Origin of the sequence: Sphingomonas sp. PR090111-T3T-6A (assembly GCF_000383095.1) — a bacterium.
GTDB lineage: Bacteria > Pseudomonadota > Alphaproteobacteria > Sphingomonadales > Sphingomonadaceae > Solisphingomonas.
In genome coordinates this window covers 275,494-503,806 of the sequence record NZ_AORL01000010.1, presented here as the reverse complement: position 1 = coordinate 503,806, position 228,313 = coordinate 275,494, and the positions used below count along the sequence as shown (strand labels likewise).

The window sequence follows — 228,313 nt, the reverse complement described above, 5'->3', positions numbered from 1 at the left end:
CCCATGCCGCCTGCGCCCGCCGGCGCGCCCGGGATCGCGTTCAGACTGGTCATAGTACCTCCGTATGGTCCTGCCGGCATAGCGTTGATTGCCAGCGCTACTACACGCCCGGGCGCTTCCGCCGGTTACAGCGACATACCCCGCGGGCCCGTCCCGCCCGCCTCCCGCCCGAGCCTTCAGAAGGTCCATTGGACGCCCCCGTAGAACCGCCTTCCCGTATATTGGGCCGAATAGAAGCGGGCATCGGTGTCGCTGCCCAGATGCGCCGTCTGGGTTTCCTTGGTCAGGTTGATGACGGAGCCGGTGATCGAGATTCGAGGCGTCAGTTGATACTGGGCGTTCAGGTCGACTTGCTGATAGGGATCATTGTACCAGTTCAGGCACGACACGGGGCCTTCGACCTGGTTGCCCCGGCGATTAGCCGCCGCCAACCGCGACCTGGAGCCGGTCCTTCGTCCATTCGAGATGGGCGTCGAAGGTGTTCGAAATATCCTTTTCTTTCGAGATGGAACCTGGATCTGCGGCGTTCCCACGGTGCAGATCGGCGGGTTGGCAAGACAGCCTGTCCCTCCCGCCGGCAGGGCGAACGTGGCCGATTGCATATGGGTCATGGGGAGCGTGGGCCGACGATTGCCTTTTGCGGATCCCGGAGGATCGCATTGGTCAGGCTCCTCGATCCAGCACCAGCCGGGTGCGGGGCTAGCTCATGCGCGGTTGCTCCATTCCGAGAGGCGCTTGTGGAAGATCACTTCGTCGAGCGAATAGGCGCCGGCGCCGACGAGCATGAGCGAAACGGCCTCGGCGACGATCGGCAGTAGGGCGATCGGGTCGTCGCGGGTCGAGGCGGCTATCAAGGCCAGGCTGACGGTCGCCGCGCCACGCGTCAGGAAGCCGGAGCCGATCAGGCATCCCAGGATCGCCGAGGTGACCGAAAGCGGCGTCGACACGGTATCGGACGAGACAGAGAGAACGGCCAAGGTGATCGCCAGGGACACCCTGAGGATCAATGACGCGGTGTCGCCTGCATAGGATCGGAATTTGCGGAGAGGACGCGCCATCGATCCACAGTGCCCCGGATTGCACTGCGACCGTGACACTCCGGCGATGGGCAATCCGCTCACCCAGATGGGTGATGAAACGCACCGGCCGCAATCCCACGCGATCGACAGAGTGACGCCAGCTCACCTGTAACCGATCGGGCCATCTCTCCGAGAGACCTGCGTTGGATTGGTGGGGATTCATGGCAGCGATACGGATTCTGGTTGTCGACGATCATGCCATGCTGAGGGAGGGCGTCATCGCCCTTCTCGCATCGGAGACCGATATCGAGATCGTCGGCGAAGCGAAGGACGGGATCGAGGCCGTCGAGCGCTATGATCGTCTGCAACCCGACATCATGCTGCTCGACATGCAGATGCCCCGGCAGGACGGCGAAGCGACGATCCGGATCGTTCGCGAGCGTCACCCGAAAGCCAGGATCGTGGTCCTCACGACCTATGATGGAGATGTCCAGGCATCGCGCGCGCTGAAGGCGGGCGCTTCCGGATATCTGCTCAAGAGCAGCCTCCGCCACGAGTTGATCGATACGATCCGCGAAGTTTACGCCGGAAGACGGCGCGTTCTTGCCGAAATCGCGCAAGAGATCGCGCTCCACGCCGGCGAAGAGCCGCTCAGCGATCGCGAGCTCGAAGTGCTGCGATGCGTCGCCGCAGGCTCGGCGAACAAGGAGATCGCCCGAACCCTATCGATCGCCGAAGACACGGTGAAAACCCACCTCAGGAGCATCTTCTTCAAGCTCGGCGTGAAGGATCGCACGGAAGCGGTCGTTCAGGCGGCACGCCGCCGGATCATTGAATTGTGAAGCGCATGAAGGCGGGTCGCTGATCTTGAGGCATAGCCACGCAACGAGGAACGCTCTCGAGAGGATGCTCCCGGGATGGCCGATCCCGCTCGGCCGGTTATGCATCGCGCTCGCGCGGCTCATCCCGGTCGCAATGCTCGTCATCGCCGGGCTCGCGGCGCGGCCGGCTGGCGCGCGCGATACCCAGCGATCGATCACCCAATATGCGCACCGGGTCTGGACCGTCGGCTTGAACGGACTGGGCACCGCGCCGCTCTCGATCGCGCAATCGCCGGACGGATACCTGCTGTTCGGCGCCCAGGACGGCATCTACCGGTTCAACGGCGAGCGCTTTCAGCGCTGGCAGCCGTGGGCGGGCGGCTCGCGCTCCTACCATTCCGTTTCCAATATGCTGTTCGCCCGCGACGGCACTCTCTACCTTTCCGTCGGTGATGGCCTGGCTCGATACAGGAACGGCAGGTTCTTCTTCTTCAAGGAGAGGCTGACGTCGCCATCCTCGGTCTTCGAAGACGCGCACGGCACGATCTGGATCGGCGACCTCGGATGGCACGGGGCGCACAACGAAATCTGCCATGTCGCGGGGGATCGGGTCGTCTGCCGGGGCGTCGCCGATGGCGCGATGTGCCGCACCGGCATTGCCGCGGCGCCGGATCTTCACGGCGGAATCCTGTCGTTCAACGAGAGAGGAGTCTGCCGCCTTTCCGAAAATGGCCGGGAGAGCCGGCTCGACTATCCCGATCACAAGCCGATGCGGTCCGCGCGGGTCGTGTGGGACGCTGCAGGCCATGTCTATGCGATGCTTCGGGATGCGAGCGATCAATATCACCTCGAGACCGATGGGCTCGGGTGGCGGACGATTCCGACGTCGAAGAAGATCATGGACGGCCAGAGCTTCTTCCGGGATCGCGCGGGCGCCTTGTGGATCGGCACCTTCCGCTCCGGTCTGTGGCGGATCATCAACGGCAAGGCCGAACACTACACGCAGGCGGATGGACTTTCGGGTAACAACGTGACCTCGATCCTCGAGGATCGGGAAGGATCGATCTGGATCACGACCACCGAAGGGGTCGATCAATTTCGCGCGCAACCGGTTGTGCGGTTCGGCTCCCGGGAAGGCTTGTCGGCGGACCGGCCCGGAAATCTCCTGGTCACGCGGACCGGCGACCTCTGGGTGAGCAACGTCAACGGAGTGGATGCGTTTCGGGACGGCCGCCTCCTCACGCCCGCCCCCTATGCGTCGTCGCGCCTCGACGTGCTCTCCATCGTGCAGGACAGCGATGGCCGGACCTGGTCGCTCGTCGGCGGGATCGGCGTCTTCTACGAGAACGAAAGGCACACGGTCCGCAATGACCTGCACGTTCCCCTGAGCGAGCCGCAGGATCTCGCGGCGACCCCCGACGGAAACGTGTGGACGGGCAACATATATAATGGCGGCGCGACGCCGCGGGGCGCGCTGGTGCAGATGCGGGCTGGCCGGGTGGTGGCGGTCTTTCCCACTCCCGAGGCCGTCGACCGCTCGGTGATCTACAAGCTCGCGCCGGACGGCAGAGACGGGCTCTGGGTCGCCGTCGTCAATCACGGCGCGCTGCTTTTCCGAAACGGGCGCTACTATCGCCTGCCGATGCCGGCGAACACGAACGTCGTCGGTATTGCGCCGATCAGGCCCGGCTCCGCGTGGATGGTCACCATGGACGGGCTGTACCATGTCGTGGCGAACGGCGCCGCGCGGCGGATCGGGGTTGCGAACGGCTTGCCCTGCGAGACCTTCCCGGCCGTGACCACGACCGCGAAAGGCGATCTTTGGCTGAAATCCGATTGCGGCCTGCTCCATATCGCCAAGCGCGAGCTCGACTCCTTCCTGACGAGCGAGGGCAGCAAGCTTCACGCGGACCAGATCGACGCCGGCGACGGTGCGCCGGTCGACGAATATTCCAACCACCCCTACGAAACCCCGGACGGAAGGGTCTGGTTCACCAATTTCAGCGACGTGTTCATGGTCGATCCCAAGGCGGCGGTCGCTCCCAAGCAGCCGGTGCCGGTGGTCATCGAGGATATCCTGGCCGACGGCAAAAGCTTCCTGTCCGCAAAGGGCAGCCGGTCGCCGACGCGACCGCGCCGGATCGAGATCGACTTTTCCGGACTGGACTTCATTCGGCCGGACCGTGTCGGCTTTCGCTATGAACTGTCCCGTGGAATGCGCCAATGGCGCGGAGTGACCACGGAGAGGACGGTCTCCTTCACCGATCTCGGGCCGGGGCAATACAGCTTCTCGGTCGTGGCCTGTGAGAACGACGCCCGATGCAGTCTCAAGCCGGCCACGCTCGCCTTCGAGATTCCGCCGACATTCGTTCAGACTTGGATGTTCAAGGTCGCGATGGCGTTCCTGGCGGCCTTCGTCGCCTGGGTCGCCTATCGGATCTGGCACCATCAGGTGACAATGGACATCCAGCGGCGCACCGAGGTCCGGTTGGGCGAGCGCGAGCGTATCGCGCGTGATCTCCACGACACGCTTCTCCAGGGGTTCCAGGGGCTTCTCCTGCGGATTCAGGGTGTCGCGAACAATCTCCCGTGCGAGGACCAGCTTCGCGCCCGTCTGGAAAGCGCGCTGAACAGAGGGGAGCAGATCATCGTCGAGGGGCGCAACCGGGTCCGCGATCTCCGTGTGGATGAGCATGGCCTGCCCGATATGCTGCGCAAGTTCATCGACGATGCGTCGCTCGACTGCGACATCGATATCTACCTGGAAATCGAAGGGGCCCCGCGCGATCTGCGCCGTGGAATCTCGACGGAGATCGGACAGATAGCGCGCGAGGCTCTGTCGAACGCATGCCGCCATGCCGAGGCATCCCGAATAGCGGTGATCGTCGAGTTCGGTCTTCGCGCGTTGCAGGTCCGGATCGTCGACAACGGCAAGGGGATTCGCGTGCAGCCGGAACAGCACGCCGTTCCGCATTTCGGATTGAGTGGCATGAGGGAGCGCGCCGAGCGGCTGAATGCCTCCTTCAGGATCGACAGCGCGCCCGGAAAGGGCACCGAGGTATCGCTCTCCCTCTCATCGAGCGTGGCCTATGAGCCCAAATCGAGCGCGGTGGCGGACCTGCTCGGTCGAATGTGCGATCTGTTCGGCGGCGCAAGGAGAAGCCTGTTCGGGCGGTCCTCGGATATGGACGCCTCAAGATAGGCTGGGCTCGGAGACCTCGATGAGAGGCATTAGGCGAGCCCCGCGCCGGAGGTAGGAGCGATCGCTCACCCGTCTGAGTGATCGCAATTCCCACCAGTCGAACGTCACGCCGCCGGTCAGACGATGCCAGTTTCTGGCCATGGCTCGCTACCTCCGCCGGAACCCAGCTTTCTCCATCGACGCCACCGCGTTTACGCTGCTGGCGTCGATGGAGGGAACCCTGGCGATCACGCTGCCGCGCGTGGACATCATGTCCGCGATGCCGGCGATCGCGTCTGTCGCGGCAGCGATCCTGATCGCACTCGAACTGTACGACCGTTGCGCCTTCGCTCTGGGCTCCATCCGCTACCGGGTGGACCTCATGCGCCGCAGCATGGGTGCGAGTTTCCCAACCGCGAGCGGCGCGACGGCGCTCGCTTTTGTCGGTGCCGAGTCCTGGTCCTTCGATCGGCTGATCCGGGATCGGCGCACCAACGATCGGAGCGAACGTCCATGACCCAGATCCTCTCACCCAAGTACATCGCGCCTGATATGTTCGAGGACCTTCTCCTGCGCGAGCAGCTTCACCGCTTTTCGAACAGCTTCCAGATCGTCGCCGCGCTTGCCCGCCAATGCAATCGCCAGTCGGGCACGCACGATACGGCATCGATGCTCGAGGCGCTCGAGGATCGGCTGCATTCGCTGACGACGCTGCATCGGCTCCTCGCGACGAATTTCGAGATGCCCAATTTCGCCGGGCGCATGCACGAGATCACCCGCGAGCTTGTGCGCTCATTCGGCCGGACGGACGGCGTCATCCTGCACGTCGATCGTTTCTGGCTCCCCGAACAGCATCGGTTTCGCCTTGGCCTGATCGTCAGCGAACTGGTGACCAATGCGCTCAAGCACAGCCTGTGCAGCTGCGCCGAAGGCCTGATCGAGATTTCCGTCCGCACGAGCGGCTGTTCGATCATTTTGACGGTCGTCGACAGCAATCGCAAGGCGCTGAACGGCCGGCGCCTCCTCCCCTCGCCGATCGTCGCCGGCCTGGCCGAAAGCATCGGCGGCGTTGCGGAAGTCGTCGACCAGAACGGCTATGCCGCCAGGGTGACGTTGCCCCGAGAGGAGCGTCCGTTCCAGATCATTGAAGGGTCTTGGACGCGGCCCGCGATGATGCCTGCGATGACGTCGGCTGCGCTTCATTGATGGCGATGACGCACATTCTGACGTTCCCGTTGTCCTTCTCCTGCGGCCGGATCGGCCGAGAGGAGAAGGGCACTCCGATCGGCGTCGGAGCGATCAGCGACATGGCCATCGAAAGATGGTCGACCAGATGATCCGGGGGCCGAAGTCATCCCGATCCGCGGCTCCAATTGGGTCTCAGCGAAGGCAAGGCTCCGCTCGACGTCAGAGGGCATCGGCCGAGCCGCACAACTCGCCGGGATTTCAAACAATTGATATTATTATTCTTCCCAAAACCCGGAGTCGTCCGCCGACGTTCAGCATCGTTCGCGGAGACCCGGACGGGGATCAAGCCCTCCGGGAAAATCCAATGATTTTAATGGGAAATGGTGGAGCCGAGGGGGATCGAACCCCTGACCTTCGCAATGCCATTGCGACGCTCTCCCAGCTGAGCTACGGCCCCACATTTTTCGTCCCGACCGGCTGGTCCAGTGCGTCGGGAGCGCTCCTCTAGGCGAGGGAATTTTGCTTGGCAACACCTTTTTCCGGGGGCCTGCGTTTTTTGCAGGAACCCCCGAAAAAGGGCCGGGGACCGAGCTTACTGCTCGTCCTCCTCCTCGCGCGTCGCCACGCCGAGATCGTCGTCGCCACCCAGATCGGTGTCGTCGTCGGCCGGCTCTTCGTCGTCGACGCTGATGTCCAGATCCTCGGCGAGATCCGAATCCTCCTCGCCCTTCACTTCCTTGACGGGCTTGGGCGCGTCGAACGGTAGCGGCTGCTTGGACTTGAGCACCGGCTCGGGCTCCCACTGGATCCCGCAGTTGATGCAGGTCACCGGGTCTTCCTTGCCCAGATCATAGAAGCGGGTGCCGCACTTCGGGCAGGTCCGCTTGGTGCCCCATTCAGGCTTCACCATGTTTCGTCCACATCCAATCGCTTGAAGGAAGCCGCCGGGCCAGTTCCGCCGACAGCCGCTAGGCCCGCGCCTTGCCATAGGGGGACGCCGCTGTCAAAAGCCGCGCCGATGAGCCACGCCCCCGCCCTCCCGCTGCGCCTGAGCGCAACCCGCCCGCTCGCCGGCCGCGTCGCCGTTCCGGGCGACAAGTCGATCTCGCATCGCTCGCTGATGCTGTCCGCGCTGGCGGTGGGGACGAGCCGCGTCGAAGGCCTGCTCGAAGGCGAGGACGTGCTGGCGACGGCCGCCGCGATGCGGGCGATGGGCGCGACGATCGAGCGCGGCGACGATGGCGTGTGGACGATCCATGGCGTCGGCGTGGGCGGACTGCTCCAGCCCGAGGCCGCGCTCGACATGGGCAATTCGGGCACCTCGACGCGCCTGCTGATGGGCCTCGTCTCGAGCCATGCGATCACCACCAGCTTTGTGGGCGACGCCTCGCTCTCCAAGCGCCCGATGGGCCGCGTGACCGGGCCGCTCTCCGAGATGGGCGCGGAGTTCACCACCTCGCCGGGCGGCCGCCTGCCGCTGATGGTACGGGGCGCCTGCCCCGCCGTGCCGATCGAATATCGCCTGCCGGTGGCGTCCGCGCAGGTGAAGTCCGCGATCCTGCTCGCCGGCCTCAACACGCCGGGCATCACCCGCGTGGTCGAGCCCGTCCCCACCCGCGACCATAGCGAGCGGATGCTGGCCGGCTTCGGCGCCGACCTCACGGTCGAGACGCAGGAGGACGGCGCGCGCGTCATCAGCCTGCGCGGCGAGGCGGAACTGAAGCCCCAGAATATCGTCGTGCCGGGCGATCCCTCCTCGGCCGGTTTCCCGGTGGTGGCGGGCCTGATCGTGCCGGGCTCGGACATCGTGGTGGAGAATGTCGGCCTCAACCCGACCCGCGACGGGCTCTACCGGATGCTGCGCATGATGGGCGCCGACATCGCTTATGAGAACGAGCGCATCGTCGGCGGCGAGCCGGTGGCCGATCTCCACGTCCGCGCCTCGACGTTGAACGGCATCACCACGCCGCTCGATGTCGTGCCGAGCATGGTGGACGAATTCCCCGTGCTGTTCGTCGCCTGCGCGCTGGCGAAGGGGCGCTCGGTGCTGCGCGGGCTCGACGAGCTTCGCGTCAAGGAATCGGATCGCGTCACCGTGATGGCCGAAGGGCTGCGCGCGATCGGCGCGACCGTCGAGGAGGTCGAGGACGGCCTCATCATCGACGGCACCGGCGGCGCGCTTCTGGCCGGCGGCGCGACGGTCGCCACCCATCTCGACCACCGCATCGCCATGAGCTTCGCGGTCGCCTCGCTGGCATGCGCGCAGCCCGTCACGGTTGACGATCGCGCCCCGATCGCGACAAGCTTCCCGCAGTTCATCCGGCTGATGGAGACGCTCGGCGCCGCCGAGCTGGATGCGGAGGCGCTCGCATGATCATCGCCGTCGACGGCCCCGCCGCATCGGGCAAGGGCACCATCGCCAAGGCGCTCGCCCGCCATTACGGCCTGCCGCATCTCGACACCGGCCTGCTCTATCGCGCGGTCGGCATCGCGGTGCTGCGTTCGGGCGGCGACCCGGCCGACGAGGGCGACGCCTTCCGCGCCTGCGACTTCGACAGCGCCCTTCTCTCCGATCCGGGGTTGAAGAGCGAGGCCGCCGGCCGCGCCGCCTCGATCGTGTCGGCGCACCCCTCGGTGCGCGCGGCGCTCCTGGAGTTGCAGCGCGACTTCGCCCGCCAGCCCGGCGGCGCGGTGCTCGACGGGCGCGACATCGGCACGGTGATCGCGCCGGAAGCCCCCGCCAAGCTGTTCGTCACCGCCACCTCCGAAATCCGCGCCGAGCGCCGCTTCAACGAACTGAAGGGCATGGGGCTGAACGTGGTCTACGACCATGTCCTCGCCGACATCCGCGCCCGCGACGCCCGCGATTCCGGCCGCGGCATCGCGCCGCTCAAGCAGGCGGACGACGCCGTGCTGCTCGACACCAGTGCGCTCGACGTGGCCGCCGCCGTCGCCCGCGCGATCGAGATCGTCGAGCAGAGCAAGGTCGGCTCGGAGGCCTGAGGCGGGAGCCACCGCGACGGTGGCGCACCAACGCCACCCTGCGCATCGCCGCCCCCATTATCGTCACCCCGGACTTGATCCGGGGTCCGTTCCCGCAGCGCGAGAAGGTCAAACGGAGCGCCAATGGATTCCCGCCTTCGCGGGAATGACTGGAATTGGTGGGAAGCTGCCGTTCCACCTCCCGTCACCCCGGGCTTGACCCGGGGTCCAGCTTCTTCTCATCCTCGCTTGATGGATCGCGAAGCGCAGGGCGGCTGGGTTTACATCATGGCCGATCGCTATCGCGGCATCCTGTATGTCGGCGTGACCTCGCATCTCGCTGCGCGTGTTCGTCAGCATAAGTCGGGCGAAGGATCCGATTTCTGCGCGCGCTATGGGCTGAACCGCCTCGTCTGGGCCGAGCGTGGTGAGGACATCGTCCATTGCATCGCGCATGAGAAGCGGCTGAAGCGCTGGCGGCGCGATTGGAAGTTTGCCTTAATCGAACGGATTAATCCTGACTGGCGGGATATTTCGGACCTGCTCGGCTGAGAAGGAAGCTGGACCCCGGCTCAAGGCCGGGGTGACGAGATGAGGTGCCCACTTCGGGGCAAAATCAGCCATCCCCCTTGACATAATCAACCAAATAGGTTACAAGCTCGTCCGTTCCATCGCGCCCCTGATCACGATGCGACGGAGCAAGGTCCGGGTTCAACCCCCGGGCGGCCGGCGCGAAGTCATCCGGTTCAGCCGAAGCTTCGCGATCATCGTCAACGGCCAGCCTTCGCTCGCTTTCCCGTCGCACACTCGGGATCGCCTCGTGAAGGTCCGCCACAACCGGCGTCCCCGAAAGACGCCAATGGCAGGCCCCGATGCCTGCCGCACCGGGTGCGCGCGACAGGACGCGCCGGCCGCTACCCTTCCCTTCCCCATCGGCGGGACGGCCGCGCCCGCAAATCCAACAAGCTCCGGCATGGCCAGCCGCCTTGCCCCTCCCCGCCCATTCCGCTATATCCGACCGATCCGACGGGCCAGGCCCGCGGTGGCAGGCGCGTCAGCGGGGGCTCATCGCTCCCCCTCACGCGCCCTTTTCGCATGGAAAGGCCTGCCTCCGCGTTCCCGGTTCTGCGGACGCCGCGAAGGGTGTTCGGCCCCCGCGGCAGTTCGGCCAAAGACCTCTGGATTCAACCAGATGGCCGGAAACGATTGATAGGAAGCAACCTTTTTATGGCGACTTCTGCCACCCCCACCCGCGACGATTTCGCGGCTCTGCTCGACCAGACCCTCGGTCACGCTGACGGCTTCGAAGGCCGCGTCGTCAAGGGCACCGTCACCGCCATCGAGAACGACCTCGTCGTCATCGACGTGGGCCTCAAGTCCGAAGGCCGCGTGCCGCTGCGCGAGTTCGCGCCCGCGCCGGGCCAGAAGGCCGAGCTGAACGTCGGCGACGAAGTCGAGGTTTACGTCGACCGCGTCGAGAACATGCACGGCGAAGCGATGCTCAGCCGCGACCGCGCCCGCCGCGAAGCCGCGTGGGACAAGCTCGAGGGCGAGTTCGCCAAGACCGCGCGCGTCGAGGGCGTGATCTTCGGCCGCGTCAAGGGCGGCTTCACCGTCGACCTCAACGGCGCCGTGGCGTTCCTGCCCGGCTCGCAGGTGGACATCCGTCCGGTCCGCGACGTCACCCCGCTGATGGACATCCCGCAGCCGTTCCAGATCCTCAAGATGGACCGTCGCCGTGGCAACATCGTCGTGTCGCGCCGCGCCGTCCTCGAAGAGACCCGCGCCGAGCAGCGCACCGGCCTGATCCAGTCGCTGGCCGAAGGTCAGGTGATCGACGGCGTCGTGAAGAACATCACCGATTACGGTGCGTTCGTCGACCTCGGCGGCATCGACGGCCTGCTCCATGTCACCGACATGAGCTACAAGCGCGTCAACCACCCGTCGGAAGTCATCAACATCGGTGACACCGTCAAGGTGCAGATCATCCGCATCAACCGCGAGACGCAGCGCATCAGCCTCGGCATGAAGCAGCTCGAGAGCGATCCGTGGGAAGGCGCCGCCGCCAAGTATCCGGTCGGTGGCAAGTTCTCGGGCCGCGTGACGAACATCACCGAATATGGTGCGTTCGTTGAGCTCGAAGCCGGCATCGAAGGCCTGGTCCACGTCTCGGAGATGAGCTGGACCAAGAAGAACGTGCACCCGGGCAAGATCGTGTCGACCTCGCAGGAAGTCGACGTGGTCATCCTCGAGGTGGACGAGGACAAGCGCCGCATCTCGCTCGGCCTCAAGCAGGCCCAGCAGAACCCGTGGGAAGCGTTCGCCGACAAGCACCCGATCGGCTCGACCGTCGAGGGCGAAGTCAAGAACGCGACCGAGTTCGGCCTGTTCATCGGCCTGGACGGCGACGTGGACGGCATGGTCCACATGTCGGACATCGCCTGGGGCGTGACCGGCGAGGAAGCCCTCGCGATGCACCACAAGGGCGAGACCGTGCAGGCGGTCGTGCTCGACGTGGACGCCGAGAAGGAGCGTATCTCGCTCGGCATCAAGCAGCTTGAGCGTGGCGGCGTTGCCGGCGCGACGGGTGCTTCGACCGGCGGCGCCAACACCTCGGGCGTCAACAAGGGCCAGACCGTCACCGTCACCGTTCTCTCGGTGGGCGATGCGGGCCTCGACGTGCAGATCGGCGACGATGGCGCGACCGGCTTCATCCGTCGTGGCGATCTCGGCCGCGACCGCGACGAGCAGCGCGCTGAGCGCTTCCAGGTCGGCCAGAAGTTCGACGCGATGGTGACCGGCTTCGACCGTTCGAAGAAGCCGACCTTCTCGATCAAGGCGCTTCAGCTCGCCGAAGAGAAGCAGGCCGTTGCGCAGTACGGTTCGTCCGACTCGGGCGCGTCGCTCGGCGACATCCTCGGCGAGGCCTTCAAGGCCCGTCAGGAGAACCAGTAAGGCTTGCCGGCGCCGCCCTTTCGGGGTGGTGCCGCAACGCCGGCGATGGTTTCGCCAACGAAAAGAAATCCCCTCCCGCCCCCGGCCGGAGGGGATTTTTTTGTGCCCGGCGCATCGCTTCGGCGGCCTCCGCCGGAATCGCGGCGTGCGCATTGTGATTACACGGAAAAAAGCCGGGCATCTCACATGCTGCACGGGCGTGACATTGATCCAGTTTTATGGAATTGGACGTCAGGCGGCTCCCGAGGCCGTCGACAGGGTAACAAGAGATGATCCGTTCCGAACTCGTTCAACGGGTGGCCGAGGCCAACCCGGACCTGCCTGTGAAGGATGTGGAGCGGCTCGTCGGGGTGATCTTCGAGGCGATCAGCGCGCATCTCGTGGCCGGTGGCCGCGTGGAGCTGCGCGGCTTCGGCGCCTTCTCCACCCGCGCCCGCGAAGCGCGCACCGGCCGCAACCCGCGCACGGGCGAGCCCGTGGACGTCTCGGCCAAGCGCGTGCCCTATTTCAAGCCGGGCAAGGAAATGCGGGAACGCCTCAACGTCTGAGGCCTTTTCCGGCGAGGGCTTGACCTGGCCCTCGCCCGACGCCTTTGTGGCGCCCGTGCGGGCGTGGCGAAACCGGTAGACGCAGGCGACTTAAAATCGCCCTCCCATGGAGTGCGGGTTCGAGTCCCGCCGCCCGCACCACAGGCTTGGCTGCGCCCGCGACGCCGTGCGCCAATCCCGAGGCGATTCTCGCACAAAAAAAGCCCCGCCAGCGGGAAGGCCGGCGGGGCAACTCAGGATACCGCCAAGCGAGGGGGGCAGCTCGGCGGGTCGAGAGGGGCAATAGCGCCAGCCAGTTGCAATGTAAAATCGATATTGCACGTCAGGGTCATCGAATTTCATCATCAGAGCCCGTGGCCCTTCCGGCTCCCGCGGGTGCCCGAAATGCCGCTCCGGAGCCCCTCCCCGGCCCTGCTTCCGACCAAATCGGATGCATTTTCCCATTCCATGCAAAATCATGCATTTGGGCCTGCATCATGGGAGGATTGCGAGCGTTCCCCGGCGCGGCACGACGCAAAAGAACCCAATTTGAACCTGTCCCGTTGCATCCCGGAAAAAGCTGGCAGAACATCCTCGTATCGATCGACTTGGTCGAGCGATATCGCCGCGGACGATCCGCAGGCGCATCCCGGACGGGAACAGTTCTGTATCGCGTATCGTCGTGTACGTTGCTTTGCGTATCCGTGTGAATACATGGCCGGCGCTCGGCCGATGCCTTGTTTATGGACGGCGGAACGGTCAGCCCCGGCTTGAGAGATAATCCGCAACCCGGCGGCGCGTCTCTTCATCGACATGCAGGCCGATCTTGGTACGGCGCCACAACACATCTTCCGCCGTGCGCGCCCATTCCCGCTCCACGAGATAATCGACCTCGCGCGTCGAGAGCCCGCCTCCCAGATCGGTGATCGCGGTGGCGTCGCCCAGCACGCGCTCGATCCGCGTGCCATAGGCGTGGGCCATGCGCTCGGCGGTCAGCGCATCGAGGAATGGCCAGCGCCGCCGCACGCCTGCGAGGAAAGCGTCGAAGTCTCCGTTCGGCAGGTCGCCGCCCGGCAGCGGCTCGTCCGCCGTCCACGCCGGCCCCATATGCGGCAGGAAGGGCTTGAGCTTGTCGAGCGCATGTTCGGCGAGGCGGCGATAGGTGGTGATCTTGCCCCCGAAGGCGGAGAGCACCTGCGGCCCCTCCTCCACCCCCAGCGTCAGCACATAGTCGCGCGTGACGGCCGAGGCATCCTCCGCGCCGTCGTCGAACAGCGGGCGGACGCCGGAATAGCTGCCCACCATGTCGCCCGGCCCGATCGGCTTTGCGAAATAGCGGTTCACGGCGCGGCAGAGATAGTCGATCTCGTCCGGATCGATCGTGGGCGCGGAAGGATCGCCCTCATAGGGCTTGTCGGTGGTGCCGATCAGCGTGAAGTCGCGCTCATAGGGGATGGCGAAGACGATCCGCTTGTCGTCGTTCTGGAAGATATAGGCGTGCTCGCCCTCGTAGAGCCTGCGGACGAGGATATGGCTGCCCTTCACCAGCCGGGGCGGACGCTCGGCATGGGCGCCGGCCAGCTCGTGCAGCACCTGCCCCACCCACGGCCCCGCCGTATTGACGATCGCGCGGGCGGCGACGGTCGTATTGTCGTCGAGCGTGGCGATCCAGCGGTCGCCCTCGCGGCGCGCGCCGGCGAAGCCCGTGCGGGTGCGGATGGTCGCCCCGCGCTCGGCGGCGGCCACCACGTTCAGCGCCACGAGGCGGGCATCGTCCACCCATGCGTCCGAATAGACGAAGCCCTTCTCCACGCCCGCCAGCCCCGCGCCCCAATGCGTGCCTTCGAGGCTCACGCCCTCGGACTTGGGCAGGCGCGTGCGGCCGCCGATATGGTCGTAGAGGAAGAGGCCGGTGCGGATCATCCACGCCGGGCGCATGTCCTCCGCCAGCGGCATGACGAAGCGCATCGGCTTGATGAGATGCGGCGCCAGCCCCAGCAGCACCTCGCGCTCCGCCAGCGCCTCGCGGACGAGGCGGAACTCGTAATATTCGAGATAGCGCAGGCCGCCATGGATCAGCTTGGTGCTGGACGAAGAGGTGTGCGCCGCGAGATCGTCCCGCTCGACGAGGAGGACGCTGAGCCCCCGCCCCACGGCGTCGCGCGCGATGCCGGCGCCGTTCACGCCACCACCGATAATGAGCAGGTCGACTTCGCTGGGGCTCATGCGCGGCACTCCTTCGTCGGTCAGTCCTTCGCGATATGGGATCGGCTGCGCGCCAGCGCATCGGCCCAGCCGGCTTTCAGGCCCTCGCGTTCGCCCGCGCCCATCCGCGGCTTGAACAGACGGTCGCGCTGCCACGCGGCGGCGACATCCTCAGGCCCCTTCCACACACCGACCGCAAGGCCGGCGAGGAAGGCCGCGCCCGCCGCCGTCGTCTCGATGTTGGCGGGGCGTTCGACATCGGCGTCCAGCATGTCGGCGAGGAACTGGCAGAACCAGTCGTTCGCCGCCATGCCGCCGTCCACGCGGATGGTGCGCGCGCTGGCGGCGCCGTCGCTCACCATCGCGTCGACCAGATCGGAGGTCTGGTAGGCCACCGACTCCAGCGCGGCGCGGGCGAGATGCGCGCCGGTCGCGTCGAGGGTGAGGCCGGTGATCGTGCCACGCGCGTCCGGGTCCCAGTGCGGCGCACCGAGGCCGACGAAGGCGGGCACCATGTAGACCCCGTTATTGCCGTCGAGCCTGGTGGCGAGGTCGTTGGTGTCCGACGCGCGGTTGATGAGGCCGAGCCCGTCGCGCAGCCACTTCACCGCCGCCCCCGCGACGAAGATCGAGCCCTCCAGCGCATAGGTCGTCCGCCCGCCCAGCCGATAGGCGATGGTGGTCAGCATCCCGTTCTTCGAGGTGACGGCCTCCTCGCCCGTGTTGAGCAGCAGGAAGCAGCCGGTGCCGTAGGTGGACTTGGCATCCCCCGGCCGGAAGCAGGCTTGGCCGACGACCGCCGCCTGCTGGTCCCCCGCCATGCCGCCGATGGGCACGGAGCGTCCGAGCAGGCCCTTCTCGGTCTCGCCGAAGATGGTGCTGTTGTCCTTCACCTCGGGCAGCAGCGCGACGGGGATGTTCAGCATCCGCAGCAGTTCGTCGTCCCACTGGTTACGGTGGATGTCGTAGAGCAAGGTCCGCGAGGCGTTGCTGGCGTCCGTCGCATGGACCTTGCCGCCGGTCAGCCGCCACAGCAGGAAGCTGTCGATGGTGCCAAACGCCAGCTCGCCCTTCTCGGCGCGGGCACGGGCGCCCTCCACATGGTCGAGCATCCAGGCGAGCTTGGTGCCCGAGAAATAGGGATCGAGCAGCAGCCCGGTCTTGGCCCGCACCATCGGCTCGCAGCCGTCCGCCTTCAACTGCGCGCAGAGCTTCGCCGTGCGCCGGTCCTGCCAGACGATCGCCTTGTGGACGGCCTCGCCGGTCTTGCGATCCCACAGCACCACGGTCTCGCGCTGGTTGGTGATGCCGATCGCCGCGGCCTCGCCGCCGCAGTCCGCCGCGTCCTTCAGCGTGTCGGCTGTGTCGCGCCAGATATCCTCGGGATCATGCTCCACCCAGCCGGGAGCGGGATAATATTGCCGGAACTCGCGGCGCGCCGTCCTGCGCGGCAGGCCGTCCGCGCCGAACGCCATGCTGCGCGTGGAGGTCGTCCCCTGATCGATGCTGAGGATGATCGTATCGGTCATGCAGCGGGCTCCACGGGGGTCTTCAGGGTGCGGGGCAGGAAGGGCCGGATGAGCAGATGATGCGCGCCGCCGCCCACCACGCCGCCGATCAGCGGCGCCACGATCGGCACCCACCAATAGCCGTCCTTGCCGGGGAAGGCGGAAGAGTCCCAGCCGGCGAGCCACGCAAACAGGCGCGGCCCGAAATCGCGCGCCGGATTGAGCGCCCAGGCCTCCAGATAACCCGCCGACGCGCCGATCACAGCGACGATCAGCCCGATCACGATCGCGCCGAAATTCGCCTGCGGGGCCATGGTGTTATACTCGTCCGTCACCGCGAAGATGCCGAACATCAGGAAGCCGGTGAGGATGATCTCGTCCCAGAAGGCCTTGATCGGCGTCACGGCGACGCCCGGCGCCGTGAAGAACACGCCCGCCGCGCCGCCACCGGCCCGCGTGAGCCCCTGCGTCGCGTTGAAATGGTCGATCACCGATCCGTAGAGCGCATAGACGATCACCGCGCCGAGGAACGCGCCGACGATCTGCGCCAGCCAGTAAGGCACCACCTTGCGCCACGGGAAGCCGCGATAGACGGCGAGCGCCAGCGTGACGGCCGGGTTGGCGTGCGTCCCCGACACCGCGCCCGTCACGTAGATCGCGATCGAGACGGCCATGCCCCAGGTGATGCAGACGCCCCAATAGGCCATCTTGTAGGGGCTCGGATCGTACAGGATGTACATGCCGGCCACCGAGCAGCCGAAGCTGATGATGATGAGGATCGCAACGGCTTCGGAGATCAGTTCGCCCAGAAATGCACGCCATTCCGACATCGGGCCTGCTCTCCCCTCCTGCGGGTCATCGGCTCGCCCGGAAGCGGCCCTTTGCCCATCCATGAGGCCGAAGCCGGGCCGGCTTCAAGCGCAAAGCTGTGACAATCGTTTCGGAAGACGCGCCGGGGCGCTCAAACCTCGCTGAGTTGCGCGACCAGATCGGGATGCAGCTTGCCCGCGAACTCGCAGCCCGCCGCTTCGCCGTCATGCCAGACGACCCGCGCCATGAAGGGACCGTGGCCGCCGATTTTGAGCCAGATCACGCTGTCCGCCGCCAGCGGCCGGTCGATCAGGATTCGGCAGCCCGAAGGCGAGAGATTGGTGACGGTGGCCGGGAGATTCTTCTCGCCCGCCGCATCGACCTCGCCGCTTCGACGAGCCGAGCGTCGCGGATCGCGGCGATGATCGGTGGCCCCACCCAACTGGATTTCCGCTTCCATAGACCCGTCTTCCCCCGGAACGTGACGCAGCGGATTTAGAGGATGTCGGTAAAGCATTGGTCAATCCCCGGCCTTTCCCCCGGCGCGCGACCGTGGCACGCCCTTCCCGTGTCCCGCGTCCTGCCTCTCCTCCTCGCCTCGCTGCTGCTGTCGCCCGGCTGCGCACGGACCAGCGGCGAGCGGCCGCCCGCCGACACGCTCGTCCGCCTTGCCGACGACGAGCCCAAGGGCCTCGACCCGCAGGCCGTGTCGGACCTCGCCTCGATCCGCGTCGCGGAGGATCAGTATGAGGGGCTGACCCGCTACAATGCCGATGGCCAGCCCGAGCCTGGCCTCGCCAGCGGCTGGAGCGTCTCGGCGGATGGGCTGACATGGCGCTTCCACCTGCGCGACGGCCTGCGCTTCTCGGACGGGGCACCGATCAGCGCCGCCCTCTTCCCGAAGCTGCTGGCCCGGCTCCGCGCGCCGGCCACCGCCTCGCCGGTGAAGCCCCTGTTCGAGGCGATCGCCGCCATCGACGCGCCCGCCCCGAACGAGGTGGCCGTCCGCCTGCGCCATCCCTATCCGGCGCTGCCCGAGTTGCTCGCCCAGCCGGGGATGGCGGCGCTGCCGCTCCATCGCGCGCATTGGGCGAGCGAGCGGCCGCTCGTCACCTCCGGCCCCTATCGCCTGCTCGACTGGACGCTGGGCGACCATATCCTGCTGGGCGCCAACCCGCGCTGGCATGACGGCGCCCCGCCGGTCGCCCGCGTCGAATGGCGCCCCACCACCGATCCGCTGACCGCGATGCGGACCCTGCTCTCGGGCGCAGCCGACACCACCAGCGATTTCCCCGCGAGCCGCCTCGGCTGGCTGCGCGCCCATGCGCCGAAGCTGCTGCATGTCGCGCCCTATCGCGGGGCCTATTATCTCGTCTTCAACATCCGCAAGCCGCCCTTCGACGACAAGCGCATCCGCGTCGCCCTCAATCTCGCAACCGACCGACGCTGGATCGCCGGCCCGCTGCTCGGCGTGGGGACGCCGCCCGCATGGGGCGTGGTGCCGCCCGGCATCGGCGGCCTCGCCGCCTACAGGCCCGTCTGGGCGGACTGGACGCCTGCGCGGCGGATGGTGGCGGCGCGGCTTCTGCTGAGCGAGGCCGGCTATGGCCCGAAGCATCCGCTCGTCTTCGACATCCGCTTCAACAGCGACATCGATCACCGCCGCATCGCCATCGCGCTCGCCGCGATGTGGAAGCCGCTCGGCATCGAGGCCCGGCTGTTCAACAGCGAGGCGTCGCTCCATTTCGCCAGCCTGCGCCGGGGCGATTTCCAGCTCGCCCGCTCGGGCTGGATCGGCGACCTCTCCGCGCCCGAGAATTTCCTCGACGTCTGGCGCTCGGACGCGGGCGCGATCAACTATGCGGGCTATGCCAGCCGCTCGTTCGACGCCGCGCTCGACGCCGCCAACACCCTCGCCGAGCCGAGAGCCCGCGCGCAGGCCATGCGCCGCGCCGAAGCCATCGCCGCCAGCGACGCGCCAATGCTGCCCATCTACTTCTATGTCAGCCGCAACCTCGTCTCGCCCCGCGTGATCGGATGGCACGACAATCTTGCAGCCATCCACCCGAGCCGTACGCTGCGAATCGCGCCATGATCGCCCGACGCACCCTCCTCGCCGCCCCGTTGCTGGCGCTTATCCTGCTCGGCGGATGCCATCGTCATCGCTATGCCGGCCCCATCGAGGTCAGCGTCGTCGGGCCTGCGCTCGGTTCAGCGCGTCCCGGATTCGATCGCGGCCCGGTCGAGGCGCCCGCTGCCACGCTGATCGAGGCGACCGGCCAGGGCCTCGTCCGCTTCGACGCGAGCGGCCAGATCGTGCCGGGCGTGGCGGCCCGCTGGATCGTCACGGACAATGGCCGCAGCCTCATCTTCCGCCTGCCCGATCTGCCCGCCCCCGGCACGCACCCGATCGACGCCGCCGATGTCGCCCGCCGCATCCGCGCCGCCATCGCGCCCGGCAGCCGCAATCCGCTGAAGCCCATGCTCGGCGCGATCGACGAGGTGGATGCGGTGACGCCGCAGGTGATCGACGTCGAGCTGAAGGCGCCGCGCCCCAATCTGCTCCAGATCTTCGCGCAACCGGGGCTGGCGATGGGCGGCCAGCATCGCGGCCCCTTCGCGCTCGCCAGCCTGCGCGACGGCGTGGCCGTGCTCGCCCCCCTGCCCGATCCCGATGCCGCCCCGGAGGCCGGGCATCTGCGCCGCGCGCCCGTCGTCCATCTGCGCGGCGAGCGGGCGGCAACGGCGGTGGCGCGCTTCGCGGCGGGGCAGTCGGACCTGATGCTGGGCGGGACGTTCGACGACCTGCCGCTGGCGCATGTGACGTCGCTGCCGCGCGACACGCTGCACTTCGATCCGGTGAAGGGGCTGTTCGGGCTGGCCTTCAGCGACAATGGCAGCGACCTGATCGTCGACAGCGACAATCGGCGGGCGCTGGCGATGGTGGTGGACCGCGATCGCATCGCGCGCCTGATGGGTGCGCCGGGATGGAACCCGTCCCCCGCCATCGTCGCGCCCGGAACGCCCGAGATCGCCGGGCCGGTCATGCCCCCCTGGGCGTCCCGTCCCCTCGCGGATCGGCGCGCCGATGCGGCCCGGATCATCACCAACTGGCAGGCCGGCGGCGGCAAGCTGGCCCCGCTCCGGGTCGCGCTGCCGGCCGGCCCCGGCGGGCGGATGCTGTTCGCCTCGATCGCGGCGGACTGGCGGGCGATCGGCGTGCAGGCGATCCGCGTCGGGCCGGAGGAACCCGCGGACCTGCGCCTCGTCGACGAGGTCGCGCCCGCCGACATCGCCAGCTTCTATCTGCGTTCCTTCGCGTGCGAGCGGCAGGTGCCGTGCACGCCGGTGTCGGAGAAGGTGCTGCTGGCCGCCCGCTCCGCCCCGACGCTCGACGAGCGCTCCGTGCTGCTGACGCAGGCCGATGCGCTCATCACGCAGACCGTGCCGTTCATCGCCTTCGGCCCGCCGATCCGCTGGTCGCTGGTGGCGCAGCGGCTCGATCTCTACCACGATTCACCGCGCGCCTTTCATCCGCTGAATGAACTTCGCTCCCCTCCCAAGCGCTGACCCCTTCGAGAGGAGAACAGCCCGATGCCGATCGGCGACCATTTCGACCGCATGACCGACCGCGTGCCCGGCCTCGGCCGCGATCCGGCCTCCGTCCGCCGCCGGATCGAACATGCCGAGCGCCTGCTGGAGGGGCTGTTCGTGGTGCCGGTGCTGAACCGGCCGATGGGGCTGGACGTGATCCTCGACGTGGTGCCCGGCATCGGCCCGATCACCGCGGCCACGCTCGGCGGGTGGATCGTGTGGGAGGCGCGCAACCTCGGCATGTCGAAATGGCAGATGGCGCGGATGGCGGGCAATGTCGGCATCGACCTGCTGCTCGGCGCCATTCCGTGGATCGGAGCGATCCCGGATTTCTTCTTCCGGTCCAACACGATGAACCTGAAGATGATCAAGCGCCACCTCGATCGCCACCACCCGGAGCTGGCGACGATCGAGGGCGACGCGAAGCGGATCAGGCGGGCGCCTGGACCTTGACCGGATCGGCCGGCGCCGCCCCGCCCTGACCCGCCGGGCAGCTCCGCGGGCGCTTGTCGAGGCCGAGGCAGAGCCACACCTCCTCCAGCCAGCCGCGCCTGTTGACGTTGAGGCGCATCATATCGGGCTTCATGCCCGGATTGGCCGCCGCGAAGGCCGCCTGGAAATCGCCCGCCGTCAGCCCGCGCCGATGCGCCAGCGTCTGCATGTCGGGCAAGCGGATCGCGCGATAGATGCGCCCCTCCTCGCCGAAATAGCGGACGGGATCGTCTGTCATGCAGCTCCCATGCTTCGCCCACTCATGCTGGAGGAGCTGCGGCGACGGCGTGGCGGCGATGCCGGCGCGGATCTGCGCATCGGTGAGGATCTCCACCGGGCGGCAATATTCCGGCCAGCGATTGGGGCCGTCCCCGTCCGGCCAGAGGCCGTGGAGCGTGAAGCCGCGCCGCACCTTCGGGTCCGCGCACTCGTTCGCCGGCCCGCGCTGGCCGCGCTTCGCATAGCAATGCTCGGGCTGCCAGATCAGCGACAGCGTATAGCCGGTGGTCGGCACGTTGCGGACGGGCTGGTCCGCCGTGGGCAACTCGGCATGGGGGCGCGGGAGTTCGGCCGCCGACAGGGGAGCGGCGGCGAGCACCGCGCCAAGCAACAGGAAACGCATCGATCAGTCCTTCCGATGGAGCCTCAGCGCCGGAACCAGAGCCGGGCATCCGGCCGGAACATCAACCACACGCAGACGCCCTGAATGATGACATGGCACAAGGAGAGCAATCGCGGCCCGAGCGGCAGCACAACCACCGAGTGGCCGATCCCCCGCAGCAATCCCGCGACGCCCAGCACGAAAAGGATCACGAAAATCCACTTCGCCACCTCGCTGCCCTTGTGCGCGATGAAGAAGAGCAGGCAGAGGTTGATCGCCAGCCCGATGACGATGCCGAAGCCCGCCACCCACGGCAGCATGGCCACGGCCTGAGGCGGCGCGCCGGCCGGCAGCAGGTCCGCGCCGTGCCCGAAGGTCCAGACGGATGCCGCGAGGCTGAGCACGATGCCGAGAATATAGAGACGCTCGAACTGCACGATCGACTGCGGACGCATACGCCCTCCCCTGTTGGGGAGCGAGCTTAGCGGCCCGTTTCGGCCATGCAACGGGGATCGCCCCCAGCCTCAGGCGATGGCGAGGTCCAGCCCGATGTCCGCCGCCGGAGCGGACTGGGTGAGCCGGCCGACCGAGATATAGGTCACGCCCGTCTGCGCAATCTCGCGGATCGTCTCCAGATGGACGCCGCCGGACGCCTCGGTCGGCACGCGCCCGCCGACCAGCGTCACGGCGCCGCGCAGGATCGAGGGCCGCATATTGTCGAGCAGCAGATGGGTGGCGCCAGCCGCCAGCGCGTCCTCGATCTGGTCGACGCGGTCGACCTCGACGATGATGCTGGCGATGCCCGCCTCCCGCGCGCGCCTCGCGGCCTCGCCGACGCCGCCCGCCACCGCGACATGATTGTCCTTGATCATCGCCGCATCCCACAGGCCCATGCGGTGATTGGTCGCGCCGCCCATGCGGGTGGCGTATTTCTCCAGACGGCGCAGGCCGGGAATGGTCTTGCGCGTATCGAGCAACGTCGCGCCGGTGCCCGCGATCGCATCGACATAGGCGCGCGTCAGCGTGGCGATGCCGGTCAGGTGCTGGACCGTGTTGAGCGCGGAGCGCTCGGCGGTGAGCATCGCGCGCGCCTTGCCCTCCATGCGCATCAGCGTCGTGCCCTTCGCCACCCGCGCGCCGTCCTCGACCAGCATCTCGATGGACACGTCGGGATCGAGATGGCGGAAGAAGGCCGCCGCGATCGGCAGGCCCGCCACCGTCACGTCGTCCCGGCTCACCAGCGCACCGTGGAAGCGCGCCCCAACCGGGATGACGGCGGCGGACGTGATGTCGCCCGCCTCACCGAGATCCTCGGCCAGCGTCGAGCGGAGGAAGGCGTCGAGATCGAAGCCGTCGAGCGAGAAGGCCATCAGCCGCGCGGCCCCATGTCGCCCTTGCCGACGGTCGCGCCCGCCATCTCCAGCATCCGGTCGAGCGGACGCTTGGCGGCGATGCGGGTCTCCTCGTCGATCTCGATGCGCGGCTCCATGTCGCGGAGCGCGAGGTAGAGCTTCTCCATCGTGTTGAGCGCCATGTAGGGGCACATGTTGCAGTTGCAGTTCCCGTCCGCGCCCGGCGCGCCGATGAACAGCTTGTGCGGGGCCGCCTTCTGCATCTGGTGGATGATGTGCGGCTCGGTCGCGACGATGATCGTCTCCGCCGGGGACTTCAGCGCGAACTCCAGGATCGCGCGGGTCGAGCCCACTTCGTCGGCATGATCGAGGATAAAGGCCGGGCATTCCGGGTGCGCGGCGATCGGCGCGTCCGGATATTGCGCCTTGAGCTTCAGAAGCTCCGTCTCCGAGAAGGCCTCGTGGACGATGCAGGCGCCCGGCCACAGCAGCATGTCGCGGCCGGTCTTGCGGTTGAAGTAAGCGCCGAGGTTCTTGTCCGGCGCGAAGATGATCTTCTGGTCCATCGGCAGTTGGGCGAGGATCTTCTCGGCCGAGGACGAGGTGACGATGATGTCCGAGTGCGCCTTCACCGCCGCCGAGCAGTTGATGTAGGTGATGGCGATGTGATCCGGATGCGCCGCGCGGAACTTCGCGAACTCCTCCGGCGGGCAGCTATCCTCCAGCGAGCAGCCGGCCGCCATGTCGGGCAGGATCACGGTCTTCTGGGGCGAGAGGATCTTCGCCACCTCCGCCATGAAGCGCACGCCGCAGAAGGCGATCACGTCCGCATCGGTCGCCGCCGCCTTGGCCGAGAGATCGAGGCTGTCGCCCACGAAGTCGGCGATGTCCTGGATGTCGGGCGTCTGGTAATAATGGCCGAGGATGACGGCGTTGCGCTCCTTGCGCAGCCGGTTGATCTCAGCCTTCAGATCGAGGCCCTTGAGGCTCTGGACGGGGGCATTCATGGCAACGGCACTCCTTATGCGGTGCCCAGATAGGCGCGTGCGTGCGGCTTGTCAGCGGGAAAGGCCCAGCACCTCGGCAACGGATCGCGAATGATCCATGGGCACGAAGGATGACGGCTTCGGGAAATCCGGTTCGTCGGCGAAGCGGACGCGGACGTGGGGATCGAGCCCCGCGGCCTTGAGCGGCAGCGCGAAGCTCTGCTCCACCGCGCGGCGGGCGGCATCGCGGGCGATGTTCATGGGCACCGGCTCGCGCGCCTGACGCAGCAGCTCGGCTTGCGCGGCCTTGCGGTTGGCGCCGTCCAGAGCTTCTCCGCTATCGGTGAAGTGGAGCAGCAGGCCGCCGCCGTCATAGGCGCGCATCCGCGCCGGATCGACGTCCGGCCCCTCCAGCATCAGCGGGGGCAGCACGACGTCGAGAGTGTGGGCATCCTTGTGCCAGACGAGATCGCCCGTCTTCAGCCGCCCGAAATCGACCTCGTAGCGCACTCGCCCTGGCATGATGAGCGTGCGTTGCGCCGAAAGCCCGAAGCGCTGCTGGGTCGACGTCACCACCGCCACATAATTGGCGACGAGCGCGGTCAGCCGGTTCTCGGCCTTCAAGCCTTCGAGGCTGGCGGACGCGATCGTCTCGGGATCGGGCGACCAGACGCGATGCGCGAGCCGCGCCCCGAACAGCGCCAGCCCGCCCGCGATCAGCGCGAACGCAAGAAGGACGCCCAGCAGACCCTTGAGCAACGGACGCATCAGGCGGCGAGCATCCAGATATCGTCGGCCACCGACACCTGCCCCCGCGCGTCGAGATCGATCAGATGGGCGAGCACGCTCAGTCCCGCCGCCTTGGTCAGGCGCGGATCGAGGCCGACATACATGGTCGCCACCATCTCATCGACCGACTGCGCCTTCTCGCCCAGCAGGCGCAATATCTGCCCCTCGCGCTGCTTGCGGTGGCCCAGCATCGAGCGGACCAGCCGTTGCGGGCGCGTCACCGGGTCGCCATGGGCGGGGAAATAAATCTCGTCCTCGCGGCCCATCAGCTTGTCGAGGCTGGCGACATAGGCGCCCATCTGGCCGTCGGGCGGGATCACCACGCTGGTCGACCAGCCCATGACATGATCGCCGCTGAACAGCGCCCGCGCTTGCGGTAGCGCGAAGCAGAGATGGTTGGAGGTATGCCCCGGCGTCGCGATCGCCTCCAGCGTCCAGCCGGGGCCGGACACGACATCCCCCTCCACCATCACGCGATCGGGCGCATAGCTATGGTCGAAGCCTGCTTCGAGGCCGGAGCCGTCGCGTGCCATGATCGGCGCGCAGCCCATGACGGGCGCGCCGGTCGCCTCCGCGAGCGGGCGCGCGGCGGGGCTGTGGTCGCGATGGGTGTGGGTGCAGAGGATGGCGACGATGCGCTCACCGGCGGTCGCCGCGAGGATCGCGTCCACATGCTCGGGCAGGTCGGGACCGGGATCGATCACGGCGACTTCGCCATGGCCGACGATATGCGTCTGCGTGCCGGTATAGGTGAAGGGCGAGGGATTATGCGCCAGCACCCGCCGGACCAGCGGATGGACAGCCTCGACCACGAGCGGCGACGGATGAGCGGACTCTGTCACGACATCACCCCTCCGGCGGCCTCAACTGTCGAAATCTTTGACACCCGGATGCGGAGAAGGAAGGAGCTTAACCATCCTGTCCCGCCGTGGAGCTGGCTTTGCGGGGTCTGGCACGGCGCCTGCATCGCTTCGTCCGTTCCACGTTTCCCGCGAACACTGGCGGGCCGGCGCGCTCCCACGCCACGGCCCGCCACCCCGCGGGACGCCGCCTCAGGCGGCCTTCTTCGAGACGCCGGCCTTTTCGAGCAGGTCCGCCAGCTCGCCGCTCTCGTACATCTCCATCATGATGTCCGAGCCGCCGATGAACTCGCCCTTCACATAGAGCTGCGGAATGGTCGGCCAATCCGAGAACTGCTTGATGCCCTGGCGGATGCCCTGATCCTGGAGCACGTCGACCGAGCCATATTCCACGCCGAGATGATCGAGGATCGCCACCGCCCGGCTGGAGAAACCGCACTGCGGGAAGAGCGGCGAGCCCTTCATGAACAGCAGCACGTCATGGGCCTTCACCACGTCCGCGATCCGCGCCTGCACGTCGTCCGTCATCGTCTTTACTCCTGAGAAGGCGCCGAGGTGATGAGCTGGAGCGCGTGCAGCACGCCCCCCATGCGGCCACCGAGCGCCTCATATACGCGTTGATGCTGGCGGACACGGGGAACGCCACGGAAGCTCTCGCTCACGACGCGAGCGGCATAATGATCGCCATCGCCGGCCAGATCGGTGATCTCCACCTCGGCATCGGGAATGCCGGTGCGGATGAGCGCCACGATCTCGTCTGCTGCCATCGGCATGTCAGATCGAGTCCAGCAACTGGCGGCGGGCTTCCACCATCTTCTCGTCCATCGCGGTGCGGATCGCCGCATCGTCGATGTCGATATTGGCGGACACGAGATCGCCGTAGAGCTTGCGCACAACGTCCTCGTCGCCGGCTTCCTCGAACTCGGCCTGCACGATCGCCTTGGCATAGGCGTCCGATTCCTCGGGCGTCAGGCCCATCAGGTTCGCGGCCCATTCGCCCAGCAGGCGGTTGCGTCGCGCGGTGACGCGAAACGCCATTTCCTGCTCGCGAGCGAACTTGCTCTCAAAGGCGCGCTCGCGCTCGTCGAAGGTGGTCATCTGTGGTGTTCCGTCCCCAACCATTGTGGCGGACGAGATAGGGAACCGACCGGTCACACGCAACTGCCCGGCCGAAGATCGGGGCGACTGTCGGAAAATCTGACAGCCGCCCGAGAGCCCTCAGGCGAGCGCCACCTCATAGGAAGCGGTGGTCTTCGCCGCGATATCCTCGGCCGTGACGCCGGGGGCCAGCTCGACCAGCCGGAAGGGGCTGGAATGGTCCGCGCGGCTGAAGACGCAGAGATCGGTGATGATCATGTCGACGACATTCTTGCCGGTGAGCGGCAGGGTGCAGGCCGGGATGAACTTCGGATCGCCGGACTTGGAGGTATGCTCCATCACGACGATGATCTTCTTCACGCCGGCGACGAGGTCCATCGCGCCGCCCATGCCCTTCACCATCTTGCCGGGGATCATCCAGTTGGCGATGTCGCCTTCCTGCGACACCTCCATCGCGCCCAGCACGGTGAGATCGATATGCCCACCCCGGATCATCGCGAAGCTGTCGGCCGATCCGAAATAGCTCGACGAGGGCAATTCCGAGATGGTCTGCTTGCCGGCGTTGATGAGGTCGGCGTCCTCCTCCCCTTCGTAGGGGAACGGCCCGATGCCGAGCATCCCGTTCTCGGACTGGAGCGTCACCTCGACGCCCGCCGGGATGTGGTTCGCCACCAGCGTCGGGATGCCGATGCCGAGATTGACGTAGAAACCGTCCTTCAGCTCGCGGGCGGCGCGGGCGGCCATCTCGTCGCGGGTCCAGGGCATCAGCGGGGCTCCTTGGCTGTGGTCGCCGGATCGCTCCAGCGTTTGTCGGCGGGGAAGATATCGTCGGCACCGCCCTGAAGCGCGGAGCCGTAGACAGGGTTGGGCAGCACGAACCAGCCGCGCCCCCAGAGCGAGGACGGGCCGGGCAGCGCCGTCAGCGCGCGACGCGCCGGAACGCTCAGCGCATCGTTGAAGAGATCGGAGAAGTCGCCGAGTTGGTCGCCGCCCATCGCGATCACGCAATATTTGTCGGCAATCCACCAGCGGCGGACATCCTTCAGTCCACCGGTATTGTCATCGCCTTGGAGATAAAGCGTTTGCTTATGAACGGCCGGTCCCAGCCCCGCATCGTTGATCGCCTGCTCGGTGGGCGCTGCGTTGAAGGCGTTGCGGTTGGTGTTGAAGATCACCGTCACGCCCATGCGGCGGATCGCGTCGAGCGCCTCCTTCGCGCCGGGCGTCGGGGTGACGTCATGGACACCGGTCTTCTCCCAGCGCGCCCAGCGATCGTCGAAGTCGCGGTTCGGCTTGCCGGTCAGCTCGTCATATTCGAAGCCCTGATTGAGCAGCACCGTCTCGTCGACGTCGAACACGGCGGCCGGCGGCTTGCCCGCGCAGGGGACGAACTTCGGGTTCTCCAGCGTCGCGCCCTCGTCGAGGACGACCGAGCGCCGGTCCTTCCCCTGCATCGCCTCGCCGACATAGAAAGTCAGCGCCTGCCACGCCTGACGGCTGACGGCGGCGGATTCGCCCGAACCGTAGAGATACTGCATCCCCGCCAGCCCCGGCTTGGCGAGCGGGGGTTCCGGCGGATAGGCCGTCTTGACCGCGCCGCCCGCGCAACCGCCGAGCAGCAGCGCCGAACCCAGCAGAAGCGCAGTCTTCACGCGGCCTCGCGCGGACGCGTGGTGCGGAACTCGATCATCTTCTCGTAGGGCGCGCCGAGGATCAGGCGCTTCACATAGATGCCGGGCAGGTGGATGGCGTCGGGATCGAAGGTGCCGACGGGGACGATCTCCTCCACCTCGGCGACGCAGATCCTGCCCGAGGTCGCGGCCGGCGCGTTGAAGTTGCGCGCGGTCTTGCGGAAGATCAGGTTGCCCGCCTCGTCCGCCTTCCAGCCCTTGATGATCGAGAGGTCGGCGCGGATGCCGCGTTCGAGGATATAGTCCTCGCCGTCGAACTGCTTCACTTCCTTGCCCTCGGCCACCAGCGTGCCGACGCCCGTCTTGGTGTAGAAGCCGGGGATGCCAGCACCGCCCGCGCGCAGCCGTTCGGCCAGCGTGCCCTGCGGCGTGAACTCCACCTCCAGCTCGCCGGCGAGAAACTGGCGCTCGAACTCCTTGTTCTCGCCCACATAGGAGGAGATCATCTTGCGGACCTGCTTGGTGCGCAGCAGCTTGCCGATGCCCTGCCCGTCGATGCCGGCATTGTTCGAGACGAAGGTGAGGTTCCTGGTGCCCGCGTCGCGGATCGCATCGAGCAGGCGCTCGGGCAGGCCGCAGAGGCCGAATCCGCCGGACGCGATGGTCATGCCGTCGAACAGCAGGCCCTCCAGCGCCGAAGCCGCATCCGCGTAGATCTTGCTCGCCATGCCGTCCTTCTCCTGAACTGTCGCCGGCCCGACTATCAGCCTCGGAGACCAAGCGGAAGCTGGCATCGCGCGTGCGTTGGGCTTAAGCGGTCGTGCATGACCAGCAATCGCACCGGTGGCCGCATTCTCGTCGACCAACTCGTCGCGCAGGGGTGCGATCGCATCTTCTGCGTTCCCGGAGAATCCTATCTGGCGGTGCTCGACGCGCTGCACGATTCGCCGGGGATCGACCTTGTGGTGTGCCGTCAGGAAGGCGGCGCGGCGTACATGGCCGAGGCGGACGGCAAGCTCACCGGCAAGCCCGGCGTCTGCTTCGTGACGCGCGGACCGGGGGCGACCAACGCCACGGTCGGCGTCCACACCGCCATGCAGGATTCGACCCCGATGATCCTCTTCATCGGCGACGTCGCCCGCGAGGCGAAGGATCGCGAGGGCTTTCAGGAGGTCGATTTCCCCGCGATGTTCGCACCGCTCGCCAAGTGGGCGGCGAAGATCGACGATGCGCGCCGCATCCCCGAATATGTCGCGCGTGCCTATGCGGTGGCGATGTCGGGCCGCCCCGGCCCGGTGGTGCTGGCGCTGCCGGAGGACATGCTGATCGACGAGGTCGAGGCGATCGACCGGCCCAGCGTGGCGCGTCCGGTCCAGCCGCCTTGTTGCGAGGCGCTGGGCACGCTGGTCCAGCTCCTCAAGGATGCCGCCGCCCCGCTCGCCATCGTCGGCGGCGCGGACTGGGACGATCGCGCGGCGCATTATTTCGCGCAGTTCGCGGAAGGGATCGGCCTGCCCGTCGCCACCGCCTTCCGCCGGCAGGATGCGATCCTGTCCGGCTCGCCCGTCTATGCCGGCAATCTCGGCTATGGCCCCAACCCCAGGCTGATCGAGCGGGTGAAGGCGGCGGACCTGCTGCTCGTCGTCGGCCCGCGCCTCGGCGAGGCGACCACCGACGGCTACACGCTCATCACGCCCGATCACCCGGACCAGATCCTCGTCCATGTCCACCCGGACCCGAACGAGCTTCAGTCGGTCTACCGCACCGACCTGCCGATCTGCGCCGACATGCCCGAGTTCGCCGAGACGATGGCGGATTGGGAACATGACATCCTGTCCTTCAAGGACGGCGCCGAGGCCCATGCCGAGTGGCTGGAGTGGAATACGCCCAAGCCCCGCGAGGATGTAGCGCTCGATCTCGGCCCCTGCGTGGGCGTGATGCGCGAGGCGATGCCGGCGGACACGATCATCTGCAACGGCGCCGGCAATTATTCGGGCTGGTGGCACCGCTACTGGCGCTACGGCAAGCGCGGCACCCAGCTCGCGCCCACCAACGGCTCCATGGGCTATGGCATCCCGGCGGGCGTCGCCGCGGCGCTCCGCAGGCCGGAGCAGCGCGTGGTGGCGCTGGCGGGCGACGGCTGCTTCCTGATGAACGGGCAGGAGCTGGCCACCGCCGTGGCGCAGGGCGCGCGCCTGCTGGTGATCGTGGTCGACAACGGCAATTACGGCACCATCCGGATGCATCAGGAGCGCGAATATCCCGGCCGCGTCTCCGGCACGCGCCTCGCCAACCCGGATTTCGCGGCCCTCGCCCGCGCCTATGGCGGCTGGGCGGAGACGGTGGACCGGACGGAGGACTTCGCCCCCGCCCTCGCCCGCGCGCTCGAACAGCCGGGCCTTGCGCTGCTCCATCTGCGTACCGACATCGAGCAGATCACCCCGGCCGCGACGCTGAGCGGGATGAACAGGCGATAACAGACGCATTCCACCGTCATTCAGGACGAATCGCCTAAATCCTCTCTTGCGGTCGCGGATCGCGGAACAGGACGGAGATTTTCGATGCGGAGTGTCATCAAGGGCATCGTCGCGGCGAGCTTGCTCGCCGGCGCCACGGTCGCCGCGGCCGCGCCCGCCGAGGCGCGCTATCATGGCGGTTATGGATATCATGGTGGTTGGCATCGTGGCGGTGTGAGCACCGGCACGGCGGTCGCCGCCGGTCTGCTGGGTCTGGGTGTCGGCGCGGCGATCGCGTCATCGGATCGCGGCCCGGCCTATTATGGCGGCTATTATGCCCCGCCGCCCCCGCCGCCGCCCGCGGTCTATGGCTACGGCTATTACGCCCCGCCGCCGCCTCCCCCGCCGCCCGCCTACGGCTATTACGGCTGGTAAGCGCGGAACAGGGTCCACAAGAAAAGGGCGCCGTCACCATCGTGGCGGCGCCCTTTCCTGTATCGGCGAAGCGCGATTCAGAGCTTGTCGATCGCGTCCTTCACCTTGCCCTTGGCGTTGCCGACCGCCTGCTGGATATGGCCGCGCGCCTCCTGACCGGCGCCCTCGGCCTCCAGCTTCGGGTCGTCGCCTTCGCGACCGACCGCCTGCTTGGCCTTGCCGGTCAGCTCGTTGGCGACGCCTTTGATCTTGTCGGTGAACTCACCCATGCGATCTCTCCTCGAAACGCGGCCATTATCAACCGCTTCGAGGGAAAGAACGGGCGGACGGAGGCCGAGGTTCCTCAGATCAGCCCGGCGAGCGGGCTCGACGGATCGGCATAGCGGCGGATGCCCATGCGCCCGGCGCGATAGGAGAGGCGGCCGCCCTCCACCGCCGCCTTCATCGCGGCGGCCATCAGGATCGGGTCTTTCGCCTCGGCGATGGCGGTGTTCATCAGCACGCCGTCGCAGCCCAGCTCCATCGCGATCGCGGCGTCCGACGCCGTGCCGACGCCGGCATCGACGATCACCGGCACCTTCGCACCCTCGACGATCAGGCGGATGGTCACGCGGTTCTGGATGCCGAGGCCCGAGCCGATCGGCGCGCCCAAAGGCATGATCGCGACCGCGCCCGCATCCTCCAGCCTCTTCGCGGCGATGGGATCGTCGACGCAATAGACCATCGGCTTGAAGCCCTCCTTGGCCAGCACCTCGGTCGCCCGCAGCGTCTCCACCATGTCGGGATAGAGGGTACGCGCCTCGCCCAGCACTTCGAGCTTCACCAGATCCCAGCCGCCCGCCTCGCGCGCCAGACGCAGCGTGCGGATCGCCTCCTCGGCGTTGAAGCAGCCCGCCGTGTTCGGCAGATAGGTGATGCGCTTGGGATCGATATAGTCGGTCAGCATCGGCGCCTTGGGATCGCTGACGTTCACGCGGCGCACCGCGACGGTGACGATCTCCGCGCCAGACGCTTCCAGCGCGGCGGCGTTCTGCTCGAAATCCTTATATTTGCCGGTGCCCACGATCAGGCGCGAGCGGAAGGTCCGGCCCGCCACCGTCCAGCTATCGTCCATCACCGGCGTGGCATGATCGCCACCACCGACGAAGTGGACGATCTCCAGCTCGTCGCCATCCTCGACCTTCACCGAGGCGAGCGTCGAGCGCGGCACCACTTCCAGATTGCGCTCCACGGCGACCTTGGCGGGCTCCAGCCCCAGCTCGGACGCGAGTTCGGCGAGCGTCAGCCCGTCGCGGATGCGGCGATGCTCGCCATTGACGCGGATGGAGATGGTGCCGTCAGAGTGCATGAGTGTTGTTTTCCACGCAGAGCGGTTAGGGAATGTCCCGCGCATATAGGGACCGCGCCCACCGCGCCGCAACCGAAAGGGAGACAGATGGCCGATACCGTGTTCGTGCTGAACGGCCCCAATCTCAACATGCTGGGCCTGCGCGAGCCGGAGATCTACGGCTCCGACACGCTGGACGACATCTCCAACATGCTCGACGACCGCGCCCGTGAGCTGGGTCTGGAGGTGGATATCCGCCAGTCCAACCATGAAGGCCATCTGATCGACTGGATTCAGGAGGCCAACGCGGTCGGCGCGAAGGCGGTGCTGTTGAACGCGGGCGGCTTCACCCATACCTCCGTCGCCATCCATGATGCGATCAAGGCGGTGAAGGTGCCTGTCATCGAGGTGCATCTCTCCAACCCGCACACCCGCGAGGACTTCCGCCACACGAGCTTTATCGGACGAGCCGCAAAGGGGACGGTGGCAGGTTTTGGCGCATTGTCGTATCTCCTCGCGCTGGACGCGGCCGCCAAGCTCTGACAGGGAGCGGCCGTAGGAACAGAACAAAACACATCTCAAAATATTCGCAGAACAAGAAAGGGTCGATTTCATGGCCGATACTCCCGAGGGCGCGAACGGCGCCGCGATGCAGGTCGACGCCGGGCTGGTCCGCCAGCTCGCCGAGCTGCTCGACGCCACCCGCCTGACCGAGATCGAGGTGCAGGACGGCGATCGCCGCATCCGCGTCGCGCGCACCGTGTCGATGGCCGCCGCCCCGGCGGTCGCGATGGCGCCTGCCGCTGCGGTCGCCGCCGCGCCGGCGCCCGCTGCCGTTCCGGTGGCGGCCGCTCCCGCCGCCGCGCCGGCCGGTGACCATCCGGGCACCGTCAAGTCGCCGATGGTGGGCACCGCCTATCTCGCCGCCGAGCCGGGCGCCGCGCCGTTCATCGCCGCCGGCAAGCAGGTTTCCGCGGGCGAGACGCTCCTCATCGTCGAGGCGATGAAGGTGATGAACCCGATCGTCGCGCCCAAGGGCGGCAAGGTCGTGCAGGTGCTGGTCGAGAACGGCCAGCCGGTCGAGTTCGACCAGCCGCTCGTCATCGTCGAGTAAGCCCCCGTGGCCATCCAGAAAGTCCTGATCGCGAACCGCGGCGAGATCGCGCTCCGCATCCACCGCGCCTGCCATGAGATGGGCATCGAGACGGTGGCCGTGCACTCGACCGCCGATGCGGACGCGATGCATGTCCGCCTCGCGGATCATGCCGTCTGCATCGGGCCGCCCCCGGCGGGCGAGAGCTATCTCAACATCCCGAACATCATCGCGGCGGCCGAGATCTCGGGCGCGGACGCGATCCATCCGGGCTATGGCTTCCTCTCGGAGAACGCGCAGTTCGCCGAGATCGTGGAAGCGCACGACCTGATCTTCATCGGGCCGAAGCCCGAGCATATCCGCATCATGGGCGACAAGATCGAGGCGAAGACCACCGCCGCGAAGCTCGGCCTGCCGCTGGTGCCGGGTTCGCCCGGCCCGCTGACCTCGGTCGAGGAAGCCAAGCGGATCGCGGCCGAGATCGGCTATCCCGTGCTCATCAAGGCCGCTTCCGGCGGCGGCGGGCGCGGCATGAAGGTCGTTCCGGAAGAGAGCCAGCTCGAAACGCTGATGCAGCAGGCGGGCTCCGAGGCGAAGGCGGCGTTCGGCGACGCCACCGTCTACATGGAGAAATATCTCTCCGATCCGCGCCACATCGAGTTCCAGATCTTCGGTGACGGCAACGGCAACGCGATCCATCTGGGCGAGCGCGACTGCTCGCTCCAGCGCCGCCACCAGAAGGTGCTGGAAGAAGCCCCCTCGCCCGTCATCTCGGCGGCCCAGCGGGCGGACATGGGCGGCATCGTCGCCAAGGCGATGGCCGACATGGGCTATCGCGGCGCGGGCACGATCGAGTTCCTCTACGAGGACGAGCGCTTCTACTTCATCGAGATGAACACCCGCCTTCAGGTGGAGCATCCGGTGACCGAGGCGATCACCGGCCTCGATCTCGTCCGCGAGCAGATCCGCATCGCGGAAGGGCACCCGCTGACCCTGCGTCAGGAGGATGTCGAGTTCCGTGGCCATGCGATCGAATGCCGCATCAACGCCGAGCATCCGCGCACCTTCGCCCCCTCGCCGGGTCTGGTGAAGGGCTATCACGCGCCGGGCGGCATGAACGTCCGCGTCGATAGCGGGCTCTACGCGGGCTACCGTGTGCCGCCTTACTATGACTCGATGATCGCCAAGCTGATCGTCTGGGGCCACACCCGCGAAGGCGCGCTCAAGCGTCTGCGCCGGGCGCTGGAGGAGTTCGTGATCGATGGTGTGACCACCACGATCCCGCTCCACAAGGCGCTGCTCGACGATCCCGAGTTCCAGCAGGGTGAATACACCATCAAGTGGCTGGAGCAGTGGCTCGCGAGCCAGGACGCCTGATGCGCCGGGCGGTCGCCCTGATGGCAGTATTCTGCCTCGGGGCGGCCGCCCCCGCTTCCTCGCCGGTCTCGCAGCTTTCCGGCCGCTACAGCGAGCATTTCCTGAACGGTATGGTCGACGGCAGCACCTACTGGGCGGACAATATCGTCGAGGTCGTCCCCGTCGACGCGACCCACGCTTTCGTGCAGCTCTCGCTCGAATTCTACAACGGCCACCAGTGCGGGCTCTCGGGCATCGCCACGGCCGAGGGCAAGGCGCTCGTCTATCATGAGCCGGCTGACGGGGTCGCCGAAGGCAAATGCCACCTCTCCCTGACGCACGCTGGCACCAAGCTCGGCATCGACGATGATGGCGGGAGCTGCTCCGTCTATTGCGGCGCGCGCGGCACGCTGAGCGGCATCGGCCTGCCCTGGAAGAGCAAGCGCCCCATCACCTATCTGCCGCAGCTTAAGGCCTCGCACGAATATACCGATGCGCTGGCCGCGTGGCGCAAGACGAAAGACGGACAATGAAGGCCACCATCTGGCACAATCCCCGCTGCTCCACCTCGCGCAAGACGCTGGCTATCCTTGAGGAGACGCCGGGCATCGAGGTCGAGGTGATCGAATATCTCAAGACCCCGCCGAGCCGCGAAAAGCTGCTGGATCTCTATGCCCGCGCCGGCCTCACCGTCCGCGAGGGCCTGCGCGCCAAGGAAGAGGCCGCGCGCGACATCCGCGACGCCGACGACGCGACGATCCTCGACGCGATGCTCAGCGATCCGATCCTGATCGAGCGCCCGCTGGTGGAAACCGAAAAGGGCGTCCGCCTCTGCCGCCCGCAAGAACGGGTCCGCGACATTCTGTAACGAATCGGATTCGTTTTCCGCAATCCCGCTTGCAGCCGCCGGGGCGGACGGGGATAAAGAAGGGGCCATGACGATTCAGGCTCCGAATGTCCGCCTTCGTCACCGCCTTCGGCGGCGGCGGGCCTGATGCTCGGGCGCGGGCGCAGGGCGGCGGCCGAGCCGATCGATCCCGATCTGCTGCTGCGCGCCTATTCGGTCGGGGTCTTCCCCATGGCCGACAGCCGCGATGCCGCCGACATCTTCTGGGTCGAGCCCAAGAAGCGCGGCATCCTGCCGCTCGACGGCTTCCACCTCTCCCACTCGCTGCGCAAGACGCTGCGCTCGGACCGGTTCGCGGTGACGGCGGACCTCGCCTTCGAGCGCGTCGTCGCCGCCTGCGCGCGGGCGACGGCAGATCGACCGGAAACCTGGATCAACGGCCAGATCGAGGAGGCCTATGGCCTGCTCCACCGCCACGGCCACGCCCATTCGATCGAGGTCTGGCGGCAGGGCGACGTCGGCGGCGATCTCGTCGGCGGGCTCTATGGCGTGACGCTCGGCCGCGCCTATTTCGGCGAGAGCATGTTCAGCCGGGCGACCGACGCCTCCAAGGTGGCGCTGGCGCATCTGGTCGCGCGGCTCCGGGTGGGCGGCTATCGCCTGCTCGACTGCCAGTTCATCACCGATCACCTCGCCACGCTGGGCGCGATCGAGATCGGCCGGGCGGATTATCGCGCGCTGTTGGATTCCGCGCTCGGGGCCGGCGTCGCCGCCGCGGCGGGCTCGGCCGCGCCGCCCGAATCGTCCGGCGACTTCTTCGCGATCGAGCGCGGCGCGCCGCTGCCGATCGACGAGGCCAGCACCGTGTCCGCGCCGATCTCCGGATGCTTCATCGCGCAGCTCTTGGGCCACACATCGTAGATCGGGTGCTCGACGACGTTGAGCGACGGCGATTCCTTGTAGAGCCAGCCCGAGAAGATCCGCCGCCAGCGATTGTCGCGTCCCTGCGTATCCACCTGGAGGAAGGCGCCGGTCAGCGGCTCGGCCTCCCACGGCGCGGTCGTCTCGCAGGCGCGCAGGCGGATCACCACGTCACCGACGCGCAGCGCCTCGCCGGGCTTCATCGTCAGGTCGCGCTCGACGCCGTTGCGCTTGTTGAGCAGGCCGATCACCGCCACGCGCTCCGCCATCGGCGTCTCCTCGCGGCTCAGCGCCTGATTGTCTCCGGCGGGCGCCGCCTTGCGCGCCTTGGCGGCGGGGGCCTCGTCGGCCGCCGGCGTATCGGCGCTGGTATCGCTGTCGCTGGCGTTGCCGAGCGGAAGCGCGGGCTTCTGCGATTCGGTTTCCTGGAGCGCCTCCACGCCCTGCCAGGCCGCAACCCCGCCCAGCAGCAGGACCGCGACCGCAGTGGCGAAGCGACGGGTCACGGCTGGGCCGTGGGCGCAGCCGTGTTCGGCGCGGGCGTGCTGCCCTTGGCGCCGCTGTCGCTGCCCGAGCGGTTGATGAACTGGCCCACCATGCTCATCAAATCCACCGCGCCCTGCGTGTCGAGGATCGTGTCGCCATTCTTGAGCGGCGTCGAATCGCCGCCGGGGATCATCGAGATGTAATAGGCGCCGAGGAACCCTTCGGACGTGATCGCCGCGCTGCTGTCGGCCGGCAGCTTCACATTGGGGTCGAGCGCCAGCGTGGCTTCCGCCTGATAGGTCTTGGGATCGAGATGCAGCGAGGAGACCTGGCCGATCTTGAGGCCGGCGACGCGCACGTCGGTGCCGACATTGACGCCGCTCGCGCTCGGGAACAGCGCCGTCACCTGCATGGCGTGGGACACCCGCCCGCCGCCGGTGCGTTGCCAGGACGTGTAGGCGAACCACACCGCGACGAGGACCACGAACAGACCGATCAGCGCCTCGGCGCCGTGCTCCTTCAGCAGGTTACGCATGGCTCAGTTCGGGCTCCACGCCTCATAGTCGCCAGTCGCGGCGGCGCGCTTGCCGCCCGCTTCCAGCGCACCGGCGGGGCGATAGGCCTCGCGCGTGCCGGTGAGGTTGGCCTGCGGGGCGCCCTGCCACGCACGCGCCGGCGGCAGCGCCTTGTCCGGCGTGTCGGCCAGCGTGCCGTGCAGCCAGCCATGCCATTCCGGCGGCACGCGGCTCGCATCGTTGGAACCGGAATAGATCACCCAGCGGCGCGGGTTGCCGTGCACGTCCGTGCCGCCCTGGTAATAGATATTACCGAGCGCGTCGGAACCCATCCGGTTGCCCTTGCGGCGGGTGAACAGATTGGTGCTGACGCCTGCGCCGTCCCACCAGGTGAAGATGCTCTTCAGAAGGCCCATGATCGTGCGCTTAGCGCGGCCTCCCGGCGGCGGCAAGCGGCGGCTGCACGATTCGAGCGCCAAACCCGTCCCGATGCCGTTTCGGAGCCCTCCAGCCGGCCATATTCCACCGGCGCACGCCGATACGCCGCCGAATCGAAGAGGCCGGCGAGAATGGAAGCATCAAGGAACGAGGGCTGGCGACAGCGAAGGCCGCGCCCGGCTCAATCTTCGGGCGGCAGCAGCAGCACCGCGAGCGGCCCCTTGGCCCCGGCGGCGATGCGGGCGCGGAACGGCTGTTCCGGCACCAGATCGGCCAGACCCGCACGGCGGACCGTCTCCATATGGACGAAGATGTCGGTCTGATCGCCGTCCCGCATCAGGAAGCCATAGCCCTTGAGGCGGTTGAACCACTTCACGCGCACCGGCTCGGGCAGCCCCGCCGTCTCGATCAGCGGCATCGGATCGACATGCGTGGCCGCGCGCCGCGCCGCCGTCTCAAGATCCGGCCCGGTCGCGGTGGAAAGGTCAAAGCTCACCAGCGAACGCGCCTGAAGCCCCCGCTCGCGGTGAACGGCCAGGCACACCGCGCGGGCGCCCTCGGGCAGGCTGCGGCGGCCGAACGGACGGAGCACGGAAAAATGCACGAGGACGTCGCCCTCGCCATGATCGCCCACCAGGAAACCAAAACCTCGTGTGGCGTCGAACCATTTGATCGCGCCGCTAACCTCGACTTCGGAGGGATCTTCGTCTGAATCTGTATGAAACGCGGTCATCTCTGCGCTCGTGCAATGCGAAGTGGCAGGGTCGACAGATGACAACGCATGTAACGAACCTCCGCCAGCAACGGTGCCGTCACTCCCCTCATCAAACGCGCGGATGCCCTCTTGCATGACCAACAATCCCCCTACGCGTCACCTTAGCACGATTATTAGCGGAATCGATTGTAAATCTAGGGGCATCGCCTTCCGGATGGGTCAGTCGTCCCACGTTGGTACGTCGCCTGGCGCGCTTTCCAATATTCGCTTCACGCAATCCAGCGAGTGCCCCGCGCGCATCATCGCGGCGAAGGCGCGCCGCCGCCCCGCCTCGTCCGGCACGGACGCCGCGAAGGGGCCGATCCGACGGCGCTCAGCGAAGCGAAGCGCCGCTTCCCACGCCCCTTCCTCCGCCTGCTGCCGCGCGGATGCGGCGTCCTCGCCCGCAATGCCCAGCGCATCGAGCGCGCCGCTCAGCCTGCGCGCGCCATAGCCCTTGCGAGCGAGCGAGCGCGCCCGCGCCTCGGCCAGCGCCCGGTCGTCGACATAGCCGAGCCGCGCGAAGCGTTCGACCAATGTCGTGACCGCCTCTGTGCCATTTTCGCCTTCTCCGCCCGCCCAGCCCCGCTCATCGAGCTTGCGGCACAGATAATCACGCAGCCGCGCGCGGCTTGTCGCAAAGCGGCTGACATAGGCCAGCGCAAGGCGTTCAAGGCCGTCTAAATCGAGGGGCGGACGGTTGCGGGGCGTACTTCGAAATGTCACTCGCCACGATTGTGCCACAGTCGGGCCGGAATTTGAACGCTGATCGCCTTGTAACGATACGGGATTGGATCATGGGCCCGTTGCGTCTAACAGGCTCGGTTGGAGTATTTGAGGAGATGCCGTCGGTGCGTCGACAGGTTGAGAGCACTGCCAGCACTGCGTATCGCGAGACGATGGCGAACTCGGGACAGGCGACGGACGCCGTCCTGGTCCCGACTGCGACCGAGGACGCATTGCCGCGACGCATGGGGGACTTCGCCACGCTGGGCGAAGCGCTGGACTATGCCGCTTCGGGTTCGCGCGGGCTGAACTTCCACGACGCGCGCGGCACGCTGGCCGAGCCTTATCCCTATGCGCGGCTGCGCGAGGAAGCGCTGGCGAACGCGCACCGCCTCGTCGCCGCGGGCGTGCGCCCCGGCGAGCGGATCGCGCTGGTGGCGCAGACGGGCGCGCATTTCGCCGCGCTGTTCTTCGGCGCGATCTATGCGGGCGCCTGGCCGGTGCCGCTGCCGCTGCCGACCAGCTTCGGCGGCCGCGAATCCTATATCGACCAGCTCTCGGTCCAGCTCAAAAGCTCGGACCCGAAGATGTTGTTCTACCCGGCCGAGCTTGCCTCGATGGCGCACGCCGCCGCCGAGGCCGGCGGGGTCGAGGGCCTCACCTACGAGGATTTCATCGCGCGTCGCGCGCCGGCCGGCCCGCTCCCGCAGGCCGCCGCGGACGACATCGCCTATCTGCAATATTCGAGCGGCTCGACCCGCTTCCCGCACGGCGTCGCGATCACGCACCGCCAGCTTCTCGACAATCTGGCCGCCCATGGCCACGGCATGGACCTTCGGGGCAGCGACCGCTGCATCTCGTGGCTGCCCTGGTATCATGACATGGGGCTGGTCGGCTGCTTCCTGTCGCCGATCGCCAACCAGGTGTCGGTCGACTATCTGAAGACCGAGGATTTCGCCCGGCGCCCGCTGGCGTGGCTAGACCTCATCAGCCGCAACGAGGGCACGTCGCTCTCCTATTCGCCGACCTTCGGCTATGACATCTGCGCGCGCCGCATCGGCTCGCAGTCGGACGTGGCCGGCCGCTTCGACCTGTCGCGCTGGCGGCTGGCGGGCAATGGCGCGGACATGATCCGCCCGGACGTGATGCAGTCCTTCGTGGACGCCTTCGCGCCCGCCGGTTTCGACGCGCGCGCCTTCACGCCGAGCTACGGCCTGGCCGAGGCGACGCTCGCGGTGTCGATCATGCCGCCGGGCGAGGGCATCGTCGTCGAGCTGGTCGAGGAGACGCAGCTTTCGGGCGGCGACGTCTCGGCCCACCGGCCGCAGCGCTATCGCGCGATCGTCAACTGCGGCAAGCCGGTGCGCGGCATGAAGATCGAGATCCGCGAGGAAGACGGCACGCTGCTGCCCGAAAAGGCGATCGGCAAGGTCTGGTGCGCGGGCGGCTCGGTGATGGTCGGCTATTTCCGCGATCCTGAGGCGACCGAGGCCTGCATGAAGGACGGTTGGCTGGACACCGGCGACATGGGCTATCTGTCGGACGGCTACATCTACATCGTCGGCCGCGCCAAGGACATGATCATCGTCAACGGCCGCAACCACTGGCCGCAGGACATCGAGTGGGCGGTGGAGCAGCTTCCGGGCTTCAAGGCCGGCGACATCGCCGCCTTCGCGATCACCACGCCCGGCGGCGAGGAAACCCCCGCCGTGCTCGTCCAGTGCCGCACCTCGGATCAGGCCGAGCGCGCGCGCCTGCGCGACGAAATCCGCGAGAAGGTCCGCGCGATCACCGGCATGAACTGCGTCGTCGAGCTGGTGCCGCCGCGCACGCTGCCGCGCACCAGCTCGGGCAAGCTCAGCCGCGCCAAGGCGCGCACCCTGTATCTGTCGGGCGAAATCCAGCCCTACGACATCGCTGCCTGATCGATGCAGGCCGGCGGCTCCTTGCGGGGTTGCCGGCCGCACGGCCCGGTTTTCCCGGAAAATCGCGGGCCCGCTTACCGTGCAGTAAGATATGCCGCCTAATCCTCTGGTGGTGACAAGCCTGCGCCCCTCTCCGTCAGAGCGGATCAATCCGTCCTGGTCCTATACGCTGGGCCTCTCGGCCGGGCATGGCGACGCCTATGCCGCGCTGGCCGATTCCCGCGCGGCGGCGATGGTGGTGCGGCGGCCTTTATGGCTGCTGGTGCAGCTCGGCGCGGCGGCGGCGGTCGCCTCGTTCCGCGCGGAGACGCTGGGCTGGGCGATCCTCGCGCCCTGGCTCGCCACCATTGCCTGCATCGTGACGCTCATCGCGCTGGGCGCGCGCCAGAGCCGCCCGGCCACGACGCCGTGGCGCGACCCCGACGTGCTGGGCGGCATATTGCTCGGCATCTGCTGGGCAGCCGCGATGGCGCTGTTCACCGGCCCCTCCGGCAGCCTCGCCTCGATCACCCTGCTCGCGACCGCCGGTGCGCTGATGGCCAGCGCGATCACGCTGATGGCCCCGTCGCCGGCGGGCGGCCTCGGCTTCATCCCCGTCGTGGGCGCGGCGGCGACGAGCGCGATGGCCGCGATCGGCTGGACGGGGCTGGCGATCGTCTCCGGCCTGTTCGCCGTCGCCATGACCGCGAGCTTCATCGCCACGGCGCGGATGTTGATCGACCGCATCACCGCCGAGCAGGCGCTGGGCGGCAAGGAGGACGTCATCAGCCTCCTCCTCCGCGAATTCGAGGATTCGGGCGCGGACTGGCTGTGGCGCACCGACGCCAACAAATGCCTCGTCGACGTCTCCCCCCGCCTCGCCCGCCTGTTCGGCCGTCCGCGCAGCGCGCTGGAGGGGCAGGCCTTCCTCGCGCTCCTCGCCGGCGACGGATGGGACAGCGGCGACATCGCCCCCGGCATCCGCACGCTCGCCGACAAGCTGCGCCTGCGCGAGAGCTTCCGCGACCTGATCGTGCCCATCTCGGTGGGCGGCGATCCGCGCTGGTGGTCTCTCTCGGCCGCCCCTCGCCGGGACGAGCGGGGAACCCTGGTGGGCTTCTGGGGCGTCGGCACCGACGTGACCGAGCGGCACCGCTCGGCCGAGCGGATCGACCGCATGGCCCGCTACGACGCGCTCACCGGTCTCGCCAACCGCGGCCATGTGATCGAGGCGCTGGGCCGGGCGCTGCGCGACGGGCACCATGAGGGCCGCCGCTCGACGCTGATGCTGATCGATCTCGATCGCTTCAAGCAGATCAACGACACGCTGGGCCATCCGGTGGGCGACAAGCTGCTGGTGGAGGTCGCCAGGCGCCTCACCGCGCTGCTCCGCCCCGAGGAGCGCTGCGGCCGCCTCGGCGGCGACGAGTTCGCGGTGGTGATCGGCGACGCCTCCGATCGCGATCGTGTCGACCGCCTCGCCAAGGCCATCGTCGAGGCGCTGAGCGCGCCGTTCGAGATCGACGACCATACCCTCCACATCGGCGGCAGCGTCGGCTCGGCGACGGCGCCGCGCGACGGGCGCGCGGTCGAGATGCTGCTGCGCAATGCCGACCTTGCCCTCTACCGCGCCAAGGACGACGGGCGCGGCGTCCACCGCCGCTACGAGCCGCAGCTCCATGCCGAGGCCGAGAAGCGCCGCCGCATCGAGGTCGCGCTCCGCGACGCGCTGGAGCGGGGCGAGCTGCGCCTCGTCTACCAGCCGATCGTCGAGGCCGCGCAGGGCAGCCTTGCCGGCTTCGAGGCCTTTCTGCGCTGGAACCATCCGGAGCTGGGCAATGTCTCGCCCGACATCTTCATCCCGATCGCCGAGGAAGCGCGCCTGATCGGGCGGATCGGGGACTGGGTGATGCACTCCGCCTGCCGCGACGCCGCCGCCTGGCCCGAGCATGTCCGCGTCAGCGTCAACATGGCGCCGGCCCAGCTTCGCGATCCGCAACTGCCCGCCACCATCGTCTCCGCCCTCTCGCACAGCGGGCTCACGCCCAACCGGCTGGAGCTGGAAATCGCCGAGGAGGTGTTCGTCCGCGACGGCGGCATCACCGACGTGGTGGACCGGCTGCTGGCGATCGGGGTCCGGATCGCGCTCGACGATTTCGGCACGGGCCGCTCCTCGCTCGGCTATCTGCGCAAGGGCCGCTTCTCGACCGTGAAGATCGACCGCAGCTTCGTGCGCGGGGCGACCGGCAATGCGGCCGAGAGCATCGCCATCGTCCGCTCGATCGTCGCCATGGCGGATTCGCTCGGCATGGCGACCATCGCCGAGGGGGCTGAAACGCGCGGCGAATATGAGCGGATGCGCGCGCTCGGATGCCGGCTGGTGCAGGGCTGGCTGGTCGGCCAGCCGGTCGACCCGCGCGCCGCGGCTGAGCTGGCGCGCGTGGCGCCGGAAGAACGTATCGCGCGCATGCATTGATGCCTTGCGCACCCCGTCGCCCCCCGCTATGGACGCCTTCCGCTCCCGACCCGGAGGAGTGTAGCTCAGTTGGTAGAGCATCGGTCTCCAAAACCGAGGGCCGGGGGTTCGAGTCCCTCCACTCCTGCCATCCTCTGGATGGTGGATCAGGGTCGGAAGCAGGTTGAGAGCGAGGCCAGGGCGCCGCTGCCCTTGACGGGGTGGCGCGGCGCCTGCGGCCTCTTGAGTCGTTGATGGGCACTGGCCTTCTTCAGGGCCGCCCGTCGTAGGGAAGGTTGGAACCGCGTGGCGAGGACGACGGAGAATGGCGGCGGGATCGGCGGACTTGTCCGTTCCGTGCCCGAATTCATCCAGCAGGTGCGTACCGAGACCGCGAAGGTCGCCTGGCCCACCCGCAAGGAAACGATGATGACCGCCGTGATGGTGCTCATCATGACGAGCCTGCTCGGCCTGTTCTTCCTGGGGGTGGATCAGCTGTTCAACACGCTCGCGCAGCTTCTGCTCAAGCTCGTCGCGTAAGGAATTAACGGCATGTCGCGCTGGTACATCATCCACGCCTATTCGGGCTTCGAGAACAAGGTGAAGGAAGCGATCCTCGCCGATGCCGCCCGTCTGGGCCTTGAGCAGCTCGTCGAGGCCGTCGAGGTTCCGACCGAGAAGGTCACCGAGGTTCGCCGCGGCAAGAAGGTCACGTCGGATCGCAAGTTCTTCCCCGGCTATGTGCTGGCGAAGCTCAACATGAACGACGACGTCTATCACCTCGTGCGCAACACGCCGAAGGTGACGGGCTTCCTCGGTTCGTCGGGCAAGCCGCAGCCGATCAGCGACGCCGAGGCGAGCCGCATCCTCTCCACCAAGGAAGAGGCCGCGACGCAGGCGCCGAAGCAGAAGCTCAAGGTCGATTTCGACATCGGCGATCAGGTGAAGGTGCTGGACGGCCCGTTCGCCTCGTTCAACGGCGTCGTCGAAGAGCTGGATTTCGACCGCGCCCGCGTGAAGGTGTCGGTGTCGATCTTCGGCCGCGCCACGCCCGTCGAACTGGAGTTCGAGCAGGTCGAGCGCGTCAAGTAAGGTTTCAAGATTTCCGGCCGACAAGCCGGGAAAGTCCGCGGGAGGCTCTTTAAGGGCCGTCAACACCGCTAAGCCATTAGGAGGACACAATGGCGAAGAAGATTACTGGTTACATCAAGCTGCAGGTGCCCGCCGGCGCTGCCAATCCGTCGCCGCCGATCGGCCCGGCGCTCGGTCAGCGCGGCGTGAACATCATGGAGTTCTGCAAGGCGTTCAACGCCGCGACGACCGATCTCGAGAAGGGCATGCCCATCCCGACGATCATCACCGTCTATGCGGACCGCAGCTTCTCGTTCATCACCAAGACGCCGCCGGCGACCTTCCTCATCAAGAAGGCGATCGGCCTGAAGTCCGGTTCGAAGAAGCCGGGCACCGAGGTCGCGGGCAAGATCAAGCGCTCGCAGCTCGCCGAGATCGCCCAGGTCAAGATGAAGGACCTGAACGCCGCGGACATCGAAGCCGCGACCAAGACGATCGAAGGCTCGGCCCGCGCGATGGGCCTCGAAGTGGTGGAGGGCTGAGACCATGGCCAAGCTGACCAAGAAGGCGAAGGTTCTCGCGACCGCCGTTGACCGCGAGAAGCTGCACGGCGTCGACGAAGCGATTGCGCTCGCCAAGGCGAACGCCACCTCGAAGTTCGACGAGACGATCGAAGTCGCCGTCAACCTCGGCGTCGATCCGCGCCACGCCGACCAGATGGTCCGCGGCGTCGTGACGCTGCCGAAGGGCACCGGCAAGACCGTGCGCGTCGGCGTGTTCGCCCGTGGCCCGAAGGCCGAGGAAGCCAAGGCGGCCGGTGCGGACGTCGTCGGCGCCGAGGACCTGCTGGAGCTCGTCCAGGGCGGCACCATCGAGTTCGAGCGCTGCATCGCGACGCCGGACATGATGGGCCTCGTCGGCCGTCTCGGTAAGGTGCTGGGTCCGAAGGGCCTGATGCCGAACCCGAAGCTCGGCACCGTGACGATGAACGTCGCCGAAGCCGTGAAGGCGGCCAAGGGCGGCCAGATCGAATATCGCGTCGAGAAGGCCGGCATCATCCACTCGGGCATCGGCAAGGCGTCGTTCCCGGCGGAAGACCTGCGCGCCAACTTCGACGCGCTCCTCGACGCGCTGGTGAAGGCCAAGCCGTCGGGCGCCAAGGGCAAGTACGTCAAGAAGATCGCCGTCTCGTCCACCATGGGCGCCGGCATCAAGGTCGACACCGCCGAGGTGGCCGCCTGATCTTCCCTCCCCACTTCGGCGGGGAGATGAGACAAGCAAGCGCGCTCCGCGAGACATCTCGCGGGGCGCGTTTTCGTTTTGGGGCGAGGCTTGCCCCACCCCAACCCCCGCCCCCTCTTCCCGTCACCCCGGACTTGATCCGGGGTCCAGCTGCCTTCATCCGCCGCAAGGAAGAAGCGGGATCCCGGATCAAGTCCGGGATGACGAAGGTGAAACAGGGGTGACGCGCCCGCCAATCCCCGCTATAGGCCCCATCCGAATCGGCTCGGTTCTTCGGAATCGGGCCGTTGTGCCGTCCGAGACTACAGCTGGGGTCTGCCCCTTAATGCGGCTGTATAGGCGGGGAAGAGTTTTATCGGGTCAGCCAGCGATGGCTCCCCGGGTCTGCCAAGTGCGACGTCTTTCGAGGCCCCGTGCCTCTCCGGACCGAGCGCGACACAGATGACAATCCCCCCGGACGGGCTGTGAAGCAGCGTATCGGCTTCATGGCTCAACTGCCGGTTTGCACGTTCGCAAGCCGGCATACGATGTGGAGATTGGCATGGATCGCACTCAGAAGTCCGAGCTGGTCGCCGAGCTGAACCGCACTTTCTCCGAGAGCGGCGTGGTGGTTGTCACCCGCAACCTCGGTCTCACGGTCGCGCAGTCCACTGCGCTGCGCGTGAAGATGCGCGAAGCTGGCGCCAGCTACAAGGTTGCCAAGAACCGCCTCGCCCGCATCGCCGCCGAAGGCACGGCCTACACGACCCTCAGCGATCTGCTGAAGGGTCCGACCGCGCTCTCGACGTCGACCGATCCGGTGGCGGCCGCCAAGGCCGTCGTCGAGTTCGCGAAGACCACCGACAAGCTTGAGATTGTCGGCGGCGCGATGGGGAACACCGTCCTCGACGTGAACGGCGTGAAGGCTCTGGCCGAACTGCCGTCGCTCGACGAGCTGCGTGCCAAGCTCGTGGGCCTTATCCAGGCTCCCGCGCAGAAGCTCGCCTCGGTCACGCAGGCCCCCGCCGCGCAGCTCGCGCGCGTGTTCGGTGCCTATGCGGCGAAGGACGCTGCCTGATCCGTCAGGCACGAGGTTTTTCTACCGACCTTTTCTTGAAGACATTTTGGGGCCGTAACGCCCCGCACATGGAGACTTACAATGGCTGACCTGCAGAAGATCGTTGACGACCTGTCCGCGCTGACCGTTCTCGAGGCCGCTGAGCTCTCGAAGCTGCTCGAAGAGAAGTGGGGCGTTTCGGCCGCCGCTGCCGTGGCGGTTGCCGCTCCGGCCGCTGGTGGCGCCGGTGCCGCCGCCGTCGAAGAGAAGACCGAGTTCGACGTGATCCTCACCGGCGACGGTGGCAAGAAGATCAACGTCATCAAGGAGATCCGCGCGATCACCGGTCTCGGCCTGACCGAGGCGAAGGCTCTGGTCGAGGGCGCGCCGAAGGCCGTCAAGGAAGGCGCGTCGAAGGACGAGGCCGAGAAGATCAAGAAGCAGCTCGAGGAAGCCGGCGCGACCGTCGAGCTCAAGTAATCCGACGCGCTTCGGCGCGGAAGATTCACCCGGCTCCGGCCGGGTTCGAAGCGAAAAGAAGGGCGGCCCGGCAACGGGTCGCCCTTTTTGCGTCCGGGTTGAAACATGCGCCGCCCGGCACGGAAGCGGGTGTTTTCATGCCGCCTTCCGGTTTTCGTTGCAGCACCGCACGCCGGCCCAACATTACCGCAACATGACGAAACATTGAGGCAAGGCGGCGCGTTCATCACCGCCTCATGGGTCCGTCATCAACCGAACCGCGCCTGGGCGCGCGGCGCGCCATTTCATGCCGCCTCTTCGGCGTGCGCCTGGTGAGCGACATTCACGAGCGCGCCTGCGACCTCGGCCTCTCCCTTCCCACAGGACGCGGACGGCGCGATCGGATCGACCGGATCGAGGCGGCCGGGCTGCTCTTCATCCACATTCCCAAGGCGGCCGGCATGTCGATCAGCCAGGCGCTCTACGGCACGCAGGTGAAGCATCTCTCGATCCGCCTCGGCCGGCGGATGGGGGGCGGCCGCCTCGCCCGCCTGCCGAGCTTCGCCGTGCTGCGCGATCCGGCGGCGCGCTTCCTCTCGGCCTATCGCTACGGCCTTGCCGGCGGCAGCGCGATCAACCAGGTGGCGGAGCATTTCCGTCCGCTCTACCGCAGCTTCCGCTCGGTCGACGAGGCGCTCGATCATGTCGAGCGAGCGCGGAGCCCCTATGCGGTCGATCACATCTACCGCCCGCAAAGCTGGTACATCACCGACACGAGGGGCCGGATCGCGGTCGATCAGTTGCTGACGCTCGACGATCTGCCCGATCTGCCCCGGCTCGTGCCGGGCTTCCCGAACCGCGTGCTGCCCTGTCTCAACCGCAGCCGGCCGATGGACCTGCCGCTCTCGGCCCGGCAATATGCGCGGCTGCGCGGTCTCTACGCGGCCGATTTCGCCCTGTGGGAGCGGGTGAGCCCCGGCTCGGTGGAATGGCCGGCCACCCTTCCCCCCATACGGACCGACGCGACGCTCGTTCCCGGCTAAGGGACGCTTGCGCTCATCCGGCGCGGCTGCTCTGGAAGGCGCGCCATGATCGACCAGCCGTCCGCCGCCTTCCGCCTCTCCACTCGCTGGCCGATCGTCGTCGCGGCGCTGCTCGGGCTGGCGCAGGCCGCGCTCTTCTATCCGGGCATCGCGAGCTACGACATCGTCTTCGCCTATGGCGAGGCGATGGCCCATGCCGTCGGCGACTGGCATCCGCCCGTGCTGATCCGGCTGTGGCAGGGGCTGGCGAGCCTCGGCCTGCCGGGACTGGGCTCGCTCTATCTGATCCAGACGCTGCTGCTGTGGCTCGGCCTTGGCCTGCTGGCGGCGGCGCAGGCGCGCGAGGGGCGGCGCTGGTCGGCAGCGTTGCTGCTCCTCGTCGGCGTCCTGCCGCCGGTATCTGGCTGGATGGCGGAGGTGCTGAAGGACACGCAGCTCACCGCCGCACTGATCGCGGCGACGGGTCTGGTCGGCTGTTACCGGCTGCGCGGCCGGCCGATGCCGTGGCCGGCGGTGGCCGGCGTGGCACTACTGCTCCTCTATGCGACGCTGCTCCGGCAGAATGCACTGTTCAGCACCCTGCCGCTGGCGGCCGGGCTCGCGATCGGGGAGCGCCAGCATCGTCGGGCGATCCGCCCGGCGATGCTGGCCGGCGGACTGGCGCTGCTCGTCGCGCTGCTGGCGCCCGCGATCAACCACCGCCTGTTCGAGGCCCGCCCCGCCCATGCCGAGCGCTCGGCCCAGCTCTTCGACATGGCCGGCATCGCCCATTTCGCGGACCTCCCGACCATCCCCGGCGTGCCCCCCGCGCTGTGGGCGGAGGCCGAACGGCGCGGCTGCTACACGCCCTATGCGTGGGACAGCTACGACATGCCCGCGAATTGCCCGCCGATCTGGGCCGCGGTGCGCGACCGCCCGCTGACCGCCGGCTGGCTCGCGCTCATCGCCCGCCACCCGATCGCCTATGCCGAGCACCGGCTCGCCCATTTCAACACCACGCTGCGCTTCCTGACCGCCCGGCAGGAGCCCCGCGCCGCGTCGCAGAAGCGCTCGACGCCCAACCCGTGGGGCCTCGGCCTCAGCGAAAGCCGGGCGGCGGCGATCAGCTTCAAGATTCAGTCGATCGTCGCGGCGACCCCGCTCGGCTGGCCGGTCGCGTGGGCCGCGCTCGGCCTGTCGCTGCTGTGGGTGGCGGCGGCGATGCCCTGCTCCCCCCGCCGCGACCTCGCGCTGACGCTCGCGATGTCCGCGCTCGTGCAGATGGCGAGCTTCCTTGTCGTCAGCGTCGCGGCCGATTTCCGCTATCATCACTGGCCGATCGCCGCGATCGCGATGGCGACCGCCTTGCTGGCCGGGGAGCCGCTCCCCATCTCCCGCGTGCGGCGGGCGGGCATCGCCCTCCTCGCCCTCTGCCTCGTCACCGGGGCCGCGCGCCTGACGCTCGTCCCGCACTGGCCGGCGGGTTTCTGAGATACCCCCTTCCCTTCCCGCCCCAAACTTCTATATAGGCCCTATCCGACATCAGAGGCTTGGCGCTCGTCCGTTTGACGCGCGTCCGGCCGCCCGCCCCGCCTCCGGGACACGATCCGCCTTGCGCAACGGATCGCGACGAATGGGAGACGAGGGCCGGGTCAGAAGAGTGCAGCAGTGCGGTCCCGACAGCCCGGGTCCGCACTTTTTTGCGTGGCCTCCGCCCGGAGGCTCGCAAACGGCTGTGGGAATGCTGGGAGGCATTCCACGACGACATTGATTGCGAGGACGGACCAAAATGGCGAGCCAGCCTATCCCACCCCACATGATCACCGGTGCGAAGAAGCGCATCCGCAAGGTGTTCGGCAACATCCACGAAGTGGTGCAGATGCCGAACCTGATCGAGGTCCAGCGCGAAAGCTACGAGCAGTTCCTGCGCTCCGACCCGTCGATCGGTTATGTGTCGGGCCTGGAGAAGACGCTGCGCAGCGTCTTCCCGATCCGCGACTTCGCCGGCACCGCCGAGCTGGACTTCGTCAACTACGAGCTGGAAGAGCCGAAGTACGACGTGGAAGAGTGCCGCCAGCGCGGCATCACCTACGCCGCTCCGATGCGCGTCACGCTGCGCCTGATCGTGTTCGAGGTGGACCCGGATACCGAGACCCGTTCGGTCCTCGATATCAAGGAGCAGGACGTCTACATGGGCGACATGCCGCTCATGACGCAGAACGGCACCTTCTTCGTCAACGGCACCGAGCGCGTCATCGTCTCGCAGATGCACCGTTCGCCGGGCGTGCTGTTCGACCATGATCGCGGCAAGACCCATGCGTCCGGCAAGTATCTCTTCGCCGCCCGCGTGATCCCGTATCGCGGCTCGTGGCTGGACTTCGAGTTCGACGCCAAGGACATCGTCAACGTCCGCATCGACCGCAAGCGCAAGCTGCCGGTGACGACGCTGCTCTATGCCCTCGGCCTGTCGGGCGAGCAGATCCTCAACCATTTCTACAAGACGCAGACCTATGTCCGCGGCGAAGGCGGCTGGAAGGTTCCCTTCCTCGTCGAGAACTGGCGCGGCCAGAAGCCGATGTTCGACGTGATCAACGCCGAGACCGGCGAGGTCGTGTTCCCGGCCGGCACCAAGATCTCCCCGCGCGCCGCGAACAAGGCGGGCAAGGACGGCCTTGCCACCCTGCTGATCCCGACCGAGGAAATCTTCGGCCGTTACTCGGCCTATGACCTCATCAACGAGTCCACCGGCGAGATCTACATCGAAGCCGGCGACGAGGTGACCGAGGAGAACCTCGCCAAGCTCGACGCCACCGGCCTCGAGGCGCTGGTCCTGCTCGACATCGACCACATCTCGACCGGCGCGTGGATCCGCAACACGCTGAAGGCCGACAAGGTCGAGGAGCGCGACCATGCGCTCTCCGAGATCTATCGCGTCATGCGCCCCGGCGAGCCGCCGACGAAGGAGACCGCCGAGGCCCTCTTCGCCGGCCTGTTCTTCGATCCGGAGCGCTACGACCTCTCGGCCGTGGGCCGCGTGAAGCTCAACATGCGCCTCGACCTCGACGCCGAGGACACCGTCACGACGCTCCGCACCGAGGACATCCTCGCGGTGGTCAAGACCCTCGTCGACCTGAAGGACGGCAAGGGCGAGATCGACGACATCGACAATCTCGGCAACCGTCGCGTGCGTTCGGTGGGCGAGTTGCTCGAGAACCAGTACCGCGTCGGCCTGCTCCGCATGGAGCGCGCCGTGAAGGAGCGCATGTCCTCGGTCGACGTGTCGACGGTCATGCCGAACGACCTGATCAACGCGAAGCCGGCGGTCGCCGCCGTGCGCGAGTTCTTCGGCTCGTCGCAGCTCTCGCAGTTCATGGACCAGACCAACCCGCTCTCCGAAGTGACGCACAAGCGTCGCGTTTCGGCGCTCGGGCCGGGCGGTCTCACCCGTGAGCGCGCGGGCTTCGAAGTCCGCGACGTTCACCCGACGCACTATGGCCGTATCTGCCCGATCGAAACGCCGGAAGGCCCGAACATCGGCCTGATCAACTCGCTCGCGTCGTTCAGCCGCGTGAACAAGTATGGCTTCATCGAGACGCCGTACCGCAAGGTGATCGACAACAAGGTGACCAACGAGGTCGTCTATCTGTCGGCGATGGAAGAGGCCAAGCACACGATCGCGCAGGCCAACGCCGAAGTGAACGCGGACGGCACCTTCGTCGAGGACCTGATCTCGGCCCGTGAAGCCGGCGAATTCCTGATGGCGCCTCGCGATCAGATCACGCTGATGGACGTGTCGCCGAAGCAGCTCGTTTCGGTCGCGGCGTCGCTCATTCCGTTCCTGGAAAACGACGACGCCAACCGCGCGCTCATGGGCTCGAACATGCAGCGTCAGGCGGTGCCGCTCGTCCGCGCCGAGGCCCCCTTCGTGGGCACCGGCATGGAAGAGACGGTGGCGCGTGACTCGGGCGCCGCGATCGCCGCGAAGCGCACCGGCATCGTCGACCAGGTCGACGCCGGCCGCATCGTGATCCGCGCCACCGACGAGGTGGAGCCGGGCAAGTCGGGCGTGGACATCTACACGCTGATGAAGTTCCAGCGCTCCAACCAGTCGACCTGCATCAACCAGCGTCCGCTGGTGAAGGTGGGCGAGACCGTCCGCAAGGGCGAGATCATCGCCGACGGCCCGTCGACCGAGATGGGTGAGCTGGCGCTCGGCCGGAACACGCTCGTCGCGTTCATGCCGTGGAACGGCTACAACTACGAGGACTCGATCCTCATCTCCGAGCGCATCGTGAAGGACGACGTGTTCACGTCGATCCACATCGAAGAGTTCGAGGTGATGGCCCGCGACACCAAGCTCGGGCCGGAGGACATCACCCGCGACATCCCGAACGTGGGTGAAGAGGCGCTGCGCAACCTCGACGAGGCCGGCATCGTTTACGTGGGTGCCGAGATCGAGCCGGGCGACATCCTCGCCGGCAAGATCACGCCGAAGGGCGAGAGCCCGATGACGCCGGAAGAGAAGCTGCTCCGCGCCATCTTCGGCGAAAAGGCCTCGGACGTCCGCGACACCTCGCTGCGTCTGCCGCCGGGCGTCTCGGGCACCGTCGTCGACGTGCGCGTGTTCAACCGTCACGGCGTCGACAAGGACGAGCGCGCGCTGGCGATCGAACGCGAGGAGATCGACCGTCTCGCGAAGGACCGTGAGGACGAGCGCGCCATTCTGAACCGCGCTACGTTCACGCGCCTCCAGCCGATGCTGGCGGGGCAGATCGCGGCGTCGGGTCCGAAGGGCATCAAGAAGGGCACCGAGATCACCAACGAGATGCTTCTCGAGGTCGAGAAGCGCGAGTGGTGGAAGTTCGCGGTGGCCGACGATGGGGTCCAGGCCGATCTCGAAGCCGTCAAGGCGCAGTATGACGATGCCGTCGGCATCCTCCAGAAGCGCTACGAGGATCGCGTCGAGAAGCTGCAGCGCGGTGACGAGCTGCCGCCGGGCGTGCTCAAGATGGTCAAGGTCTTCGTCGCCGTGAAGCGCAAGCTCCAGCCGGGCGACAAGATGGCCGGCCGTCACGGCAACAAGGGCGTCATCTCGCGCATCCTGCCGATCGAGGACATGCCGTTCCTCGAGGACGGCACGCATGTCGACATCGTGCTGAACCCGCTGGGCGTGCCTTCGCGCATGAACGTCGGTCAGATCTTCGAGACGCACCTGGGCTGGGCTTCGCGCGGTCTGGGCAAGCAGATCACCGAGGCTCTGGAGCAGTGGCGCGAGGCGAACCCCGATGCCACGGCGGCGACCCCGCCGTCGGCGGTCGTGGAGCGTCTGAAGGACGTCTATGGCGCGCAGTATCATGCCGACATCGACAGCCGCTCGGCCGACGAGATCGTCGAGATGGCGGGCCTGCTGAAGAACGGCGTGCCGATGGCTACCCCGGTGTTCGACGGTGCGCGCGAGAGCGACGTGTCGGCGATGCTCACCAAGGCGGGCTACGACACCTCGGGTCAGTCGACGCTGTATGACGGCCGCACCGGCGATGCGTTCGACCGCAAGGTCACCGTCGGCTACATCTACATGCTGAAGCTCCACCACCTCGTGGACGACAAGATCCACGCGCGTTCGATCGGGCCCTACTCGCTCGTCACCCAGCAGCCGCTGGGCGGTAAGGCGCAGTTCGGCGGTCAGCGCTTCGGTGAAATGGAAGTGTGGGCGCTCCAGGCTTATGGCGCCGCCTACACGCTCCAGGAGATGCTGACGGTGAAGTCCGACGACGTGGTCGGCCGCACCAAGGTCTATGAGGCGATCGTCAAGGGCGACGACACCTTCGAGGCCGGCATCCCCGAGAGCTTCAACGTGCTCGTCAAGGAAATGCGCTCGCTGGGCCTCAACGTCGAACTCCTCAACAACGAGGATGGCGACGGTCTGGCCGAGGCCGCGGAGTAACGGGACCGGCGACCACCGGTTTACAAAACCGGTGGTCGCCTCCCTCCCCCGCCGCCCGAGAGATTACCCCTAGAGGGACTGAAAAATGAACGAGATGACCAATTTCGCCAATCCGCTCGCGAAGCCGGAGACGTTCGATCAGATCAAGATCGGCATCGCCAGCCCCGAGCGCATCCGCAGCTGGTCCTTCGGCGAGATCAAGAAGCCGGAAACCATCAACTACCGCACGTTCAAGCCCGAGCGTGACGGCCTGTTCTGCGCCCGTATCTTCGGCCCGATCAAGGACTATGAGTGCTTGTGCGGCAAGTACAAGCGCATGAAGTACAAGGGCATCGTCTGCGAGAAGTGCGGTGTCGAAGTCACCGTCTCGAAGGTCCGCCGTGAGCGCATGGGCCATATCGAGCTGGCGGCGCCCGTCGCGCACATCTGGTTCCTGAAGTCGCTGCCGTCGCGCATCGGCCTGCTGCTCGACATGCAGTTGAAGCAGCTCGAGCGTATCCTGTACTTCGAGGCCTATGTGGTCATCGAGCCGGGCCTGACCCCGCTCGAGAAGTATCAGCTCCTCACCGAGGACGAGCTGCTGACCGCGCAGGACGAGTATGGCGAGGACGCCTTCTCGGCTGGCATCGGCGCCGAGGCCGTGAAGCAGATGCTCATGGACCTCGACCTCGAAGGCGAGCGTGACGAGCTGCTCAAGGAGCTGGCGGTCACCAAGTCCGAGCTGAAGCCCAAGAAGATCATCAAGCGCCTCAAGGTCGTCGAGAGCTTCATCGAGTCCGGCAACCGTCCGGAGTGGATGATCCTCGACGTCGTTCCGGTCATCCCGCCGGAACTGCGCCCGCTCGTGCCGCTCGACGGCGGTCGTTTCGCGACGTCGGATCTCAACGATCTGTATCGCCGCGTCATCAACCGTAACAACCGTCTGAAGCGCCTGATGGAGCTTCGCGCGCCGGACATCATCGTCCGCAACGAAAAGCGCATGCTCCAGGAGGCCGTCGACGCGCTGTTCGACAACGGCCGCCGTGGCCGCACCATCACGGGCGCCAACAAGCGCCCGCTGAAGTCGCTGTCCGACATGCTCAAGGGCAAGCAGGGCCGCTTCCGTCAGAACCTGCTCGGCAAGCGCGTCGACTATTCGGGCCGTTCGGTGATCGTGACCGGTCCGGAGCTGAAGCTCCACCAGTGCGGCCTGCCGAAGAAGATGGCGCTCGAGCTGTTCAAGCCGTTCATCTACGCCCGTCTGGACGCCAAGGGTCTCTCCATGACCCTGAAGCAGGCCAAGAAGTGGGTCGAGAAGGAGCGCAAGGAAGTCTGGGACATCCTCGACGAAGTCATTCGCGAGCACCCCGTCCTCCTGAACCGCGCGCCGACGCTCCACCGCCTCGGCATTCAGGCGTTCGAGCCCGTGCTGATCGAGGGCAAGGCGATCCAGCTTCACCCGCTGGTCTGCTCGGCCTTCAACGCCGACTTCGACGGCGACCAGATGGCCGTGCACGTGCCCCTCTCGCTGGAAGCCCAGCTTGAGGCGCGCGTGCTCATGATGTCGACCAACAACATCCTGTCGCCGGCGAACGGCAAGCCGATCATCGTGCCGTCGCAGGACATGGTGCTGGGCCTTTATTACCTCTCGCTCCAGAAGGAGAACGAGCCGGGTGAAGGCATGGCGCTCGCCAACATGACCGAGGTCCACCAGGCCCTGTTCAACAAGGCGGTGACGCTGCACACCAAGATCGTCTCGCGCATCCCGCAGACCGACGAGAATGGCGAGCAGTATCTCAAGCGCTACGAGACGACGCCGGGCCGCATGCTCATCGGCGAGTGCCTGCCGAAGAGCCACAAGGTGCCCTTCGAGACCGTGAACCGCGTTCTCACCAAAAAGGACATCGGCGACGTCATCGACGAGGTCTATCGTCACACCGGCCAGAAGGAGACGGTGCTGTTCGCCGACGCGATCATGGCGCTCGGCTTCCGTCACGCCTTCCAGGCGGGCATCTCGTTCGGCAAGGACGACATGGTCATCCCCGAGGCGAAGGATCCGCTGGTCGAAGAGACGCGTCTGCTCGTGAAGGATTACGAGCAGCAGTATCAGGACGGCCTCATCACCCAACAGGAAAAGTACAACAAGGTGATCGACGCGTGGTCGCGTTGCGGTGACCGCGTTGCTGCCGAGATGATGAAGGAGATCCAGGCGGTCAAGAAGACCGACGAGGGTCGCGAGAAGCCGATGAACGCCATCTACATGATGGCCCACTCGGGTGCTCGTGGTTCGGCCGCCCAGATCAAGCAGCTCGCCGGCATGCGCGGCCTCATGGCCAAGCCGTCGGGCGAGATCATCGAGACGCCGATCATCTCGAACTTCAAGGAAGGCCTCACCGTCCTTGAGTACTTCAACTCGACCCACGGCGCCCGTAAGGGCCTCGCGGATACGGCGCTCAAGACGGCGAACTCGGGTTACCTGACCCGCCGTCTGGTCGACGTGTCGCAGGACTGCACGATCGTCGAGATCGATTGCGGCACCGAGCGTTCGCTGGAGATGAAGGCGATCGTGCAGGGCGGCGCCACCATCGCGTCGCTCGGCGAGCGCATCCTGGGCCGCACCACGGCCGAGGACATCATCGATCCGAAGACCGGCCAGGTCGTCATCCCGCAGGGCACCCTGCTGGACGAAGCGATGATCGCGCAGGTCGAGGCGCTGGCGCCTCCGTCGCTCCAGATCCGCTCGCCGCTCGTCTGCGAGTCGATCGGCGGCGTCTGCGCCACCTGCTACGGCCGCGACCTCGCCCGCGGTACGCCGGTGAACATCGGCGAAGCGGTCGGCGTCATCGCGGCGCAGTCGATCGGTGAGCCGGGCACGCAGCTCACGATGCGGACCTTCCACATCGGTGGTGCGGCGCAGCTCAACGAAACCTCGAACCTCGAGGCGGTGGCTGACGGCACGATCGAGTATCGCGACATGCCCACGATCGTCGACCCGCGTGGTCGCCGCGTGGCGATGTCGCGCTCGGGCGAGATCGCGCTGATCAGCACGGACGGTCGCGAACTGGCGACGCATCGCATCCCGTACGGCGCGCATCTGATGCACACCGACGGCGCGGCGGTCTCCAAGGGCGAGCGTCTCGCCGAGTGGGACCCCTTCATGATGCCGGTCATCACCGAAAAGGCCGGTACGGTGAAGTATCAGGACCTGATCGAGAACTCGACGCTCACCGAGCAGACCGACGAAGCCACCGGCATCGCGCAGAAGGTCGTCATCGAGTATCGCGCCACGTCGCGGAAGGAAGACCTCCGTCCGCGCCTGACGCTGCTCGACGGCAATTCGGGCGAGGCCGCGCGCTACATGCTGGCGCCGGGTGCGATGCTCTCGGTCGAGGACGGCCAGCAGGTGCAGGCGGGTGAGGTTCTCGCCCGCGTGTCCCGCGAAGCCGCCAAGACCCGCGACATCACCGGCGGTCTGCCGCGCGTCGCCGAGCTGTTCGAGGCGCGCAAGCCGAAGGAGAACGCGATCATCGCGAAGGTCTCCGGCCGCGTCGAATTCGGCAAGGACTACAAGGCCAAGCGCAAGATCATCATCCGCCCGGACGATGGTTCGGAAGCGGTCGAGTATCTGGTGCCGAAGTCTAAGGTGATCGACGTGCAGGAAGGCGACCACGTGAAGCGTGGCGACAACCTGATCGGCGGTTCGCCCGATCCGCACGACATCCTCGAGGTGCTCGGCATCGAGCCGCTCGCGGCCTATCTCGTGTCGGAAATCCAGGAAGTGTATCGACTTCAGGGCGTGAAGATCAACGACAAGCACATCGAGACGATCGTTCGTCAGATGCTGCTCAAGGTTGAGATCACGGCCGCCGGCGACACCACCTTCCTGCCGGGCGAGCAGGTCGAGAAGGAGGACATGGAAGCGGTCAATCGCAAGATGATCGCGGAAGGCCTCCAGCCGGCCGAGGGCAAGCCGATCCTTCTCGGCATCACCAAGGCGTCGCTCCAGACCCGCTCGTTCATCTCGGCGGCGTCGTTCCAGGAGACGACCCGCGTGCTGACCGAGGCCTCGGTGCAGGGCAAGGTCGACCAGCTCAACGGTCTCAAGGAGAACGTGATCGTCGGTCGTCTGATCCCGGCGGGCACGGGTGCTGGCATGCAGCGCCTGCGCGTGGCGGCTTCGTCGCGCGACGCGGCGCTCCGTGCGCAGCAGCGCGCCTTCGAGGCGGCGATCGCCGCCCCGAACTCGGCCGCCGAGGAGCATGAGGCGGAGCTGGCCCGCTCGCCGCGCGACAGCGTCGGCACCGGCGACGACGCGCTGGCCGAGGTCGTCACCTCGGGCCACGGCACCGACGCCGATGCGGGCGATTACCTGAACGACTGATCCGGTCGTTCAGCGCCCGGCTGAAACAGAGCCCCTCCCGCGAGCGATCGCGGGAGGGGTTTTGTTTTGGGGGTGTCCGAACGTCAAAGTCCCCAGTGGGAACGAAAGCCGCGTGCTTTGGAACAGCGCGAAGTTTCGATGCTAACAGGAATATAGCATCCGTCGCACGGCACTTATCCGAAGAGCTTCGAAACCATCTCTTCTTCCTGTTCCAACGGAATGAAAATCACGTTGAGGAAGGCTTCCTGCCACCTTGGGTCCGACTTATCCATGCGCTCGCCGCGATGCCCCCAATGCTGGCCGTAACAAGCGTATCCCAGCGCCTCGAAGGCCCCGATATAGTCGTTGGGTGATCCGTTCGATACGAGGGGAAGCATGACATGATGCAATTCGGACATCACAATGGGGCGACAGCGCCTGATTGTTTCCCGCGCGCCTTCAAGTGCTTTGATCTCCGCCCCTTCGACATCGATCTTGATGACATCGCAGCGGGCGAAATTCAAATTATCCAGCGCGACCACTTCGACGTCCGAGCCCTGTTCCCATCCCGGTGCCATGCTGGATCCACCAGGATTGTCGCCGCCGTCGTCCCAGGCGAGGCGCAAAGTGCTATCGACGTTCCAAACACCCTTGCGATGGACCGTGATGATATCTTGCAAGCCATTCAACCGTATCGTCTTTTCGAGATAGGTGTTGATGATCGGATGCGGCTCAAAGCTATGAATATGACCGGTCTTTATGGTCCGGCTGGCGAGCAACGACATGAACCCAATGTTCGCCCCGATGTCGACGAACACGCTGTCTTCCTTGAGGATCGTATTTAGCGCATGAATCTCGTCTTTATCCCATTGATCCGTAATCAATGCGCGCGATACATACCGATCCTCGGAATTAAGCCATATCATTCTCGAATCATTAAGAATAGGATATATAAACCACTTTGTTCCTATAAGATCATTATACTCCTTCGAGCGCTTTAGACTCGTCTTGAGCTGCCTCCAATCAACATGATTGGCCATATGCATCTCGACAATGGCCTCACTTTCCGGCTCGCGATCAAGGATATATCGATAAGCCTGGATAACTTCCTCACGCGACGCCATAAGAACATACTCCCTTGATTTCATGAAAGCTCAACAAGGCATGACGGTCCGTCTCAGAGCATAAGCCCCTCAAACACACCAACAAAAGAGGTTTTCTGTCATCTTCCGGCTCACCTCGAAATTTCCCGCCAACATTCATCTGCCCATATTCGAGCATGACGGACACCGACGCCTATAACAGGCCCATCGGAAAGGGTTCCGCTCCCAACGCCCCCCCCCAGCGGCAGGCTGTGTTGTTTTCGGCGACCCACCCCTATCCCTCCCCCACCCGAGCCGCCATAACCGCGCGATGGCAACCGTTCTCGGCCTCTCGCTTCCCGATCGCGCCACCGCGCCCTTCTGTCCTTCCGAGGTGGAAGGCAGCATCGCCGTCCCCAAATCCGCCCCGCTCGGGCAGAGGATCGCGCGGTTCGCCGGGCCGGGGATGCTCGTCGCGGTCGGCTATATGGACCCCGGCAACTGGGCCACCGACATCGCCGCGGGCTCCGGCTATGGCTTCGACCTGCTGTTCGTGCTGGTCGGCGCCAGCCTCGCCGCGATCCTGCTCCAGTCGCTGGCGCTCAGGCTCGGCATGGCCTCGGGGCTCGACCTCGCGCAGGCGTGCCGCAGGCGCTACGGCCGCGTGCCCAATCTCGCGCTGTGGGCGCTCGCCGAGGTCGCCATCCTCGCCACCGATGTCGCCGAGGTGCTGGGCGGCGCGCTCGCCATCAAGCTGCTGCTGGGGTTGCCGCTGTGGGCGGGCATCCTGCTCACCGCGTTCGACATGCTGCTGGTGGTGGGCCTCAAGGGGCGCGGCTTCCGGCAGGTGGAGGCGATCATCACCGGCCTCGTCGCCACCATCGCGCTCTGCTTCCTGATCGAGCTTTTGATCGTTCCGCCGGATTTCCATGCCGTCGCCCAAGGCCTGATCCCCGACACCGCGCGCCTCGCCCAGCCCGGCGCGCTGGCGATCGCCATCGGCATCATCGGCGCGACCGTGATGCCGCACAATCTCTACCTCCATTCCAGCATCGTGCAGACGCGCGAAATCCCCGGCGGAAAGGCCGAGAAACGTGCCGCGATCCGCATCGCCAACTGGGATTCGGGCATCTCGCTCTTCCTCGCGATGCTGGTGAACGCGGGCATCCTCGCGCTCGCGGCGGGCGCCTTCCACGCCACCGGACACACCCAGATCGCCGAGATCGACGACGCCTATCACCTGCTGGAGCCGATCACGGGCGCCAAGGCGGCGGGCCTGTTCTTCGGCATCGCGCTCCTCGCCTCGGGCCAGAGCAGCACCTTCACGGGCACGATCGCGGGTCAGGTGATCCTGGAGGGTTTCCTCAAGCTCAAGATCCCCTGCTGGCAGCGGCGCGTCATCACGCGGGTCATCGCGATCATCCCGGCGATGCTCGGCGTGATCCTGCTGGGCGACCATGGCGTGGGGCCGATGCTGGTGGTGAGCCAGATCGTCCTGTCGCTCCAGCTTCCCTTCGCGATCTGGCCGCTGATCCGCGCGGCGGGGGACCGCGGCCTGATGGGCGGGCTCGCGGCAGGGGCGCTTCCCACCGCCGCCGCATGGACACTGTTCGCGATCATATCGGCCTCGAACCTGTGGCTTCTCGCCAGCCTGATCGGCTGACATCTTGGCACCGGACGCCCGCGCGCCTATGCACCCCCCGATGGAAGTGACCGACCTTCGCGTGGCGCTGTTCACCGGCAACTATAATTATGTCCGGGACGGTGCGAACCAGGCCCTCAACCGCCTCGTCGAATATCTGCTGCGGCAGGGCGCCGCCGTGCGCATCTATTCGCCCAAGGTGAGGAAGCCCGCCTTCGAGCATGTCGGCGATCTGGTCGGCGTGCCGGCGATCCCGCTGCCGGGCCGCGCCGAATATCGCGCGCCGATCCTGCTGACGCCGTCGGTGAAGAAGGACATCCACGCCTTCCGTCCGAACATGATCCATGTCGCGAGCCCGGAAGTGCTGGGCCATGCCGCCGTCCGCTTCGCGCGCAAGAACCATCTGCCGGTGGTCGCCTCGGTCCACACCCGCTTCGAGACCTATCCGCGCTATTACGGCTTCGCCTTCCTCGAAGGCGCAGTGGAGGCCATGCTGCGCCGCTTCTATCGCCGCTGCGACGCGATCTTCGCGCCGTCGGATTCGATGGCGCAGCTCCTGCGCGACCAGCGCATGAACTTCGACGTCGGCATCTGGTCGCGCGGGGTGGAGCGAGACCGCTTCTCGCCCGAGCGCCGCGACATGGCGTGGCGCCGCTCGCTCGGCATCGCCGACGACGAGGTGGCGGTCGGCTTCATCGGCCGGCTGGTGATGGAGAAGGGGCTCGACGTCTTCTCGGACACGATCGATGAGCTCGTCCGGCGCGGCGTGAAGCATCGCGTGCTGATCGTCGGCGACGGCCCGGCGCGCGACTGGTTCGAGAAGCGCCTGCCCGAAAATGCGGTGTTCGCGGGCTTTCAGGGCGGCGCCGATCTCGGCCGCGCGGCGGCGTCGATGGACGTGCTGTTCAACCCCTCCGTCACCGAGACGTTCGGCAACGTCACCCTTGAGGCGATGGCCGCCGGCATCCCGGTGGTCGCGGCGGATGCGACGGGCAGCCGCAGCCTCGTCGAGCCGCATGTGACGGGCGAGCTGGTCCGCCCCGGCGCGACGCATCTCTTCGCCGACGCGCTCGCCCGCTATTGCCGCGACGGTGAGGCCCGCATCGCCGCCGGCAAGGCCGGCCGCGAGGCCAGCCGTGCCTATGAGTGGGACAATGTGAATCAGGCGCTGGTCGACTCCTATCTCCGGATCGAGCGCCAGCGTCAGCGCGGCAGTCTGCGCACGCCCGGCCTCCAGCGTGCGCCGTGGCCGGGCGGACAGCAGCCCCGCTAGTCAGCTCCAGACGAAGGGCAACGGCGCCTCGCGGAAGGCGAAGCGGTCGAGATGCTCGGCGAGCACCGTCTTCATCCGATCGAGGATTTCGGCGTCGGGCGCCTCGATCCGGCTGGTGAGCCCGCTCTCGTCGGCATCGAGGGTCACGCGCGTCCCGTTGGGGAAGCCGATCGTGCCGTGGGCGGGATCGAACGCCACCTCCAGCTTGTGCGCCCAATGCTTGCACAATTGCTGGAGGTAGCGGCTGGCGCTGGCGGTCTCCACCCGCGCCGTGCTGGTCATCGTCATCATTCGCTCCTTCTCGGCGCGCAGGCGGGCGCGCAACAGGTCGAGCCGCGTCATCGGGGCTGAGCCTTCAGAGACGCTCGATCTTGCGGGCCGCCTCGTCGATCAGCGCCACCGCTTCGTGGATGGTATCCTCGGAGACATCCCCCTCGCCGAGCTTCATGCGCAGCACCGTCTTGAGGTTGTGCATCGCGCGCCGCACCGAGCTGCCCTCGGTCCGCTCGCGCATCTCGCCCAGCGCGTCGAGGCGCGCCATCAGCGCGGCGATCTCCTCGGCCTTCTCCTCCAGCACGCGCCGGCCCTCGGCGGTGACGGCGAACAGCTTGCGGGCGCCTTCGCTCGGCGCATCCTCGATCAGGCCCATGTCGCCCAGCATGGTGAGCGTCGGGTAGACGACGCCGGGGCTCGGCGCATAGGCGCCGCCGGTGCGCTCCTCGATCGCGCGGATCAGGTCGTAGCCGTGGCGCGGCTGGTCGCCGATCAGGCGCAGCAGCACGAGGCGCAGCTCGCCGCCGTCGAACATGCGGCGACGGCCGCCGCCGGGACGCCCCTCGCCCTCCATGCCCCAACTGAACTCGAAGCCGCCCCGGCGGAAACCGCCGCGCATCATGTGCATGGGATGCTCGTGGTGGTCATGGCAGTTACCGTGACGGCCTCCCCGGCCGTGGTGGTGAAATCCAAATCTCATATATCTCATCCTCTTTCTGAGTCGGTCTTAGATATATCTTAGACTGTCTTTCTGCAACACCCCTTCGCCGTCACGGCCAAACGCTTATATGGAGCCCATGGCCGACCTCTTTGCCGACTCCACCTCCCCTGCCGCGCTTCCCGCCGAGGCCGCGCCGCTGGCCGACCAGCTCCGCCCGCACACCCTCGCCGATGTCGTGGGGCAGGAGCATCTGACCGGGCCGGACGGCGCGATCGGGCGGATGGTGTCAGTGGGGCGGCTGTCCTCGATGATCCTGTGGGGGCCGCCCGGCACCGGCAAGACGAGCATCGCGCGCCTGCTGGCGGACGCGGTGAGCCTGCGCTTCGTCGCCATCTCGGCGGTGTTCTCGGGCGTCGCGGAGCTGAAGAAGGTCTTCGCCGAGGCGCGCGACCATGCGCGCACCGGCACGCGCACCCTGCTCTTCGTGGACGAGATCCACCGCTTCAACCGCGCCCAGCAGGACGGCTTCCTGCCCTATGTCGAGGACGGCACGGTGATCCTCGTCGGCGCGACCACCGAGAATCCCTCCTTCGAGCTGAACGCCGCGCTCCTCTCCCGCGCGCAGGTGCTGATCCTGCACCGGCTGGATGCGGCGGCGCTCGGCACGCTGCTGGATCGCGCCGAGGAGATCGAGGGCCGCCCCCTCCCCGTCACGCCCGAGGCACGCGGCGCGCTGATCGCGTCCGCCGACGGCGACGGCCGCTTCCTGCTCAACCAGGCCGAGACGCTCTTCTCGGTGGAGCTGGAGGAGCCGCTCGATCCGTCCGGGCTGGCGGCTTTGCTCCACCGGCGGATGGCCGTCTACGACAAGGATCGCGAGGGCCATTACAACCTGATCTCGGCGCTCCATAAGGCGGTGCGCGGATCGGACGCGCAGGCGGCGCTCTATTATCTCGCGCGGATGCTGGTGGCGGGCGAGGAGCCGCTGTTCCTGCTGCGCCGCCTCGTCCGCATGGCGATCGAGGATATCGGCCTCGCCGACCCGAACGCGCTGGTCCAGTGCATCGCCGCGAAAGAGACCTACGATTTCCTCGGCTCGCCGGAGGGCGAGCTGGCGCTGGCGCAGGCCTGCCTCTACCTCGCCACCGCGCCCAAATCGAACGCCGGCTACAAGGCGCTCAAGGCCGCCCAGCGCTCGGCGAAGGAAACCGGCTCGCTGATGCCGCCGAAGAACATCCTCAACGCGCCCACCAAGCTGATGAAGCAGGCCGGCTACGGCAAGGGCTATGCCTATGACCATGACGCGCCCGATGCCTTCTCCGGCGACAATTACTGGCCCGAGGAAATGGCCCCACAGACCTTCTACACTCCCACCCCGCGCGGTTTCGAGGCGAAGATCGCCGAGCGGCTGGCCTATTGGGATCGCCTCAGGAAGGAGCGGCAGGGATGAATTTCGATGAGGCCGTCGCTTTCGCGCTGACGCTGGAGGGGGCGGAGATGTCCACCAGCTACGGCCAGCCCTCGGTGAAGGCGAACGGCAACGCCTTCCTCAATGTGGGGCACGAGTCCGACACGAGCTTCGTCCTCCATCTCGATCATGGCGTGATCGACTATCTCATGACGACCCATCCGGAGAGCTTCTGGAAGACGCCGCACTATGAGGGTTATCCGGCGGTTCTGGTCCGCTACGACACCCCGCGCGACGATGTGGTCCGCGAGATGATCGAGAGCGCCTGCGCCCGCGCGCTGGCCAAAAAGCCGCCCCGCCCGCGCAAGGCGAAATGACCCGCCGGTTCGCGCGTTTCGCCTGCATCGACTGGTCGGGCGCGGCCGGCGCTTTCCAGCCGGGCATCGCCGTGGCGGTCTGCGAGGCGGACGGTCCGCCCGCTCTGGTGGAGCCCGAGGGCCGCCACTGGTCGCGCGAAGCCGTGCTGCACTGGCTGAAGCGACAGGACGACATGCTGGTGGGGATCGACTTCTCCGCCGCCTTCCCCTTCGCGGACGCCGGCGCCTATTTCCCCGGCTGGGCGGAAAGCCCGCCCGACGCCCGCGCTCTCTGGGCGCTGGTCGATCGCATGGCTGCCGGCGAACCGCATCTCGGCGCCTCCACGCTGGTCGATCATGCCGAACTGGCGCGCCACTTCCGCCGCCATGGCGGGCGCACCGGCGACCTGTTCGGCATGGGACTTGGGCGCATGCGCGTCACCGAGCGGGCGGCGCAGGCGGCGGGGCTCGCGCCCTCCTCCAGCTTCAACCTCGTCGGCGCGGCCCAGGTCGGCAAGGCGAGCCTCACGGGGATGCGGCTGCTGCATCGGCTCGCGGGGCGCGTGCCGGTCTGGCCCTTCGATCCGGTGCCCGCCTCAGGGCCGCTGATCGTGGAGATCTACACCAGCCTCGCCGCCCGCGCCGCCGGCCTCGCCAGGGGGCGGAGCAAGATGCGCTCGGCGGAGGCGCTGGATGCGGCCCTGGCGGCGCTCGGGCATGCGCCCCACGCGCCGCTCGGCCGCTATGACGATCACCGCACCGACGCGCTGCTCGGCGCGGCATGGCTCGCGGGCGCGGCGCGGGACGAGGCGCTGTGGCATCCGGCAAGCCTCACGCCTGTGCTCGCCGAGACTGAAGGCTGGACCTTCGGCCTCGCCTGAGCGAGCGCATTGACCCATGATCGAGCCGGCGCTACCGAACGCCCCGGAGCCGGCTTAGCACAGCGGTAGTGCAGCGGTTTTGTAAACCGAAGGTCGGGGGTTCGATCCCCTCAGCCGGCACCATTTACGCTCTCGCCACCGTTCGCTGGTGGCGGTTGAAACTCCCCGGAAGCGGGCGACATTCGCCGCTGAAGTATTGCAGCGTATCAGACGTGGCTCGATCTCGGCAGCGCGCGCACGGAGCGGGACTTTATCAACAGTCTGCAAGGTCCGCGTGGACAAAAGGCATTCAGAGCATCCCTCGACCGCCCGGCACGTCATCCTGTCATGCTCAATGGCCTTAACGAGGGTTCCATCTACTACAATTCCGGCAGGCTGGACCCCGCCAGCGTCGACAATCAGAAATTCCTTCATTTTGGAGCCATCGACAGTTTCGGCAACGTAAATTTCGCTCACCTTCTCGGAGTAACCCGCGCTAATAGACGACACACCAGCGTCATCGCAGTAAATGTCGATTGCAGAGAGGCTGTTCTCATGACGTTCTCTGATATGAGCAGGCGATTATCGGCTTCGATTCCAATAACCTCCGCGCGAACCATACTGTCCGGGTATAGCGGGAAAGCACGCAAGATTCTGTTGGGGCATGGTAAGGGACACCGCAATATTCCTGATTGCAAACATCCCTGCTAAACCATGCAACATGGCCATAACTTTCATCCAGTCAGCAGACGCTTTCAACTACAAGCCGATGCTGGACACTACGTCGAAGACGGTGATCGAGTTTTGCCGTCGTCATGGTCATAAATATGAAAACTATGTTGGGGTAAAGCGAGGATTTTATCCATGGCAAGCCTCGTTCAACCGCCTCTTCATGCTCAAAGATTTGCTCGACGCAGGGTATTGCGGCTGGGTTGTCCACATGGACGCCGATGCCTTCGTCCATGATCTGGACTTCGATCTTGCGGCATATCTGGCATCTAAGGGCGATGTGGCCGGGATTCTGACCCCAATGGGGGATGACTGCCAGCCTTGGGAAATCAATAACGGCGTCGCGCTGTTCAACCTGAGCCACCCGATTGGAAGGCGGATTATCGAAGAATGGCATGCTCGCTACATGGCGGTGAGCGATGACACATTGCGCCAGCTAACCGAATGGCCTGGCGACATCAATGATCAGACGTTTCTTTTCGAAATCCTTGACGACTCCGCGGAAATCAGAGACGCTTTTTTCTTTGGCGACAGGATGTTGCTTAACCACCCCTACGCCACCTTCATTCGCCAGATTCTGCGGGCTTACATGCCTATCCAGGCCGATCGGCATCAGGTAGTTCGGATGGCCGTTAAGGAAATCCTTCCAGAGCAAGGCGAGGATCTGGTTGGGCGCCTCTATCCCGTCCTGATCTCGACGCTTTTCCGGGTCCTCCTCCGCCGGGATATTGAGGCGAGTGCAGTCGAGAACTTCCGCTCAAGATTTCATGAAAAGGGCATCGAAACCGCCTTCAGGGAGACGTTCGCTGAAATCCTTATTTCGCGCGAGTATCTGGAGCTGAACCCTCCTCTCCCGCTTCGCGCAGTGATCGAACAGGGGTATCGCTGGGTCCTTGGCCGATCGCCCGACCAAAAGGGGCTCGATGCCTACGCGGCTGCGCTGGAAAACGGGCATATCTCGATGGAGCAAATCCGGGCCGATATGATTGGAAGTGCCGAGTTCGCCAAACTCCACACCCTGATCGCCAGCCCCCTTTCGACTACGCAGGCGAACTAGCCTGGCAACTTTCCTGCAACGGCCATAATCGGCCTCCGCCTTGCGCCATAGTGTGCGGACGTAGCCATCTCGACCACTCCTTGGATCAAGGTTGGTCAGGGTGGCTCGGATGATTGGAATGGTGGCCACTGTTTGCAGTGCGTCAGTGGCGCGTCGTGCTGATATAGCCGTTGCCGGTTAGCGATGCGATCTGGCTCCTGAATACGGAAATCGAGATTTCCACGGCCGTGCATTCGAGAAAGCGTTTCTCAGAGCGCCGCGAGGCGTTCCGCGGCTAATTCGATAACAGCGATTATCCATCACATCCTCCCTACGAGGCGACGGAAGTCAGATTCGAGGATGCCGACGATCTTCCCGTGGGAGATTTCGCGGCAATAATCGGCATTATACGGACCATCGGCCCGGCGTATTGGGCATCCGACAGGATGGCCTACCGAGTTCATCATGCGATCGGGCGCGACCCCGCCAATGAACCACATGAAACGTTCCTCATATGTCGATGCATCGCTGCCATTGCCGTAACGGCCCCAGCGGAGGTCCATGCGGACGATCTGCCACTTCTGCCTGACATCCGATTTCCAGGTGATGACGAACAACTCACCCTCGGCGGGATCGCGGTCCTCCGGGTCAATCACCACGAACTCACCGGCGCATAGGTAGGGCGATGAGGTATTGTCGGGCACCTCGAAGGCGATGCAGCCCTTCGGCAATGCCGTGTAGATAATGAACGCGCGCAAATCCGGTTGCGGCGGCAGCTTGGGCGGCGGAATGATATTCATCGTTAGCCCTCCTTCACCAGAAGGCACCCGCGGGTGCCGTGTGAAAAGTCACTCCTGACCACGGCTGATCTGAGCGCAATACTCACCGGCAAGCGTCCGGGCATAGGTGCCGGGCGCCGGTGCGGAGATGGAGAAACCCTGAAGCAAAGGAGCGCATCGGCTACCCGACCCAAAACTCTGGCGCTTGTGGAACGGATTATCGGGCGGCTCAGCCGGGCATCTTCATCTGCTTGAACAAACCGACCCGGGAGATGAGGATCGAGGCCCAGCGTAGCCCGATAGTCGAAATACATGGCCGAAAGTGCCACAAACTCCAGATCATTACCGTGAAGGATCTGATCTGGAATCTCGATCTGGGGCTCAAGACGGAGCTGGGATTCATTCAATCCGCACGGGAGGCGAAATCGCTGTCACGCCGCTCGAAGCCAAACCGGCCGTCGGCGGAGGAACTTTGGCGTCAGCCCGAACTCCTGCCCATGCCTATCCCGGAAGAGAGGAAGGCGCGCGATCGAGGACCGTTGCCCTTGGATGAGCCCATCCTCGCCGTGCAGCAGGCACCCGAGCAACGCCGCAAGCACCCCGCGGCGTAGTAGAGCCTCGCGTCATGGATGCGATTACAGTGAGATGGAGATTGACCAGAAAGGTACCAGCTATCGCCCCTTGCGGCGCTTGATTTTTTTGCGGTCAGCTTTGTCTATTGGCGTGGGATATACTTTATGGTCGGCATCCCACCAGAAAACGCGCATGATGTGCCCCGTACGAACACACCAAACGCGATTAGGGCCCGTCAGCCTCAGTGACATCAACTCATCGAGATCGTCGCGCTCTATGTCAACGAGACGGTCCTGTGCTTCCTTACAGAGCCGAGCGACCGGAATAGCATGAGAGCCGCTGGCGGTTATCTCGCTCCAGTTTTTGCCCTCGAACTCATATAGCTTTTCAACGACTTGGCGAAACTTGTCATCCTCAGCGATCGTCCACGCGAAGGGGCCACCTCGATCCGCACCACTAAACCGCCAAGCCAGCGGATGCCCGTCATCAAGAGTGGGATCCTGGTGGCGGGCCTTCTTCTCAGGTTGGGGTGTCGCTCCAAACTTGGCCTTTTTCTCAGTCGCCGGAGCCGCACCGAATTTGGCCTTCTTCTCCGTACTTTGGGTCACGCCTTAAAGACCGCTGTAATATTCCGCCATCGCTGCATGAGTGATCACGCTGCTACTGCGCTGCCCATCGGGAACGTTGGCCCGAGCGTCGCGCCAAGGGTCTTCCTTATGCGTCAACTCACTCAGCCAAATGGCCGACTTGTCTCCATAATCCCGCAGAACAGCCTCAACAGTTTCGCGTTCAGCCTTCTTCAGGTTGCCAGCATCCCCCTTCGGCTCCTCGGTCACGGTGAACTCACCGCGGTGCTCAGCATAGAGGGCCGGACAGACAGGGCCATTCGCCCACGCTTCGATTCGCTCCTTAAACAAGGGCTTCTCGTCCCATACGAGCGACCATGCTTGAGCATAATATACCAGCTTTTGCAGCTTCATAGCGGTGATTGCCTTCTTCTTCTTCAGAATGAAGGCAGCCACGTCGAACACCGAAGCCATTAACCATCTCCTTCGCGCGTCCTGCGCTCGCCTATGGCGATAACATCGCAATGAGGCAACCTGACGGCAAATCGTGGACTGTTCGTACGCCTGCACCAACTCCAATGACAGTCGCACCATCCGCGGCCGTTCACCTCCAGCCGACGATTTTTGACGGTATTGCGCGCACATCGCCTAAACCCAGGTAAAAATCAGCCAGATAGGCTGAATTTTTCGATCCGCTCAGCCACCATAATCCATATGGCCAAGCCCATGGACTGAGGCATGGCCGCACAGTTATTCCTGCATCATCGACCTGTATTCCGGACTCCCGAGCATAGCGGAAAGCGTATCGCGAGTACCGATATCAATTCCCACTTCCCGGAAGCGGGACACGAAATGCTCAAGGCCGCCCTGATCGGGATCACGACGAAGGATCGTCCTGTAAAATGCCGACACGATCACCGGCGCGACATCGGCAACGAACTCGTTCCCGCCAGGAAGAACTTCGTTCGTGGCAACACGCAAGGCCTCAATCCGAGCTTCGAGCGATGGATAATAAGCGCGAAGTATCTGGCGAATGAATCGCGAATAGTTTCCGTTGATTAGTTCATTGCTTTCGTAATGGACGGCATTGCGCACCAAGACATCTTCATCCAGCACCTCGTAGAGCATCGACTGATCGCTGCACCCGTCGTCCCACGTGGTCATCGCTACCAGTTGCTCATCGCTCAGCGCGGCAAACTTTGCGGCCCAGCGTTCGACAATCCGGCGCCCCGCCTCATGCCCCAGATTGAGCATGAACACACCCGCGTTCACGGCCCAATGCGGCTCTCCTCCCATGCTGACCATGACGGCCGCCCGATCCGCTTTGTCAGCCAGATAGGAGCGCAGATCGAAATCCAGATCGAAGATATAGGCATCCGCATCCAGATAGACGACCCAACCCTTCTGCCCGCGTTTGACCAGATCTGTAAGCATCGGAATGCGATTGAAGGTCGCCTGCCACGGATGAGAACCACGCTTGATCCCGATAAAGCTCTCATAACCGTGATCATGCCGCCGGCAGAACTCCACGACGGTGCGAGACGTGGCATCCAACATCTTCCGATAATTGAACGGATCTGCAGTCTGGATGAAGATCGTTTTCGCCATTTGCGATCACCAATGCTTCTGGATGACAATGGACTTCATGGTCCTGTAATCCGAAAAGGGCTGATACAAGGGCTGCACGATGGCGATGTCTCTCGACAACTCGCCGAGAGGCGCCAGCCAACCCGGCATGTCCGGGAATTTGCCCATACGGAACCAGTATTCGAACAGCTCCCGCGTCAGGATCGTGCGGGGCAGCGATTCCTCATAATTGTCCGGTTGCCAGTTCAGATCTTCGATAATGTAAATTCCGCCTCGCTCAAGCGCAGGAAACAACTTCAAGAATGCAAGCTGCTGATGGAATGACGCATGAGAACCATCGTCGATGATAAAATCAAATATTTCACCATTGGCGATTACGCGGTCCAGATCAGCGCCATTGCCGGAATCTCCGCGAGTAAATACGAAGCGCGGATTCTTGAAGAAGGAGAAATCACTGATATCAAACCCGTGCACTGTTGCATTAGGGAAATAGTCCAACCACATCCGTACCGACGGCAAATCCCCCGTCTCGCGATCTGCGGAAGCTCCTACTTCCGGGCCGTTCCGAAGGAGGCCAATCTCCAGCATCCGCCGGATATTTTCACGGCGAGGCGCCAGCAGCGTCTCATAAAACAGGGTATAATGGTGCGCATTGCCGACCGCGGTGCCTTTGTCCGATCCATATCGGTTAGCAAGCTGAGTGAGATTGAACTCTCTGGAAAGCTGACCCACGCAAACACTCCTCTCGCCATTGCGCAATACCCGAAGGCGCGCTTTCGGCCAGCCCCGTCAAGGCGGCCGTCGCATATGCACCACCTTCATCCAGACTGCCGCCATCTTCAACCAAAAGCGCAGTCAGGGCGTCGTGCGGTTTTAGAAACCGGTCTCAGACGGAAATCGCGATATGCGGCGGCCATGCCGGAGCATCGCTCGCACGCCACTCCCCCTCCACCTTGCGGAAACCCATCTTCTCGAAATAGGCGTGGCAGGTCTTGTTCAGCCCGGTGTCGACCAGCGACGCCCTGACTTGATCGTGCGATGCCAGGATGCGCTCGCACGCCATGCGACCCGCCGCGATTTCCGCGCCATATTTGAAGGCGCGACAGGAAAGCACCGCCTGCACGATCTCGTCGCCGTGGACGACGATCACGCTGATCATTCCGTTGTCGGCGAGCTTGTCCCGCAGCATCGAGCAGATCAACGCGCCGCCGTCCTCCAGCAGCGCCTCGATCTGCCGCCGTTCCCAGCGACGGCCGGTGGTGTTGAACTGGTTGGTCTTGTTCAGCAGCTCGAAGGCTCGCTCGAACCGGGGATGGTCGCTTCGCTCGACGATCTCGATCGTCTGCTCCAGCGAAAGCGAGGCCAGCCATTCCTCATAGGACATGCCCTCGGCCGCCTTCGCCCGCGCGATATTGGCCTGCACCGACGCCGTCCTCAGCGCGGCGTCGCCTGAGATGGCTGCTGTCTGCATCTCCGGCAGCATCAGGATCTTGCGCCGCCAGTCGTGATGATCCGCGCTCAGGAACTGCATCTGCGGGAATGCCGCGCGAACCTCGTCGATCTCGCGCGGATTGTCGTCGATGAAAAGCGCATGCTGGGGCAGGATGTTCAGCTCCGACAGGATCGCCCGCACATTCTCCGATTTCCGCTCGAAATTGATCTTCGTCGACGCGAAGTCCGTGAGGCGGAGCCTCCCCTGATAGATGTGAGGCCATCGGTCACGCAGCGTCGCCTCGTCGTTCTTGCTGCACATGGCGAGCATTCCGCCACGCGCCTTGAAGAACAGGAGCGCCTCGGCGACTCCGATCGGCCAGCCCTCGGTGAACTCCCAATGCGGCTTGTGAAGCTCCTCCGCCGCAATGCCGCGCCACAGCGTGTCGTCGACATCGACGATGATCGCCTTGATCGCGAGCGGCCTGCGCAGGATCGCAAGATCGTCGAGAAAGCGCCGGGCCACGACCTGCTCGAATTCCACCAGGACGTCGAACGTCCCCCACATCTCGGTGGGCTGCGCCGATTTCTGGATGCGAGCGCTATCGGTTTCATCGTCGCGGATGATGCTGCCATGACCGAAGGACGTCGTATAGTCGTCCTGAATCCGGGCCCGGCCGACAAGCGACGCAAGCTCGTTCATGTCGAAATAATGGGCGTTGGGGAATGCGCCCAGCGCACGGGCCATCACCTCGTTGAGACGCTGCACGAAATAGGCCGGGTTGGAGAGATCGAAGCGCGGCAGCAGATTGCCGAGATAATTATGCTTCGGCTCCATGAAGGCCTGGAAGAATACCGGCTTCCTGAACAACGGCATCAACGCCGCGACGCGCGCCTCGATCAGCTCCGAGCACGCATCGAAGAACTCCTGCACGCGCCCGGCCGCCACCGCGCGGGGGAAATAGATGCCGTTCCCGAACCGCCGGTCCGGCTCCATCCCGGCCGCCGCATCGGCAAAGATATGCAGCAGGGTGAGGGAAACCACGGTCGCCTCATAATCAGCCTCCTCGACCTCGGGAGGAGGCGAGAAAGCAAGAGATTCCCAGAGGATATGGTCGGTCTGGATACCCTGATTGCGGAGCCCGACGACAAGAGGGGCCAGCCCGCAGGTTCCCAGAAGCAGGAAGCGATCGGTCGTCGCCTCCTGAGGCGAAAGCTCGATACGGGGGAAACGGTGAATGCGAGAAACCACGGGCTTTGACTCGGTGCTTGGCGGCGCCTTCCGGCGCTGTCCCAGATTGCGAACTAGGCGGATAGTGGCTGGTAGCGCGGTCCGGGATCAACTTGGAAGGCATATCGGCGCGAATATCGCGAAGTCCGGCCTCGCCGCTTCGCCTGCCGCATCGTGGGCGGCCAGCACCTGTCTTTTCATCGTCATGCGCCCGGCCTGCCCAGCGTCGGGCGGCGGCGCAAGCCGGCTTCGGGGCCGGTGGGACAGGAAAAGGCGGCGCCCACCGGATGGTGCGCGCCGCCCCTGATCCCTTAGCGCCAATGGCAGCTCTTCACCTTGTGGTGATGCACCGTCTTCCAGGTGCAGACCTGGTGGCGATGGTGCGGCGCGGCCTGCACCGCCGTGCCAGCGACACCGGCCATCGCGGCCGCCAGAATCGCGAACTTGATCATCTTCATGAACGATACTCCCGTCTTCCCCCGGGAAGCCCTCGTGTAGCGCGCTTATCCGACTCCTCGATGAACGGTCGTCCTAAATCGCCATCGGCCCGGCCAGCGCCCGCATCGCCACCGACGCGGCACACGCCGCCACCCCCAGCGCGAGGCCGATTCGCAGCCTTCGCGGCGGCACTTCCCGGCAGGCGGCGAGCATCACCGCCGCCAGCCCCGTCCCCGTCATCAGCCACAGATGATAGCGCAGATCCGACGCGATGCTGACCACCGCGAAGCTCGCCGTCATCAGGCAGGCCGAGAGCGAGAAAGCGAGGCCCAGCTCCCGCGCCGGCTGGGCGGGCGTGCCCAGCAGCACCCAGCCGATCGCCGCCGCCAGCACCAGCCACACCGCCGGCGAACCGGCCGGCGTCCCGGCGAAGAAGGCCGCCAGCCGCTGGACCACTCTCGACGCGGCGGACTGATGCGCGCCGAGGCCGTAGGGGTTGGGCTCCGATCCGCTGGGCGCGGCGGCGCTCGGCTCGTCGGGCGGGGTCGCCACGCGCAGCGTCGCGTTGAGATGCGCCAGCCGATGCTCGGCATAAGCGAGCGGGTGCGCCACGATCGTCGCCGCCCAGTCCCGGATCAGATGCGAGGGGCCGTCGGGCGAGACCAGCTCATCCCCCTGATCGCCGCAGCGCCTGGGATTGCCGAACGGGTCCCAATAGAAAGGCGTGTAGCAATGCTTGCGCTCGGCGTCGGCCCATTCCTCGCGGGACAGGCCCGGCGGGGCCGCGAGCGGGGCGAAGTGCGCGATGCCGGCGAGGTCGAACAACGGCAGCGTCCGCTCGACATGCGAGCGATCGGCCCTCAACAGCGCATGGTTGACGACATCGGAGGCGAGGAGCGCCAGCAGCGCCGCCACCAGCATCAGCGCGGCCCGGCCCCACCAGCGCCGCACGCCGCCCCAGCGCAGGAAGCAGCAGGCCAGCGGCACCACCGCGAACACCGAATTGGCCCGCGCCAGCACCGCATAGCCGAGCAGCAGTCCGGCCAGCACACCCGGCACGGCGGGCACCGCCCGCGCCTGCAAGCGATACCAGCCGACGATCCCCGCCGCCGCCGCCATCGCGGCGACCATCTGCGCATCCTTGACGACGACGAGCATCCAGTCCGCCACCAGCGGCGACAGCCCGGCCAGCAGCGCCCCCCACGCCGCCCGGCGCGCGCCGCTCCGCGCCAGACCCGCGCCGAGCAGGCCGAGCCCCGCCCAGAACAGCGCCAGTTGCAGCGCCAGCATCGGCCCCGTGCCGTCCAGATGCACCGCCAGCAGCCGCGACCAGAGCCACGCCATCACGGGCGGGTGCCAGTCGTCATAGACGCCCGCCAGCGCTTGCTCATATTGCTTCACCGTGTCGTAGGCGGCGATGCCCGGCCATAGCAGCCCGAGCAAGGCGAGCCCCAGCGCCGCCGCACCGAGCGCGACGGGCCATCCCGCTGGCCTGGCGCCGAAATCGCCCCCTTGCGCGGCCACCCTCGTCCCCTCTTTCTGTTCTTGCCCCCGCGCGTGCTTGCGACGTCCGGCCGGCAGGAGCAAGATCGGGGCCGCTCCGTCCATCCCGATCGAGGCCATCATGACCGAAGAAACCACCCCCGGCGTCGAACCCTATGACGGCCCCGCCGGCGGCTGGGGAGCGCTCGGCGCGGTGGCGCGCGCGATCCGGGACCAGATGGGCACCAGCGCCGACACCCGCGCGCTGCTCCAGATGAACCAGCCCGACGGCTTCGACTGCCCCGGCTGCGCCTGGCCGGACCCGAAGCACACCAGCTCCTTCGAATTTTGCGAGAACGGCGCCAAGGCCGTCACCTGGGAAGCGACGACCAAGCGCGTCGCGCCGGAGTTCTTCGCCGAGCACAGCGTGGCGGACCTCTGGAACTGGACCGACCATATGCTGGAGGACGCCGGCCGCCTCACCCATCCGATGCGCTACGATCCCGCGACGGATCGCTATGTGCCGATCGCGTGGGACGAGGCCTTCGCCCGCATCGGCGCCCGGATGCAGGCGCTCGACCATGCCGACCAATGCGAGTTCTACACCTCGGGCCGCGCGTCGAACGAGGCGGCCTTCCTCTACCAGCTCCTCGCCCGCGAGTTCGGCACCAACAATTTCCCCGATTGCTCGAACATGTGCCACGAGGCGACCAGCGTCGGCCTCCCCCAGTCGATCGGCGTCGGCAAGGGCACGGTGACGCTGGAGGATTTCGACTATGCCGACGCGATCTTCTGCATCGGACACAATCCCGGCACCAACCATCCACGGATGCTGACGACACTGCGCGCCGCCGCGCGCCGGGGCGTGCCGATCGTGGTCGCCAACCCTCTGCGCGAGCGCGGGCTCGAACGCTTCAAGTCGCCGCAGCACGCCGTCGAGATGCTGATCCCCGGCGACGCGACGCCGCTCGCGTCGGAATATCATCTCGTGAAGGTCGGCGGCGACGCCGCGATGCTGAAGGGGATGATGAAGGCGGTGCTCGCGGCGGGCGCGGAGGACAAGGCCTTCATCGCCGAACACACCACCGGCTTCGAGGCGCTCCGCGCCGATATCGAGGCGACGGGCTGGGACGAGATCGAGCGCCGCTCCGGCCTCACCCGCGCCGCCATCGAGAGCATGGCGGCGGTCTATATCAAGGCCGAGCGGGTGATCCTCTGCTACGGCATGGGCATCACCCAGCATCGCCACGGCACCGAGAATGTGCAGCAGATCGCCAATCTGCTCCTGATGCGCGGCAATATGGGCAAGCCCGGCGCGGGCATCTGTCCCTTACGCGGCCACAGCAATGTGCAGGGCGATCGCACCGTCGGCATCACCGAGATCCCCAACGACGCGCTGCTCGACGGCATCGAAAAGGCCTTCGGCTTCGCGCCCCCGCGCAAGCATGGCCATAACGCCGTGGAATCGATCGCAGCCATGCTGGACGGCAGCTCCCGCGCCTTCATCGGGCTGGGCGGCAATCTGGCGGTGGCGATGCCGGACCCGGCGGCCTGCTTCCGGGCGATCCGCAATTTGGATCTGTCGGTGAACATCGTCACCAAGCTCAACCGCACCTGCCTGCTGATCGCGAAGGGGGACACGATCATCCTCCCCTGCCTCGGCCGCACCGAGCAGGACATGCAGGCCAGCGGCCCGCAATGGGTGACCGTCGAGGACTCGATGTCGATGGTCCACGCCTCGCGCGGCAAGCTGAAGCCGGTGTCGCCCGATCTGCGCTCGGAACCCGCCATAGTCGCCGGCATCGCCAGGGCGGCTCTGCCCGCCACCCGCGTCGACTGGGACGGGCTGATCGCGAACTACGACCATATCCGCGACAAGATCGAGATCGTCTTCCCCGATTTCCGTGATTTCAACGCCCGCATCCGCACGCCGGGCGGCTTCCGCCTCACCGTCGGCGCCTCGACGCGGACGTGGAACACGCCGGACGGCAAGGCGCATTTCATCCCCTTCCCCGGCATCGACGAGGATGACGGCCGCGACGACGGCCCGTTCACCCTCACCACGATCCGCAGCCACGATCAGTACAACACCACGATCTATGGCCTCGACGATCGCTATCGCGGCATCACCGGCCGCCGCGACGTGTTGTTCGCCCACGAAGACGATCTCGCCGCGATCGGCCTCGCCCATGGCGACAAGGTGGATGTGATCGCGGGCGACCGCGTGCTCCCCGGCCAGACGGCGGTGGCGCATCCGATCGCGCGCGGATCGGTCGCGGCTTATTATCCGGAGGCCAACCTGCTCCTCGCCATCGACGATTATGACGGGAAGAGCGGCACGCCCTCCTACAAGTCGATCGCGGTGAGGCTCCGCCCGGCCGCCTGACTCAGGTCAGCGGCCACACCCAGGCGATGAGGGGCACGCCCACCGCGATCACCATGATCGAGAGCGGCAGCCCCAGCCGCCCATAGTCCCAGAAGCGATAGCCGCCGGGGCCCATCACCAGCGTGTTGCACTGGTGGCCGATCGGGGTGAGGAAATCGCAGCCCGCGCCCGTCGCCACCGCCATCAGGAAGGCGTCCGGGCTCAGGTGCAGCCGCTGCGCCACCGACACCGCGATGGGCCCCAGCACCAGCACCGTCGGCGCGTTGTGGAGGAAGGGCGAGCAGGCCATCGCCGTCACCATCAGCACGCCCAGCACGAGGATCGGCGCCGCGCCCGCCAGCAGATGCGCCAGCCCCGCCGCGATCAGCCCGGTGCCGCCGGTATGCTGCACCGCCTCGCTGATCGGCGTGAGCGCGCCGATCAGCACCAGCACCTCGGGCTCCAGCGCGTCATAGGCCTCGCGCATCGGCAGCGCCCCGATCAGCACGATCGCCACCGCCGCGCCGAAGAAGGCCACCGCCACCGGCGCGATGTTCAGCGCCACCAGCAGGATCGCCGCCGCGAGGATCAGCACCGGGCCGAAGCGCTGGCGCCGGTTGCCCAGCTTGACCGCGCGCTCGGCCAGCGGCAGCAGCAACTGGCTGGACAGGAAGGGCGGCAGCGCCTTCTCGCCCGCCTGCACCAGCAGCACGTCGCCCGCGCGCAGCGTCACCTCGCGCAGCCGCTCGGTGATGCGCTGGCTGGAACGGCCGATGGCGAGCAGCTTGATCCCAAACTCCTCCTGAAGCCGCGCCCGCTGGGCCGAGAGGCCGATCAGCGGCGATTCCGGCTGCACCACCGCCTCGACCGAGCGGACCTCCTCCTTGGGCTCGTCCTTCTCCAGCTTGTTGTCGGCGCGGGCGGGCTTGAGCGGCAGGCGGTTGAAGAGACGCGCCAGCGCCTCGTCCGAGCCTTCCAGCACCAGCACCTCGCCCGGCGTCAGCGCGCGATCCGGCAGTGCCGAGACGCGCTGGCCGTCCGCCCGCTCGATCCCCACCAGCGTCACGCCATCGCGCTTGAGATCGAGATCGGCGATGGTGCGCAGATCGTCCGGCAGCTTGTCGGGCACGGTCGCCTCGGTCGAGTAGGAAGCGGACGCCGCCGCCTCCTCCAGCCCCGCATTCCCCGTCCGGTCGCGCGGGAGCAGCCGCCAGAAGATGCTCACCACCACCAGCCCGACCAGCGTCAGCCCCAGCCCCACCGGCGCGAAGTCGAACATGGCGAAGGGCTTGCCCACCGTCTCCTCGCGCACCTGGCTGACGATGATGTTGGTCGACGTGCCGACCAGCGTCACCAGCCCGCCGAGCAGCGACATGAAGCTCATCGGCATCAGCAGCGCCGACACCGAGCTTCCCTCCGACCGGCCGAGCTTGAGCGCCGTCGGCATCAGGATGGCGAGCGCGCCGACATTCTTGGTCAGCATCGACAGGATCGCCGTCACCCCCGCCAGCACCGGCACCTGCACGCTGAGCGACTTCAGCCGCGAGAGCAGCGGGCGGATCGCCGTCTCGATCACGCCCGAGCGCGCGATGCCCGCGCTCACCACCAGCGCCGAGGCGATCACCACGATCACGTCGCTGGTGAAGCCGGTGAAGGCCTGCTTGGCCGGCACCACGCCCACCGTCACGGCGATCAGCAGCGCGACCAGCGAGATCACGTCGTAGCGGAACCGCCCCCACGCGAAAGCCGCGACCGCGCCGCCGATCAGCGCGAACGACAATATCTGGATGAGCGTCAAATGCGGCTCGACAAAGCGGAGAGAGGGGATGACGTCACGGCGGGGAAATGACGCTCCTTGAGGCTGAAAGTTGCGCCAGTCCCCCCGGAGAGGGTTGGCATTTGTAACCAAAGCCACTCCATGGCCGAAATAGGATGGGAAGAGAAGCCGGAGGGCGAATGAGGCAGCCGACCATGATCGCGCCCGATGCGCAGCGCCCGGCACGAGGCGGCGATATCGTCTATCGCCACCGCATCGCGACACGGCTGTGGCACTGGATCAACGCGCTCACCCTGTTCGTCATGCTGATGAGCGGACTGATGATCTTCAACGCCCATCCCCACCTCTATTGGGGGCAATATGGCGCGAATTTCGATCGTAGCTGGCTGGATATCACGCCCGGCCACCTCCGCGTCGGCCCATTCCGCATCCCCACCCCCGGCCTGCTGGGCGTGACCCCGCATGGCGGGCGCTTCGTCGCCTTCCCGCCCTGGGCGACCATCCCCTCGCATTACGATCTTGCGGGCGCGCGCCAATGGCACTTCGCCTTCGCGTGGCTGCTGGTGGTGCCGGGGCTGCTCTATTGGGGCTGGGGCTTCGTCAGCCGCCATTTCCAGCGCGACCTCGCGCCCCGCGCGACGGAGCTGAAGCCCTCCCACCTCGCCCACGACATCGCCCAGCACGCCCGCCTGCGCTTCCCCACCGGCGAGGCGGCGCGGCGCTACAACATCCTCCAGAAGCTCGCTTATCTGTCGGTGCTGTTCGTGCTTCTGCCGGGCGTGGTGCTGACCGGGCTCACCATGTCGCCCGCGATCGATGCGGCATGGCCATGGCTTCCAGCGCTGTTCGGCGGGCGGGCCTCGGCGCGCTCGATCCATTTCCTCTGCGCGATGGGGCTGGCCCTCTTCGTCGCGGTGCATCTGCTGATGGTGGTGCTGGCGGGGCCGATCAACGAGGTGCGCTCCATGATCACCGGCCGCTATCGCCTGCCCGCGGAGAAGGGCGAGTGACGCCGCGCCTCTCCCGCCGCCGCCTGATCGGCTCGCTGGGCGCGGGCGCGGGCGGGCTGCTGCTGTCGGGCTGCGACAGGATCGCGGCGTCCTCCACCGGCAAGACGCTGCTCGGCCTCGGCGAGACGGCGAGCTATTCGGCGCAGCGCCTCATCTCGGACCGCGCCGCGCTGGCGCAGGAGTTTTCCGCCGCCGACATGTCGCCCTTCTTCCGCACCAACGGCAACGTCCAGCCCGCCTCCGCCGACTATGCCGCCCACGCCGCCCATAATTTCGCGGACTGGCGGCTGGTGGTGGACGGCCTCGTCGGCAACCCCATGCGCCTTTCGCTCGCCCAGATCCGCGGCCTCCCCCGCCGCACCCAGATCACCCGCCACGATTGCGTCGAAGGCTGGAGCGCGATCGGCCAGTGGACGGGCCTCCCGCTGGGCCTGCTCCTCAAGCAGGCGCAGCTGCGCCGCGATGTGCGCTACATCGTCTTCCACTGCGCGGATTCGTTCGGGGCCAATCCCTATTACGAGTCGATCGACCTGATCGACGCCTTCCATCCGCAGACCATCCTTGCCTGGGGGATGAACGGGCAGACGCTCTCGGTGGGCCATGGCGCGCCGCTCCGGCTCCGGGTCGAGCGGCAGCTCGGCTACAAGCAGGCCAAATATGTGATGCGCGTGGAGGCCGTGGCCACCCTCGCCGGCCTCCATGGCGGCAAGGGCGGCTATTGGGAGGATGTCGCCGGCTACCAGTGGTACGCCGGGATCTAGAACTCGAACGCCTCGACCGTCTCGTGCCGGCCGAGCAGGAAGGCATCGGCCACCAGCTCCAGCGGGCGCAGATCGACGTCGCTCTCGCCCTTGCGGATTAGCTCGGCGAAATGGGCGTAGAGGCGGGCATATTCCCGCTCCGGCTCCAGCGAGACCTCCTCGCCCGCGATGCTCAGCTCGCTGCCGCCCTTGCGCAGGATCAGCGTGCCGGCGCCGGTTTCGATCACGATGTCCCAGGTCTGCGGGCCGGTCTGGAGGAAATCCAGCTCGACGCGGACCGGAGCCTCGCCCGCATGGCGCATGTCCAGTTCGGCCGCGATCGGCGCCTCGCGGTTCGAGGGCACATGCAGCACCGCCTTCTCCAGCACCAGCGCGCCGGGCAGCACCCTGGTCGCGATCGACAGCGCGTTGATCGCCGGGTCGAACACGCCGAGCCCGCCAGCCTCGAAGATCCACTCCTGCCCCGGATGCCAGTGGCGGACATCCTCCTTCCACTCGATACGGACCGAGCGGATCGCCTTGCCCGAGAGCCACGCCCGCGCCGCCTCGACGCCCGACGCCTCGCGCGAATGCCAGCTCGCGAAGAGCGTCACGCCCTGCTCCGCGGCGAAGCGGGCGAGGTCGCGCACTTCGGAGACGGTCGCGCTCGGCGGCTTCTCCAGCATCAGATGACGCCCGGCGGCGAGCGCGGCGGTCGCGATCGCATGGCGCCCCTGTGGAGGCGTCGCGATCGACACGGCGTCCAGCTCGACGCCCTCGAGCATCCCGGCGATGTCGCGGAAATTGGCGATGCCGTCGACCGTCGCGTTGCGGCTCGCCGCCGCGACCAGATCGAAATCGCCACCCTTCGCGATCGCCGGAAGATGCTGATCGCGGGCGATCTTCCCGATCCCCACCAGACCCAGCCGAATGCCCGTTTGCGCCATCATCGCTCTCCTTCGCCGCCGCCCTAGCGCTAATTATCTGATAATATCAAGCGCGTGCCTTTGTCACACGGAAAGGGCATAGCGCGCGCCATGGAGAGAAGCCTGACACCCCCGCCTGAGTCCGTCCCCGGCCCCGCCATCAGCGTGATGGACCTGTTCACGATCGGCATCGGCCCGTCGAGTTCGCACACCGTCGGCCCGATGCGCGCGGCCTATGCCTTCGCCCGCCACCTGCTGGACGACGGCATCCTGCCCGTGCGCGTGAAATGCGATCTCTATGGGTCGCTGTCGCTCACCGGTCGCGGCCATGGCACCGATGGCGCGGTGCTGCTCGGCCTGTCCGGCCAGACGCCCGAGGGCGTCGATCCCGACAGCGTGCCCGCGCTGGTCGCCCGCATCCGCGAGGAGCGCACGCTGCCGCTGGGCGGCGGCCCGGACATCCCCTTCTGCGAGGCGAAGGACCTCGTCTTCCACAAGAGCTTCCTGCCCGGCCACCCCAACGGCATGGCCTTCACCGCCGTGCTGCCGGACGGGAGCCGCATCACGCGGCGCTATTATTCCATTGGCGGCGGCGCGATCCGCATGGAGGGCGAGCAGCCCGCGCTGGTCAACGTCGCCGTGCCCCACCCCTTCAACTCGGCCGCCGAACTGCTGGCAGCGGGCGACGCGACGGGCCTCAGCATCGCCGACATCGTCCGCGCCAACGAGGCCGCCTGGCGCGATGCGGCGGAGACCGATGCCTTCCTCGACCGCGTCCGCTCCGCGATGTTCGGCGCGATCGACCGCGGCTGCAAAGGCGAAGGCGAGCTGCCCGGCGGCCTCAAGGTCCAGCGCCGCGCCCGCGCGATCCGCGAGAAGCTGCTGGAGCGCGGCCCCCGCGCCGACCCGAGCCTCGTCTTCGAATGGGTGAGCCTCTACGCGCTTGCCGTGAACGAGGAGAACGCCGCCGGCGGCCGCGTCGTCACCGCCCCCACCAACGGGGCGGCGGGCGTGATCCCGGCCGTGCTCAAATATTACGAGGCCTTCGTCCACGGCGCGAACCCCGCCGGTTCGCGGACCTTCCTCTACACCGCCTCGGCGATCGGCTTCCTCTACAAGAAGCGCGCCTCGATCTCGGCGGCCGAGATGGGGTGCCAGGGCGAGGTCGGCGTCGCCTGCTCGATGGCGGCGGCGGGGCTCGCGGCAGTGCTCGGCGGCTGCAACCGGCAGATCGAGAACGCCGCCGAGATCGGCATGGAGCATAATCTCGGCCTCACCTGCGATCCGATCGGCGGCCTCGTCCAGATCCCCTGCATCGAGCGCAACACGATGGGCGCGATCAAGGCGATCAACGCCGCCTATCTGGCGCTGCACGGCGACGGCCGGCACATCGTGTCGCTGGATCAGGTGATCGAGACGATGCGCCAGACCGGTGAGGACATGAAGTCCAAGTATAAGGAAACCAGCCTCGGCGGCCTCGCGGTGAACGTGGTCGAGTGCTGAGGATTTCCATCATGAAGAGCGGGGAGGCCAGCGATATCAATGCTGGCTCAAGAATAAGCGGTCGAGTCCATTTAGCAGCATCGCCATCCGAGTTTAGCATGATGTCAATCAAAGACCTGTAACCCGTGCGGCATGAACATACGGCGTCATTCCATCGGTGCGAGCGGAGTTAGCGACGCCGGCCGGCGGAACGTGCTCATGGCCGAACAGCGCCCCTCCTCCGTGATTCCCGTGACAGATGGGCTGGTCGGCTTGGGAGGGCTATTGCCCGCATGGTTGCTAGCAATGTGGCTGAAGCCCGCACCGTTACTGGCGACATGGCTGGTGCTGATCGCAACCGCGCTGCCAATGATGCTTCGAGAGCTTGCGAGGACACCTACTGTACCAAGGCCCGTGACGAATGCATCTCAACCATTGTCGTGGCTGGTAGGTTTTATCGTGGCAACCACACCGATGCTGGTCGTCCACAGTCAGGCTGCCGGTCTGAGCATTTGGCTGGTGTCATGGGTGGTTGTTCTCCCCGCCTTTGTCTTGCGGTTAGCCATGGAACGCTACCGCAACGGGCCCGCACTCGGTGACGGACTTCCGCTTGCGATAGGCCGAGCACTACGATTCGCCGACTGGACAGAACTGAAGGGAGCGGCAGCCTCCGCCAGATTGTGGTTCCTCAAGGCCTTTTTCATTCCAGTTTACAGCACCAGTCTTCTCGCACTCCTGACGACGGCTCTAAATAACAACCTCCAGGGACCATTATCCTGGTTAGCCATGGTCCTGATTTTCGCCTATACGATCGACCTCACCTTCGCACTGACCGGATATATTTTCGCTTCCAACACTCTGGTACAGACCGTAAAATCCACTCAGCCTCGCTTGTTGGGCTGGGCCGCATGCCTTCTTTGTTATGAACCACTGTTCAAGCATTGGAGCAACTTTGGACGCGTCGTTCACGAAGAGATCAATTGGCCCGCTTCGCTGATGTTAGATGCAGACATCCTCACGGCTGCTGCAATTATGATTGCATTGCTGGCACTTTACATATCCGCCACCGTGGCATTCGGACTTCGCTTTTCAAATCTCAGCAACAGAGGCGTGATTAGCAGCGGCCCGTATAGATATATGAAGCATCCTGCTTATTTCGCACACGTTGGAAACGCCTGGATAATCACCTTCGTGTTTCTTCCCGCCTCGGGCGTGGATTTAACCGCATCACAGATGCTCGTGCCCGTGGCCTTCACCATTCTCTATCGCTGTCGCGCCATCACCGAGGAAATGCATCTGCGCGAAGACGAACACTATATCGCCTATTCCGACTGGATCGCTCGATATGGCCTAATCGGACGACTGCGCCACCTGTTTGTTCGCAGTATCCTGAGGCACCAAGGTCTGACTACCAATTGAACACCCCTCTTTATGTCGAATGCAATGTTGCATGGGCATCAGTGTCGCGCCGTCATTTCTCAAAAATACCAACGACACCAACCTCTAACCTTCTCACTGACACAAAACAAAAGGGCGTCGGAACCGCCTAACAGTTCCGACGCCCTTTTCTGCTCTTCGAAGGGAGACAGGCTCAGCCGAAGCGGCCGGTCACATAGTCGCGGGTGCGCGTGGACTGCGGGCGCTCGAACAGCTCGGCCGTGGGGCGGAACTCGATCATCTTGCCCAGGAACATGAAGCCCGTGTGATCCGAGATACGCGCCGCCTGCTGGAGGTTGTGCGTCACGATCACGATCGAGAAATCGCCGCGCAGCTCCATCAGCGTCTCTTCGAGCTTCGCCGTCGACACCGGGTCGAGCGCCGAGGCCGGCTCGTCGAGCAGCAGCACTTCGGGCTCCACCGCGATGCCGCGCGCGACGCACAGGCGCTGCTGCTGGCCGCCCGACAGGCCGAGGCCCGAGGAGCTGAGCTTGTCCTTCACCTCGTCCCACAGAGCGGCGCGGCGCAGCGAGCGCTCGACGATCTGGTCCATCTCGGACTTGGACTTCTTGTGATAGAGGCGCACGCCGAAGGCGACGTTGTCGTAGATCGACATCGGGAACGGCGTCGGCTTCTGGAACACCATGCCGATGCGCGCGCGCAGCGCCGACACGTCCAGATTGGCCGGGTTGATGTCCACGTCGCCATCGCGCTCGCGCAGGCGGGCGATGCTGGCGCGGTCGGACAGGATGTCCTTGTTGTCGAGCAGGATGCGGCCCGTCGCCTGCTGGCCCGGATAGAGATCGTAGATCTTGTTGAGCGCGCGCAGCAGCGTCGACTTGCCGCAGCCCGAAGGCCCGATCAGCGCCGTGATCTTGTTGCGCTCGATGGGCAGATCGACCCCGAAAAGCGACTGGTTCTTGCCATAGAAGAAGTCGAGCTTGCGGGCTTCCAGCACCAGCGAGTCGGCTGGCGGCAGATGCATGATCGGGGCGTCGGTCGAGGCCGAGATCATCGAAGCGGGGGCTACGTCGTTCATGGGCGATGCGTCTCCCGGGCGACGATCCGCCCGATGGTGTTGACGGCGAGCACGGACACGGCGATCAGCAGCGCGCCTACCCAGGCAAGGCGCCGCCAATCGTCATAGGCCGAAAGGGCGAACTGGAAAATAGTGGTCGGAAGGCTGGCCATCGGCTGCGTCAGGTTCGTGCTGAAGAACTGGTTGCCGAGCGAGGTGAAGAGCAGCGGCGCCGTCTCGCCCGAGATGCGGGCGAAGCCGAGCAGCGCGCCGGTCAGCAGGCCCGCGCCGGCCGCCTTCCAGATGATCGAGCGGATCACGAAGCCGCGGCCCGCGCCCAGCGCCATGCCCGCCTCGCGCAGCGTGTTGGGCTGGAGCGTGAGCATGTCCTCGGTGGTGCGCGTCACGATCGGCGCCGCGAGCAGCGCCAGCGCCACGCCGCCGGCATAGCCGGAGAAGCCGTGGAACGGCCGCACCAGCAGCTCGTAGACGAACAGGCCGACGAGGATCGAGGGCGCCGAGAGCAGCACGTCGTTCAGGAAGCGGACGGCGTGGCCATAAGGCGTCTGCCCGCCATATTCGGCAAGCCAGGTGCCGGCGAGGATGCCGACGATGATCGCCAGCACCATGCCGATCGCGCACATGAAGAGCGAGCCGGTGATGGCGTTGGCGAGGCCGCCGACCGAGCCCGGCGCCGGCTGCGTCATGGTGAAGATGTTGAGGTCCAGGCCGCCGATGCCGTTCACGACCAGCGACCAGAGGATGAACACCAGCGCGCCGAGCGCGATCAGCGTCGCCAGCCCGCACAGGCCGACGAAAATGCTGTTGGTGATCTTGCGGCGAAGCGCGCGGTCCATGCGATCCGTCCTCAGTGCTTGTCGCTGGCGAGCAGCGCGCGGGCGGTGGCGAGCACCGCGAAGGTCAGCAGGAACAGCACCAGGCCCAGCGCGACGAGCGCGGAGGTGTGCATGTCGCTGGTCGCTTCGGCGAACTCGTTGGCGATCGTCGAGGCGATCGTCGACCCGCTGTCGAACAGCGAGTGCGGGAAGCCGTGCGAGTTGCCGATGATGAAGGTAACGGCCATCGTCTCGCCCAGCGCGCGGCCGAGGCCGAGCATGATGACGCCGACGGTGCCGCGGCGGACGTAGGGCAGCATCACCTGCGCCACCACCTCGAAGCTGGTGGAGCCGAGGCCGTAGGCCGCCTCGCGCACCTGGCTCGGGATGGTGAGCAGAAGCTCGCGGAACACCGCCGCCATGTAAGGCAGGATCATGATCGCGAGGATCATCGAGGCGGTGAAGATGTTGGCGCCGTTGGGAATGCCCGCGAAGAGCCGGCCCAGCAGGCCGTTGGGATCGAGATCCATCATCAGCGGCATCTGGATGTGCAGCGCGAACCAGGGCGCCAGCACGAACAGGCCCCACATGCCGTAGACGATGGAGGGGATGCCGGCGAGCAGCTCGACCGCGATCGCGATCGGCCGCGAGATGCGGCGCGGGCAGAATTCGACGAGGAACACCGACACGCCCAGCGCCAGCGGCAGCGAGATGATGAGCGCGAGGATCGAGGTGACGATCGTGCCCACGATCGGGCCGGCCGCGCCATAGACCTCGGTGACCGGGTTCCACTCGCTCGAGAAGAGGAAGCCGATGCCGAACTGGCGGAAGGCAGGCCATCCGCCGATCGCAAGGCTGACCACGACGCCCGCGAGCGCCGCCATCAACAGGGTGGCAGCCGAGAAGCACAATGTGCGGAAGATCATCTCTCCCGCCGCACCCTGCCCGCGTGCTGGCTGAGACGCCGTCTCGATGTCCATCGTCGTGGCTGTCATTCACCCCGCCTATGCGTTGGCGGGGGCGCATCAGCACCCCCGCCGTTCACAACATGATACCCTGGCCGAAGCCCGGGGATATTACTTGCTGACGTAGACCGGCTTGCCGCCAGCCTGGACGTTCGCGACCCACTGCTTGCGGATCAGCGCCTTCACCGTCGCCGGCAGCGGCACATAGTCCAGAGCCGCGGCGGCCGCATCACCATTCTTGTAGGCCCAGTCGTAGAACTTCAGGACCTGCTCGCCGGCCTGCGGGTTCGACTGATCCTTGTAGACCAGGATGAAGGTCGCGCCGGTGATCGGCCACGAGTTCGCACCCGGCTGGTCGAGGAGGAGCAGGTAGTTGCCCGGAGCCTTCGCCCACTGCGCGCCAGCGGCGGCCGCGCCGAAGTTCTGCGCGGTCGGCAGCGGATACTTGCCGCCCTTGTTCTGGACCAGAACATAGGCCGCGTGGTTCTGCTTGGCATAGGCGTACTCGACGTAGCCGATCGAGCCCGGGGTCTGCTTCACGAAGGCGGCGACGCCGTCGTTGCCCTTGCCGCCGAGGCCGGTCGGCCAGTTGATCGAGTCAGACGCGCCGACCTTGTCGGCCCACGCCTTGCTCTTCATCGACAGGTACGAGGTGAAGAGGAAGGTGGTGCCCGAACCGTCCGAACGGTGCACGACGGTGATCGGCAGCGACGGCAGGTTCACGCCCGGGTTCGCCTTGGCGATGACCGGATCGTTCCAGGTCTTGATCTGGCCGTAGAAGATCGCCGCGAGCATCGGGCCCGTCAGCTTGATCTGGCCGGCCGAGATGCCGGGGATGTTCACGACGGGGACGACGCCGCCCATCACGGTCGGGAACTGGAAGAGGCCGGCGGCGTCCAGCTCTTCCGGCTTCAGCGGCTTGTCGGACGCGCCGAAATCGACGGTCTTCGCCTTGATCTGCTTGATGCCGCCGCCCGAGCCGATCGCCTGATAGTTCAGGCCGACGCCGGTCTGCGCCTTATAAGCCTCGGCCCACTTGGCATAGACCGGGGCCGGGAACGTGGCACCGGCGCCGGAGATGTCGGCGGCGGGCGCAACGGTGGCGAACAGCGCGGCAACGCCGGCGGCCGCGACGAAAGTCTTGAACATGGTGCGTGTCTCCGAACGCCGGCACTCCCCTCCGGCTGGCTCGTCCCTAGGAAGCCCCTGTTACGACACTGTGACAGCATCGAAGAGGTTGTCACAATTCGGGGCAAAGGCAAGGAAATCCGCCGCCGCCGGCAAAGCGATGCACCCGCCTCCGGAACGGATTCGCCCGCGAATCGACTCGCTCGCGAGGGTGTTCCTCGCGGCGCATCCGGCGATGGGCCGCACGAGCGCTGCGGCCACCCGTTAACGGGAAACGCTCGCCCGTGACATCAACGGTTGGCGATCGGGGTTGCGCGGCCTATCTTTCCCTTGAGGCGCTCCGCCTCGTTTTTCAGGGCTGGAAGCTTGCGGATTCCTCATTTCACGCCGCGCACGGGCAGGCGCGCGGTGCTTTTGCCGACTCATCCTGCGCACCGTTCCGTTTCGGGCGCACTGGCGATCTGGATTGCCGCGACGCTGGCGGTCCTCCTGGGGGTCATCACGCCCGCGCAGGCGATCAAGCCGCGCTACGCGGCCTTCCTCGTCGATGCGAACACGCGCGAGACGCTCTACACCAACGCGCCGGACGAGCCGCGCCACCCCGCCTCGCTCACCAAGATGATGACGCTGTACCTGACGTTCGATGCGCTCGAATCCGGGCGGATCAAGATCAGCGATCCGGTCTTCGTCTCGCGTCATGCGGCGGCGCAGCAGCCCTCGCGCCTCGGCCTCGCCGTCGGGCAGAGCATCAGCGTGGACAACGCGATCTCCGTCGTGGCGGTGAAGTCGGCCAACGACATCGCCGTCGCGTTGGCGGAGAAGCTCGGCGGCTCCGAGCCCGCCTTCGTCGACATGATGAACGCCAAGGCGCGGATGCTGGGGATGCGCAACACGCATTATGCCAACGCCTCGGGCCTCACCGATTCCACCAACGTCACCACGGCGCGCGACCTCGCCATCCTGTCGGTGGCCCTGATCCACGACCATCCGCGCTTCTACCGCTATTTCGGCGAGCGGAACTTCGTGTGGCAGCGCTCGACGCTCATCAATCACAACCATCTGCTCGGCAAGATGGTCGGGCTGGACGGGATCAAGACCGGCTACACCGTCGATTCCGGCTTCACGCTGGCTGCCTCGGCGGAGCGGGGCGACCGGCGCCTGATCGCGGTGGTGCTGGGCGAGCCGAGCATCGTGGTGCGCAACCGCGACGCGGCGGCGCTGCTGGAGGCGGGCTTCTCCGTGCTCGATCGCCGGGCGGTGGGCCAAGTGGCGACGGTCGCCGCGATGCTGCCGACGCTCGACCATCCCGCGCTCCGGATCGAGCCGCCCGTCGAGCAGGGCGCGGCCGACGATAGCGACCGGCGCGTTTCCCCCCGCCACCATGCCGCCCCGGCGCGCCATGCCCGCGCGACCAAGGCCAAAGCCAGGACGAAGGCGAAGCACGAATCTGCGACGCACCGAAAAGCAACGCATCGACATCGCCGCTGAGTTGGGCATAGGGTGAGCGTCCGCGCCGGACATTCCCGGCATGCCGAGTAAGGGGCAGCCCCGAAGGGGTCCGCATGTCGACGCCGCGTGCCGCCGCTGTGACCTTGCCGCTGGCCGCGGCTGCGACGCTCATGGCCGGCTGGGCGGCGCTCCACCACGACTGGTCGGGGAAGCCTTCCCCGTCCGTCGCGCAGCCCGCGCCACCGCCGCCGCCTCCGAAGCCGCATTGGTCGGCGGCGACCGTGAACCAGTTGCTCGCCGCCGTCGAGGCATCCCGCGACGAGGGGTTGCGCCCGGCCGATTACCAGAAGGCCGCGCTGGCCGATGCGGTGAAGTCCGGCCTGTCCGGCCCCGCGCGCGACGCGCTGGCGACCAGCTCCGCGATCGCGCTGGCGCATGACTATGCCTATGGCCGCATCGTCCACCGCGAGAAGTTCAACTGGCATATCGGCAATCCCGTGCCGCCGGTCGCGGCACGCGAGGTCGATCTCGCCAACGCCGTCAACGAAGGCCGCCTCCCGGCGTATCTGACCGGCCTGCTGCCCCGCGACCCCCGTTATGTCGCGCTGCGCAAGGCGCTCGCCGACACGCCCGCCAGCGAGCCGGCCCGCATCGCCCATATCCGCGCCTCGATGGAGCGCTGGCGCTGGATGCCGCGGACGCTGGGCGACGACTATATCTGGGTGAACGTGCCGACCTACCGGCTGGCGCTTTACGAGCGCGACGCCCCGGTCGCGATGCACGACGTCGTGGTGGGCGCGCGCAAGACGCCGACGCCGCTTATCTCGGCGAATGTCGGCTCGATCATCGTCAATCCGTGGTGGACCCTGCCGCCCACCGTGCTGGCCGAGGGGCGCGTCCATCCCGGCGCCAAGGGCTATGTCGTCGGGCGCGCCGGCAACGGGCAGATCCGCATCCGCCAGCGCCCCGGCCCGCAGAACGCGCTCGGCCGCGTGAAGATCGACATGCCCAACGCCTATGCGATCTACCTGCACGACACGCCGGCCAAAGTCCTGTTCGACAAGCCCGACCGCGCGCTCAGCCACGGCTGCATCCGCGTGAAGGACATCGCCCGCCTCGCCGCCCAGCTCGCGAGCCCCGACCGGGTGGACAATGCCATGTCCACCTACACGACGCGCACGCTGCAAGTGCAGAAGACGATGCCCGTCTACGTCGTGTATTTCACCGCCGCTCCGGATGAAAATGGCGAGGTCGAGACCTATTCCGATCCTTACGATCAGGACGGCGCAATGATCGCCGCGCTGGATCATGATCGGATGCCGACGACGACCCCAATCCGTCACACTTCTTAAGGGATCGACGCCTCCAGAGCGACGAGCGGTGTGTTAACCACGCCGAACGACCCCCAATGTCCCGGAACGATCCCCACTTGTTATCGAAGCCCTGTATCGCCCTCTGTTATAAGGGGCATCGGGATAGTTGGGCGAACAGCAAGGAATTTGTGGGTGAGTCTTAATCGTACGGCGGCCTTGTCGCGCCGTGACATTCTTCGTACCGGAACGATTGTGACGGCAGGCCTGATCGCCGGTCCGGCCATGGCTCAGATCAACAGCGGCCTGCCCGGCCTCGCCCGTCCGACGGCGACGGCGATGCCCGCCAGCCCGATGACGATCCGCCCCGATCTCTTCCGCCGCGCGCTCCAGGCCTTGCAAAAGCACGGTGACCGCATCCAGAAGCGGGACCGTATCGCCCTCGTCGATTTCGACCTTCCCTCGTCCCAGCCGCGCTTCCACATCGTCGATCTGGATTCCGGGCGCAGCCGCAGCCTGCTCGTCGCCCACGGCCGCGGCTCCGATCCCGAGCATACCGGCTGGCTCACGCGCTTCTCGAACGTGGTGGGTTCGGCCGCCTCGTCGGACGGTGCCTACCTCACCGGCGACATCTATGTCGGCCAGCACGGCCGCTCGCGCCGGCTCTACGGCCTCGATCGCACCAACAGCAACGTGCAGGAACGCGCGATCGTGGTGCATTCGGCCTGGTATGTCGGCTCGGACATGATCGCCCAGCACGGCAAGCTCGGCCGCTCGGAAGGCTGCTTCGCGCTCTCCGCCGCCGACCTCGAGGATACGTTGTCGACGCTCGGTCAGGGGCGGATGATCTACGCCGACAAGGTGTGATCGAAGGGCATGTTGTTGAACCCGGCCTTGAAAAGCCGGGGTCGCCGGCCGTATCTCTCCCGTTATGACCAACACGACGCGACGTGACCTCCTCGCCGCGCTGGGTGCTGTCGCCGCCCTGCCTTCCGGCCCCCTCTGGGCGGCCGCCACCCGGGGAGACGCGCATCCCTTCTCCTGGGAGAGACTGAAGGCGGACGCCGCGGCGCTCGCCCGCCGGCCCTGGACGCCCCCCCGCCCCCGCCCGCCGGTGTCGGGCGGATCGACTATGACGCGCTGAACGCCGTCCAGTACAAGGCCGCCGCGACGCAGTTGCGCGGGCCCGGCAGCGGCGGCGTGCGCTTCTTCCCGATCAACCATTTCCAGCCCACCCCGGTCGAGATCTTCCTCGTCGAGGGCAATATGGCGCGGCCCTTCCACTACAGCCCCGCTCTGTTCGACATGCCGGCGGACGGCCCGCTCGCGGCGCTGGGCAGCCATGGCGGCTTCTCGGGCTTCCGCGCGATGAACGCGGCGGGCACCAGCGACTGGCTGGCCTTCGCGGGCGCTTCCTACTTCCGTTCGGCCGGCGCGCTCGACCAATATGGCCTCTCCGCACGCGGCATCTCGATCAACAGCGGCGGGCCGGAAACGGAAGAGTTTCCTGCCTTCACCCGCTTCTGGCTGGGTCGCGGGGCGGACGGGTCGCTGCTGGTCGACGCGCTGCTCGAAGGGCCGAGCGTAGTCGGCGCCTATCGCTTCACCAACCGCAAGACCGATGCGGGCGTGATTCAGGATGTCGAGTTGACCCTCCACCTGCGCCGCGACATCGCGCGCCTTGGCCTCGCCCCGCTGACCAGCATGTTCTGGTACGATCAGGCCGAGCGCGCCCGCGCGACCGACTGGCGGCCCGAGATCCACGATTCCGACGGACTGCTGATCCTGAACGGCAGCGGCGAGCGACTGTGGCGCCCGCTCTCCAACCCCAACGGGCCGACCGCCAACAGCTTCGCGGACCACAATCCGCGCGGCTTCGGCCTGCTCCAGCGCGACCGCAAGCACGACCATTATCAGGACGATGGCGTCTTCTACGAGAAGCGTCCCTCGCTCTGGGTCGAGCCCAGGGGGGATTGGGGGGCCGGCTCGGTGATGCTGGTGGAGCTTTCCACCACCGACGAGACCAACGACAATATCGTCGCCTTCTGGACGCCCGCCGAGCCTGCGAAGGCCGGCCAGCAGATCGATCTCGCCTATCGCCTGCGCTGGATCGCCGGCGAGCCGCTGCCCGAGGGCCCGGCCCGCGTGGTCGACGACTGGCGCGGCGCGGCCGGTCGCCCCGGCCAGCCCGTCGTCGCGGGCGCCACCAAGATCGTGATCGATTTCGAGGGCAGGGCGCTGAGCGGCCTCGGCCGGTCGAGCGGCGTCCGCGCGGACCTGAGCGTCGGGCGCGGCAAGGCCGAGGGCGTGGTCGCCTACCCCGTGGTCGGCCAGCCCGATCGCTGGCGCCTGATGGCCGACATCACGCCCGACGGCCATGAGCCCGTCGACATCCGCGCCGCCCTTCGCCAGGGCAGCACGCCGCTTACCGAAGTCTGCCTGGCGCAGATCCCCGGCCGATGACGCACCGCACACCCATCGTGGCATGGAACCGCCCTGACGCGGCCGGGTTGTCTGGGCGGCATCGTTGCGGCACAGCGGCCGGGACCGACGGATGGCTGCGGGCGCCGGCCGTTCCTTGCATGACGAGGATGGACGCTTGAACGACAACCGAAGCGGATCGGCCGGCCCCGCCGCCGGCCGCCCCTGGGGGCCGAGCCACGCCGCGCCCGACATGCCCCTCGAGACGCCGATCGCGATGCCGATCCAGTCGCTCGACACCGCGCCCGATCCGGTCGCCCCGCCGCGCACCTCGCCGCACGGGATGCTGGAGCGGCGGCTGCTGCTCGTGCTCGGCACGCTGGTGATCGGCACGTTCGGCGCGGGCGAGATCACGCGCAGCCTGTCGAGCGACGGCATCTCCGGCACCGACGTGGTGCTGATGCTGCTGTTCTTCGCGCTGTTCGGCTGGATCGCCTTCGGCTTCCTCAACGCCTTCGCGGGCTTCCTGCTGCTGATGTCGGGCCGCTCGGTGCCGACGCCGGCGGCGGCCCCCTCCGCGCGGCCCACCGGACGCACCGCGATCCTGCTCCCGATCCACAACGAGGAGGTGGAGCCCGTCTTCGCACGGCTACGCGCCATGACGCGCTCGATCGCGGCGGCCGGCGGCACGGACCTGTTCGAGATCTTCGTGCTGAGCGACAGCCGGCCGGAACGCGAAGTCGCCGAGCATCGCGCCGTGCGCCGCCTGCGCGCGATCAGCCCGCTGCCGATCTGGTATCGCCGCCGCCTCGTCAACGAGGGGCGCAAGCCCGGCAACATCGCCGACTGGGTGCACCGTCATGGCGGCGGCTATGACTATATGCTGATCCTCGACGCGGACAGCCTGATGAGCGGCGCGGCCGTGATGCGCCTCGCCGCCGCCATGGACCGTCACCCGCGCGTCGGCCTGCTCCAGACGATCCCGATGGTGATCGGCGGCGACACGCTGTTCGCGCGCTGGCAGCAGTTCGCAGCAAGGCTCTACGGGCCGGTCTTCTCGGCGGGGCTGCTCTGGTGGTCGGGCGCGGAGGCGAGCTTCTGGGGGCATAACGCGATCATCCGCGTCACCGCTTTCGCCGAAGCCTGCGGCTTGCCCAAGCTGCCGGGGCCGGAGCCGTTCGGCGGCCACATCATGAGCCACGACATGTACGAGGCGGCGCTGCTGCGCCGGCGCGGCTGGGCGTGCCACATGGTCGCGATGCAGGACGGCACCTACGAGGAATATCCGCCCACCTTCGTCGAGCACGCCCAGCGCGACCGCCGCTGGTGCCAGGGCAATCTCCAGCATCTGCGCGTGCTGGACACCGCCGGGCTGCACTGGGTCAGCCGCCTCCAGTTGCTGATGGGCGCGTCCGCCTATCTCACCTCGCCGCTGTGGCTGATGCTGCTCGGCGTGAGCGCCATCGTGGCGGCCCATTCGGAGGGCGAGATCCAGATCATCGCACCGTCCGGCTGGCTGCTCGCGCTGACGCTCGTGCTGCTGTTCGGGCCGAAGCTGATGGCGGTGTGGTGGATGTTGCAGGAGCCCCAGCGGCGCGGCGGCTTCGGCGGCGGCAAGGCGCTGGTGAAGAGCGTGGCGCTCGACATCCCGCTCTCCGTCCTTGTCGCGCCGATGATGATGATGACGCAGACGCTCGCCGTCATCGACATCCTGCGCGGCCGCAAGAGCGGCTGGGAAGCGCAGAACCGCGTCTCCGACGGCATCTCGCTGTCGGATGCGGCGCGGCACAATCGCTGGCACCTCGCGGTCGGCGGGGTGATGGCGGTGGCGGCGGTGCTGGGCGTGCAGTCCGCGATCTGGATGGCGCCGATCTTCGCGGGCCTGCTGGCTGCGCCGCTGCTGGTGGCGTGGACGTCCCGCGCCTCGCTCGGCGCGCTGACGCTGCGGCGGCGGCTGTTCCTGATCCCCGAGGAGCTGCGCCCCACCGCGCTGATCCGCGACGCCCGCCCCTCGGCCGAGGATCGCGGCGAGCCCCCCGCGATCAGCGAGGAGCGCCGCTGGCGCGCGCTGGGCAAGCTCAGCCACCAGCCCTCCTGACCGTTCCGTCCACGAAAAGCGTTGCCGCCGCGCCCGTGCTCGCCGACAAGGGCCGCCGAACGGTCCACAGGAGCAGGCATGACGCGGGCGGGTACGGATAAGGAACTGACGATCGGCGCGCTGGTGCTGGGCGTGCTGCTGACGCTGATCTTCACCGCCGCCAACGTCTTCCTCGGCCTGCGCGTCGGCCTCACCTTCGCGACATCGATCCCGGCCGCCGTGATCTCGATGGCGGTGCTGAAGGCGCTGCGCCAGTCGGGCATCCTCCAGAACAACATCGTCCAGACGGTCGCCTCGGCGGCCGGCACGCTGGGCTCGATCATCTTCGTGCTGCCCGGCCTCGTGATGGTCGGCTGGTGGGCGGATTTCCCCTTCTGGCAGAGCTTCCTGATCTGCGCGACGGGCGGCCTACTCGGCGTGATGTTCTCGATACCGCTGCGCCGCGCGCTGGTGACGGGATCGGACCTGCCCTTCCCCGAGGGCTGCGCGGCCGCCGAGGTGCTCAAGGTCGGCGACGGCACGGATGAAGGCGGCGTCGAGGAGAGCAAGGCAGGTCTCGTCGCCATCCTCTACGGCAGCGGCGTGTCGGCGCTGTTCGCGCTGCTCACCGCGATGCGGCTGACAGCGGAGGAGGCCTTCGCCTGGTTCCGGGTCGGCCCGGCGGCGACGGGCGTGGATTTCGGCCTGTCCTTCGCGCTGATGGGCGTGGGGCATCTGGTCGGCCTGTCGGTGGGCGCGGCGATGCTGCTCGGGCTCGGCATCGGCTTCGGCGTGGCGACGCCTTTCCTGACATGGCTGCACGCGACGCCGGGCGCCGCCGCCGACGCGGCGCTCTCGGTGTGGAGCGGCGAAGTACGCTTCATCGGCGCAGGCGTGATCGGCGTGGCGGCGCTGTGGACGCTCGGCCGGCTGGTCGCGCCGATCGTGCGCGGTCTCCGCGAAGCCGCCGCCTCGTCCCGCGCGCGCAAGGGGAACAGCGGCGCGATCCTGCCGGTCGAGGAACGCGACATGCCCGTGCCGATCGTCGGCGCGATCACCGGCGCGCTGCTGATCCCGACGCTGGGCCTGCTCTATCATTTTGCCGGGAGCGGTCCGCTCGCCCCCTTCGCATGGCCATTGGCGATCGGGGGGACGCTGTACGTCTATCTCGCCGGCATCATCGTCGCCTCGGTGTGCGGATATATGGCGGGCCTGATCGGCGCGTCGAACAGCCCGTTGTCGGGCGTCGGCATCCTCGCCATCGTCGGGGCGGCTTTGCTGCTGGCGATCGGGGTCGCGCCCTTCGTGCCCAGGGCCGCAGCACCGCAGATGGTGGCCTTCGCCTTGTTCGCGACCTCGATCATCTTCTCCGCCGCGACCATCTCGAACGACAATCTCCAGGATCTCAAGACCGGCCAGCTCGTCGGCGCGACACCCTGGAAGCAGCAGGTCGCGCTGGTGGTCGGCGTGATCGCCGGCGCGGTGACGATCCCGCCGGTGCTCAACCTGCTCGGCGACGCCTATGGCTTCGGCAACCCGACGGCGGCGCATCCGAGCCCGCTCCCCGCCCCGCAGGCGCTGCTCATCAGCGCGCTCGCGCGCGGCGTGCTGGCGCATGATCTCGACTGGAGCCTGATCGGCATCGGCGCGGTGATCGGCCTCGCCCTGATCGCGCTCGACGGGATGCTGGGGCGGATGGGCAAGCTCCGCCTGCCGCCGCTGGGCGTCGGCATCGGCATCTATCTGCCCATGTCGGCGACGCTGCCGGTCATCATCGGCGCGTTCATCGGCCATTGGTGGGAGAAGAAGAATCCCTCGCCCGCCGCCCAGCGCATCGGTGTGCTGATGGCGTCCGGCCTGATCGTCGGCGAGAGCCTGTTCGGCGTGGCGCACGCCATCCCGATCTCGATCACTCGCCTGCCCAAGCCGCTCGCGGTGGTGGGCGACGGGTTCGAGACCACCGCGATGGTCGGCGGCACGCTGCTGTTCGTGGCGATGCTCGTGCTCTGCTACCGCAAGGCGACGCGGCTGGGCGCGCAGGTCTAGGTCGCGCGGAAGGGATAGGGCGATGCGGGCCGCTGATACTGGTGGAGGTCCATCGCCCGCGTGACCGGCGGGAGGGCGCGCTCCGGACAGTCCGGCCGCTCGCAGAGGTGGCAGGCGGGGCCGATCGGGATCGGCGTTGTGCTCAGCGTATCGGCATAGCCGATCTGGTCGGCGTGCTTCGCCTCGCAGCCCAGCACGATCGTCACGAGCCCCGGCGCCGCCGTTCTCGGCAGAGCGCGCGCGAAGCTGACGTAACGCATCTCGTCCGGCGCCTCGACGAGCGCGGCGATTATCTCGCCAGGGAGCCGAAACGCCCGCTGCACGCCCCAGCGCGGGCAACCACCCCCGAAGCGCGCGATCGGCATCGCCTCGCCGGCATAGCGCTTGGACACATTCCCCGCCGCATCGAGCTTGAGCAGGAAGAAAGGCACGCCCCGCGCGCCCTGCCGGCCGAGCGTCGTCAGCCGGTGCGCCACCTGCTCGAAGGACGTGCCGAACCGCGCCGCCAACAGATCGAGGTCATGCCGGCTCGCCCGCGCCGCCTCGGCGAAGCGGGTGTAGGGCATGAGGATCGCCGCCGCCGCATAATTGGCGAAGGCCACGCGCGCGAGCGCGGCGGCCTCCTGATCCGGCGGAGTGGCGCGCTGCACTGCCTCTGCGATCGCCCCGTCCAAGGCCAGCAGCGCCAGTTGATAAGCGATGCCGAACAACCGGCTCGCGGCTGGCAAACGCTCGGCCAGCATCAGCCGGCGGCGGTGGAAGTCGTAATGGCGCAGCGTCCCGGCCAGCACATCGTCGGGCACCACGCGCACCGACACGCCATGCCGCTCGTCGAGCCGTTTGAGCATCGCCGCATGGAGCGCCTCCGGCCCCTGCCCCAGTTCCTGCGACAACGCCTCGGCAAGACCGTCCAGCTCGCTGAAATGGTTATGCCTGCCGTCGAGATACTCGCGCAGCCAGTCGAGCGGCGAGGCCATCGGCGACGGCGCGGAGCCCAACTGCTCCATCCGCTCGGGCATCCGCCGCAGATCGGTCAGCGCGCGGTAGAGGCGCGTCACGGCCTCCGCGACGCTGGGGTAATTCTCCGCGACCTCCATTACCTCGTGACGCGGGATGCCGATGTCGCGGACGAGGCCGTCAGCGAAAATCTCGTGCAGGTCGCTCGCCGCCGCCTCGTTCGCGCCCGCGACGAAATCGCGCATGTCGATGTCGTAGGTGCTGGCGAGGCGCAGCAGCATCTGCGCGGTCAGCGGCCGCTGGTTGCGCTCCAGATGATTGAGGTAGGAGGGCGAGACGCCCAGCTCCTCGGCCATGCGCGTCTGGTTCAGCCCCAGTTCGCGGCGCAGCACCCTGAGGCGCGGGCCGAGATAGAGCTTGCGATCAGCGGCTCCTGTCATGGCTGAGAAACTGTCACACTATGACAGTTTGAACAAGTCATGTTCTGACCTGCCGTCACTCATCGTCCTACCGCGGGCCGCGGAGATGGCCCATCTCCCTCCTCAACAACGCAGGAGGATTTACCCGTGACCGATTTCGCGACCCTTGTTCCCGCCCCCGCCGGCCGGTTCGACGGCATCAGCCGCGCCTATGCGCCGGCCGAGGTCGAGCGGCTGCGCGGCTCGGTGGCGATCGAGCACACGCTGGCCCGCAAGGGCGCGCTGAAGCTGTGGGAGCTTCTGAAGGACGAGCCCTATATCAACGCGCTCGGCGCGCTCTCCGGCAATCAGGCCATGCAGATGGTCCGCGCCGGGCTCAAGGCGATCTACCTGTCGGGCTGGCAGGTCGCCGCGGACGCCAACACGGCGGGCGCGATGTATCCGGATCAGTCGCTCTATCCGGCGAACGCCGGGCCGGAGCTGTGCCGCAAGATCAACCGCACGCTCCAGCGCGCCGACCAGATCGAGCATTCGGAAGGCGGCGCCAAGCGCGACTGGTTCGCCCCGATCGTCGCCGATGCCGAGGCGGGCTTCGGCGGGCCGCTCAACTGCTTCGAGATCATGAAGGCCTATATCGAGGCGGGCGCCGCGGGCGTTCACTTCGAGGACCAGCTCGCTTCTGAGAAGAAGTGCGGCCACCTCGGCGGTAAGGTGCTGATCCCGACGCAGGCGCATATCCGCAATCTTCAGGCGGCGCGTCTGGCGGCGGACGTCTGCGGGGTGCCGACCGTCCTCGTCGCCCGCACCGATGCGGAGAGCGCCAGACTCATCACCTCGGACGTGGACGAGCGCGACCATGAATGGCTGACCGGCGAGCGTACCCCCGAGGGCTTCTTCCGCCTGAAGGACGGCACCGGCGTCGACCATTGCATCAAGCGCGGCATCGCCTTCGCCGAGCACGCCGATCTCCTGTGGTGGGAAACCAGCCACCCGAACCTGGAGGACGCCAAGCGGTTCGCCGAGGCGGTGCAGAAAGCGCATCCGGGCAAGATGATGGCCTACAACTGCTCGCCCTCCTTCAACTGGGAGGCGAAGCTGGACAAGGACACCATCGCCAAATTCCAGCGCGAGCTGGGCGCGATGGGCTACAAGTTCCAGTTCGTGACGCTGGCGGGCTTCCACCAGCTCAACCACGGCATGTTCGAGCTGGCGCGTGGCTACCGGACACGCGGCATGGCCGCCTATTCGGAGCTTCAGCAGGCCGAGTTCGCCAGCGAGGCCGAGGGCTACACCGCGACGCGCCACCAGCGCGAAGTCGGCACGGGCTATTTCGACCTCGTGGCGCAGGCTGTGGCACCCGACGCCTCGACCACCGCGCTCGCGGAGTCGACCGAGGCCGATCAGTTCAGGAAGGGTGCGGCGCCCATCGCGATCGCCGCGGAATGAGCATCAGAGGAAAGGAGACGGACCATGGCTACCCAGATGAACACCCCGCAGCCCGGTACTCCGGAGCCCGCCCGCGCCCGCGCGGTCTTCTCGACGGAGGATTTCGGGCTGCTCCGCCAGGCGGTCGCGCATTATCTGCATGAGATTCAGGATACGCCGCAGTCGGTGAAGTTCAGCAATCTCTATCACCGCCTCGGCCGGCTTTCCTGACGCCGGTTCGACAGGCCTTCAAGGCGCCCGCTTCTCCCATCGTGGGGAGGCGGGCGTCGCCGCGTTCAGGCGGCGACGAGACGCAGCGCTTCGATCTGGGCGTTGCTGTAGCCATGGGCGATCAGCTCGGCACCGATCTCGCGGGCACGCTGCACATTGCGGCGGCTGGCGCACACGAAGCGGCGGATCGTGTCGAGGCGCTCGTCGGCGAGCGGGGTCGGCTTCTCGATGCCGGTCAGCAGGCGGAACAGGCGGGCCAGCTTGCCTTCCTTGGCGTTGCGCGGGGCGGCGCAGGTGAAGCGCTCGGCATCGCGCAGCGCGACGGTGACCGCCTGCCATTCCTCGGTGGAGAGGTAGGGCTGGCTCTTGATATCGATCATCATCATGGCCTGTCTCCAATCTGTTGGAAACCGAGTAGGCCCGTTTCCCTTGTAGCGGGACTGAGATAATCTCGGCCAGAACGTTCAGGGAAATCGAAATGCTGAACCCCGGCACGCCCACTTACGACCAGCTCCGCATCTTCCTCACCGTCATCGAGACCGGCAGCTTCGCCGCCGCCGGACGCCAGCTGAACCGCGCCACGTCGGTCATCAGCTACGGCATCGCCAATCTGGAGGCGCAGCTCGGCCTCACCCTGTTCGACCGCGAGGGCACCCGCCGCCCGACGCTGACGCCGGCCGGCCAGTCGGTGCTGGCCGAGGCCCATGCCATCGCGGAAGGCATGGACGGCTTGCGCGCCAAGGTGAAGGGCCTGCTCCAGGGGCTGGAGCCCGAGGTGAGCGTGGCCGTCGACGTCATGCTGCCCAGCGCCTGGCTGGGCGCGACGCTCAACGCCTTCAGCCGCGAGTTCCCCACCGTGGCGCTGCGCCTGCATGTCGAGGCGCTGGGCGCGGTGGCGGCGCATGTGCTGGATGGGCGCGCCATGATCGGGGTCAGCGGTCCGCTGGCGGCCGAAGTGGAAGGAATCGAGCGCGTCTCGCTGGGCTCGGTGCCACTGGTGCCGGTGGCCGCGCCGGACCATCCGCTGGCGCGCGGCAAGCTGCGTCCCGGCGCGGGCCGCGAGCATATCCAGCTCGTGCTGACCGACCGCTCCCCCCTCACCGCCGGGCGCGACTTCTCGGTGGTGAGCGACCGGACCTGGCGGCTGGCGGATCTCGGCGCCAAGCACGCGCTGCTGCGCGAGGGGATCGGCTGGGGCCATATGCCCGTGCCCCTGATCGAGGCGGACCTGATCGCCGGCACGCTGGTGAAACTCGACATGCCGGATCACACCGGCGTCACCTATCGCTTCGACGGCATCTGGCGCCGGGACACGCCTCCCGGCCCGGCGGCAAACTGGCTGATCCAGCGCTTTTCGGGAAAGTCGCTGACGTGCTGAGGCCTCAGGCCCCGGCGGCGATCGCCCGCACGAGCCCGCGCGCGCCGGCGCTGACATCCGCCCATGTCGCGTCGAACCCGTCGGCATCGCCATAATAGGGATCGCGCACGCCCTGCCCCTCGCGACCGGGGACATGATCGAGCAGCAGGCCGATCGTCGCGGTCGTGCCGGCGGGGGCGAGACGCCGGAGATCGGCCAGATTATCCTCGTCCAGCGCGACGATATGGGTGAAGCGGGTGAAATCCGCGGCCATCACCTGCCGCGCGCGATAGCCGGAAATGTCGATGCCGTGGCGCAACGCCACCGCCTGCGCCCGCCGATCGGGCGCGTTACCCGCGTGCCAGCCGCCCGTGCCCGCCGAGTCGATCTCCAGATCGATCCCCGCCCGCGCCGCCTCCGCCCGCAGCGCCGCCTCGGCCAGCGGCGAGCGGCAGATATTGCCGAGACAGACGAGCAGAACGGACGGGCGCGCCGTCACTGGCACGGGTTCGCGTCCCTCTCCTCGGCCTCGCCCGAGCCCGTCGCGGTGACGGAGGGCGTGCGCAGGCGCAGCCGGGCGAACTCCACCACCTGATTGCCCACCAGACGAAGCTGGTTGATCGCCGCCTGATCGGTGCAGGTGCCGTCGACGAACAGGCTCGGCGTCGTCTTGATCGCCGCGCCCAGCGGGGTCGGCCATCCGCGCAGCGCATGAACGATCGAGCGCAGCGTGCTCAGCGTCGATCCCGTCGCCTGCCAGCCATAGGCGGTGACGATCAGCCCCACCGGCATTCCGTCCAGATAGACGCGCTGATCCCGCGCCGTCTCCTCCAGATAATCGATCGCGTTCTTCACGAGGCCCGAGATCGAACCGTGATAGCCGGGGCTGGCGATGATCACGCCATCGGCCGCACGCACCGCGGCAACCAGTTCGCGCGCCACGTCGCTGCGCTCCACCGCGCCCGGCGCGTAATGCGGCAGCGAAGCAAGGCTCGGCCCGCCGAACTGGCGCACCTGCGCGCCCGCTTCCCGCGCGGCGTCCAGCGCCACCGTCAGGGCGCGCTCGGTCGACGACCCCGGATTGGTCGTCCCGCCGATGCCGACGATGAACGGATTCGCGATCATGCAACTCTCCCTGCCCTCCGCAGCGCCTACCGGCTCGCGCCGTCCAAGGGAAGCGCCCGGCGGCGAGCCGCTTTCGTCCTCTCTTGCTTTAAAACTACGACTCATGTAGTCGCAGTATAACTACGACGTATCGGATCGTAGTTTTTGACTCCCGAGGAAGGAATGGTGTCATGGCTCAACGTATCCTGATCGTCGGCGCCGGATTCGCCGGATTGTGGACGGCGCTCGGCGCCGCGCGTGTGCTGGAAGAGAATGGTCGCGCCGATGGCTCGATCGAGATCGCGCTGATCGCGCCGCAGCCGGAACTGCATGTCCGCCCCCGCCTCTACGAGGCCGAGGCCGGCACGATGAAGGCGCCGCTCGGCGAGGTGTTCGATGCGGCGGGCGTGCGTTTCGTGCAGGGCACGGTCGAGCGCATCCGCACCGGCGACAAGGCGATCGACTATATCGACGCCCATGGCGAGGCCGCGACGCTCGGCTATGACCGGCTCGTGCTCGCCACCGGCAGCAAGCTGTTCCGCCCGCGCATTCCGGGTCTCGCCGACCATGCGTTCAGCGTCGACCAGCTCGACGAGGCGGCCGCGCTGGAGACGCATGTGAAGGCGCTGGGCGCACAGCCCAAGAGCGCTGCCCGCAACACCGTCGTCATCGCCGGGGGCGGCTTCACCGGCATCGAGACGGCGGCCGAGATGCCTGCCCGCCTGCGCGAGGTGCTGGGCGCGAAGGCGCAGACCCGCGTCGTGGTGGTCGAGCAGGCCGAAGCGATCGGCCCCGATCTCGGGCCTGGCCCTCGCCCCGTTATCGAGCAGGCGCTGTCCGAGCTGGGCGTGGAGATGCGCCTCGGTTCCGGGGTCGCCGCGATCGATGCCGACGGCGTCACGCTGGCGAACGGCGAGCGGATCGACTCGAAGACGGTGATCTGGACGGCCGGGATGCGCGCCAGCGCGCTCACCGAGCAAATCCCAGCCGAACGCGATCGCTTCGGCCGCCTGCATGTCGACCGCAACCTGCGCGTGCCGGGCGTGGACGGCGTCTATGCGACCGGCGACACCGCCTTCGCCGCCACCGACGATGAGGGCAACCATGCCTCCATGTCGTGTCAGCACGCGATGGGCCTCGGCCGCTCGTCCGGCCACAATGTCGCGGCGGACCTGCTGGGGCTGGAGCCCATCCCCTACAGCCAGCCCTTCTACGTCACCTGTCTGGACCTCGGCCCCTGGGGCGCGGTCTATTCGGAAGGCTGGGATCGCGTCGTGAAGATGGCGGGCGCCGACGCCAAGGCGCTCAAGCACCAGATCAACTCGGAGTGGATTTACCCGCCGCGCGCCGATCGGGCCGAAATCATCGCGGCCGCCGATCCGCGCCGGGCGGTGGTCGCCTGAGGCGACAGGCGAGGCCGGCGCTCCGCGAAACGGGGCGCCGGCCTTCGCCGCTTATCGAGGCGCGCGGACGGTGCGGGCCGGCGCGCGATCCGCCAGCCAGCCCAGCGTCTTCCTAAGATATTCGGGCGGCGTCTTGGACGCGACCTGCGTGGCGAGGCTCGCCAGCGTGTGGGAGGCCATCACATCCCGGATGCGCGCCTCCGCCTCCAGCATCACGGCATGGATCGAGCAGACGCCCCGCGTCGCCCAGCCCGGCGCTTCGCCCTCAAACAGCGCGCACTGGCTGCGGATGTTGCGGCATTCGAACAGCGGCTTCTGCCCATCGATCGCCTCGACGATATCGAGGACGCTGATCCGCTCCGGCGCGCGGGCGAGCCGGAAGCCGCCGCGCACGCCCTCGGTCGCGGCGACGATGCCGGCCTTCTGGAGCTTGGTGAACAGCTTGGCCACGAAATCGGCCGGAACACCCTGCAACTCCGCCAGATCGCGCGCGCTGGCCAGCGGCTGCTCCTCGTCGGTATCCACCAGAAACAGCAGGCAGTGCAGGGCATATTCGACGCCCGTGGTGATGTGCGTCACATCATAACTCCGATTCAATTGATCGCCGTTATACGATCCAGCCCGAAAAAGCAACCTCGCGGGCGGTCAGGCAGCGCCGGCGACCACTTTCCGGAAGCGGCGGCGGCGCGCGGCGAAGTGCCGGATCATCGGCCGCTCGACCAGCCCGTATCCCGCCAGCCCCGCGGCCAGACCGGCCACGACATGCAGCGCGATCGCCGGCAGGACGGACAACCCCAGCATATGCGCCACCCGCGCGGAAACCGATAAGGCCAGCGTATGCCAGAGATAGATCGAGTAGCTGGCATCCCCCAGCCCTTCGAGCAGGGGCCACCCGCCGATGCCGCCGGGCCGCCGCTCCCAGCCGAGCACGGCCGCAACGGTCAGCAGCGCGGGCACCCCGAACAGCGCCGGCTTGGGCCAGCCTATCGGCAGCATCTGCGACACGGCGAAGCCCAGCACCGCCGCGAGCGCCAGCAGCGGCGCCGTCGCCGGCGACGGCCCACCCTTCTCCCACAGCCACCCCAGCCACAATCCGCCGAGAAATTCGAGGATATGCGGATCGGTGTAGAAGCGCATCGCGGTGCTTTCGGGCCGCAGCACGCCACCCGCCAGCGCCAGCCCCCCCAGCACCAGCGTCAGCAGCCCGAGCTGCCGCCCGCGCGGCACGAACAGCACGAGCGCGAACAGGGCGTAGAAGGCCATCTCGTAATTGAGCGTCCAGCCCGGCACGAGCAGCGGCCAGACCTGCCCGTTGCTGGGCGAAATCCATGGCAGGAAAGCATAGGAGGCAAGCACATGCCCGATGCTGAGCCGCACCGCCGGGAACAGCCCGATCAGCGCGCCCGCCAGCATCACGCTCGTCGCGGCCCAATAGCCCGGCAGGATGCGCTTCAGCCGATCGAGCAGGAAGGTGCCCGGCCGGCTCGCCTCATTGGTGATGGCCCACATCAGGAAGCCGCTCAGCACGAAGAACAGGTCCACGCCCGCTTCGCCGAGACCCAGCCACACGCCGGCACGATCCGCCGCGTGATACGCCAGAACGCCACAGGCGGCGATGCCGCGAACATACTGAAGGCCAGAAAGCCGCCTCATGCCCCCATGGCTATGCGCATCCGGTGAAGCGTTCGAGAGCATCGCCCAACGGTTCGTCCGCGAACCATCTCGGTTCGTCGCTTATTGCTGCATCGCGACAGCCGAGGGAACCGGAGGGCCGGCCGGCCGTTACCGCGCGTCGTGGAGAAGCAAAGGAAGCAAGCGCGTTTCGGGCACGACACGCCGCTTGCGGCCAGCCGCCGCCTTGCATGGCCCGATATGCTGCGGTGCAGTCCGCGCGATGTCGGCGTCCATCGGGCGACGGCAGGGCTTCGCCATCCCCAGCCCGAACACAGGATCGCTCGTGCAAATCGTCTACTACAAGGATGCCGTCGGCAATTTCGGCGACGACCTCAACGAACTCATGTGGCCGCGGCTGCTGCCCGAGGATGTGCGCTCCGCCCCCGACACGGTGATGGTCGGCATCGGCAGCCTGCTCGACCAGGCGCGCTTCCGCGACGTCGACACCAGGGGCAAGCGCGTGTTCGTGATGGGTTCGGGCGCCGCTTATGGCGCGCTCCCCGAGGGGCATGAGGACTGGAATTATCTCGCCGTACGCGGCCCGCTCACCGCGGCGCTGGTCCGCCAGCCGCAGGCCGCCGTCACCGACAGCGCCGCGCTGCTCGCCCGCATCCCGGATGCGGTGCCATGGGCGGCGAAGCGCGACACCATCCTGTTCATGCCGCACCACCGCACATTGGTGAACAGCCGCTGGAAACAGGCGGCGAAGCAGGCGGGCATGGCCTTCGTCGATCCGCAATGGTCCACCGAGCGCATCCTCGCCTGCTACGGCCACGCCAAGCTGGTCGTCACCGAGGCAATGCACGGCGCGATCGTGGCGGATACGCTGCGCATCCCGTGGGTGCCGGTGATGATCTCGCCCGAGGTCAGCATCTTCAAGTGGCGCGACTGGGCCTCGTCGCTCGGCCTGCCCTACAAGCCGGTGGCGCTGCCGCCGACGGCGCATCTCGAATCCTTCCGCTACGACCGCATCACCCGGCTCACGCAGGCGAGCGGGCGGACGGTCGCCCATGCCGGCGGCGCGCAGATGACCGACAGCGAGTTGCTCGACGACTTCGCCCGCCGCTATCGCGATGAACCGAAGGTGATCGACTCGGTGCAGGCGCCGGGCGGCGTCAAGAAGCTCCTGAAGACGGCCATCTCCTCGTTCGACGGGCCGAAGGTGGCCGCCGCCGCCCGCGCGCTCCAGAAGGCGGCGACGGGCGAGAGCTTCCTGAGCGGCGACGCGATCTTCAACGATCGGGTGGAGCAGCTCGAGGCGGCGCGGATGCGCCTGATCGAGATGGTGCGCGCGGGCTGAGGCCTCAGGCCCGGCGGAAGCGCCGGGCCATCCCGATCGCGCGGCGCATCTGCGCCCGCCCGCTGGGGAACAGGGCCAGCGCCGCCCCGAACAGCGCATAGGCCAGCAGCACCGCCAGCACGAGCCCGCCGAAGCTCGACCAGATCGCGGCGCCGGACAGCAGCCCCAGCACGCCCCCGCTCACCGCCGTGGCGACAGTTAGCGGCAGGAGCAGGCGCAGCGCATCCGCCCGGCCGACCGGCCCGCTGCGCGTCACCGCCCACCACATCATCGGGATCTGCACCAGCCCGCTGGTGATGGCGGCCGACACGGCCACGCCCTTCGCCCCCCAGAAGATGCCGACCAGATAACCGAGGATCACCACCGCCGAGCCGAGCCCGCCCCATTTGAGCTGCTCCTCGGCGCGGCCCTGGCTGACGAACAGCCACGACACCGCCTGCCGGAGCTGGAGTGTCAGCGCGCAGACGCCGAGCCAGCCGAAGATCGGCGCGGAGTCCGCCCAGCGCTCGCCCAGCAGCACGACGATCACCGGCCTCGCGAAGACGATCGCGCACAGGATGCCCGGCGTCGTCAGCGCCAGGATGCCGCCCAGCATGGCGAGATAGGATTTGCGATATTCCGCCGCATCGTCCGCCAGCCGCGAGAGCAGCGGCACCGCCACGCGCGCGGCCGGCGCGGTCATCTGCCACAGGGGCTGGAACATCAGCTTGTAGGCGCGATCATAAATGCCGAGCGGCCCCGCCCCGAAGCGCGCGCCGATCAGGATATTGTCGAGATTGGTGATGAGATAGCCGAGCAGGTTGTAGCCCGTCACCGTGCCCCCGAAGCGCACCAGATGCAGCGCATCCCGATCGATCCCCGGCCGTGACGGCCGCCAGCCGGAGAAGCCCCACGCCATCAGCAGCGTGGCGGCGCCATTGGCGATCTGCATCGCCACCAGCGACCAATAGCCCAGCCCAGAGAAGGCCGCCGTCACGCCGACGATCACGCCGACCACCAGCGCCCCCACCTCGATCAGCGCGATCGCGCCGAAACGCATCCGCCGGTTGAGGATCGCCAGATGCTGCGCGGCAAGGCTGGAGAGCAGCAGCGCGATCGCCATCGTCGCCATCACCGGCATGACGGCGGGCGTCTTGTAGAAGACGGCGGCCAGCGGCGCCGCGAGCACCGCCGCCCCCGCCAGCCCGCATCCGATCAGCACGTTGAGCCAGAACAGACTCGACAGCTCGCGCTGGCTGATCGTCGGCCGCTGGATCGTCGCGGCGGAAAGGCCGAGGTCGGTCAGCAGCAGCGCCGCCGTCACGATCGGGCCGACCATCGCGAGCAAGCCGAAATCGCGCGGCAGCAGCAGCCGCGCGAGCGCGACCTGGCTGCCGAACTGGAGCACGAACTTCGCCCCCTGCCCGGCGAGCGTCATCGCCGCGCCCATCGCGGATCGCTTCTTCAGCGCCTGCGCGTCGCCTTCGGGGGAGAACATCGACGGCGCCTCCGCGGCGGCCACGGCCTCGCTCATCGCGCGGCGCCCGCCGGACGGCGATAGCCGCCCTGCAACGCCTTGCGCAGCACGACCGGCAATTGCCGCGCGCCTTCCTGCACGACGAGCGGCACGCTGTCTGCCCCTCCGAAGAGGTATCCGAGCGCGGCCGCGGGCCGCTTCGCCTTCAGCTCGTCGGTGAAGCCGCGATAATAATAGCAGCGATCGACATTGCGCAGATGCCGGCGGATCAGCGTCGCGAAGGCGTGGTCGCCCTGGTCCTTCGCCTCGGAAAGCAGCCGGCGCTGGCGCCGGCGGAGGCGATCGAGATCGCCCGTCGTCTGCACCTGCGTCAGCGAATCCGGCCGGACGAGATAGCGGTACATCGGCTCCGGGTGCAGCCACCACTGCGCACCCGCCCGCAGGCAGTCCACATAGAGCGCGAAATCCTCCGCGAAGCGCACCTTCTCGTCGTAACGAAGCCCGTGGCTGGCAAGGAACGCCCGCCGCATCAGCGGTTTCAGGAAGCCGTAATTGGTGCGCGGTGCATCCGGCGTGGAGATGTTGCGGGCGATGAACTCGGGCAGGTCGATCGCGCGCGGGCAGGCGAGGAAGCCCGGCGCCATCATCGGCACGGCGCTGCCGTCGCCGGCATCGACCAGCATCATGTTGTCGGCGACGAGATCGGCATGCTGCTCGTCCCCCAGCGCCACCAGCGTCGCGAGCCGGCCCGGCAGATAGGCGTCGTCCGCGTCGAGCAGCGCGATCCATTGGCCTTGCGCGGCGGCGATGCCGGCGTTGCGCGCCACGGACGGGCCGCCATTCTGCGGCAGCACGATGAGCGACACGCGCGGGTCTGCCGCGGCCATGCGGCGGACCTTTTCGCGGGTATCGTCGGTCGAACGGTCATCCACCACGACGACTTCCAGCGAAACGCCGTCCTGTTGCGTTGCGGAAGCGATTGCCGCCTCGATATACTGCCCCGCGTTGAAGGCGGGGATCACGACGCTGACCTGCATAACGGGGGCTGTTCCTCTACTCGTTCCCGGTGCAAACGCCTCGGAAGGAGAAATATGTCCGCAGCCGAGATTACGGTCATTATTCCCGCATACAACGTGGCGGACTTCATCCTGCCGTGCCTGCGGTCCGTCACGTCCCAGACGCACCGGAACTGGCGCTGCATCGTCGTCGACGACGGCTCGACCGACGGCACCGCGGCGCGTGTCGTCACGCTGAACGATCCGCGCATTACGCTGGTGCAGCAAAGGAATGCCGGCGTGTCGATGGCGCGCAACCATGGCCTGTCGCTCGCGGCCGGCCGCTACGTCATGTTCCTCGACGGTGACGACGTCCTGAACCCCACCGCGCTCGCCCGTCTGGCCGACATGCTGGACAAGCGGCCGGAGGCGGTGGCCGCGTTCGGGACCTTCCTCAAGATCCTGCCGAGCGGGGCGCCCTATCCGGGGCAGAAGCCGCTCGCCCAGCATCGCTACCCGGACGGCGACGTGCTGGAGACGATGCTGCGCGGCAATTTCTTCGCCAATGGCGGCCATGTGCTGATCCGCACCGAGGTGGCGAAGGCGCTCGGCGGCTTCAATGCGGGCATCCGGCTGAGCGAGGATTGGGAGTTCTGGTGCCGCCTCGCCGCGCGCGGGCCGTTCGCCTTCATCGGCAACGAGCCGGAAGTCTTCTCGCTGCGTGTCCGGCCGGGCAGTTCCTCGGGCGGGCTTTCGGTCGACTGGGCGAATCACCAGCCCTGCCTTGAGGCCATCGCCGGCAATCGCGAGATCCGCGAGCGGTTCGACGCGCGCCAATGGCAGCGACTCGCCCGATCGATGCGCGCCAGCGGCATGTGGGAGGCCGGCCGCGTGAATTTCACCATGCGCCGCTTCGGCACGGCCCGGAAACTGATGTGGGGCGCGTTCGGCATGGAGCCCACGGCCAAGCGCGGGGCCATGCTGGCCGCGGCCGAAATCCAGCGCTGGACGGGCCGCGCCCTCCTCTCCCGCCTGCGCTACCGGGACAGCGACATCGAGGCCGACGCCCCGGCCTGATCCAGACTCCGCTTGGGATCGCCGGCCCCTCTGTGCCATGCTGGTGCAGGGGGCGTCTGCGTGCGCATCGTTATTTTTGACCTTTGTCTTAAACGCTCGGCAAGGTCGTTCGGTCTATGAGAGAAAATATTAACGAGCGGAGAGGCAGGGGGTGATCGAAGATCCACCGATCCTGAAGGGCGATGAGCCAATGAAACCCGACGGCCTCGCCCGTTCCGGCGACGTGATCCCCAATTCTCCTGCCGGGCAGGCGTCGATCGATTCGGGCACGTCGCCCAATGTCCGCCCGCTCGGCGGGCGCCGCATCTCCTTCGTCGCCTGGGGCCTGGCGGGTGTCGTGGGCATCGCGATCTGGACGCTCATCATCCGGCTGATCTGATCCGCTCCTCCGGCAGGCCGGACCAGATGCACAGCAGCATCAGCAGCACCAGGATCGGCGTGAACAGCAGATAGCCGCCGCCCACCACGAAGGTCGTGAGCGCCAGCACCGACAGGATCGCATATTCCCGCCGCCACAGCGTGCCGAGGAACATGACGATGAATGCGCTGATCCCGATCAGGCCGTAATCCATCACCAGCTTGGCGATGGAATTGCCCGTTCCCTCGACATGGTAGAGATAGCGCTCGGTGGCGCCCGGCCCCCAGCCGATCAGGATGCGCCCCTCCTGCATCAGGTCCGAGATCGGCAGGAAGGGGCCGATGAAGCGCGCATAGCCGCTCGATCCCGAATAGTTCAGCTCGTTCACCCGGCTGGTCAGCGATCCCACCTGCTCGGGGAAGGCCACGCTCGCCACGGCGAGGCCCAGCGCGCCCGCGATCACCAGCCCCGCCACGCGCCCGAAATTCCTGGCCGAGAGGCAGGCGTAGAAGGGCACCGCCAGAGCCAGCGTCAGCGCGCCGGTGCCCGAGAAGGACAGCAGATAGGCGAGCAGATAGAGCGGCAGATATTTCGCCCGCCCGAGGATGAAATAATCGAGCACGATGGCGATCGCGAGCGTCTGCGAGAACACGCTCGGCTCGATCAGGAAGAAGCCGTTGGAGCGCAGGATCGACGAGCCATAGTGCAGCGTCGGATTGAAGTTGAACTGGGATTCGATCAGCACCGGGCGCATCGCCGGCACTGTCAGCATGAAGGAGAAGATGCGCACGCCACCGAACTGGATCACCCACTGGATGATGCCGAACACCGCGCAGAGCCGCGTGTAGAACAGGAAGACGGGGAAGATCACCGCCCGGTCGAAACGGCTCCCCGGCCCCAGCACGGTGAAGCCATAGGTGAGCAGGATCGCGAGCAGCGAGGTGAGGCTCGTCCCGAAGCGCGCGTCCGGCGCCAGCAGCGCATAGAGCGTCGCGATCAGGGTCCAGCCGGCGAACATCATGTAGAGCGCCGCGCCGCGCTCGCGCACGGTGGCGATCCCGGTGATCACCGCCCAGCCGAGCAGCAGCCCGAAGGCCGGCAGGCTGAAGAACAGCGCGCTCCCGCCGAACATATGGCCGAAACGCTGGAAGATCATGCAGATGATGAAACCCGCATGGGCGAAGATCAGGCTCCGGCGGGTGTCGAACAGCTCCATCGTCGGAATGCGGACGGGGGGCGCCATCAGGTCCGTCCAGTTGCCGCGCCGGATGGTGGGTTGCAGCGCCGTCATCGGCTCGCCCCTCCTCGCCTCATCGCATCGCCGGAGCGGATGGCGGCGTGGTGGCTTGCCCGGCCGATGGCGCGGGCTAGGTCGATCCTCAGGGTCCGAGGAAAGCCTGCGGAGAGGAAAACCGATCGCGGGCGCTGCATCCCGAGCGCGCGGCGTGCGTTGCGTCGCAGGCCGCCACACAGGAAGACCCCATGCTTCGATCCGTGATCATCGCCGCGATCCTTGCCGCACCTCTCGCCCTCGCCAACCCTGCCGACGCCGAGCCGCTGATGGGCGTCTACAAGGGCGCCGGCTGCGAGGGCGCGGGCCGCCTGCCCCGCTATGAAGGCGTGATGGGCCGCAAGCTCGACAGCGTGACCGACTTCTTCGCCTCCAATAGCTGGCCGAGCCTGCTGAGCAGCGCCAACTGGGCGCTCGGATGCTGGCAGGGCAAGCCCTACAAGATGATGATCGGCATTCCGCTGACGGTGAACGGCACGCCCCTCGCCGACGTCGCCGCCGGCAAGCAGGACGATCAGTTCCGCAAGCTCGGCGCGATGCTGGTGGCCAAGGGTCAGGCGGATGCCATCCTCCGCCTCGGCTGGGAGTTCAACGGCGGCTGGTACCCCTGGTCGGCCAGCAAGGACCCGTCCTCGCTCAAGCCGGCCTTCCGCCATGTCGTCGGCGTGCTGCGCGCGACGCCGGGGCAGCATTTCAGGATCGCCTGGAATCCCTCGCTCGGCGCCGGCGTGTCCGCGCCCGAGACCTTCTGGCCCGGCGACGACGTGGTCGACCTGATCGGCATCGACATCTACAACCAGAGCTGGCGCAAGCAGGACGCCGATCCGCAGACCCGCTGGCAGGGCTATCTCACCGCCAACTATGGCCTGAACTGGATCGCCAGCTTCTCGGCCGCGCACAGGAAGCCGATCGTCGTGCCCGAATGGGGCACCGGCACGCGGCCCGACGGCCATGGCTGGGGCGATGATCCGCAGTTCATCCACAACATGGCGGCGTGGATGCGCGCGCATCATGTGATCGCCCAGAATTACTGGGACTTCACCGCCTCCGACTATGATTCCACCATGTCGGCCGGCAAGTTCCCCAGGGCGCTGGCAGCCTATCAGGCGGAGTTCGGCGGCAGACGGGCTCACTGACGCGCACCGCTCAGCTATAGTAGACGCCATAGGCGGCATGATCCCGGTCGATGTCGCCATGGCCATAAGCGGCGAGCGCCCGCATGTTGACGCGGGTGGTGACGACGCCCATCGGCTCGATATCGAGCGCGCGCATCCGCTTGAGCGCGGCCGCCGCCGTCTGCCGCGGCGTGCCGTTCCAGCGGACCACCATCACCACGTCGTCGAGCTGGCGCAGCAGCAGCCGGGCATCGGACACCGCCAGCGCCGGCGCGGCATCGAAGATCACGAAGTCGAACCGCCCCGCCAGCATCGAGCGCAGCGCCTGCACGCGCGCGGAATCGAACAGGTCGTGGCTGCTGGCGAGCGCCTGCGCGACCGGCAGGATCATCGCGCCCGACGCCTCGTCGCGCACCAGCGCGGCCTCCAGCGGCAGATTGTCGCGCAGCACCTCGACAAGACCGACACGCGGCTGGAAGCCCAGCCTGCTCGCCACCGCCGGGCGGCGGACGTCGGCGTCGATCAGCAGCGTGCGGCTGCCCGCCATGGCCGAGACGCGGGCGAGCGAGATCGCCATCGTGGTCTTGCCCTCGCCCGGCCGCGCCGAGGTGATGCCCATCGTCACCGGCCCGTCGTGGCGCTTGTGGCGAAGCGCCGCGAGACGGATCGCCCGCAGCGATTCCGCATAGAGCGACGCCGGCCGCGCCAACGGAAAGTCGATCGCGGCGATCCGCGCCTCGTCGCCCCGCGCGATCGATCGGATTTCCGGCACGTTGGAGATGTGCGGCAGGCCGAGCTTGCTCTCGACATCGCCCGAGGTGACGAGCTTGCGGTCGAACGCCTCGGCGATCCACACCGACGCCGCCGCCACGATCGCCGCCAGCGCGAGGCCGATCAGCACGATCAGCGGCTTGTTGGGTGAACTCGGCCGCAGCGGCAGCGCGGCGGGCGAGAAGATGCGCGCATCTTCATCCGCCACCAGCGCCTGGCTGCTGATCGAGTTCCGGCGGGTGAGCAGCGTCTGATAGGTGTCGCGCAGGCCGTCCGCCTTGCGCTGCAACTCGTTGAGCTTCACCGAGGCGGCGTTGTTGGCGGCCAGCGTGCCGCTCGTCTGGGCGACCGTCCCCGCCGCATTGCCCGCCTGACTGCGGGCCACCTGCGCGTTGGCCTTCAGATTGGCGATCTGGCGCTGGATTTCCGCGTTGATCTGCGCGTCGATGGTGTCGAGCTGGTCCTTCACCTTCACCAGATCGGGATGATCCGGGCGATAGCGGGACGAGAGGTCTGCATAGGTGGCGGCGAGCTGGGAGCGCTGGGCGCGAAGCTGCTGCACCACCGGCGATTGGAGCGCCGCGCCGACGTCGCCGCCATTAGAGCCCCGCCGGATCTGCGCCTCTGCCGTCGCCAGCCGGGCGTTGGCCTCGGCCATATTGGCGCGGCTCTGCGCTTCCTGCTGCTTGTAGGTGGAGAGTTCCTGCTCGGTGAAGGTGGTGTTCTGCGTCGCGAACAGATTGTTCTTCGCGCGATAGTCCGCAACCGCCGCTTCGGCCTGTTCGAGCTGGCCGCGCAGGCGATCCAACTCGTCACCGAGGCCCTGATCGACATTCTGCACGGCCGCATGGCGCGACTGGCCCTTCACCGCGAGATATTGCTGGCCCACCTCGTCGGCGATGCTCTTGGCCAGCATCGGGTCGGCCGCCGTATAGGCGATCGACACCACGTTCGACTGGCCGGGCCGGTCCACCTTGAGATTGGACGCGAGGATCGCCGCCGCCGCCGTCTGCCGCACGGGCGGCGTCAGCGTTTCGAGCTTCTTCGCGAACAGCGCGTTATAGGCGAGGTTCAGCGCCTTCACCGTTCCCTCGGCCACCGCCATCGAGCGCATGATCTGCACTTCGGTATCGGCGGCATTCTCGGCGGTGGAGAGGCCGGGCAGCACGTCCTTGTCCTTCTCGGACACGTTCAGCTCGCGCGAGTTCACCACCATGTTGGCGGTGGCGGTGTAGAGCTTGGAGCGCGTCAGCCCCGTCACCAGCACGATGAACAGCACGCCGACGAACATGATGAGCGCCAGCCACCAGCGCCGGCGAAGGGCTGCCATGGCGCGGCGCAGGCCGTCCACGCGGTCGACGGTGGGCGGCGGCGCGGTGATGCGCCGCGCGACGACGGGCTCGCGGAGGACGGGGACGAGGTCGTTCATGGGTCGTTACCTTCTCAGCGTCACGCCGGCGAGAACCCTGTTGTCGACATAGGCTCTGTACCGGTCGGCGCCGTGGGAGGATTGGTCGAGCCGGTCGTAATTCAGCTCGAGAGAAGCGAAGCGGTTGAGGCGGTAGGTCATGCCCGCGCTGGTCGCGAGCCGGCCGTCCACCCGGTCGAGATTGTTGAACTTGTTGGACTGGTAGCCGACCGACGCGCTGAGGATGATCTGGCGGAACAGCTCATGGTCGATGCGGATCGAGCCCTCGCTCGACAGATAGCCGCCCGACCCCGGAATGCCGGAATCGAGCACCGAACGATCGGCGTTCAGCGTGACGGTGGTAAGCTGGCTCGGGAAGAATTGCAGCCGCGCGTTGAAGCCCAGGCCCGACAGGTCGGTGTAATGGGCCAGGCGGAAATTCTGCCGGATATAGCCGACGCCGATGCTGCCGCGCATCAGCGCGGTCGGCTCGAAATCGACGCCCGCGAGGATCTGGTATCCGTGGGAGTCGCGTTCCGGCGTATCCACCGTGCCGGTGCGGAAATTGCGGCTGTTATAGGCCGCGCTCACGAACCAGGCGAGCGAGGGCGACTGCGCATAGGAGGCGCGGACGCCCACGCGATAGCTGGTGTTGTCGCTGGTCTGCTGGTCGTAGACCGAGCCGTCCGCCAGCCGCCCGTTGCGATAGTCGAAGCGCGCCACCCGCGCGTCGCCGGTCACGCGCAGCCGCCCGAAATCCTGCGTCAGCGCCACCGCGCCGGACTGCTCGGCATAGCGGACCGGGTGGATGGTCTGGGCGAAGATGTCCTGCGACAGGCGGGACTGGTGGTCGCTCTCCACGCGGGCGGCGGCGCGCAGGATGGTGTCCCGGCTGATCTGGTAGAGGCCCGAGGCGGTCACCGCATAATCGGCGATATTCTCGCTGGTGCGGTGGAAATAGCGGTCGATCGTGCCGGTGGCATCGAGGGTGACGCTGTTCTGGCTCCAGTTGGACTGGATCTGCGCCTCGGGCTGGAAGCGCACGAAACCGTCCGACACCCGATCATGCTCGGTGGCGAAGATATTGTCGTCATAGCCGCCGCTCACGCTGATCGAGGGCGAGAGCGTGAAGGCACCCATCGGGATGCCGGGCGGGACATAGCCCGGCTGCACCCGCTCCAGCACGGCGGTGTAGCGCTTCTCGATCTGCGGCGGCTCGGGCGGCAGCAGAGGCGCCTCCTGCGGAGACGCGACGGCAGGCGCGGCGAAGGCGCCGCCCAGGAGGCCGAACATCGCGCCATGTCGCCAGGGGAAGGGGCGGGAGTGCGCCACGGAACTCAGAAGTGCCGCTCTCGGACCCTGATGGTGTCGCCCGGCTGCACGATCAGGTCTGCGGTGAGCGGCTCGCGCTGCTCGGCGGCTGCGCCACTATGGCGGACCATCACCATCTTCTGGTTGGCGCGGTAGGTGAACCCCCCGGCCGTGGCGACCGCGGCCAGCACGGTCATGCCCGACTGATAGGGATATTGGCCCGCCTTGTTCACTTCGCCCAGCACATAAACGGGGCGCGTGGAGATCATGTCCACCACCAGATGCGGGTCCTTGAAGTAATGCGCGTCGAGCTGCTTGGTCAGCGTGTCGCTGAACTCGCCCAGCGTCAGGCCCTGCGCCTTGATCATGCCGACCAGCGGGAAGGAAATCTGGCCTTCGCTGTTGACCGAATACTCGCCGCTCAGGTTGGGCTCGTTATAGACGGTGATGCGCACCCGATCGTCCGGCCCCAGCTTGTAGACATAGGGCGTCGGCGCCGCGGCACCCTGCGGCGTCCCGGCGATGTCGTTTGCGCAGCCCGCGACGGGCAGCACCAGCAACAGCCCCGCGATCATCCGCTTCATCCGGTTCATGCTTGTCTCTCGCCTCCACTTTCGGCCGTCGCAGCCGTTGCAATGCCGCGGCGGGACGCATGTTCCGCGCCTCGGCTCCGCCCAGCGGCCATCCGTCGCAGGAAGCCCGCTCCCCACGCGAAGTGCATGGTGGCGAGCGCAGGCGCCGCAAGCAGGACACAGGCCGATCCCGCGTCGATCGCGAGGCTCAGGCTAGCCGCCAGCAGTACCGCGAAATAACCGAGCGGAACGATCAGTGCATAAGGGGTGACCAGCGACAGGATCAGGCTGGCCGTCACCGCGAGCAGCACTGCCGGCGGCAGCATCTGCCGCAGCCGGAGCCTCTCGCCATGTTTGAGCCAGGTCTGCGCCCGGCCCGATCCGTAGCGGCGATACTGCTTCGCAAGGCCGGTCAGCGTCGAGCGCGGGAAATAGGTGACGGGAATGCCGACATCGAGCCAGATGCGCCCGCCCTGCGCGCGGATGCGGGCATCCAGCTCGGCATCCTCATTGGCCTCGAACGTCTCGTCATAGCCCCCCGCCCGCTCGAAGGCGGCGCGGCGGAACGCGGCGTGGTGGCCATGATCGACGAAGCAGGAGACACGCCCCATGCGGTGCGCCGATCCGCCCGTGCCGACGCGGCTGTTCTGCGCCGCCGCCACGGCCCGCTGGAGGCAGTTCCGCCCGACCGTGTCGAGCCGCACCACCACGCTGTCCGCTCCGCTGGCCTCCAGCGCGGCCAGCAGCCGGCCGACATACTGGCCGGGATAGAGCGCATGGGCATCCACGCGCACGATCACGCCGAAGCGCCGGTCCGCCATCGCCACCGCGCGGTTGACCCCGGCAGCCTGGATGCGATCCGGGTTGTCGATCAGGCGGACGCGGGGCTCGCTCCGGGCGATGCGATGCACCGCCTCCTGCGTGCCGTCGCGCGAGCCGCCGTCGGCGACGAGGATCTCGCCGACCACCTCCGGCGGCTCGGCCAGCAGATGCGCCAGAAGCCCCTCGATATGGGCGATCTCGTTCAGGGTCGGGATGACGACCGCAGCCGGTCCATACAGGCTCATGCAGGGGTCCATTCGGGAAGCAGCGCCGCGACGAAGCGCTCGCTGGAACGCGCGAGGCCGCCTTCGGCCAGCCGCCGCGCGGCGAGTGCGCGATAGGCGCTAAGGCGATCGGGCTCGATCACGCGCGCCATCGCGGCCGCAAGGTCGGCCGTGGCGAAGTCGATCCGGTGCGTGTCGGGCAGATAATCCCGGAACACGTCGATTTCGCTGGCGAGGAGCGGCAAGCCGTAGGTCATCGCCTCCAGCATCACGAGCGGCACACCCTCCCAGCGCGACGGCATCAGCAGCACGTCGGCGGCGGCGAGCGCGTCCTGCGGACGCTCGGTCCAGGGAATGGTGCGGAGCGCCACGCGCCCCTCCAGCTCGGTGCGAAGCTCCTCGCACAGCGCCGCGCCCTCGCCGCCGCCGACGATCAGGAAGGTCCAGCCGCTGAGCCGCTCCGCCTGCCGCCGGATCGCATCGGCCAGCGTGTCGAGGCCTTTCTGGCGCACATCGAGCCGGCCGAGGAACAGCGCGACGCGCGCCTCCTGCTCCAGCCCCAGCGCGACGCGGGCGCCGTCCCGTCCTGGACGCGGCGGCGGATCGACGACATTGTCGACCACGGCCACCGGCGCGCGACCGCCCGCCGCCGTCACCTGCCCCGCCACGGCGCGGCCGGGCACGATGAAGCGATCGGGGCGTCGATAGAGCCTGCGCCGCACGATATCCCCCGGCACGGCCGCCCGGCCCAGTTCCGTCATGCGATGCGCCATCGGCACATAGCTCACGAGGAACTGGTCCGCCGGCGCCGCCAGCGTCGGCACGGCGCAATTCTCGATCCGGCCTTGCAGGAGCAGCGTCGTGGTCGGCCGCTCCTCCGCGATCAAGTGGCGAACGGCGCGCGCATAGCCTTGCCGGAAACCCGCCAGATAGGGCTCGGCGCGTTGCTTGGTGAAGCCCCAGCCCTTCGCATCGAAGCGCTCGGAGGCGAAAGGCGCCAGCCGGTCCGACAGGCGCACATTGCCGGCCGGGAAGCGCATGGCGATCCGGTCGAACACGCGGCTTTCCACCAGTGCCGGCAGGAAGCGCAGGAACATCGCCTCATGCCCGCCGAAATCGAGACTGTCCTGAATGACCAGCAGCGAGCGCGTCATCGCGTCATCCCCGCATGGTCGCCGATCGCCCGCTCGTAGACGGCGCGCGTGAGCCCGCCGATCTCGGCCCAGCCCATCACGTCATGCGCGGGCCGCTGGGTCGGGCGGCGGCCGATCGAGTCCGTGATGGCGGCGGCGAGCCGATCGATATCCTCGGGCGGGACGAGCGCACCGGCTCCCGGCGCCTCGCCCAGCATCGCGCGGAAAGCGCCGAGGTCGCTCGCGATCAACCAGCGATCCAGCTCCGCGACGAGATGGAGCACGCCGCTCGCGTCGATCGTACGATAGGGGAAGACGAAGGCGTCCGCGCTCCGGAGCAGCGACGCCATCTCGGCCTCGCCGAGCCGGCGGTCGCGCAGCACGAAATCGAGGCCGAGGCCCAGCTCGCGCACGCGCGCCCGGATCGGATCGAGGTCGGTCTGCGGCTCGCCCGCGACGATCACCTCCAGCTTCTCGCGAGTCGCGGGATCGATGCGGCCGAGCGCCTCTACCAGCAGGTCCGCGCCCTTATAGGCCTGAAGCCGGCCGAACAGCACCACGCGCCAACGGTCGCCGGAGCGCGGCTCGGGCGGGGCCGGCATCAGCGGCAGGAGCCCGTGCGGCACGATGCTCACCCGCTCCGCCGGAAGCCCCCGCGCCAGCAGCGCGTCGCGCCCCTCCGCGGTGTGGACGATGAGATGGTCGGCCAATGCCAGCACCGCGTCATAGCCGCTCACCTGAAGCGCGCTCACCGGGCGGCCGTTGAATGGCTTGATGTCGTGCACGGTCATCACCACCGGCCGGGACCGGCGGATCCGCGCGATGGCGCGCGCATCGAGCAGCGGCAGCGCCGACCACTGGAAATGCACGAGATCATGAGCCTCCGCCCGGGCGACGAGACGTCGCAGACCAGCGGCATGCTCCAGCCCCTTCACCGCCTTCGCCCATTGGCCGGTGCGCCGGCGCCGGCCGTCGGTCCATGGATAGAAGAAACGGTCCGTGGCGAAGGCGGAGAGGAGATCCTCCTCCCCCGCCCTCAACCCGCGTGTCGCCCAGACCGGATCGATGCCATTGGCCGCGAGGCCGCCGGACAACGCCGCGTCATAGGGCGCCGTGAACAGCGAGGGATCGACTTGCAGCACGGCCAGGCGGCGGAGGGGAGTCCCACCGTCCCGGCCGGCTGCAAGTTCGTTCACCTTATCCATCCACGCACGCATCGGATGCAGGGGCGCGTTCAGAACGACCCCTTGCTGGCCAGCACCGCCGGAACCGTCCGCACGAGGATCGAGATGTCCGTGCCGACCGAGCGGCTGCGGCTGTAGACGGTGTCCATTGCCACGCGGCGGCGATAGCTGGTGTCGTTGCGCCCGCTCACCTGCCAGAGGCCGGTGATGCCGGGGCGCACCGCGCAATAGAAGCGGAAGTAGCGGCCATAACGCGCCACCTCGTCGGCCACGATCGGGCGCGGCCCGACCAGGCTCATATGCCCAACCAGCACGTTGAAGAGCTGCGGCAGCTCGTCGAGGCTGGATTTGCGCAGGAAACGGCCCAGCGGCGTGATCCGCGGGTCCATCCTGAGCTTCTGGTCCATCGCCCATTCCGCCCGCGCCGCCGGATCGGTTTCCAGCAGATGGCGAAGGCGCGCCTCGGAATCGCGGACCATCGTCCGGAGCTTGAGGCAGGGGAAGGTGCGCCCGCCCCGGCCGATCCGGCGGTGCACGAAAATCGGCCCGCCGCCATCATGCGCCGAGATGGCGAGGCAGAGGATCACGATCACCGGCAGCAGGATCGCCAGAGCAATCACTGCAATCATCACATCCATAAACCGTGACGCATTGGCGTCGAATACATGGATTACGGTTTTCCGATCTGCCTCTTTATCAATATTGGCCGTAACTCGCTCGATCGACATACGCGAACGAAAGAAGCCATCATACGCCATGGCCCACCCTTCCGAATCCTGACTGGAACGCCGCGATGCAATATCTCTACTTTTTTTAGCAATGCCCAGCCTTTCATGCTCGGATCATCGCGCATTACTAGACAGTTCATCGCAATTGCGAAATGACGACTTCCTGGATTTTTCTATTCATCGCCACGCCGCAACGACTAATCGAAACAGCGATAACAGCGCTGTCAGGGCGAACACCCGCCCACGACGAACGTTCCATGTCTGACGCAATTTTTCGCATGTGAGACGAAAAAGCCGCGTTCGCGTGTTACGCGGCCTTGTCGATTCACAAAGCGATGCTCAGCCTTGTGCGGACCGTCCGTCGAGGGCGGCGGACAGCTTGTCGCGGTCCAGTCCACCTTCCCAGCGCGCAACGACGATGGTCGCCACTGCGTTCCCGATATAATTGGTCAGGCTGCGGCATTCTGACATGAACCGGTCTACACCCAAGATGAGTGCCATGCCGGCGACCGGAACATCGGGCACGATCGAGAGTGTCGCGGCCAATGTGATGAAGCCCGCGCCGGTCACGCCCGCCGCGCCTTTCGAGGACAGCATCGCCACGCCGAGCAGCAGCGCCTGCTGCCCCCACGTCAGGTGCACGTCGCAGGCCTGGGCGATGAACAGCGCGGCGAGCGTCATGTAGATGTTGGTGCCGTCGAGGTTGAAGGAATAGCCCGTCGGCACGACGAGGCCGACCACGGGTTTGGCGCATCCAGCCGCCTCCATCTTCTCGATGAGCGCGGGCAGCGCCGCTTCCGACGAGGAGGTGCCGAGCACCAGCAGCAACTCGGCCCTGAGGTAACGGATCAATTTCAGGATTGAAAAGCCGTTGGCCCAGCCGACCGCCCCCAGCACCACCAGCACGAAGATCAGCGCCGTCAGATAGAAGGTCGCCACCAGCCCGGCGAGGTTGGCGAGCGTCCCCACGCCATATTTGCCGACCGTGAAGGCGATCGCCCCGAACGCGCCGACAGGCGCCGCGCGCATCAGGATGCCGACCAGCCGGAACACGATGCGGGAGAGATGCTCCAGCATCTCGATCACCGGCCGCGCGGGCTCCCCCACCAGCGAGGCGGAAACCGCGAACAGCACCGCGATCAGCAGCGTCTGGAGGATGTCCCCTTCGGTGAGCGGCGAGAGGATGGTGGTCGGGATGATATGGGTGAGGAAACCTACGATCGATTGCTCGTGCGCGGCCTTGGCGTAGTTCGCCACCGCCCCCTGATCGAGCGAGGCGGGCGCGATGTGCAACCCGGTGCCGGGATGGACGACGTGGGCGACGGTCAGCCCCACGAACAGCGCCAGCGTCGAGAAGGTGAGGAAATAGGCGAAGGCCTTGGCCGCCACCCGGCCGACCGCGCCCAGTTCGCGCATGCCCGCGATGCCGGTGACGATGGTGAGGAAGATCACCGGCGCAATCACCATCTTCACCAGATTGATGAAGGCGTCGCCCAGCGGCTTCATCGCCGCGCCCACCGAGGGCGCGAAGATGCCCAGCAAGGCGCCCAGCGCGATCGCCACCAGAACCTGGAGATAGAGATGCCCCGCAGCATGGGGGCGGGCGTGGGTGGCGGGCTGGCTTTCGGGTCGCAACATGCGTCGTTCAGATCCTCTCGGCGCGGCCGGGCGTCAAGCGAACACCTCTGCCAGCATGGGAATGGCGAAGCCCTCGCGGACCCGCCTCAATTCGACATAGACCGCCGCGAAGAAACCGGCATGTACGATCGCGCTCAATATCGCCACCAGCGCCTGCACCACGATCAGCAGTGTGGCGGCCGGAGCAGCGTCCCCGATCAGCCCTCGCATCGCGACATTGCCGACCAGCGACACCAGCATGGTCAGCACCAGCATCAGCAAGGCCGCGACCAGCATCCGGCCGCGCGAGCCCATGGCGAGCATCCGGCTGCGGCGAAGCGCCTCGATGATGCCGGTCCGCTCATTGACCATCACCGGAATGGCGGCGAGCCAGTTCAGCGCCATCACCACGCCGGGCACGACGAACAGCAGCAGCGACGCCAGAAAACCCAGATAGCCGAGCACCGTCACCGCCAGAGTCGGCAGCAGCAGCCCCGGCGCCAGCCGGATGGCGGAGCCCAGCGTGACGTCCCGCCCCTCGCCCCGCTGCGCCCAGAAGCGGATCGCCACGATGTAGAACAGGAAGCTGCACAGCAGGAGCGCCAGCATTCCGCCGGTCATGGCTGCGGGAAAGGTACGGAACAGCCCGATCAGCCGATCGGCCTGCGCATTCGGCCCGGTGCCGGGCGACACAGCCGGCAGCTCCGGCATCACCGCGCGGAGCGTCATCATCCAGAGCATCTGCGGCAGGCCCACCAGCAGCAGCGCGAGCAAGGCGACCGGGCGCCCCTCCCTGCCGAACACGGCGAAGCTCCTCCCCAAGACGCTGCCGATGTCGAACGTCTCGATCAGCTCGACCGGCTCCCGGCGGGACCGCAGCCATAGCCAGATGCCAAGCGTCACGAACGGACCCAGCAGGAACAGGCCCAGCATCAGCATGGCCATCACGATCGGAGCCCCCCCTCACGAACGCTATCGGTTCACCCTCCTGTCTCTCCCGTCCGGAGGCGCCTGTCCAGCCGCAACGCGCTTGCCTCCCGCGCCCGAGGCGATAGTCTCGGCCCGCCTGGGGCAGGCACGGGGGTGTGATCCGGGTGCGTTCGACGGCGGGGCCAGCAGCGACGGGCACGGGTGGAGACGCCTTCGCAGCCGCCCACGCGCGGGTGCTGGCGGACCCGCAGATCCAGTTCGCCCTGCCGCATGTCCAGAGGCCGGAGCCTCCGCTGTGGCTGATCCGGCTGGCGCACGCGCTGGCCGCCGCCTGGCCCGCGATCCGCATCGTCGGCCTGGTCGTGATGGGGCTGGCGGCCGTCGCCCTGATCGGGCTGATCGGGATGCGCCTGCTGAAACTCAAATGGCCATGGAAGCGCCCCGGCCGGGAGGATGCCCCGCCCGAGGAGGACGAATGGCGCCCCGACGCAGCACCGGCCCGCGCATTGCTGGCCGAGGCGGACGCCCTCGCCGCCGCCGGCCGCTATGCCGAAGCCGCCCGTCTGCTGCTCCAGCGCTCGATCGAGGACATCATGCGCCGCCGCCCCGGCCTCGTCCGCCCGGCGACCACCAGCCGCGATCTCGCGGTGACGCCGTCGATGCCCGTCGCGGCCCGCCCTGCCTTCGCCGCCATCGCCGAAGTGGTGGAGATGAGCCTGTTCGCCGATCGCGGCGCCACCGCCGGCGCGTGGGAGCGGGCGCGCGCGGCCTATGCCGACTTCGCGCTGCCGGGACATTGGCGATGAGCGCCTCCGACACGCCCTTCTCCACCCGCGCCGTCGCGATGATCGTCGTGGCGGGCGTGGTGGCGTTCGCCGCCTTCCTGCTGCTGATCGCCTTCGCCCCCGATTTCCGGTCCGGCCATGACGCCCGCGCCCATGCGCTCTCCACCAGCGGCACCGGCTATGCCGGCCTCGTCAGGCTGACGGACGCGATGGGCAGCCATTCGCTGATCGTGCGGGACGATCAGCATATCTGCACGGCCACCATGCTGGTGGTGACGCCCGAGGCCTATGGCGATCCCGCCGCGCTTTCCCGGCTCGTCGATCGGCATTGCAGGGGTGCCATGCTGATCATGCTGCCCAAATGGCGCACCCAGCCGCTCCGCGAGCATAGCAGCTGGGCACAGACCATCGGCATGGACTCGCCCGCTGCCAATGTCATGGCGCTCCGCAAGATCGCGCCCGCCATCGCGCTGGAACAGACGCCCTTCGCCGGAACGCCCCGCCTCTGGCCGGCGGACATTCCCCGCCTCGCCCGCGCCCGGATCGGACCGCAGAAGGAGCAGCAACGCCTGACAGGCAGCGGCTTCACCCCTCTTCTCCTCGACCGCGACGGCCGCGTCGTCCTCGGGCGGATCATGGGCACGCGCATCTATGTGCTGGCCGAGCCCGATCTGCTCAACAATCAGGGGATGGCCGATCCCTGGACCGCGCGGCAGGGCTGGCAGGTGGTCGATGATCTCATGACCAGCAACGAACTGGCCTTCGATCTCACGACCAACGGCTTCGGTCAGCAGAAGAGCCCGCTCCAGCTCCTCTTCAAGCCGCCCTTCCTGCCGGTGACGCTGTGCATCGCCGCGGCGGGGCTGCTCGCGGGATTGCACGGCGCCTTCCGCTTCGGCGCGCCCGCCGGACAGGGTCGGGCCATCGCGCTCGGCAAGCGGACGCTGGTGGACAATGCCGCCCAGCTCTTCCGCGCCGCGCGCAAGGAGCATCGCGTCGGCGCCGCCTATGCCGCGCTCACCCGCGACCTTACGGCGCAGGCGACGGCCGCGCCGGCCCGCCTCTCGGGCGAAGCGCTCGACCATTATCTCGACCATGCCGGCCGCCACGCCGGCGACGAACCCTACGCCACCCTCGCCTGGCACGCCGAGACGGCGGAGGACCGGGATCAACTGCTCGGCGCCGCGCGCGCCCTGTACCGCTGGAGAAGGAACCGCACGCGATGACGCTCGATGAGGTGAAGGGGCTCGGCGATCGCATCGCGGGCGAGGTCGGCAAGGCTGTGGTCGGGCAGGACGACACCGTCCGCCACCTGCTGATCGCGCTCTTCTCGGCCGGCCATGTGCTGCTGGAGGGGCCGCCGGGAACGGCCAAGACCTTCCTCGCCCAATGTTTCGCGGCGACGCTGGGGCTGGATTTCCGGCGCATCCAGTTCACGCCGGACCTGATGCCCGGCGACATCACCGGCTCCAATATCTTCAACTTCCTGACATCCTCCTTCTCGCTGACGCGCGGGCCGGTGTTCTGCGACCTTCTCCTTTCCGACGAGATCAACCGCGCGCCGCCCAAGACGCAGGCCGCGCTGCTGGAGGCGATGCAGGAGCGATCGGTGACGCTCGACGGCGTGTCGCACCCGCTGTCGGACCGCTTCATGGTGGTGGCGACGCAGAATCCGATCGAGAATCAGGGCGTCTATCCGCTGCCCGAGGCTCAGCTCGACCGCTTCCTGTTCAAGCTGCTGGTCGATTATCCGGACGAGGCCGAGGAGCTGCGCATCGTCGCCACCCACGGCGCGGAGCGCGGCTCGCCGACGCCCGGCCGCTGGGGCGTGGAGCGCCAGGCCGATGCCGCGACGCTCTCGGCCGCCGTCGCCGCCGTCGCGCAGGTGACGCTGGTGGACGAGGTGGTGCGCTACATCGTCCGCCTCGTCCGCGCGACGCGGGCCAGCCCGGAGCTGATCATGGGCGCGAGCCCGCGTGCCGCCGTGATGCTGGCGGGCGCGGCACGAGCCGCCGCCGCGCTCGACGGGCGCGACTATGTGGTGCCGGACGATGTCCGCGCACTGGCGCCGGCAGTGCTGCGCCACCGCCTCGCCCTCTCGCCCGCCGCCGAGATCGATGGCCGCCGGCCGGAGGAAGTGGTCGCCACCCTCATCGCCGAAGTCGAAGCGCCGCGGTGACGCCCCGCGCCAGCCTCTACCCGACCGCGCGCGCCGTGCTGCTGATGGCGGCGGGCGTGCCGGCGGCGCTCACGGTCGGCATCGTCTGGCCGCATCTGTGGACGCTGGGTTTCGGGTGGATGTTGTTCGTGATCCTGCTGCTCGGGCTGGACGCGGTGCTGGCGCCTCCGGGGCGGAGGATCGTGGCGAGGCTCGGCATGCCCCGCTCGGCGCCGGTGGGCGGCACGGTGGAGCTGCGGCTGGCGGTCGACGCACCGGCGCGCGTGGAGGCGACGGTCGACATCGATCCGCATCTCACCCCGCTCGGTTCGCTCCGCCCCACGTTGTCACGCGAACGGCCCGAGGCGCGCCTTCCACTGGAGGCGTCACGACGAGGCACCGCGCCGCTCTCCGCGCTCTGGCTGCGCTGGCAGGGGCCGCTCGGCCTCGTCTGGAAGCAACGCCGCGAGCCGCGCGACGAGGCCGTCCTCATCACCCCCGACACCCGCCCCGCGCGCGAGCAGAGCCAGCTCTTCATCCGTCACGCCCAGGCCGGCGAGACGGCCCGGCGCGAGATAGGCACCGGCGCGGAGTTCCAGTCGCTGAAACCCTGGATCGACGGCATGGACCGCCGCGCGATCGACTGGAAGCAATCCGCCCGCCATGCCATGCTGCTCGCCAAGGACTGGCAGATCGAGCGCAACAACCAGATCCTGCTCGCCATCGACGCCGGCCGCGCCATGGCCGAGCCCGTCGGCGGCGTGCCCCGCATCGACCGCGCCGTCTCCGCCGCGCTGCTGGCCGCCTATGTCACGCTGAAGCTCGACGATCGCGTCGGCCTCTTCGCCTATGCCGAGCAGCCGCTGGCGGCGAGCGCGATCGGCCATGGCATCGCCACCTTCCCCGCCATCCAGCGGCTCGCGGCGGGCATCGACTATGGCACGCGCGAGACCAACCACACGCTCGGCCTCACCCGCCTGGCCCAGCGGCTCGACCGGCGGACGCTGATCGTGCTGTTCACCGAGTTCACCGACCCCACCAGCGCCGAGCTGATGGTGAAGGCCTGCGCGCCGCTCCTGAAGCGCCACCTGCTGCTCTTCCTCATCCACCGCGACGAGGAGCTGGAGAGCCTCGCCGCCGCCGAGCCGCTCGCCCCCGAGGACGTCACCCGCGCCGTCGCCGCGCAGGCCTTGCTGAGGGAGCGCGCCATCGTCGCCGCAAGGCTGAGGCGAATGGGCGTGCATGTCGTCGAGGCGGGGCATGAGGGTGGCGGCTCCGCGCTGGTCGAGGCCTATCTGATGCTCAAGCGGCAGAGGCTGCTGTGAACGGCGCGCTTCCCTCCGCCCGCTTCCGGGCCGAGCGCGAGGCCGACTGGCGGCGCCTCGAAGCCCTGCTCGACCGCGCCGAGAAGCGCTCGGCCGCGGCACTCGACGAGGAGGAGCTGCTGGCCCTCCCCACCCTCTATCGCGCCACCATCTCGGCGCTGTCGGTGGCACGCGAGACGTCGCTGGACCGGGCACTGATCGACTATCTGGAGGGGCTCTCCACCCGTGCCTATTTCTTCCTCTACGGCGTGCGCGGGCGGATCGGCCCCCGCATCCTCGCCTTCTTCCGGCAGGACTGGCCGGCCGCGATGAGGGCGCTGTGGCGGGAGACGATCGCCTCCGCGCTGCTGCTGCTGGCGGGGACGATCGCGGGCTATGTGTTGGTCCTTTCCGATCCGGGCTGGTTCCCGGCGATGGTGTCCGGCGACCTCGCGCAAGGGCGCGGACCGGAAGCCACGACCCAGATGCTCCGCGACGTGCTCTACGGCGGAGGCCATGGGCGGCACATGGACGGGCTGGAGATGCTCGCCACCTTCCTCTTCACGCACAACGCGCAGATGGCGCTGCTGTGCTTCGCGCTGGGTTTCCTGCTGGCGGTGCCGAGCACGTTGCTGCTGGTCGCCAACGGGCTGACGCTGGGCGCTTTCCTCGCGCTCTATGCCGGGCGGGGGCTGGCGGGCGACCTGATCGGCTGGCTCTGCGTCCATGGTACCACCGAACTGTTCGCGATCGTGGTGGCGGGCGCGGCGGGCATTCGCATCGGCTGGGCCGCCGCCTTCCCCGGCCGGCTGTCACGGCTCGACAGCATGGCGGATGCGGGCAGGCTCTCGGGCACCGCGATGGCGGGCGTGGTGGTGATGCTGTTCGTGGCGGCGCTGCTCGAAGGCTTCGTGCGGCAGCTCGTGACGGTGGAGGCGCTGCGCTACGTCATCGGGGTGACGATGCTCGGCGTGTGGCTCGCCTATTTCTACGGCACGGCGAGGAAGGCCGCATGAGCCGCCGCCTGCCCGTCGAGGTGAAGCGCGTCCGGATGCTGGTGACGCCGGAGGGGATCAGCCTGCCGCTCGATCTCGCCGATGCCGGGCAGCGTGCGGGCGCCTTCCTGCTCGACCTGCTGATCCTGGGCGGCGTCTTCATCGCCTTCACGCTGCTGATGCTGCTGGCCGGGATGATCGTCGGGAAGGAGGTCGCCTTCCGGGCGGCCTGGACCCTGTGGCTGGCGGGGGCCTTCTTCCTGCGGAACTTTTATTTCACCTGGTTCGAGGCGCGGCCGCGCGGGCGGACGCCGGGCAAGCGCGCACTGGGCCTCAGGGTCATCGCGCGCCATGGCGGACGGCTGACGCTCGACGCCGTGATCGCCCGCAACGCGATGCGCGAGGTGGAGTTCTTCCTGCCGCTCACCTTCCTCGCGATGAGCGGCGGGAAGGATGGACCGGAGGGCTGGGCGATCATCTGCGGCCTGTTGTGGAGCGCGATCTTCCTGTTCATGCCGCTGATGAACCGCGACCGCTTGCGCGCGGGCGATCTGCTGGCCGGCACCTGGGTGATCCGCGCGCCGCGCCGCCCGCTGCTCCCCGAGCTGACCGAACAGGCCGAGGACCTGAGCTTCACCGACGAGGAGCTGGATGCCTACGGCGTCTATGAGCTGGAGACGCTGGAGACCGTTATCCGGCAGGCGCACGCCCCCGCCATCGCCACCGTCACCGCCAGCATCGCCCGCCGCATCCACCGCGAATATTGGAGCGATGAGGGCGGCCCGCGCGATCTCGCCTTCCTTCAGGCCTATTATGCGGGGCTCAGGGGCCGGCTCGAACAGAAGCTCCTCTTCGGCAAGCGCCGCGCCGACAAGCACGCACCCTCCTGAGCGCTCGTTCGTTAAGCCCTTGGGCGGGCCGGGGAAAAAGCCGGAGGACTTCCCATGCCGCAGGGCGACAAGGACAAATATACCGACAAGCAGAAGCGCAAGGCCGAGCATATCGAGGAAGGCTATGAGGATCGCGGCGTCAGCCACAAGGAGGCGGAACGCCGCGCCTGGGCGACCGTGAACAAGGAATCAGGCGGCGGCAACAAGTCCGGCTCGGGCCGCGGCCATCCCGATACGCATGAATCCTCGAAGAAGGGCGGGAAAGCGGGCGGCGAGGCCTCGGCGGCGCGCCCGGCGTCCGAGCGCTCGGCCTCCGCCAGGAAGGCGGCGGAGACGCGCAAACGCCACGCCCACGGCTGAACCCGCCTCGGGATCGACCAAGATCGGCGCGACTCTCTTGCGCTCCTCCGCACGGCTTTTAAGAGCGGGGGCATGACCGTCTCTGTCGACATGGGCACCGCGCCGGATGGCGCGCCCGCCGTCATGGATCTTGAAGAACTGCTCGCCACCCGTCTGCTCGTGCAGGGCAATTCGGGGTCGGGAAAGTCGCATCTGCTGCGCCGCCTGCTCGAAGGCAGCGCGCCGTGGGTGCAGCAGGTGATCGTCGATCCCGAAGGCGACTTCGTCACGCTCTCCGATCGCTACGGCCATGTCGTCGTCGACGGCGGCGCGCACAGCGAGAATGAGCTGAAGCGCCTGGCACTCCGCATCCGCGAGCAGCGCGTCTCGGTGGTGCTGACGCTGGAGAGCCTCGACGTCGAGGGCCAGATGCGCGCGGCGGCGACCTTCATCGGCACGCTGTTCGATGCCCCCCGCGAGCACTGGTTCCCCGCGCTGGTGGTGGTGGACGAGGCGCAGCTCTTCGCCCCGGCCGTCGCGGGCGAGGTGTCGGACGAGGTCCGCCGCCTGTCGCTGGGCGCGATGACCAACCTGATGTGCCGTGGCCGCAAGCGCGGCATGGCGGGCGTGATCGCGACGCAGCGCCTCGCCAAGCTCGCCAAGAATGTGGCGGCCGAAGCCTCCAACTTCCTGATGGGTCGCACCTTCCTCGATATCGACATGGCGCGCGCAGCCGACCTGCTGGGGCTGGAGCGGCGGCAGGCCGAGCAGTTCCGCGATCTGGCGCGCGGCCATTTCATCGCGCTCGGGCCGGCGGTGTCGCGCCGCCCGCTGGCGATCAAGATCGGCGCGGTCGAGACTTCGGCCCGCAGCGCCTCACCGAAGCTGATGCCCCTCCCCAACGCGCCCGACGACGAGGCGCGCGCCGCCCTGTTCGAGCGCCCGGCCGAGCTGGACCTGCCGCTCCCCGCCGCCCCGCCGCCTCCGCCGCGCCCGAGCATGGAGCAGCTCCTCCGCTCGATCGAGGCGCCCGCCGCCTCGCCCACCGAGGAAGCGCGCGGCCGCCCCGAGCCGACCGCCGAGGAGCGCGACGCGGTGGTCGCCGCCTGCCTCGCCGAGATCATCGCCGACGAGGGTGAGAGTTTCCGCCCGGCCGCCGTGCTGTTCCAGGATTTCGGCGTCCGCTGCCGGATGCGCGGCGTGTCGGATTCAGGCCTCGACCTCGCAGCCTTCCGCACGCGCCTGTCGCTCGCCCGCGCCGGCCTCTACGCGGGGATCGGCGAGGACGACCCGATGGCGGATGCCGCCCGCGAAGCCGAGTTGCTGCCCGAGGATGCGCGCGGCGTCTTCCTGCTCATCGCGCGCGCCGCGCTGGAGCGGGCGCCCTGCCCCTCCGACGCGGAGATCGCCCGCGTCTACGGCACGCACTCGACCGGCCGGGCGAAGCGCCTGCTCTCCTTCCTCGAAGGTCAGGGCGCGATCGTGATCCGCATCGATCTGCGCGGCGGGCGGGCGATCGCGCTCCCCACGCTCGGCTGGACCACCGCCATCTCCGAGCGCGCGCCGACGGATGCCTGACTTGGGATCAGTCGAGCTTGCCGCACTCCGGCAGCTTCAGATCCTTGAGGTCGGCGCATTTGCGCACCTGCACGCTGCCGTCCGGCCCGGCATAGATTGCATAGTCGCCCCCCGGCGTGCAGCGCGCCACCCAGGTGCCGAGATTGCCGTAGGGCCCGCGATAACGGCTGTGCGTCAGCCGGCCGCAGCGCTGGTTGTTGTCGGTGATCGCCCGGCGCAGCGCGCCGTCGCGGTCGGCCTGGCCGAGGTTCATGATCTTCTGGTTGAAGGGATTGGCCCAATAGGGCGTCACGGCCATCGCCGGGGCGCTCATCATCAGGGCGAACAATCCGGCCGTCAGGGCGCGCATTTCATCCATCTCCTTCCAGGCGAACCGGCCCTCCTCGAACCCGAGGCACGATTCAGGCGTTCGTTCGCGCAATAGGCCATATCCATCAGGAGGCAACGCACATGAGCAAGGATCAGATCGAAGGTACCGCCAAAAAGGCGCTCGGCGCGGCGCAGGAGGCGATCGGCAAGGTCGCCAATGACGAGCAGCTCGAAGCGCGCGGCGTGCTCAACCAGGCCGTCGGCACCGTTCAGGATGGCTATGGCAAGGTCCGCGACAAGGTGCGCGACCTGATCGACGACGCCCCCGCCACCGCGCGCGACGCGGTCGATACGGGGCGCGACTATGTGCGCCGCGGCTCCTTCGCGGTGTCGCGCACGATGGGCGACAATACGGCGCTGGTGCTGCTTGCCGCCGGTGCGGCGGGCGCGGCGCTCGGCTGGTTCGCGTTCAAGCGCCGGGGGAAGACCAAGACCGAGAAGTGAGCGGCCCCGCCGCCATGGCGATCAAGGTCGCCAGCTACAACATCCGCAAGGCCATCGGCACGGACCGGCTGCGCAAGCCGGAGCGCATCCTGTCCGTGCTGGCCGAACTGGACGCCGACATCGTCTGCCTCCAGGAGGCCGACCGGCGCACCGGCACGCGGCTGAGCGCCATCCCCTTCGACCTGATCGCCCAGCATTCCGCCTATCGCCCCGTCCCCTACGAGATCCGCCCCGGCGGCATGGGCTGGCACGGCAATGCGATCCTGATCCGGCATGACGCCGAAATCCTCGACCATCGCCCGCTCCATCTGCCGGTGCTGGAACCGCGTGGAGCGGTGATGGCGGACATCAGGGTCCGGGGGCAGGCGCTGCGCATCGTCGGGATGCACCTCGATCTCTCGGGCCTGTGGCGGCGCAAGCAGGCGCGCGCAGTGATCCGCCATGTCGAGGCCTGCGACGGCCATCTCCCCGCCGTGCTGATGGGCGATCTCAACGAGTGGAGCCTCGCGGGTGGCTGCCTCAAGGACTTCATGGGGCATTTCACCTTCGCCCCCACCGCGCCGAGCTTCCACGCCCGCCGCCCGATCGCGCGGCTCGACCGCATCATGACAACGCCCGATCTGGCCGTGATCGATGCCGGCACGCACCACTCGCCGCTCGCGATGCGAGCGTCGGACCATCTCCCCATCTGGGCGACGATCCGGCCGCGCTGATCTTTCCTCAATAGTGCTTGGAATAGCGCAGCGTCACCGCCGGCCCCGTCGCCCCGCCCGCCTGACTGAGCAGGCTCAGCGCGCGGGAGAGCGCGATGGTGAGCTGGGTCTGGGTGAAGCCCTTGGTGTCCGTGATCACCTCCACATAGATGTTGTTGGAGATGTACTTGCCCGCCGCGAGCGAGGTGCCGCGGCCGGTCGATTCGTCCGCCCCCAGCACGCGCAGCCGGTCGAGCCCCGACGCCCCGCGCAGCTTGCCGAGCGGGTTCATGCCGCCGCCCGACCCGCGCAGCGAGTTGAGCGCGGCAGCGAGCTGCAACGCCTGCATTGGCGACAGCGACGTCACCGACGAGCCGAAGAGCAGCCGTGACAGCACCTCGTCCTGCGGCAGGGCCGGCGTGGAGGTGAAGGTGATCTGCGGATGCGTGGCCGTGCCGCCGATGTTGATCGTCGCGGTGACGCCCTCGACCGAGGTGTCGGCGGTGATGTCGAGATCGGGGTCCAGCATCGGGCCGTTGAATTCCACCCTGCTGCTGTTCTCCAGATCGAGCCTGCGCCCGGCGAAGCTGTAGGTGCCGCGCACCACCTGAAGCTGGCCGACCACGGTCGGCGCGCCCGTGGTGCCACCGATCCGCATCTTGGTGCTCCATTCGGATTCGAGCCCCATGCCCGACACATAGATGCGGTTGTCGGCGCGGACGCGGATGGCGAGCTTCCAGTTGCTCGGCGCCGGGCCGGCGGCGGCGGTCGCCTCGGGTGGCGGCGCGCCCTTGCGATGCACGCCGGTGAGGTCGCTCACCTGCGCGGCATCGTTGCGGACGATCTGGTAGCGCGCGTCCTGGATGTTGAGGTCACCCTTGATGAGCCCGCCCGCCGCCTTCGAATTGGTGACCGAGACGGTGCCCGACACGGTGGCGCCTAGCGAATCCGAGTGCGCGAGCTGCGCGTGGTCCAGCGTCGCGGTCATGTCGATCGGGAAGCCGCCCGCCGCATCGATGCCGACCGTGCCCGAGGCCTGGATCGTCCCCGACCCTGCCTTGCCGGTGAAGCGGTTGAGCTGGAACTGCGATTGGGTGAAGCGCCCGTCGAGGACGATGCCGGTGATCGTCGTGCCGGTCGATTCATTCTCGTAACGGAGCTGGTTGGCGCGGACGACACCGGTCAACTGCGGCGCATCGACACGACCCGAGAAGTCGGCGCCCACCGCGATCGGCCCGGCGACGGTCTGCCCGCCGATGCCGGTCAGCGTCCACAGCACCTCGGCCGGGCCGTTATAGCGGATGCCGCCGGTCAGCGGCGCCTTCATCAGCCCCGCGAAACCTTCACCCTGCGGCGCTGCGACCCGCGCCTGTATCCGGCCGATGGTCGTGCCCCCGCGCCGGATCAGCGCATTGAACGCCCCACCGCCCTCGCCCAGCGTGCCGAGCATGGCGATGTCCACCGGATCGGAGACGACGAGCGCGCCCGTCCGCCGGAAATTGGCGATGTCCACCCGCGCCCGCGCCTCGGGAATGGCCGAGCCGTGGAGCGTCACGTCCACCGTGCCCGTCGCCTGCCCGCTCACCCCGAGCGAGGGCGCGAAGGCCTGCGCGATGCCGATGTCGATGCCGTTCAGCTTGGCGTGGACCGTGCTGGTGGCTCCGTAACGGCCGGTCAGCTCGACATTGCCCTGCGGCAGCACGATCGTCGCGGGCTGGAGCACATAGTCGTGCCCCTGAAGCAGCACGACCGCCGGCTGCGCGAGGTGGAAGGCGATGCCGTTCGCCGAGCCCTTGAGATTGGCGAGGATACGCTCGGGCGTGAAGGCGGCCTGGCCTGAGAGGTCGAACGGCACCCCGCTCGATCCGGACGCGATCAGCGCTGCCCGGCCGCGACCGGCGTTATAGTCGATCGTGGCGCGCGCCGAGCGCACCAGCAGCGTGCCCGTCCGCACGTCCACCAGCGCCACCGATCCGTTGAAGGACGGCCCCTCCTTGCGCATCACCAGCGCGCCCCGCACCAGACCCGAGCCGATGGTGACCGGCGGCGTGCCCGGCAGCTTGGCTCCGTTGGCGGTGATGTTGAGGTCCGCCTTCTGATCCGCGCCCGCCGCCGCGAGCTGGATCTGCCCGCCCAGCCCCGAGCCCGACACATGCAAGGCGCCAGCGAACGGACCGCTGGCGGTCTGCACAATGCTGCCCTGCACGCCGATCCCGGCGACGAGGAGCTGATGGACGTCGATCGCCAACGGCCCCTTGCCGTTGCGGATCAGCACGTCGGCGGTGAAGGGGCCATAATTGGAGCCGCCCCTGGCCTTCACCTGATAGCCGGCCTGCGTGCCCGTCAGCACCGCCTCCAGATCGACCAGCCCGACGCCCACGCCCGGACGCGGCGCCTTCAGCACCACTACCGGCCTGGCGAGGCTGCCGCTCGCGACGAGGCTCGCCGGGCCATAGGTGCGCGACCACGCCTCCGCCCGGAAACGGAGGCCGCCATTGCCGAGATTGTACGCTCCCTCGCCGCTCAGGATGCGGAGATCAGGCGCATTCATGCGGAGATTGGAGAGCGTCGCGCCCGCCTTCGGATCATAGCCCACATCGGCCGTCACCACGGCATTGCCGCCGAGCTGTGTCGCAAGGCTGGCATTGGTGATCCGCTTGGTCTCGACGCGGACATGGCCCTTGATGGCGAAGCCGTTGGCCACGCCGGGGACGAGCCTGGCGTCGGTGACGAGATTGATACGGCCGAGGCCGTTCACGTCGTAATCGTTCACCCGGCCCTTGAGCGCGCCGGTATATTTGCCCGTCGCCGTGTCGGCGAGGATCAGCGCGGTGGCGTCGATCCGGTCCGAGCGCAGGTGGAGATTGTCGGAGAAAACCTGCCCCTTGGCATAGGCGATGTCGCCATCCACCCTGAGCCCCGTGACGAGCCCTCCGGCGGCCGCGTTCAGCCCCGTCACCTTCCGCGCGGAGGCATGGATGGGCACGATGATCTTGTCGGCGCTGACGGTGGCATTGCCCTCCGCGACCAGTCCCTCGACGCCCGTGGTGCCGAAGGCGATGGCGTCGGCCGAAGCCTTGTAGGCGATGGCCGGCTTCATGAAGGCGCCGTCCAGCACCGCCGAGATCGCGACATTCCGGCCCGTGAGGTTGGGCGCGATCACGCCGGGCGTCAGCAGGCGCGCGTCGAGATGGACATTGCCGAAGCGGCTGGCCGCGAAGTCGAACAGCCCCTGCGCCCGCGCGGTGAAGGCGGCCGAAGAGAGCTGGACCGTCGTATCCGCCTTGCGCTGGTCGAGTGTGGCGGCCGCGTCGATATGGACAGCGGGCGAGGTCAGCCGCGCCGCCGCACCCGTCAGCATGATCGCCGGCCGCACGTCGCCGAGCGCGCGGAAGCGGCCGTTCTGGCCGGTCAGCGCCACGTCCATCAGCGGCTGCCCGCCGAGCACCGCCCGTGCGCGACCCTTCCAGAGCGTCCAGTCGCCCTGCCCGCCGATGGTGAGATCGAGCGGTTTGCCGAGCTTCGCATAGCTGTCCACCAGCCCGCCCGCGGGCGCGGCCAGCTTCACGTCGACGAGCAGCCGGTCCTTGTCCGGCACGGCGTCGATATGGAGGCGCAGCCTGTCGCCGCCCGCCACGCCCGGCCCGGTCAGCGCGTCCGCATTGACCGCGAGCTGGGCACGCCGATCCGCGATCACGGCATTGCCCTCGATGCGGACGATGTGGCGGCGGCCCGTCACCGGTGCCTCCAGCAGGAAGCGGTCGATGCGCAGATGGCCGAGCGTCAGGTCGATGTCCGGGATGGTCGGCGCGTTGGGCTCGCTCGGCACGGGCTTGAGCGAGGGGTTGCGGAGCATCCGGACCTCGCCCGCCGTCACGCTGTCGAGATCGATCTTCGAGTGGAGATAGGCGAAGGGATGCCAGTCGATCGCGACCTCGGGCGAGGTCAGGAACACGCCGTTCTGATCGCGCACCTCCAGCCCGTGGAGGATCATGTGGCTGTAGATCGAGCCCTCGATCTGCCGCACGCGGATGTTGATGCCCGACTGCGTGGTGTAGCCCGCGAGCTGGCCCGCAATGAAGCGCTTGCCCGGCCCGGTGTTGAACCCGACGATCAGCGCCAGCAGCAGCGCCGCCAGTCCCGCCACCACGATCGCCGTCCACTTGGCGATCCGCGTCCAGAGCGGCTTGCGCTCGATCACAACGACGGTTTCTGGCTCCTCCGCCATCAGAAGGCCTGCCCGATCGAGATGTAGAGCGCGATCTTGGATTCCCCCGGCTGGCGGTTGATCGGGGTCGCGACGTCCACGCGCAGCGGCCCGAAATTGGTGTAGTAGCGCCCGCCGATACCCGCGCCGTAGCGCAGGTGGCTGATGCCGGGCGTGGAGGTCTGCCCCAGCCGGCCGGCGTCGAAGAAGGGCACGATGCCGAAATTGCCGAAGCGATAGCGCGCCTCGACCGCCAGTTCCGTGGAGGAGAGGCCGCCGGTCGGGTTGTTCTGCGCGTCCTTGGGGCCAAGCTCCTGATAGCCGAAGCCGCGCACCGATCCGCCGCCGCCCACATAGATGCGCCGCGACGGCGCAATGTCGTCGAGGCTGGCGCCCTGGATCGAGCTCATCAGCGCGCGGCCCGCCAGCACGATCGACTTGCCGATCGGGAGATAGCCCGTCGCCTGCCCCGTCATCCGCGCATAGCCCTTGAAGCCCTTGCGGATCGACGCCTCGGGGCTGATGCGCGCAAGCAGGCGATAGCCCTTGGTGGGGTTGAGCAGATCGTCGGAGCGATCATACAGCACCTGCCCCGGCAGCGCGGCGATCAGATAGTTGCGGCGCGGGCGATCACCGGTCGGGTCCAGCGCCGCGCCCTTTTCGTTGGTGCCGATGATCTGCGCGCCGATCGTCCAGGTCCAGCGCTTCTGCCAGATCGGCGTGCTCTGCCGCGACCAGTTGACGCCGACGTTCAGCGTCTTGGCGTTGTAGGCGTCGTAGTTGGAATGATCGAAGCCGCCGGAGATCGCGAAGGTCCGGTCGCGCTGCCCCGCATTGGAGCGCGCGAAGGAGGCGTTCAGCCCCTGCTCCAGCGTGCCGCCGATCAGCCCGATCGTGAGCGCACCTTCGGGCGCCCAGATGTTGCGGTGGGTCCAGCTCACCTCGCCCTTGATGCCCTCGCCCGTGCCATAGCCCGCCGAGCCCGAGAGCGTCCGCCACGGACCTTTCCGCTGCGTCACCATCAGGTCGACGATCTCGCTGCCGTCGGCTGCCTGCGTGTGCGTGTCGACCGGCTCGACCGCGACCGTCGAGAAGATGCCCGTCGCCACCAGCGCCTGCCGCAGGTCGTCGGCCTTGCGGCTGTCATAGGGATCGCCCCGCTTGAAGCGCGGGAAGACGTTCAGATGCTCGACCGAGAACATCGTCTTGGGATCGACGGGCTTCTGCGGTTTCTGCGGCTTGGCCTTCTTGCCCTTCTTCCGCGGATTGAGGCCGCCCGTGCCCTTGGCGATCTTGGTCTGGAGCCCGCCGAAGCTGGAGCGCGGGCCAGCATCGAGGGGCAGGCTGTAGTCGCCGGTATGGCTCTGATCGTCGAGCAGGATGTCCCGCTGGCCGACCTTGGCGAAGGGATAGCCCTGCTGCGGCAGCGCCAGCGCGACCTGCGCTTCGCCACCCTCCACTTGCACGGCGCGGATCGGCGCGCCCGTCTGGAGCGGCAGCGCCTTGCGGGCGATCGCGGTCGGCTCGGGCGGCGCGCCGGTGACGGCGATCTGCCCGAAACCATAGCGCGGCCCCGGCGTCACGCTGATCGTCGCCGCCACCTGCCCCGGCTGGTTGGGCACGGGCAGCACCGTCGAGGAGGCGACGCCGTCATAATAGCCCTCGGAGCGGAGCAGGCGCTCGGCCAGCGCCACGTCGTCGCGCGCACGCGCCTGCACCTGCGCGCTGTTCGCGGCCTTGTGCTTGCCGGCGTCGAGTTCGGAGACGCTGCGGAACTCATCCTCCAGACCGAGCTTCGAGAGCCCCTCCACCTTCACCGAGTAGCGGATACGCGCCTCCTCGGCGGACGGCACCTTGGCCTTGCCGAGATCGGGCGTCGGATCGAAGCCGGCGAGCGGCGGCAGCGGCTGGGCGAGATCGGTCTCCGCCGGCGGCGCGACCGAGGGCTCGGCAGGCGCGGCGGCGGCAGGAGCAGGCGGCGGCGCGACGCTGTCGAGCGGCGGCAGCGCGGCGTCGAAGGCCGCATCCCCGGCCGGGTCGACCGCCTGCGTCGGCGCGTTATTCGATGAAGCGGGCGGCTGCGCCCAGCCCGGCGTCGCCAGCGACAGCGCGAAGACCAGCGCGATCAACCGCGATGGAGCATGGGCGGCACCACGGGCGGAGGCATGACGCCACGCTCGGTCCGTCCACGATGATCCCACGCCCAACCCCCTCAAAACGCCTCGCAACTTGCGATGCCACTCGGCAAACGCCAGATTTTCACCCCGGTTCCCCCGTCGAATGCACTGTCTGCAAGCCGAGGGGAAGCCCGTCCGGAGGTCCGCACGGCAGATCGCACCCCCTCGCGATCAGCTTGCGGGCTTGGGTTCGCCCTCCGTCTTTTCCGGCTCGGCCACGACGCGGCTGCGCTCCGCTTCCCGCCACAGCAACACGCCGCCTGCCGCAACCAGCGCCAGCCCGATCGGCCGGCGCCCGCGCTTCAGCATCAGCGAGGCGCCGGTGGTGAGGAGCGCGGTGCTGATCACCCCCGCCGGCATCACGCCCACGCGACGCTGCGCGGCCCCGATCAGCATCGACTTGGCAAACGTGCGCAGCATCTTTCGTCTCCCGTCGGGCGTTGCGGACGAGGCTTGCGTCCACCCGATGGTCGGGCGCAATAAGAATCGAGCAGGAAGCAGCCCAGCCATGCACACCGCCGTCCTTCATTATCTCGATCCCTTCGTCGACAAGATCGAAACCCGCGATCGCCTGACCGAGGAGGAGAGGGAAGCGCTCTACGCGCTCCCGCAGAAGCTGGTGCGCACCGCCGCGCGCAGCCGGATCGTGGAGGAAGGCGAGCGGCCGACGCATTGCTGCATGGTGCTGGAAGGCATCGTCTACCGCTCCAAGCTGACGGCGAGCGGGCAGCGGCAGATCATGTCCTTCCATGTGCCCGGCGACATGGTCGACCTGCATACCATCCTCTTCAAGGTGGCGGACCACACGATCGAGACGGTGCGCAGCGCCGCCGTGGTGCTGGTGCCGCACGGCGCGGTCCTGAGGGCGGCGGAGGAATATCCCGCCCTCGCCCGCGCCTTCTGGTACGACACGCTGCTCGACACTTCGATCCATCGCGAGACGCTGCTCAACGTCGGCCGGCGCGATGCGCGCACCCGCACGGCGCACCTGCTCTGCGAGCTGGCGGTGCGGCTGAAGCGGGTGGGTCTCGTCAATGGAGGCCGCTTCGAGCTGCCCCTCACCCAGATCGATCTCGCGGACGCGCTGGGGGTGACGCCGATCCACATGAACCGCGTCCTCGCCCGTTTCCGCAAGGAGGGACTGATCGTGGTCAGCGGCCGGTCGGTGACCATACCGGACTGGAAGGCGCTGGTCGCGATCGGCGAGTTCGACGCGACCTACCTCCACCTCGAAGGGCCGAGCGACCTCCATCTGTGAGGCAGGCCGGCTCGGGGGATCGGGCGGGGATGACGTCCAGCCCGGACTGAACCATATTCCGGGCATGTCCGCGTCCCGTATCCGCGTGATCGATCTGGAGACGACAGGCCCCCGCCCGCCGGCCCACGGCGTCTGCGAGATCGGCTGGCAGGATGTCGTGCAGGGTGCGGACGGGCGCTGGATCGTCAATGGGGAGCGGGGCCAGCGGCTGGTTCATCCCGGCCGACTGATCCCGCCCGTCACCATGGCGATCCATCACATCATCGACGCCGACGTGGCGGATGCGCCGCTCTGGCCCCAGGTCGCGCCGTCGATCCTGCGGCCGGAAGACGGCGCGCTCGCGCTGGCCGCGCACCATGCCGCCTTCGAGCAACGCTTCTGCACGCCTGCGCTCACCGGCGGCGCGCGGTGGATCTGCACCTGGAAATGCGCGCTCAGGCTGTGGCCGGGCTCGCCCAGCTTCTCCAATCAGGTGTTGCGCTACTGGCGGATGCCGGCGGGGCTGGACCGCGCCCTCGGCCTGCCCGCCCACCGCGCCCTGCCCGACGCCTATGTGACGGCGCACCATCTGCGCGACATGCTCAATCAGGCGTCCGTCGCCCAGTTGCTGGCGTGGAGCGCCGAGCCCGGCCTGCTGCCGCGCGTGCCGGCGGGCGCGCACCGCGGGCAGCACTGGCCGGAGCTGGATCTCGACACGCTCCATCGCCTCGCCGCCGATCGCGACGAGGATGTCCGCTTCACCGCGCGGACCGAGTTGAAGCGGCGCGGCGAGAATGGCCCGCCCGAGCCGCCCCCGCCGCCACAGGGCACGCTCTTCTAGCTCAATCCTCGCCGGGCGCCGCGTTGCCGGCGGCCGCGAGCGCCGTCATGTTGACGATGCCGCGCGCGGTGGCGCTGGCGGTCAGCACATGGATCGGCTTCGACATGCCGAGCAGCATCGGCCCCACCTGAAGCGCGTTGGTGGCCGCCGACAGCAGCGTGAAGGCGATGTTCGCCGCATCGAGATTGGGCATGACCAGCAGGTTCGCGCCGTTGGTCAGGCTGCTCGACGTCACCATCAGATCGCGCAGCGCCGGGATCAGCGCGGCATCGGCGTGCATCTCGCCGTCGATCTCCAGCTCGGGCGCATCCTCGCGCACCAGCGCCAGCGCCTCGCGCATCTTGCGCGCGCTCGGCGAGTTGGAGGCGCCGAAATTGCTGTGGCTGAGAAGAGCCGCGCGCGGCGTGATGCCGAAGCGGCGGATCGCGTCGGCCGCGAGCACGGTCATCTCGGCCACCTCCTCGGCGGTCGGGTCGACGTTCATGTGCGTGTCGCAGAAGAACAAAGTCCGCTCGCCCAGGATCAGCGCCGAGAGCGCATAGACACGCTGGAGCCCCGGCAGGCGGGGGATGATCGGCAGCACGTCGGCGGTCTGCTGCCACCAGTCGGCCGCACCGCCACAAAGCGCCGCGCCCACCATGCCGCGCTGGAGCAGCATGGCGGCGGTCAGCGCCGGACGCCCCCGCATCCGGTAGCGCGCCGCACCGGGGGTGACGCCGCGACGGTCGACGATCTTCTGATAGCCATCGGTCAGCGGGGCGAGCACTTCCTCGTCGGCGAAGGGATCGACGATCTCGACATCCTGCCCCACCGCCATGCGCAAGCCGAGGCCGCTGATCTTGGACTTGATGACATCCCGTCGGCCGATCAGCACCGGGCGCGCCAGCCGCTCGTCGACCACCACCTGCGCGGCACGGAGCACGCGCTCGTCCTCGCCCTCGGCATAGGCCACGCGGGTCTGGGCGGCGCGCGCCTTCTCGAACACCGGGTGCATGAGCTGGCCCGAGCGATAGGCGAAGCGCTGGAGCTGCTGCTCATAGGCGACGAAATCCTCGATCGGATGGCGCGCCACGCCGGTCGCCATCGCGGCCTTGGCCACCGCCGGCGCGATCAGCAGCGCGAGGCGCGGATCGAAGGGCTTGGGGATGATATAATCCTGCCCGAACACCAGCGCCGCGCCGCCATAGGCGCGCGCCACCACCTCGTCCGGCTCGATCCGCGCGAGTTCGGCGATCGCCTCGACGCAGGCCAGCTCCATCTCGGCGTTGATCGTCGTCGCGCCGCAATCGAGCGCGCCCCGGAAGATGTACGGGAAGCAGAGCACGTTGTTGACCTGGTTCGGATAGTCCGACCGGCCGGTCGCCATGATCGCGTCGGGACGCACCTGCTGCACGATCTCGGGCCGCACCTCGGGCTCGGGATTGGCGAGTGCGAGGATCAGCGGCTTCTCGGCGAGCAGCGGCAGCCACTCTTCCTTGAGCACGCGCGGCGCGGAGAGGCCGAGGAACACGTCGGCACCCGCGATCACGTCGCCCAGCGTGCGCGCGTTGGTCTCGCGCGCGAAGGGCTCCAACTCAGGGGTCAGGCCCTCGCGGCCCTTGTAGACGACGCCCTTGATGTCGGTGAGCGTCACATTGTCCTGCGGCAGGCCCATCGCGATCAGCAGGCGCACGCAGGCCATCGCCGCAGCACCCGCGCCCGACGTCACCACCTTCACCTCGGAGAGATGCTTGCCCTGAAGCAGCAGGCCGTTGCGCACCGCCGCCGCGCAGACGATCGCGGTGCCGTGCTGGTCGTCGTGGAAGACGGGGATGTTCATCCGCTCGCGCAGCTTCGCCTCGATCTCGAAGCATTCCGGCGCCTTGATGTCCTCGAGGTTGATCGCGCCGAAGGTCGGCTCCAGGGCTGCGACCACCTCGACGAACTTGTCCGGGTCGGTGGCGTCGACCTCGATGTCGAACACGTCGATGCCGGCGAATTTCTTGAAGAGGACGGCCTTGCCCTCCATCACCGGCTTGGACGCCAGCGCGCCGATATTGCCGAGGCCCAGCACCGCCGTGCCGTTGGAGATCACCGCCACCAGATTGCCGCGCGCTGTATAGTCGCGCGCCAGATCGGGGTTCGCCGCGATGTCGAGACAGGGCGCCGCCACGCCGGGCGAATAAGCGAGCGCGAGGTCGCGCTGCGTTTCCATCCGCTTGGTGGGCTCGATGGAGAGCTTACCGGGGCGCGGCTCGCGGTGATAGTTGAGCGCGGCCTGCCGAAGCGCGTCGTCCATGTCGTCTCCTCGTTCGAGTCAAACCAGCCCATAGCGTTCGCACGGCGGGGGGTGAACCCGCTTGTCGCTTCTTCGCATGAAGGGGTGGCGGCGGGCGGGCGGCCTCCCCATGTCCGCGGCCTGTTGCTGCGATCAGGGGTGTGTGATGATCGACCTTCACTACTGGACCACGCCGAACGGCCACAAGATCACGCTTTTCCTGGAGGAAGCGGGCCTCCCCTACAGCATCCATCCGGTGAACATCGGCAAGGGCGACCAGTTCGCGCCCGACTTCCTCGCCATCGCGCCCAACAACCGCATCCCCGCGATTGTCGATCATGAGCCGGCCGGCGGCGGCGAGCCCATCTCGTTGTTCGAGAGCGGCGCGATCCTGCTCTATCTCGCCGACAAGACCGGCCGCTTCATTCCGCAAGAGCCGCACGCCCGCGCCGAGGTGCTGCAATGGCTGTTCTGGCAGATGGGCGGGCTTGGGCCGATGGCGGGGCAGAACCACCACTTCACCCAATATGCGCCCGAGACGATCCCCTACGCCATCGACCGCTACGTCCGCGAGACGGCGCGGCTCTACGGCGTGATGGACAAGAGGCTGGCCGACCGCCCCTTCCTCGCCGGCGAGGGCTATTCGATCGCGGACATGGCCAGCTATCCGTGGATCGTCCCGCACGAGCGCCAGCGGCAGGATCTCGCCGACTTCCCCAACCTGAAGCGCTGGTTCGAGGCGATCGCCGAGCGCCCGGCCACCAAGCGCGCCTACGCATTGGCCGACACGATCAACACCGCGCCCTCGGTCAGCGACGAGGAATCGCGCCGCATCCTGTTCGGACAGGGCGCGCGCTGATCCTCAGGGCTGCTGGGACTTGCGGATCGCGGCGGCCCGCGCGGCTTCCGCGCCGTTGGTGATGTCCGCCTGGTTCCAGCCGCCGCCCAGCGCCTGGATGAGCGCGACCGCCGCGTTCTGCCGGTCAAGCTGCCCCTGAATCAGCGCGCGGCGGGCGGAAAGCGCCGTCGCCTGCGCGCTTACCACGTCGGTGTAGACGATGATGCCTGCACGATACTGGTCGCGGATCGAGGCCTCGCTCTTGTCGGCAGCCACCGACGCGGCGCGGAGCAACACCTCCTGCCGCGCCAGCACCTGCTCGGCGACCAGATTGTCCTGCACGTCCTGGAAGGCGGTGAGCGCCACCTGCCGGTAGTTCGCGACCGCGCCCTCATAGGCCGCGCGCGCCTGCTGCACGCGGGCCGAGCGCGCGCCGAAATCGAGGATTGTCTCGCTCACCTGCGCGCCCAGCGACCACAGCAGCGCCGACGACGCGAACAGCCCCGACAGCGAGCCATTGTTGAACCCGCCATTGCCCGACAGGCCGAGGGTCGGGAAGAAAGCGGCCTTCTCCACCCCGATCTCGGCATTGGCGGCGGCGACCTGCCGCTCCGCCGAGGCGACGTCCGGGCGGCGCTCCAGTAGCGTCGAGGGCAGCACCGCCGGCACGTCGGGCGTCACCGGCGTCCACGCGCCCGCCAGCGTGGGGAGCGTGAAGCTCGCCGGGTTCTCGCCGACCAGCACGGCGATCGCATCCTCAAACTGGGCGCGGGTGCGCTTCTCGCCTTCGAGGTCGGACTGGGCGGAGGCGAGCTGGGACTGGCCCTGGAATACGTCGGTATGCGGCGCGATGCCGGCATTGTAGCGGTTGGTCGCGATCTGGAGCGAGCGCTGATAGGCCTCGACCGTCGCGGTCAGGCTCGCGATCTGGGCGTCGGCGGCACGCAGGCTGAGATAGTCGGTGGCCAGCTCGCCATGCAGCGCGAGCCGCGCCGAGGCGAGGTCCGCCAGCCGTGCCTGCTCCGTCGCGTGCGCGTTGGAGACGGTGTTGCCGATCTTGCCGAACAGGTCCGGCTGCCAGCTTCCGCCGAGCGACACGGTGTAGTTGTTCGATACCCGCGCGCCCGAGGAGCTGACGCCCCCCGTCACGATGCTGCGCGAGCCGCCCGAGACGGTGTGGGTCACGGCGCCGTTGGCGGTGATGGTCGGGAACAGGCTCGCCCGCGCCTCGCGGGTGGCGGCGCGCGCTTGGCGATAGGTCGCGGCGGCCTGCGCCAGCGTCTGGTTGTGCGCGTCGGCACGGGAGACGAGATCGGTCAGCGTCGCGTCGTTGAAGCCGATCCACCAGTCGCCACGCGGGGCCCCGTCGGCGGGGGCTGCGGGCTGCCAGCCCTCGACCGGCTTCCAGTCGGCCGGCAGCTTCACGACAGGCCGCGCATAATGCGGCGCGAAGGAGCAGCCGGCGAGCGCGGCGATCAGGACAACGGAGAAGGCTTTACGGATCATGCGGGCAGCTCACGCAGGCGTCGCCGCCGGTCGCGCCGCTGGCGGCGGCGCTCGGCGAGGCGATCGAGGCAGACATAGACGACGGGCGTCGTGATGAGGGTGAGGATCTGGCTCGCGACCAGACCGCCGACGATGGCGACGCCGAGCGGGCGGCGCAGCTCCGCCCCCTCGCCGAAGCCGATCGCCAGAGGCAGCGCGCCGAGCGCGGCGGCCAGCGTCGTCATCAGGATCGGGCGGAAGCGCAAAAGCGACGCCTCGCGGGCGGCCTGCTCGGCGGTGAGCCCGCGCGAGCGCTGCGCCTCCAGCGCGAAGTCGATGATGAGGATCGCATTCTTCTTCACGATGCCGAGCAGCAGGAACACGCCGATCAGCGCGATGATCGAGAAATCCATCCCGAACATCATCAGCGCCAGCACCGCCCCCACGCCCGCCGCCGGCAGCGTCGACAGCACGGTGATCGGGTGCACGAGATTCTCGTAGAGCATCCCCAGCACGATATAGATCGTCACCAGCGCGGCGAGGATCAGCAGCGGCTGCGATCCCTGCTGCTGCTTGTAGGTGAGCGCCGCGCCCGCGAAGGTGCCGTGGACGTTGTTCGGCAAGGCGATCTGGGCCGATGCGGCGTCGATGGCGGTTTCGGCATCCGACAGCGCCTTGCCGGGAGCGAGATCGAAGGAGATGGTGGCCGCCACCTCGGTGCCCTGATGGTTGACGCTCGCGGCCGTCGGCGCCTGCCCGAAGGTCGAGATGGCCGGCAGCGGCACCATGTTGCGGAAGCTCGAACTCAGCGCCGAACCCGTCGAAGGATCGCGCAGCGCCGGGTTGGTGGGCACCGAGGCGGTCGCCGTCTGGCCGGACTGGGCCGAGGTGGCGCTCGCCCCCACGGCCGTCCCCTGCGCCGAGAGGCCCGCCGACAGGCTGTTGCCGATCCCGCCTGCGCTGCCCGTCGTGGCGTTGACGCCCGTGCTGGGCGCCGCGGCCGCACCGGCGGGCACGCGCACGTCGGGCAGGTTCTGCGGTCCGGTGGTGGCGCGCTGATCCCAGCCGAGGATCACGCTGTACTGGTTGATGTCCTCGTAGATGGTCGCGACGTTGCGCTGGCCGAAGGCGTCGTAGAGCGCATTGTCCACGTCGCGTGGGCTGATGCCGACGCGCGAGGCGGCGTCCTTGTCGATGGTGACGAAGCTCTCGACGCCATTCTCGGCGAGATCGCTGTCGACATTCTGGAGGACCGGGCTGTCCTGCATCGCCGTGGTCAGCTTCTGCGCCCATTTCCGAAGGTCGGCGCTGCTGTCGGCCATCAGCGTGTACTGATAGGTCGAATTGCCCTGCCGCCCACCTATGCGCAGGTCCTGCACGGGCGAGAGGAACAGGCGGATGCCCTGCACCGGCTGCAACTTGCGCTGGAGCCGCTGGATCACGTCGGTGCTGGCAAGGCCGTGACGCTGGCTCTGGGGTTTGAGCGCGATCATGATGAAGGCGCCGCCGGCACGGCTGCCGCCGGTGAAGCCGACGACGCTCTGCACCGCACGATCGCTTTTGATGATGCCGACGATCTGCTGGAGCTTGGTCTGCATCGACTGGAAGGACACGCTCTCGTCGGCGCGCACGCCCGCCATGACGAGCGGGCTCTCCTGTTGCGGGAAGAAGCCCTTGGGCACCACGACATAGAGGTAGAAGGTAAGCCCGATCACCGCGGCGAGCAGCAGGATCACCAGCGGCTTCATCGCCAGCGCCCAGTCGAGCGCCGCCGCATAGCCGCGCTCGATCCGCTGATAACCACGCTCCAGCACACGCCCGACGCGGCCCTCGCGGCGCCCCTCGCCCGGCTCGCCCGAGCGCAGGAACCAGGCGCAGAGCATCGGCGTCATGGTGAGCGACAGCACCAGCGAGATCATCACCGCCACCGACAGCGTCACCGCGAACTCGCGGAACAGGCGGCCGACGATGCCGCCCATGAACAGCAGCGGGATGAACACCGCCACGAGGCTGATCGAGATCGACAGCACGGTGAAGCCCACCTCCGACGCGCCCTTCAGCGCCGCGTCGAAGCGGTTCATCCCCTGCTCCAGATGGCGCGTCGTGTTCTCCAGCACGACGATCGCGTCATCGACGACGAAGCCCGTCGCCACCGTGATCGCCATCAGCGACAGGTTGTTGAGGCTGAACCCGAGCAGATACATCACGCCGAAGGTGCCGAGCAGCGACACGATCGTCGCCACCGCCGGGATCATCGTCGAGCGCAGGTCGCGCAGGAAGGCGAACACCACGATCACCACGAGGATCAGCGCGATCCACACCGTGATCTCGATCTCGCGGATGGAGGCGCGGATCGAGCTGGTGCGATCGACCGCGACGGCCACCTTGATGTCCGCCGGAAGCTGCGCTTCGAGCGCGGGCAGCTCGGCGCGGATGGCGTCGACCATCTGGATCAGGTTCGCGCCCGGCTGCTGGGTGATGTTGACGATGATCGCGCGCTGGCCGTTGTAGAGGCCCATGGTGCGGGTGTCGGCGACGCTGTCTGTCACGTCGGCGATATCGCCGAGCCGCACCGCCGCGTCGCCACGCCACGCCACGACGAGCGGACGATAGTCCACCGCCTTGCGGCCGGCCGCGTTGGTGTAGATCTGCCAGCTCCGCCCGTCGGCGCCCTGCAGCAGGCCTTTGGGGCGGTTGGCGTTGGCGGCCTCGATCGCGGCGCGGACGTCCTCCATGGCGATGCCGTACTGGCTCAGCCGATAGGGGTTCACCGACACGCGCACCGCCGGCAGCGAGCCGCCGCCCACCTCGACGTCGCCGACACCCGCGATCTGGAGCATGTGCTGCTGCACAATGTTAGAGACGGCATCGTAGATCGCGCCCGGCGTGCGCGTATCGGACGTGAGCGCCAGCGTGACGACCGGCTGGTTGGCCGGGTTCACCTTCCGATAAGTCGGATTTTGCCGCAGCGTCGCGGGCAGGTCGACGCGGCTGGCGTTGATCGCTGCCTGCACCTCGCGCGCGGCGCCGTCGATATTCTTGCCGAGGTTGAACTGGAGCGTGACCCGCGTCGAGCCGAGCGAGCTTTGCGAGGTCATCTCGGTGACGCCCGAGATGGTCGAGAGCCGCCGTTCGAGCGGGGTCGCCACGCTCTGCGCCATCACCTCGGGGCTCGCGCCCGACAGGTTGGCCGACACGCTGATCGTCGGGAAATCCACCTGCGGCAGCGGCGCCACCGGCAGCGAGAAGAAGCCCGCGATCCCGGCCAGCGCCAGGCCGATCGTCAGCAGGATGGTGCCGATCGGCCGCCGGATGAAGGGCGCCGACAGGTTCATGGGGTCGCTTCCGGCCCGATGTCCGGCGACGATTTCACGCCCCAGCCGCGCCGGGCCAGCCGCTGCTGCGCCTTGTCGAAATAGAGATAGACGATCGGCGTCGTGAACACGGTCAGCAGCTGGCTCACCAGCAGGCCGCCGAAGATCGCGATGCCGAGCGGACGGCGCAGCTCCGCCCCCTGCCCCATGCCGACCATCAGCGGGATCGCGGCGAACAGCGCCGCGAGCGTCGTCATCAGGATCGGGCGGAAACGCAGGATCGCCGCCTGCCGGATCGCCTCGCGCGGGGGGAGCCCCTCGTCGCGCTCGGCGGCGATGGCGAAGTCGATCATCATGATCGCGTTCTTCTTCACGATGCCGATCAGCAACACGATGCCGATGATCCCGATGATGTCGAGATCATGCCCCGTCACCCACAGCGCCAGCACCGCACCCACCGCCGCCGACGGCAGCGTGGACAGGATCGTCACCGGATGGATGAAGCTCTCATAGAGCACGCCCAGCACGATATAGACGCAGATCACCGCCGCGAGGATCAGCCAGAGCTGGTTGGTCAGCGACGAGGCGAAGGCCCCCGCCGCGCCGAGGAAGGTGATCGAGATGCCGGGCTTGAGCTGAAGCGCCTTCACCTTCGCCTGAATCGCGCTCGTCGCCGTGCCGAGCGAGACGCCGGGCGCGGTGTCGAAGCCGATGGTCGCCGCCGGGAACTGGCCGACATGGGTAATCTGGAGCGGCGACTTGCCTTCGGTGATCGTCGCCACCGCGTTGAGAGGCGTCGCCCCGCCCTGCGCCGGCAGATGGAGCAGCCCCAGCGACTGCGGATCGGAGAGCAGACCGGGTGCCGCCTCCAGGATCACGCGATACTGGGTCGTTTCAGTGAAGATGGTCGAGACGATGCGTTGCCCGAAGGCGGAATAAAGCGTGTCGTCCACCGACGAGGCAGTGATGTTGAGCCGCGCCGCGGTGTCGCGATCGATATTGATGAAGGCCGCCGCACCCTCCGCGCCCGCATCGGTGGTGACGTTGCGGACCTTGGAGACGGATTGCAGCGCCTTCACGATCCGCTTCGCCTCGGCGTTCACGTCGGCCGTGTTCGAGCCCTGCACCGAGAAGCGATACTGGGTCGGCCCGCTCTCCGCGTCGATCGTCAAATCCTGCGTCGGCTGGAGATAGAGGGTCAGCCCTGGAATCTGGTCCACCGCCTGCTTCAGGCGGCGCATCACGCGCTCCTGGCTGCCGTGGCTTTCCTTGAGGTTGATGAGCATCGTGCCCGAATTGAGCGCGGCATTGTTGGAGCCGTCGACGCCGACGAAGGACGACAGCGACTGGACCGACCTGTCCTGAAGGATCAGGTTCGCCGCCTGCCCCTGCAACTGGGCCATGCGATCATAGGATACGCTGGTGGTGGCGATGATGCGCGCCTGAAGCTGGCCGGTGTCCTGCGTCGGGAAGAGGCCCTTGGGGATGACGAGATAGAGCATCGCCGTCAGCACTAGCGTGGCGATCGCCACCATCAGCGTCGCGAAACGGCGCTCCAGCACGAAGTCGAGGCCCCGCGTGTAATGCTTCTCGACCCAGGTGAAGGCCTCGGCCGAACGCTGGGCGATACGGCTGGGATGCTCGTCCTTGGGCTCCTTGAGCCAGCGGGCCGAGAGCATCGGGGTCAGCGTCAGCGACACCACCGCCGAGATCAGGATGGTGACGGCCAACGTCACCGCGAACTCGCGGAACAGGCGGCCGACGATGTCGCCCATGAACAGCAGCGGGATCAGCACCGCGATCAGCGAGACGGTCAGCGAGATGATCGTGAAGCCGATCTCGCCCGCGCCCTTCAGGGCCGCCTCGAAGGGCTTCATCCCCTCTTCGATGTGGCGCTGGATATTCTCGATCATCACGATCGCGTCGTCGACGACGAAGCCGGTCGCGATGGTGAGCGCCATGAGGGACAGGTTATCGAGGCTGTAGTTCAGCAGATACATCACGCCGAACGTGCCGATCAGCGAGATCGGCACCGCCAGCCCCGCCACCAGCGTCGCGCGCGCCGAGTGGAGGAAGAAGAAGATCACCAGCACCACGAGCACGACCGCCAGCACCAGCTCGAACTCGACATCATGCACCGAGGCGCGGATGCCGGTGGTGCGATCGGCCAGCACCTCGGCATGGAGGCCGGCGGGGAGGCTCTTCAGCAGCTCGGGAAGCTCGGCCTTGATGGCGTCGGTGGTCTGGATGACGTTGGCGCCAGGCTGGCGCTGGACGTTGAGGATGATCGCGGGCGTCTTGCCCGCGAGCGCGCCGAGGCGGGCATTCTCCGCGCCTTCAACGACTTGCGCCACATCCTTGAGGCGGACCGGCGCATTGTTCTGATAGGCGACGATCAGATCCTGATAATCCTGAACCGTCTCCAACTGGTCGTTGGCGTTGATCTGGTAGGATCGGTTCGCGCCGTCGAAGCTGCCCTTGGCGCTGTTCGCGTTGGCATTGTCGATCGCGGTGCGGAGCTGGGCGAGCGACAGGCCGTAGCTCGACAGCGCCTGCGTGTCGGCGCGGATGCGCATCGCCGGCTTCTGCCCGCCCGCCAGCCCGACCAAACCGACGCCCGTGATCTGGCTGATCTTCTGGGCGAGCCGCGTGTCGACGATCGACTGCACCTGCGTCAGCGGGATCGTGTCCGACGTGATCGCGATCGTCATGATCGGCGCGTCGGCCGGGTTGATCTTCGCATAGACCGGCGGCGCGGGGAGATCGGCCGGGAGCAGCGCGGTGGAGGCGTTGATCGCCGCCTGCACCTCCTGCTCGGCCACATCGAGGCCCTCGGTCAGCCCGAACTGGAGCGTGATGACCGACGCGCCGGCCGAGCTGGTCGACGCCATGCGGCTCAGGCCCGGCATCTCGCCGAACTGGCGCTCCAGCGGCGCCGTCACCGTCTGGCTCATCACCTCGGGGCTGCCGCCCGGATAGAGCGTCGTCACCTGGATGGTGGGATAATCCACCTCGGGCAGCGCCGACAGCGACAGGAAGTGGAAGCCGACCAGACCCGCCAGCACGATGGCGAGCATGAACAGGGCCGTGGCGACCGGCCGCAGGATGAAGAGACGCGAAGGGCCCATGGCTCAGATCGTCAGCCGCCGTTTCCGCCGCGACGGCGATGATGGCCGCCGGCACCGTTTCCACGACCCTGCGCGCCGCCCGCTGCGGGCTGATCGCCGGGCAGCGCGACCTTGGCGCCCTCGGTCAGACGGTCGCCGCCGTCGGTGATGGCGATGTCGCCGACCGCGAGGCCGTCGGTGATCTGCACCTTGTCGTTGGCCACGACGCCCGTCTTCACCTTGCGCTCGGTGACGGTGCGGTCAGCCTTGAGCAGCCACACGAAGCTGCCGTCCGGGCCGGAGCGCACCGCCGAGGGCGGCACCGTCACGGCGTTCTTCACCGTGTCGATGGTGAGGCGGACGTTCACGAACTGGCTCGGATAGAGTTGGTTGCCGCTGTTGGCGAAGCGCGCCTTGCCCTTGATCGTGCCGGTCGTCGGATCGACGCGGTTGTCGAGCGTCGAGAAGCGGCCGGTGTCGAGGGTCTGCGTGCGCGTGCTGTCGAGCGCCAGCGCCGGAATCTCCGCGCCCTCAGCCTCGCGCTTGTTGATCGCGGGCCCCTGCTGCTGCGGGATCGCGAACTCGACGTCGATCGGCTGGAGCGTCGTCACGACCGCCACGCCATTGGTGTCGCCCGCGCCGATATAATTGCCGACATCGACCACGCGGATGCCCACGCGGCCCGCCACCGGCGAGACGATCTTCGTATAGCCGAGGTTGATCTCGGCCGCCTGCACCTGCCCCTGATCGACCGCGATCGTCCCTTCGAGCTGGTGGACGAGCGCCGCCTGCGTGTCGCGGTCCTGCCGGGCGATCGAGTCCTGCTGGATCAGGATGTCGTAGCGCTTGAGCTGGACGCGGGCGTTCTCGAGCTGCGCCTTGTCCCGGATCAGCGCGCCCTGCGCCTGGAGGAGCTGCGCGCGATAGGGCCGCGGATCGATGATCGCGAGCGCCTCGCCCTTGCGGACCATCTGGCCTTCGCGGAACAGGATCTCGGTGATCGTGCCCGACACCTGCGGGCGCACCGTGACGGTCGCGGCCGGCGTCACCGTGCCCAGCGCCTCGGCCTGTATCGGCAGGTCGGCCAGCGTCGCCTTGGCGGTGCCGACCGTCGTCGGCTGGTTCATGCCGCCCCGGCCTCCGCCGAAGCGTCCCCCGCCACCGCCAGCGCCGCGATGACGGCCCGCGCCGGCGCCGGGGCCCTGCCCCGACGAGGAGGAATGCGACAGATACCAGGCCAGCCCGATCAGCAGCGCGAGACCGATCAGACCACCGATCCAGCTCAGCATTTTACCCCGCCCGCCCAGCCGGCGCGGCTCCTCGTCGGCCCAGCGCATCGGCTCGGGCCGCGCGGCCGAGGGGTCGGCGGAAGGGGGCAGATCGTCGTGGCTCATGATGGTTCCGCTATTCTTGCACGCTGAGGCGGTAACGGCGTTCAGATGCAGCAATATGTCAAGCATGCAATCTCGTTCCGCTCCACAATCGAGAGCGGAAACAACCCTCGGGCACAGAGGGACTTTCTCCGGCGGAAGGTGGTTACAATCGGGTGACGCGACGCCTATGTAGCCCCCGTCCCGGTAACGCCCGCATCCAGACGAGCGGCTTCCGACAAGGAGAGGCCCCGTCCCAGAACGGAAAGCCCGACCATGTCCGCGTCTTCTCCTGTCATCATCCCGGAGCCTCGCCGATGCTGAAACCCCGGCGGCGCGGAATGGCCTCGGTCAACGCCGAGGTGCGCGACGGCATCGTGCCCGCCGCCGGATCGATCACCCAGACGCACGACGAAGGCCCCGCCCATTCCGGCGCCAATTACCGCCTGATCGCGCTGATCATCGCCTGCGCGCTGTTCATGGAGAATCTGGACGCGACGGTGCTCGCCACCGCGCTTCCCACCATGGCCCATGATTTCGGCGTGCGCGCGCCGGCGATGAGCATCGCGCTCACTTCCTATCTGCTGGCGCTCGCGCTGTTCATCCCCGCCTCGGGCACCATGGCGGACCGCTTCGGCGCGCGCACCGTGTTCGGGGCGGCGATCCTGATCTTCATGGCCGGCTCGCTCGCCTGCGGGCAGGCGCCGACGCTGGAGGTGATGGTCATCGCCCGGTTCGTGCAGGGCATCGGCGGCGCGATGATGATCCCGGTCGGCCGCCTCGTGCTGCTGCGATCGGTCGCCAAGCAGGACATGGTGTCGGCGATGTCGTGGCTCATCATGCCGGCGCTGATCGGGCCGATCGTCGGCCCGCCGCTGGGCGGCTTCATCGTCACCTATCTGGACTGGCGCTGGATCTTCTATCTGAACCTGCCGGTCGGCATCGTCGGCGTGCTGCTGGTCTGGCGCTTCATCGCCAATATCCGCGAGGAGACGGTGGCGCCCTTCGATCCTGCGGGCTTCGTGTGGAGCGGCGTGTCGCTCGGCTGCCTGCTGTTCGGCTTCGAGATGACCAGCCGCGCCGGGGCCGGCCGCATCGCCGCGACGCTGATCGCGATCGGGCTCGTCACCGGCGTCTTCTACATCCGCCATGCGCGGCGCCGTGCCGATCCGATCCTCGATCTCTCGCTCCTGAAGGACGAGAATTTCCGCCTGTCGGTGATCGCCGGGTCGCTCACCCGCATCACGCAGGGGTCGCTGCCCTTCCTGCTGCCGCTGATGATGCAGCTCGGCTTCGGCCTCACCGCCGCGCAGAGCGGCACGATCACGGTGGCGACGGCGATGGGCTCGCTCGCGATGAAGGGGCTGGCGCCGCGCATCCTCAAGCGCTTCGGCTTCCGCAACACGCTGGTCGTGAACGGGCTGATCGGGACGCTGGGCTATGCGATCTGTGGCGCTTTCCGGCCGAGCTGGCCGCTGCCGGCGATCTTCCTGACGCTGGCGATCTGCGGTTTCTTCTTCTCCTTCCAGTTCACCGCCTACAACACCATCGCCTATGACGGGGTCGACCGGAAGCGGATGAGCGTGGCAACGAGCTTCTATTCCACCTTCCAGCAACTGATGCTGTCGCTCGGCATCTGCGTGGCGGCGAGTTCGCTCCATCTGTCGATGCTGGCGCATCATGCCGAGAAGCCGGAGCTTCGCGATTTCACCGTCGGCTTCCTTGTCGTGACGGGGATTTCCGCGCTGGCGACGGTGTGGAACCTGCGCTTCGCGCCCGATGCGGGCTCCGAGATCAGCGGGCGCGTGCCCGTCCGGCGCGCCAAGCGGATGGAACCGGAACCAAGGCTGCGCTAACGAACGCGGCCATGAGCGATGGCCTTCAGGCGATCTTCCTGGCGAACCAGCCTGCCCTCCTGCGCTTCCTGACGGCGCGGGGAGCCGGCGCGGACGCGGAGGATCTGCTTCAGGAATTGTGGCTGAAGATCTCGACGGCGGCGACCGGGCCGGTGGCGAATCCGCTGTCCTATCTCTACCGCGCCGCCGAGAATCTGATGCGCGATCGCTACCGCGCCACCCGGCAGGCGACGCTCCGCGACATCGCATGGGACGAGAGCCAGAGCCCCGCGCTGCCCGGCGTGTCGGACACACCCGCCGGCGAGCGCGTGCTGATCGCGCGGGAGGAGCTGGCGCGCGTCGAGGCCGCGCTGGAAGCGCTGGGCGAGCGGACGCGCGAGGCCTTTCGCCTCCACCGCATCGAGGGCCTCGCCCAGCGCGCCATCGCGGCGCAGCTCGGCGTCAGCATCAGCACGATCGAAAGCGACATGCGGCGCGCCTATCGCGCCATTCTGGAAGCCCGGGAGGATCGGGAATGAGGTGTTTTCCGATCGACTCCGTTCTCTCTGCGAAGGCGGCATGATGACGGACGGGCACAACAGCTTGCGCGACGAGGCGATCGAGTGGGTCATCCGGCTCGGCGATCCCGCGTTCGCCGATTGGGAAGGCTTCACGGCCTGGCTGGAGGCGGACCCGACGCATCTCGCCGCCTATGACGCCGTGGTCGCCGCCGGCGAGGCGATCGACCCGTCGCTGCGCGCCCTGCCCCATACACCCGCCACGCCGGCGCGGCCCGAGACGGCGATGCCCGGGCGCAGGCCCCGCGGACGCTGGGCGGCGGGCGGCCTGATCGCGGCGGCGATCGTCGGCGGGCTCGGCTGGACCGCCATGAATCTCCGACCCGCCCCTTATGCCATCGAGACGCGGCCCGGCGAGCATCGCACCGTCTCGATCGGCACGGCCACCATCGCGCTCAACGGCGACACGAGGCTGCAACTGGACCGCCATGATCCGCATATCGCGACGCTGGAGCGCGGCGAGGCCCTGTTCGACGTCCGCCATGACGAGGCGCATCCCTTCGCGGTGCGCGTCGGCGACGACGAAGTGCAGGATGTCGGCACCCGCTTCGACGTGACGCGCGAGGGCGAGGAGGTGCGCGTCGCGGTGGCGGAAGGCAGCGTGATCTACAATCCGCGCGCCGAGGCCGTGCATCTCGGGCCGGGGCAGCAGCTCGCGGCCGGCGGAGATGCCTCGACGCTGCACCTGACCCGCACCGCCGTGGCCGACATCGGCGGCTGGCGCGAGGATCGACTGAGCTACGAACAGGCGCCGCTCGCCACCGTCGCCGCCGACCTGTCGCGCGGGCTTGGCGTGGAGGTGGAGGCCTCGCCCGATGTCGCCCGCCAGCGCTTCACCGGCGTGATCGCCTATGGCGGAGACAGGGCGCGCTTCCTCGCCGGCCTTGGCCCGCTGCTTGACGTCGGCGTGGAACATGGCCACCAACGCTGGCTTCTGACCCGAAAGCCCGAATCCCGCCCATAATCCCGCTCCGGTATTGAACGCCCGCCTCCCTCTGTTCGCCGCGGCAGCGGCGCTGATCGCGCCGGCTTCCGCCGACGCCGACGTTCGCCATTCGATCGATCTCAACGCCGGCCCGCTGGCCGCCTCCGTCGTGGCGCTGAGCCGCGTCACCGGTGCCAGCATCCGCGTGGGCGACGCCGGCCTGTGGCAGCAGAAGGTGCCTGCGGTGCAGGGGCGGCTGACGGTCGACCAGGCGCTCCACCGGATGCTGGCCGGATCGGGCGCGCATCCCGAGCGCCTCGGCACGACAAGCTGGCAGATCGCCGCGAACCCCCGCCAGGTCGCGCAGGCCCCTTCCTCCGCCGAAAAGCAGGATGCCAACCCGATCGTGGTCAGCGCCAGCAAGCGCGGCACGCTGCTGCGCGATTTCCCCGGCACCGTCTCGATCCTCTCCGGCGCGGACTTCGCGACGGACGGCCCCGCCGACAGCGACAATATCGCCAGCCGCGTCGCGAGCGTCACCTCCACCCATCTGGGCGCGGGGCGCGACAAGCTCTTCATCCGGGGCGTCGCGGATTCGGGGCTGGTCGGCCAGTCGCAGGCGACGGTGGGCCAATATCTCGGCGACGTGCGCCTCACCTACAACGCGCCCGACCCGGACCTGAAGCTCTACGACGTCGCTTCGGTCGAGGTGCTGGAAGGGCCGCAGGGCACGCTCTACGGCGCGGGATCGCCGGGCGGCATCATCCGCATCGTCCGCCGCGATCCGGTGCTGGACCGGTTCGAGGGCAGCGCCACGCTCGGCGTCTCCACAGTCGCGCACGGCGCGGCGGGGGTGGACGGATCGGCCACGCTCAACCTGCCGGTCGTCGAGGACCATGCCGCGCTCCGCGTCGTCGGCTATGCGAGCAGCGACGGCGGCTACATCGACAATCTCACCACCGGCCAGAAGAACATCAACCGCGTCCACACCGAGGGCGGACGCGCCATGCTCCGCCTTGCGCCGGGCGATGGCTGGACGATCGACGTCGGCGGCACCGCGCAGGATATCCATGGCGACGACAGCCAATATGCCGACCGCGACAGCCCATCGCTCACCCGGCACAGCACCGTCGCCCAGCCCTATGACGACAATTACCGGATGGGCGAGCTGAACATCGCCAGGGATCTGGGGGATCTGCGCTTCACCACCTCGGGCGCGCTGGTCCGCCAGACGGTCAACGAACGCTTCGACGCGACGGTGACGCCGGGGGACTATCGCCTGTTCCGCCAGCGCAACCACACCACCCTCGCCTCCACCGAAAGCCGTCTATCGCGGCCGATGCGCGATGGCTTCGGCTGGGTGATCGGCACCAGCTATCTCCACAACAGCGCGCGGCTGACCCGTACGCTCGGCCCCGTCGACGCCACGCCGCCGTCCACCGGCGTGGTGAACATCGTGGAGGAGGAGACGCTGTTCGGCGAGGCCTCCGTCGAGCCGCTCCATGGCCTCACGCTCACCGGCGGCGGGCGCCTCACCCATTCGCGGCTCACGGGCCATCCGCTCGATCCCGGCCAGCTCCTTGCGGCCGCGGCGAAAGAGGTCGACACCAGCAGCCGCTCCGAGACCAAGTTCCTCCCGTCCTTCTCCGCCTCGGTGGAGCCGGGGCGCGGGGTGATCCTGTTCGCCCGCTACCAGCAGGGCTTCCGCCCCGGCGGGCTCGGCATCGGCAACTACATGATCCAGCGCTTCCGCAGCGATCGGGTGGCGACGATGGAAACGGGCGTCCGCTGGGCGCCGCCGGGGGACGACCGCTTCAGCCTCGCGGCTTCCGTCGCGCATACCGACTGGCGGCATGTGCAGGCGGATTTCCTCGATGCGCTGGGCCTGCCCGTCACCACCAACATCGGCGACGGGCGCATCTGGTCCTTCGACATGCGCGCCGTCTGGCGGCCGACGCCGGAGCTGCGCCTCGAAGGCTCGTTCATCGTCAACAACAGCAAGCTCACGCGCCCGGACGTGGAAGGGCTGCGCGCGATCCGCCTGTTCAACCCCTTGCAGGGGGCGGGACAGCCAGTGCCCGCCGTCACCCAGCCGGGCGGCCTCAGCGCAGTGCAGGAGGTGGAGCAGCAACTGCCCAACGTCGCCGAACTGGGCGGGCGCGTGGGCGTGGACTATCGCCATGTCTTCGCCAACGGGCTCGAACTCTCGACCGGCGGCTGGGCGCGCTACATCGGCAAGTCCCGCCTCGGCGTCGGCCCGGTGCTGGGCGGCACGGAGGGCAATTATGTCGACACCGGCTGGTCTGCGCGGCTCGGGCGTGGCCGGTCGGGCGTGACGCTTGGCGTCACCAACCTGCTCGACACGGCGGGCAACCGCTTCGCGCTCGGCACGCCGCTCAACGTCCAGAGCGGGGGCGAGATCACCCCGCTCCAGCCCCGCACCGTGCGCCTCGGCTTCGACACGCATTTTTAGACCAAGGTCGGCCGCGAACGTCTCCGTCTTCACGCTAATGGGGGAGGCCCCGGAGCCATCCCTCGTCGCGTAAGACGATAAAGGGGTTCCATGCGCAGCCTGTTCGCTACCACCTGCCTCACGCCCATCGCGTTCGGGCTGTTCGCCACCTCCGCCGCTTCCGCCGCCAACCCCGTCGCCACCATCAGCGCGTCGCAGACCACCCCCGTCCTCACCGCGACGGCCGGCACCGGCGGCACGCCCGCCGACATCAGCATCACCAGCGCGGGCTCGATCAGCCCCACGACCAGCGGCGCGGCGGTGACGATCAACAGCAACAACGCCGTCACCAACGCGGGCACCATCTCGTACAACGGCGTGAACAACGCGGCGGGCATCCTCGCCAATGCCGGCGTCTCCGGCGGGATCACGAACAGCGGCACGATCACCGTCAGCGAAACCTATACGCGCACCGACACCAACGGCGACGGCGTGCTCGACGGCCCGTTCGCGCAAGGCTCCGGCCGCTACGGCATCCGCACGGCGGGCGCCTTCACCGGCGACGTCACCAGCAGCGGCGCGATCAACATCGAGGGCAATGACTCGGCCGCCATCTCGCTCGACGGCCCGCTGACCGGCTCGCTGGCCCAGAGCGGCAGCATCGGCGTCACCGGCGATCGCACCGTGGGCATCCGCGCGGGCAATGTGAGCGGGAACGTTACGCTCAACGGCGCGATCGGCACCGTCGGCCTCAACAGCTCGGCCGTCCTGCTCAACGGCGACATCGGGGGTGCGCTGGTCGTCCAGGGCTCGATGACCTCGACCGGCTACAGCTCGATCACGCTCCCCACCGACGTGACCAAGCTGACCCCGGACAATCTGCTCCAGGGCGGGCCGACGATGCAGATCGCCGGCAACGTGGCGGGCGGCGCGCTGTTCACCGCCGCCAGCTCGACCACGGATTCGAGCGGCAACACCGTCACCACGACCACCGCCTCGCTGACCAGCTACGGCTCGGCGCCCGCGCTGCTGATCGGCGCGAGCGACCATGGCATCACGCTGGGCGCCGTTGCGTCCGATGCGGACAAGCATGGCCTCGTCATCAACGGCAATGTGTCCGGGCTCGGCATCTATGACAGCGTCGCCGCCAACGGTCTCGTGATCGGCGGCCAGGGCGGCACGGTGAACATCGCCAACGGCATGACGATCGGCGGCACCGTCGCCGCCACCGCCAACAACGCGTCGGCCACCGCCGTGCACATCGGCAGCGGCGCCACCGTCCCCCAGGTGAAGGTGAGCGGCCAGATCGCCGCGAGCGGCGGCGGCAAGAATGGCGGTGCTGCCACCGCCCTCCAGATCGACGCGGGCGCGTCGGTCCAGTCGATCGTCAACAGCGGCGTCATCCAGGCGAACGCTCTCGACAGCTCGGCAAGCGCGACCGCGATCCTCGACAAGTCCGGCCAGGTGACCTCGGTCACCAACAGCGGCACCATCGCCGCTGCCGGCGGCGCGAACGGACAGAACGTCGCCATCGACCTGTCCGCCTCCTCCTCGGCCGTCACGATCACGCAGCCGGTCGCCGCCTCGGGCGTGGCCGCGCCCGCGATCAAGGGCGACGTCCGCTTCGGCAGCGGCAATGACAGCTTCGTCGTCGCGGACGGCACCGTCGCCGGCAACACGAGCTTCGGTGCGGGCAACAACAGCCTCACCATCTCCGGCGACGCGGCCTACACCGGCAACGCCACCTTCGGCGGCGGCACCAACGCGATGTCGCTCGCCAACACCTCGACCTTCGCCGGCACCGCCGATTTCGGCGGCGGCAACGGCACGCTCTCCATCTCGGACACCGCCGGCTTCAGCGGCACGCTCGCCAACAGCAGCAATGTGGCGGTGACGGTGAAGGGCGGCAGCCTCAAGATCACCGGCACGGGCGCGACCTCGCTCGCCTCGCTCGGCGTCTCCGGCGGCGGCACGCTCGGCGTCAACATCGACGGCACGACCGGCGCCAGCACCCTCTACAAGGTGGCGGGCGCGGCGAGCTTCGACACCGGCTCGAAGCTCGCGCTGAGCTTCTCCGACATCAACCACACCGTCGGCACCTATGCGGTGGTGCAGGCCGGCACGATCGCCGGCGCCACCAATCTGACGACCGCAGGCACGGTGCTGCCCTATCTCTACAAGGCCACCGTCACCGCCAACGGCGCCAACGAGATCGACGTCTCGGTGGCGCGCAAGTCGGCCACGGAACTGGGCCTCAACCGCGCGCAGGCCGCCGCCTACGACGCGATCTACGCGGCGATCGCGGCGGACAAGCCGATCGGCGACTCCTTCCTCGGCATCACCGACGCGTCGAGCTTCAGCCACAGCTTCCGCTCGCTGCTGCCGGATTTCGCCGGCGGCGCGTTCGATACCGTGACCTCGGGCTCGCGCGCCACCGCGCGGATGCTCGCCGATCCGGACGCCCCGGTCGCCGACGAGGATAGCTGGGCCTTCTGGATTCAGCAGGTCGGCTGGGGCCGCACCAAGGCGATCAGCGACACCGCCGGCTATCACATCAACGGCTGGGGCGCCTCGGGCGGCGCCGAGATCAAGGCGGGCGAACTCGGCCGCTTCGGCGTGTCGGTCGCCTATCTCGCCGGCAATGACGACGACAGCGGCACCACCAACGAGGTGAACTCCAACCAGTATGAAGTCGCCGCCTACTGGCGCGCCGACTGGGGCGGCCTCCACGCCTTCGCGCGTGGATCGTGGGGGACGATCGACTTCAAGAGCCACCGCCGCTTCGACGGCATGGACGGCAGCGACAAGGTGCTGCGCAACGCCGAGGGCAAGTGGAACGGCAAGCTCTATTCGGGCACGGCGGGCCTCTCCTACAAGCTGCAACTGGGCAGCTTCTCGCTGCGTCCGCAGGCCTCGGTCGACTATTACCACCTGCATGAGGGCCACTACGCCGAGGACGGCGGCGGGGTCGGCATGGACCTGATCGTCGACGGCCGCACCAGCGACGAGCTGGCGGCCAACGGCTCGGTCGCGCTGGGCTACAACTTCTTCGACCTCACCGAGGACGAGGGCGGCTTCCTCCGCGCCGAGATCGAGGGCGGCCGTCGCCAGCTCGTCGGCGGGTCGCTGGGCAGCACCACCGCCCACTTCACGGGCGGCCAGGATTTCACCCTCACCCCGGAAGACCGCACCAGCGGCTGGACCGGCGCGTTCCGCCTCAAGGGCGGCACCCGCGGCTACACCATCAGCGGCGAGTTCAGCGGGGAGCAGCAACAGAATCGAGTGTCAGTAGCGTTGCGTGCCGGGCTTCAGATCGGGTTTTGATCGGGGGTCCAGGAAAAGGGGGCGCGGTCGTGAGGCCGCGCCCCCTTTTTCATGCCCGCATCCGCCGCAGCGCGTACACGAACCACCCCCCTCCCCCTTTGACTCCGGGGCGTCCCGATCCCATATTAGTAACCAATGTTACCGACCTCTGGAGATCGACCATGACGCAGGATCAAACGAACCCGCTCGGGCTCGACGGCTTCGCCTTCTGCGAATTCACCTCGCCCGATCCGGCCAGGATGGGCGCCCAGCTTGAGCAGCTCGGCTTCGTCCCCGCCGCGCGCGTTCCCGCCCGCAACCTGACCCTTTATCGTCAGGGTCGCATCGCTTTCGTGCTCAACGCCGGCGAGGGCCACGCGGCCGCCTTCCGCGCCGAGCACGGCCCGTCCGCCAACGGCATGGCCTTCAAGGTCGCCAACGCGGCCGATGCGCACCGTAGCGCGCTGGAGCGCGGCGCCACCAACGCCGACACCGCGAACAGCGCCTTCCCCGGCGCCTATGCGATCGAGGGCATCGGCGGCTCGCTGCTCTATCTCGTCGACAGCGATCCCTTCGCCGACTGGGAGGAAATCCCCGGCTGGCAGGAGGCTTCGGCGAAGAACAGCGTCGGCCTCGACCTTCTCGACCACCTCACCCACAATGTGAAGCGCGGCCAGATGCGCGTGTGGTCGGCCTTCTACAACAAGCTCTTCGGCTTCGAGGAGCAGAAGTATTTCGACATCAAGGGCAAGGCGACAGGCCTCTTCAGCCAGGCGATGATCGCGCCCGACAAGGCGATCCGCATCCCCTTGAACGAGAGCCAGGACGACAAAAGCCAGATCGAGGAATTCATCCGCGATTACAACGGCGAAGGCATCCAGCATCTCGCGCTGACCACCGACAATATCTACGAGACGGTGGAGAAGCTGCGCGCCCGCGGCGTGCGTCTTCAGGACACGATCGAGACCTATTACGAGCTGGTCGACAAGCGCGTCCCCGGCCATGGCGAGGATCTCGAGCGCCTCAAGAAGAACCGCATCCTGATCGACGGCAATGTCGGCGACGAGGGCATCCTGCTCCAGATCTTCACCGAGAACACCTTCGGCCCGATCTTCTTCGAGATCATTCAGCGCAAGGGCAATGAAGGCTTCGGCAACGGCAATTTCCAGGCGCTCTACGAGTCGATCGAGCTGGACCAGATCCGGCGCGGCGTCATCACCGTCGACGCCTGATCCCATCGTCTCTCGTCGGGAGAGGATGCGACACAACGATAAGAAAGACAGGCCCTCTTCCGCGCTCACCCGCGGGAGAGGGCTTGATCACAAGGAGCGGAGTGGCCGATGTTCGAGGCAGCCGAAGCGACGACAAGCGAGACGCGCGTGAGCGAGACCTATCTCCCCGGCTTCGCCAACCATTTCGCCACCGAGGCGGTGAAAGGCGCGCTGCCGGTCGGCCGCAACTCGCCGCAGAAGGTGCCGTTCGGCCTCTATGCCGAACAATTCTCCGGCAGTGCCTTCACCGCGCCCCGCGCCGAGAACCGCCGCAACTGGTTCTACCGCATGCGGCCGACGGCGGATCATGCGCCCTTCCGCCCCTATGACGGCACCCCGCTGCTCCGCTCCGGCCCGTTCGACGAGGTGCCGCCGAGCCCCAATCGCCTCCGTTGGGACCCGCTGCCCCTGCCCGACCAGCCCACCGATTTCGTCGATGGCCTCGTCACCTATGGCGGCAATGGCGACGTCGCGGCGGGGAGCGGCTGCGGCATCCATCTCTACGCCGCCAACCGCTCGATGGAGGGCCGCGTCTTCTTCTCGGCGGACGGCGAGCTGCTGATCGTGCCGCAGCAGGGCACGCTCCGCCTCGTCACCGAGATGGGGGTGATGACGGTCGCCCCGCTCCACATCGCCGTCGTGCCGCGCGGCATCCGCTTCCGCGTCGAGCTGGTTGACGGGCCGGCGCGCGGCTATGTCTGCGAGAATTACGGGCACCTCTTCCGCCTGCCGGACCTCGGCCCGATCGGCGCGAACGGCCTCGCCAATCCGCGCGATTTCGAGACGCCGGTGGCGTGGTTCGAGGATGTCGACGCCCCCACCGAGATCATCCAGAAATTCCAGGGCAGGCTCTGGACCACCACGCTCGGCCATTCGCCGCTCGACGTGGTGGCGTGGCACGGCAATATTGCGCCCTTCCGCTACGATCTCCGGCGCTTCAACACGATCAACACGGTCAGCTTCGACCATCCCGATCCGTCGATCTTCACGGTGCTGACCTCGCCCAGCGAGACGCACGGCACCGCCAACGTGGACTTCGTGATCTTCCCGCCGCGCTGGATGGTGGCCGAGAATACGTTTCGCCCGCCCTGGTTCCATCGCAACGTGATGAGCGAATATATGGGGCTGATCGAGGGTGTGTACGACGCCAAGGTGGGCGGCTTCGCACCCGGCGGGGCGTCGCTCCACAACCAGATGAACGGCCACGGTCCCGATTGGGCCAGCTATGAGAAGGCGGTCGCCGCCGATCTCAAGCCGCACCGCATCGAGTCGACCATGGCCTTCATGTTCGAGAGCCGCCACGTCATCCGCCCGACCCGCTGGGCGATGGAGACGCCACTCTGCCAGCCGGATTATGACGCGGTATGGTCGGGTTTCCCCAAGGCGCAGCTCCCGAAGTGAACGACGCCGAGCCCGAAGTCGCGCGGCTGAGCAGCACGCCCGCCGGCGTGACGCTCTGCCCGCTGGACGCCATCGCAGACGGCAAGGCGCGCAATTTCGTGCTCCAGATGCGCGCCGGGCGCTTCCACGGCTTCGTCGTGCGCAAGGGCGATGCGGTGCATGGCTATGTCGATCGCTGCCCCCATGCCGGCCTGCCGCTGGCGCAGGTGCTGGACGATTACCTGACGCCCGACGGCGGGCTGATCGCCTGTAGTTGGCACGGCGCTCTGTTCCGGATCGAGGGCGGCGCCTGCGTCGGCGGGCCTTGCGCGGGCCAAGCGCTGACGGCGTGGCCTATCCATGTCCGTGACGGAGCAATCGTCACCGCCTGAAACCCTTGACTTCCGTTGCGCGCCACCCCGTAGCTGCGCCTGTCAGCCAATAAGGATTCCCATGCGCAAGACCCTCACGCTCGCCCTTCTCGTCGCCGCCGGTCTCACCACGGCGTGCAACACCATCGCCGGCGCCGGCAAGGATGTCGCCTCGGCCGGCAACGCCGTCTCGCGGACCGCCGACAAGGCCAAGTAAGACCTGTTGCCGGAAGGCGTCCCCCGCCCAAAATCTGGACCGAAGCGGGACGCCTTCCCCTTTTTTTGCCCCTTATTCAGCGCCAGAACGTGCTATATCGGCGTTCAGTCGTTGCTTCCGCTTGGGAAATATCCGGCCGAAGGGGCACTATCATGGACCATCTCCCGCTGGCGCACCGCGCCTGGGTTCATCTTACCGACACGGTCAATCCCGCCGCACCATCCGCGCAGATCGTCCACAGCGGCACGCTGGGCGCGATGATACGCTGGATGCGGGACCAGCCTGAAGCCGAACGATCCCGTTTCCTCGTCGGAATCCAGCATCAGTCCAGCCTCATCACCTACCGTGAGATCGAGATCTTCGCGGCACGGACGGGCGTATTGGGAAATGATTTCTTCCAGTCCGGGCACGCCTGAGCCCTCTTCAGGCTGAGGCGCCCTCGTGGCGGCGCCCAGGCCGGCCGGCGCGACGGGGAGGCGCGCCGGCTATCCCGCCCCGAGGGGCGCGATCGTTCAGTGAACGCTGCGCCCCGGAAGCACGCGGGCCAGTTCCTCAAGATCATCGGGATTGAGAATCCATGTCCGCGTCGGCCGGTCCTTGCGCGGCACCGGCTTGGTCAGCAGGACGCGCGCGTCCGCCTTCGCCTTGGCGGTGAGCGCCGCGAAATGGCGCACGCATTCGCTGAGCGGCGCGATCAGGGGCGCGGTGCCGTCCAGGTCGATCAGCGTGGCCTGCTGATCCTCATTCACGTCGGGGAGCTTCGTCACTGTTTCATCCCATGCGGTTGCAGCCAGCATCTGGCGAAGGGGGCTTCTAGCCCTCCGCACCCCGGCTTGCCAGTCGTCCGCGGATTATCCGAAGACGCTCCGGTCCATCGTCCCGGTCGCGCGCAACAGGGCGCCCTGCGCGATCAGCAGGTCGCTGCGGCTGCGCGCCTCGGCAAGCTGGGCCGCGCGCAGGCTCTCGTCCGCCACGAGGATGTCGAGCGTCGAGCGCAGGCCGAAGCCATATTCCGCCCGCACGCCCTTGAGCGCGAGGTCCGCTGCGGTGACGCGGCTGCCGTTCGCCTCGGCCTGGGCGCGGGCGCCGATCATGGCGGCCCACGCCGCTTCGGTGGCGCGCACCGCCTCGCGCGCGGCGGCATCCTGGTCGAAGCGGGCCGCGCGATAGTCGGCCCGCGCCTGCCGGACCTGCGAGGCGACGAGCCCCCCGGTCAGGATCGGCACATGCAGCACCACGCCCGCCGCCGCCGCGCGTGGGAAAGCATGATCGTCGCCGCCGGTCGCGCGCACGTCATAGCCATAGCTGCCGCCCAGAGAGACAGTCGGCGCGCCGCCGCTTCGCGCCTGATCGATCCGCGCGGAGGAGGCTTCGGCGAGGCGCTGGCTCTGGCGATAGAGCGGATTGGTGCCGAGCGTCCGGTCGCGCGCCTGATCGAGGCTCGCGGGAAGCGCCGCGAGCGCCTCGGGCGGCGGCGCCAGCACCCCGGGAGCCCGGCCGACGATGGCGCGGTAGCGGGCTCCGGTGGTCGCCAGCGTCGCCTGCGCATCGGCCAGCGTCGCCACCGCCGAGGCGCGTTGCGCTTCGAGCTGCGCGACGTCGGTGCGGGTCGCCTGGCCGAGCTTGTAGCGGGCGTTGGCTTCCGCCACCTGATGGTCGAGCAGCGCGATGTCCGCCTGCGCGATGTCGGCCGCCTGCTGATCGTAGAGCAGCTCGGCATAGGCGCCGATCACGTCGGTGAGGAGCGCCGCCTCGCTGTCGCGCAGCCCCTCGGCGCCGGCCGCGACGTCCCCCTGCGCCGCGCGCACGGAGGAGGAGACGCGCCCGCCCGTCCAGATCGGAAGGTCCGCCGAGACGGTCGCCGCGCCGCCCTTGCCATAGTCGAACTTGTCATAGCCCCCGGCCGCGTCGGCCGCCGCCGAGAGGCGCCCGCCGGCGCGGGCCTGCTCGGGCAGCTCCTCCAGCCCTTGCTGGCGGGCGCGGGCGGCGGCGAAGACGGGGTTGGAGGCATAGGCCTCGTTCACCGCCTGCGCGAGCGTCTCCGCCCGCGCTGGTGCGGCGGCGAGCAGCAAGCCCGCCAGCATCCACCTCCGCTTATTCATGGCGGAGCGCCCAGGCCGGCGCGGCGCGCGCGGCGCGCAGCGACTGCATCAGCACCGTCGCCACCGCGATCAGCAGCGAGGCCAGCGTCGCGCCGAGGAAATAGAGCGGCGAGAGGCCGATCCTGTCCTCGAAACCCGCCAGCCACGTCCGCATCGCGATGAAGGCCAGCGGCCAGGCGATGAGGTTGCCGATCACCACCGGCCGCAGGAACTGCGTGACGAGCAGCAGCACCACATCGCGCGAGGAAGCGCCCAGCGTCTTGCGGATGCCGATCTCGCGCACCCGCCGCTGCGTGTTGAACGAGGCGAGGCCCCACAGCCCGACGCACCCGATCGCCACCGCCAGCCCGGCGCCGATCGCGAACAGCCGCGCGGCCTGATCGTCGGACTTGTAGTAGGTTTCGAGATTCTGGTCGGCGGTGACGGCCTTGAACGGCACCTCGGGGGCAACGCTGCGCCACGCGTTGCGCAGCGCCTCGGTCATGCCGCGGGGATCGCCGTCGAAGCGCACCGTGGCGATCGGGAAGACGATGTCGCGCGACTTGTAGGTGTAATAGGCCGCGCGCGTGCCGTCGCGGGGCGAGTAGAAACGCATGTCGTCAACCACGCCGATCACGGTGCGGGTCGCATCGCCGGTGAGCGTCTTGCCCACCGCCTGCTGCGGCGTGAGACCGAGCTGGGCTGCGGCGCGACGGTTGAGGACGATGTTGCGGGACTGCTCGGGCGGCCGGCCGGCGGAGTCATCCTCACGATGCGCGTCGTCGGGCAGGCGGCCGGCCAGCAGCTTCGGCTCGAAGACCCGGAAGAAGCCCCGATCCCCTACGATCGACATCAGCGACGGGCCATTCCCCAACATACCGGGCAGCTTCAGATTATTGTGATTCTGATAGCGTTCGTCGCCCGGCGCCGTGTCGGAGCGCGAGACCGCGCGCACGCCCGGAAGCGCCGCGAAACTGTTGACGATCGAAACCCGCTGCCCCTCGGTCAGCCGCTCCTCGGTGAGGCTCGGCACCACGATCAGCCCGTTCCGCGCGAAGCCGAGATCGGCGTTGCGGACATGGCGTGTCTGGACGGTCAGCACCATCGTGCCGACGATGAAGGCCGTCGCCAGCGCGAACTGGAGCACGACGAGCGCCTCGCGCACCCGCGTCCCCGCCCGTCCACCGCCCGCCGAGCGCGAGGCCGCCAGCACGCCCGCCGCCGGGAAGCGCGAGAGCAGCACCGCCGGATAGAGCCCGGCCGCGAGACCCACGAGGATCACCAGCAGCACCAGCGGCAGCAGCACGCCATCCTGCCCGATATAGTGGATCGACAGCGAGAGATTGCCCGCCGCGTTGACCAGCGGCAGCCCGATCTCCGCGATGGCGAGGCCGACGAAGGCGGCGAGCGCTGCGGTGGCCATCGCCTCGCCGATGAAGTGGCGCATCAGCGTCTTGCGGTCGGCGCCCAGCACCTTCCGCATCGCCACTTCGCGAGCGCGCAGGCTGGCCCGCGCCGTCGCGAGGTTCACATAGTTGATCACCGCGATCAGCAGCGTCAGCGCACCGACGATGCCCAGCGTCGTGACGGTGAGCCGCGCGCCCTTCGCCTGAAGGTGCAGATCGCTGATCGGCAGCAGCGTCTCGCGGAAGATATCGAGCGGCCTCTTGCCCATGTCCTGCTTGGCGTGGCGCAGCACGAAATCGTCGAGCTTGCCGCCGAGCGCCCTGGCCGCCTCGGGCGTGGGGAAGCGCAGATAGGTATAGAGGGACTCGCTGCCCCAGTGATACCAATAGTCGCCGGCAACCTGCTTGGGCACGAGGCGGGCGATGATGTTCGCCTGCAATTCGGTGTTGCGCGGCAGATCCTCGAACACGGCGGCGACGCGATAGAGACGCGGCGTGCCGTTCAGCACGATCGTCATCGGCTGGCCGATCGGATCGGCGCCGGGGAAATATTTGCCCGCGACCGTCTGGCTGATGAGCAGGTTGGCCGGATCGGCCAGCGCGCCCGCCGCGTTGCCGCGCACGATCGTCAACCTGAAGATGTCGAGGAACTTGGGATCGACCAGCTGCATCCCCTCGCTGGTGCCCGTGCCGTTCCTCAACACCGTCCCGTTCTCGCGATCGATCCGGGTCCCCTCGATGTCGGGGAAGTCGCGCTGGAACGTCTCCAGCCAGCCGCCCATCGAGGTCGGGATCGGCCCTTCGAACTGGCCGGGCAGGTTCCAGTTGTCCTGCACGAGATAGATCTGGTCGTGGTGCGGCAGCCAGTGCTCGTAGCTCGTCTCGAAGCGCACATAGAGGCCGAGCACGATGAAGACGGCGATGCCCACCGCGAGCCCGCCGATGTTGAGCGCGGCATAGAGCTTGTGGCGCACCAGCGAGCGATAGAAGGTGACGAAAGCGAAGCGGTTCATGACCTCTGCCCCCTCAGATCGCGCGGGCGACGGAGGAGACGATCCGCCCGTCCAGCATGTCGATGCGCCGGAGCGCCATGTCGGCATGGCTCGGCGAGTGGGTGACCATCACGATCGTCGCGCCCTCGCCGTTCAGGCTGGTCAGGATGTCCATCACCTGCTGGCCGTTCTCGGTGTCGAGGTTGCCGGTCGGCTCGTCGGCGAGGATCAGGCTCGGTTCGCCGACGATGGCGCGTGCGATGGCCGCGCGCTGCTGCTGGCCGCCCGAGAGCTGGTGCGGATAATGGCGCGCGCGGTGCGAGATGCCGACGCGGTCCATCGCCTGCTCCACCCGCTTGCGCCTATCGCCATTGAGGCCCCGGCGATAGGCGAGGCCCAGCTCGACATTCTCCTGGATGGTCAGCTCGTCGATCAGGTTGAAGCTCTGGAAGACGAAGCCCAGCGTCTCGCCGCGCAGCTTGGCGAGCGACGCCTCGTCCATCACGGCGAGATCGCGTTCGCCGAACAGATAGCGGCCAGCGCTCGGCCGGTCGACCGTGCCGAGGATGTTGAGCAGGGTCGACTTGCCGCACCCCGACGGGCCCATGATGGCGAGGAACTCGCCTTCGCGGACCTCCAGGTTGATGTCGGCGAGCGCGGTCGTCTCGACCTCGTCGGAAGCGTAGCGGCGCTGGATCGATTCAAGAGAGATCATGGGGCGGATCATGGGAAGCTCCGTCAGCGGATGTTGAGGATGCCGCTCTTGGCGTAGGCGGCGGTGTTGGAGGTGACGATGCGGTCGCCGGGCTGGAGGCCGGAGAGGATCTCGACCTGCTCGGGATTACGCGCACCGGTGCGGATCGGGCGGCGGCGCGCGTAGCGGCCGTCGGCGTCGAGCACGAAGGCGGACGTGCCGCCGCCGCTGTCGAGCCAGCTTCCGACCGGCGCGACCAGCGCCACGCGCGCGCTGCCGAGCGTCACGCGGATGTCCGCGGTCTGGCCGCGGTTGAGGCCCTTGGGCGCGGCGCCCACGAAGCCCAGCTCGATGTGGAACCGGCCGTTGGTGACGGCGGGCAGCACCTTGGTGACGACGAGGTTCAGCCCATTGTCGCCGCTGGCATGCTGGCCGGGCTGGACCCTGCCGAGATAATATTCGTCGACGTCGGCAACGAGCTTCCACGAGCCCTCGCTGTCGACCTGGCCGACCTGATCGCCCGCCTTGAGCATCTGCCCCGGCTGGATGGTGAAATTGGTGAGCCGTCCACCAACCGGCGCGCGCACGACGAGCGCGTCGAGCCCCGCACGGACGGCGGAGAGGTTGCTGGTCAGCCGCGCGCGCGTCTCGGCGAGGCGCGAGGCCTGGAGATTGGCGGTCTGGTCTTCCTTCGCCTGACCGGACTGGAGCTGGCCGAGGCGCTTCTGCTGATAATCGGCTTCCTCGCGATAGCTCTTCACGCCCTCGTCGGAGACGAAGCCCTGATCGTGGAGTTGCTGGCGGATCGAGAGATCGCGCCGCGCCTTGATGAGGTCGTAACTGGCCGATGCCGTCTGGCTGGCGCGATCGAGGCGGCTCTTTTCGAGCGCCAGATCGTCGCCGGATAGCGTGCCGAGCTGGCTGGCGATCTCCGCCTCGCGGGTCAGCACGTCGAGCTTGAGCGCGGGGTTGAGCAACGTCGCGAGCGGCTGGCCCTCGGTCACGGCCGCGCCGTCCTGCACGAGCAGCTTCTCGACCTGCCCGCCCGATACGGCAACGACGAAGGTGGTGACATTGGGCGCGACGGTGGCGCGGACGGGCAGATAATCCTCGAACCGGTCGCGCGCGACGGTGCCCGTCTCGATGTCGGCGGCGGCGACGTCGGCCGATCCGCTCGACGGCAGGAGCCGCCAGCCGAGCAAGACCGCCACCAGCAGACCGACCGCCGCGGCGATCCAGCGCCAGCGACGGTCGGTGCGGGGCTTTTCCACCCGGCGGTCCATGGCCGAACCGGAGACGGTCATCAGCGGGCCGCGAGCTGGATGGTGCGGTCGGTCTGGGCGGCGACGGCCTTGCCCAGCATGTCCTTCGCCTGCGCATAGGCCTCGTTGCGGCACGTCTGGGCGGCGAAGAACTCCCCGACATTGCCGGCCGGGCAGACATGCGAGGCGGCGACGTGGAGACGCTTGGCGATCGCGGCGCGGCCATCAACGCTGGCCAGCTCGGCGGCGGTGTAGTGCACCGTCACGGCCGGAACGGCGGCGACCGCCGGGTCCGAATAGGCGACGATCGCGGTGGTGCCGAGCAGGCTCGCGCCGGCGAACATGAGATTGATGACGAACTTGCACATGGCTCTGTTCCTTGTCCTCGTGGCCGGCGGCGTGTCGGTCACGGAACTACCTCAGCAGGAGCCGTGCCAATTTCATAAGTCATTGGAAAACAACGATCCGTGCAGAAACGATCATGGCACGCCTCTTCCGCACTGTCCGGTTCCGGACAGTCGGGTGTCCGGAAACAGACGTTGAGCCTCCGCCCGAACGATGGCAGCACCGCGATCGGAGGACAGAGTGAGCACCGAGAAGTTCGACTGCTGCATCGTCGTGGACGATGACGAGGATATCCTGCTGGCGGCGCGCCTGCTGATGCGCCAGCTCTTCGCCGAGGTGCGCGTCACGCCGTCGCCGCAGGAGGCGCTGGACTGGATGGGCGAGCGCCGCGCGGACGTGATCCTGCTCGACGCCAATTTCGCGCGCGGCGCCACCGACGGGAGCGAGGGCTTCCGCTGGCTCGGGCGCATCCTCGAACGAGACCCGCAGGCCTCGGTGGTGCTCATCACCGCGCATGGCGGCGTGCAGACCGCCGTGCAGGCGATGAAGCAGGGTGCGACCGATTTCGTCTCCAAGCCCTGGGCCAACGACAAGCTGCTGTCCGTCGTCCGCTCGGCCGCCGCGCTGAGCCGCTCGCGCCGGCAGAGCGAGGAGGCCGTCGGCAAGGCTCCGTCGGCGCCCTCATCGGACACCCCTCTGCTCGGCTCGTCCCCCGCCATGGCCCGCGTGCTGTCGCTGATCGAGAAGGCCGGGCCGACCGACGCCAATGTCCTGATCCTCGGCGAGAACGGCACCGGCAAGGAACTGGTCGCCCGCGAACTGCATCGCCATTCGCGACGCGCGGGCAAGATCATGCTGTCGGTCGATCTCGGCGCGGTGGCGGAAAATCTCTTCGATTCCGAGCTGTTCGGCCATGTGAAGGGCGCCTTCACCGATGCCCGCGCCGATCGTGTCGGCCGCTTGCAGGCGGCGGACGGCGGCACGCTCTTCCTCGACGAGGTGGGCAACCTGCCGCTGCACCTCCAGCCGAAGCTGCTGACCGCGCTCGAGCAGCGCAAGGTGACGCCGGTCGGCGCCAACGCGCCGGTGCCGATCGACGTGCGCGTCATCTCGGCGACCAACCTGCCGCCGGATCAGCTTGGGCAGGAGAGCCGCTTCCGGCAGGACCTTCTCTATCGCCTCAACACGGTGGAGATCGAACTGCCGCCGCTGCGCGAGCGGCGCGAGGATATCCCGCTGCTGCTCGACCATTATCTCCGCCTCTACGCCGCTCGCTATGAAAGGCCGGCTCCGGCGCTGCCCGACGAGGTGCGCGCGGCGCTGGTCGCCTATGACTGGCCGGGCAATGTCCGGGCGCTGCGCCATGCCGCCGAGCGGGCGATCATCCTCGCCGACGGGGCGACGCTGGCGCTCAAGGACTTCCCGCTGCCCAAGGCCGCATCCGCCCCGCATGTCCAGGCCTCCGCCGTGGTCGAGCCTGCCGGCGCCGATCTCAACCTCGACCGTGCCGAGCGCCAGCTCATCGAGCGCGCGCTCCACAAGCATGGCTACAACATCTCCAACGCGGCGGCCGAACTCGGCCTGACGCGCGGCTCGCTCTATCGGCGGATGGAGAAGCATGGGCTCTAGGGCGCCCTTCGTCGCGCGGCTGGCGGGGCATATGCTGCTGTTGCTCGCGACGCTGATGGCGCTCGCCTGGTTCCTGCCGATGCCGGGACATCTGGCGACCAAGCTGCTCTGCGGGCTGCTGTCGCTGGCGGCGGCGTGGGCGCTGTGGCGGGTGGTAAGCCGCACCAATGCCCAGCTCACCCGCTTCGTCTCCGCGATCCGCCACGAGGATCTGACGCAGGTCTTCCCCGAAACGCATCAGGGCAGCGGCTTCGACGCGCTGGGCGAGATGCTCAACGCCGCGATCCGTCGCCTGCGCGACCATCGCGCCGCCGAGGCCGCCGAAAACCGCTTCGCCGCGACGCTGGTCGACGAGGCGCCGACGCCGATCCTCGCCATCGACCCGGACGGCAAGGTCGAGCTTTCCAACAAGGCGGCGCGGCGCCTGTTCGGACAGGCCAGCGGACGCAGCATCTCCGAACTGATGCCCTATGGCGAAGGCTTCGTCGCCGCACTCACCGACGTGGTGCCCGGCGACCGCCGCCTCTGCCGGGTCGTGCTGGGCGGATTGCCGCAGCGGGCGATGGTGGCGGTCACGCGGGTCGAGCGGCTGAGGCGGACATGGCGGATCGCCTCGGTGCAGATCATCCAGGGCGAGCTGGATGCCGCGGAGGTCGCGACGCAAGCCGATCTCGTCCGCGTGCTGACCCACGAGATCATGAACTCGATGACCCCCGTCACCTCGCTCGCCGAGAGCGCGGCCGGACTGATGGCCGAGATCGACCGGGGCGGCGATCCGGCCGTCGCGGACGCGCGCATCGCGGTCGAAACGCTGGCGCGCCGCGCGTCCGGCATCATGCATTTCGTCGACAGCTATCGCGAGTTCAGCCGCGCGCCGGCCCTCTCCCGCCGCCGTTTCCGGGCACAGGCCTGGGCCGGGGAGCTGACCCGGCTCTATCGCGCGATGCCGGTGGGCGAAGCCGTCGCGCTCGACGTCAGCGTCCTGCCCGAGGCGCTGATGATCGACGGCGACCCGGAGCTGCTGTCGCAGGTGGTGCTCAATCTGCTCAAGAATGGCGGCGAGGCGGCCAGCGCCCACACGCCCGCCCCGCGCGTGGCGCTCGCCATCGAGGGCCTGCCGACGGGGCGCGTCCGCATCCTCGTCGAGGATAATGGGCCGGGCGTGCCGGATGCCAGCCTCGGCGAAATCTTCCTGCCCTTCTTCACCACCAAGCCATCGGGCACCGGCGTGGGGCTGAGCTTCGCGCGGCAGGTGGTGCTGCTGCACCATGGCGCGATCCGCTATGCCAGCGATCCGGGCGGCGGCGGACGGTTCGAGATCGTCCTCTAGCAGGCGCCGTTGCACCGATGGCGGATTCCTGTTGATCGGTAAGTGCCAGCGATGGCATTAATCGCTCGACGACGGTGACCGCCCCTCTTCGCGGTCATGACCCAACAAGAAACCGCGATCGGGAAGAAGGATGGAAAAGGCCGTGTTCCGCGTCGATCCACGCGATGATGTGGCGACCGCGCTCCGCGACATCGAAGCCGACACGCCGAGGCTGAAGTTCGGCTTCCCGGTGCCGACGGGCAAGATCGCGTCGAACAGCACGCTCACCGCCACCAAGCGCAACTGGATCGGCCTCGTTGCGGGCCGCGCGCCGTGAGGCCCCTGCTGGCGCTCGCTGCGATCCTCGTGCTGCCGGCAGCGGGACCTGTACCCATCGACCGGCACGCGCTGGTCGAGCGCCATGCCGTCACCTTCACGAAGATCGATCGCGACGCGCCCGCGATGATCGGCAATGGCGAGCTTGCCTTCACCGCCGACATCACCGGCCTCCAGACCTTTCCCGAGCGATATGCCCCGCAGGCGCCGCTGCTCACCATGGCGCAATGGGCGTGGCACAGCTTCCCCGAGCCTCATCCGCTGGGCGCAGAAGCCGGACTGGTGCAGGTGCCCGTCCCCGGCCGGGGTTCGCAGCCTTATGCCTATGTTCGTGATCTCGCAGCGGCGGCGAAAGACCCGGTGATCGCGTGGCTGCGCGAAAATCCGCACCGTTTCTCGCTCGGCCGCGTCTCGCTGGACATGCACCATGCCGACGGCCGCCCGGTGCGCTTCGAGGAGTTGACCGACACCGTCCAGCGCCTCGACCTGTGGACGGGCACGCTCACCAGCCGCTTCCGGCTCGACGGCCAGCCCGTGACGGTGACGACGCGCGTGCACCCGGATCGCGATATGCTGCTGGTGGAGGTCCGCTCGCCGCTGGTCGCGAGCGGACGGGTGGCGGTACGCGTGGCCTATCCGGGCGTCTCGCGCGCGATCAATCCCGATCCCTCCGACTGGACGCATCCCGAGGCCTACACGACCCGGATCACCGCGCGCCGGGCCGACCGGATCGAGGTGCGCAACCGGATCGACCGGACCGTCACCACCTCCTCGGTGACGGCGCCCGGCGGCACCGTCGCGCCGGACGGGCCGCATCGGCTCGCGGTCTACGGGCATGGCGAGCGGTTGGTGGCGATGGTGAGCTTCGACCGCGCCCAGCGCCTCGCCCCGGCACCCGATTATGCCCGTGCCGTCGCCGTCACCGAGGCGCACTGGCGGGATTATTGGACGCAAGGAGGCGTCGTCGATTTCTCGGGCAGCCGCGATCCGCGTGCGGCGGAACTGGAACGGCGCGTGGTGCTCTCGCAATATCTCGCGGCGATCAACGAGGCGGGCTCGCTGCCCCCGCAGGAGGAAGGGCTCTTCTCCAATAGCTGGAACGGCAAGTTCCATCTGGAGATGCACCCGTGGCACTCGGCGCATTTCGCGAGTTGGGGCCGCCCCGCGCTACTAGAACGCAGCCTCCAATGGTATCGCGCGCACCTGCCCGATGCGATCGCCGAAGGGCGGCGGCACGGCCTGAACGCCGCGGCATGGTGGCCCAAGATGTCAGGGCCGGAGGGGCGCAACAGCCCGAGCCCGATCAACCCCTTCATCCTCTGGCAGCAGCCGCACCCGATCTACCTTGCCGAGCTGGTCTGGCGCGCCCACCCGGATCGCGCGACGCTGGAGCGCTACGCCCCGCTGGTCGAGGCGACCGCGAACATGCTGGCAGGCTGGCCCCGGCTCGATCCGGCGACTGGTCGCTATCATATCGGCCCGCCGGTGGTGCCGGTGCAGGAAAACCATGACCCCTTCACCTCCGCCGACCCCGCCTTCGAGGTCGAATATTTCCGCTGGGGGCTGGAGCGCGCGCAGGCGTGGCGGGTGCGGCGAGGACTGGCGCGCCATCCGCAATGGGACAAGGTAATTGCCGGCATGGCGCCGATGCCGATGCAGGACGGCCGCTATGTCCCCGTGGCGGGAGAGCCCGGCTTCTGGACGCGCGCCGCCTCGCCCGAGTGTCGCGGCAACGCCCGGCCGCCGCTCTGCACCAACCGGGATCATCCCTCCTTCCTGATGCCCTTCGGCCTGATCGGCAGCGAACGCGTCGACCGGGCCGCCATGGCACGCACGCTCGCCGCCACAGACGAGGATTGGGACATGCGTCAGCTCTGGGGCTGGGATTTCCCGATGATCGCGATGACAGCCGCCCGCCTCGGCCGCCCCGAAGAGGCGATCGACTGGCTGATGCGCGACGCCCCCAACAACCGCTGGGGCGCGACCGGCATGACGCCCCGCTATGATCTCGCCGCCGACGGCAAGACGGAGACGCGACTCGCCGACACCTATTTCCCCTCCAACGGCGCGCTGCTGCTCGCGGTGGGGATGATGGCGGCGGGATGGCAGGGCTCGACCGGGCACGCCCCCGGCTTCCCCGCCGACTGGAGCGTGCGGGTGGAGCGGGTGAAGCCCCTTCCCTGAAGGCCGGCTCAGGCGGCGCGCGGCGGCGCGGTCGACTGGCGGACGATCACTTCGAGGCCCACCGAATAATCGGGCAGCCGATCCTCCTCGCCGTCGAGGAGGGCGATCACCTGCTTCGTCGCCTCGCGCGCCATCTCCAGCACCGGGCGGCGGATGGTGGTGAGGGCGGGCGAGATCATCGAAGCGATGTCGCTGTCGTCGAAACCCGCCACTGACAGGTCGTCCGGCACCGACAGTCCCCGCTCATGCGCGATCTTGAGCACGGCGGCGGCCATATTGTCGTTGCCGGCGAAGATGGCGGTCGGCGGCTCGGGCAGGCTGAGCAGCGCCTCCGCGGCGGCAAGGCCGCTCTCGAAGCCATAATCACCCTCCCGCACATAAGCGGCGGGCATGGCGATGCCGGCCGCCGCCAACCCCTCATGGAAGCCTTGCTCGCGCTCGCTGGCCGAATGGAACTGCATCGGCCCGGTGATCATGCCGATCCGGCGATGACCGAGCCCGACCAGATAGCGCGCCATCTCGCCGGCGGCCGCCCGCTCGTCGCTGACGAGCATCGCGGGGTAATCCGGCACGCGCACCGCCGCGATGCCGACGGCCGACACCCCCAGCCGCCGGAGCGTGCGCGGAATCGATGGCAGCTCCGACAAGGGCGGCAGCAGCACCAGACCGTCCACGCGGGTCCGCTGGACGAAATCCTCGATATTGGAGGTGAGGTCCGGGTCCTGCGTCGAGACGGGATGGACGAGCAGCTCATAGCCGGCTTCCGAGCAGATCTCGACGATGCCGCGCTGGAAGAGACCGATGACATGGGCGTTATGATCACCCTGCACCACGCCCAGCAGGAAGGACCGCCCCGACGCCAGCGCGCGCGCCCTCAGCGACCGCCGGAAGCCGAGACGCTCGATCGCCCGCTCGATCGTCTCGCGCGTCTCCTTGCCAACCTTGGGAGAGTTGTTGAGGACGCGCGAGACCGTCCGTATCGAGACGTCCGCTTCCCTCGCGACATCGGCAATGGTGGCGGCGCGTCGGACGTCGGCGGTTTTCCCATTCATGCCGCCATCTTGCAGAAGCGCGCGAACATGGGCAAGTGCCAGCGTTGGCAAGATAAACCAGCCATGAGGGGAGGCAGCCTATGACGCTCGACCGGCGATCCGCGCTGACGGGGAGCATCGGCTTCCTCTCGGCTGCTTCCATGGCTCCGGCGGCGGCTGCCGCGCCAGCCCCCTCCGGCCCGGTGCCGGGTTGGTACGACGTCCGCCACTTCGGCGCGACGGGCGACGGGCATACGCTCGACACGCCCGCCGTCAATCGCGCCATCGAGCAGGCGGCAGCGCGTGGCGGCGGCACCCTATATTTCCCGCCCGGCACCTATGCCTGCCACTCCATCCGCCTGAAGAGCCGGATCACACTGCATCTCGATGGTGCCGCAACCCTGCTGGCCGCCCCTGCCCCCACCGATGGCCGTGGCGGCTACGATCTCGCCGAACCGCAAGACCCGGCGATCGAGCCGTTCCAGGATTTCGGCCACAATCACTGGCACAACAGCCTGATCTGGGGCGAAGGCCTGCACGACATCGCCATCACCGGCTCCGGCCTCATCTGGGGCAAGGGGCTGGGGCGCGGCGACGGCAAGGATGCCTATCTCTCCGATCCCAATGGTCCGGGCACGGGCAACAAGGCGATCGCGCTCAAGAATTGCCACAACGTCCTGCTGCGCGACTTGCGGATGCTGGCGTGCGGCTGGTTCGCCATCCTCGCGACGGGAGTGGACAACCTCACCATCGACAATCTGCTGATCGACACCACCCGCGACGGCATGGACATCGATTGCTGCCGCAACGTCCGCATCACCAACTGCACGGTCAACTCGCCCTATGACGACGGCATCTGCCCCAAGAGCAGCTATGCGCTGGGCGAGCCCCGCGCGACCGAGAACCTCATCATCTCCAACTGCTTCGTTACCGGTAATTACGAGATCGGCTCGCTGATCGACGGGAGCTGGCGCAAGATGCCGCCCTCCTTTGCGCCACTGGTGCATGGCCGGATCAAGTTCGGCACAGAAACGAACGGCGGCTTCCGCAACATCACCATCACCAACTGCGTGTTCGACGATAGCCAGGGCCTCGCGCTGGAGACGGTGGACGGCGCGGTGTTCGAGGATGTCACCATCTCCAACATCGCGATGCGCGGCAGCTTCAGCTCGCCGCTCTTCCTGCGCCTCGGGCGGCGGATGCGCGGGCCGGCCGGGCGGCCGATCGGCTCGATGCGGCGTATCCTGATCGACAATGTCACGAGTTCGGGCGCGGGCTGGCTGCCTTCGATCATCGCAGGGCTACCCGGCCATCCGATCGAGGATGTGAAGCTCAGCAATATCTTCGTCGAACAGTGCGGAGGAGCGCCCGAGGCGATGGCGCATCGCGTGCCGCCGCTGGCGGAACTCGCTTACCCCGAGCCCAATATGTTCGGCGATCTGCCCGCCACCGGCTTCTTCATCCGCGATGCGCGCAACATCGAGATGAGCCATGTCGAGGTGGCGGTGGCCGCCGCCGATCCCCGCCCCGCCTTCCGGCTGGAGAATGTCGAGGACGCGGATTTCTTCCGCCTGCGCGTGCCGACCGGCGCGCCCGCCTTCTCGCTCGACCGGGTGCGGGCTTTCCGCCATTTCGGCAGCCGCCGCATCGCGGACAGCCGCTTCGACGATCTCGTCTCCAAAACCCTCTGATGCAAGAAAGACGCGGCACCCGATCGGATGCCGCGCCCAGTTCCCCCGGGGACGAGGGGGATCAGTATTTCACCGAAAGCCCGATGAAGAAGGTGCGGCCGGCAATATCGTAGGTCGCCGCGAAGGTATTGTCCGACGGTGCCGGCGTGCCCACGATCGGCGGGTTCTTGTCGGCGATGTTGGTGACGCCCGCCGTGAACTCGATCCCGTTCCTGATCTCCAGCGCGGAGGACAGGTCGAAATAATTCTGCGTCGGGATGGTCGGATTGGTGAGCGAGGCCTTGTTCGGCACCGTGCCGCCCGAGCGCTTGGGCAGCACATAGGTGTCCACCGTCACCGCGCCGATGAAGCGATGGCGCAGGCTGAGCGTCACCGGGCCGTCCTTCCAGGTGAGGCGGGTCACGCCCTTCCATTCGGGGATCGGCTGGCCGCAGGTCTGGCCGAAGGAGCCGACGCAGCGGTTCTTGATGTTGGGCAGCGCCTGCACCGGCACGCTGGTGAAGCTGCGCGTCCAGGTCAGGTCCGTCCCCAGCTCGAAATGGCCGACCGAGGTGTTGAAATTGTAGCTGCCCTCGAAATCCACGCCCGAGGTCTTGAGCGCGCCGGTGTTGGCGTTGGTCGCGGTGATGTAGCTCGGCGCGGTGATCTGGCCGTTGATCGGATCGCGATGGATCGCCTGGCAGAACGGGCTGCTCGCATCCTGGATGACGTTATAGCAGAGATTCAGCACGTTGGCCGGGCTGCCGCCCAGCGGCGCGATGGCGCCCTTCAGATCGATGTTGAAATAGTCCGCGCTGAACGCGAAGCCCCGCAGGAAGCGCGGCGTCAGAACCACGCCCACCGTCTTGGTGTTGGACTTTTCCGGCCCGACATTCGGGTTGCCGCCGGTCACCGCGTTGATGAACTGGTTGGGCTGGACGTTCGCGCCGAACACCTGATCGGCCGGCACCCCGGTCGCGACGCAGACATTGCGCACGGCGTCCGTCTGCTGCGCCACCGGCTGGCGGCTGGAGCAGGGATCGGTCAGCGACGGGCCGCTGGTCGTCTGGCCGCCGAACAGCTCGCCGACATTGGGCGCGCGGATCGAGCGCTGATACTGACCGCGGAAGGTGATGTCGCTGGTCGGCGCATATTCGGCGCCGCCCGAATAGGTCCAGACGCCGCCCACGCCCTTCAGGTCATAGTTGGAGTAGCGGAAGGCGCCGTTGATGTTCAGCCGCTTGACGAAGCTCCTGTCCGCCAGCAGCGGCACGCGCACCTCGCCATAGACTTCGCGCGCCGTCTCGTGGCCGGAGGTCGGCAGCGCGGCGTTGAAACCCGAGATGTCGCCCGAAGCGAGGATCGGATCGGGCGAGAAGCTCGCGGAGGCCCGCCGCCATTCGACGCCCGTGCTGAAATCGACCGGGCCGGCCGGCATTTCGAACAGCACGCCGGAGAGGCCCGCCGCCGCCACCTGCTGCGAGGCGTGGGTGACGTTCCGGGTGGTCGCCACCAGCGAGGCCGCGCCTTCCGCCGAGAGATTCTGCCCGAAGACATTGAGCAGCGGCGCGGCACCGTTCTGCGAGAGCAGGCCGTTCTGGAAGGCGCTCAGCGAGACGGCGCCGCCGGTCGTGTCCGTCTCGTTGGTGCGGGCGTAGCTGTAATAGACGTCATAGTGCAGATCGCGCAGGAAATGCTCGGACAGGCTGCCGATCTGCCCGCGCACGCCGATCAAGCCGCGATAGGCATTGATGTCGGACTGCGCGACACGGTCGCCCACGTCGGTCAGGCGGCGGTTGAGGTTGAGCACCGCCAGCCCGTCGCCGGGCGTGGTGGAGAGCGTGCCGGTGCCGTTGGTGACGGTCGTCGTCCCCTTCTCGCTCAGGTCGAGCTGGTTGAGCACCTCCTGAAGCTGCGGCGAGAGATAGGGATTGTTGGTGTTGACGAGGAAATTGCCGCTCACCCCCGTCGGGGCGAGACGGGCGCGCACCTTGTTGTTGCTGATGCTGCCCTCGGTGTAGACGGTCGCCGCATCCGAGAAGTCGTAATGCGCGAACAGGTTGCCGAGCAGGCGGCGCTGCGGGACGATCAGATAGGCGTCCGGCGCGAGGTTGTAATCATCCCCCGGCGTGACCGCGGGGCGTGCCACCGTGCCGGCATCGTTGAAGGTGATGCCGCGCGACGTCATGCCCGAGAGGCCGGCCGCGATCAGCGCCGCGTTCAGTCCCGGCGAGTTGCTCGCCGTGCCGACCGTCGGGATGCCCGCGATGCGCATGTTGGGGATGGTGCCGCTGCCGCTCAGCACGAGGCCGGGGCGCCCGCCCGCCGCGAGACAGGTCGAGCCCGACGGCACCGCCAGCGGCGTGCCCGCATGGCTGCGGCTGAAGCTGTCGGACGTGACGCAGCCATCGGCGAAGGTGTTGGCCGCCCAGCCGCCCCGGTCCGCCGCCGTGTAGCCGCCACGGTTCAGATAGTTGAACGACGCGGTGATGTTGCCCTTGCCGCCTGCGAAATTGGTGCCGGCGGTAACGTCGAAGGTGTAGGTCGGCGTCACCGTGTGCTGGTCCACCGTGTTCTGGCCGCTGACCTCGACGCCCTGGAAATCGTCGCGCAGGATGAAGTTGACGACGCCGGTGATCGCGTCCGACCCGTAGACCGCCGAGGAGCCGCCGGTCACCACCTCGGTCCGCTTGATGAGCGCGACGGGGATGGTGTTGATGTCGGTCGTCTGGTTCGGCCCGGAGATGGTGAAGCGGCGGCCGTTGACCAGCACGAGGTTCCGCTGATCGCCGAAGCCGCGCAGGTTGAGCGTCGCGATGCCGCCCGGCACCGTATTCGCGGTCGGGCCGGTGAGCTGCGAGCCGACGAACTGCGGCGAGCTGCCGAGCAGCGTCTCGATATTCTGCGTGCCGGAGAGCTTGGCCTCTTTCTGGTCGATCACCGTCACCGGCGTCGGCGCCGCGAAGCCGCGCGAGGCGAGGCGCGAACCCGTCACCACGATCGCCTGCGTCGCGCCCACGTCCGGCTGGGCAGACGCCGCGCCGGCGGGCGGGGTTTCGCCGGCCCCCTGCGCCACCTGGGCATGGGCAGTCCCGGACAGCAGCAGAAGCACGATGGGAGCGCTACCAAATACGGTCGAACGCAAGTTGAGACGGGTCTGGCGGGCCATCAGGATTTCCTCTCTGACTCTGTGTCTAGCGCTGGCACAGTTGATGCTCGTGTATTCCCACGAACGCGCTTATGCAACCGTCATTGAGATCGACGTCGGAAGAGTGGGCTGAACCGTGCGGAATAGTTCCACCCTTCCGAAGAAGGCTGGCCTTCTGGCCGGCGGGATTCGAATCGACGGGCGAAGGGCGCTGAAAGCCACCCTCGCCCAAGGAGAGGAACAACGCAGTGCCGACAGAAAGCCGCAACCTCGCCGCCACGGCCCGCGCCGCATGATAGCGCTCCTCCCGGCCCTGCTGCTCGGCGCGGCGCAGCCGCCTGCCCGGCCTGTCTTCCACAATCCGGTGCTGTTCGCGGACTATTCGGACCCCGACGTGATCCGCGTGGGCGACGCTTATTATCTCGTCGCGTCCAGCTTCCACTTCTCGCCGGGGATACCGGTGCTGAAGTCGACCGATCTCGTCCACTGGTCGATCGTTGGACATGTCCTGCCGCGGCTACCCTTCGCGCCCGCCTACGACATGGTGCCGCCCTTCACGCTCACCGACGCGACATCGAAGCCTGTCGGTGCCGGGCTGCGCTATGCGGGCGGGGTCTGGGCGCCGTCGATCCGCTTCCATGACGGGCTGTTCTACGTCTACTGGCCGACGCCCGGCGAAGGCGTCTTCATGGCCACCGCAAGCCGCCCCGAGGGGCCGTGGAGCAAGCCTGTGCAGGTCCTGGCCGGCCCCGGCTACGAAGACCCCTGCCCCTTCTGGGACGACGACGGCACCGCCTGGCTGATCCACTCGCGGGTCGGGGCGGGGCCGCTCATCCTCCACCGCATGAGCCCCGACGGCACCCACGTGCTCGACGAGGGCAAGACGATCGTCGAGGACCGGCAGACGCTCCCGACGCTCGAAGGGCCGAAGCTCTACAAGCGGGACGGCTGGTATTATATCTTCGCGCCCTTCGGCGGGGTCGAGACGGGCGCGCAGACTGTCCTGCGCTCACGCAGCATCACTGGCCCCTATGAGCATCGCACCGCGCTCGAGCAGGGCTCGACCGCGATCGCCGGGCCGCATCAGGGCGGCTATGTCGAGACGCCGTCCGGCGAAGGCTGGTTCCTGCACTTCAACAGCACCGGGGCGTTCGGCCGCATCTCCTATCTGGAGCCGGTTCGCTGGCGGGATGGCTGGCCGGTGATCGGCGATCCGATCGCGGGCAAGACATCGGGCCAGCCCGTCGCGAGCCATGCCGCGCCGGACCTCCCCGTCTCGAACGCGCGCATCGCCGACAGCGACGGGTTCGGTAGCCCTACGCTCGGCCTGCAATGGGAATGGAACCACAATCCCGACGATCATGGCTGGAGCCTCACCGAGCGGCCGGGCTGGATGCGCCTCCACGCCTTGCCGTCGCAACATCTCGTCACGGCCCGCGACACGCTGACGCAGATTCTGTGGGGGCCGTCGTCCCGCATGACGGCGCGGATCGACATCTCGCGCATGACGGACGGGCAGCGCGCGGGGCTGGCGATGTTCCAGGCCCGGCCGAGCTGGATCGGCGCGATGCGCGAGCATGGCGTCACCCGCCTCGCCTATGCGCAGGCGGGAGAGGAAAGCCCCGGCCCGGTCCTCACCGCGCGCACGGTGGAGTTTCAGGTGACCGTCGGCGCCGATCAGGTCGCGCACTACGCCTACAGCCTCGATGGCGGGCGCAGCTTCACGCCGTTCGGCGAGCCCTCGCCCCTGCGCTTCGCCTGGTGGAAAGGCGCCCGCCCCGCCCTGTTCACCTACACGACCGCCGACACGGCAGGAGGGACCGTCGATATCGACTGGTTCCACGTCGAGCGTCCCTAGCCTTGCTCAGCTATCGTCGGGCCAGGGTTCGCTGATGCGCCCGCGCCGCGCCTCGCGCGTCAGCCTGGCGAAGCCGTCCCGGTCGACATGGACCAGCGAGAGATGGTCGCCCGACTCGAAATAGATGTCGGGCTCCGCCCTCAGGCTGTCGTCCACGAGCATGGGGATGCCATAGCCCGATCCGAAGGGCGGGATGGCACCGGGGGCGCAATCGGGGAAGGCCGCTTCCACCTCGTCCTCCCGCGCGAGCCGGGGCCTCTGCCCCGCTTCGCCGCCCAGTTCGGACAGGGCGACCCGGAGATTGGACGGGACGACGGCCAGCAGATAGCCGTCCGATCCCGCGAGAAGCACGGCCTTGGCGACCCGCGAAGAGGGAACATGGCTACCCGCCGCACTGAGAATGGCAGACGAGCTTGGCGGATGCTCGATCAGCTCATAGTCGACACGCTGCTCGCCGAGGATACTGCGGACCATTGGGGCTATCATGGCGCCTGTCCCTGCTGTTATGAGGATATACTCACTCGGTCGTCCCGCGACGATAGCAGCTTCGCAAATGGGCCGGACGGCGCCTTCACATAGGTAAGTATCGGGCGGCGCCCGTCCCGGCATTGCCCCGCCCAGTCGCCTTGCGCCGCGAGGCCTCCGTTAGCGGCGGCCTGTCAGGCATTCTCCCCGGCGGGCGCAAGCGGCAATTCCGCCTCTTCATGGATCGGCCGGGCCTCGAATTTCGACACCGTCACGCCCACCAGCCGGATGCCCTTCGGAACAGGATAGATGGACCGGATCAGGCCGAGGCTGACGTCCCGCAAGGCCCTTCGGCTGTCGACCAGCCCGGACAGCGTGCGGCTCCGCGTGATGATCTGGAAATCCCGGAACTTCACCTTCACGGTCACGGTCCGCCCGAACGCCTGCCGCTTCTCGCACCAGGACCAGACATCGTCCGCCATGCGCAGCACGCCGGCCTCGATCTCCTCCGGCTCGACCAGATCGCGGTCGAAGGTGGTCTCCGAGCCGGACGATTTGCGCTCGCGATTGGGATTGACCGGGCGCTCGTCGATCCCCCGCGCGATGGCATAATACCATTCGGCGGAATTTCCGAAATGCTCGGTCAGGAAGGCCATCGTCTTCGCGCGGAGATCGGCCCCCGTCTCGATGCCGAGCCGCTTCATCTTCTGCGCCGTGACGGGCCCCACGCCATGGAAGCGCGCCACCGGCAACGCCTCGACCCAGGCAGCGCCCATATCGGGGGTAACCGCGAACTGGCCATTGGGCTTGCGATGATCGGACGCCAGCTTCGCCAGGAACTTGTTGTAGGAAATGCCCGCCGAAGCCGTGAGGCCAGTCTCTGCGAAGATGCGCGCCCGGATCGCCTTGGCGGTGGCCCAGGCCGTGGGAATCCCCTGCCTGTTCGCGGTCACGTCCAGATAGGCCTCATCGAGCGAGAGCGGCTGGATGAGATCGGTATAATCCGCGAAGATCGCATGGATCTGCTGCGAAACCGCCCGATAGACGTCGAAGCGGGGCGACACGAAGATCAGGTCCGGGCAACGCCGGAGCGCCGTCACCGACGGCAGGGCGGATCGCACGCCGAACTTGCGCGCTTCATAGCTCGCCGCCGCCACGACTCCGCGCGCGGCCGGATAGCCAACCGCCACGGGCTTGCCGCGAAGCGCCGGATCATCGCGCTGCTCGACGGACGCGAAGAACGCGTCCATGTCGACATGAATGATCTTCCGCACGATTTCGTCAGCCACCGGGGCCTTATAGGCCGCGAACGAAATGAGAACAAGGCGATGTCGACCGCCTCCGGAGCAGCTACGCGCCCGCGGCCACGCACATGGCAACCACAAATTGCTCGCCCGACATGTACGGGGCTGCGAAATAGACACGATCGTCTTCCCCGCCTTCAAGAAGGTGCTGGGGCCGGAAAGCTACGGGAAGCTGGGCGAGAAGTTCGAGGACATCGAAAAACGTGAGTTCGGCGGTGACGGCTTCGATATGGCGGTCGCGAGGGTGACCGCGCTGGAGCAAAGGCTCGGCACCGCGGACCTCGCGTCGTTCACCGCCTCTCTCGTCTGAGCGCATTCCAGCGCCACCGCTGGCGGCACGATCCGTCAGCCATCGGCATATCCCTCGAATAGATGACTGCCGAAACGAATAATGCCATGATCGGATGTACGGATTGCGGCATAGTGCAGCGCAATCCCGTTGACGGAGACCGAGCTTCATCTTTCGCGAGGAGCAGGCCGTGATCCAACTGACCATCAATGGAGAGCAACGGTCGGTCGACGTTCCTCCCGACATGCCGCTGCTCTGGGTGCTGCGCGACGTGATCGGGCTGACTGGCACGAAGTTCGGGTGCGGCATCGCCCAATGCGGCGCCTGCACCGTCCATGTCGAAGGCGCGGCGCTCCGCTCCTGCCAGTTGCCCGTCGGATCGGTCGGCGACAGGAAGATCACCACCATCGAGGCGATCGGCGAGACTGCCGTCGGCGCGAAGATCCAGAAAGCATGGCTGGACCTCGAAGTCGTGCAATGCGGCTATTGCCAGTCCGGGCAGATCATGTCGGCGGCGGCGCTGCTCGCCTCCAACCCGTCGCCCGACGATGCCGATATCGATGCGGCCATGGCCGGCAATATCTGCCGCTGCGGCACCTATGTGCGCATCCGGGAGGGCATCAAGCATGCTGCACGATCGGCCTGATCCGTCCCCCGCTTCCGAAGACGCCCGGCACGGCCTTTCGCGACGCTCCCTGCTGGGCGCGGGGGTGGCGATCGGCGGCGGCCTGCTGCTCGGCGTCGAGCTGATCGGCGGCCGCTCGGCGCAGGCGAAGGATACGGAGGGCGGCGCACGCTTCAACGCCTTCGTCCGGGTCGGACGCGACGGCGCCATCACCCTCATCATGCCCGCCGTCGAGATGGGTCAGGGCACCTATACGATGCAGGCGACGCTGATCGCCGAGGAACTGGACGTCGACCTCGCGCAGGTGCAGGTCGAGCACGCGCCGCCCGACCAGAAGGATTATGGCAACCCGATCTTCGTCGCCCAGATCACCGGCGGGTCGACCAGCACGATGGGCTGGTATCTGCCGCTGCGGACGGCCGGCGCCACGGCGCGGGCGATGCTGGTGGGTGCGGCGGCGGCGGGCTGGCATGTCGATCCGGCGAGCCTGCGCACCGAGAATGGCGTCGTCCATGATGACGCGAACGGCCGCTCGGCGCCCTATGGCGCGCTGGCCGACCGGGCGGCGACGATCCCCGCGCCCAGGGAGCCGGTGCTCAAGGACCCCAAGGCCTTCCGCCTGATCGGCAAGCCGCTCAAGCGGATCGATACGCCCGACAAGGTGAACGGCAAGGTCCAGTACGGCATCGACGTGATGCTGCCGGGCATGAAGTTCGCCACGTTGGCCGCCTGCCCGGTGTTCGGCGGCAAGGTCGCCCATGTCGACGACACCCAGGCGAAGACGGTGCCCGGCTTCCGCCAGGTGGTGGTGCTGGACGATCTCGTCGCGGTGGTCGGCGATCATATGTGGGCGGCGAAGCAAGGCCTCGCCGCGCTCGCCATCGAGTGGGACTATGGCGCCAACGCCAACGTCATGCAGGAAGACCTCTACGCCGCGCAGGCCAGGGCCGCAGACGGCGCGGGCGTCACCGCACAGAAGGTCGGCGACGCGCCCGGCCATCTGAAGGACGGCGCCACCTACGAGCAGGAGTTCGAGCTTCCCTATCTCGCCCATGCGCCGATGGAGCCGATCAACGGCACGGCCCATTTCAAGGGCGACGCTTGCGAAATCTGGGTGGGCACGCAGGCGCCGGGCATGGCGCAGGCAGGCGCCGCGGCCGCGCTCGGCCTCAAGCCCGAGCAGGTGACGATCAACAACCATCTGATCGGCGGCGGCTTCGGCCGGCGGCTGGAGGTGGACGGCGTCATCAAGGTCGCCCGTATCGCCCAGCATGTCGAAGGCCCGGTGAAGATCGTCTGGACGCGCGAGGAGGACATCCAGCAGGAATATTTCCGCCCGATCTACCACGATCGCCTGCGCGCCCGCGTCGAGAATGGGCGGATCACCGCGTGGCATCACCGCGTCACCGGCCCATCGATCATCGCGCGCTGGCTACCGCCCGCCTTCCAGAAGGGCATCGACCCCGACGCCGTCGATGGCGCGGTCAACCAGCCCTATGACTTCGACAATATCCTCGTCGAATATATCCGCCACGAGACGCCGCAGGTGCCGGTCGCCTTCTGGCGGGGCGTCGGGCCGAACAGCAATGTCTTCTCGGCCGAGCGCTTCATCAGCCATATCGCGCATCAGGTCGGCGTCGATCCGGTCGAGTTCCGGCGCGGGATGCTCAAGAAATCGCCGCGCGCGCTCGGCGTGCTGAACCTCGCCGCCGAGAAGGCCGGCTGGGATACGCCCCTCGCCACGCCGGAGAGCGGACGGGCCGGGCGCGGCGTCGCGCTGCTGGCGGGCTTCGGCAGCTTCCTCGCTTGCGTCGCCGAAGTGGTGGTGCCCGACGATGGCGACGTGCAGATCAAGCGCATCGTCTGCACCGCCGACGTCGGCCAGATGGTCAACCCGGACACGCTCACGGCCCAGATACAGGGCGGCACCATTTTCGGGATGAGCGCCATCCTGCACGGCGAGATCACCATCGATCATGGCCGCGTGCTGCAAAGCAATTTCCACGACTATCGCGTGCTGCGCATCGACGAGATGCCGACGATCGAGACCTATCTCGTGCCCAGCACCGAGAAGCCCGGCGGCATCGGCGAGCCCGGCACGGTGGTGGTGCAGCCCGCGATCGCCAATGCGGTGTTCAATGCGACCGGCGTGCAGCTCAAACGAATGCCGATCAATCGCGCTCTGCTGGTGAAGGGGGCCAAGGCATGAGGCGGCTCACTCTCTGGATCGGCGGCATCATCGTCGCGGTCGGCGTGGCGGTGCTGGGCGTGTTCGGCTGGATCGTCGGCCAGCCGGGGCCGACCGCCTTCGCAAAAGGCAGCCCGGTCGATCTCGCCCAGTATAAAGGCCCCTCCCCTGTCGGCGTGCCGACGGAACTCGCGGGCGCCGATCCCCTCACGCGCGGCAAATATCTGACCGAAGCCGCCGACTGCGAGGCCTGCCATACGATCAAGGGCGGCACGCCCTTCGCCGGCGGCCGCGCGTTCAAGCTGCCCTTCGGCACGCTCTACACGCCCAACATCACGCCCGATCCCGAGACCGGCATCGGCAAGTGGAGCGACGCGGATTTCCTGAAGGCCGTCCACAAGGGAATCGCCCCCGGCGGCACGCGGCTCTACCCGGCCTTCCCCTATGCCAGCTACACGATGCTGACCGACGAGGACGTGCTGGCGATCAAGGCCTATCTCTTCTCGCTGCCGCCGGTGAAGCAGGAGACGCCGCCCAACACGTTCAGCTTCCCCTACAACCAGCGCTGGCTGATGGCTTTCTGGGGCGCCTTCTTCAACAGCGACAAGCGCTTCCGCCCGATCCCCGAGCAGAGCCCGCAATGGAATCGCGGCGCCTATCTGGTCGAGGCGCTGGCCCATTGCGGCGAGTGCCACAGCCCCCGCAACCTGATGCAGGCGATGAACACCCGGCAGAAGTTCGCCGGCGGCGAGGCCGAGGGCTGGACGGCCTACAACATCACGCAGGATCGGGTGAGCGGCATCGGCACATGGTCCGCGGAGGATCTGGCGGGCTATCTGGCGCGCGGCCATGCGCTCGGCCGGGGCACCGCCTCCGGCCCGATGCGCGAGGCGGTGGAACTGAGCCTCAGCAAGCTCAGCCCGAGGGACATCACGGCGATGGTCGCCTATCTCCAGACCGTGCCGGCGATCCGCAGCAGCCAGCTCCCCGAGATGGCCGGCCCCGCGCCCGCCGCGCACAAGCAGGGCCCCGCCGACAATCCGATGGGCAAGCGCCTGTTCGAGGGCAATTGCGTAAGCTGCCATGCCTGGAACGGCCAAGGCGCGCTGGTCGAGGAGGCGCAGCTCACCGGCAACCGTGCGGTGAACGACGTGACGGCCACCAACGTCGCGCAGATGATCCTGAGCGGCGTCGGCACATCCACCAGCGGCCGGCCCTATATGCCGAGCTTCGCGGCCGCCTATACGGATCGCGAAGTCGCTTCGGTCGCCAATTATGTGACGGCGCGCTTCGGCTCGAAACCGTCGAGCATCACGCCCGAGGAGGTCGGCAAGCTCCGCGCGCAGAATTGATGGCGGGGCCGCATGAAGCGCAGCCCCGCCTGATCCCGGCCGCTTACCAGACGCGGACGCGCTTGTCGGGCGCCAGATAGAGGCTAGAGCCCGGCGTCACCCCGAACGCCTTGTACCAGGCATCGAGGTTGCGCACCGTCTGCGCGCGGAAGCGGGCCGGCGCGTGGACATCGGTCGCGACGCGCGTGCGGAGCGCCTTGTCGCGGATCTTCTCGCGCCAGCTCTGGGCGAAGGCGAGGAAGAAGCGCTGGTCGCCGGTCATGCCCGCGATCACCGGAGCGGGCTTGCCGCCGAGCGAGGCGTGATAGGCCTCATAGGCCGCCGTCAGGCCGGCGAGATCGGCGATATTCTCGCCCAGTTCCTGCTTGCCCTTCAGGTTGAGCCCCGGCAGCGCGACATAGGCGTCATATTGCGCGGCGAGCGCGGCGCCGGCCTGCTCGAAATGCTGGAAGTCGGACGGCGTCCACCAGTTGCGCAACCGGCCCTCGGCGTCGAAGTCGGCGCCGGTATTGTCGAAGCTGTGGCTCACCTCATGGCCGATGGTGGCGCCGATCGAGCCATAGTTCACTGCCGGATCGGCCTTCGGATCGTAGAAGGGCGCCTCCAGGATCGCGGCCGGGAAGTTGAGCGCGTTCTGGAGCGGCAGGTTCACCGCGTTCACCGTCTGCGGCGTCATCCACCATTCGGCGCGATCCACCGGCTTGCCGATCTTGGCGACCTGATGGCGATATTCGGCGAGCTGGGCGCGGCGGAAATTGCCGACCGGATCGTCCGCGCGGATGTCGAGCCCGGCATAGCTGCGCCACGTCTCGGGATAGCCGATGCCAACGCGCATCGTCTCGATCTTGCGGCGCGCCTCGGCCTTGGTGGCGGACGCCATCCAGTCGAGCGCGGCGACGCGGCGATCGAAGGCGGCGAGGATGCCCTTCACCATCGTCTGGATGTCCGCCTTGGACGAGGCGGGGAAATAGCGCCGGGCATAGATCTGGCCCACCGCATCGCCGAGATCGGTGTTCACCTCGGCGATGGCGCGCTTGTCGCGGGTGCGCTGCTGGGGCGTGCCGTTCAGCGTCTTGCCGTAGAAATCGAAATGCGCGTCATCCAGCGCCTTCGGCAGCGCGAAGGTGACTTCGTTGATGCGGTGAAAGGTCAGCCAGTCCTGCCAGTCCTGAAGCGGCTCGCTCGCCACCAGCGCGGAAAGGCCTGTGATCGCGGCCGGCTGCCAGGCGAAGAAATCCTGCTGGCCGGGGAGTTCGGCCGCCGTGAAGAAGGCGTCCCAGTCGAGCCCCGGCGCCTTGGCGGCGAAGTCGGCCCGCTTCCACGGATTGTTGGACTTGTGGATGTCCTGGCTCGTCTCGATGTCGGCGTGGACGGTGGCGATCTTCATCTCCAGCGCCACGATCCGGTCGGCCCGCGCCGCCGCATCGGAGACGCCCGCCAGCGTCAGCAGCTTCTCGACATAGGCGCGGTACGCGGTGCGGATCTCCGCCATCTCGGGCGTCTTGGAGAGATAATAGTCGCGATCCGGCAGGCCGAGGCCGCCCTGCATCAGATAGGGCACCGTGCGGCTGGGATCGTCGAGCGACTGGGTGACGAACAGGCCGAACAGGTTCTCGGTCGAGAAATTGGTGTCGTTGATCGGATCGGTGTCCGAACGGACCGTCGCGCCCAGGAAGGTGGCGAGCGCGTGCTTGTCCTTCAACGCCGTGATCCGGGCCAGCTCCGGCTGGACGGGCGCGAGGCCCCGCTTCTCGATGCCGGCGGTGTCCATGAAGGCGGCATAGTCGTCGGCGATGCGGCGCGCGTCGGTGCCGCTCGCGGGGTTGGACTTCGCGGACGACTGGATGATGTCGGCGGTGCGCGCCTCGGCCTTCTTGAAGACGTCGAGGAAGGTGCCGGTGCTGGAACGGTCCGCCGGAATCTCGGTGCGGGCGCGCCAGCCGCCATTGGCATAGGCCTCGAAATCGTCACCCGGCTTCACGGCCATGTCCCGCCCGGTCAGATCGACACCGCCGGCCGACGGCGCCGGCGCGGCGGCGACCAGCATCGGCGCGACAAGGCCCATCGCGGTCGCGACGAGCAGATGGCGCATCCCCATTGTCTTCTCCCTTGAATTTGTCGTTATGGCGAGACGGCTAGCCGCTCGCCCGGCACCGCGCCAGCGCTTTCACGACGCCCGCCACCGCCGCGGCCGGTCGATCAGCCGTTGAGATGCTCCCAGACCTTGGAGATGACGACGGAGCCCTCGCCCACCGACGAGGCTACGCGCTTGACGGAGCCCGCACGGACATCGCCCACGGCGAAGATTCCCGGTTGCGAGGTCGCATAAGGCGATCCGCCGCCCGCGGCATCGCCGGTCAGCACGAAGCCCTTGTTATCGAGCGCGACCAGCCCCGACAGCCATTCCGTGTTGGGCGCCGCGCCGACCATGACGAACAAGGCGCAAATGGCGATTTCGCGCTCCGTCTGGTCCCGCACGTTGCGGATGGTGACGGTTTCGAGCTTGTCCGTGCCGTGGAGCGCCACGATCTCGGCGCCATATTCCACGGTGATGGCAGGGTCCGCCTCCAGGCGGCTGGAGAGGTAGCTCGACATCGACGTGGCAAGCGACGCCCCGCGCACCAGCACGCGGACATGACTCGCCGCGCGGCTCAGGAACATCGCCGCCTGCCCGGCCGAATTGCCGCCGCCGATGACGATCGCCTCGGCCTCCTTGCAGAAGCGCGCCTCATTCTCCGTGGCGGCGTAATAGACGCCGGCGCCTTCGAAGTCGGCGAGGCGGTCGATCGGGAGCCGCCGATACTGGACGCCGGTCGCCACCACCACCGCGCCGGCCCGTATGCGCTGGCCATTGTCGAAGGTGGCACAGAACTGGCCGTCCCCCAGCCGTTCAAGCTTCACCACGCGGCGCGGCACGACGAAGCGCGTGCCGAACTTCATCGCCTGAACCTCGCCTCGCCAGACGAGATCGGCGCCCGAAATCCCCGTCGGGAAGCCCATATAATTCTCGATGCGGCTCGACGTGCCCGCCTGCCCGCCGATCGCGATATCGTCGACGACCAGCGCGCTCAGCCCCTCGGCCCCCGCATAGACGCCCGCGGCCACGCCGGCCGGGCCGCCGCCGACGATGAGCACGTCGAACGGCTCGCACTCGGCGAGATCGCGATTGATCCCGAGCAGGCGCGCGACCTTCTCAGGCGTCGGATCGGCGACGACCTCGTCCCGCCCGAAGATCACGGCCGGGCGCCCCGCATCGATGGCGCAACTCTCCGAAATCCGCGCAGCCTCGGGGCTGGCCGTGTCGTAGGAGGCATAAGGCAGGCGGTTGCGGCTGGCGAACTCGGCGATGCGCCGGATATCGCGATCCTCCTCCTCGCCGATCAGGACGAGCATGCCGTCGCGCGCATCGAGCTGGCGCCGCCGGCGCGCGGCCAGCACGGTGATGACGATGTCCGACATCTCCGGGATTTCCGACATCAGCCGCATCATCGTCGCTCGCGGCACTTCGATCGCCCGCGTGTCGCGGGCGGCGCGCATCGGCATCGTCCAGCTACCGCCATAGAGGAACGAGATCTCGCCCATGAACTGGGTCGGCCCGAGCGTCGAAGGCACGTGGCGCTCGCCGGTGAACGGATTCATGACCTCGATCTCGCCGTCTTCGACATAGACGAAGCGGTCGGCCGGATCGCCGGGCCGGACGATGACGGTGCCCGCCGCATAATGAGCGACCTTCCCCGCCTCGCGCAGCGCATCGACATGCGAAGCCGCCAGGGGCACGCGCTGCATCTCCCGGAGATCCCGACCGATGGTTTCCATTCCCCGCCTCTCCTGACGACCCGGCCCGATCATAGCGATCACTCGGACTGTTGTCAGAGACCAAAGCGGGTAGGCCGCGGCCAGGCGACGATCGACACTCGCGCGATCGGTGTCATCGGATCATTCGGGCGCTATTGAGAGCGCATGACCACCCCCGAGATCCTCATGCCGGCGCCCATGCTCGCCAGCGTCATCACGGCGCTGGACGAGCGCTTCGTCCTGCACCGCCTGTGGGAGCAAGCCGATCCCGACATCTTTCTGGCGACCGTCGCCCCCCGCATCCGCGGGCTGGCGGCGAGCACGCTCGCCGGCCGGATCGACGGAAGCTGGTTCGATCGTCTGCCCGCCCTCGAGATCGTCGCCAATTTCGGCGTCGGATACGACAATGTGGACGCGGGCGCGGCCGCCGCGCGCGGCATCATGGTCACCAACACGCCGGGCGTCCTCGACGAGGAAGTAGCCGACCTGACGGTGGGCCTGCTGCTGGCCACCCTGCGCCGCATCCCCCAGGCCGATCGTTACGTCCGGGAAGGCCGGTGGCCAATCGCCCCCTTCCCGCTTTCGCCCACGCTGCGAGGGAGGCGGATCGGCATTCTGGGGCTGGGCGCGATAGGCAAGGCGGTGGCGCGGCGCCTCGAAGCGTTCGGCGTGCCGATCGCCTACCATGGGCGATCGAGGCAGGCCGGGGTGCGCTACGATTATTTCGATACCCCGGCGGCGCTGGCGGCGGCATCCGACGTGCTCATCTCCATCGTGCCCGGCGGACGGACGACGAGGCGACTGATCGACGCCGAAGTCCTGGCGGCCCTCGGAGCGGAGGGTGTGCTCATCAACGTCGCCCGCGGAAGCGTCGTCGACGAGGCCGCCCTCGTCGCGGCACTGGAGGCCGGCACGATCCTGGGCGCGGGACTCGATGTCTTCGAAGACGAGCCGCATGTGCCCGAAGCGCTGCGCAGCATGCCCAATGTCGTGCTGCTGCCCCATATCGGCTCGGCCTCGCAGCGGACACGCGCCGCGATGGGAAGCCTGGTGGCCCATAATCTCACGAGCTGGTTCGAGAGCGGACGTGCGCTCACCCCCGTGCCCGAGACAGCCAATATGGGATGATATGCGTGACCCCTATTTGCAGCACGCAATTTCCGCTGGAAAAAGCGATGGCCAGCAAGGGGTTCTTGGGAGGATCGTGGCGGAGAGGGTGGGATTCGAACCCACGGTGAGCTTGCACCCACAACGGTTTTCGAGACCGTCCCAATCGACCACTCTGGCACCTCTCCGCGAGATCGCTGACGGGCCGTGGGAGGCGCCGTCATGGTCGTGAGGCGCGGCCATTAGCGACACTTTCCGAGCTTGCCAAGCGTCAATCGCTTGCCTCGCACAATAAGCGTCCTAGATAAGGTCCATGGACACTCATTCCGACATTGCCGTGCGTCCCTCCAACGCCCCGGAAGCCCTGCTGGCAGCGCCCAGCATCGTCCATGCGCGATTCTCGGTGGGCGACATCGTGCGCCATCGCCTGCTCGATTTCCGCGGCGTCGTGTTCGACATCGATCCGGTCTTCGCCAACACCGAGGAATGGTATCAGGCGATTCCCGAGACGATCCGCCCGGCGAAGGACCAGCCCTTCTACCATCTGCTCGCCGAGAACGCCGAATCGAGCTACGTCGCCTATGTCAGCCAGCAGAATCTGGTGGCGGACCATAGCGAGGAGCCGGTGGAGCATCCCGCGCTCGAAGGCCTGTTCGACGGATTCACCGAGGGCCGCTACACGCTGCGCCGCGAGCATCGCCACTGAGCGTCATCACGGCGTCGCTTTTCATTGACAGTCGGGCCCGAATCCCTTAGCGGGCCAGCTTTCCGCGCGGAGCCGTGGGGCTACCCGCCTCATCCCGCGCGTCAGGTCTAGAACTAAAGAGAGAGCCATGTTCGCTATCGTGCGCACGGGCGGCAAGCAGTATCGCGTCGCCGCCGGAGACAAGATTGTCGTCGAGAAGCTCGCGGGCGAGGCCGGCGAGACCGTTACGCTGGACGACGTTCTGTTCGCCGGCGAGAACGGTGAAGCCAAGGCGACCGATGGCCTCTCGGTTTCGGCCAAGATCATTGCGCAGGCGCGCGGCGAGAAGGTGATCGTCTTCAAGAAGCGCCGCCGTCATAACTATCGCCGTCGCAACGGCCATCGCCAGTATCACACGATCCTCGAGATCCTGTCGGTTGGCGGCGCCGAGAAGAAGGCGAAGAAGGCCAAGGCCGACGCCCCCGTGGCGGCGGAAGCCTGAGCGCGAACGAGCCCAAGGAGTAATCGACAATGGCACATAAGAAAGCAGGCGGCTCCTCGCGCAACGGTCGCGATTCGGCTGGCCGTCGCCTCGGCGTCAAGAAGTTCGGTGGCCAGGAGGTCATCGGCGGCAACATTATCATCCGTCAGCGTGGCACCAAGGTGTACGCCGGCGTGAATGTCGGCATGGGCAAGGACCACACCCTGTTCGCGCTGACCGACGGCCGCGTCCGCTTCCACGAGGGCAAGCTCGGCCGCAAATATGTGTCGGTAGACCAGCTCGCGCAGGCTGCCGAGTAAGTCGGACGATCATGGGGATCGTCCGCAGGGGCGATCTCCGGGTTCTGCGATAAGTGCGGAATCCAAGAGGGAGACGGGTCGCCCCGTCTCCCTTTCTTTTTGTCTCCCCGCTGAAACTTTCTGTCGTAACCCCGTAACCTCCGGCGCCTAGGGGCGTTGTCGGGCGGAGGGTGCGGAGAGGCAAAAAAGAGATACCGCCATGTTTGCAAGGACCGAACGGCTGCTGTTGCGGCCGGGCTGGGGCGAGGATGCTCCCGCCCTTTTCAACGCGATCGCGGATGAGGCGATCGTGGACAAGCTGCCGGGTACGCCCTGGCCCTATCGTGCCGAGGATGCCGAAGCCTATCTCGCGCGGGACAGGAAGCCCGGCGAGCTGCCCGAGCTGCTGATCTATGCCCGTACCCACGGCGCGCCCCGCCTCGTCGGCGGCATCGCGCTGCGTGAGGACGGCGAGGAAGGCGCCGAACTGGATTACTGGATCGCCCGCCCCTGCTGGGGCCTGGGTTTCGCCACCGAAGCGGGGAAGGCCGTGGTCGACATGGCCCGCGACGGCCTGCGCCTGCGTTCGCTGCGCTCGGGCCATTTCGTGGACAATCCCGCGTCCGGCCGCGTGCTGGAGAAGCTCGGCTTCGTCCCCACGGGCGAGGTGGAAGAGCGCTGGAGCGCGGTGCGCGGCGAGAAGGTCGACTGCCTGATGTACGCCCTCGCCGCCTGAGCGATCGGGCGGGGAGCGGCGCGCGCCCTCCCCGCCCTTGCTCGCCGCTCCGGCGAATCGGCAGGGAATCGCCTGTGGAAACCGTGCGGGGTGAATCGCCCTCGCCGCTGACGGACTCGAATCCGCGACGCCGCCCGCCGCGCGGATGCGCAGGGGTGGCGCCCGAAGCCAATTCCCGCTATGGGAGCGCCCTTTCGCGACGCATGGTCCTGCCGCCCCGGCTTGTTCCGGGATGCTGTCCCTTGTCGCCAAGCCGACCGTTGGATCGCCCATGCATTTTCTCGACCAGGCCAAGATCTTCATCCGCTCCGGCGCCGGCGGCCCCGGCGCGGTCTCGTTCCGGCGCGAGAAGTTCATCGAATATGGCGGACCGGACGGCGGCAATGGCGGCAAGGGCGGCGACATCATTTTCGAGGCGGTGCCCGGCCTGAACACGCTGATCGACTTCCGCTACACGCAGCATTTCCGCGCCCCGCGCGGCAAGGGCGGGTCGGGCTCGAACCGCACCGGCGCGGGCGGCGACGATCTCATCATCCGCGTGCCCGTCGGCACCCAGCTCCTCGACGAGGACCGCGAGACGGTGCTGGCCGACTTCACCGTCCCCGGCCAGCGCCAGGTTTTCCTGCGCGGCGGCGACGGCGGGCGCGGCAACCTGACCTACAAGAGCTCCACCAACCGCGCCCCGCGTCAGCACGGGCCGGGCTGGCCGGGCGAGGAGATGTGGGTGTGGCTGCGCCTGAAGCTGCTCGCCGACGCGGGCCTCGTCGGCCTGCCCAACGCCGGCAAGTCCACCTTCATCAACGCCGTCACCAACGCCAAGGCCAAGGTGGGCGACTATCCCTTCACCACCGTGCGCCCGCAGCTCGGCGTGGTCAGCCATCGTGAGCGCGAGTTCGTGGTGGCGGACATCCCCGGCCTGATCGAGGGCGCGGCGGACGGCGCCGGCATCGGCGACCGCTTCCTCGGCCATATCGAGCGCTGCCGCGTGCTGCTGCACCTCGTCGACGCCGATGGCGAGGACCCGATCGAAGCCTATCGCATCGTCCGCGAGGAGCTGGCCGCCTATGGCGCGGGCCTCGACGATAAGATCGAGGTGTTGGCACTCAACAAGATCGACGCGATCGACGACGAGGAGATGCGCGCCGAGCTGATGGACATGCTGGAGGAGGAGAGCGGCGTGCGCCCCCTCCCCCTGTCCGGCGCCACCGGCGAGGGCCTGACCGAGGTGCTCGATCGACTCATCGAGGCGATCGGCCCGGTCGGTGGCGCGTCGGCCGAAAGCGTCCATTCGAGCACTACGGACGAAGAGACGCCCTGGTCCCCATTGTGAGCCGACGCCGTTCCGCCTAAGCGGGCGGTTCCCTCCTGTTTCTTGCCGGTGGCGTCTGCTGACACGATGACTCGCGCCGAACGCTTTGCCCCTGCTTCCTGTCCCGTGCTGGTCGTCAAGATCGGCTCGGCGCTGCTCGTCGATCCGGCGGGCCATGTCCGCCGCGACTGGCTGGCGGGTGTCGTCGCCGACATCGCCGCCGCCCATGCCGCCGGCCAGCGGATCATCGTCGTCTCCTCCGGCGCGATCGCGCTCGGCGCGCGGCGGCTGGGGCTTCCGGGCGGTGGTCGCGCCAGCCTCGAAGACGCGCAGGCCGCCGCCGCGACAGGGCAGATCGCGCTCTCGCATTGCTGGGCGGAGCTGCTCGGCGGCCATGGCCTCACCGCCGCGCAGATGCTGGTGACGCTCGACGATCTGGAGGATCGCCGCCGCTACCTCAACGCCAGCGCCACCTTCGCGCGCCTGCTGGCGCTGGGCGTGGTGCCGGTGGTGAACGAGAACGACACGGTCGCGACCGAGGAAATCCGCTTCGGTGACAATGACCGGCTGGCCGCGCGCGTGGCGCAGGCCTCGGGTGCGGGTGGCGTGGTCCTGCTGTCCGACGTGGACGGCCTCTACACCGCCAACCCGCAGCGCGACCCGAACGCGAAGCTGATCGAGGAAGTCCCCGTGCTCGATGCCGCCACCATGGCGATGGCGGACACGGGCTCGGCCTCGGGCATGGGATCGGGCGGCATGGTCGCCAAGTTGCAGGCGGCGCGCATCGCGCACGCGGCGGGCGCGCACCTCGCCATCGTCACCGGACGGCGCGACCATCCGCTCGCCGCCTTCGCCGCCGACGGGCGCGGCACCATCTTCCCCGCCGCCGGAGGTTCGGGCGCCCGCAAGGCGTGGCTCGCCGGACGGCTCACCGCGCGCGGGCGCGTGCTGATCGACGCCGGCGCGGCCGAGGCGCTCCATAACGGCGCGAGCCTGCTCGCGGCGGGCGCGACCGCCATCGAGGGCGTGTTCGATCGCGGCGACGTGGTGGACATCCTCGGCCCCGACGGGCACGCCATCGCCCGCGGCCTTTCCGAATATGATGCCGACGAAGCCCGCATGATCGCCGGCCGCCGCACGAGCGAGCTGGCCGACATCCTCGGCCACGCGCCCCGCGCCGCGCTGGTCCACCGCGACCATATGGTGATGCTGTGAGGAACCGGTATCGCACCCTCGCCATCACCGGCGGCACCGGCTTCGTCGGCCGCCACCTGATCGACGCGGCGCTGGCGCAGGGCCATCTCGTCCGCGCGCTGACCCGCTCGCCCCGCCCGCCGCGCGACGGCGTGCAGTGGATCTACGGCTCGCTGGAGAAGCCGCTCGCGCTGACCCAGCTCGTGGCCGGCGCGGACGCGGTGATCCACGTCGCCGGCACGATCAGCGCCCCGGATCGCGCGGGCTTCGCGCTGGGCAATGTCGAGGGCACGCTGGCGATGGTGAATGCCACCCGCGCCGCCGGCATCCGCCGCTTCGTCCACGTCTCCTCGCTCGCCGCGCGCGAGCCGAAGCTGTCACACTATGGCTGGTCCAAGGCGCGCTCGGAGATCATCGTCGCGGCCTCCGCGCTCGATTGGACGATCGTGCGTCCGCCCGCCGTCTTCGGCCCCGGCGACCGCGAGATGCTGGAGCTGTTCCGCGCCGCCAGACGCGGCATCGTGCCGCTGCCGCCCGGCGGCAACCTCTCGGTGATCGCGGCGCAGGACCTCGTGCGCCTGCTGCTCGCCGTGCTGCCCGATGGCGAGGACAGCCACGCAGCGATCTACGAGCCCGATGACGGCCGCCCCGGCGGCTGGACCCACGCCGAATTCGCGCAGGCGATCGGCCATGCTGTCGGCAGGCGCGTGCGGCCTCAGCCCGTCCCCGCCTGGGCGATGCGCGCGGGGGCGAAGATCGATGCTCTGCTGCGCGGCCCCAACGCCAAGCTGACCGAGGACCGGGTGCGCTATTTCCTGCATGACGACTGGGTGGTGAACCCCGATTTCCGGCCGCCCGCGCATCTCTGGCGGCCGCAACTCGCGACCGTGGACGGGCTGGCCATCGCCGCCGAAAGCTATCGCGAGGAAGGGCTGCTCGCCTGAACGGCGCCGTCACGCCCCTGCCCCGTTAACGCCGCAATCGCTTGGCAAGCAGCCCTCGCCGAGACTAAGGATTTGACCCCATGACCGACCGTGCCGAAACCTTCGCCAAGGTGGCGGAGCTGATCGCCCCCTTCAACAAGAAGGGCGTGGACCTCAGCGAGACCACCCGCTTCGCCCAGGATCTGGAGTGGGACAGCCTCACCGTCATGGATTTCGTGGCGGCGATCGAGGACGAGTTCGACATCATCATCACGATGAACATGCAGGCCGAGATCGAAACGATCGGCCAGCTCGTCGACGCGGTCGAGACGCTGAAGGCCAAGGCATGAGCGACGCCGCCCTCCAGTCCGCCGACGCGCCGGCACAGGCGGCGGACCTCTTCTCCAAGTTCGACGGCCTGATCGCCGAGCGCGAGGCGCTGCTCTCGACGGGCGTGCGTGATCCCTTCGCCATCGTGATGGACAAGGTGCTCTCGCCGACCGAGGCGATCATCCAGGGCAAGCCCACCATCCTGCTCGGCACCTACAACTATATGGGCATGACGTTCGATCCGGACGTCATCGCCGCCGGCAAGAAGGCGCTCGACGAGTTCGGCTCGGGCACCACGGGCAGCCGCGTGCTGAACGGCACCTACCAGACGCACAAGGAATGCGAGGACGCCCTCAAGGAGTTCTACGGCACCGAGCATGCCATGGTCTTCTCGACCGGCTATCAGGCCAATCTGGGCATGATCTCGACGCTGGCCGGCAAGGGCGACTACATCATCCTCGACGCCGACAGCCATGCCTCGATCTACGACGGCTGCTGGCTCGGCAATGCCGAGATCGTGCGCTTCCGCCACAACAGCGTCGAGGATCTCGACAAGCGCCTCGGCCGCCTGCCCAAGGAGGCCGGCAAGCTGGTGGTGCTGGAAGGCGTCTATTCGATGCTCGGCGACATCGCGCCGCTGCCCGAGATGGTCGCCGTCGCCAAGAAGCATGGCGCGATGATCCTGTGCGACGAGGCCCATGGCATGGGCTTCTTCGGCGAGCATGGCCGCGGCGTCTACGAGCAGATGGGCGTCGAGAAGGATATCGACTTCGTGGTCGGCACCTTCTCCAAGTCGGTCGGCACGGTGGGCGGCTTCTGCGTGTCGAACCATCCCAAGTTCGAGGTGCTGCGCCTCGTCTGCCGTCCCTACGTCTTCACCGCCTCGCTGCCGCCCTCGGTGGTGGCGACGGCCGCGACCTCGATCCGCAAGCTGATGCACGCCGCCGACAAGCGCGAGCATCTGTGGAAGAACAGCCGCCGCCTCCACAAGGGCCTGCGCGATCTGGGCTTCAAGCTGGGCACCGAGGAGGCGCAATCGGCCATCATCGCCGTCATCCTGCCCGATCAGGAGCAGGCGGTCGGCATGTGGGCGACGCTGCTGGAACTGGGCCTCTATGTGAACATGGCACGCCCGCCCGCGACGCCGGCGGGAACCTTCCTGCTGCGTTGTTCGCTTTGCGCGGAACACCGCGACGAGCAGGTCGGGCAGATCATCGAGATGTTCGCCAAGGCCGGCCGCGCGGTGGGCTGCATCGCCTGAAGGGTTAGCCCGGACCGCCCCTGCGGTTCGGGCCTTCCCCAATTGCGTTTCCCGGCCTAAAATCGGGGCATGGGCCTAGGGGAGAGCGAACGCGTGGACCAGACGGTCTTCAGCGGCAGTGGGGCGGACGATCCCGTGGCTTACCGCCGCTGGATCACGCCACTCAACGTCGGCCTGCTGGTCGGCGCGCTGCTGGCCGCGTCACTCATCATCGTCCTCATCATCCAGGTCGCCGCTTCCAACACCGATCGCGACCGCGCGCTGGAGCGCGAGCGCCACAGCTACGACGTCATGCTCGTCACGCGCTCGATCGACAGCGCCATGGCCCGCGCCGAGGCCTCGCTCGGCCGCTTCGCCACCAGCGGCGACCGCGGCATGGGCACGAGCTATTACAACGACTGGCTCCAGGCCGGCACGCTCATCACCCAGCTTCAGGACATGGCGAGCCATGATCCCGACGAGGCACGGCTCGTCCGCCAGCTCCGCACGCTCTACGATGCGCGGGGCCGCGAACTCGGCCTCACGGCGACACGTGCTTATTACAAGCAGGGCTGGCCTGCGCTGCTGCTGTTCAACAATGCCGGCCATTCCAAGCTGATCTCGGACATCAAGCGCTCGCTCGACGCCATCACCGAGCATGAGCGCGACGTCCTCCAGAGCCGTTACGACCAGTCGGATGCGGCGGCGAGCCAGTCCAACCATCTCGCCAAGCTGCTCTCGCTGACCGGCGTGCTGCTGGTGGTGGCGGCGGGCATCCTGGCATGGCTGGCGTGGAACGCGATCATCACCCGGCGCCACGCCCGCGAGGAAGCCGAGGCCGCCGACGATCGCGCCGCCTGGCTGGAACATGCCGTCGCCGAGCGCACCCGCGCCCTCTCCGACGCCAATGATCGTCTCCATCGCGAGATGACCGAGCGCGCGGCGGCCGAGGCGCAGCTCCGCCAGATGCAGAAGATGGAGGCTGTCGGCCAGCTCACCGGCGGCATCGCGCACGACTTCAACAACATGCTGGCGGTCGTCGTCGGTGGGCTCGATCTCGCCAAGCGCCGGCTGGAGACGGAGGCCGAGGAAGTCGGCCGCCATATCGACAACGCCATGGAGGGCGCCAACCGCGCCGCCGCGCTCACCCGCCGCTTGCTCGGCTTCGCCCGCGCCGAGCCGCTGCTGCCCGAGGCGATCAATCCCAGCGAGTTGATCGAAGGCATGTCCGAATTGATCGACCGCACGCTGGGCGAGCGCGTGACGGTGGAAACGATCGTCGAGCGGGACGTCTGGCCGGTGTGGGTCGATCCGCTCCAGCTCGAGAACGCGATCCTCAACCTCGCCGTCAACGCACGCGATGCGATGGACGGCGCCGGCCGGCTGGAGATCGCGGTCGCCAACTGCACCCTGGCGGCGCGCGAGGTGGGCCAGGCGCCGGCGGGCGATTATGTCCGCATCGCCGTCACCGACACCGGCTCCGGCATGACGCCCGAGGTGCAGGAGCGTGTGTTCGAGCCCTTCTTCACCACCAAGCCGGTGGGCAAGGGCACGGGCCTCGGCCTCAGCCAGATCTTCGGCTTCGTGCGCCAGTCCGCCGGCGAGGTGGCGATCCGCTCGGCGGTGGGGGAAGGCACCACCGTCTCGCTCTACCTGCCGCGCGGCCGCGGCAAGGCGATGCCCGTCGTCGTGCCCGCCACCATCGCGCACCGCCCGCCCGAGCGGCTGCCCGTCCGCACGCCCGAGCCCGCCGATCCGCAGGGCGAGCCCGTGCTGGTGGTGGAGGACGATCCGCGCGTCCGCGTCGCCACCATCGGTGCGATCGAGGAGCTGGGCTATCGCGCGATCGGCTGCTCCAGCGGCGAGGAAGCGCTCGACCTGCTCGCCAGGGAAGGCGACATCCGCCTGATGATCACCGACGTGGTGATGCCGGGGATGACAGGCCCGGAACTCGGTGCCGCCGTCCGCAAGCGCCATCCGCACATCGCGATCCTGTTCGTGACAGGCTATGCCGGCGAGGCGGGGGAAAGCGATCTCGCGGGGCAGGCCGTGCTGCGCAAGCCGTTCACCGTCTCCGCGCTGGAGCGCGCCGTCGGCGATGCGCTGGCTAGCGCACCGCCCCTCCCGAGAGGAGCCGCGGCAGCAGAGTGATCGCGCCGAGGATCGGCCAGCGGCGCTGCCACGGCTTGATCTCGATCGCAGTGCCGGCGTGGCGGTTGATCTTCCACGCCAGATAATCGATCCCGCCCGCGAAGGTGGCGCTGGCCTTGGCGAGGCGCAGCAGGGTCAGCCGCTTGCCGCGCCGCTGGGTCCGCCGCCAGCCCTGGAGTGCCGCATCACGAGACTGGCGTGCGGGAACAAGCGCCCTCGCCGCCTCCAGCACCGGGCCGGTGAAGCGGCGATAGCGCTCCGGGTCGGCGTCGACGATACTGCCGGAACGCGTCTTGCGCTCGGCACGGAGTTCGGCGGCGTAGGTAAGCGCGAAGGCGGCGCGCCACAGGCCGAGCGGATCGGAGGGCTCCGCCGAGAGCGTCGGCAGCGTCCGGGCGATCAGCGTCGGCGCGGCCCGCGCCACCGCCGCGATCACCGCATCGCGCGCCGCGTCGTCCGCCGCCCAGGCGAGCCGCGCCGGCTGGGCGAAGCGCGCCCAGACCGAGGGGTTGTCCGTCTCCGGCCCGGCGAGCCGCGCGAAATCCGCCTCGCTCAGCACGGCATATTTGGCCGCGAGCCCGTCCGCCTCGAAGGGGAAGACATTGGGCGGCACCAGCCGGTTGGCACGCGCCAGCCAGCCGCCGCCATAGGCCGCGCGATAATCCGACACGATCAGGTAGAAATCGAGCATCAGCCCGTCGAGCTGGCTCTCGCGCAGGCACGAACCGTAGAACAGCACCGCCCGCGCCGAGCCCGGATAGCGCGCCGCCACCGCCGCCGCGAGCGCGGCCGCGCGCGGCTCGATCGGCTCGGCCAGTTCGGCCGCCACCAGCCGCGTCAGCGCATCGGCCATGGGGTTTACGCCGCGAGGCTGAGGAATGGCACCGGCTGCGTCGGGGTGAGCACGATGGCGCGGCCCTCGCGCGCCTCGAACAGCTCGCCGTCGAGGATGACGCTGGAGCGCTCGCCCTCGATGCGGATCTCGTCGCCGCGCTCGATATGGACGCCGTTCATCCGCTGGCGGCCGAGCCGCCCGAAGATGCTGGCGAAGGTGGCACCGAGCAGCGAGCCCGGCCGCTGCTCCACCATCATGAGCTGGAGCTTGCCCGCCTTGTCGCCCTGCGCCTGCTTCCAGCCGAGCAGCAGCCGGTGCAGCGTCGTCACGATCAGCAGCGCGAAGGTGCCCGTCACCACGCCCTGCTTCAGCACCGAGACGGAGACCGTCTTGGGCTTGGGCGGCAGGAAATGCGCGCGAACGCCGAAGATCATCGTGAACAGGATCGCCACCGCCGTCAGCACATGGCTGATCGTGTTGGGCAGGCCCAGCGGATAGATCTTGTTGCGGCAATAGAGCATCGAATCGGCCAGCCCCGCGCCGCCGAGGAACATGCCCAGCACCGGCCGCGCATTGGCCTCGCCGTTCGACAGCGCGATCAGCTCGCGCGCGACGATGTGCGGCGCAAGATCGGTGCGCGCGATCTCCATGATGCGCTCCAGCGCCGCCAGCGGATCGCCGACCGCGCCCAGATCGAGCGCGATCAGGTTGGTCTTGCCGTTGGGCAGCACCGCGACCGGCGGCGGCGTCGTGCCGAAATGATCGCCATGATAAAGCTCGGTCAGCGTCGCCTGGACGGTGCCGTCGCCGCCGTTGATGACGAGGATCTTGGGCCGCACGCGCGCGATGGTGCGCAGCGCGTCGCCGATCTGCTCGACCTCTTCGACCTCGTAATGGAACACGTCGCGATGTTCGGCACAGAACGCACGCACCCGCGGCAACAGCGACCGGTTGCCGGTCGACCGCGGGTTGGAAAGAAGAGCAACACGGGCCATCAGCTTGCCGCCTCGACCGGACGGAAGGAGCCGCCCGCCAGATAGTTGAGCGTGATCGGGACCGTCTTCACGCCATGACCGACCTCGACCGCCACCTCGTCCGGCGAGGGCTTGCGCTTCAGCATCAGGTCGAACAGCGAGACGTGCGGATTGCCCGACATGCCGCCACCGTCGGACTTGCCGGTCTTGCCCGTGCCGTCCACGTCATGGCGCACCGACACCGCATAGCGGCCCGGCCCCGGAACCGGCATGCAGACATCGAGGGGGCCGGAAGCCGGCACCTTCGCCTCGACGCGCTTCAGATAGCTGCCCTTGTCGAAATAATGCTCCGGATCGCCGCCATAGGACTGCACGCGGATGGTGCCGCTGCGGACCTTGAAGCCGGTGATGTGGACCAGCATCGCCGGCTCGCCGGCGGGGCAGACAGCGGGCGCGGTCGTCGTGCCCGGAGCGGCGCGCGCCACGACCGGCAGCGCCATGGCGGCGGCCAGCATCACGGCAACGGCACGGACCCGAACTTTGGACATGACCTCGCATCTCCCGGAAGCTATAGGCTCGTGGATCGGGCGGACGGGATCGACGATCCTGTCCTCTCTCCACGGGTGCTAGATCGGCCGCAATTGCGGCCGGAAAATGGTCATGAGGCGTCCAAACCTTGAGATTTCTGACGCTGAACGATCGCTATGTGGCCCGGCTCATCGCGGTGCCGCTCGTCGCGACACTGCTGCTCGCCGCCATGCTGCTGTTGCTCGACAAGATGCTGCGGCTGTTCGATTTCGTCGTGCGCGAAGGCGGGCCGGTGAGCGTCGTGTGGGAGATGCTGGCCAATACCATCCCCGAATATATGTCGCTGGGCATCCCGATCGGGCTGATGCTCGGCACGCTGCTCGCCTTCCGCAAGCTGGCGCTCTCGTCCGAGCTGGACGTGCTGCGCGCGCTGGGGGTGAGCTACGGGCGGCTGCTCAAGGTGCCCTATCTCTATGCGTTCGGCCTCGCCTTCGTGAACCTGCTGATCGTCGGCTTCGTCCAGCCTTATTCGCATTATGCCTATGAGGGCCTGCGCTACGAGCTGCGCTCCGGCGCGCTCGGCGCCTCGATCAAGGTCGGCGAGTTCACCAAGCTCGGCAAGAAGGAGACACTCCGCATCGAGCGCAGCCAGAATGGCGGGCGCGACCTGTCCGGCATCTTCGTCCATGCCGAGAGCCCCGACGGCAAGACCTTCGCGGTGACCGCCGAGCACGGCACCTTCCTCGCGACCGACGATCCCGACACGATCATCTTCCGCCTGCACAACGGCGTGCTCGTCAACAACGCGCCCAATTTCAAGACGCCGCGCGTGCTCTCCTTCACCAGCCACGATCTGCCGGTCGAGCTGCCCAAGGTGGACAGCTTCCGCCATCGCGGCGGGATCAACGAGGAGCTGACCGTGCCCGAGCTGGTCCGCTCCGGCCATAGCGGCAAGGTGACGCCCCAGGAGCGCGCGCAGAGCCGCGCCGAGTTCCACTTCCGCATGGTGGAAGTGGCGATCATGTTCCTGCTGCCGATGCTGTCGGTGGCGCTGGCGGTGCCGCCCAAGCGCTCGTCCTCGGCGCTCGGCGTGTTCCTGTCGATCGTGATGATCGTCACCTATCACAAGATCAACCAGTACGCCGCCGCCGTGGCCGCACTGGGCAAGATCAACCCGATCCTCGCGCTGTGGGTGCCCTTCCTGCTCTTCTCGGCGCTGATCTGGTGGATGTACCACACGCTGGCGCACAAGCCGGGCGGCCAGCCGATCGGCGCGCTGGAACGCGTCGCCGCCCGCACCGCCAAGTTCGTCAAGCGCTGGACCAATTTCGGCCGACGCCGCAACCAGGTGACCGCCTGATGACGCCCGAGTTCCAGTTCTTCCCGTCCAGGACGCTCTCCTGGTACATGGCCAAGGCCTTCCTGATCCGCTCCGCCGCCGTGCTGGCGGCGCTGGTGATCGTGCTCCAGACGCTCGACCTGCTCGGCGAATCGGGGGACATCCTCGCCTATCAGGGCAATGGCGACGCGCAATTGTGGCATTATGTGGCGCTGCGCCTGCCGCAGATCATCGCGCGCTTCCTGCCCTTCTCGGTGCTGCTAGGGACGCTCATCACGCTGGTGACGCTCAACCAGAACTCGGAAGTCATCGCGATGAAGGCGGGCGGCGTTTCCGCTCACCAGATCCTCGCCCCGCTGGTGCTCGCCTCGATGGGCATCGCGGTGCTGTCCTTCACCTTCAACGAGCGCATCGTCACCCGCGCCACCGCGACGCTGAATGCGTGGCAGGACGTGAATTACGGGCCCGCCCCTAAAGGCCGCGGCATCCCCACCAATGTCTGGGTCCGCGACGGGGACGACATCGTCCACGCCGACCAGGTGACCGGCCATGGCTCCGGCGTGCACCTGAGCGACATCACCGTCTATGATCGCGACGGCGGCGAGTTGCGCCGCATCTTCAAGGCCCCCTCGGCCGTCGCCCGGCCCGGGCCGAACGGCACGACGGCCGGGTGGGTCGCCACCAACGTGACCATGTTCGACGTCGTTTCCGGCAACGAGCTGCACATGGCGCGCTACACCTTCGGCGTGCACGTCACGCCGGACCAGTTCACGCTGGCCGACATCTCCGCCGACGAGCGCTCGCTGTCGGACCTCGGCTCCGCCATCGACGATCTGAGCGAGGCGGGCCGTCCGACGGGGCCGCTGCGCACCGGCTGGTGGCACAAGCTCTCCGGTCCGCTCTCTTCGCTGCTGATGCCGCTGCTGGCGGGCGTGGCGGCGTTCGGCCTCGCGCGATCGGGCGCGCTGTTCGTCCGCGCGGTGATCGGCATGGCGCTCGGCTTCGCCTATTTCGTGGCGGACAATTTCGCCGTCGCCATGGGCAATCTCGGCGCCTATCCGCCCTTCCTCGCGGCGTGGGCGCCCTTCTTCCTGTTCTTCCTCATCGGCGAGACGGTGCTGATCCGCACCGAGGAATGACGCGCAACGGCCGCCTCGCCGCGGCCGCTCCCGTCACAAGCCTGCCCCAATCGCGCCGCATTGCCCGAGCATAGGCCCTCGCTGGGGAGTCGAGGCAAGCGCACGGCACAAGGACGTTGAGTAAGTGAGCACCACCACCATCCGCCGCAAAGGCTTCTGGTCCCAGTCGCACTATCTCGACCGGATGACATTCAAGGACCTGGTGGTCGCCTACCTCCAGTATCCGGCGATCATCATCTATCTGGGCCTTGCCGCCGTCTCCATCGGCGCCTGGTTCTATCAGCCCGCCTCGATCGGCCGCTCGCTGCTGGCGATCGCGGTGTCGGTGCTGCTCTTCCCCGTGGTCTGGTATTTCCTCCACCGCTGGGTGCTGCATTCGCAGTGGATGTGGAAGGTGTCGTGGCTCGCGGGCACCTGGAAGCGCATCCATTACGATCATCACCAGGATCCGAACCATCTCGAGGTGCTGTTCGGCTCGCCGATCAACGTCGTGCCCACCGTCGCAATCTCGACCATCCCGGTCGGCTATGCGATCGGCGGCTTCGGCGGTGCGGCGGCGGCGTTCGCCACGGGCCTGATCCAGACCTGCGTGAACGAGTTCTTCCACTGTATCCAGCACCTCGCGTACAAGCCGAAGAACAAGTGGCTGTTGATGATCAAGCAGCGCCACATGGAGCACCACTTCCACGACGAGAACGGCAATTACGGCATCACCAACTATTGGTGGGACCATCTGGCCGGCACCTATTATGCCGGCGCGTCCGCCCGCAAGAAGAGCCCGACCGTCTTCAACCTCGGCTACACCGACGAGATCGCCGAGAAATACCCCAAGGTGCGCGATCTTTCGGGCGGCATCACCTCCACGGCCGAGTTCCGCCGCCGCAACAAGGCCGGCTAAGCAACAAACGCCTAGACACGCGCCCGCCATGGCCTAAGGCTCGCCCTTGAGTAGGGAGCTAAGGGACAGGAAATGGCGGGCGCGATCACGATCATCGAGGCGAAGACGAAGGCCGAGAAAAAGCGCTACGTCGACGTCCAGTTCCGCCTCAATGCCGCCGATCCCGCCTGGATTCCGCCGCTCAAGGACGAGGTGATGGGCCTCATCACGCCGGGCAAGAACCCCTGGTTCGGCCACGGCCACGGCAGCTTCTTCATCGCCACCCGCGACGGCCGCGACGTCGGCCGCATCTCCGCCCAGATCGACCATCTCTGGGCCGACATGCCCGAGGAGCAGGGCGGCGGAAAGGCCACCGGCAACTGGGGCATGTTCGAGGCCGAGGACGCCGAGGTCGGCGCCGCGCTCATCGCCCATGCCGAACAATGGCTCCGCAAGGAGGGCATGAACCGCGCGGTCGGCCCGATCTCCATCTCCATCTGGGACGAGCCCGGCCTGCTGGTGAAGGGCCATGACCACTCCCCCACCGTGATGATGGGCCACAACAAGGCGGTCTATGAACAGTGGATCGAGGCGGCCGGCTACAAGGGGATCAAGGATCTCCACACCTATGATCTCGACATCACCAAGCAGTTCCCGCCGCTGATCCAGCGCATCGTGGCCTCCGGCGAGCGCAACCAGCGCATCACCATCCGCGAGGTGGACAAGAGCAAGTTCGCCGAGGAAGCGGCGCTGGTGCTCGCGATCCTCAACGATGCCTGGTCGGACAACTGGGGCTTCGTGCCGCTCACCGACGACGAGATCGCCTATGCGGGCAAGAAGCTGAAGCCGATCGTCTTCAACGAGCTGATCCGCATTGCCGAGGTGGAGGGAGAGCCCGTCGCCTTCATGATGACGCTGCCGGACCTCAACGAGATGCAGGCGGACCTGAACGGCGACCTCTTCCCGTTCGGCTTCATCAAGCTGCTGTGGCGCCTCAACGGCGGCTTCTCGGGCCGTCCGACGGTGCGCACCGTGCGCGTGCCACTGATGGGCGTGAAGAAGAAGCTTCAGGCCACGCGCCTCGCATCCCAGCTCGCCTTCATGATGATCGAATATATCCGCCGCGATTCGGTCGCCAAGTTCGGCGCCTCGCGCGGCGAGATCGGCTGGATCCTGGAGGACAATCAGGGGATGGTCTCGATCGCCGAAGCCATCGAGAGCAAGATCAACCGCGTCTATCGCATCTACGACAAGGCGCTCTGAGCGGACCTCATTTGTCGAGGCTGTAGGCGGGAACCGTCGGCGCGATCGGATCGGTGCGGACATGCACCGCGATCGCGCCGGCCATCACCAGCAGCACAGCAAGCGCCACCAACGCCCAGCGCGGCGCCCGCTCATACCGCGCCAGTGGCCAGAAGGCCGCCGCCAGCACGAGCAGGAAGAGGGCCACCATCTCCGGCAGCCCCGCGCCGATGCCGAGGAAGGCGAGATGGGCCAGCGGCAGGAGCGGTGCGCTCACTACCGCCGCGCCTCCGGCGACCACCGCCCAACCCGCGCCACGCGCAAACGACGCGTCCATCCACGCGACGATCAGCGCGACGAGCGCCAGCACCAGCGCCGGAACGGCCAGCAGCCACGCCGCCAGCGACGCCCCCACCTGCGCGCCCAGCGCTCCCAGCAGCAGCACACCGATCAGCGCCAGCCAGCTGCCCCATAGCCCCGAGCCCGCACGGGGCGCGGACCATGCCGCGATCATTCCGGCCAATACGCAGGGCGGCACCAGCCCGAGCCGCCCGCCCAGCACCAGATCGAGCAGCGCCAGCGCGAGGATGGGTACAAGGCCCACGGCCCGATAGCTCGACCGACGCAGCAGGAACAGGCCGCCCAGCAGCGCCATACCGGCCAGCACCGCCTGCGCCTCCAGCATCGGCAGGGCCGCCAGACGGTCGTAATAATTGGGATGCCGGGTGCTACCGGAAAGCAGGTTCAGCGCGTTCAGGGCAAGCGTCGCATGGCTCGCGAGCCAGACCGGCAGCGCCAGCCCCTCACAAACGGAACGCAGGCTCAGCAGGCCCGCTCGTCGGGCGCCCAGCCCGGCTCCGATCAGCGCCACCGCCGCGCCGATCAGCAGCCACCAGCCGGTCGCGACGCCATAATGGATCATCCCGGCGCCGCCGGTGTCGAAGAAGACGGCATCCGTGCTCCGCGCCGGCAGCGCGGCCGCGAAGGCGAGCGCGGAGACGATTCCCAGCGCCTGATCGCCCATGTCCTGCATGGATCGAGGGTCCAGCCGATCGATCGTCGCGCGCGGCGAGTGATAATATTGCGGCCGCCCCATGATGGCGAAGTTGAAGCCCGGCAACCCCTTCTCGCGCACGGGCGTGAAATCCGTGTCGTTGGGCATCCGGCGATAGGCCATGACCGACAGCGAATTGGCGACCGGATGGGCGACGCTCTTCGCGAACAGCGCCATCATCGCGCCGTTGCCGGCCCCCGTCTCGAACATGGTGGCGCGTCCGCCTGCGCCCCGCGCCTCCAGATTCACCACCACGCCGACATGCCCCGCCGCGCCGTCATGCGGCCAGAAGGCACGCGCGCCGGAGAGGCCGATCTCCTCGCCGTCGGTGAACAGCACCACCACGTCGCGCGCCGGCACGCCCCTCGCCTTGATCGCGCGGAGGATCTCCAGCGCCGAGGCCACGCCGATGCTGTCGTCGCCGCTGCCGGGCGAGCCCCAGACCGTGTCGTAATGCGCCATCAGCGCGACGGCGGGCAGCGTGCGATCACGCCCCGGCAGCACCGCCAGCACATTCACCACGTCGTTGGAGATCACCTCCGCGCCGGTCCAGCGGCGAAGCGTCTTCGCGCCCCGAGGATCGATCAGATAGCGCCGCTCCTCCGGGGCGAGCCCCAGCGCGCGCAGGCGGGCGACGAGATGCTCCCGCACCCGCGCATTGTCCGCGCTGCCGGTGGGATGCGGGCGCATTGCGATCGCGTGAACATCCGCCATCGCCCGCCCGGCCGAGAAGACGGTGGGCGGCGCCGAAGCCGGCACGACGGGCGGCGGCATCGCCGCGCGGATGCAGGCGAACAGCGTGACGGCCACCGCTAGCAGCAGCGCCACGATCCGCACGGCGCGCGCGCCCTCGCTCAGCGCAACTCTACCCAGGCCGGCGCGTGGTCGGACGCCTTCTCACGGCCGCGCACATGCTTGTCGATATTGGCGTCCACCAGCCGGTCCGCCGCCTGCGGGGAGAGCAGCAGATGATCGATGCGGAAGCCCGCGTCGCGTGCCCACGCACCGGCCTGATAGTCCCAGAAGCTATACATCCGTGCAGGCTCGGGATGGCGGGCGCGGATCGCGTCGGTCCAGCCCTGATGGATCAGCGTACGGAACGCCGCCCGGCTTTCCGGCTGCATCAGCGCATCGCTCGCCATCGCGCTGACCGAGAAGGTGTCGAGATCGGTCGGTATGACGTTGTAGTCGCCCGCCAGCACCACCGGCCGCTCCTCGGCCAGCAATTCGTGCGCGTGAATCTGGAGGCGGCGCATCCAGTCGAGCTTGTAGTCAAACTTGGGGCCCGGCTGCGGGTTGCCGTTGGGCAGGTAGATCGATGCGACGACCACGCCATCCACCTCGGCCTCGATATAGCGGCTCTGGACATCCTCGGGATCGCCCGGAAGGCCTCGCCGCCGCTCGACCGGCAACTGGCCCCGCGCCAGCACGGCAACACCGTTGAAGCCCTTCTGGCCATGCCAGACGACGCCATAGCCGGCATCCTCGATGGCGGATTGCGGGAATTTGTCGCCCTCGGCCTTCAGCTCCTGAAGACAGGCGACGTCGGGCTTCGCCTCGTCGAGCCATTCGAGCAGGCGCGGCAGGCGGGCGTTGATACCGTTGACGTTGAATGTGGCGATACGCATCCGGGCATTCCTAGCCCGGTCATGCGCCCGCCGGAAGGGTCAGATCGAGAAGCTCGATCCGCAACCGCAGCCGGAGGCCGCCTGCGGATTCTCGACGCGGAAAGCCGCACCGCCGAGCGATTCGACATAATCGACGTGCGAACCGCGCACGAGATCGAGGCTGACCGAATCCACCACCAGCGTCACGCCGTCGCGCACCGCCGTGACATCATCCTCCGCCACCACGTCGGCGAGGCCGAAGACATATTGGAAGCCGGCGCAGCCGCCGCCGTCCACCGAGAGGCGCAGCATCGCGGGCTTGCCCTGCTTCGCGGCGATCGCCGCCACGCGCGCGGCGGCGGCAGGGGTCAGGTCGATGGCGGTCTGTTCGGTCATGGAAGCGAGATAGGAGCCCGGGAGCGCCGGATCAACGGGTCGATCAATCGGAGTCGGGGTCCTCGGGGCCGCCCATCGCCATCTGCGGCTCGCCCTTGTGGGTCGGCGCGGTGCGGTTCTGGAGGGCGGTCAGGTAATCGGCGGTCTGGAGGAAGGGCATCGGGTTGACGGCGCGGCCGTCGATGCGGACTTCGTAATGGAGGTGGCTGCCGGTCGAGCGGCCGGTCGAGCCCATCAACGCGATCAGGTCGCCGCGATGCACGCGCTGGTTCTCGTGCACGAGAATCTGCGAGAGGTGGCCGTAGCGGGTCTCGAGGCCCTTGCCATGCTCGATCTGGACGAGGTTGCCATAACCACCGGCGCGCTCTGCGCGGCTGACGATGCCGTCGGCGGTCGCATAGACCGGGGTGCCGATCGGCGCCGCCATGTCGAGGCCCGGATGCATCGCCGCGGTGCCGCGGAACGGATCGGAGCGGACGCCGAAGGACGAGGTGTAGCGGAATTCCTTGACCGGCTTCTGGGAGGGGACAGAAACCAGACCGCCATGGGGCACCGCGTCCATGCGCTTCCAGCTATCGAACAGCGAGCGGAACATCGGATCGGCCTTGGCGCCGAGCGTGGTGGTGGAGACGGCGTCGAAGGCGCCGACCGAAGCCGTGGCGGTCGCGGTCGCCGGATCGGCGGCCAGCGCCGGGCTCGCCGCCAGCGCGCCCATCGCCAGTGCAGCGGTGGAAATGATTTTCATGGAACGGCGAAGCGCGGGGAACCGAACGATGTCGGCCGCGTTGGAGTTACGGTTGATCATCAAGCTCACGATACCATCCACCTTGCACAGACCCCCGTCAGAGGGCCCCTCCCCCCGGCGCGTGGCGCTTCTTTTGTCTTGCCGCTGGTGGAATGCCCCTCCCGCAGTCCGGCTTTCAGGGGTGTGACCCGCTCAGCGGGCTGCCGCAAGTGTGCCGTAATAGTCCAGCGTCAAACCGGCCGCATGACGCGCTGAGTCGTTGAACGGCGGTTTCACAACCCCCAGAAAATGTTGCGCTATCAAGGCCTGCCACGTTTCCGTGGGAATACAGCCAACCGTTTCGCACCATGATTCGAACCATTTGGTCCCCGCCGCGACATGGCGGATCTCGTCGGTGTAGATGCGCGTCAGGATGCGGGCGGAAGCGCTATCACCCGCCGCCTCGAACCGCGCGACGGTCGCCGGCGTGACGTCCAGACCACGCGCTTCCAGCGCCATCGGCACCAGGGCGAGGCGAGCGGTGAGGTTGTCGCGCGTCTTCTCGGCCGTTTCCCACAGACCGTCATGCGCGGGGTGCGCGCCGTAGAAGCTGCCCATCGCGTTCAGCCGCCGGTCGAGCAGCGCGAAATGCATCGCCTCGTCCGCGCCGACGCCGATCCAGTCGTCGACGAAATCACGCGGCAATGCTGCGCCGAACCGCCCCGCACAATCGAAGGCGAGATCGATCGCGACATATTCGATGTGCGCGAGCGCGTGCAGCATGGCGATACGCGCGCGCTCCGATCCGGCACGGCCGCGCTTGGGCATCCGGTTGGGCGGGAGCAGCTCCGGCCTGTCGGGGCGGAGCGGCCGGTCGGGCATCGCGGTGTCGAACACATGCTCCAGCCGACCCGAGCGCCACGCCCGCGCCGCCGACCGCGCCGCCATCGCCTTCTCGCGCGGATCGGCGGTGAGCAGCACCATGCGGCACGCCTCCGCGATGCTGCGCGCAGCATTCACCCCCGAACGACCGGCCTCGCTCATGCCTTGGGCAGGGCCTCGGCGGCGGCGAGCACCTGATCGACATGACCCGGCACCTTCACCTTGCGCCACAGCTTCGCGATGCGGCCGTCGGCGTCGATCAGGAAGGTTGCGCGGTCGATGCCCATATATTTGCGGCCGTAGAGGCTCTTCTCGATCCACACGCCGAACGCCTCGCACACCGAGCCGTCCTCGTCGCTGGCGAGGCTGACGGTGAGATCATATTTCGCCGCGAACTTCTGGTGCCTGGCCGGCGGGTCCTTCGACACGCCGAGGACGCCCACGCCGGCCAGCTCGAACGCCGCCTTCGAGGCGGAGAAATCCTGCGCCTCGCGGGTGCAGCCGGCGGTGTCGTCCTTGGGATAGAAATAGAGGACGAGCGGCCGCCCGCGCAGGCTCGCCAGCGTCAGCGCGCCGCCGTCGGGCGTGGTGAGCGTGACGTCGGGGGCCATGTCGCCCGGCTGGAGGTCCACTGCCATCATTCTTCTCCCGCTTGGGCGGCGATGCGCCGCCAGGCTTCGCCGACGCTCTGCCGCGCGACGTCGAGCGCCGCAAGCAGCGCCTCCCAGTCCGCCTGACCGCAGGCCTGCGCGATGGCGGCGCGGGCGGGCGGCGGCGGCTCGGCAGCGTTGGGCGACATCAGCCGCATCGCGACGAGGATGCGGGTCAGCAGGTCATGCGCCGGCAGCAGCGCCGCGGGCAACAGCCCGGCTCCCGTCAGCCTGGCGATCGCCTCGTCGAGCTGGGGTGCGAAGCCGGTGCGGTGCTGGAGCTGCGTGACGTGGACGACGAACTCCAGATCGACCAGCCCGCCGTCGAGCAGCTTGACGTCGAGCGGCCCCGCCGGCGGCTTGTGGCGGGCGATGTCGCCGCGCATCTTCACCGCGTCGGCGAGGAGACGGGCGGCATCCCGCTCGCCGCCCAGCGTATCGGCGATGATCCCGCCCAGTGCCGCGCGCGCCGCTTCCGAGCCGAAGACCGGCCGCGCGCGGGCCAGCGCCATATGCTCCCACGTCCACGCCCCTTCGCGCTGATAGCGGGCGAAGCTGTCGAGCGTGACGGCGAGCAGCCCCTGCCCGCCCGATGGCCTGAGCCGCGTATCCACCTCGTAGAGCGGCCCGGCGGCGGTCGCGACCGAGAGCGCGGCGGTGACGCGCTGGGCGAGTCGGTTGAAATATTGCGTGGCGCCGAGCGGCTTCGGCCCATCTGATTCCGCCAGATGATCGCCGGTGAAGAGATAGACGATGTCGAGATCGGACGCATGGGTCAGCGCGCCCCCGCCGAAACGGCCGAGCGCCAGCACCACCAGCTCGCCATCGGGCACGCGGCCATGCACGGCCTCGAACTCCGCCACGGTGGCGCTGCCCAGCGCTTCGAGCGCGGCCTCGGCGATGCGCGCATAGCCGCCCGCCACCTCCAGCGGATCGCTGCTGCCCGAGACGAGCTGCACCCCCTGCGCGAAACGAAGCTCGCCCACCGCGCGGCGCACGCGATCGAGCATCGCCTGATAATCCTCGTCGCCTGTGCGGGCGAAGCGCGCGGCCAGCCCCGGGACGGCGGGCGGTGGGCGGAGCGCGGTGGCGTCGATCAGTCCGTCGATCAGCTCGGGACGCCGGCCCAACATCTCGGCCAGCGTCGGCGCGAGGCTCAACACGTCGCCGACCAGCCGCGCGAGCTGCGGCCGCGCCTCCAGCAGGCGGAACAGGTTGATGGCGGACGGCAGCTTCGCCACCATCGCATCGAAGCGGTTGAGCGCCGTCCCCGGATCGGGTGCGGCGCCGAGCGCTTCCACCAGCCCCGGCAACACCGCCTCCAGCGCCGCCTGCGCCGCCGCCGAGCGCAGCGCCCGCGCCCCGCCGCCGCGCCACTGGACGATCCGCGTGGCGGCCGCCTCGGCATCCGCGAAGCCAGCCTCCGACAGCGCCGCCAGCAGCGCGTCATGATCCGTCGGCAGGGCTCGATCCCCCGGCGGATCGAGCGAGTCATACAGCGTGCCCACCCGCTCGACCGGCCCGCGCAGCACATCGAGCAGCGCCGCGCCATCCGCGCGGCCATCGAGCCGGGCGACATTGTCGAGCGCGGCCGCGTCGCCGGGCAGGCTGTGGGTCTGGCGATCCTCGACCATCTGGAGCCGATGCTCGACGGTGCGGAACAGGCGATAGGCGTCGGCCAGCATGACGGCCTCCTCCCGCCCGATCCGTCCGCCCGCCCCCAGTGCCGCCAGAGCATCCAGCGTCGCGGGCGCACGCAGCGCCGGCTCGCGGCCGCCATGGATGAGCTGGTGGATCTGGGCGAAGAACTCGATCTCGCGGATGCCGCCGCGCCCGCGCTTCAGGTCATAGCCGGGGCCGAAGCGCTGGCCAGCCTGATAATGGCTGCGGATGCGCCGCGAGAGCGCGCGGATCTCCCCGATCGCGCCGAAATCCAGCGCGCGCCGCCACACGAAGGGCCGGATCGCGGTCAGGAAACGCTCGCCGAGCGCGATATCCCCCGCCGCCGCCCGCGCGCGGATGAAGGCAGCACGCTCCCATGGCAGCGCGCTCGATTCATAATAAGTGATCGCCGCCGCCTCGGGCAGCGCCAGCGGGGTGGCCTCCGGCGAAGGGCGCAGGCGCAGATCGATACGGAAAACATGGCCGTCGCCATCCAGCGTCTGCATCAGCTCGACCACGCGCCGCGCGATGCGGACGGCCGCCTCGACCGGCTCCTCGCGCGGGCGGCGGGGGAGCGTCTCGGGATCGAAGATCAGGATCGGGTCGATATCGGAGGAGTAGTTCAGCTCCTGGCTGCCATGCTTGCCGAGCGCCAGCGCCACGAACCCCTGCGCCTCGGCGCCGGGCGTGCGCTCCTCGATCGCCGCGCGGATGGCACGATCCAGCGCGCGATCCGCGAAATCGGAGAGGCGCCGCGTCACGTCCTCCAGCGGCAGCAGGCCCGAAAGATCGCCCACCGCCAGCGCCAGCGCCAGCCGCCGCCGCTCGCCGCGAAGCTGGGCGGCGACGGTCGCCTCGGTCTCCACCGGCGCCCCGGCCAGCGCCAGCGCGCCCGCGAGATCGCCCGCTTCCAGCGCCGCCACCACCGCAGGCTCCCGTCCGGCCATGCGGCGCAGGAAGGGGGCATGGGCCCGGGCGCGCTCCAGCGCATCGCGAACGGCTGTTGCATTCATGTCGCTCATCCCGCCGGGTTGCCGGGCCGTGGATCGACACGCAACCCCCACATCGATCCGGCGTTATGCGAGCATGATGAGGTTCGACGGAAAATCACAAGGCCAATCCGGGCGTCTGGCGGAACGGGCGCAGTCGGTGACGACGCCCCTCCAGCATCAGGGCATCCGCGACGCGCTGCGCGGGGCCTTCACCGGTACGCTGGACACGCCGGCGGATCTTCAGGCGCTGCTGGCCCGAATCCGCTGACGCCTTTAGTGATCGGACGTGTCGTCGCGGCTCAGTTCGTCGACCTGATCCATGATCGTCTGGAGCGCGGTGGTGTTGCTGTCCGTCTTGTGGGTGCGGCGCGACGGCAGCTTGCCCTCTGACAGCAGCGCCTCCAGCGCGACACGCCCGCGCGCGACACGGCTCTTGATCGTGCCGACCGCGCAGCCGCAGATCTCCGCCGCCTCCTCATAAGCGAAACCGCCCGCGCCGACGAGGATCAGCGCCTCGCGCTGCGGCTGCGGCAGGTGCAGCAGCGCGCGCTGCATATCGCCCAGCTCGACATGGCGATCCTGGCTCGCGGGCGCGGCCAGCAGCTTGGAGGCGGTGATCTCGTCCCACTCGCCCTTGAAGCGGGCGCGGCGCATCTGGCTGAGGAAGAGGTTGCGCAGGATGATGAAGGTCCAGGCGCGCATGTTGGTGCCCGCCTGGAAGCGCTGGCGCGCGGCCCACGCCTTGAGCAGCGTCTCCTGCACCAGATCGTCCGCCAGATCGCGATTGCCCGACAGCGAGCGCCCGAAGGCGCGCAGATGCGGGATCACCTGTGCGAGCTGCTCCTTGAACTCGTTATCCGGCAACGGCGTGTGAACGACCGGAGCCTCGACAGCCTCATCCTCATTCTTCGCCTCGGAAGGAACGGCCTTGCTCATCGCTCCCCCTTGCTCCTTGCCACGGACAATGGCTGCATCCTCCCGTTTGAGATAGTCCGCCGAATCTGCCAGCGCCAGTGGGCGCGCCACAATATCCATATTAGTGGTTGAGAATCAGCATGATGGCGAAGACTACGACGATCGCCGCCAGGGAAATCCCCAGCACATAGCGCACCACGTTGGCCTTCCGCCCGGCACGCGCCTCGGTGCCGGACAGATGCGGTCCACTCTGATCCATCGCGCATCTCCCGATCGTCACGCGCTGCCAACGGTCGGGTGATGCGAGCGGTTCCGTTCAGGCCGGAACCGTCGAGCTGTCGAAGAACAGCGCCTGCGCGATCGCCGCCTTCACCGTCGACCGCTGGAACGGCTTGGTGATGAGGAAGGTCGGCTCGGGCCGCTCGCCGGTCAGCAGCCGCTCGGGGAAGGCGGTGATGAAGATCACCGGCACCTCGAACTGGGCGAGGATGTCCTTCACCGCGTCGATGCCCGAGCTGTCGTCGGCAAGCTGGATGTCCGCCAGCACGAGGCCGGGGCGCCGCGCCATCGCCTGCGTCACCGCCTCGTCGCGGGTCACCGCCACGCCGGTCACGCCATGGCCGAGATCGCGCACGATCGTCTCGAGGTCCATCGCGATGATCGGCTCATCCTCGATGATGAGCACGTCGGCATGGGTCTGCCGCTCGATCTCCGCCAGCGCATCGGCCACCAGCACCTCCACCTCGGTGTCGCCGACGCCGATCAGGAAGGCGGTGTCCTCGTTGGTGAAGCCCTCCATCGCGGTCAGCAGCAGGGCCTGACGCGAGCGCGGCGTGATTCGGGAGAGGCGCGCCTGCGCGATCACCTCGGGCGAGCTGCCGTCCTGCCCGCCGTCCACGCCGGTCTCGACCGTGCTCGACGACCAGATCGCCTGAAACGTCTTGTAGAGCCCGAGTCGCGGATCGACATCGCGGGGAAATTCTTCCGGATCCGCAACGATCGCCTCCAGCGCCGCACGGACATAGGCGTCACCCTGTTTCTGGGTTCCCGTAAGCGCGCGCGCATAGCGGCGCAGGAACGGGAGGTGAGGCGCAAGTTCCTGTCCAAGCGACATATTTCTATCCAACTCCTGTGCGAAATCCCTTCGACCGGAGACTGGGTTGGCATCCTGCGATGCCTCGCTTCCCCCGGTCGGCCCCTCCCGATATCGTAAGGAACCGTTCAGCGAGGAACCATCCTGCGACTTTTTTGTTTCCACGGCCACGAGAGGATTTTATCGCGTGACCCGATGGAGCGACTATTCGTTCCGTCGTCGGCGCGTCACTGTGGATGAGGGCGCACATGCTGCGATCGACAGGGGATAGGGCGAGTTGGCGTTGAGCGACGACAAGAAGACCAACAAGGGCCAGGGGATCGCCCCGACATCGTCCTCCTCCCGCCGCTCCGGTTCCGAACGGGCGGGGGCGGATCGTGACGTCGGCCATGCCCTTCGTTCCGTCTATGCAAAGACCGTGAGCGAGGATATTCCCGCGGAACTGCTCGATCTTCTGGGCAAGCTCAGCTAGCGGGGGCACCGCTGCATACCACCTCCCGCTCGGCGCTGCCGCCGCCGTCGCCCGCTGTTCGCCTGTTCACGCGGCTGTCGACCAGCCTCAAGATCCTGATCGTCCTGTCGCTGGCGCTGCTGCCGCTCGGCATGATCGCGTCGCTGGCATCGCTCGAAACCGCCAAGGCCAACCGCGCCAATCGTGAGGCGGCCGCCCGCCTCCTCGTCACCGACAGCGCCGAGCGCTTCAACCTCGCCGTCGACCGGGTGACGTCCATCCTCCATGCCGCGCAGCGGCGGGGGCCGGAAGGATGCCGCCGCGCCGCCGCCGCGATCGGCGCGGGTTCGGCGGCGGCCGTGTTCGACGGTGCGGGCCGCCTCGTCTGTTCCTCGCGCCCGCTCACCGCCAGCCTCCCGCTCCGCCGCACCGATACTGCGCCGATCGTCCTGATCGACGGCGAGGACGACGCCGTCCGCGTCATCGCCAGTTCGAGCGAGACGCCCGGCTGGGCGATGGCCGAACTGCCGCGCGAGCTGCTGGCCGAGGCCGCCCACCCGCACGCGCTCGACGGCAGCTATTCGCTTCGCCTCTCCGATGCCACGGGGCAGCAGATCAACGTCGCCACGATGCAGACCGTGCCGCTCGGCCGCGACGTGCTGGCCGACCTGCCGATCGCCGGTGGCCAGCTTCGCCTGTCGATGACGGTGGCGACTGCGCCGCTCAGCGCCAACGAGATATTGCTGACCCTGCTGCCGATCCTGATGTGGGTGGCGGGCGCCGCGATCGGCTGGCTGGTGGTGGATCGCCTGATCCTGCGCCCCCTCGCCTCGATGCAGGACGCGATCGAGCATTATCGCATCACTGGCCGCTTCGAGATGCCGCCGCTCACCACGCCGGCCTTCGAGATCCGCACGCTGGGCCGCGCCTTCCTGCGTGCGGCCATGACCATCTCGCGCCACGAGGCCGAGCTGGAGGACGGCCTCGCTCGCCAGACCCGCCTCACCCGCGAGGTGCATCACCGGGTGAAGAACAACCTCCAGGTGATCGCCAGCCTGCTCAACATCCACGCCCGCAGCGCCGAGACGCCCGAGGCGATCGATGCCTTCGCCACCATCCAGCGCCGCGTCGACGC

204 protein-coding genes, 5 tRNA genes and 1 pseudogene (2 of these 210 running past the window's edge) are annotated in these 228,313 nt (G+C 67.9%); 112 read left to right on the top strand and 98 right to left on the bottom strand.

The window, feature by feature from the left end; genetic code table 11:
• The 3 genes from ST3T6A_RS19365 to ST3T6A_RS0105180 form a co-directional block, all read right to left on the bottom strand.
• Window positions 1-53, bottom strand: partial view of an HdeD family acid-resistance protein gene (locus tag ST3T6A_RS19365; protein WP_019831838.1) — the 5' end (the start) only. It extends 559 nt beyond the left edge of the window; 53 of the gene's 612 nt are visible here — the first part of the coding sequence; its start codon is at window positions 51-53; the stop codon falls past the left edge of the window.
• 123 nt (window positions 54-176) lie between these two features.
• On the bottom strand, window positions 177-431 hold the full coding sequence (locus tag ST3T6A_RS21935; protein ID WP_019831837.1) for a TonB-dependent receptor: 255 nt from the start codon (window positions 429-431) through the stop codon (window positions 177-179).
• Between the two features lie 273 nt (window positions 432-704).
• Complete coding sequence (locus ST3T6A_RS0105180; RefSeq protein ID WP_019831836.1) at window positions 705-1,058, bottom strand: hypothetical protein; 354 nt, start codon at window positions 1,056-1,058, stop codon at window positions 705-707.
• A 182-nt stretch (window positions 1,059-1,240) separates the two neighbouring features.
• Between ST3T6A_RS0105180 and ST3T6A_RS0105175 the strand changes: the two genes are divergently transcribed.
• The 4 genes from ST3T6A_RS0105175 (at window position 1,241) to ST3T6A_RS0105160 (ending at window position 6,227) form a co-directional block, all read left to right on the top strand.
• Window positions 1,241-1,861 carry a response regulator gene (locus tag ST3T6A_RS0105175; protein ID WP_019831835.1) on the top strand — a complete coding sequence of 207 codons (621 nt, stop codon included), beginning with the start codon at window positions 1,241-1,243 and terminating at the stop codon, window positions 1,859-1,861.
• 133 nt (window positions 1,862-1,994) lie between these two features.
• Window positions 1,995-5,042, top strand: coding sequence for a sensor histidine kinase (locus ST3T6A_RS20750; protein ID WP_162140508.1), 3,048 nt, complete (start codon window positions 1,995-1,997; stop codon window positions 5,040-5,042).
• A gap of 139 nt (window positions 5,043-5,181) precedes the next feature.
• On the top strand, window positions 5,182-5,538 hold the full coding sequence (locus ST3T6A_RS21675; protein ID WP_019831833.1) for a hypothetical protein: 357 nt from the start codon (window positions 5,182-5,184) through the stop codon (window positions 5,536-5,538).
• Window positions 5,535-6,227: a sensor histidine kinase gene (locus tag ST3T6A_RS0105160; protein WP_019831832.1), complete on the top strand. Its 693-nt coding sequence runs from the start codon at window positions 5,535-5,537 to the stop codon at window positions 6,225-6,227. Before ST3T6A_RS21675 ends, ST3T6A_RS0105160 begins: the two co-directional genes overlap by 4 nt.
• A 363-nt stretch (window positions 6,228-6,590) precedes the next feature.
• Here ST3T6A_RS0105160 and ST3T6A_RS0105150 read toward each other — a convergent pair.
• Together ST3T6A_RS0105150 and ST3T6A_RS0105145 are read right to left on the bottom strand one after the other, a co-directional pair.
• Window positions 6,591-6,666 (bottom strand) — tRNA-Ala (locus ST3T6A_RS0105150).
• Between the two features lie 135 nt (window positions 6,667-6,801).
• On the bottom strand, window positions 6,802-7,119 hold the full coding sequence (locus ST3T6A_RS0105145; protein ID WP_019831830.1) for a TIGR02300 family protein: 318 nt from the start codon (window positions 7,117-7,119) through the stop codon (window positions 6,802-6,804).
• Window positions 7,120-7,227: 108 nt separating this feature from the next.
• Here ST3T6A_RS0105145 and aroA point away from each other — a divergent pair, with 108 nt between their 5' ends.
• From aroA to ST3T6A_RS0105115, 6 genes are all read left to right on the top strand, one after another.
• Complete coding sequence (gene aroA / locus ST3T6A_RS0105140) at window positions 7,228-8,583, top strand: 3-phosphoshikimate 1-carboxyvinyltransferase (RefSeq protein WP_019831829.1); 1,356 nt, start codon at window positions 7,228-7,230, stop codon at window positions 8,581-8,583.
• Complete coding sequence (locus ST3T6A_RS0105135; protein WP_019831828.1) at window positions 8,580-9,212, top strand: (d)CMP kinase; 633 nt, start codon at window positions 8,580-8,582, stop codon at window positions 9,210-9,212. The genes aroA and ST3T6A_RS0105135 overlap by 4 nt, the downstream gene beginning before the upstream one ends.
• A gap of 231 nt (window positions 9,213-9,443) precedes the next feature.
• A complete protein-coding gene (locus ST3T6A_RS0105130) occupies window positions 9,444-9,743 on the top strand; it encodes a GIY-YIG nuclease family protein (RefSeq protein ID WP_019831827.1) in 300 nt (99 codons plus the stop codon).
• Between the two features lie 675 nt (window positions 9,744-10,418).
• Window positions 10,419-12,146 carry a 30S ribosomal protein S1 gene (gene rpsA, locus ST3T6A_RS0105125; RefSeq protein WP_019831826.1) on the top strand — a complete coding sequence of 576 codons (1,728 nt, stop codon included), beginning with the start codon at window positions 10,419-10,421 and terminating at the stop codon, window positions 12,144-12,146.
• 269 nt (window positions 12,147-12,415) lie between these two features.
• Window positions 12,416-12,694, top strand: a complete 279-nt coding sequence (locus tag ST3T6A_RS0105120) for an integration host factor subunit beta (protein WP_019831825.1) — start codon at window positions 12,416-12,418, stop codon at window positions 12,692-12,694.
• A 57-nt stretch (window positions 12,695-12,751) separates the two neighbouring features.
• A tRNA-Leu gene (locus ST3T6A_RS0105115) sits at window positions 12,752-12,835 on the top strand.
• A 597-nt stretch (window positions 12,836-13,432) separates the two neighbouring features.
• Here ST3T6A_RS0105115 and glpD read toward each other — a convergent pair.
• The 4 genes from glpD to ST3T6A_RS0105095 form a co-directional block, all read right to left on the bottom strand.
• Window positions 13,433-14,899: a glycerol-3-phosphate dehydrogenase gene (gene glpD / locus ST3T6A_RS0105110; RefSeq protein ID WP_019831824.1), complete on the bottom strand. Its 1,467-nt coding sequence runs from the start codon at window positions 14,897-14,899 to the stop codon at window positions 13,433-13,435.
• 20 nt (window positions 14,900-14,919) lie between these two features.
• Window positions 14,920-16,407 (bottom strand): glycerol kinase GlpK, encoded by a 1,488-nt coding sequence (glpK, locus tag ST3T6A_RS0105105; RefSeq protein WP_019831823.1) that lies wholly within the window; start codon window positions 16,405-16,407, stop codon window positions 14,920-14,922.
• Window positions 16,404-17,216 (bottom strand): MIP/aquaporin family protein, encoded by an 813-nt coding sequence (locus ST3T6A_RS0105100; RefSeq protein ID WP_019831822.1) that lies wholly within the window; start codon window positions 17,214-17,216, stop codon window positions 16,404-16,406. Before ST3T6A_RS0105100 ends, glpK begins: the two co-directional genes overlap by 4 nt.
• 131 nt (window positions 17,217-17,347) lie before the next feature.
• A complete protein-coding gene (locus tag ST3T6A_RS0105095; RefSeq protein ID WP_019831821.1) occupies window positions 17,348-17,656 on the bottom strand; it encodes a PilZ domain-containing protein in 309 nt (102 codons plus the stop codon).
• 108 nt (window positions 17,657-17,764) lie between these two features.
• Here ST3T6A_RS0105095 and ST3T6A_RS0105090 point away from each other — a divergent pair, with 108 nt between their 5' ends.
• From ST3T6A_RS0105090 to ST3T6A_RS0105080, 3 genes are read left to right on the top strand one after another with little or no spacing between them, the layout of a single operon-like run.
• Window positions 17,765-19,291, top strand: coding sequence for a peptide ABC transporter substrate-binding protein (locus ST3T6A_RS0105090; RefSeq protein ID WP_019831820.1), 1,527 nt, complete (start codon window positions 17,765-17,767; stop codon window positions 19,289-19,291).
• Complete coding sequence (locus ST3T6A_RS0105085) at window positions 19,288-20,766, top strand: ABC transporter substrate-binding protein (RefSeq protein ID WP_019831819.1); 1,479 nt, start codon at window positions 19,288-19,290, stop codon at window positions 20,764-20,766. Before ST3T6A_RS0105090 ends, ST3T6A_RS0105085 begins: the two co-directional genes overlap by 4 nt.
• Before the next feature lie 24 nt (window positions 20,767-20,790).
• Window positions 20,791-21,243: a DUF4112 domain-containing protein gene (locus tag ST3T6A_RS0105080; RefSeq protein ID WP_019831818.1), complete on the top strand. Its 453-nt coding sequence runs from the start codon at window positions 20,791-20,793 to the stop codon at window positions 21,241-21,243.
• On the opposite strand, the gene ST3T6A_RS0105075 is transcribed toward ST3T6A_RS0105080, so the two are convergent.
• The 12 genes from ST3T6A_RS0105075 to ST3T6A_RS0105020 all read right to left on the bottom strand — a co-directional run bounded on the left by ST3T6A_RS0105075 (window position 21,221) and on the right by ST3T6A_RS0105020 (window position 29,327).
• A complete protein-coding gene (locus tag ST3T6A_RS0105075) occupies window positions 21,221-21,904 on the bottom strand; it encodes a ribonuclease T2 family protein (RefSeq protein ID WP_019831817.1) in 684 nt (227 codons plus the stop codon). The genes ST3T6A_RS0105080 and ST3T6A_RS0105075 overlap by 23 nt on opposite strands.
• A gap of 23 nt (window positions 21,905-21,927) precedes the next feature.
• On the bottom strand, window positions 21,928-22,338 hold the full coding sequence (locus tag ST3T6A_RS0105070; RefSeq protein WP_019831816.1) for a hypothetical protein: 411 nt from the start codon (window positions 22,336-22,338) through the stop codon (window positions 21,928-21,930).
• Between the two features lie 69 nt (window positions 22,339-22,407).
• Window positions 22,408-23,253 (bottom strand): carboxylating nicotinate-nucleotide diphosphorylase, encoded by an 846-nt coding sequence (gene nadC, locus ST3T6A_RS0105065; protein WP_019831815.1) that lies wholly within the window; start codon window positions 23,251-23,253, stop codon window positions 22,408-22,410.
• On the bottom strand, window positions 23,253-24,242 hold the full coding sequence (gene nadA, locus ST3T6A_RS0105060) for a quinolinate synthase NadA (RefSeq protein WP_019831814.1): 990 nt from the start codon (window positions 24,240-24,242) through the stop codon (window positions 23,253-23,255). Before nadA ends, nadC begins: the two co-directional genes overlap by 1 nt.
• A 51-nt stretch (window positions 24,243-24,293) precedes the next feature.
• Window positions 24,294-24,989: a DUF4230 domain-containing protein gene (locus ST3T6A_RS0105055; RefSeq protein WP_019831813.1), complete on the bottom strand. Its 696-nt coding sequence runs from the start codon at window positions 24,987-24,989 to the stop codon at window positions 24,294-24,296.
• Entirely contained in the window at window positions 24,989-25,852 is an 864-nt protein-coding gene (locus tag ST3T6A_RS0105050) for an MBL fold metallo-hydrolase (RefSeq protein WP_019831812.1), read from the bottom strand. Before ST3T6A_RS0105050 ends, ST3T6A_RS0105055 begins: the two co-directional genes overlap by 1 nt.
• A 210-nt stretch (window positions 25,853-26,062) precedes the next feature.
• Window positions 26,063-26,398, bottom strand: a complete 336-nt coding sequence (gene grxD, locus ST3T6A_RS0105045) for a Grx4 family monothiol glutaredoxin (RefSeq protein ID WP_019831811.1) — start codon at window positions 26,396-26,398, stop codon at window positions 26,063-26,065.
• A 5-nt stretch (window positions 26,399-26,403) separates the two neighbouring features.
• The gene (locus ST3T6A_RS0105040; protein ID WP_019831810.1) at window positions 26,404-26,643 is read right to left on the bottom strand and encodes a BolA/IbaG family iron-sulfur metabolism protein; all 240 of its coding nucleotides are present in this window, start codon (window positions 26,641-26,643) and stop codon (window positions 26,404-26,406) included.
• 1 nt (window position 26,644) lies between these two features.
• On the bottom strand, window positions 26,645-26,968 hold the full coding sequence (locus ST3T6A_RS0105035) for a DUF1476 domain-containing protein (RefSeq protein WP_019831809.1): 324 nt from the start codon (window positions 26,966-26,968) through the stop codon (window positions 26,645-26,647).
• 120 nt (window positions 26,969-27,088) lie between these two features.
• A complete protein-coding gene (locus ST3T6A_RS0105030) occupies window positions 27,089-27,733 on the bottom strand; it encodes a CoA transferase subunit B (RefSeq protein ID WP_019831808.1) in 645 nt (214 codons plus the stop codon).
• On the bottom strand, window positions 27,733-28,620 hold the full coding sequence (locus ST3T6A_RS0105025) for an HAD family acid phosphatase (protein ID WP_019831807.1): 888 nt from the start codon (window positions 28,618-28,620) through the stop codon (window positions 27,733-27,735). Before ST3T6A_RS0105025 ends, ST3T6A_RS0105030 begins: the two co-directional genes overlap by 1 nt.
• Window positions 28,617-29,327 carry a CoA transferase subunit A gene (locus tag ST3T6A_RS0105020; protein ID WP_019831806.1) on the bottom strand — a complete coding sequence of 237 codons (711 nt, stop codon included), beginning with the start codon at window positions 29,325-29,327 and terminating at the stop codon, window positions 28,617-28,619. The genes ST3T6A_RS0105025 and ST3T6A_RS0105020 overlap by 4 nt, the downstream gene beginning before the upstream one ends.
• Before the next feature lie 96 nt (window positions 29,328-29,423).
• Here ST3T6A_RS0105020 and ST3T6A_RS0105015 point away from each other — a divergent pair, with 96 nt between their 5' ends.
• Window positions 29,424-31,076 (top strand): thiamine pyrophosphate-binding protein, encoded by a 1,653-nt coding sequence (locus tag ST3T6A_RS0105015; RefSeq protein ID WP_019831805.1) that lies wholly within the window; start codon window positions 29,424-29,426, stop codon window positions 31,074-31,076.
• A gap of 84 nt (window positions 31,077-31,160) precedes the next feature.
• Entirely contained in the window at window positions 31,161-31,490 is a 330-nt protein-coding gene (locus ST3T6A_RS0105010; protein ID WP_019831804.1) for a hypothetical protein, read from the top strand.
• A gap of 77 nt (window positions 31,491-31,567) precedes the next feature.
• Here the strand turns inward: ST3T6A_RS0105010 and ST3T6A_RS0105005 are convergent, their stop codons facing one another.
• Window positions 31,568-31,759, bottom strand: a complete 192-nt coding sequence (locus tag ST3T6A_RS0105005; protein ID WP_019831803.1) for a CsbD family protein — start codon at window positions 31,757-31,759, stop codon at window positions 31,568-31,570.
• Window positions 31,760-31,833: 74 nt separating this feature from the next.
• Window positions 31,834-32,838 carry a sulfur carrier protein ThiS gene (gene thiS / locus ST3T6A_RS19355; protein WP_019831802.1) on the bottom strand — a complete coding sequence of 335 codons (1,005 nt, stop codon included), beginning with the start codon at window positions 32,836-32,838 and terminating at the stop codon, window positions 31,834-31,836.
• Window positions 32,839-32,925: 87 nt separating this feature from the next.
• Here thiS and aroQ point away from each other — a divergent pair, with 87 nt between their 5' ends.
• From aroQ to aat, 6 genes are all read left to right on the top strand, one after another.
• Window positions 32,926-33,360: a type II 3-dehydroquinate dehydratase gene (gene aroQ, locus ST3T6A_RS0104995; protein WP_019831801.1), complete on the top strand. Its 435-nt coding sequence runs from the start codon at window positions 32,926-32,928 to the stop codon at window positions 33,358-33,360.
• A 70-nt stretch (window positions 33,361-33,430) separates the two neighbouring features.
• Entirely contained in the window at window positions 33,431-33,931 is a 501-nt protein-coding gene (gene accB, locus ST3T6A_RS0104990; protein WP_019831800.1) for an acetyl-CoA carboxylase biotin carboxyl carrier protein, read from the top strand.
• Between the two features lie 6 nt (window positions 33,932-33,937).
• Window positions 33,938-35,287: an acetyl-CoA carboxylase biotin carboxylase subunit gene (gene accC / locus ST3T6A_RS0104985; protein ID WP_019831799.1), complete on the top strand. Its 1,350-nt coding sequence runs from the start codon at window positions 33,938-33,940 to the stop codon at window positions 35,285-35,287.
• Window positions 35,288-35,307: 20 nt separating this feature from the next.
• A complete protein-coding gene (locus tag ST3T6A_RS0104980) occupies window positions 35,308-35,799 on the top strand; it encodes a hypothetical protein (RefSeq protein WP_157602436.1) in 492 nt (163 codons plus the stop codon).
• Entirely contained in the window at window positions 35,796-36,134 is a 339-nt protein-coding gene (arsC, locus tag ST3T6A_RS0104975) for an arsenate reductase (glutaredoxin) (protein ID WP_019831797.1), read from the top strand. Before ST3T6A_RS0104980 ends, arsC begins: the two co-directional genes overlap by 4 nt.
• A 126-nt stretch (window positions 36,135-36,260) precedes the next feature.
• Window positions 36,261-37,034 carry a leucyl/phenylalanyl-tRNA--protein transferase gene (gene aat / locus ST3T6A_RS0104970; RefSeq protein ID WP_019831796.1) on the top strand — a complete coding sequence of 258 codons (774 nt, stop codon included), beginning with the start codon at window positions 36,261-36,263 and terminating at the stop codon, window positions 37,032-37,034.
• A gap of 35 nt (window positions 37,035-37,069) precedes the next feature.
• Here the strand turns inward: aat and ST3T6A_RS21925 are convergent.
• From ST3T6A_RS21925 to ST3T6A_RS0104945, 5 genes and pseudogenes are all read right to left on the bottom strand, one after another.
• A pseudogene (locus ST3T6A_RS21925) lies at window positions 37,070-37,237 on the bottom strand (DUF2155 domain-containing protein); the annotation flags it as partial.
• 299 nt (window positions 37,238-37,536) lie between these two features.
• Complete coding sequence (mlaD, locus tag ST3T6A_RS0104960; protein WP_019831795.1) at window positions 37,537-38,055, bottom strand: outer membrane lipid asymmetry maintenance protein MlaD; 519 nt, start codon at window positions 38,053-38,055, stop codon at window positions 37,537-37,539.
• 3 nt (window positions 38,056-38,058) lie between these two features.
• The gene (locus tag ST3T6A_RS0104955; RefSeq protein WP_026359436.1) at window positions 38,059-38,451 is read right to left on the bottom strand and encodes an NADH:ubiquinone oxidoreductase subunit NDUFA12; all 393 of its coding nucleotides are present in this window, start codon (window positions 38,449-38,451) and stop codon (window positions 38,059-38,061) included.
• Between the two features lie 203 nt (window positions 38,452-38,654).
• Window positions 38,655-39,206, bottom strand: a complete 552-nt coding sequence (locus tag ST3T6A_RS0104950; protein WP_019831793.1) for a cold-shock protein — start codon at window positions 39,204-39,206, stop codon at window positions 38,655-38,657.
• A gap of 201 nt (window positions 39,207-39,407) precedes the next feature.
• Entirely contained in the window at window positions 39,408-39,953 is a 546-nt protein-coding gene (locus ST3T6A_RS0104945; protein WP_026359435.1) for a regulatory protein RecX, read from the bottom strand.
• A gap of 173 nt (window positions 39,954-40,126) precedes the next feature.
• On the opposite strand from ST3T6A_RS0104945, the gene ST3T6A_RS0104940 reads away from it, so the two are divergent.
• From ST3T6A_RS0104940 to rpoC, 13 genes are all read left to right on the top strand, one after another.
• The gene (locus tag ST3T6A_RS0104940; protein WP_019831791.1) at window positions 40,127-41,878 is read left to right on the top strand and encodes a fatty acyl-AMP ligase; all 1,752 of its coding nucleotides are present in this window, start codon (window positions 40,127-40,129) and stop codon (window positions 41,876-41,878) included.
• A 91-nt stretch (window positions 41,879-41,969) separates the two neighbouring features.
• The gene (locus ST3T6A_RS19350) at window positions 41,970-44,333 is read left to right on the top strand and encodes a putative bifunctional diguanylate cyclase/phosphodiesterase (RefSeq protein ID WP_019831790.1); all 2,364 of its coding nucleotides are present in this window, start codon (window positions 41,970-41,972) and stop codon (window positions 44,331-44,333) included.
• A 54-nt stretch (window positions 44,334-44,387) separates the two neighbouring features.
• A tRNA-Trp gene (locus ST3T6A_RS0104930) sits at window positions 44,388-44,463 on the top strand.
• 155 nt (window positions 44,464-44,618) lie between these two features.
• A complete protein-coding gene (secE, locus tag ST3T6A_RS0104925) occupies window positions 44,619-44,852 on the top strand; it encodes a preprotein translocase subunit SecE (RefSeq protein WP_019831788.1) in 234 nt (77 codons plus the stop codon).
• Between the two features lie 12 nt (window positions 44,853-44,864).
• A complete protein-coding gene (nusG, locus tag ST3T6A_RS0104920; protein WP_019831787.1) occupies window positions 44,865-45,404 on the top strand; it encodes a transcription termination/antitermination protein NusG in 540 nt (179 codons plus the stop codon).
• A gap of 89 nt (window positions 45,405-45,493) precedes the next feature.
• The gene (gene rplK, locus ST3T6A_RS0104915) at window positions 45,494-45,925 is read left to right on the top strand and encodes a 50S ribosomal protein L11 (RefSeq protein ID WP_019831786.1); all 432 of its coding nucleotides are present in this window, start codon (window positions 45,494-45,496) and stop codon (window positions 45,923-45,925) included.
• Window positions 45,926-45,929: 4 nt separating this feature from the next.
• Window positions 45,930-46,625 carry a 50S ribosomal protein L1 gene (rplA, locus tag ST3T6A_RS0104910; protein ID WP_019831785.1) on the top strand — a complete coding sequence of 232 codons (696 nt, stop codon included), beginning with the start codon at window positions 45,930-45,932 and terminating at the stop codon, window positions 46,623-46,625.
• A 541-nt stretch (window positions 46,626-47,166) separates the two neighbouring features.
• Window positions 47,167-47,682, top strand: a complete 516-nt coding sequence (rplJ, locus tag ST3T6A_RS0104905) for a 50S ribosomal protein L10 (protein ID WP_019831784.1) — start codon at window positions 47,167-47,169, stop codon at window positions 47,680-47,682.
• An 81-nt stretch (window positions 47,683-47,763) separates the two neighbouring features.
• The gene (gene rplL, locus ST3T6A_RS0104900; protein WP_019831783.1) at window positions 47,764-48,141 is read left to right on the top strand and encodes a 50S ribosomal protein L7/L12; all 378 of its coding nucleotides are present in this window, start codon (window positions 47,764-47,766) and stop codon (window positions 48,139-48,141) included.
• A 311-nt stretch (window positions 48,142-48,452) separates the two neighbouring features.
• Window positions 48,453-49,163, top strand: coding sequence for a hypothetical protein (locus ST3T6A_RS19345; protein ID WP_193378612.1), 711 nt, complete (start codon window positions 48,453-48,455; stop codon window positions 49,161-49,163).
• A 45-nt stretch (window positions 49,164-49,208) separates the two neighbouring features.
• Window positions 49,209-50,633, top strand: coding sequence for a hypothetical protein (locus ST3T6A_RS0104890; protein ID WP_019831781.1), 1,425 nt, complete (start codon window positions 49,209-49,211; stop codon window positions 50,631-50,633).
• A 298-nt stretch (window positions 50,634-50,931) separates the two neighbouring features.
• Window positions 50,932-55,086, top strand: coding sequence for a DNA-directed RNA polymerase subunit beta (rpoB, locus tag ST3T6A_RS0104885; RefSeq protein ID WP_026359432.1), 4,155 nt, complete (start codon window positions 50,932-50,934; stop codon window positions 55,084-55,086).
• Window positions 55,087-55,171: 85 nt separating this feature from the next.
• Window positions 55,172-59,446 (top strand): DNA-directed RNA polymerase subunit beta', encoded by a 4,275-nt coding sequence (gene rpoC, locus ST3T6A_RS0104880; RefSeq protein ID WP_019831779.1) that lies wholly within the window; start codon window positions 55,172-55,174, stop codon window positions 59,444-59,446.
• 173 nt (window positions 59,447-59,619) lie between these two features.
• Here rpoC and ST3T6A_RS20745 read toward each other — a convergent pair whose 3' ends face one another.
• A complete protein-coding gene (locus ST3T6A_RS20745; protein WP_019831778.1) occupies window positions 59,620-60,549 on the bottom strand; it encodes an FkbM family methyltransferase in 930 nt (309 codons plus the stop codon).
• A gap of 289 nt (window positions 60,550-60,838) precedes the next feature.
• On the opposite strand from ST3T6A_RS20745, the gene ST3T6A_RS0104870 reads away from it, so the two are divergent.
• Both ST3T6A_RS0104870 and ST3T6A_RS0104865 read left to right on the top strand, forming a co-directional pair.
• Complete coding sequence (locus ST3T6A_RS0104870; RefSeq protein ID WP_019831777.1) at window positions 60,839-62,170, top strand: Nramp family divalent metal transporter; 1,332 nt, start codon at window positions 60,839-60,841, stop codon at window positions 62,168-62,170.
• A gap of 40 nt (window positions 62,171-62,210) precedes the next feature.
• Entirely contained in the window at window positions 62,211-63,422 is a 1,212-nt protein-coding gene (locus ST3T6A_RS0104865) for a glycosyltransferase family 4 protein (protein ID WP_026359431.1), read from the top strand.
• Here the strand turns inward: ST3T6A_RS0104865 and ST3T6A_RS0104860 are convergent, their stop codons facing one another.
• Together ST3T6A_RS0104860 and ST3T6A_RS0104855 are read right to left on the bottom strand one after the other, a co-directional pair.
• Window positions 63,423-63,764 (bottom strand): DUF2218 domain-containing protein, encoded by a 342-nt coding sequence (locus ST3T6A_RS0104860; protein WP_019831775.1) that lies wholly within the window; start codon window positions 63,762-63,764, stop codon window positions 63,423-63,425.
• A gap of 13 nt (window positions 63,765-63,777) precedes the next feature.
• On the bottom strand, window positions 63,778-64,323 hold the full coding sequence (locus tag ST3T6A_RS0104855; protein WP_019831774.1) for a PadR family transcriptional regulator: 546 nt from the start codon (window positions 64,321-64,323) through the stop codon (window positions 63,778-63,780).
• Between the two features lie 169 nt (window positions 64,324-64,492).
• On the opposite strand from ST3T6A_RS0104855, the gene ST3T6A_RS0104850 reads away from it, so the two are divergent.
• The 5 genes from ST3T6A_RS0104850 to ST3T6A_RS19335 all read left to right on the top strand — a co-directional run bounded on the left by ST3T6A_RS0104850 (window position 64,493) and on the right by ST3T6A_RS19335 (window position 68,766).
• Window positions 64,493-65,806, top strand: a complete 1,314-nt coding sequence (locus ST3T6A_RS0104850; protein WP_019831773.1) for a replication-associated recombination protein A — start codon at window positions 64,493-64,495, stop codon at window positions 65,804-65,806.
• Window positions 65,803-66,141 carry a hypothetical protein gene (locus tag ST3T6A_RS0104845; protein WP_019831772.1) on the top strand — a complete coding sequence of 113 codons (339 nt, stop codon included), beginning with the start codon at window positions 65,803-65,805 and terminating at the stop codon, window positions 66,139-66,141. The genes ST3T6A_RS0104850 and ST3T6A_RS0104845 overlap by 4 nt, the downstream gene beginning before the upstream one ends.
• Complete coding sequence (locus ST3T6A_RS0104840) at window positions 66,138-67,001, top strand: hypothetical protein (protein WP_019831771.1); 864 nt, start codon at window positions 66,138-66,140, stop codon at window positions 66,999-67,001. The genes ST3T6A_RS0104845 and ST3T6A_RS0104840 overlap by 4 nt, the downstream gene beginning before the upstream one ends.
• 48 nt (window positions 67,002-67,049) lie before the next feature.
• A tRNA-Thr gene (locus ST3T6A_RS0104835) sits at window positions 67,050-67,124 on the top strand.
• A 577-nt stretch (window positions 67,125-67,701) separates the two neighbouring features.
• The gene (locus ST3T6A_RS19335) at window positions 67,702-68,766 is read left to right on the top strand and encodes a DUF4214 domain-containing protein (protein ID WP_162140507.1); all 1,065 of its coding nucleotides are present in this window, start codon (window positions 67,702-67,704) and stop codon (window positions 68,764-68,766) included.
• A gap of 299 nt (window positions 68,767-69,065) precedes the next feature.
• On the opposite strand, the gene ST3T6A_RS20740 is transcribed toward ST3T6A_RS19335, so the two are convergent.
• Window positions 69,066-69,545 carry a hypothetical protein gene (locus tag ST3T6A_RS20740; RefSeq protein ID WP_019831769.1) on the bottom strand — a complete coding sequence of 160 codons (480 nt, stop codon included), beginning with the start codon at window positions 69,543-69,545 and terminating at the stop codon, window positions 69,066-69,068.
• 326 nt (window positions 69,546-69,871) lie between these two features.
• Between ST3T6A_RS20740 and ST3T6A_RS0104820 the strand changes: the two genes are divergently transcribed.
• The gene (locus ST3T6A_RS0104820; RefSeq protein WP_162140506.1) at window positions 69,872-70,135 is read left to right on the top strand and encodes a hypothetical protein; all 264 of its coding nucleotides are present in this window, start codon (window positions 69,872-69,874) and stop codon (window positions 70,133-70,135) included.
• A gap of 60 nt (window positions 70,136-70,195) precedes the next feature.
• On the opposite strand, the gene ST3T6A_RS21395 is transcribed toward ST3T6A_RS0104820, so the two are convergent.
• From ST3T6A_RS21395 to ST3T6A_RS19310, 7 genes are all read right to left on the bottom strand, one after another.
• Window positions 70,196-70,705 carry a hypothetical protein gene (locus ST3T6A_RS21395; protein WP_157602430.1) on the bottom strand — a complete coding sequence of 170 codons (510 nt, stop codon included), beginning with the start codon at window positions 70,703-70,705 and terminating at the stop codon, window positions 70,196-70,198.
• A gap of 3 nt (window positions 70,706-70,708) precedes the next feature.
• A complete protein-coding gene (locus ST3T6A_RS0104815; protein ID WP_019831767.1) occupies window positions 70,709-71,137 on the bottom strand; it encodes a Panacea domain-containing protein in 429 nt (142 codons plus the stop codon).
• A 276-nt stretch (window positions 71,138-71,413) separates the two neighbouring features.
• Complete coding sequence (locus ST3T6A_RS19325) at window positions 71,414-72,271, bottom strand: hypothetical protein (protein ID WP_019831766.1); 858 nt, start codon at window positions 72,269-72,271, stop codon at window positions 71,414-71,416.
• A gap of 6 nt (window positions 72,272-72,277) precedes the next feature.
• Window positions 72,278-72,982 carry a hypothetical protein gene (locus ST3T6A_RS20735; RefSeq protein WP_157602428.1) on the bottom strand — a complete coding sequence of 235 codons (705 nt, stop codon included), beginning with the start codon at window positions 72,980-72,982 and terminating at the stop codon, window positions 72,278-72,280.
• Window positions 72,983-73,136: 154 nt separating this feature from the next.
• A complete protein-coding gene (locus tag ST3T6A_RS19315; protein WP_019831764.1) occupies window positions 73,137-74,933 on the bottom strand; it encodes an HAD-IIIC family phosphatase in 1,797 nt (598 codons plus the stop codon).
• A gap of 290 nt (window positions 74,934-75,223) precedes the next feature.
• Window positions 75,224-75,370, bottom strand: coding sequence for a hypothetical protein (locus ST3T6A_RS21770; protein ID WP_019831763.1), 147 nt, complete (start codon window positions 75,368-75,370; stop codon window positions 75,224-75,226).
• 73 nt (window positions 75,371-75,443) lie between these two features.
• On the bottom strand, window positions 75,444-76,874 hold the full coding sequence (locus ST3T6A_RS19310; RefSeq protein WP_019831762.1) for a hypothetical protein: 1,431 nt from the start codon (window positions 76,872-76,874) through the stop codon (window positions 75,444-75,446).
• Between the two features lie 100 nt (window positions 76,875-76,974).
• Between ST3T6A_RS19310 and ST3T6A_RS0104785 the strand changes: the two genes are divergently transcribed.
• On the top strand, window positions 76,975-79,218 hold the full coding sequence (locus ST3T6A_RS0104785; RefSeq protein ID WP_019831761.1) for an FdhF/YdeP family oxidoreductase: 2,244 nt from the start codon (window positions 76,975-76,977) through the stop codon (window positions 79,216-79,218).
• Window position 79,219: 1 nt separating this feature from the next.
• Here the strand turns inward: ST3T6A_RS0104785 and ST3T6A_RS0104780 are convergent, their stop codons facing one another.
• On the bottom strand, window positions 79,220-80,995 hold the full coding sequence (locus ST3T6A_RS0104780; protein ID WP_019831760.1) for an SLC13 family permease: 1,776 nt from the start codon (window positions 80,993-80,995) through the stop codon (window positions 79,220-79,222).
• Between the two features lie 158 nt (window positions 80,996-81,153).
• Between ST3T6A_RS0104780 and ST3T6A_RS0104775 the strand changes: the two genes are divergently transcribed.
• A complete protein-coding gene (locus ST3T6A_RS0104775; protein WP_235785724.1) occupies window positions 81,154-81,984 on the top strand; it encodes a cytochrome b/b6 domain-containing protein in 831 nt (276 codons plus the stop codon).
• Complete coding sequence (locus ST3T6A_RS0104770) at window positions 81,981-82,745, top strand: molybdopterin-dependent oxidoreductase (RefSeq protein WP_019831758.1); 765 nt, start codon at window positions 81,981-81,983, stop codon at window positions 82,743-82,745. The genes ST3T6A_RS0104775 and ST3T6A_RS0104770 overlap by 4 nt, the downstream gene beginning before the upstream one ends.
• On the opposite strand, the gene ST3T6A_RS0104765 is transcribed toward ST3T6A_RS0104770, so the two are convergent.
• Window positions 82,742-83,674, bottom strand: a complete 933-nt coding sequence (locus tag ST3T6A_RS0104765) for a Gfo/Idh/MocA family protein (protein WP_019831757.1) — start codon at window positions 83,672-83,674, stop codon at window positions 82,742-82,744. The genes ST3T6A_RS0104770 and ST3T6A_RS0104765 overlap by 4 nt on opposite strands.
• A gap of 87 nt (window positions 83,675-83,761) precedes the next feature.
• Here ST3T6A_RS0104765 and ST3T6A_RS0104760 point away from each other — a divergent pair, with 87 nt between their 5' ends.
• A complete protein-coding gene (locus ST3T6A_RS0104760) occupies window positions 83,762-85,153 on the top strand; it encodes an L-serine ammonia-lyase (protein ID WP_051103380.1) in 1,392 nt (463 codons plus the stop codon).
• Window positions 85,154-85,351: 198 nt separating this feature from the next.
• Complete coding sequence (locus tag ST3T6A_RS0104755) at window positions 85,352-86,551, top strand: isoprenylcysteine carboxylmethyltransferase family protein (protein WP_162140505.1); 1,200 nt, start codon at window positions 85,352-85,354, stop codon at window positions 86,549-86,551.
• Window positions 86,552-86,723: 172 nt separating this feature from the next.
• Here the strand turns inward: ST3T6A_RS0104755 and ST3T6A_RS0104750 are convergent, their stop codons facing one another.
• The 4 genes from ST3T6A_RS0104750 to pstS all read right to left on the bottom strand — a co-directional run bounded on the left by ST3T6A_RS0104750 (window position 86,724) and on the right by pstS (window position 90,537).
• On the bottom strand, window positions 86,724-87,584 hold the full coding sequence (locus ST3T6A_RS0104750; RefSeq protein ID WP_026359428.1) for a phosphate ABC transporter ATP-binding protein: 861 nt from the start codon (window positions 87,582-87,584) through the stop codon (window positions 86,724-86,726).
• A gap of 20 nt (window positions 87,585-87,604) precedes the next feature.
• Entirely contained in the window at window positions 87,605-88,444 is an 840-nt protein-coding gene (gene pstA / locus ST3T6A_RS0104745) for a phosphate ABC transporter permease PstA (RefSeq protein ID WP_019831753.1), read from the bottom strand.
• A gap of 11 nt (window positions 88,445-88,455) precedes the next feature.
• Window positions 88,456-89,418 (bottom strand): phosphate ABC transporter permease subunit PstC, encoded by a 963-nt coding sequence (gene pstC / locus ST3T6A_RS0104740; RefSeq protein WP_202804560.1) that lies wholly within the window; start codon window positions 89,416-89,418, stop codon window positions 88,456-88,458.
• An 81-nt stretch (window positions 89,419-89,499) separates the two neighbouring features.
• Window positions 89,500-90,537, bottom strand: a complete 1,038-nt coding sequence (pstS, locus tag ST3T6A_RS0104735; protein ID WP_019831751.1) for a phosphate ABC transporter substrate-binding protein PstS — start codon at window positions 90,535-90,537, stop codon at window positions 89,500-89,502.
• Window positions 90,538-90,924: 387 nt separating this feature from the next.
• Between pstS and ST3T6A_RS19305 the strand changes: the two genes are divergently transcribed.
• The 7 genes from ST3T6A_RS19305 (at window position 90,925) to ST3T6A_RS0104705 (ending at window position 99,819) form a co-directional block, all read left to right on the top strand.
• Entirely contained in the window at window positions 90,925-92,004 is a 1,080-nt protein-coding gene (locus tag ST3T6A_RS19305) for a D-alanyl-D-alanine carboxypeptidase family protein (RefSeq protein WP_162140504.1), read from the top strand.
• A gap of 74 nt (window positions 92,005-92,078) precedes the next feature.
• Window positions 92,079-93,317 carry a L,D-transpeptidase family protein gene (locus tag ST3T6A_RS20730; protein WP_019831749.1) on the top strand — a complete coding sequence of 413 codons (1,239 nt, stop codon included), beginning with the start codon at window positions 92,079-92,081 and terminating at the stop codon, window positions 93,315-93,317.
• A 213-nt stretch (window positions 93,318-93,530) separates the two neighbouring features.
• Complete coding sequence (locus ST3T6A_RS0104720; RefSeq protein WP_019831748.1) at window positions 93,531-94,142, top strand: murein L,D-transpeptidase catalytic domain family protein; 612 nt, start codon at window positions 93,531-93,533, stop codon at window positions 94,140-94,142.
• A 64-nt stretch (window positions 94,143-94,206) separates the two neighbouring features.
• Complete coding sequence (locus ST3T6A_RS21920) at window positions 94,207-94,419, top strand: hypothetical protein (protein ID WP_235785723.1); 213 nt, start codon at window positions 94,207-94,209, stop codon at window positions 94,417-94,419.
• The gene (locus ST3T6A_RS19295; RefSeq protein WP_328285202.1) at window positions 94,317-95,738 is read left to right on the top strand and encodes a glucan biosynthesis protein; all 1,422 of its coding nucleotides are present in this window, start codon (window positions 94,317-94,319) and stop codon (window positions 95,736-95,738) included. Before ST3T6A_RS21920 ends, ST3T6A_RS19295 begins: the two co-directional genes overlap by 103 nt.
• A 136-nt stretch (window positions 95,739-95,874) precedes the next feature.
• A complete protein-coding gene (gene mdoH, locus ST3T6A_RS0104710) occupies window positions 95,875-97,794 on the top strand; it encodes a glucans biosynthesis glucosyltransferase MdoH (protein WP_019831746.1) in 1,920 nt (639 codons plus the stop codon).
• Between the two features lie 78 nt (window positions 97,795-97,872).
• Window positions 97,873-99,819 carry an OPT family oligopeptide transporter gene (locus tag ST3T6A_RS0104705; RefSeq protein WP_019831745.1) on the top strand — a complete coding sequence of 649 codons (1,947 nt, stop codon included), beginning with the start codon at window positions 97,873-97,875 and terminating at the stop codon, window positions 99,817-99,819.
• On the opposite strand, the gene ST3T6A_RS0104700 is transcribed toward ST3T6A_RS0104705, so the two are convergent.
• Entirely contained in the window at window positions 99,816-101,216 is a 1,401-nt protein-coding gene (locus ST3T6A_RS0104700) for a helix-turn-helix domain-containing protein (RefSeq protein ID WP_019831744.1), read from the bottom strand. The genes ST3T6A_RS0104705 and ST3T6A_RS0104700 overlap by 4 nt on opposite strands.
• Before the next feature lie 126 nt (window positions 101,217-101,342).
• Here ST3T6A_RS0104700 and aceA point away from each other — a divergent pair, with 126 nt between their 5' ends.
• Together aceA and ST3T6A_RS21390 are read left to right on the top strand one after the other, a co-directional pair.
• Window positions 101,343-102,641 carry an isocitrate lyase gene (gene aceA / locus ST3T6A_RS0104695; RefSeq protein ID WP_019831743.1) on the top strand — a complete coding sequence of 433 codons (1,299 nt, stop codon included), beginning with the start codon at window positions 101,343-101,345 and terminating at the stop codon, window positions 102,639-102,641.
• Between the two features lie 24 nt (window positions 102,642-102,665).
• On the top strand, window positions 102,666-102,851 hold the full coding sequence (locus ST3T6A_RS21390) for a hypothetical protein (protein WP_019831742.1): 186 nt from the start codon (window positions 102,666-102,668) through the stop codon (window positions 102,849-102,851).
• A gap of 65 nt (window positions 102,852-102,916) precedes the next feature.
• Here ST3T6A_RS21390 and ST3T6A_RS0104685 read toward each other — a convergent pair whose 3' ends face one another.
• A complete protein-coding gene (locus ST3T6A_RS0104685) occupies window positions 102,917-103,237 on the bottom strand; it encodes a hypothetical protein (protein WP_019831741.1) in 321 nt (106 codons plus the stop codon).
• 92 nt (window positions 103,238-103,329) lie between these two features.
• Between ST3T6A_RS0104685 and ST3T6A_RS0104680 the strand changes: the two genes are divergently transcribed.
• Window positions 103,330-104,229: a LysR family transcriptional regulator gene (locus tag ST3T6A_RS0104680; protein ID WP_019831740.1), complete on the top strand. Its 900-nt coding sequence runs from the start codon at window positions 103,330-103,332 to the stop codon at window positions 104,227-104,229.
• Window positions 104,230-104,233: 4 nt separating this feature from the next.
• Here ST3T6A_RS0104680 and ST3T6A_RS0104675 read toward each other — a convergent pair whose 3' ends face one another.
• Window positions 104,234-104,707 carry a low molecular weight protein-tyrosine-phosphatase gene (locus tag ST3T6A_RS0104675; RefSeq protein ID WP_019831739.1) on the bottom strand — a complete coding sequence of 158 codons (474 nt, stop codon included), beginning with the start codon at window positions 104,705-104,707 and terminating at the stop codon, window positions 104,234-104,236.
• Window positions 104,704-105,333 (bottom strand): NADPH-dependent FMN reductase, encoded by a 630-nt coding sequence (locus ST3T6A_RS19290; RefSeq protein WP_019831738.1) that lies wholly within the window; start codon window positions 105,331-105,333, stop codon window positions 104,704-104,706. Before ST3T6A_RS19290 ends, ST3T6A_RS0104675 begins: the two co-directional genes overlap by 4 nt.
• A 170-nt stretch (window positions 105,334-105,503) precedes the next feature.
• On the opposite strand from ST3T6A_RS19290, the gene ST3T6A_RS0104665 reads away from it, so the two are divergent.
• Window positions 105,504-106,715, top strand: a complete 1,212-nt coding sequence (locus ST3T6A_RS0104665) for an NAD(P)/FAD-dependent oxidoreductase (protein ID WP_019831737.1) — start codon at window positions 105,504-105,506, stop codon at window positions 106,713-106,715.
• Between the two features lie 51 nt (window positions 106,716-106,766).
• Here ST3T6A_RS0104665 and ST3T6A_RS0104660 read toward each other — a convergent pair whose 3' ends face one another.
• Both ST3T6A_RS0104660 and ST3T6A_RS0104655 read right to left on the bottom strand, forming a co-directional pair.
• Window positions 106,767-107,294, bottom strand: coding sequence for an RrF2 family transcriptional regulator (locus tag ST3T6A_RS0104660; protein ID WP_037537616.1), 528 nt, complete (start codon window positions 107,292-107,294; stop codon window positions 106,767-106,769).
• Window positions 107,295-107,360: 66 nt separating this feature from the next.
• The gene (locus tag ST3T6A_RS0104655; RefSeq protein ID WP_026359425.1) at window positions 107,361-108,368 is read right to left on the bottom strand and encodes an acyltransferase family protein; all 1,008 of its coding nucleotides are present in this window, start codon (window positions 108,366-108,368) and stop codon (window positions 107,361-107,363) included.
• Between the two features lie 241 nt (window positions 108,369-108,609).
• On the opposite strand from ST3T6A_RS0104655, the gene ST3T6A_RS0104650 reads away from it, so the two are divergent.
• Window positions 108,610-109,689 (top strand): polysaccharide pyruvyl transferase family protein, encoded by a 1,080-nt coding sequence (locus ST3T6A_RS0104650; RefSeq protein WP_019831734.1) that lies wholly within the window; start codon window positions 108,610-108,612, stop codon window positions 109,687-109,689.
• Window positions 109,690-109,693: 4 nt separating this feature from the next.
• Here ST3T6A_RS0104650 and ST3T6A_RS19285 read toward each other — a convergent pair whose 3' ends face one another.
• Complete coding sequence (locus ST3T6A_RS19285) at window positions 109,694-111,202, bottom strand: lipopolysaccharide biosynthesis protein (RefSeq protein WP_019831733.1); 1,509 nt, start codon at window positions 111,200-111,202, stop codon at window positions 109,694-109,696.
• The gene (locus ST3T6A_RS19280; RefSeq protein ID WP_019831732.1) at window positions 111,199-112,182 is read right to left on the bottom strand and encodes a glycosyltransferase family 2 protein; all 984 of its coding nucleotides are present in this window, start codon (window positions 112,180-112,182) and stop codon (window positions 111,199-111,201) included. Before ST3T6A_RS19280 ends, ST3T6A_RS19285 begins: the two co-directional genes overlap by 4 nt.
• Before the next feature lie 54 nt (window positions 112,183-112,236).
• Here ST3T6A_RS19280 and ST3T6A_RS20725 point away from each other — a divergent pair, with 54 nt between their 5' ends.
• Window positions 112,237-113,217 carry a glycosyltransferase family 2 protein gene (locus ST3T6A_RS20725; RefSeq protein WP_019831731.1) on the top strand — a complete coding sequence of 327 codons (981 nt, stop codon included), beginning with the start codon at window positions 112,237-112,239 and terminating at the stop codon, window positions 113,215-113,217.
• Between the two features lie 190 nt (window positions 113,218-113,407).
• Window positions 113,408-113,596, top strand: coding sequence for a hypothetical protein (locus ST3T6A_RS0104630; RefSeq protein WP_157602414.1), 189 nt, complete (start codon window positions 113,408-113,410; stop codon window positions 113,594-113,596).
• Here ST3T6A_RS0104630 and ST3T6A_RS0104625 read toward each other — a convergent pair.
• On the bottom strand, window positions 113,580-114,866 hold the full coding sequence (locus ST3T6A_RS0104625) for a hypothetical protein (RefSeq protein WP_019831729.1): 1,287 nt from the start codon (window positions 114,864-114,866) through the stop codon (window positions 113,580-113,582). The two genes, ST3T6A_RS0104630 and ST3T6A_RS0104625, sit on opposite strands and share 17 nt — an antisense overlap.
• Window positions 114,867-115,057: 191 nt before the next feature.
• Between ST3T6A_RS0104625 and ST3T6A_RS0104620 the strand changes: the two genes are divergently transcribed.
• Complete coding sequence (locus ST3T6A_RS0104620) at window positions 115,058-116,002, top strand: glycoside hydrolase family 26 protein (RefSeq protein ID WP_019831728.1); 945 nt, start codon at window positions 115,058-115,060, stop codon at window positions 116,000-116,002.
• Window positions 116,003-116,012: 10 nt separating this feature from the next.
• On the opposite strand, the gene ST3T6A_RS19270 is transcribed toward ST3T6A_RS0104620, so the two are convergent.
• From ST3T6A_RS19270 to ST3T6A_RS20720, 9 genes are all read right to left on the bottom strand, one after another.
• Window positions 116,013-118,181 carry a GumC family protein gene (locus tag ST3T6A_RS19270; protein WP_019831727.1) on the bottom strand — a complete coding sequence of 723 codons (2,169 nt, stop codon included), beginning with the start codon at window positions 118,179-118,181 and terminating at the stop codon, window positions 116,013-116,015.
• Window positions 118,182-118,187: 6 nt separating this feature from the next.
• Window positions 118,188-119,453: an outer membrane beta-barrel protein gene (locus ST3T6A_RS19265; RefSeq protein WP_019831726.1), complete on the bottom strand. Its 1,266-nt coding sequence runs from the start codon at window positions 119,451-119,453 to the stop codon at window positions 118,188-118,190.
• A 44-nt stretch (window positions 119,454-119,497) separates the two neighbouring features.
• Window positions 119,498-120,064: a polysaccharide biosynthesis/export family protein gene (locus tag ST3T6A_RS0104605; RefSeq protein WP_019831725.1), complete on the bottom strand. Its 567-nt coding sequence runs from the start codon at window positions 120,062-120,064 to the stop codon at window positions 119,498-119,500.
• Window positions 120,061-121,110: a glycosyltransferase family 2 protein gene (locus ST3T6A_RS0104600; RefSeq protein ID WP_019831724.1), complete on the bottom strand. Its 1,050-nt coding sequence runs from the start codon at window positions 121,108-121,110 to the stop codon at window positions 120,061-120,063. Before ST3T6A_RS0104600 ends, ST3T6A_RS0104605 begins: the two co-directional genes overlap by 4 nt.
• Complete coding sequence (locus ST3T6A_RS0104595; RefSeq protein WP_019831723.1) at window positions 121,107-122,243, bottom strand: glycosyltransferase family 4 protein; 1,137 nt, start codon at window positions 122,241-122,243, stop codon at window positions 121,107-121,109. The genes ST3T6A_RS0104600 and ST3T6A_RS0104595 overlap by 4 nt, the downstream gene beginning before the upstream one ends.
• Window positions 122,240-123,418: a glycosyltransferase gene (locus tag ST3T6A_RS0104590; RefSeq protein ID WP_162140503.1), complete on the bottom strand. Its 1,179-nt coding sequence runs from the start codon at window positions 123,416-123,418 to the stop codon at window positions 122,240-122,242. Before ST3T6A_RS0104590 ends, ST3T6A_RS0104595 begins: the two co-directional genes overlap by 4 nt.
• 38 nt (window positions 123,419-123,456) lie before the next feature.
• The gene (locus tag ST3T6A_RS0104585; RefSeq protein WP_037537610.1) at window positions 123,457-124,044 is read right to left on the bottom strand and encodes a sugar transferase; all 588 of its coding nucleotides are present in this window, start codon (window positions 124,042-124,044) and stop codon (window positions 123,457-123,459) included.
• Window positions 124,045-124,473: 429 nt separating this feature from the next.
• Window positions 124,474-125,772 carry a dicarboxylate/amino acid:cation symporter gene (locus ST3T6A_RS0104580; RefSeq protein WP_019831720.1) on the bottom strand — a complete coding sequence of 433 codons (1,299 nt, stop codon included), beginning with the start codon at window positions 125,770-125,772 and terminating at the stop codon, window positions 124,474-124,476.
• Window positions 125,773-125,805: 33 nt separating this feature from the next.
• The gene (locus tag ST3T6A_RS20720) at window positions 125,806-126,699 is read right to left on the bottom strand and encodes a hypothetical protein (RefSeq protein ID WP_157602408.1); all 894 of its coding nucleotides are present in this window, start codon (window positions 126,697-126,699) and stop codon (window positions 125,806-125,808) included.
• A gap of 146 nt (window positions 126,700-126,845) precedes the next feature.
• Here ST3T6A_RS20720 and ST3T6A_RS0104570 point away from each other — a divergent pair, with 146 nt between their 5' ends.
• The 8 genes from ST3T6A_RS0104570 (at window position 126,846) to ST3T6A_RS0104535 (ending at window position 134,730) form a co-directional block, all read left to right on the top strand.
• Window positions 126,846-127,487, top strand: a complete 642-nt coding sequence (locus ST3T6A_RS0104570; RefSeq protein ID WP_026359424.1) for a hypothetical protein — start codon at window positions 126,846-126,848, stop codon at window positions 127,485-127,487.
• Window positions 127,484-128,692: a hypothetical protein gene (locus ST3T6A_RS0104565; RefSeq protein WP_019831717.1), complete on the top strand. Its 1,209-nt coding sequence runs from the start codon at window positions 127,484-127,486 to the stop codon at window positions 128,690-128,692. Before ST3T6A_RS0104570 ends, ST3T6A_RS0104565 begins: the two co-directional genes overlap by 4 nt.
• Entirely contained in the window at window positions 128,689-129,645 is a 957-nt protein-coding gene (locus tag ST3T6A_RS0104560) for an AAA family ATPase (RefSeq protein WP_019831716.1), read from the top strand. The genes ST3T6A_RS0104565 and ST3T6A_RS0104560 overlap by 4 nt, the downstream gene beginning before the upstream one ends.
• On the top strand, window positions 129,642-130,949 hold the full coding sequence (locus tag ST3T6A_RS0104555) for a DUF58 domain-containing protein (protein ID WP_019831715.1): 1,308 nt from the start codon (window positions 129,642-129,644) through the stop codon (window positions 130,947-130,949). The genes ST3T6A_RS0104560 and ST3T6A_RS0104555 overlap by 4 nt, the downstream gene beginning before the upstream one ends.
• On the top strand, window positions 130,946-131,944 hold the full coding sequence (locus tag ST3T6A_RS0104550) for a stage II sporulation protein M (protein WP_019831714.1): 999 nt from the start codon (window positions 130,946-130,948) through the stop codon (window positions 131,942-131,944). The genes ST3T6A_RS0104555 and ST3T6A_RS0104550 overlap by 4 nt, the downstream gene beginning before the upstream one ends.
• Complete coding sequence (locus ST3T6A_RS0104545; protein WP_019831713.1) at window positions 131,941-132,813, top strand: RDD family protein; 873 nt, start codon at window positions 131,941-131,943, stop codon at window positions 132,811-132,813. Before ST3T6A_RS0104550 ends, ST3T6A_RS0104545 begins: the two co-directional genes overlap by 4 nt.
• 54 nt (window positions 132,814-132,867) lie before the next feature.
• Window positions 132,868-133,173 carry a hypothetical protein gene (locus ST3T6A_RS0104540; protein ID WP_019831712.1) on the top strand — a complete coding sequence of 102 codons (306 nt, stop codon included), beginning with the start codon at window positions 132,868-132,870 and terminating at the stop codon, window positions 133,171-133,173.
• 72 nt (window positions 133,174-133,245) lie between these two features.
• On the top strand, window positions 133,246-134,730 hold the full coding sequence (locus ST3T6A_RS0104535; protein ID WP_019831711.1) for an ATP-binding protein: 1,485 nt from the start codon (window positions 133,246-133,248) through the stop codon (window positions 134,728-134,730).
• Between the two features lie 7 nt (window positions 134,731-134,737).
• Here the strand turns inward: ST3T6A_RS0104535 and ST3T6A_RS0104530 are convergent, their stop codons facing one another.
• Window positions 134,738-135,079, bottom strand: a complete 342-nt coding sequence (locus ST3T6A_RS0104530; RefSeq protein ID WP_026359422.1) for a hypothetical protein — start codon at window positions 135,077-135,079, stop codon at window positions 134,738-134,740.
• A 101-nt stretch (window positions 135,080-135,180) separates the two neighbouring features.
• Here ST3T6A_RS0104530 and ST3T6A_RS19255 point away from each other — a divergent pair, with 101 nt between their 5' ends.
• Complete coding sequence (locus ST3T6A_RS19255; protein ID WP_019831709.1) at window positions 135,181-135,543, top strand: CsbD family protein; 363 nt, start codon at window positions 135,181-135,183, stop codon at window positions 135,541-135,543.
• Window positions 135,544-135,557: 14 nt separating this feature from the next.
• Entirely contained in the window at window positions 135,558-136,256 is a 699-nt protein-coding gene (locus ST3T6A_RS0104520) for an endonuclease/exonuclease/phosphatase family protein (protein WP_019831708.1), read from the top strand.
• A 7-nt stretch (window positions 136,257-136,263) separates the two neighbouring features.
• Here the strand turns inward: ST3T6A_RS0104520 and ST3T6A_RS0104515 are convergent, their stop codons facing one another.
• From ST3T6A_RS0104515 to ST3T6A_RS21670, 3 genes are all read right to left on the bottom strand, one after another.
• Window positions 136,264-140,463, bottom strand: a complete 4,200-nt coding sequence (locus ST3T6A_RS0104515) for a translocation/assembly module TamB domain-containing protein (RefSeq protein WP_019831707.1) — start codon at window positions 140,461-140,463, stop codon at window positions 136,264-136,266.
• Entirely contained in the window at window positions 140,463-142,571 is a 2,109-nt protein-coding gene (locus ST3T6A_RS0104510) for an autotransporter assembly complex protein TamA (protein ID WP_019831706.1), read from the bottom strand. Before ST3T6A_RS0104510 ends, ST3T6A_RS0104515 begins: the two co-directional genes overlap by 1 nt.
• 219 nt (window positions 142,572-142,790) lie before the next feature.
• Complete coding sequence (locus ST3T6A_RS21670) at window positions 142,791-143,039, bottom strand: hypothetical protein (protein WP_019831705.1); 249 nt, start codon at window positions 143,037-143,039, stop codon at window positions 142,791-142,793.
• Between the two features lie 88 nt (window positions 143,040-143,127).
• Here ST3T6A_RS21670 and ST3T6A_RS21665 point away from each other — a divergent pair, with 88 nt between their 5' ends.
• Entirely contained in the window at window positions 143,128-143,877 is a 750-nt protein-coding gene (locus tag ST3T6A_RS21665) for a Crp/Fnr family transcriptional regulator (RefSeq protein WP_019831704.1), read from the top strand.
• A 64-nt stretch (window positions 143,878-143,941) separates the two neighbouring features.
• A complete protein-coding gene (locus ST3T6A_RS0104495) occupies window positions 143,942-144,697 on the top strand; it encodes an exonuclease domain-containing protein (RefSeq protein ID WP_019831703.1) in 756 nt (251 codons plus the stop codon).
• A gap of 1 nt (window position 144,698) precedes the next feature.
• Here the strand turns inward: ST3T6A_RS0104495 and ST3T6A_RS0104490 are convergent, their stop codons facing one another.
• Window positions 144,699-146,975 (bottom strand): NADP-dependent malic enzyme, encoded by a 2,277-nt coding sequence (locus tag ST3T6A_RS0104490; protein WP_019831702.1) that lies wholly within the window; start codon window positions 146,973-146,975, stop codon window positions 144,699-144,701.
• A gap of 145 nt (window positions 146,976-147,120) precedes the next feature.
• Here ST3T6A_RS0104490 and ST3T6A_RS0104485 point away from each other — a divergent pair, with 145 nt between their 5' ends.
• Window positions 147,121-147,813 (top strand): glutathione binding-like protein, encoded by a 693-nt coding sequence (locus ST3T6A_RS0104485; protein WP_019831701.1) that lies wholly within the window; start codon window positions 147,121-147,123, stop codon window positions 147,811-147,813.
• A 3-nt stretch (window positions 147,814-147,816) separates the two neighbouring features.
• Here the strand turns inward: ST3T6A_RS0104485 and ST3T6A_RS19245 are convergent, their stop codons facing one another.
• From ST3T6A_RS19245 to ST3T6A_RS0104465, 4 genes are read right to left on the bottom strand one after another with little or no spacing between them, the layout of a single operon-like run.
• Window positions 147,817-149,298: an efflux transporter outer membrane subunit gene (locus tag ST3T6A_RS19245; RefSeq protein WP_019831700.1), complete on the bottom strand. Its 1,482-nt coding sequence runs from the start codon at window positions 149,296-149,298 to the stop codon at window positions 147,817-147,819.
• On the bottom strand, window positions 149,295-152,612 hold the full coding sequence (locus tag ST3T6A_RS0104475) for an efflux RND transporter permease subunit (protein WP_019831699.1): 3,318 nt from the start codon (window positions 152,610-152,612) through the stop codon (window positions 149,295-149,297). The genes ST3T6A_RS19245 and ST3T6A_RS0104475 overlap by 4 nt, the downstream gene beginning before the upstream one ends.
• A complete protein-coding gene (locus ST3T6A_RS0104470) occupies window positions 152,609-155,719 on the bottom strand; it encodes an efflux RND transporter permease subunit (protein ID WP_019831698.1) in 3,111 nt (1,036 codons plus the stop codon). Before ST3T6A_RS0104470 ends, ST3T6A_RS0104475 begins: the two co-directional genes overlap by 4 nt.
• An 11-nt stretch (window positions 155,720-155,730) precedes the next feature.
• Window positions 155,731-157,092: an efflux RND transporter periplasmic adaptor subunit gene (locus ST3T6A_RS0104465; RefSeq protein ID WP_019831697.1), complete on the bottom strand. Its 1,362-nt coding sequence runs from the start codon at window positions 157,090-157,092 to the stop codon at window positions 155,731-155,733.
• Window positions 157,093-157,385: 293 nt separating this feature from the next.
• On the opposite strand from ST3T6A_RS0104465, the gene ST3T6A_RS0104460 reads away from it, so the two are divergent.
• The 10 genes from ST3T6A_RS0104460 to ST3T6A_RS0104415 all read left to right on the top strand — a co-directional run bounded on the left by ST3T6A_RS0104460 (window position 157,386) and on the right by ST3T6A_RS0104415 (window position 169,816).
• On the top strand, window positions 157,386-158,924 hold the full coding sequence (locus ST3T6A_RS0104460; RefSeq protein WP_051103379.1) for an MDR family MFS transporter: 1,539 nt from the start codon (window positions 157,386-157,388) through the stop codon (window positions 158,922-158,924).
• Window positions 158,925-158,935: 11 nt separating this feature from the next.
• A complete protein-coding gene (locus tag ST3T6A_RS0104455) occupies window positions 158,936-159,442 on the top strand; it encodes an RNA polymerase sigma factor (protein WP_019831695.1) in 507 nt (168 codons plus the stop codon).
• Window positions 159,443-159,482: 40 nt separating this feature from the next.
• Complete coding sequence (locus ST3T6A_RS0104450; RefSeq protein WP_051103378.1) at window positions 159,483-160,445, top strand: FecR family protein; 963 nt, start codon at window positions 159,483-159,485, stop codon at window positions 160,443-160,445.
• Window positions 160,446-160,458: 13 nt separating this feature from the next.
• Complete coding sequence (locus tag ST3T6A_RS0104445; protein ID WP_019831693.1) at window positions 160,459-162,879, top strand: TonB-dependent receptor domain-containing protein; 2,421 nt, start codon at window positions 160,459-160,461, stop codon at window positions 162,877-162,879.
• A 90-nt stretch (window positions 162,880-162,969) separates the two neighbouring features.
• Window positions 162,970-166,182, top strand: a complete 3,213-nt coding sequence (locus ST3T6A_RS0104440) for an autotransporter outer membrane beta-barrel domain-containing protein (protein ID WP_019831692.1) — start codon at window positions 162,970-162,972, stop codon at window positions 166,180-166,182.
• 161 nt (window positions 166,183-166,343) lie between these two features.
• Window positions 166,344-167,393 (top strand): 4-hydroxyphenylpyruvate dioxygenase, encoded by a 1,050-nt coding sequence (hppD, locus tag ST3T6A_RS0104435; protein WP_019831691.1) that lies wholly within the window; start codon window positions 166,344-166,346, stop codon window positions 167,391-167,393.
• Window positions 167,394-167,501: 108 nt separating this feature from the next.
• Entirely contained in the window at window positions 167,502-168,833 is a 1,332-nt protein-coding gene (gene hmgA, locus ST3T6A_RS0104430) for a homogentisate 1,2-dioxygenase (RefSeq protein WP_019831690.1), read from the top strand.
• Complete coding sequence (locus ST3T6A_RS0104425) at window positions 168,830-169,204, top strand: Rieske (2Fe-2S) protein (protein ID WP_019831689.1); 375 nt, start codon at window positions 168,830-168,832, stop codon at window positions 169,202-169,204. Before hmgA ends, ST3T6A_RS0104425 begins: the two co-directional genes overlap by 4 nt.
• A 61-nt stretch (window positions 169,205-169,265) precedes the next feature.
• Window positions 169,266-169,400, top strand: coding sequence for an entericidin A/B family lipoprotein (locus ST3T6A_RS0104420; protein ID WP_019831688.1), 135 nt, complete (start codon window positions 169,266-169,268; stop codon window positions 169,398-169,400).
• A 152-nt stretch (window positions 169,401-169,552) separates the two neighbouring features.
• On the top strand, window positions 169,553-169,816 hold the full coding sequence (locus ST3T6A_RS0104415) for a hypothetical protein (protein WP_019831687.1): 264 nt from the start codon (window positions 169,553-169,555) through the stop codon (window positions 169,814-169,816).
• A 96-nt stretch (window positions 169,817-169,912) separates the two neighbouring features.
• Here the strand turns inward: ST3T6A_RS0104415 and ST3T6A_RS0104410 are convergent, their stop codons facing one another.
• The 6 genes from ST3T6A_RS0104410 to ST3T6A_RS0104385 form a co-directional block, all read right to left on the bottom strand.
• Complete coding sequence (locus tag ST3T6A_RS0104410) at window positions 169,913-170,167, bottom strand: hypothetical protein (RefSeq protein ID WP_019831686.1); 255 nt, start codon at window positions 170,165-170,167, stop codon at window positions 169,913-169,915.
• 84 nt (window positions 170,168-170,251) lie between these two features.
• A complete protein-coding gene (locus tag ST3T6A_RS0104405; protein ID WP_026359418.1) occupies window positions 170,252-171,502 on the bottom strand; it encodes a TolC family outer membrane protein in 1,251 nt (416 codons plus the stop codon).
• Complete coding sequence (locus ST3T6A_RS0104400; RefSeq protein WP_019831684.1) at window positions 171,495-173,900, bottom strand: FtsX-like permease family protein; 2,406 nt, start codon at window positions 173,898-173,900, stop codon at window positions 171,495-171,497. The genes ST3T6A_RS0104405 and ST3T6A_RS0104400 overlap by 8 nt, the downstream gene beginning before the upstream one ends.
• 13 nt (window positions 173,901-173,913) lie before the next feature.
• Complete coding sequence (locus ST3T6A_RS0104395; protein ID WP_193378616.1) at window positions 173,914-174,594, bottom strand: ABC transporter ATP-binding protein; 681 nt, start codon at window positions 174,592-174,594, stop codon at window positions 173,914-173,916.
• A 23-nt stretch (window positions 174,595-174,617) separates the two neighbouring features.
• On the bottom strand, window positions 174,618-175,877 hold the full coding sequence (locus ST3T6A_RS0104390) for an efflux RND transporter periplasmic adaptor subunit (RefSeq protein ID WP_019831682.1): 1,260 nt from the start codon (window positions 175,875-175,877) through the stop codon (window positions 174,618-174,620).
• A complete protein-coding gene (locus tag ST3T6A_RS0104385; protein ID WP_019831681.1) occupies window positions 175,877-176,203 on the bottom strand; it encodes a UrcA family protein in 327 nt (108 codons plus the stop codon). The genes ST3T6A_RS0104390 and ST3T6A_RS0104385 overlap by 1 nt, the downstream gene beginning before the upstream one ends.
• A 217-nt stretch (window positions 176,204-176,420) precedes the next feature.
• Here ST3T6A_RS0104385 and ST3T6A_RS0104380 point away from each other — a divergent pair, with 217 nt between their 5' ends.
• The 4 genes from ST3T6A_RS0104380 to ST3T6A_RS0104365 all read left to right on the top strand — a co-directional run bounded on the left by ST3T6A_RS0104380 (window position 176,421) and on the right by ST3T6A_RS0104365 (window position 181,638).
• Window positions 176,421-177,809: a sigma 54-interacting transcriptional regulator gene (locus ST3T6A_RS0104380; protein ID WP_019831680.1), complete on the top strand. Its 1,389-nt coding sequence runs from the start codon at window positions 176,421-176,423 to the stop codon at window positions 177,807-177,809.
• On the top strand, window positions 177,799-179,139 hold the full coding sequence (locus tag ST3T6A_RS0104375) for a sensor histidine kinase (protein WP_019831679.1): 1,341 nt from the start codon (window positions 177,799-177,801) through the stop codon (window positions 179,137-179,139). Before ST3T6A_RS0104380 ends, ST3T6A_RS0104375 begins: the two co-directional genes overlap by 11 nt.
• Window positions 179,140-179,269: 130 nt before the next feature.
• Window positions 179,270-179,455 (top strand): hypothetical protein, encoded by a 186-nt coding sequence (locus tag ST3T6A_RS0104370; RefSeq protein ID WP_019831678.1) that lies wholly within the window; start codon window positions 179,270-179,272, stop codon window positions 179,453-179,455.
• Window positions 179,452-181,638, top strand: a complete 2,187-nt coding sequence (locus ST3T6A_RS0104365; protein ID WP_019831677.1) for a hypothetical protein — start codon at window positions 179,452-179,454, stop codon at window positions 181,636-181,638. The genes ST3T6A_RS0104370 and ST3T6A_RS0104365 overlap by 4 nt, the downstream gene beginning before the upstream one ends.
• Before the next feature lie 8 nt (window positions 181,639-181,646).
• Here ST3T6A_RS0104365 and ST3T6A_RS0104360 read toward each other — a convergent pair whose 3' ends face one another.
• Window positions 181,647-182,690: a LacI family DNA-binding transcriptional regulator gene (locus ST3T6A_RS0104360; RefSeq protein WP_019831676.1), complete on the bottom strand. Its 1,044-nt coding sequence runs from the start codon at window positions 182,688-182,690 to the stop codon at window positions 181,647-181,649.
• An 80-nt stretch (window positions 182,691-182,770) separates the two neighbouring features.
• On the opposite strand from ST3T6A_RS0104360, the gene ST3T6A_RS0104355 reads away from it, so the two are divergent.
• Window positions 182,771-184,360 (top strand): rhamnogalacturonidase, encoded by a 1,590-nt coding sequence (locus tag ST3T6A_RS0104355; RefSeq protein WP_019831675.1) that lies wholly within the window; start codon window positions 182,771-182,773, stop codon window positions 184,358-184,360.
• 61 nt (window positions 184,361-184,421) lie between these two features.
• Here the strand turns inward: ST3T6A_RS0104355 and ST3T6A_RS0104350 are convergent, their stop codons facing one another.
• Window positions 184,422-187,508 (bottom strand): TonB-dependent receptor domain-containing protein, encoded by a 3,087-nt coding sequence (locus tag ST3T6A_RS0104350; RefSeq protein ID WP_019831674.1) that lies wholly within the window; start codon window positions 187,506-187,508, stop codon window positions 184,422-184,424.
• Window positions 187,509-187,779: 271 nt separating this feature from the next.
• Between ST3T6A_RS0104350 and ST3T6A_RS19240 the strand changes: the two genes are divergently transcribed.
• Window positions 187,780-189,345: a glycoside hydrolase family 43 protein gene (locus ST3T6A_RS19240; protein ID WP_019831673.1), complete on the top strand. Its 1,566-nt coding sequence runs from the start codon at window positions 187,780-187,782 to the stop codon at window positions 189,343-189,345.
• Window positions 189,346-189,351: 6 nt separating this feature from the next.
• Here the strand turns inward: ST3T6A_RS19240 and ST3T6A_RS0104340 are convergent, their stop codons facing one another.
• Together ST3T6A_RS0104340 and dinB are read right to left on the bottom strand one after the other, a co-directional pair.
• The gene (locus ST3T6A_RS0104340) at window positions 189,352-189,819 is read right to left on the bottom strand and encodes an aminoacyl-tRNA deacylase (protein ID WP_019831672.1); all 468 of its coding nucleotides are present in this window, start codon (window positions 189,817-189,819) and stop codon (window positions 189,352-189,354) included.
• A gap of 185 nt (window positions 189,820-190,004) precedes the next feature.
• Window positions 190,005-191,099, bottom strand: a complete 1,095-nt coding sequence (gene dinB / locus ST3T6A_RS0104335; protein WP_019831671.1) for a DNA polymerase IV — start codon at window positions 191,097-191,099, stop codon at window positions 190,005-190,007.
• A gap of 97 nt (window positions 191,100-191,196) precedes the next feature.
• Here dinB and ST3T6A_RS0104330 point away from each other — a divergent pair, with 97 nt between their 5' ends.
• From ST3T6A_RS0104330 to ST3T6A_RS0104315, 4 genes are all read left to right on the top strand, one after another.
• Window positions 191,197-191,424 carry a hypothetical protein gene (locus tag ST3T6A_RS0104330; RefSeq protein ID WP_019831670.1) on the top strand — a complete coding sequence of 76 codons (228 nt, stop codon included), beginning with the start codon at window positions 191,197-191,199 and terminating at the stop codon, window positions 191,422-191,424.
• Window positions 191,425-191,593: 169 nt separating this feature from the next.
• Window positions 191,594-192,049 carry a (2Fe-2S)-binding protein gene (locus tag ST3T6A_RS0104325; RefSeq protein ID WP_026359416.1) on the top strand — a complete coding sequence of 152 codons (456 nt, stop codon included), beginning with the start codon at window positions 191,594-191,596 and terminating at the stop codon, window positions 192,047-192,049.
• Entirely contained in the window at window positions 192,030-194,237 is a 2,208-nt protein-coding gene (locus ST3T6A_RS0104320; RefSeq protein ID WP_019831668.1) for a xanthine dehydrogenase family protein molybdopterin-binding subunit, read from the top strand. The genes ST3T6A_RS0104325 and ST3T6A_RS0104320 overlap by 20 nt, the downstream gene beginning before the upstream one ends.
• Window positions 194,234-195,568: a cytochrome c gene (locus ST3T6A_RS0104315; RefSeq protein WP_019831667.1), complete on the top strand. Its 1,335-nt coding sequence runs from the start codon at window positions 194,234-194,236 to the stop codon at window positions 195,566-195,568. Before ST3T6A_RS0104320 ends, ST3T6A_RS0104315 begins: the two co-directional genes overlap by 4 nt.
• Before the next feature lie 43 nt (window positions 195,569-195,611).
• Here ST3T6A_RS0104315 and ST3T6A_RS0104310 read toward each other — a convergent pair whose 3' ends face one another.
• On the bottom strand, window positions 195,612-197,666 hold the full coding sequence (locus ST3T6A_RS0104310) for a M13 family metallopeptidase (protein WP_019831666.1): 2,055 nt from the start codon (window positions 197,664-197,666) through the stop codon (window positions 195,612-195,614).
• Between the two features lie 101 nt (window positions 197,667-197,767).
• Window positions 197,768-199,384 (bottom strand): FAD-dependent oxidoreductase, encoded by a 1,617-nt coding sequence (locus ST3T6A_RS0104305; protein WP_019831665.1) that lies wholly within the window; start codon window positions 199,382-199,384, stop codon window positions 197,768-197,770.
• A 144-nt stretch (window positions 199,385-199,528) separates the two neighbouring features.
• Between ST3T6A_RS0104305 and ST3T6A_RS0104300 the strand changes: the two genes are divergently transcribed.
• Complete coding sequence (locus tag ST3T6A_RS0104300; RefSeq protein WP_019831664.1) at window positions 199,529-200,491, top strand: 2-hydroxyacid dehydrogenase; 963 nt, start codon at window positions 199,529-199,531, stop codon at window positions 200,489-200,491.
• Between the two features lie 77 nt (window positions 200,492-200,568).
• Here the strand turns inward: ST3T6A_RS0104300 and ST3T6A_RS0104295 are convergent.
• Window positions 200,569-200,658 (bottom strand) — tRNA-Ser (locus tag ST3T6A_RS0104295).
• A 125-nt stretch (window positions 200,659-200,783) separates the two neighbouring features.
• Here ST3T6A_RS0104295 and hspQ point away from each other — a divergent pair.
• From hspQ to ST3T6A_RS0104245, 10 genes are all read left to right on the top strand, one after another.
• The gene (gene hspQ, locus ST3T6A_RS0104290) at window positions 200,784-201,176 is read left to right on the top strand and encodes a heat shock protein HspQ (RefSeq protein ID WP_019831663.1); all 393 of its coding nucleotides are present in this window, start codon (window positions 200,784-200,786) and stop codon (window positions 201,174-201,176) included.
• A 127-nt stretch (window positions 201,177-201,303) separates the two neighbouring features.
• Window positions 201,304-201,657, top strand: coding sequence for a 50S ribosomal protein L21 (gene rplU, locus ST3T6A_RS0104285; RefSeq protein WP_019831662.1), 354 nt, complete (start codon window positions 201,304-201,306; stop codon window positions 201,655-201,657).
• Window positions 201,658-201,686: 29 nt separating this feature from the next.
• Window positions 201,687-201,956, top strand: coding sequence for a 50S ribosomal protein L27 (gene rpmA / locus ST3T6A_RS0104280; RefSeq protein ID WP_019831661.1), 270 nt, complete (start codon window positions 201,687-201,689; stop codon window positions 201,954-201,956).
• A 199-nt stretch (window positions 201,957-202,155) separates the two neighbouring features.
• A complete protein-coding gene (locus ST3T6A_RS0104275) occupies window positions 202,156-202,671 on the top strand; it encodes a GNAT family N-acetyltransferase (RefSeq protein ID WP_019831660.1) in 516 nt (171 codons plus the stop codon).
• A 271-nt stretch (window positions 202,672-202,942) separates the two neighbouring features.
• Window positions 202,943-204,001: a GTPase ObgE gene (gene obgE, locus ST3T6A_RS0104270; RefSeq protein ID WP_019831659.1), complete on the top strand. Its 1,059-nt coding sequence runs from the start codon at window positions 202,943-202,945 to the stop codon at window positions 203,999-204,001.
• Window positions 204,002-204,067: 66 nt separating this feature from the next.
• Window positions 204,068-205,195, top strand: coding sequence for a glutamate 5-kinase (gene proB, locus ST3T6A_RS0104265; RefSeq protein ID WP_026359413.1), 1,128 nt, complete (start codon window positions 204,068-204,070; stop codon window positions 205,193-205,195).
• Complete coding sequence (locus ST3T6A_RS0104260; protein WP_019831657.1) at window positions 205,192-206,118, top strand: NAD-dependent epimerase/dehydratase family protein; 927 nt, start codon at window positions 205,192-205,194, stop codon at window positions 206,116-206,118. The genes proB and ST3T6A_RS0104260 overlap by 4 nt, the downstream gene beginning before the upstream one ends.
• An 80-nt stretch (window positions 206,119-206,198) precedes the next feature.
• Window positions 206,199-206,447, top strand: coding sequence for an acyl carrier protein (locus tag ST3T6A_RS0104255; protein WP_019831656.1), 249 nt, complete (start codon window positions 206,199-206,201; stop codon window positions 206,445-206,447).
• The gene (spt, locus tag ST3T6A_RS0104250) at window positions 206,444-207,688 is read left to right on the top strand and encodes a serine palmitoyltransferase (protein ID WP_019831655.1); all 1,245 of its coding nucleotides are present in this window, start codon (window positions 206,444-206,446) and stop codon (window positions 207,686-207,688) included. The genes ST3T6A_RS0104255 and spt overlap by 4 nt, the downstream gene beginning before the upstream one ends.
• 93 nt (window positions 207,689-207,781) lie before the next feature.
• On the top strand, window positions 207,782-209,818 hold the full coding sequence (locus ST3T6A_RS0104245; RefSeq protein WP_019831654.1) for an ATP-binding protein: 2,037 nt from the start codon (window positions 207,782-207,784) through the stop codon (window positions 209,816-209,818).
• On the opposite strand, the gene ST3T6A_RS0104240 is transcribed toward ST3T6A_RS0104245, so the two are convergent.
• Genes ST3T6A_RS0104240 through ST3T6A_RS0104230 form a run of 3 tightly spaced genes read right to left on the bottom strand, consistent with a single transcriptional unit; the run spans window position 209,775 to window position 212,175 of the window.
• Window positions 209,775-210,671, bottom strand: coding sequence for a hypothetical protein (locus ST3T6A_RS0104240; protein WP_019831653.1), 897 nt, complete (start codon window positions 210,669-210,671; stop codon window positions 209,775-209,777). The two genes, ST3T6A_RS0104245 and ST3T6A_RS0104240, sit on opposite strands and share 44 nt — an antisense overlap.
• A 5-nt stretch (window positions 210,672-210,676) precedes the next feature.
• Window positions 210,677-211,648, bottom strand: a complete 972-nt coding sequence (locus ST3T6A_RS0104235; RefSeq protein ID WP_019831652.1) for a diacylglycerol/lipid kinase family protein — start codon at window positions 211,646-211,648, stop codon at window positions 210,677-210,679.
• Window positions 211,648-212,175, bottom strand: a complete 528-nt coding sequence (locus ST3T6A_RS0104230; protein ID WP_019831651.1) for a DUF2141 domain-containing protein — start codon at window positions 212,173-212,175, stop codon at window positions 211,648-211,650. Before ST3T6A_RS0104230 ends, ST3T6A_RS0104235 begins: the two co-directional genes overlap by 1 nt.
• A gap of 128 nt (window positions 212,176-212,303) precedes the next feature.
• Between ST3T6A_RS0104230 and lptF the strand changes: the two genes are divergently transcribed.
• The 4 genes from lptF (at window position 212,304) to ST3T6A_RS0104210 (ending at window position 216,773) form a co-directional block, all read left to right on the top strand.
• Window positions 212,304-213,515 carry an LPS export ABC transporter permease LptF gene (gene lptF, locus ST3T6A_RS0104225; RefSeq protein ID WP_019831650.1) on the top strand — a complete coding sequence of 404 codons (1,212 nt, stop codon included), beginning with the start codon at window positions 212,304-212,306 and terminating at the stop codon, window positions 213,513-213,515.
• Window positions 213,515-214,633: an LPS export ABC transporter permease LptG gene (gene lptG / locus ST3T6A_RS0104220; protein WP_019831649.1), complete on the top strand. Its 1,119-nt coding sequence runs from the start codon at window positions 213,515-213,517 to the stop codon at window positions 214,631-214,633. The genes lptF and lptG overlap by 1 nt, the downstream gene beginning before the upstream one ends.
• A 124-nt stretch (window positions 214,634-214,757) precedes the next feature.
• Window positions 214,758-215,531 (top strand): sterol desaturase family protein, encoded by a 774-nt coding sequence (locus tag ST3T6A_RS0104215; protein ID WP_037537599.1) that lies wholly within the window; start codon window positions 214,758-214,760, stop codon window positions 215,529-215,531.
• Window positions 215,532-215,603: 72 nt separating this feature from the next.
• Window positions 215,604-216,773 carry a hypothetical protein gene (locus tag ST3T6A_RS0104210; RefSeq protein WP_019831648.1) on the top strand — a complete coding sequence of 390 codons (1,170 nt, stop codon included), beginning with the start codon at window positions 215,604-215,606 and terminating at the stop codon, window positions 216,771-216,773.
• A gap of 7 nt (window positions 216,774-216,780) precedes the next feature.
• On the opposite strand, the gene ST3T6A_RS19235 is transcribed toward ST3T6A_RS0104210, so the two are convergent.
• The 10 genes from ST3T6A_RS19235 to ST3T6A_RS0104155 all read right to left on the bottom strand — a co-directional run bounded on the left by ST3T6A_RS19235 (window position 216,781) and on the right by ST3T6A_RS0104155 (window position 226,748).
• Window positions 216,781-218,634, bottom strand: a complete 1,854-nt coding sequence (locus ST3T6A_RS19235) for a M20/M25/M40 family metallo-hydrolase (protein WP_157602403.1) — start codon at window positions 218,632-218,634, stop codon at window positions 216,781-216,783.
• A 26-nt stretch (window positions 218,635-218,660) separates the two neighbouring features.
• Window positions 218,661-219,434: an exodeoxyribonuclease III gene (xth, locus tag ST3T6A_RS0104200; RefSeq protein WP_019831646.1), complete on the bottom strand. Its 774-nt coding sequence runs from the start codon at window positions 219,432-219,434 to the stop codon at window positions 218,661-218,663.
• 39 nt (window positions 219,435-219,473) lie between these two features.
• Window positions 219,474-219,809: an iron-sulfur cluster insertion protein ErpA gene (gene erpA / locus ST3T6A_RS0104195; protein WP_019831645.1), complete on the bottom strand. Its 336-nt coding sequence runs from the start codon at window positions 219,807-219,809 to the stop codon at window positions 219,474-219,476.
• Between the two features lie 43 nt (window positions 219,810-219,852).
• On the bottom strand, window positions 219,853-220,554 hold the full coding sequence (locus ST3T6A_RS0104190) for a M23 family metallopeptidase (protein WP_235785722.1): 702 nt from the start codon (window positions 220,552-220,554) through the stop codon (window positions 219,853-219,855).
• A 192-nt stretch (window positions 220,555-220,746) separates the two neighbouring features.
• A complete protein-coding gene (locus ST3T6A_RS0104185; protein ID WP_051103376.1) occupies window positions 220,747-221,577 on the bottom strand; it encodes a ferritin-like domain-containing protein in 831 nt (276 codons plus the stop codon).
• Window positions 221,574-222,053, bottom strand: a complete 480-nt coding sequence (locus ST3T6A_RS0104180) for a redoxin domain-containing protein (RefSeq protein WP_019831642.1) — start codon at window positions 222,051-222,053, stop codon at window positions 221,574-221,576. Before ST3T6A_RS0104180 ends, ST3T6A_RS0104185 begins: the two co-directional genes overlap by 4 nt.
• Entirely contained in the window at window positions 222,053-224,740 is a 2,688-nt protein-coding gene (locus tag ST3T6A_RS0104175) for a bifunctional [glutamine synthetase] adenylyltransferase/[glutamine synthetase]-adenylyl-L-tyrosine phosphorylase (RefSeq protein ID WP_019831641.1), read from the bottom strand. Before ST3T6A_RS0104175 ends, ST3T6A_RS0104180 begins: the two co-directional genes overlap by 1 nt.
• 252 nt (window positions 224,741-224,992) lie before the next feature.
• Window positions 224,993-225,655, bottom strand: a complete 663-nt coding sequence (locus ST3T6A_RS0104165; RefSeq protein WP_019831639.1) for a sigma-70 family RNA polymerase sigma factor — start codon at window positions 225,653-225,655, stop codon at window positions 224,993-224,995.
• A gap of 100 nt (window positions 225,656-225,755) precedes the next feature.
• A complete protein-coding gene (locus ST3T6A_RS21765) occupies window positions 225,756-225,893 on the bottom strand; it encodes a hypothetical protein (protein ID WP_019831638.1) in 138 nt (45 codons plus the stop codon).
• 57 nt (window positions 225,894-225,950) lie between these two features.
• Entirely contained in the window at window positions 225,951-226,748 is a 798-nt protein-coding gene (locus ST3T6A_RS0104155) for a response regulator (RefSeq protein WP_019831637.1), read from the bottom strand.
• A gap of 262 nt (window positions 226,749-227,010) precedes the next feature.
• Here ST3T6A_RS0104155 and ST3T6A_RS19230 point away from each other — a divergent pair, with 262 nt between their 5' ends.
• The gene (locus ST3T6A_RS19230; RefSeq protein ID WP_157602394.1) at window positions 227,011-227,199 is read left to right on the top strand and encodes a NepR family anti-sigma factor; all 189 of its coding nucleotides are present in this window, start codon (window positions 227,011-227,013) and stop codon (window positions 227,197-227,199) included.
• Window positions 227,200-227,330: 131 nt separating this feature from the next.
• On the top strand, window positions 227,331-228,313 hold the 5' portion of the coding sequence (locus ST3T6A_RS0104145) for a sensor histidine kinase (RefSeq protein ID WP_019831635.1). It continues 469 nt past the right edge of the window; the window shows 983 of its 1,452 coding nt (coding positions 1-983); the start codon lies at window positions 227,331-227,333; the stop codon falls past the right edge of the window.

Bases quoted from the DNA above. Each gene is read 5' to 3' on its own strand.
- ST3T6A_RS0105180 (WP_019831836.1), bottom strand. From the start codon at position 1,058: ATGGCGCGTCCTCTCCGCAAATTCCGATCCTATGCAGGCGACACCGCG.
- ST3T6A_RS0105175 (WP_019831835.1), top strand. From the start codon at position 1,241: ATGGCAGCGATACGGATTCTGGTTGTCGACGATCATGCCATGCTGAGG.
- ST3T6A_RS20750 (WP_162140508.1), top strand. From the start codon at position 1,995: ATGCTCGTCATCGCCGGGCTCGCGGCGCGGCCGGCTGGCGCGCGCGAT.
- ST3T6A_RS21675 (WP_019831833.1), top strand. From the start codon at position 5,182: ATGGCTCGCTACCTCCGCCGGAACCCAGCTTTCTCCATCGACGCCACC.
- ST3T6A_RS0105160 (WP_019831832.1), top strand. From the start codon at position 5,535: ATGACCCAGATCCTCTCACCCAAGTACATCGCGCCTGATATGTTCGAG.
- ST3T6A_RS0105145 (WP_019831830.1), bottom strand. From the start codon at position 7,119: ATGGTGAAGCCTGAATGGGGCACCAAGCGGACCTGCCCGAAGTGCGGC.
- aroA (WP_019831829.1), top strand. From the start codon at position 7,228: ATGAGCCACGCCCCCGCCCTCCCGCTGCGCCTGAGCGCAACCCGCCCG.
- ST3T6A_RS0105135 (WP_019831828.1), top strand. From the start codon at position 8,580: ATGATCATCGCCGTCGACGGCCCCGCCGCATCGGGCAAGGGCACCATC.
- ST3T6A_RS0105130 (WP_019831827.1), top strand. From the start codon at position 9,444: ATGGATCGCGAAGCGCAGGGCGGCTGGGTTTACATCATGGCCGATCGC.
- rpsA (WP_019831826.1), top strand. From the start codon at position 10,419: ATGGCGACTTCTGCCACCCCCACCCGCGACGATTTCGCGGCTCTGCTC.
- ST3T6A_RS0105120 (WP_019831825.1), top strand. From the start codon at position 12,416: ATGATCCGTTCCGAACTCGTTCAACGGGTGGCCGAGGCCAACCCGGAC.
- glpD (WP_019831824.1), bottom strand. From the start codon at position 14,899: ATGAGCCCCAGCGAAGTCGACCTGCTCATTATCGGTGGTGGCGTGAAC.
- glpK (WP_019831823.1), bottom strand. From the start codon at position 16,407: ATGACCGATACGATCATCCTCAGCATCGATCAGGGGACGACCTCCACG.
- ST3T6A_RS0105100 (WP_019831822.1), bottom strand. From the start codon at position 17,216: ATGTCGGAATGGCGTGCATTTCTGGGCGAACTGATCTCCGAAGCCGTT.
- ST3T6A_RS0105095 (WP_019831821.1), bottom strand. From the start codon at position 17,656: ATGGAAGCGGAAATCCAGTTGGGTGGGGCCACCGATCATCGCCGCGAT.
- ST3T6A_RS0105085 (WP_019831819.1), top strand. From the start codon at position 19,288: ATGATCGCCCGACGCACCCTCCTCGCCGCCCCGTTGCTGGCGCTTATC.
- ST3T6A_RS0105080 (WP_019831818.1), top strand. From the start codon at position 20,791: ATGCCGATCGGCGACCATTTCGACCGCATGACCGACCGCGTGCCCGGC.
- ST3T6A_RS0105075 (WP_019831817.1), bottom strand. From the start codon at position 21,904: ATGCGTTTCCTGTTGCTTGGCGCGGTGCTCGCCGCCGCTCCCCTGTCG.
- ST3T6A_RS0105070 (WP_019831816.1), bottom strand. From the start codon at position 22,338: ATGCGTCCGCAGTCGATCGTGCAGTTCGAGCGTCTCTATATTCTCGGC.
- nadC (WP_019831815.1), bottom strand. From the start codon at position 23,253: ATGGCCTTCTCGCTCGACGGCTTCGATCTCGACGCCTTCCTCCGCTCG.
- nadA (WP_019831814.1), bottom strand. From the start codon at position 24,242: ATGAATGCCCCCGTCCAGAGCCTCAAGGGCCTCGATCTGAAGGCTGAG.
- ST3T6A_RS0105055 (WP_019831813.1), bottom strand. From the start codon at position 24,989: ATGCGTCCGTTGCTCAAGGGTCTGCTGGGCGTCCTTCTTGCGTTCGCG.
- grxD (WP_019831811.1), bottom strand. From the start codon at position 26,398: ATGACGGACGACGTGCAGGCGCGGATCGCGGACGTGGTGAAGGCCCAT.
- ST3T6A_RS0105040 (WP_019831810.1), bottom strand. From the start codon at position 26,643: ATGCCGATGGCAGCAGACGAGATCGTGGCGCTCATCCGCACCGGCATT.
- ST3T6A_RS0105035 (WP_019831809.1), bottom strand. From the start codon at position 26,968: ATGACCACCTTCGACGAGCGCGAGCGCGCCTTTGAGAGCAAGTTCGCT.
- ST3T6A_RS0105030 (WP_019831808.1), bottom strand. From the start codon at position 27,733: ATGCCCTGGACCCGCGACGAGATGGCCGCCCGCGCCGCCCGCGAGCTG.
- ST3T6A_RS0105020 (WP_019831806.1), bottom strand. From the start codon at position 29,327: ATGGCGAGCAAGATCTACGCGGATGCGGCTTCGGCGCTGGAGGGCCTG.
- ST3T6A_RS0105015 (WP_019831805.1), top strand. From the start codon at position 29,424: ATGACCAGCAATCGCACCGGTGGCCGCATTCTCGTCGACCAACTCGTC.
- ST3T6A_RS0105010 (WP_019831804.1), top strand. From the start codon at position 31,161: ATGCGGAGTGTCATCAAGGGCATCGTCGCGGCGAGCTTGCTCGCCGGC.
- ST3T6A_RS0105005 (WP_019831803.1), bottom strand. From the start codon at position 31,759: ATGGGTGAGTTCACCGACAAGATCAAAGGCGTCGCCAACGAGCTGACC.
- thiS (WP_019831802.1), bottom strand. From the start codon at position 32,838: ATGCACTCTGACGGCACCATCTCCATCCGCGTCAATGGCGAGCATCGC.
- aroQ (WP_019831801.1), top strand. From the start codon at position 32,926: ATGGCCGATACCGTGTTCGTGCTGAACGGCCCCAATCTCAACATGCTG.
- accB (WP_019831800.1), top strand. From the start codon at position 33,431: ATGGCCGATACTCCCGAGGGCGCGAACGGCGCCGCGATGCAGGTCGAC.
- ST3T6A_RS0104980 (WP_157602436.1), top strand. From the start codon at position 35,308: ATGGCAGTATTCTGCCTCGGGGCGGCCGCCCCCGCTTCCTCGCCGGTC.
- arsC (WP_019831797.1), top strand. From the start codon at position 35,796: ATGAAGGCCACCATCTGGCACAATCCCCGCTGCTCCACCTCGCGCAAG.
- aat (WP_019831796.1), top strand. From the start codon at position 36,261: ATGCTCGGGCGCGGGCGCAGGGCGGCGGCCGAGCCGATCGATCCCGAT.
- mlaD (WP_019831795.1), bottom strand. From the start codon at position 38,055: ATGCGTAACCTGCTGAAGGAGCACGGCGCCGAGGCGCTGATCGGTCTG.
- ST3T6A_RS0104955 (WP_026359436.1), bottom strand. From the start codon at position 38,451: ATGGGCCTTCTGAAGAGCATCTTCACCTGGTGGGACGGCGCAGGCGTC.
- ST3T6A_RS0104950 (WP_019831793.1), bottom strand. From the start codon at position 39,206: ATGACCGCGTTTCATACAGATTCAGACGAAGATCCCTCCGAAGTCGAG.
- ST3T6A_RS0104940 (WP_019831791.1), top strand. From the start codon at position 40,127: ATGGCGAACTCGGGACAGGCGACGGACGCCGTCCTGGTCCCGACTGCG.
- ST3T6A_RS19350 (WP_019831790.1), top strand. From the start codon at position 41,970: ATGCCGCCTAATCCTCTGGTGGTGACAAGCCTGCGCCCCTCTCCGTCA.
- nusG (WP_019831787.1), top strand. From the start codon at position 44,865: ATGTCGCGCTGGTACATCATCCACGCCTATTCGGGCTTCGAGAACAAG.
- rplK (WP_019831786.1), top strand. From the start codon at position 45,494: ATGGCGAAGAAGATTACTGGTTACATCAAGCTGCAGGTGCCCGCCGGC.
- rplA (WP_019831785.1), top strand. From the start codon at position 45,930: ATGGCCAAGCTGACCAAGAAGGCGAAGGTTCTCGCGACCGCCGTTGAC.
- rplJ (WP_019831784.1), top strand. From the start codon at position 47,167: ATGGATCGCACTCAGAAGTCCGAGCTGGTCGCCGAGCTGAACCGCACT.
- rplL (WP_019831783.1), top strand. From the start codon at position 47,764: ATGGCTGACCTGCAGAAGATCGTTGACGACCTGTCCGCGCTGACCGTT.
- ST3T6A_RS0104890 (WP_019831781.1), top strand. From the start codon at position 49,209: ATGATCGACCAGCCGTCCGCCGCCTTCCGCCTCTCCACTCGCTGGCCG.
- rpoB (WP_026359432.1), top strand. From the start codon at position 50,932: ATGGCGAGCCAGCCTATCCCACCCCACATGATCACCGGTGCGAAGAAG.
- rpoC (WP_019831779.1), top strand. From the start codon at position 55,172: ATGAACGAGATGACCAATTTCGCCAATCCGCTCGCGAAGCCGGAGACG.
- ST3T6A_RS20745 (WP_019831778.1), bottom strand. From the start codon at position 60,549: ATGGCGTCGCGTGAGGAAGTTATCCAGGCTTATCGATATATCCTTGAT.
- ST3T6A_RS0104870 (WP_019831777.1), top strand. From the start codon at position 60,839: ATGGCAACCGTTCTCGGCCTCTCGCTTCCCGATCGCGCCACCGCGCCC.
- ST3T6A_RS0104865 (WP_026359431.1), top strand. From the start codon at position 62,211: ATGGAAGTGACCGACCTTCGCGTGGCGCTGTTCACCGGCAACTATAAT.
- ST3T6A_RS0104860 (WP_019831775.1), bottom strand. From the start codon at position 63,764: ATGACGCGGCTCGACCTGTTGCGCGCCCGCCTGCGCGCCGAGAAGGAG.
- ST3T6A_RS0104855 (WP_019831774.1), bottom strand. From the start codon at position 64,323: ATGCACATGATGCGCGGCGGTTTCCGCCGGGGCGGCTTCGAGTTCAGT.
- ST3T6A_RS0104850 (WP_019831773.1), top strand. From the start codon at position 64,493: ATGGCCGACCTCTTTGCCGACTCCACCTCCCCTGCCGCGCTTCCCGCC.
- ST3T6A_RS0104845 (WP_019831772.1), top strand. From the start codon at position 65,803: ATGAATTTCGATGAGGCCGTCGCTTTCGCGCTGACGCTGGAGGGGGCG.
- ST3T6A_RS0104840 (WP_019831771.1), top strand. From the start codon at position 66,138: ATGACCCGCCGGTTCGCGCGTTTCGCCTGCATCGACTGGTCGGGCGCG.
- ST3T6A_RS19335 (WP_162140507.1), top strand. From the start codon at position 67,702: ATGGCCATAACTTTCATCCAGTCAGCAGACGCTTTCAACTACAAGCCG.
- ST3T6A_RS20740 (WP_019831769.1), bottom strand. From the start codon at position 69,545: ATGAATATCATTCCGCCGCCCAAGCTGCCGCCGCAACCGGATTTGCGC.
- ST3T6A_RS0104815 (WP_019831767.1), bottom strand. From the start codon at position 71,137: ATGGCTTCGGTGTTCGACGTGGCTGCCTTCATTCTGAAGAAGAAGAAG.
- ST3T6A_RS19325 (WP_019831766.1), bottom strand. From the start codon at position 72,271: ATGGCGAAAACGATCTTCATCCAGACTGCAGATCCGTTCAATTATCGG.
- ST3T6A_RS21770 (WP_019831763.1), bottom strand. From the start codon at position 75,370: ATGAAGATGATCAAGTTCGCGATTCTGGCGGCCGCGATGGCCGGTGTC.
- ST3T6A_RS0104785 (WP_019831761.1), top strand. From the start codon at position 76,975: ATGACCGAAGAAACCACCCCCGGCGTCGAACCCTATGACGGCCCCGCC.
- ST3T6A_RS0104775 (WP_235785724.1), top strand. From the start codon at position 81,154: ATGAGGCAGCCGACCATGATCGCGCCCGATGCGCAGCGCCCGGCACGA.
- ST3T6A_RS0104765 (WP_019831757.1), bottom strand. From the start codon at position 83,674: ATGATGGCGCAAACGGGCATTCGGCTGGGTCTGGTGGGGATCGGGAAG.
- ST3T6A_RS0104760 (WP_051103380.1), top strand. From the start codon at position 83,762: ATGGAGAGAAGCCTGACACCCCCGCCTGAGTCCGTCCCCGGCCCCGCC.
- ST3T6A_RS0104755 (WP_162140505.1), top strand. From the start codon at position 85,352: ATGGCCGAACAGCGCCCCTCCTCCGTGATTCCCGTGACAGATGGGCTG.
- ST3T6A_RS0104750 (WP_026359428.1), bottom strand. From the start codon at position 87,584: ATGATCTCGGCCTCGACCGACGCCCCGATCATGCATCTGCCGCCAGCC.
- pstA (WP_019831753.1), bottom strand. From the start codon at position 88,444: ATGGACCGCGCGCTTCGCCGCAAGATCACCAACAGCATTTTCGTCGGC.
- pstC (WP_202804560.1), bottom strand. From the start codon at position 89,418: ATGACAGCCACGACGATGGACATCGAGACGGCGTCTCAGCCAGCACGC.
- pstS (WP_019831751.1), bottom strand. From the start codon at position 90,537: ATGTTCAAGACTTTCGTCGCGGCCGCCGGCGTTGCCGCGCTGTTCGCC.
- ST3T6A_RS20730 (WP_019831749.1), top strand. From the start codon at position 92,079: ATGTCGACGCCGCGTGCCGCCGCTGTGACCTTGCCGCTGGCCGCGGCT.
- ST3T6A_RS21920 (WP_235785723.1), top strand. From the start codon at position 94,207: ATGACCAACACGACGCGACGTGACCTCCTCGCCGCGCTGGGTGCTGTC.
- ST3T6A_RS0104705 (WP_019831745.1), top strand. From the start codon at position 97,873: ATGACGCGGGCGGGTACGGATAAGGAACTGACGATCGGCGCGCTGGTG.
- ST3T6A_RS0104700 (WP_019831744.1), bottom strand. From the start codon at position 101,216: ATGACAGGAGCCGCTGATCGCAAGCTCTATCTCGGCCCGCGCCTCAGG.
- ST3T6A_RS21390 (WP_019831742.1), top strand. From the start codon at position 102,666: ATGGCTACCCAGATGAACACCCCGCAGCCCGGTACTCCGGAGCCCGCC.
- ST3T6A_RS0104685 (WP_019831741.1), bottom strand. From the start codon at position 103,237: ATGATGATGATCGATATCAAGAGCCAGCCCTACCTCTCCACCGAGGAA.
- ST3T6A_RS0104680 (WP_019831740.1), top strand. From the start codon at position 103,330: ATGCTGAACCCCGGCACGCCCACTTACGACCAGCTCCGCATCTTCCTC.
- ST3T6A_RS19290 (WP_019831738.1), bottom strand. From the start codon at position 105,333: ATGATCGCGAATCCGTTCATCGTCGGCATCGGCGGGACGACCAATCCG.
- ST3T6A_RS0104665 (WP_019831737.1), top strand. From the start codon at position 105,504: ATGGCTCAACGTATCCTGATCGTCGGCGCCGGATTCGCCGGATTGTGG.
- ST3T6A_RS0104655 (WP_026359425.1), bottom strand. From the start codon at position 108,368: ATGAGGCGGCTTTCTGGCCTTCAGTATGTTCGCGGCATCGCCGCCTGT.
- ST3T6A_RS0104650 (WP_019831734.1), top strand. From the start codon at position 108,610: ATGTCGGCGTCCATCGGGCGACGGCAGGGCTTCGCCATCCCCAGCCCG.
- ST3T6A_RS19285 (WP_019831733.1), bottom strand. From the start codon at position 111,202: ATGAGCGAGGCCGTGGCCGCCGCGGAGGCGCCGTCGATGTTCTCCCCC.
- ST3T6A_RS19280 (WP_019831732.1), bottom strand. From the start codon at position 112,182: ATGCAGGTCAGCGTCGTGATCCCCGCCTTCAACGCGGGGCAGTATATC.
- ST3T6A_RS20725 (WP_019831731.1), top strand. From the start codon at position 112,237: ATGTCCGCAGCCGAGATTACGGTCATTATTCCCGCATACAACGTGGCG.
- ST3T6A_RS0104630 (WP_157602414.1), top strand. From the start codon at position 113,408: ATGAAACCCGACGGCCTCGCCCGTTCCGGCGACGTGATCCCCAATTCT.
- ST3T6A_RS0104625 (WP_019831729.1), bottom strand. From the start codon at position 114,866: ATGACGGCGCTGCAACCCACCATCCGGCGCGGCAACTGGACGGACCTG.
- ST3T6A_RS0104620 (WP_019831728.1), top strand. From the start codon at position 115,058: ATGCTTCGATCCGTGATCATCGCCGCGATCCTTGCCGCACCTCTCGCC.
- ST3T6A_RS19270 (WP_019831727.1), bottom strand. From the start codon at position 118,181: ATGAACGACCTCGTCCCCGTCCTCCGCGAGCCCGTCGTCGCGCGGCGC.
- ST3T6A_RS19265 (WP_019831726.1), bottom strand. From the start codon at position 119,453: ATGTTCGGCCTCCTGGGCGGCGCCTTCGCCGCGCCTGCCGTCGCGTCT.
- ST3T6A_RS0104605 (WP_019831725.1), bottom strand. From the start codon at position 120,064: ATGAACCGGATGAAGCGGATGATCGCGGGGCTGTTGCTGGTGCTGCCC.
- ST3T6A_RS0104600 (WP_019831724.1), bottom strand. From the start codon at position 121,110: ATGAGCCTGTATGGACCGGCTGCGGTCGTCATCCCGACCCTGAACGAG.
- ST3T6A_RS0104595 (WP_019831723.1), bottom strand. From the start codon at position 122,243: ATGACGCGCTCGCTGCTGGTCATTCAGGACAGTCTCGATTTCGGCGGG.
- ST3T6A_RS0104585 (WP_037537610.1), bottom strand. From the start codon at position 124,044: ATGGATGTGATGATTGCAGTGATTGCTCTGGCGATCCTGCTGCCGGTG.
- ST3T6A_RS0104580 (WP_019831720.1), bottom strand. From the start codon at position 125,772: ATGTTGCGACCCGAAAGCCAGCCCGCCACCCACGCCCGCCCCCATGCT.
- ST3T6A_RS0104565 (WP_019831717.1), top strand. From the start codon at position 127,484: ATGAGCGCCTCCGACACGCCCTTCTCCACCCGCGCCGTCGCGATGATC.
- ST3T6A_RS0104560 (WP_019831716.1), top strand. From the start codon at position 128,689: ATGACGCTCGATGAGGTGAAGGGGCTCGGCGATCGCATCGCGGGCGAG.
- ST3T6A_RS0104545 (WP_019831713.1), top strand. From the start codon at position 131,941: ATGAGCCGCCGCCTGCCCGTCGAGGTGAAGCGCGTCCGGATGCTGGTG.
- ST3T6A_RS0104540 (WP_019831712.1), top strand. From the start codon at position 132,868: ATGCCGCAGGGCGACAAGGACAAATATACCGACAAGCAGAAGCGCAAG.
- ST3T6A_RS0104535 (WP_019831711.1), top strand. From the start codon at position 133,246: ATGACCGTCTCTGTCGACATGGGCACCGCGCCGGATGGCGCGCCCGCC.
- ST3T6A_RS0104530 (WP_026359422.1), bottom strand. From the start codon at position 135,079: ATGCGCGCCCTGACGGCCGGATTGTTCGCCCTGATGATGAGCGCCCCG.
- ST3T6A_RS19255 (WP_019831709.1), top strand. From the start codon at position 135,181: ATGAGCAAGGATCAGATCGAAGGTACCGCCAAAAAGGCGCTCGGCGCG.
- ST3T6A_RS0104520 (WP_019831708.1), top strand. From the start codon at position 135,558: ATGGCGATCAAGGTCGCCAGCTACAACATCCGCAAGGCCATCGGCACG.
- ST3T6A_RS0104515 (WP_019831707.1), bottom strand. From the start codon at position 140,463: ATGGCGGAGGAGCCAGAAACCGTCGTTGTGATCGAGCGCAAGCCGCTC.
- ST3T6A_RS21670 (WP_019831705.1), bottom strand. From the start codon at position 143,039: ATGCTGCGCACGTTTGCCAAGTCGATGCTGATCGGGGCCGCGCAGCGT.
- ST3T6A_RS21665 (WP_019831704.1), top strand. From the start codon at position 143,128: ATGCACACCGCCGTCCTTCATTATCTCGATCCCTTCGTCGACAAGATC.
- ST3T6A_RS0104495 (WP_019831703.1), top strand. From the start codon at position 143,942: ATGTCCGCGTCCCGTATCCGCGTGATCGATCTGGAGACGACAGGCCCC.
- ST3T6A_RS0104490 (WP_019831702.1), bottom strand. From the start codon at position 146,975: ATGGACGACGCGCTTCGGCAGGCCGCGCTCAACTATCACCGCGAGCCG.
- ST3T6A_RS0104485 (WP_019831701.1), top strand. From the start codon at position 147,121: ATGATCGACCTTCACTACTGGACCACGCCGAACGGCCACAAGATCACG.
- ST3T6A_RS19245 (WP_019831700.1), bottom strand. From the start codon at position 149,298: ATGATCCGTAAAGCCTTCTCCGTTGTCCTGATCGCCGCGCTCGCCGGC.
- ST3T6A_RS0104475 (WP_019831699.1), bottom strand. From the start codon at position 152,612: ATGAACCTGTCGGCGCCCTTCATCCGGCGGCCGATCGGCACCATCCTG.
- ST3T6A_RS0104470 (WP_019831698.1), bottom strand. From the start codon at position 155,719: ATGGGCCCTTCGCGTCTCTTCATCCTGCGGCCGGTCGCCACGGCCCTG.
- ST3T6A_RS0104465 (WP_019831697.1), bottom strand. From the start codon at position 157,092: ATGAGCCACGACGATCTGCCCCCTTCCGCCGACCCCTCGGCCGCGCGG.
- ST3T6A_RS0104460 (WP_051103379.1), top strand. From the start codon at position 157,386: ATGCTGAAACCCCGGCGGCGCGGAATGGCCTCGGTCAACGCCGAGGTG.
- ST3T6A_RS0104455 (WP_019831695.1), top strand. From the start codon at position 158,936: ATGAGCGATGGCCTTCAGGCGATCTTCCTGGCGAACCAGCCTGCCCTC.
- ST3T6A_RS0104450 (WP_051103378.1), top strand. From the start codon at position 159,483: ATGATGACGGACGGGCACAACAGCTTGCGCGACGAGGCGATCGAGTGG.
- ST3T6A_RS0104440 (WP_019831692.1), top strand. From the start codon at position 162,970: ATGCGCAGCCTGTTCGCTACCACCTGCCTCACGCCCATCGCGTTCGGG.
- hppD (WP_019831691.1), top strand. From the start codon at position 166,344: ATGACGCAGGATCAAACGAACCCGCTCGGGCTCGACGGCTTCGCCTTC.
- hmgA (WP_019831690.1), top strand. From the start codon at position 167,502: ATGTTCGAGGCAGCCGAAGCGACGACAAGCGAGACGCGCGTGAGCGAG.
- ST3T6A_RS0104420 (WP_019831688.1), top strand. From the start codon at position 169,266: ATGCGCAAGACCCTCACGCTCGCCCTTCTCGTCGCCGCCGGTCTCACC.
- ST3T6A_RS0104415 (WP_019831687.1), top strand. From the start codon at position 169,553: ATGGACCATCTCCCGCTGGCGCACCGCGCCTGGGTTCATCTTACCGAC.
- ST3T6A_RS0104405 (WP_026359418.1), bottom strand. From the start codon at position 171,502: ATGAATAAGCGGAGGTGGATGCTGGCGGGCTTGCTGCTCGCCGCCGCA.
- ST3T6A_RS0104400 (WP_019831684.1), bottom strand. From the start codon at position 173,900: ATGAACCGCTTCGCTTTCGTCACCTTCTATCGCTCGCTGGTGCGCCAC.
- ST3T6A_RS0104395 (WP_193378616.1), bottom strand. From the start codon at position 174,594: ATGATCTCTCTTGAATCGATCCAGCGCCGCTACGCTTCCGACGAGGTC.
- ST3T6A_RS0104390 (WP_019831682.1), bottom strand. From the start codon at position 175,877: ATGACCGTCTCCGGTTCGGCCATGGACCGCCGGGTGGAAAAGCCCCGC.
- ST3T6A_RS0104385 (WP_019831681.1), bottom strand. From the start codon at position 176,203: ATGTGCAAGTTCGTCATCAATCTCATGTTCGCCGGCGCGAGCCTGCTC.
- ST3T6A_RS0104375 (WP_019831679.1), top strand. From the start codon at position 177,799: ATGGGCTCTAGGGCGCCCTTCGTCGCGCGGCTGGCGGGGCATATGCTG.
- ST3T6A_RS0104370 (WP_019831678.1), top strand. From the start codon at position 179,270: ATGGAAAAGGCCGTGTTCCGCGTCGATCCACGCGATGATGTGGCGACC.
- ST3T6A_RS0104360 (WP_019831676.1), bottom strand. From the start codon at position 182,690: ATGAATGGGAAAACCGCCGACGTCCGACGCGCCGCCACCATTGCCGAT.
- ST3T6A_RS0104355 (WP_019831675.1), top strand. From the start codon at position 182,771: ATGACGCTCGACCGGCGATCCGCGCTGACGGGGAGCATCGGCTTCCTC.
- ST3T6A_RS0104350 (WP_019831674.1), bottom strand. From the start codon at position 187,508: ATGGCCCGCCAGACCCGTCTCAACTTGCGTTCGACCGTATTTGGTAGC.
- ST3T6A_RS19240 (WP_019831673.1), top strand. From the start codon at position 187,780: ATGATAGCGCTCCTCCCGGCCCTGCTGCTCGGCGCGGCGCAGCCGCCT.
- ST3T6A_RS0104340 (WP_019831672.1), bottom strand. From the start codon at position 189,819: ATGGTCCGCAGTATCCTCGGCGAGCAGCGTGTCGACTATGAGCTGATC.
- ST3T6A_RS0104320 (WP_019831668.1), top strand. From the start codon at position 192,030: ATGCTGCACGATCGGCCTGATCCGTCCCCCGCTTCCGAAGACGCCCGG.
- ST3T6A_RS0104315 (WP_019831667.1), top strand. From the start codon at position 194,234: ATGAGGCGGCTCACTCTCTGGATCGGCGGCATCATCGTCGCGGTCGGC.
- ST3T6A_RS0104310 (WP_019831666.1), bottom strand. From the start codon at position 197,666: ATGGGGATGCGCCATCTGCTCGTCGCGACCGCGATGGGCCTTGTCGCG.
- ST3T6A_RS0104305 (WP_019831665.1), bottom strand. From the start codon at position 199,384: ATGGAAACCATCGGTCGGGATCTCCGGGAGATGCAGCGCGTGCCCCTG.
- ST3T6A_RS0104300 (WP_019831664.1), top strand. From the start codon at position 199,529: ATGACCACCCCCGAGATCCTCATGCCGGCGCCCATGCTCGCCAGCGTC.
- hspQ (WP_019831663.1), top strand. From the start codon at position 200,784: ATGGACACTCATTCCGACATTGCCGTGCGTCCCTCCAACGCCCCGGAA.
- rplU (WP_019831662.1), top strand. From the start codon at position 201,304: ATGTTCGCTATCGTGCGCACGGGCGGCAAGCAGTATCGCGTCGCCGCC.
- rpmA (WP_019831661.1), top strand. From the start codon at position 201,687: ATGGCACATAAGAAAGCAGGCGGCTCCTCGCGCAACGGTCGCGATTCG.
- ST3T6A_RS0104275 (WP_019831660.1), top strand. From the start codon at position 202,156: ATGTTTGCAAGGACCGAACGGCTGCTGTTGCGGCCGGGCTGGGGCGAG.
- obgE (WP_019831659.1), top strand. From the start codon at position 202,943: ATGCATTTTCTCGACCAGGCCAAGATCTTCATCCGCTCCGGCGCCGGC.
- proB (WP_026359413.1), top strand. From the start codon at position 204,068: ATGACTCGCGCCGAACGCTTTGCCCCTGCTTCCTGTCCCGTGCTGGTC.
- ST3T6A_RS0104255 (WP_019831656.1), top strand. From the start codon at position 206,199: ATGACCGACCGTGCCGAAACCTTCGCCAAGGTGGCGGAGCTGATCGCC.
- spt (WP_019831655.1), top strand. From the start codon at position 206,444: ATGAGCGACGCCGCCCTCCAGTCCGCCGACGCGCCGGCACAGGCGGCG.
- ST3T6A_RS0104240 (WP_019831653.1), bottom strand. From the start codon at position 210,671: ATGGCCGATGCGCTGACGCGGCTGGTGGCGGCCGAACTGGCCGAGCCG.
- ST3T6A_RS0104235 (WP_019831652.1), bottom strand. From the start codon at position 211,648: ATGGCCCGTGTTGCTCTTCTTTCCAACCCGCGGTCGACCGGCAACCGG.
- ST3T6A_RS0104230 (WP_019831651.1), bottom strand. From the start codon at position 212,175: ATGTCCAAAGTTCGGGTCCGTGCCGTTGCCGTGATGCTGGCCGCCGCC.
- lptG (WP_019831649.1), top strand. From the start codon at position 213,515: ATGACGCCCGAGTTCCAGTTCTTCCCGTCCAGGACGCTCTCCTGGTAC.
- ST3T6A_RS0104210 (WP_019831648.1), top strand. From the start codon at position 215,604: ATGGCGGGCGCGATCACGATCATCGAGGCGAAGACGAAGGCCGAGAAA.
- xth (WP_019831646.1), bottom strand. From the start codon at position 219,434: ATGCGTATCGCCACATTCAACGTCAACGGTATCAACGCCCGCCTGCCG.
- erpA (WP_019831645.1), bottom strand. From the start codon at position 219,809: ATGACCGAACAGACCGCCATCGACCTGACCCCTGCCGCCGCCGCGCGC.
- ST3T6A_RS0104190 (WP_235785722.1), bottom strand. From the start codon at position 220,554: ATGAAAATCATTTCCACCGCTGCACTGGCGATGGGCGCGCTGGCGGCG.
- ST3T6A_RS0104185 (WP_051103376.1), bottom strand. From the start codon at position 221,577: ATGAGCGAGGCCGGTCGTTCGGGGGTGAATGCTGCGCGCAGCATCGCG.
- ST3T6A_RS0104180 (WP_019831642.1), bottom strand. From the start codon at position 222,053: ATGGCAGTGGACCTCCAGCCGGGCGACATGGCCCCCGACGTCACGCTC.
- ST3T6A_RS0104175 (WP_019831641.1), bottom strand. From the start codon at position 224,740: ATGAATGCAACAGCCGTTCGCGATGCGCTGGAGCGCGCCCGGGCCCAT.
- ST3T6A_RS0104165 (WP_019831639.1), bottom strand. From the start codon at position 225,655: ATGAGCAAGGCCGTTCCTTCCGAGGCGAAGAATGAGGATGAGGCTGTC.
- ST3T6A_RS21765 (WP_019831638.1), bottom strand. From the start codon at position 225,893: ATGGATCAGAGTGGACCGCATCTGTCCGGCACCGAGGCGCGTGCCGGG.
- ST3T6A_RS0104155 (WP_019831637.1), bottom strand. From the start codon at position 226,748: ATGTCGCTTGGACAGGAACTTGCGCCTCACCTCCCGTTCCTGCGCCGC.